We start from the raw sequence: 230,686 nt of genomic DNA on the forward strand, positions 1-230,686 counted from the left end.
ATAATAGCAAGATTGGAAAACAAAAGAATCAAACTTCCAAAAAATCAAAAAGAAAGACATTACAAATAATTGGACTGATAATTTCTATTTTGATGTTGGCGATTGCTTTAATTGTTGATTGGGACAGAATATTTTAAAAATAAAATACTTTGCATAACAATTTGCAAATTGCATTGCGGGTGCAGTGGTGTGCGTTGTCTCTGCTCCTTTCTTGACCGTCTTCGTCCTGCGGACGCTGACGCTCTTCGAAATCCGCAACGACAACTTGCAAGTGACCGTTAGGCAAAATTTAAACAAACCAAAATCATGAATATTCAAACTTTAAAAGGTCCAAAATCAGATAAACAATATCAAGACATAAACTTCTTCAGAAGAGGTGGAATGGGAGAAATTTATTCATCCTTGGATAATGAGAGTGGTCTCAAAAAGGCAATAAAAATTGTTCCTGTTGGAAACGATGAAGAGTATGCATTGTTAAAATCTGAATTTGAAATTGCTGAATCATTAAAACATCAAAACATTGCTGACACCGAGTATTTTGGTGAATTTGAGCAATCTGGTGTAAAATATATATACAGCGTCATGCCTTTTTTCGAGAAGGGGAGTTTAAGGGACTTGCTAGCAAGTCAAACAAGCAATTTGGAAATTAAAACAGCTATTAAATATTTCATTGAACTTGCGGAAGGCTTAGATGCTGCTCATAAAAAAGTAATACACCGAGACTTAAAACCGGAGAATATCTTAATTGGGAACAATTCTGAGTTGAAGCTATGTGATTTTGGATTAGCAAAACTCATTGATGTCAAAACTCGAACTCGAACATTCAAAGGCTCTGGAACGCTTCCTTACATGGCTCCTGAATGCTGGGTGTTTGATTCAAATACAACTTCTATGGATATCTATTCATTGGGAATAATATTCTATGAAATGCTAACACTGAAATTGCCATTTGATGGTCGTAACGAAAATGAATTTAGGGATAAGCATTTATATGAAGCTCTTCCAAATCTTTCAAATAGTAGAGTTGATATACCGATAAGGCTAATAGAAGTCATAAATAAAATGACAAACAAAAGACAAAATGAGAGATACTCTTCTGTCAGTGAAATAGTAAGAATATTGAATGAAATTTCATATTCTACTGCACAAAATAACGATGCAAATATTGACTCATTATTAAAAAAGGCAAATCAAAAAATAAGTGTTACGGAGCAAGCAGAATTAAAAAGAAAGCAAGAGCAAGAGTTAATTGATAATGAACTTAAATTTATCGATTTCTCAAAAAAAACAATATTTGAAAAATTCAATCAAAGAATTCATGTATTAAATCAGAGCTTAGAACGTGAGAAAATTAGAATTAACGGTAATCAAAATAATTTCACGGTGAGTTTCATGAATAAATCATTCTCTACTTCATATTTCTCAAACGCAGATATTCCCAATATGATAAAGAAACGAAAAGAGGCAATTCTACAGCACCAGCAAAGACAATATGGTATGGTTATGCAATCGCCTCCGCCAACTTTCATAGAAAAGGACAATGTTTTATTAATTGGGAAAGTTGTATTGTACAATGGAAGATATGGACAAGAGCCTTGGGGCTACAACCTTGTATTAAGACGAGCAAATCAACAAGATTTATATGGGGAATGGTGGGTTGTATACTTTAATGATTCAGCTTTTAGTAATAAATCAAATGAGCATTATGCTATTGATATACCTGATTTTTACCAAGAATACGAATTTGGCAGAGGAAATGTAATGCACACAAGAACAATGGAGTTAAGCACATTCGAATCCAAAGTAGTAGATAGTTTAATTGGAAAAATCTTAGAATAAAAACTTTGCCTAACACAGTACATATTGCAGGGCGGGGTTCGGTGGTACGCCAGCTGCGGATTCCTGTTTCGCAGTTCCGTGTCCTCCGGACAGGAACGCCTGCCTGCCGGCAGGCAGGCTCTCCGAAATCCGCTCCGACAACATGTACCAACCGTTAGCGGTCAGCATAAAAGAACAGAACAACAAGAGAATAGATGAAAAATAAATGAGTTTTTGGGAATCCATATCGACTTATCTTCATAAGAAAAAAGAAAATCACTTTTGGAGAAATCCTGACTGTTACCTCGCAGCAATTATTTTAAATGACGAGAAAGAACAAGTTTATGGAATAGTAAAAAAGGAATTGGCACTTCTTGAACGAATTCCAAAACCAGAAACAGGGTTCTTTTATAAAGACGTGGTTAAAGTTAAAGGACCGACAGGAAAACAATTATTTCGTGACGATGAAATTAATGAATATCAAGCAATCGAACTGTATAAATCTTCTAACATTCCGACTTTTACATTTAAGGCAATAATTCCAGATTCAAATGACTACTTTAAGTTTTTAAATTGGTTCGATGAAAGTGGACAAAAAGTAGAATTTCCTTGGTCTCCTAAAGACAATAATAAAGAATGGAGAAGTGGACGTTGCACTGCTGAAAATTTAGAGCATGCGAAGAAAATATTAAACGGTTTTATTAACAAAAAGGAAGAAAGACAAGTCAAGGATATTAACCATTGGGATTATTACTTGAAAATGAAAAAATGAATAATTTCAATTAACAATAACTTGAATTTAAGAAATAAAAATAAAAGCCGAACCGCTAACAATTTGTATATGGCAGGCGGGGGTTTTAGCGGTCATTGAAAGACATGCCATCAGTAATCAATGATGAACCATTGAAAACCAAAACATGAGAAAGATAATCGCAGCAATCAATATGACAGTCGATGGAATTTGCGACCATACAGCAGGAATTCCGGATGAAGAAATACATCAGCATTATACAGCATTATTAGGACAGGGAGACGCTATTCTATACGGCAGAACAACGTATCAACTCATGGAATTTTGGCGATCGTTGTTAGAAAATCCTTCTGAAGAAAAATCAATGAACGACTTTGCCCTGGCTATTGACAAAATTCCGAAAATTGTTTTCTCTCATACGCTTAAAGAGGTAGATTGGGAAAGTGCCACCCTGGCAAAACGTGACTTAAAAGATGAAGTTTTGGACCTCAGGCAAAAGCCGGGTAAAGACATTTTGATTGGTAGCCGCAGTTTAATTATCCAACTGCTGAAACTAAACCTGATTGATGAATTCCAACTTTGCATACATCCAATGGTGGAAGGAAACGGTTTGCCATTATTTGAAGACATAAACGACAGGATTATTTTTAAGCTTGTCAGGAATAAAACCTTTAAGAATGGAGCTATCATTCTGTATTATCAACCGAAAAACGAATGAGAAAAAACAACGAACCGCCAACAGATTGTCATATGGCAGGCGGGGGTTTTAGCGGTTTGATAAGTAAAACCAGTGTTGTTGCCACCTCCTACCAACGTAAACCATCAATCTAAAACTAAATACCATGGAGAAAGCAAAGCAATACGAAGTTGTTGGAAATAAACTAAAATGTCCAATCTGCGAAAATGAAACATTCGAAACTCGCAAAACGATACTAAATCGAACCTGGTTCACTATTTTCCGACTACAGTCCTGGGACAAGACAGTCATCAATTTTGTTTGTTCAAACTGTGGACATATCCTACCGTTTCTCAGAAAGGATTGAGTTACCCATCGGATGCAACGCTGAGATTCGGGCCTTCATCGATAAACCTTCCCCTGTGTTCATTGTTCCAACGTAAGCATATTCAATACCGGAGGAACCATGAGCGAAACAGTAAATCATATCAAACCATTGGGCTTTCAGTGGGAAGCCCTCGACCCATTCTTGTTTTGTGTGCATCACGAAGATTTTTTCCCGAAAGGAAATGCCGACTTAGGCCCCGACAAAAAGGAATTGGTGGGAAGAAATATCGGCCAGGATTTCCATGTGAAAGATGGCTGGCGCATGTATCACGGGCAGACCGTTCCGGGTTTCCCACCGCATCCGCACCGCGGGTTCGAAACGGTAACGGTAGTTCGCAAAGGTTGGGTCGACCACAGCGACTCGATGGGTGCAGCCGGCCGCTACGGTAACGGCGATGTGCAATGGATGACGGCAGGCAAAGGGTTACAGCACTCTGAAATGTTTCCGTTGGTGAACCAGGATACAGATAATCCGATGGAACTTTTCCAGATTTGGTTGAATTTGCCGCGTACCAGCAAAATGGTCGAACCGCACTATAAGATGTTCTGGAACGAGGATATTCCTCGCTACGAAACGGATGACGGGCAAAACAGGAAAACAAAAATTGAATTGATTGCCGGTCGAATAGACACCCTGGCAGCTCCCGTTCCTCCACCAGATTCGTGGGCGGCAAAAGCCGAAAACGAGGTGGCCATTTGGGTGATTCATATGGAACCAAACGCAACATTTGAGTTGCCCTCTGCTTCACCCGGGGTTAACAGACGACTGTATTTTTATAAAGGTGACCAGCTTCAATTGAACGATACAAACCTGCCGGCATACCATTCGGCCGATTTACAAGCAGACCAGCAGATCAACATGACTGCGGGTGAGGAAGCCTGCTCTGCCTTGATTTTGCAGGGACGGCCCATGCGTGAACCGGTGGTTCAGTACGGACCGTTTGTGATGAATTCCAAACAAGAGATTGATGAGGCTTTTTCGGAGTACCGGCAAACACAATTTGGGGGCTGGCCCTGGCCGCAGGATGAAGTCACTCATGGCACCGATGCGAAACGGTTTGCCATCTATTCCGACGGTACGAAAGAGGAACGGTAATACACTTCGAACACCTTAGCAACCGTTATTGCCCGGGGAATACGGCTCTACGGGCAACTTCGTGAAATAGCGTTATTTTTCCACCGGAGAGTACTGAAAGCTACAAGAACATGCTGTGAAATCAATGCTCATAAGAAAAATACAGGAGCCGCCGACTTAGATCATACTGCCTGTCTTACCGCGGTGCTGCCGTTGCAATTTCTATCTTTCCGATATAAATCTACTATCATTGTTTCCACAGTTGATGAACTTAATGCATCTTTACCTACGTAAAACATTTCAGCTTTGGAATGAACGAAAAGAACCTACATACCCGAAACGACCGTACCTTTGTATTCATGTTCCTAAATGGTTTTTTCCGTAACCAATTCAACCGTTGGAGCCTTATTGTCGCCACGCTCGTGATGGTCGGCATCTATGGTTATTTCCTCAGGTTTCGCGACATCCGGGTATTTCCTTCGCAGCACAATTTTGCCGTTGGCTTTTACGACGACCGTGCCAATGGGGGCCATTCGGAAATTGTACAACACAGCGTCACAGATTCGGCTATTACTCTCGATTTCCAGTTAAAGAAAGGATTTCTGAGCCCGTACGTCGGAATAAGCATCGGTCCCACCCGGGACAGCATTATCAATCTGGCCCACTACAACCAAATCCGGTTGACGGTGGCCGCACAGGGCATCAAAAACATCAATTTCTCGTTGTTTACACGGAACCCCTACTTCCGCCAAAAGGGCAACAGCAACGATTTGAATTTCTATACCCTGGTGGAGATTTCGCCGGAGAAGAAACAATATACCATCGATGTCAACCAGATGAATGTGCCCGATTGGTGGCGCAGCGTGAATCATATTTCGCCACAGGAGAAAACCCGCCCCGACCTGAAACACGTTCACAACTTCAACATGGGAAATGCTTACGCACCAGTGTTGAATACCACCTGCTCTTTGCACATTTACTCCATATCCATTGTTCGGGATAATAGCCGGCTAGCCGTCAAGCTAATCATTGTATGGTTAACATTCTTCATCCTTTTAGTTATCATTTATCACCTCCGCGCCTGGTTGAAACGGAAGCAGGTTTCCATCACCATTTCTTACCGTTCCGTGGAAGTGGAAGAAGAGAAACAACCGGGCGAAGACTTTATCGACTACATCAACCGGAACTTTCAGGAGCACGAGCTTTCCCTCGAACAAGTGTCTGAGCAGACCGGCGTCACACCGCGCCGAATCGCCCATTTCATACAGGAAACCTACGATTGCAACTTCAAAACCTACATCAACCGCATCCGGATTAACGAATCCCAACGGTTACTCCGCGAAACCGATTTACCCATTGGCGAAATTGCATTCAAGGTAGGATTCGGCAACCAAAGTCATTTCAACCGCGTTTTTAAAAATCTAACAGAATTAAGCCCTTCGCAATACCGCGAAAGTGTGCGCTAGCACGTTGCACTTTTTGCAAAAAGATTTCCATTTTTTGTCAAAAGAAAGAAAAAGCATCCTCCTAATATTGTGTAGAAGGGAATCGGTTGCGGCATGATAACGGCACAAATTGTCATGGCCGAATCTCTTCAATAAGCCAATAAAACATTAATCCAACACAAATGAATTTGATAATGAAAACCAGGTTGACCGGCATTCTCATGCTGAGTTTGCTCACATTGCTTGCTTGTCAGAAAAAAGACAATCCTAACACCCTCTCGATTAATCCTTCTCAGGTTACGTTCCCAAAAGATGGCGGCAGCGCTCTGCTGGCCCTGCAGACGGATGCTGATTCATGGAACATCAGCAATCCGGCGTCCGACTGGCTCGTTCTATCGAACACCAGCGGGACCGACAAGAATGCCCAAATCTCGTTGAAAGTAGAAACCAAAACGTTAACCGCCCGCACCGATACGCTCACCATTATGGCCGGTGATGCCACTCCGGTTCAGGTGATGGTTTCGCAGGCGTCATCAGACTATCTCTACAATCTTTCGTCCAGCGAAAACAGCCTCAGTTTGAAACGTTCAGGTGACTCAGCGACGCTAACCGTTACGACCGATGCCCAGGAATGGACGATGAGTACTGATGCTGCTTGGTTACAACTGAGTAAAACAGCCGGCGGACAAGGCTCGACCAGTGTTGATTTGACCGCACCCGAAAATACCGGAACCGATGCGCGAACCGCTACCCTTACCCTAACGGCTGAACATGCTCCTACGGTAGAAATTACCGTTACACAAAAAGGTGAGATTTACCCCAGCTACAATACCTCACCACAGGCACCCGATGAAACCGGAATGACCAGTACCGCCGCTGAACTGGCTGCAAAAATTAACCTGGGCTGGAACCTTGGAAATTCGCTGGAAGCTACCGGCGGTGAAACGGCATGGGGAAATCCGAAAACGACGAAAGCGTTAATTGATTTGGTGAAACAAAGCGGATTCAACGCTATTCGGATTCCTTGTTCCTGGAATCAATATGCCAATGCTGCTACGGCTGAAATACAGGCTGATTGGCTGCAACGGGTCAAAGAGGTCGTTCAATACTGCATCGATGATGACATGTATGTTATCCTGAATATTCACTGGGACGGCGGCTGGCTGGAAAACAACTGCACGCAGGATAAAGAGGAAGAAGTGAATGCCAGGCAGAAGGCGTTCTGGGAACAGATAGCCACTACCATGCGTGATTTCGACGAACACCTGCTCTTTGCCAGCGCCAACGAACCCAACGTCGACAATGCCACACAGATGGCGGTGCTGGAATCGTATCACCAAACATTCATTGATGCCGTGCGTTCGACCGGAGGAAAAAACAGTTACCGAGTACTTGTAATCCAGGGACCATCGACTGATATCGAAAAGACCAACCAACTCATGACAAGTTTGCCAACCGACGAAGTAGCCGACCGGTTGATGGTTGAAATTCATTATTACACTCCGTGGAATTTCTGTGGTATGACCGAGGACGCCGACTGGGGCAAAATGTTCTATTACTGGGGCAACGGCTATCACTCCACCACCGACACCGAACGTAATGCAACCTGGGGCGAAGAACCGACGGTGAATGACTTCTTTGGTCTAATGAAACAGCAGTTTGTCGATAAGGGAATTCCAGTGGTCCTGGGCGAATTCAGCGCGGTACGGCGTTCGGATTTAACCGGTGATGCCTTGACATTGCATTTGGCTTCTAGAGCTTATTTCCTGAAGTATGTGACACAAAAGGCAAAAGAAGACGGAATCTTGCCATTTTATTGGGATAATGGTTCGATGGACAATAACAATTGTGCTATTTTTAACCGAAACAACGATACCGTATTCGATCAGCAGTCACTGGACGCTTTGGTTCAAGGTGCCAATGCTGCTCAATAGCTGGTATGGTTGTCTATGATGAAATGAACACGGAAATTCAAACCTATTATTATTCATATCATGAAGAAAACTTTGTTTCTGTTTGCCCTGCTGGGAAGCGTACTGTTTTTTAGTCCGGCGATGGCCCGCAATCATTCGCGGAAAGCAGCTGAGAAAGTCAGGACTATTAGCGTTGATTACAACCAGGTAAAGGGCGATTTCAATCACATGTTCCGGGAATGTGTCGGTGCCGGTCGTGCCAACGAAGGTTTGCGTGCCGACTGGCAGCAACAGCTGGCCGTTGCTCACAAAGACTGCGGCTTTCAATACATCCGCATGCATGGCTTGTTAACCGACGATATGGGCGTTTGTAAGATCAACCGGAAAGGCCAGGTGGAATTCAACTTTCAGTACATCGATGCACTATATGATTATATCCTGAGCATCGGGATGAAACCGTTTGTCGAATTGGGATTCATGCCCAATGCTCTTGCCAGTGGTGATAAAACCATTTTCTGGTGGCGGGGCAATGTGACGCCTCCCCGGGACTACGACCAATGGGCTGATTTGATCCGTCACCTCGTACAGCATTTCACTCAACGCTACGGCGCTGACGAAGTGAAAACATGGTACTTCGAAGTCTGGAACGAGCCGAACCTTTCAGGCTTCTGGGCCGGGACGCAGCAGCAGTATTTCAAACTATACAAATACACAGCCGAAGCCATTAAAAGCATCGACAAAGATTACCGCGTGGGCGGCCCTGCTACAGCCGGTGCGGCCTGGGTTCCGGAAATGATCAATTTTTGCGAGAAGAACCATGTTCCCATCGATTTTATCAGCACCCATACCTATGGCGTAAAACAAGGCTTTCTGGACGAATACGGAACCACCGGTACCGTGCTGAACAAGGATAAATGGGCCGTAAGCGGCGATGTCATCCATTCGCGCAAGCAAATATCCGAATCGTCGATGCCCAATCTGGAGCTGCACTACACCGAATGGAGTGCCTCCTATACTCCACATGACCCGATTCACGACAGTTACCACGAAGCGGCTTACATTCTCGAAAAACTGAAACAGGTAGGTAATGCGGCCAATTCCATGTCGTACTGGACCTTTACCGACATCTTCGAGGAAGCCGGACCACGCTTTACTCCGTTTCATGGCGGCTTTGGATTGATGAATTATCAGGGAATCAAGAAGCCGGCTTTCTTCGCTTATTCTTACTTAAATAAGATGGGAAAGACGGAACTCCAGGATGCTGACAGCGCTTCGTGGGCCTGCAAAGATGCCGACGGAGATATGCAGTTGCTGTTTTGGGACTTCACCTACACCCTGCCCGATTCAGTCAATAATCAGGCGTATTACATCAAGAATTTGCCGGCCAAACCGAAAGGAAAGGTGAACGTGGAACTTAGCGGAGTGCCTGCCGGAAAATATCAAATGGAAGTTTACCGGATTGGCTACGAGATCAACGATCCTTACACAACCTATTTCCAATTGGGAAGACCGAAACAACTCACCCGACAGGAGGTCGCCTTCATCAAGGAAAAGAACAGTGGTGCCCCGGTTGCTGAAGACCTGATTCAGGTGGACGCTACAGGCAAATTCAGCAAGGAATTCCCCCTAAGGGAAAATGACGTGTATTTGGTGAAGCTGGTCAAACTCTGATTGAAACGAAATACTTTCTAAAAAAGAAAAAGAGATACTCGGTCCTTTTGAGTATCTCTTTTTTATTTAACCTATGAAAAACGACTATTCCGATGCTCCTCCACCGTCAATGGTTTGAATGGAACCATCTTTATTGTATTTCAACTCGGTCACCTTAACACTTCGCAACCAGGTTTTCCCGCCTGATAATCGGGCATCGTGATAAAACAGATACCACTTTCCTTTAAACTCGACAATAGATTGATGGGTAGTCCAACCGACCACCGGAGTCAAAATCACTCCCCGATACGTAAACGGTCCGTAAGGATTATCTCCGGTGGCGTAGCAAAGTTTGTGTGTATCGCCTGTTGAGTAGGTGAAATAGTATTTCCCGTTGTATTTGTACATCCAGGAAGCTTCAAAAAAGCGACGGTCGTGATCGCCAGCCAACAGAGGCTTACCGTCTTTATCGAGAATTTGTATTGTTTTGGGTGCTTCGGCAAACTGAAGCATATCGTCGCTCATCCGCGCCACCTGGGGGCCTAATGCCGGTTTATTGTCAGCTGGCTCCTTGCCACATTCAATTGCTTTACCATTTCGGTACCGTTGTAACTGACCACCCCAGATACCGCCAAAATACATGTAGTATTTTCCATCGTCATCTTTGAATACGGCCGGATCGATGCTAAAACTGCCTCTAATGGGATTGGGTTCAGCTTTAAACGGTCCTTCAGGCTTGTCACTAACAGCAACACCTATCCGAAAAATATCTGTTTTATCCTTAGCCGGGAAATACAAATAGTACTTTCCATCCTTCTCTGCAGCATCAGGAGCCCACATTTGGCGCCCCACCCATGGAACACTATCCTCATCAAGAGCGACTCCGTGATCGGTTACCTTTCCGTCGATGTTATCCATCGAGAACACGTGGTAATCGCGCATGGCGAAATGATCGCCGTTGTCATCTTGCGGAATGCCGGCATCGATATCATGCGAAGGATACACATAGATTTTTCCGTTAAAAACATGGGCAGATGGATCGGCGATGTAGATATCTTTCACCAAATACCGGGTTCCCCCCTCACTTACTTTCTTGTCAGATTGCGCTGACTTACGCCCGTTGCTGAATGCCATCAAAACAAGTGATGTTGCAACAACCGCAAACGCCATTCCCTGTAATACGTATTTTTTCATCTAGTTAATTATTTATTCTGGTGCATTGTTTATTGGTTTTTGGATATATCTGTTTTTCTTATTTTAATCTGCCACTTTCGGGAGGTCCCAGATAGGATGTTTTTTCTCCACCGGTATCCACAACAATTTTTTGAAGTACGACTGCCGGATCAATCATCCAGACTTTCAGCGTATGTTTACCCGGACGCTCAACCGGTAAACTGACTTGTTGTATGTTGATCTCGTTGCTAACCCAACTGGCCCAGTTCCGGTTATTTTCGTCCTTGTTCATGTTAATGACAACCGGCTTCTGATCGTCAAATGAAACGGCCAACTGCAATCCATTATCATTGTAGAAATTCAATGTAGGCGAAAGATACAGGTTCACTTTCGCTGTGCCGGATTGGTACAGGTACATGTTGTATTCCATATGCGGACCATCCGAGCCGGCTGTTTGTTTATTTGCCGTTACCGGGAAAGGAGACATCGCTGAAAGCGTCCGTCCCAAACCGGGGATTTCTTCCCATTGAATTCCATTAGCCGGAATGTTCCGGGTATAATGTGCGGCCTCCATTGAGACATAGCCGTTACTTTCAATAAATCCATTAAAAGTCTTTGGGTTTGGCTGAGTCAGATGCTCGACGACTGCATTCACGGTAATTGTTTTGCCCCCTTCCTGTTGTATTTCGACCGCTACCGTGTGTTTACCTTCCGGGACTTTGTTCCAGTCGGCCGACAGCCAAATCCGCTGGTTCTGTTGAACGGTACCGCTTTCCGGCTCTGCTTTCAGCCAGGGTTCTGCTGATGTAATCTTGTATTTGAAAGACTCTTTCCCACGGTTAAACACATCGATGTAAACCGGCTTCCGGTTGAAATTATCCATCTCGGGAAGTTCCGCTCCAAAAGTTCCTTCCGTCAGGAATGTGTCTGCCCCTTGTATCGCTACTCCCATTTGTGCCTTTTCAGGAATCGTAAGTTTATCCAGTTTCGGCATGCGGTTGTACTTCGGCTCCTGCCAGTAAGTGTAGCCAATGTGCGTCTGAGCCATCATATGATTCCACTTGCCGTCGGCCAACTTGGTATGGTAGTAAACCGTTATCAATGAATCCTTCTCAAAACGCGCCTTGACGGAGTCGCCCCAGTCGTTGGTCACAGCGCTCCCCCGTTCAAAAGCCTGTTGGTTTTTCGCGGCTGCGTAATACAAGGCATTCAAATTGGCGCAAGCCGTAATTGGGTGCAGTACCAACTCGTAATATGCATCTTTGTATTTCGCCGGCATTTTATCGCCCAGCTCTTCTGCTTCCCGGGCCAGTTGATTGTATTCGTTCACCACCCGTTCATACTCCTGGTAATGATTGAGGCTATAGGTTGCAGGCGAAAGTAATTCCGGTTTCCGGCGTCCGTTGTATTTTGCGTACAACTGGAGCATCCGGCCAATTTCTTTGGCATGTTCGGTGCCGAATTGCTGGGCAGCCCAATTGGTCGTATATTCCGGCAACTTCTCCTTCGGCATCGCATCCGGGTTCCAGGCATAGTCCAGGAAAAAGGAGATGGGCAGTTCCATCGGTTTGAGGTCCCCCACGTTCACCAGCCAGATGCGATCGACCCCGTGTTTGTATGCCAGATGCATCTGCTCCCACACCCGAGGCAGCGGATTGGTGTTTAGCCATTTGTAGTTACGCGGTCCGCCCACATAATCGAAGTGGTAGTAAATACCGTAACCACCGGAACGAGGTTTGGCATCCAGTTTAGGTAATTTGCGGATATTTCCCCAGTTATCATCGCACAACAACAAAGTCACGTCATCGGGTACGCGCATCCCCTGATCGTAATATGCCTGCACTTCCTTATAAAGCGCCCACAACTGAGGCGTATCTTTAGCTGGTTTGCCTGTTACTTGTTCTATGATTTTCCGTTGGTCAGCTACAATTCGCTCCAGCAGGGCAATGTTGGTCTTGTCTCCCATTGCTTCGTCACCGTCGCCACGCATACCAATGGTCACAATGCTTTCGTGGTGGTCCATACGCTCAATGCCTTTGGTCCAGAAGGTATCCAGCACTGCCTTACTCTTGGTATAATCCCATGGGATGCCTTTCTTCCGGTAGGGAGCCCACTCGGCATGAGCCCGCATCATTGGTTCGTGGTGCGACGTTCCCATCACGATTCCCATTTCGTCAGCGAGTTTCGGGTTTTCCGGGTCGTCACTGTTGAAGCTGGCCCACCACATCGCCGGCCACATGTAGTTGCCTCTGAGGCGCAACAGGAGTTCAAATACCTTTTCATAGAACTTATGATTGAAACCGCCGTAATTCTGGACTGCCCAACGCCCCAATGCCGGCTCTTCGTCATTAAGAAAGATTCCCCGGTATTTTACTTTCGGCGAATCCACCAAATAACGGCCCGGCTTTACGTAGAGCGATGTGCGTACCGGAACCGGTACATCAGCCCACCAATTCCACGGCGAGACACCCATGTTCCGCGACAAATCGAACAAACCGTAAATGGTTCCCCGCTTGTCGCTTCCGGCGATGACCAACGCCTTCTTAACACCCGGAAAAGGATTGTCGACAACCTGGGTAACGGTTGCTTCCCATTTGCCTTTGATATCGGAAACATCGATCTTGTGCTGATCGATGAGTTGCTGAATCAACGAACTCTTTCCAACCGTACCCGCCAGAATAATCTCCTGTGTCTTCGGAATATCTCCGACTACCAGCATGGGCTTTGTCTGCGTTACTTTTTGCAAGTCGTTCTGAACAAAGCCCGCAATGAGCTTCACGCCTTTATAATCATCGTTGCCAATAACGATAGGCGCTGTTTTGCCATCCTGCGCAAGCGTAAAGCCGTTATCAACTTCAGTCGTGCTAATGTAATTATGAGTGGGTTGATTGTTCCCTTTCGGAGCAACCTGCGACTGACACGATTGCATCACAAACCCAAGAGTAAACAAAAACACCCATAGGCTCCCGCTCCATATTTTTTTTGTTCTTCCGATTTCCTCCATAATGACTTATTTATGCTGACTGAATATTTTTTCTGTTTCTTATTAAAATGTGTTATTAATTGCCAACACGAGCAACTAAGGATAATCATATAATCGTACTCGCTGTATCATCCATTTCCCTGAAGAAATGCGGACATGCCGTCCCTGATGAGTCTGGTCTCCATTCAACCGCCGGAAATGCCAATTCCCTGCTTGTTTCTCAGCTTCATCGACCGTTAACAGTCCCGTATTCAATTGAGAATTTTCGGCGTTCGAAAAAGTCAGAACCAATCCGGTTCCAATTACCCAAAACTCGTTGTCTGCTGTTTGAATAATAATTCCTCCGGCCGCCGGCCAATCCCTGGATGCTGCCTCGGGTGACCACCCCAATGTATAATCGTGGGATGCAACAACCCGGTATTTTCCAAACGTTAACGTGTCCCGCTGATGCTCGTAATTGAACCAAACTCCTGTCTGAGGATATTTGTCCAGCATATCACTAACCTGCGAAATCAACCGATAGCTTTTTGTCAACGAATATTTTTCGGGCTCATCCGTTGATTCGATGGAAAAAGGACTAAATCCAATGGCATGGTGCTTTCCCAGAATATAGAAGGCTTGTGTTCCATTTTCTTCGCCTCTGCGGATTTCCGGAATGAAAAGCGGATTGTCCTCCAAATCATACATCTTACTCCACTCTCTGAAATCGCCATGATAAATATCGGGTGACAGGAGGTTGATATTTGATGCTGCGGCTTTCCACACATCAATTAAATGAGGTAACGGACCGCCACTAGGATATTGTCCGGGTTTCAGACCGGGGCGGTTCAAAGCGCAGTTCACATACAATGGAACTGACAGGACTTTCTGACCCGCAGCTGCAATATTATTAGCATAGGATGCGAGGTACCATGCTATAAACACCTCGTCGGTAGCCAGACTCTTACCGAAAACCTGCTCCCAGTTCCCCTTCGTTTTGTATCCATGAGAAGACCAAAGTTGCCGCAAGTGAGGTTGTAATTCATTCTTATGACTAACGAGGTAATCGATTAGCTTTTGCGGTACATCTTCTTTGAATTTCTGATTAGCTGCGTCGGAATAATCCCGGGCATCGGGCAGCATGCCAATTTCATTCTCCACCTGAACCATAATGACCTGATGACTATTATCTGTCTGAGCAATATGTTTCAGTAATTGCACATAAGCACGTTTATCTGCTGCCAGATTCTCTTTATAAAAAGGAGAAAGAATTTCGGCCGAACGGCCCGCTTTATCTTTGATCCTTGGGAAACGTTTCGAATCGTCTTTTACCCACGACGGCGCATAACATGACATGCTGTTTTTCCAGCTTCCAAACCAAAGCAATACCAGCTTGATTTTATTTTCGCGGGATTGACGAATCATCTGGTCAATCAGTTGAAAATTGAACTGATCTTCCTCCGGTTCGACCAATTCCCAGTAAACAGGAACAAGAACCGTATTCAGGTGCATAGCTTTCAGCTTTGGCCAGATGGCAGTCAAATAAGCACTATCGGATGATGATGAATTTCCTAACTCTCCTCCCAACATCAGGAATGGTTTACCATCGACCATCAAATGTGTGGTTTGTCCAATCTTTTCTAAATGTGGTAAGTTCACTTGCTGTGCAGTCAGTTTTAAACTAAAAACAAGCAGGATAAACAACAGTCTTGCCTTGTGTAGTTTCATATACAGCTGATATTTTTTGTAAAAAACAGAAACAGCTTGAATACCATTCCTGTTTCTGTTACCTATGAAAAAAACAAACATAATTATCTGACTGGTTTTCCAATCAATCTTTTAGACGATTGCTCTCTGTATTCCGATTCGTTTCTTTCTACAAACTTCTCAGTTTTTCAACAAGTCATCTGTTCGAAACAGAGTCGACCATCCAGTTGGCCCGTTGAGCAAAGTCGGCCTGATATTGCGGTTCCCACTGATGAATACTTGAAGGCCCCGGGCCATCAACCCAATGATTAGTCGTTCCTGAACGAACATATTCACCTCCCCAACTCGGCTGAGTAGGAGATTCCGGGTTATTCATCCCTTTTACAGCACTTACAAGGTAAAGAAAGGACGGAGAGTCTCCTTCCTTCACTCCGTCGACTCCCATCGCCGCCAACGGATAGACCGCGCCCAACGGTCCGTGATTTTGACGAATGTGTGTATTGATCCAAGCTTCATTCCCCAGTGAATCATTGGGACCGCCAAATATCCCCTGGTAGGTGTGGTACGAATAGATAATAAAAAGGTCTGGAAAATTATTCATCAGCCAGTCTATGGTGCTGTCTTGATGTGCAATTTGAAAAACTCGAATTTTACTGAGGAAAGATTTCAGCTCAGTGGCACTGCGAGTGTTCTTTACTTTCCAGATGGCCTGGGCTAGATTACTGCAATCACCCCAGAAACAAAACCATACAGGTCGAGAATCGGGTCGGTCGACAATACTGATAATAGAATCAGAGGCTTCACTGTCCTTTCCGGGACCAATATTATGACTTACCGAACCACCCCAGGTACCCGAGCGTCCCTGGAAGGTAACCGAGCGCAAATAGTCAGGCGTCGGATAACGTGAATCATGCGCCTTTAAATTATCATACACCTTAGCGTACAAATCGAGTATGTCAAGGATATTTTGTTTGTTTGCAATATTTGCAAACGTGCCTGACGAAGCAATTAACCCTTCAATGTCAAATTCATTGGCATAAAGCAGAAAGCGCACCATCGATTGAACATCGTCAGGATCGCTGGTATGATCGGCCGCGCAGCCACTCATACAAACATCTAAAGGCGGAAAATCTGTTGAAATTACTACCCGATAAGGTTTGTCTGCAATGGATTCCTTGTTTATCCCCTGTGAATACGCAAGTGAAGTAAACAGAAAGAGGAAAATGGCTGTATAACAATATTTCATGGCCTTACATGCATTTAGAATACCAGATTCGCTGTATTCGTTTATGATTTAAAATTCGGTAAATCCGGAAAACCTTATTTACGACCTCAAATAACCTTCCATCTACTTAGGCAGGATGGTTACGATGATTCGTTTATACCTCGAAAGCTGAGGTGTGCCTTTGTCGGTAACTTTTAGAATGATATGGGCTGTTTCCTTTTTCTCCACCTTAGGAGCAACAACCCATAGTTTATGTGAATTTTGAGCATCAGTTATAATCTTTTTCTTATAGGTGCCAGCTTCGGGGTAGCTAAACCACTGAAAACTGAGATTATCTCCATCCGGATCGTAAGAATTACTTGCATCAAGCAAAATCCCCTCTCCTGATTTTACCGTGATTTCTTCGGGTGTAGTTAATACCGGTACCGGCGGATGGTTGGCTTCCTTATAGCTTTGGGTGCACCAGGCCATCCGGGCAGCAAAATCATTCTGAAAATCATCGCGCCAGCGCCACAAGCTTACTTTATTGCCCGTAAAAGTAACCGTATCCATCTTGATAGTTCGTCCGTATTCAGAAGAAACACAGGGTGTGTACGTATCACTTGCATTGGTCCATATGGCCCGAGTTTCAGGTTCATGTGGAACACCTGAGTTTCCTTTCTTTTCTTTGGAAAAATCAGGCTTATACAGTTCGTACCGGCCGCCCCAGCCGCCCCAGTCGGGATGCTCCGGCGCATTTAGGCCGTTAGGTATTAATGACAACCAGGATGGAGTATCGCCTTCCATTCCGTAAGCTACATCAGGGTATTCAACACCTAGGGGTCCATGCCCTTGTTGGATGTTTTTTGCCAGCCAGCTGTTGCTGATCTTATCATTGTTGATGCCTTTTATAAAACTGTTGATGGCAACCCAGGTAGCACTTCCGTAATCATCACCGGGACTAACAATGTAAAACAGCCCGGGAAAATTCTTGCGAATCCAAATGCCACTGTCATCCTGGTCGGATATGGTATAAACCCGGAGTTTGGCAATCAACCTTTTTGCTTCGGCTTTTGACTTTGTATGCTCTATCGTATACAGCGCTTGTGCCAGGGTATTGGCTCCTCCCCAAACTGCTATCCATAAAGGACGATCATCCTTTTCTTCCAATATCTTGACAATCCATTCCGAACCTTCGGAGTCCTTACCTTCGCCCACTCCCTTCATGCCATATACCGGCAAACCATGTTTCACTTTCGACAAAAGAACTTCTGCATCCGGAAAACCGGCTTCATGCTTTAACAGGTTAGGCTGAACCTTGCCATAGGCACGGATGATTTTTCGAATAGCTTCAGGAGCAACACTGGTCTTCTTCCAAACTGAGGTGGTTGCAATTAGTCCTTCGATATCAATGTCATTCGAATACAACATCAACCGGACAAACGACTCGGTATCATCCACTTCCGCTTCAATATCCGACAATACTATTAGCCGGCTTTTCTGATTAGTTCCCGCAAAAAGATAATGAGGAATGAGGAACAAAAGAATTGCAAGTATTGATAGTCTCATGGTAAATAGGTTTGTTTATAGTTGGCAAATAAGTTCTTCTTCTAGTTTTACTGGCAATGCGTTAAACTATTTTAAAATCGCAAAACCTATTGATATTGCTGGCGTTGTAAGCTTTTTTTGTTTTTAGGATTTGAAATGAAAGTTGATTCTATAGACAAAGAACACTAAATGGAAAGTCAAAAAATTCAATTACTTATGATTTTTGATATTTCAAATATCATTGAATTAAATAATTAACGCATCAGTAGTATTCTAGTTTTATGAATCATGAAACCTTGAAAAAATATTATTGGAATCAGCCAAAAATAGCTGATTCCAATAACTTCAACTTTCTATTTCACGAGTTGACGATTAATTGTAACCCGGGTTTTGGTAAGCTGCTTTATCTGCTTCGCTCATTTCCAGGCCATCGATCTGACTCTGTGGAATTGGCCGCAGATAGAGGTACGGCTGAATATTCCGCGTTACCGTTTGCGGCGTGTGGTCTCCATAATTGGCTCCACCAATTTGATAAGTACCTGCAAGCTCACCCCATTTCTGTGTGCGTACCAGGTCGAACCAACGATAACCTTCACCATAATATTCGCGTGAACGCTCAGCAAGAATGTAATCAATCGTGATATTTGCCGGTGTCGCAGCTACCATCTCAGCACTATGGTCTTCCACTTTTATGGAATCTCCATTGTTGTCATAACGCCATTTTCCGGCACGTGCCCGGATCACATTGATCAAATCCCGTGCGCTTTTACCCGCTGTCGTTGCTGCTCCTTTCACAGCAGCTTCGGCAGCTATAAAGTAAAGTTCCGAAAATTTAGCGATGTTAAATGGACGAGTGCTGGCAGCGTTTGGCTGCCCCAGCCCTCCATTGTTATCAGTGCGGTAAGTACCCAGTTTCCATAGACCTGGATATACAATCCGGCTAATTCCACTCGGTGCAATCACAAAGTCAGACCTTCCAGGCACTTCAGCTGCACCTATATTGCTATTACCTTGCCCGCTGGGATATGTAAGGGCCGTTGACGGATCATTATTCAGGAAAGTTAATATGGCATCACCTGGCTGCACCTGCATATAATTGGCGTTATATACCGGACCGGTAACACCTGCTTTATCCCAGTTGCCGCGATAAACAGTCGTAAAAGTACCATCGTATCGCGAATCGTTGGTTTTGTCAGCAAAGGTGTTTTTAATCACTCCAATCGTAGGACACATACGGGTCCACGGACGTCCCAGGTGCTGCTCCGCCTCACGCTGAACAGAACTCATGGCTGACCATTCTGTATTGGAAGAACTACTGCGAATCACCGTATAGTTCCACGTCATCATCCAAACGGCACAGTTATCATGATCCCCTGCACCACTGTAGGTAAGACTACTTCCGTTGTAATATTCACTGGTCTCGGTGTGATCGGCATACAGCAATATTTCATTATTACGGTCATTCGGCGCCCAGTTAACGTCGTAGTAAGTGGGCTGTAGTCCGAATGGCCCTGGATTGTCGATAGCTGTTGTTGCCACATTATACGCCTGCTGAAAATACCATTGAGCATCGTGTCCGTCGGGATCAACCCGATCACTCGCCGGATAAGTCGGAATGTTATTGGGGTTTTGGAGCCACCATCCGTATGTCAGATAAGCTTTAGCCAGATAAAGACGGGCAAGCGTCTGGGTGGCACCACCTGTTACGCGTGGATCTGCCGGCAGGTCGTTTACTGCTTTTATTAAGTCGGGGAATATCGCTTTGGTATATACCTCCGGCACGGTATTACGGGTTGAAACCCTCACCGGAGATGTAATGAACTTCAGTTCTCCTGCTCCCAAATCCAGAGGAACTCCACCGAACGTTTGTACCAGCAAGAAATAGTCAAACGCACGAAAGAACCGGGCTTCAGCAATCAGAGCATCTGAGATACCTACTGCACTGGCATTTTCGATGATACCACTTGCCGTGTTGATATCCGGGAAAGCCGCTCCCCACAGTCTGTCACTGCGACTGTCGGTGGAGGTGATATCCCCCTGTCCCGTCATATCCATCACTTTAAAGTTCTGGTCCGCACTCTGAGCATAAGTTGCTTCATCGGTACCGGTTTCCAGGGTATTATAGAAGTAAGCTTCTCCGTAGATATAACGCAGGTGGGCATACAGAGAGGTCAATCCACCATAAACACCTTTTTCGGTCTTGAAAAAATCAGGTGTATAAATACTACGCGGCTGCTCATCCAGAATATTGTTCGAGCACGACGCCAGGAACAACGATATCACCGTTAGTACTATAAAAGTTTTTATATGTATACGTTTCATTATTGTCCTCTTTTAAAATGTCAGATTAATACCAAACAAGTAGTTGCGCGTTGACGGTGTATTAGTACCCAAAGTCAACAAACGATGTCGATAAGTACTGGTTGTTGCCACATTTTCATCACCGTATGAGTTCGTTTCGGGATCCAGGCCTGTTTGGCTGTGGAATGGCGAGAACAGAACAAATGGATTCTGTACAGTCACGTAAACCCTCAGTTTGCTCAAGCCGGCGTATTTCATCCAGTTGCTGTTGTGGTTGAAATTATACCCTAGTGACAAGCTGCGAATCTTCATGTACGATGCATTGAAGTACCCCAGGGTACTACCGTACTTCGGATTGTCGCCACTTGATATACCGCCCGGTTTCGGGTATGTAGCATTCGTATTTTCCGGTGTCCAGTAGTCCACTTGTACGTTATTTCTTCGTCCGCTCAACAGGTTCAGGTAACCTGATGCAGAGTAGAGGGTACTGATGAGAATACCACCATGCTGGAATGTACCGACACCGGTAAAATCAAATCCCTTATAGGTTACACGCGTGTTGAAACCGCCTTCAAAATCGGGATCTACACTCATGATTTGACGGTCATCAGGTCCGATGGCCCGGGTAGGTGTACCATCTGCATTGTAATCACCGGTATATTTCACTTTGATCATACCAACATTTCCGCCCGGTTCCAGGATATCCAAATAAGGATCTCCTTGTTGCCAGAGACCTATTTTCTGATAATCATAGATCACATTAATCGGATGCCCCACGAACCACCAGTTAGCTTCGTCCTTTTCCTGTCCTGATGCAAGGGAAACCAGCTTGTTACGGTTGGCCGATACGTTAATACCTGCTTCCCATGTCCAGCCATTGACGTTGTCAAGAATTTTACCGTTAAGAGAAAATTCCAAACCTTTGTTTTGCGTTTGGCCAATATTGGCCATGTAACTGCTCACGCCGGATGTACTGGGCAGATTAACACTCAGCAGAATATCTTTTGTTTTGGTTACATAGTATTCTACCGTACCAGACAAGCGATCATTCCAGAGGCTAAAATCCAAACCATAGTTCATTGTTTCAGAGTACTCCCAACCTAAATTGGGGTTGGGAAGTTGCGATACATAGTAGCCGGTGGCATAGTCAGTCGGGCCAAAGTTGTATGGCCGGGTGCTCAATTGCCCAAGCGTAGCGTAAGGTTGAACAGCCTGGTTGGAAGTTTGTCCATAGCCCACACGGAGTTTCAACATATCAAGTTGCTTGATATTCTGCATGAACGATTCGTTCTTAATATTCCATCCGACTGATACCGCAGGGTAAGTATGCCACTGATGTCCCTTCGCCAGCCTTGAAGACGCGTCAGAACGAACAGTTGCTGTCACCATATAACGATTATCGTATGAGTACATTACACGCCCCATCCACGACATCAGACCACTCTTCTCATATTTCTGCTCGTTAGGGTCAACAGTGATTTCACCTTGTGCCCGCCCCAGATTGTAATATTGGAAGGCATCAGACGGAATATCCTTGGCGAACATGTACGACCGATTATACTTCGTTTGCTCTGCAGAGTACAACCCCACTACATTGATATGATGCTTTTCGTTAAAAGTGCGATCGTAAGTTAAGAGATTCTCAATTGTCCAGTTGGTAGTAAGTGAGTTACTGACAGAAGCTGTTGAAGGAGTTGTCGCGTTGCTGCTGTTAATTCCCTCTCCTGTGTAACCACCTCCATTACTCATGCGAAAATTCAAACCAAGATTGACACGATATTTCAAGCCATTTACTTTCGGAATTTTCACCTCACCATACAAAGAGTTGTATGATCCAAAAGCCTTCGTTTGACTCAACCACTGATTCTTCAGACTATCTAGTACGGCTCTTGAATAGACCCAGTTTTCGTCCAGCGGCATCTTAATGGTTCTTTTCCAGGAGCCATCCTGGTTATATGGGCTGGCCAGAGGAGACATGCTCAAAACACCGTAAAGTCCCACCTGCGAACCATCTGTTACGTTATAATTATTATTCGTCGTGAATCCGAAGCGGAAACTTTTTCCTACCGATTGATCTACAGCTCCCCGCAATGTGAAACGCTCGTATTGTTGTGTAGGTATAACCGCTTCATCATGGTAATAACCGGCACCAAAACTGTAGCTACCCTTGTCGGTACCACCGGAAAGACCAACATCGTGGTTTGTTACCACAGCTGTTCGGTATAACAAGCTTTGCCAATCAGTATTTACATCATTCGATTCATCTTCTCCATTTGAATACTGACCGGCAGCCTGACGAAGAGCAAGCAACTCAGGACCATTCATCATCGGATATTTGGCAAAAACACTTTTTAAGCCGTAGTAACCGTTGTAGGTAATCTGTGCTTTTTGTCCTCGTCTCCCCTTGTTAGTGGTTATCAATATTACACCGTTGGCTCCGCGTGAACCATAAATAGCGGTTGCAGACGCATCTTTCAAAATATCGATGCTCTTGATATCACTGGGACTGATATCGCTAATCGAGCCGGCAAACGGAATACCGTCAAGTACGATCAGCGGGTTGTTATCAGCAGTCAGCGAACGCGTACCGCGGATGCGAATCTGCATATCGGCACCCGGCTTCGATGATGTCTGCGACATCTGAACACCCGGCATACGTCCCTGCAGTGCCTGTGTAATATTGGAAGATGCTACTTCGCGCATCTTACTACCATCTATTGATGCTACCGAACCGGTTACCGCTTCTTTCCGCTGTGTACCATATCCAACGACTACCACCTCATTCAGCCCGACATTTGAATCCTTCATGGTAATATCGATCTGTGAACGGCCGTCTATGGCAACCTCCTGTGGTTCCATTCCCACAAATGAAAATACGAGTGTTTGTGCTTTTTCGGGAATCGACAATGTGTAGTTTCCGTCAGGATCGGTAATGGTTCCCATGGTTGTCCCTTTTACCACGATGGAAACGCCCGGAATCGGCTTTCCCTCCTTATCGGTCACCTTTCCTTTAATGTCCTGCTTTTGCTGTGTGGCAGGCTTCTTTACATCAGCCGGTTTATCGGCCTTTTTGATAATTACTGTCCGATCGTCGATTTCGTAAGTGAAACCGTACGGAACAAGTACCTTATCAAGAATATCTTCCACCCTGGCATCTTTTACATTGACATTCTGGGCGGGAATATTTCTCAATAAGTCGGAGCGATACAAAAAACGGAACTCCGTCTGTTCTTCAATGTTCTTAAGAACATCCTCAACTGTAGCATTCGCCACTTTTACCCGGACACTTGTCTCTTGTGAATAGACACTTGCCGTTACATTTCCGAAATCAAGGAGCAGGAATGCAAATGCAATTCCCATACCGAGCAAGATTCTTCTTAACCTACCGTGAATAGCAGGTATACTTCGGTTTTTTTTCATAGATTTGAATTGTTTAGATAATTACTATTTAAACGCTCACCAAAAAGTGATTGGCGGGAAGTGTACGCACCATTTCCCGCTTTTTTATTTTACTGTTACCAGGTTGTCTTTTATCGAAAATTTGACTTCGTCCGTTTTTTCAATCAGATCCAATATCTCTGAAAAATCCGAGTAACGTTCCAGATTACCAGTGAATTGAATTTGTTTTGCCCGTTGATTTGAAAAAACGACATGAACATCATACCATCTTGATAATGTGTTCATCATGTCATCGAGTTGTTCATCTTTAAAAATAAATCGCCCGTTTTTCCATGCTATATAGCGGGCCGGATCGACCACCCGTTTTTTAATTTGATTGCCCGTCCGACTTACTCTACTTTGCTCGTTGGGAACAAGCGATTGTTGCACGTTTGGATCATCTTTTAATTGCACATTCACGTGCCCTTCGACCAACGTGGTGTATGTAACCGAATCTTCCGGGTACGCTGAGATGTTAAAATGCGTTCCCAGAACCGTGACGATTTGGTTGCCTGAGATAACCCTAAACGGTTTGTGCTTATTTTTTGTCACTTCAAAATAGGCCTCTCCGGTTAATTCAATCCGTCTTTCGTCTCCCAAAAATTTAACCGGATAGTGTAATGTACTTTCTGAATTCAGCCAGACTTTGGTACCATCGGCTAACACCAGGTAATATTCTCCTCCCCTGGGAACTTTCAGTGTATTATAGCTCAGTTTTTCAGAGGATTTCGACGCAGCGGTGTACTGCAGCTTGTTTCCAGAATTTTTAAGCGATGCACCGTCTTCTTTAATCTGGAAAGTGTCATTTGCTGCCAGGTTAAGGCTTTTTCCGTTATCGAGAATGAGAACCGCCTTTTTGCAGCCAGGTTGAATCGTATTTACGTTTTCTGCCACGTGAACTTGCTCCTGCCCCGGCTTCGTATAATAGAAAAAAGTAAGAGCAACAAGCAGTGAAGCAGCCACCGATGTGATGACAACCAACCGGCGCCGTGTATTCGATTTTTTTCCGGAAATCCGATGCTTCACATTATTCCAGGCTCCCTCGATCTCGTCGCTTGCAGGATTGACAGTCGAGCCGCGTTCGTAATACTCCTTTAGACTATTGTAATAACGCTGATGCTTCTCGTCCTCCTGCAACCACGTTTCAAGCTTTGCTCTCTCCCGCCACGTAGCCTGATTGTGAATAGCTTTCCAGATAATTTTGATATCGATCGAGTTGTCGCTTTTGCTCATTGACAAGAAATCTTTACTTCTGAGACACGACGAATAAGAAAATGGGTGACAGGACTACAGAAAAAAATTAATGGAGGTTGTTTCAATTAATCTCTTTTTCAGTTTCTCTCTCGCTCGTTGAAGCTGTGTTTTTACCGTGTTGGAAGAGATTTTCTTTAGGCTGGCAATTTCTTTTGTTTTAGCCCCTTTCAAATATTTCATGGTGAAGATGTCCCGCATTTCTTTCGGAAGCGACTCCAGCGCCTGATGTATTTGATCTGCAATATCAGGGTCCTGCAGGAGTGACGGATCGGCGCTGTTTAAACTGGCCTCCAGAAACAACAAATTGTGCTTGTCTTTCACTTTCAAATCACGCAGATAGTTCAGACACCTGTTGCGCACCGATTGATAGAAGTAAGCCCGGAGAGAACTTTTCACATCCAGATGCTCTCCGTTCTCCCACAAATAAATGAAGAAATTCTGCACAATGTCATCGCTGACAGTCTTGTCAAAAACAAATCCGTCGGCATACCTGATTAGCGAGACGTAATAATCCCGAAACAGCACCTCGAATACTTTACTGTTACGTTTCCTTATTTCATCAAGCAGTATTTTATCTTCAATTTTCATTGATTTGGAATGTAGTCAACTTAGTAAAGGCTTCTGCTTAATAAAATTCACCATGCATTGCCCCCTGCAATATTAATCCTTAACATAACCCGCCATATAAAATTAACCTTACAGGTGCTTAAAATTAATTTTTATTTACGTACTTTGTACGCAAAGTATATATTTTTTTCTGATGAACGAAATCTTGCCTAACATTTCTATCGACAATGCCATTTTTGGCTTTGCTAACGGAGAGCTTAAAATACTGCTAATCAAAAGAGATAAGCAACCTGAATTTGACCGATGGTCGCTTCCTGGCGGTTATGTTTACTGCAATGAAAACATGGATGATGCTTCCAGAAGGTTGCTGCAGGAATTAACTGGTATCTCCAACCTGTTTTTATCTCGTGTAGACGTATTTGGCGATACAGACCGATATCCCGATCGCCGGGTTATTTCTGTTTTGTATTGTGCCCTGGTGAAACCGGAACAATTTGAATTACTTGCCGGTGCGCACGCGAAAAAAGTAAAATGGTTTGAGGTAAAAGGAATTAAAAAATTACCGTTTGACCACAACAAAATGATCGATACAGCGCTTAGCTGGCTCAGAGACGAAATATGGCGAAAGCCGGTCCTCATCAATCTCCTGCCGGAGAAGTTTCCGCTCAACCAAATGCACGATCTGTTTCAGACATTTCTTCATGAAACGATCGACAACCGAAACTTCAGGAAGAAAGTGATTTCACAGGAACTGGTGGAGCGGCTGAATGAAAAAACCAAAGGGGGAAAACAACGGCCGGCATACCTATACCGATTGAAAAGGAAGTAAAAATCAATTACATCAACATTACATAAATCAACACAAAATATAATAGTACCATGTTTGATATTAATGGAAAAGTTGCAGTCGTTACCGGAGGTGGCGGTGTTTTGGGAGGCAGTATCGCCCGCAGTTTGATAGAAGCAGGAGTAAAAGTGGCCATCCTCGATATCCGGGAGGAACAAATCAACAACCGGGTGAAGGAACTGGAGCAACTGGGCGGCGAAGCTTTTGGAATTGTGGGTAGTGTACTCGATATGGAGGAACTGCGGCAAGCGCGCGAAACTCTCATAAAGAAATGGGGTAAAGTAGATATCCTGATCAATGCTGCCGGTGGCAATATGCCCGGCGCTACTTTAACGGAAGACCAAACGGTTTTTGATATGAAAATTGAGGACTTTCAGAAAGTGACCGACCTCAATTTAAACGGGACCATCTATCCTTGCCTGGTTTTTGGCGAAGCAATGGCGCAGCAAGGATCAGGCAGCATTGTCACTGTTTCGTCAATGGCCACCTACTCTGCCATTACACGTGTACCCGGATATTCGGTAGCTAAAACGGGTATCAACATTTTCACACAGTGGATGGCCATGGAAATGGCGACGAAATTCAGCGAAAAAATCCGTGTGAATGCCATCGCTCCCGGATTCTTCATCGGCGACCAGAACCGTAACGTGCTCATCAATCCCGACGGCTCGTATACCGAGCGCAGTAAAAAAGTAATCGGACGCACCCCAATGGGGCGTTTTGGCGATATCAAAGAACTGAATGGCGCCGTGCAGTTTTTATGCTCTGATGCCGCTTCTTTCATTACCGGAGTTATCCTGCCGGTCGATGGCGGATTTAGCTCATTCAGCGGAGTTTAACTTAAAAAAAGAAAAGGCAGAATATGGCTCTGGAAAAAACATGGCGATGGTTTGGTGAGAAAGATCCCATCAGGTTGGAGCAGCTGGCCCAAATCGGAGTGGAAGGCGTCATAACAGCTCTTCACCATATTCCTAACGGCGAAGTTTGGCCCAAAGATGAAATTCTAAAGGTAAAAAATGCCATCGAAGCGCATGGCATGCGATGGAGTGTGGTGGAAAGTCTTCCGGTAAGCGAAGGCATTAAAATCCAATCGGACGATCGCCCGAGGTTGATGGCAAACTATCAGCAATCAGTCCGTAATCTGGGTGAATGCGGTATCGATACCATCTGCTACAATTTTATGCCGGTGCTCGACTGGGCCCGGACCGACCTTCATTACCAACTTCCCAATGGTGCTGAGTCGATGTATTTCGACTTCCCCACCTTCGTGGCATTCGATGTCTTCATATTGAAACGCCCGGGCGCAGAAGCTGACTATCCCAGGGAACTGGTTGACAAGGCCCGAACGGTATTCAATAAGATGACGGAAGAAGAAGCGGAGGAGCTGGCTTATAATATTATTGTGGTAACGCAGGGATTTATCGACGGAGTGATTGATGGTTCGGTTCCCGACCCGAAAGCGTTGTTTCTGGAATTTATCGATCGCTACAAAGACATCGACAAAGCGAAACTGCGGGAAAACCTCAAAGCCTTTCTCGACGATGTGATTCCGGTTGCAGAAGAAGCAGGTGTCCGACTGGCCATTCACCCGGATGATCCTCCCTTCCCGGTTCTGGGACTCCCCCGCATTATTGGTCAATTGGACGACTACGAGTGGTTGTTCGAGGCCAACCAGTCACCCAACAATGGTATCACTTTTTGTGCCGGATCACTTTCCGCCCGAAAAGAAAACGACCTTCTTAAAATCATCGAAAAGACCCGGGAGCGAATCCACTTTGTCCACTTGCGGAACACGCAAATGCTCGAAGACGGAAGCTTTTATGAATCGGGACATCTAACCGGCACACAAAATATGGTTCCCCTGGTAACGTCGTTGTTGCAGGAGCAAAAACGCAGAATCGCATCCGGGCGTTCCGATTTCAAAATGCCGGTAAGGCCTGATCACGGACTCAGGCTTCTCGATGATTTTAATCACCCGTATAACCCCGGATACCCACTCATCGGCAGATTGAAAGGGCTGGCAGAACTCGACGGTATCATGACAGCAGTTGACTATGCCCTCGCCCATGAGGATTAGGCGTCTCGTCAGTCCTCCCGTTCTGCCCAAAAACTGCCGCCTTAGAATAACGAAACCAATCACGATGTTATGAAGAAAATTATCTTGCCTATTCTCTTTTTCTGTACCGTGTCTCTCGCGTCGGGACAGTCATTCCAAGCCATCCGGGACAGCATCGCCCGGTATAGTCAAATCGATTATTCGGACATGCTGCAACAGCTCGGCATCAAACAGAGCGAAGTACGTCCCGGGCCATCTGGCAATCCCAGGGATCCCAATGCGGCTAACCGATCGGAAGCCAAGGTTAATCACTATACGCTGCCTGATGCCTTATGCTTAAATAACGGAGAAGAGGTAACCGATGCTGCTACCTGGTGGAAAAAAAGGCGCCCTGAGATTGTCTCCGGCTTTGAAACGGAAATCTATGGCCGTCTGCCAAAACATCTCCCCGACGTAAGTTGGCAAATCGTTTCGGTGAAAGACACCATGGAAGGTCAGTTTCCCATCAGGAGAAAGCTCCTCAAAGGAGTAGTCGATAATTCATCCTATCCATCCCTTTCGGTCAATATTGAGTTGCTGGTGGCCACGCCGCTGCATCTTCACAAAGCAGTCCCCCTGGTGATGGAACTGGGGTTCATCCATTCGCCTTTCGGGAGAAAAATGAAACAGGCAGTACCCAATTATGCCGGAGAACCAGGCTGGAAAGAACAGCTGCTGTCCCACGGCTGGGGTTACGCCATTATTGTCCCGACAAGTTACCAGGCCGATAATGGTGCCGGCCTAACCCAGGGAATCATCGGACTGGTTAACAAAGGTAAACGGCGAAAACCGGAAGACTGGGGAACACTCCGGGCCTGGGCCTGGGGAGCCGGCCGGGCGATGGATTATTTCGAAACGGATAAGGATGTTGACGCCAAGAGAGTGGGCATCGAAGGATTATCGAGATATGGAAAAGCGGCACTGGTGACCATGGCATTCGAACCACGGTTTTCGCTGGGATTCATTGGTTCGTCGGGTGCCGGCGGAGCAAAGATCCTGAGACGGGTTTTCGGAGAACAAGTGGAGAACCTCGCTTCTGCGGGAGAATACCATTGGTTCTGCGGAAATTTCATCAAATACGCCAGTGTACTAACACCCGATGACTTACCTGTTGATGCCCATGAACTGATTGCCTTGTGTGCTCCCCGTCCCGTTTTTATTAGCGCGGGATCGCCCTATTACGAAGGGCAATGGATCGATGACCGGGGAATGTTTATCGGGGCAGTTCATGCCGGCCCGGTTTATCGCCTCCTGGGAAAAAAGGATTTAGGCTCAACTGAATTTCCGCCATTGGGAGAAGCACTCACCAGCGGAGATATCGCTTTCAGGCAACATGCGGGATGGCATAGTACCGGCCCAAACTGGAGCACCTGGATTGCCTGGGCCAGTCGTTATTGGGGGCGAACTAAATATTACAATCCACAACTCCTGTCAGATGGCAAATAACACCCTGACTTTTTGATGACAGCACTCTCTTGATTCGTGCTATCAAATGATATTTCAACCGATTAAAACCATAAAAAAACAGATATTCTTTGCTATGTATCGTTATCCAGACTTTTCCAACGCACATAAAACAAAACTTTCCCGTTCCATCCGGCATATTTTCTTCCCGGTAGTCATTCTGCTCGGAATGATGCTTATCTTTTCGGACTTCTCCTTTGCCCGCAACCCCGAAAAACCGAAGACAACAAAATCGTGGGTAGGGACCTGGAGCACCGCCCCGCAGCTGGTCGAGCCCCGGAATATGCCACCGGCACCAGGACTAACCAACAATACGTTGCGTCAGGTGGTTTGTGTTTCCATCGGCGGGAAACAACTGCGGTTCCGGTTTTCCAATGAATTCAGCAAGAATCCGGTGACCATGAAGACTGTCCACATCGCTGTTTCGAAAGGCGGAAGTGAAATAGAGTCGTCTACTGCCAAAGAATTGACCTTCGACGGACAACCGGATGTCACGATGGAACCAGGCAAAACGGTTGTCTCCGACCCGGTTTCATTCAATCTCAAACCGCGAATGCAAGTGGCCGTAACCATTGCTTTCGGAAAAACATCGCCCGACGTAACCGGACATCCGGGGTCACGCACGACTTCGTATTTGCTCGCAGGGGACCATTCCTCGCCTGATGCTGATTTCTCGCAAGCCGCCAAAACCGACCACTGGTATGTGATTAACGGCATTGATGTGATGGCCCCAAAGCGTGCAGCAGCCATCGCGATTCTCGGGAACTCCATCACCGACGGACGCGGTTCAGGCACGAATAAACAGGACCGCTGGCCCGATGAACTGGCTCTGCGCCTGTTGAAGGACAAGCGGACCCGGGACATTGGCGTACTGAACATGGGAATTGGAGGCAACTGCGTACTTCACGGCGGTCTCGGCCCCACTGCTCTCAGCCGGTTTAACCGCGACATTCTCAAACAGCACGGGGTGCGCTGGCTAATCATCCTCGAAGGGGTCAACGATATCGGCGGAACACCCGACAAGGAAGCTGCTGACAAAGTAGCGCAAGGCCTCATAGCCGCTTATGATAAAATGATTGATGAGGCACATGCAAAGGGAATCAAAGTGTACGGAGGAACCATTACCCCCATCAAAAAGTCGTTCTATTACAAGGATTACCGCGAAACAGCCCGGCAAACCGTGAACAAATGGATTCGTACCAGCGGCCATTTCGATGCGGTGATTGATTTTGACAAAGCCATGAGAAATCCGAAAGATACGTTGAGTCTTCGACCGAATGCCCAGTCAGGCGACTATCTTCATCCCAATGAGCTGGGCTATCGCATGATGGCCGGTGCCATTGACCTTTCGCTTTTCAAATAGAACAATACTTTTTTATCGTTGTAAGACACCGTAAGAAATTTACAGACCCAATAGCTAAACATAAAAGATAAACCGATGAAAGGAACAAACTACGCAATCAAACCGAATATTCCGTATCGAATAGCCTCATTGCTGGTGGCCATCTTATTTTTAGGCATCAACCATTCATTTGCCGGAAATACTGGTGATGGTCATCCCGATTCTGCAATTTTACCCGTAAAATCAAGGAATTTGCTGAAAGAAGCCGGTTATCAACAGTCGGCTATCGATAAAAAGATAGCTCAAACCTATGACCAACTCTTCCATGGCCCTCACCATATCTATTTCGAGGTGGGCGATTCGATGGCTTATATTTCCGACCTGAAGAATCATGATGTTCGTACCGAAGGCATGTCATACGGAATGATGATTGCCGTTCAGTTGAACAAAAAAGACGTTTTCGATCGGATTTGGCGCTTTTCCAAACACTACCTTCAGCATCAATCCGGACCACGGAAAGGGTATTTCGCCTGGAGTTTCAATCCCAAAACCATGAAACGGAATTCCGAAGGCTCGGCATCGGACGGTGAACTGTACTATGTCACCACGTTGTTGTTTGCATCGAACCGGTGGGGAAACGATACCGGCATTAACTATTATGCTGAAGCCAGAAAGATACTGGATGCCATGTGGCAGAAAGACGGCACCGGAAATATTTACCATCTCATCAATGTGAAACACAAGCTGATTTCGTTTGTGCCCGAAGGTGGCGGCTATCGCTGGACCGACCCGTCATACAATGTGCCGGCCTTTTTCGAAGTTTGGGCTCACTATGCCCACGACGGACACGAACAGTTCTATCGCGATTGTGCCGACTCGGCCCGCGTATTTCTTCACCGTGCATGCAATCCGAAGACAGGTTTAAATGCCGATTACACCAATTTTGACGGCACACCGCATTCCACACCCTGGATGCCCGCAGCGTTCCGCTATGATTCGTGGCGGGTTCCGATGAACATTGCGATGGATTACGTTTGGTTTGGAAAGGACAAAAAATGGCAGGAAGCTTACGCCGAAAAGTTTCAAAACTTCCTGCGCTCCCGCGGAATCAACTCATTCAAGGATCAGTTCAACCCGGATGGTTCGAAACCGGAATACATTCTTCCGGCAGGAGGTTTCCAAAAGCTGAGGCATTCGCTGGGATTGGTAGCTACCGCGGCTACAGCCTCCCTGATCACGGTAAACGAAGACAAGAACAGCCTCGACTTTGTGCGTGCCCTCTGGAACGCCAAACTCGAACCGTACAGCGACGGCTACTTCGATCCGTATTACGACGGACTGATGTATCTATTCAGTCTAATGCATCTGAGCGGTGAATACCGAATTATCACACCCGGAACAGCGAATCAATAAATCTTCCGGTAAACGATTAACAAACCTCTAAAATCAGAATCCAAGATATGAAAGTCACATCCACGCTTCTTATTTTCCTGTTTGCCGCTCTTACGCTCAATGCCGAGAACGGGCACGACCTATGGCTGCGCGCCAAACATACAGCCACGGTCAACGTTGTTTGCTCCGGAAACTCCCCTACTCTCGAAATCGCCAAACAGGAATTGCATCAAGGCTGGCAGGGCAAAGCCAATGCAACGTTTGTGCTAAAAAAGAAACACAATAAACTAATCAAAGGCGATGGTTACCGCCTTAGTTCCGACGGCATTGAGGCAAACACCGATTTAGGTATATTATATGGCGTCTATGACCTGCTGCGCCGTCAGCAAACGGGAGAAGCCATCACCGAACAGGTAGAGAATCCGTCGTACGAACGGCGTATTCTCGATCACTGGGACAACCTGGATGGCACCATCGAACGTGGTTATGCCGGTCGCTCCATCTTCTGGCACGGCAAAGACTCGCTGGCCGTAACAGAGAAAGATAAAAAGCTGTGGCAGGAATACGCCCATGCCGATGCTTCGATTGGCATTAACGGCGCTGTCCTCGATAATGTCAATGCTTCGCCACTGGTTTTGACAACCAAATACCTGAAAAGAGTGCAGGCGATTGCCGAAGTCCTGCGTCCGTATGGTATTAAGACTTACCTTTCGGTGAATTTCGCTTCCCCTTCGGTGATAGGCGGACTAAAAACGTCGGACCCGCTCGACCCGCAGGTGAAAGAATGGTGGAAAGATAAAGCCAAACAAATCTATAGTCTAATTCCCGATTTTGGCGGCTTCCTGGTAAAGGCCAACAGTGAAGGACAACCTGGTCCGCAGAACTTCGGCCGCACGCATGCCGACGGGGCCAATACCATTGCCGATGCCGTGAAACCTTATGGAGGTATTGTTATGTGGAGGGCTTTTGTATACAGCGCCAAAGACGAAGACCGGGCCAAACAGGCCTACGATGAATTCATGCCGCTCGATGGGAAATTTCATGACAATGTGATTGTCCAGGTGAAAAACGGTCCCGTCGACTTCCAGCCGCGCGAGCCTTTCAGCCCGCTATTCGGAGCCATGAAAAAGACTCCGGTGATGCCGGAACTGCAAGTAACACAGGAATATCTTGGACAGGCCATTCACCTGGTGTTTTTAGCCCCTATGTGGGAAGAGTTCCTGAAGAGCGATACTTACCAGGAAGGCAAAGGAAGCACCGTTGCCCGTTGTACCGATGGCAGCATCTTCCAACAAAAGCAAACGGCGATTGCCGGTGTAGCCAATATCGGGCTGGACACCAACTGGTGCGGACACCCGTTTGCCCAGGCCAACTGGTACGCCTTTGGCCGTCTGGCCTGGAATAACCAATTATCCAGCGACCAGATTGCTGATGAGTGGTTGAAACTCACATTTAAGCCGACACCTGCAGAAGACAAGACCAAATCGACTGTTCTTCCCATTGTATGGAATATCAATTTTCTGAAACCGGTGAAACGAATGATGCTGGAGAGTCGTGAAGCTGCTGTCAATTACATGATGCCATTAGGCTTGCACCACCTGTTTTCGGCCAACGAACATTATGGTCCCGGCCCGTGGTGGGCGCCCAAAGGAGTTCGCAAAGACTGGACCCCTCCTTACTATCACCAGGCCGATACACTGGGTATCGGGTTCGACCGGACCGAAAACGGTAGCAATGCCGTTAGTCAGTACCACGAACCGCTTCGTTCGCTATTCAATGATGTGAATACCTGTCCCGAAATCTACCTGTTGTGGTTCCATCACCTTCCGTGGAATTATCAAACCAAAAGCGGATTGACCCTGTGGGACGACCTGTGCTATCATTACCAGGAAGGTTTGGACCAGGTGCGTAGTTTTCAGAAAACGTGGGACCAAGCAGAGCCATACGTCGATAAAGAACGGTTTAGCGTGGTACAAAAGAAACTCCGGGAACAGTGCATCAATGCCCAGGTGTGGAAAGATGCCTGCCTGCTGTACTTCCAGCAGTTTAGCCGCATGCCGATTCCGTATAACATCGAACGGCCGGTACACAACCTGAAGGATTTGATAGAAAACGATATGAAAAGAAAAAGATAAACTTCACGTAAGAAACCGGCCCGGAATTGAATCCTATCCGAGGATATAATATATTGGGCAGGTTAGGAATTATTATCGAAAGAATTAAAACCAAGTAAAGTATCATGAGAATAAAATATCCGTTTTGGTGTTTGCTTATCGGTCTCTTTTTTATGGCTGGTCACACGCAGGCCCAGGATAAGCTGTATCACAACGAATTTCCGCTGAAAGACGTAAAACTACTGGACGGGCCGTTTAAACATGCCCGCGATTTGAATATACAGACGTTGCTGAAGTATAATGTCGATCGCTTGCTGGCGCCCTACCGTAAAGAGGCAGGACTGAAACCCAAAGCCCCCAGCTATACCAACTGGGCCGGCCTCGATGGACACATTGGCGGCCATTACTTATCGGCCATGGCGATTAACACCGCAGCGACCGGTAATGCAGCCTGCAAGCAACGGTTGGAGTACATGATTTCCGAATTGAAGAAATGCCAGGATGCCAACACCGTCAACCATCCGGGCTGGGGTAAAGGATATGTAGGTGGCGTTCCCAACAGCAAAGAAGTTTGGAGTACCCTGAAGAACGGAGATTTTAAGGCCTATCATAAAGCATGGGTTCCGTGGTACAATGTGCATAAAATGTACGCAGGTCTGAGAGATGCCTGGTCGTATGCCGGTAACGAAGAAGCCAAAAACATGTTCCTCAAATTTTGCGATTGGGGAATCAATATCACTTCCCGCCTGACAGATGCCCAGATGCAATCGATGCTGGACACCGAACACGGAGGGATGAATGAAATGTTTGCCGATGCTTACCAAATGACCGGCGACAAGAAATACCTGGTAGCTGCCAAACGGTTTTCACACCATATGCTGCTGGACCCGATGTCGAAAGACAGTGACAACCTCGATAACAAACATGCCAACACACAAATTCCCAAAGCCATCGGTTTTCAACGAATCGGTGAACTGTCGCATGATAAGAAATACGTGGAAGCCGGCCGGTTCTTCTGGCAAACCGTAACCCAAAACCGGACGCTGGCATTCGGAGGAAACAGCCGGAGAGAATTCTTTCCAAGCGCTTCGTCGTGCACCGATTATGTGAATGATGTGGAAGGCCCGGAAACCTGCAATTCATACAACATGCTGAAGTTGACAGAAGACTTGTTCCGGGTACACCCGAAAGAGAAATATGTCGACTACTACGAACGGACGGTATTCAACCATATTCTGTCGACTCAAAATCCGGAGACCGGAGGATACGTGTATTTCACTCCTGTGCGGCCGCGCAGTTACCGGGTCTACTCGGCGCCAAACGAAGCCATGTGGTGCTGTGTGGGCAGCGGTATGGAAAACCACAGTAAATACAACGAGTTTATCTATACCCACAAGGGCGATTCACTGTATCTGAATCTCTTCATTGCCTCGGAACTGAATTGGGAACAAAGAGGCGTGAAGATCAAGCAGGAGACAAAATTCCCTTACGAGCCGCAAACCAAATTGATTGTCGAGAAGGGCTCTTCTCATTTCAGCTTAATGGTTCGCTACCCGTCGTGGGTGAAAGACGGTGCTTTGAAGATAACCGTCAACGGGAAGAACATTCCCTACAAGGCTCATCCGGCATCGTATATCGCGGTTGACCGTTTGTGGAAAGCCGGCGACACCGTTACGATTCAGTTGCCCATGCACAATACCTATGAGCAGCTGCCCAATGTGCCGAATTACATTGCCTTACTGCACGGGCCTATCGTACTGGGTGCCAAAACGGGTACGCAGGACTTGAAAGGACTGATTGCCGACGACAGCCGGTGGGGACATATTCCCAGCGGGAAAAAATTCCCGTTAAACACCGCGCCCATCATTATTTCGAAGGACAAGTCGAAAATTCCGGAGGAGCTGGTACCCGAGAAAAACAAGCCGCTGTTCTTTACGGCGCCGAAGTGGAAATTGATCAACCCGATAAAGGTGGAGCTGGAACCGTTCTTCCTGATACACGACGCCCGGTACATGATGTACTGGATGACGCTGACCCCTAAACAGTATCATTCGTATCTCGACTCACTGTCGACGCTGGAGAAAAAGCGGATGGCACTGGATAAGCGGACAATCGATTTTGTGGCTCCCGGAGAGCAACAACCCGAAGTGGATCACGCCATGCAGGATTCCAACTCCTTTTCAGGAAACAACCGGGACGATTTTTGGCGGGACGCCCGCAACGGTGGCTATTTCAGCTACCAAATGGCAACCGATTCGGCTACCAACCTTAGTTTAATCGTCCGTTACTGGGGCGACGAACAGGGAAACCGGAAATTCGATATCTACATCGACAACCAGAAATTGGTATCGGAGGATAACACCGGGAAGTGGAATCAAAAAAAATTCCAGGAAGTAACATACCCGATTCCCAATTCGATGGTTGAAGGGAAAACACACGTCCGGGTGAAGTTTCAATCGCTTCCGCACAGTACCGCCGGAGGTGTTTATTACATCCGCCTGGCGAGGAAGGAAGCCGGACCGGAGAAGCAGTAATGCATTTTCATCGCTGTACCCCTTTTCCCTTTCAGCAGGCGTCGTTCATAACCTGGCCGTCGAACAACTATCGGGTACGCCTGTTGAAATGGATTGGGTACAGTTTGTCCGATAAAAGCGGAACGAAATCAACTAAATACCAAGAGTAATGAAGAAACGAATACTGGGAAAAACAGGATTTGAAATTTCGGAAGTAGGATTGGGAACCTGGCAGGTAGGCGGGAAATGGGGCAGCCTGTTCAGTCACCCGAATGCCGATGCCATACTGAATTCGGCTGTCGATAACGGCGTGAACTTTATCGATACTGCGGATGTGTATAACGACGGTGACAGTGAAAAAGCGGTGGGCCGCCTGGTGCGCTCCCGCAGCGAGCGGATTTATGTGGCTACCAAATGCGGCCGTCAGTTTTCGCCCCATGTGGATGCGTCGTACACGACCGAGGGACTTCGCCGGTTTGTGGAAGACAGTCTGAGGCGGATGGAGCTGGAGACGCTCGACCTGATCCAGTTGCACTGCCCGCCCACCGAGACGTACTACCGGCCCGAGATTTTTGAGCTATTCGATACCCTGAAAAAAGAGGGGAAAATCAGGAACCTGGGCGTGAGCGTAGAACGGATTGATGAAGCGTTGAAAGCCCTGGAATACGAGAACGTGACCACGGTGCAGATTATCTTCAACATGCTGCGGCAGCGTCCTGCGGAAGATTTCTTCGCGGAAGCGGCAAAAAAGAACATCGGGATACTGGCGCGTGTGCCGCTGGCCAGCGGACTCCTCACCGGGAAATTCACGCCTGACACCACCTTTGGGAAAGACGACCACCGTACCTTTAACCGGAACGGCGAAGCGTTTGACAAGGGCGAAACCTTTTCGGGTGTGGATTATATGAAGGGACTGGAAGCTGTGGAAGAAATCAAAAAACTCTTCCCGGCGCAAACGAACCTGGCAGCCATGGCCCTCCGATGGATACTAATGTTCAAGGAAGTGAGCTGTGTCATCCCGGGGGCATCGAGGCCGGAGCAGGTGCTTTCCAACGTACAGGCATCGGAATTACCGGAACTATCGGCAGAGCAGATGGACGGCATCCGACAGATATACGAGCAACACATCTGGCCCGATATTGCCAACGAGAAATGGTGAGTTGGTGAAGGCGAAAGAAAAGGCAGAGGCGCAGGCTTAGGCAAAAGAAAAGGAGAAAGGGAGAGCGGGAGAAGATGAGATGGGGAGAATGATAGGAATGATTTGAATTTTCTACTCCAGAGGCTTGGGGATAAAAATTCCGTCAATGAATCGGGATAACGATGAATAGAAAGGATGGCATCCGAAATGGATGACATCCTTTTTTTGATAACCAAATCCGCGCCGGTATATCTACTCACCCAACCCTCTCTAACATCGCGAGGGGCAATTCGGAGGCAGTCCGGATGGGGTGAGTAGAAATTAACAACCGACTTATAAGCGAAGCATTATACCGCGTAGCGGTTTGGGTATTGTAGAATGGAGGCGATAAGCGTTGACATTTCCCCGTAGGGGATGTACCAATCGTCAATTCCGGTTAAAGGTATTCTAATGTATAACTCCTACGGAGTAGCGGTCTTCCATTCAACATTTCGGCTACAATACCGAATGCCCTACGGGCAATTCAATAATAAAATCCTGCCGTTTGCATCCGCACACTGGCAGTTGAGCCTGGAACAGGCCGAAGGTCTGAAATTCCGCAGCCTTTCAGGCTCGGTTCATCATCCCAAACCACTGTCGGGGTCTCCGACCACCGACAGGGTTCGCACACAAAAAAATCACCCCGCCGAATCTTCTTCAGCGGGGTGACTCATTTCATCCGGTGGTTACAGATAATCTATGCAACCGGTTCGTCGCCCGACGTGGTGTCGGTAGCGCCGCCGTCAGCCGGTGTTTCTTCTTCCTCCTCATCCGGAAGCGGCGTCGACGAGCCATACAACACAAAGTCGTTATAATAGGCATCATTCAGCCCCTTCCAATACTTTTTGCCCGCGTCGCATACCTGGCTAATGAATCCGTACAATTCATTGGCTACCGAAACACGTCTCAGGCTAGCTGCGTCGCGTTGGGTCATCACCTGACGGTAATTATCAATGGCATCGTCAAGCGTCTGGCAACTGGTCCGTAGCTCTTCCACCGGCGAAGTTTCGCCTTCCGGCACGATGATAACACCGTCGAGACCATCGGCTGTTTTCACGATTCCCCTAATATATCTCACCATCTGTTCCTCGTTCATCTGCGAAATTCCGGCAAAACGAAAACTGCGGAACTCAGATGATTTATTGCCCAACAATACTTTCAGGCGGATCTGGAACAAATCGTGCAACCGGGCCAGAGCATTGCGGGCCTCATCGCGTTTATCACGATGCGTAGCCAGTACCCCTTTCCAGTATTCGTCCGATTCTACATCTTTAAAGGCATCGATAGCCGTGCGGAAATTCGTCTTAAATTCTGACGAAAAACCGAGGGACAGCATAATTTCTTCATCCCGCTCATAAAGCAGGTAAACATAGTCACCCCGTTGTTCCAGCTCGGGGAAACCAAAAGGAAAGCTTGTGTTTCGTTCTCCCATACGTTAGGTACTAAAGAGTTAATTGGATTGGTTTTTCCGTGAAATTCTTCGCAATAATTTCTTCACGGTTTAGCAATAACTATTTTGATAGTGCAGCATTACATCCGGTACCGATGATCAACAAGGTCGAGTCACCTTCCGGGGGAAGCAGGTTATGTGAAAATAGCTGAACGATTCGTTCTCTATGTCCACTTTGGGTATTCAGGTGTTTGGCTAAACACCCGAACTATTTGTTCCATCTTGCTAAGCATTTGTCGAAACAGACTAACTATTTGTGCCACCTTTCCAGGTATTTGTCGATACTCTCCAGGTGTTTGCGCTATGATTCCAAATCTTTGTGACATTTCACTAAGCATTAATATGAAAAGTCTAAATATTTGTGGCGGCTTGCTAATCGCTTGTTTCCGGTTTCCCTGATGTTGTCACAACATTTCTGAACTCCGGATTTACAGACAAACTCCTTCAACCTGGCCTCAACTACTTATTTCACGACATTTACCTTTTAATTTATTGCAACGAACAGATAGAAAATAATATATACTCCCTGGTATATTCTCTCAAATTGCAACAAAGAAGGGCCAAGGGACTAGTATGCCAAAGAACGCTCTGAATCCGTTTTGGGTACAAAAAAAGAAAGCCTCCGGCCTTCCTGCTCCACTGTTCTGTACGCCCGCTAAAGTTTCCGTTTTCTGTCCTGGTAACGAATGAGTTTTTAACTTAAGTAAAAAATATGTTTTATGCCAAAAATTTTGATGAACGGCCCGATTTCTTCCATGAACGGCCTGATCTGGTATGCGAAGGAAAATTATGATAATAGAAAATGGGGGTCTATAAAGGAACTGAAAACCAAATTCAGAAAGTTTTTTATTAACTTGATGAGCCATAACAACCAACAAAATGCCAACAGACCGGACCATCGTACTTGAAAAAGCCCGACACCGTGATAACATGGTGGTCACCCTGCGGTTTGACTACAACCAGCAGCTGATTGACCGCGTAAAGCAAGAAACCGATGCCCGCTGGAGCCAAACCATGGGATGTTGGTATGTTCCGGCAGAGCAGTTTGATTTGCACACCTTTTTTGAAGCATTGAAAGGGATGGCTTATGTTGACTACTCCGGACTAAAACAAGAAAAGCAGGCACCGCAGAGAGAAGAAAAAGCGAGAGATTACAGCCATCGCAAACAGATTGAATTGCCCAAAGGCTATTTGGAGAAACTGGAACAAAAGCGGTACAGCAGCAGCACCATCCGAACTTATTGTGCTTATTTTAAAGATTTCATGTTTCATTTTCGGGAATATCCGTTAGATTCAATCGATTCAGAAGCAATCAATAGGTATATTCATGGCCTGGTCAAAAACGGGCGCATATCAGCGAGTCAACAAAATCAACGAATTAATGCAATTAAGTTCTATTATGAGAAAGTCATCGAGGGCGAGCGACTTAACCTCTCCGTAGACCGCCCCCGCAAATCAAATCCGTTGCCACCTGTACTCAGTAAACCAGAAATACAGCAAATCATAACAAAGTGCAGCAACATTAAGCATAAATGCATTTTATCACTCATTTACTCGGCGGGATTACGCCGAAGTGAACTTCTCAATTTGAAAATTACCGATGTTCAATCGGACCGAGGTTTAATACATATTGAAGGGGCCAAAGGGAAAAAGGACCGCTATACTCTCCTTTCGGCACCACTGCTTGAACAACTAAGACGATATTACAGAGAATTCAAACCACAAACCTGGTTATTCGAAGGTAACTCAGCGAACTCGCAGTACAGCGCTTCCAGCATTGCCCATATTTTGGAAAGAGCCAGGCAGAAAGCCGGGATCAAAAGGCGGGTTACCCCCCACATGCTGCGACATTCATTTGCTACGCATCTGCTGGAACAGGGAACCGATTTAAGATACATACAAGAATTATTGGGGCATAGTTCTTCTAAAACCACGGAGATTTACACCCATATTTCAAAACGATATATTGAAAAGATTAAAAATCCGTTGGATGAACTTTTTGAAAATTCAACATAATAATGTACACAATACATCCCAATATGGGTGTATAACAACAACTCATCGACTGGCATAAGAGAAATAACAACAATATTGATACACACTAGTTGTGTGCCATATAAATGAAAACCAGCATGTTTGAGATAGAAACAGAAATTACAATATTGATAAATCGTAAATCAGACCTTAACCTGATTAAAGAGAAAATCATAAAGAAAAAAATTCAGTTTCCAGTTTATATCTTTGAATATGAAAGCTATTTCAAGTTGACTTTCTCCAGTGACTATGAAGAATGGGAATTGGATACAGCAATTCTTGATAGTTTGCCCGATTACGAATTCACGTCAGACCTCGAAAAAGGTAGAAAAGAAATTAGATTACAGATTTCAAGATATCAGTCAGAATTACAAACTGACGGTTGGGGCAGACCTATCCAAGACCCTTTAAATGAAACAAAATACTTAATTCGAAAATCAAAGAGCCAAGTTGAAAATTTCAATCCCAAAGTCAAGGTATTGTTTAAAAACGATGAAAGAGATTATTACATCAATATTGTAAAAGGGATAGATAAAAATTCAGGAAAAAAAGGCTTCTTGGTACTTAATGAATTCAAAACAAATAAAACAGATAGCGAAACTGATTTTTTCAAAGATAGTCTATACAGTTCACCAATTGAAGCTTTTCAATTTGGATTTTACAAAATGCGGGAACTAGTAAATAAAGACTACAAACTGTTTGAAGAAAACAAAAAGAAAGAAATACAAAAACAACAAAAGTTACCACGGAAACTAATCAGAAATTTCATCAAGTCTTGTAACAATAATGACATTGATGGAATTCTTGAAAATTTAAGAGACAACGTAACTTTTGAAAAAGTAATTAATTGGCAAACAGTGTTTTCAATAAAAGGAAAAGAAGAATTTAAAAAATATGTTGAATCTTCTAATCCTGACTTTTGTGGAAGGGAACTAAAAATTAAATCATCATGGGATTTTAATAAATCATCTGTAACAATTAATGTTCATTTCTTCCCCAAAATAAATGATGAACAGATACCGACTAATACATTACAATCGAGACGATTTACGTTTGAGATTAATAAAAATATTATTGATAGTATAATTGAAAAAAATTAAATACGGCACACAACAAATTGTATATGGCAGGCGGGGGTTTTAGCGGTCTGACAAGTCAGACCTTGCGCCCACTTTCCTGCGGGTCTGACACGATTTCTTCCAGAAATCCCGCCCGACCACATACAAGTGACCGTTAGGGGTAATTATAAAATACTACTACAATGAAACTAAAACTTACCTTATTTCTAATTTCTTTATCCTTTATCGGATTTGCTCAAGAGTCACATATTGAAGGAACAATTGATGGAATTGACAATGCTACAATCCATGTCCTTGCTTTACCCTTAAAAGAAGGGGCAAAACCAATTTTTGATACCACTTCATGCACAGATGGTAAATTTAATTATACACTGAATTATGGTGTTAACATGTGGCATTTGGTTATAATTAGTAGCGATTCGTTTAATGCTGTTTTCGGTTCAGAAAAAAGTAATAAACAAGAACTTCAAAACAGGGACATCCGATTCTTTATAAAACCCGCTGAGGACATAGTGTTTTCCGCATCATTGGCCGATTATGGAATCAAGTTTAGCATCGCAGGAAACGACATTGGTCGGCAAATGAATCAAGTAAAAGAAGCAAAATTTCCGTATTCCGAAAGATTCAACCAATTAACGATCCAAAAGGAAAAGGAACCTAAAGGAAGCAACAAAATTGCGGAGTTAGATAAAGAATTACAATCCGTTAGCTGTCAATTAGACAGCATTGATTTGCAAATAATTGCCAAACACCCGAATTGGGAATATTCTGCGGAATTACTAGCTAAATTCCCTTATGATACGATTGCGAAATATTACATTAGATTTACGCCAAGAGTTAAAAATTCAATTTTCGGTACTCATGTTTCAAATGCGCTGACTGCATCTGAAAAAAGTTTGCATGCCCCATCGTTTTCCCTTCCTGATACAGCTGGTAAAAATCATTCGTTATCTGATTACAAAGGTAAATACGTCGTTCTGGATTTCTGGGGTACATGGTGTGGCTCTTGTGTGGGTGGATTTCCGAAATTGAAAGAGTATTATTCAAAATATAAAGATCGAGTTGAATTCATCGGAATAGATTGTCAGGATCACGAAGAGCCTTGGAAAAATGCAGTCATAAAATATGAACTGAACTGGACAAACCTCTTTGCTGCGAATAAAGTAATCACTGACAATTACGGCATTACCAATTATCCGACAAAATTTATAATTGATAGAGAGGGAAAAATCGTATTAAAAAGTAGCGGAGAGGACAATGAATTTTACGAAAAATTAGATGAATTATTGAAATAACAACCGTTAACAATGTACATATTGCAGGGCGGGGTTCGGTGGTACGTCAACTGCGCCCCGATTGGTCGGGGCTCGCATCGCAGTTCCGTGTCCTTCGGACAGGAACGCTCTTCCCCCGAAAATTCGGGGCCGAGGCATCGGAACGGCAACGACAACTAAAAAGTGACCGTTAGCACATCAGCTCTTCTTCTCCGATATCTGCCGTAATCTTTCCAGTACTTTGCTGGCTTCCTGAAAAAGCGGGCGCCAGTCGGAATTTCCGTACTCAATGGCTTTCCATTCTTCCTGAACGTGAAAGGTTCCTTTGTTCGTCAGCAGGTAAAACCCTACGTTATGCCTGTCGGGCAGCAGCGTTGTAGTTGTTTTTTCGGCTTTCCCGATATAATCCTGTCCCAGCCCGACAAATGAGCGAACCGCTTTCCGAACTTTCCGGTATTGTGCGCCGCCAATGATGCCGCCCCCCGAACTGACATACATGCTGGCATCGCCATTCTGGAAGGCTACAACCGTTACGGTTCCCTCTCCTGTGTCCCAATCCATCACAATACCAAATACCTTTGTTGCTCTTCCTGTGCTCTGCGCCCCAACCAGGTCGGGGGTGATTTTCAAAGCCATTTTTCGTAAATCGTAGTAGCGATTTTCAATTTCCTCAGGTTCGCCTCCCTGGTTGGTCGTTGTAAAGATTGGTTTCTGCAGCGTTTTCTTTGGAGACGGGAAGGCAAAGAAAAAGCCCGTGACAACCACCAATATTACCGCAATGATTATGTATATCGCCATATGCCCCTGTATTAGTTCGTCCTGTACAAAAGTGCTTCTCAACGGTCACCCTACCACGAAACTTCTACTAACAATTACTGGCCGTGTTCTGTCTGTTTTTTACGTCTTCCAGCGGCTTAAGTTAATGATTATTATTTCAAAAGATTCGTAGGCATTCGTTTTTCCTGAATACCATGGTGGATTTGCGGGGCAAAAAGAAGGGGATTCACCGGCTTTTATCCCGGTTCCTCCCCCATCTTTACACTAATTGCTATGTCAAACCCTAATAACTGTACATCAAAAAGTTTATATTTTCGGAACTATTGGTTTTGAGTTGGTTTTCTTCCGCTGGCAATTTTGGCCGCCACGATTTCTGCGGCTTTAATGAGCGGGTAACCCGCCGGTGAAGCCGTCAGGCACGGATGTGTACCTATTTGTGACGACAACAGCGCATTGACCGACATCCGGTTTTCGATGGCCAGGCCAATTACGTTGGTTAGTTCTCCTGCACTCAATCCACCAATCACCTCACCGCCAATGATGATTCCCGAGCGCCGGGCCACCACCAGCTTCACCAGTTGTTTGTGCGCATCGGGCAAATTGCCGGGATGTCGATCGACACCTTCGAACAAGCCGGTTACCACTTCAATGTTTTCTTCGGATGCCCGGGCTTCCGTCACACCGGCAGTTCCGAACCCGGTATCGCCAATGGCGGTAGAATAGATGGCAATGGTACCACTAAAGGTTTTGATGACATGTAGATTGAACAGGTTCATGCCGGCAATACGGGCTTCGGCACAAGCCGTAGAAGCCAGCATGGTAAATACGCGCCGGCGTGTGACGAAATCGCGTTTTTGCGCGCAATCGCCCACGGCAAATACGTCGGGTGTGTGGGTGCGCATGTATTCATCGACCGCAATGAAGCCGCTTTCGTCGATATCGATGCCTGATTTGGCGGCCAGTGCTGTATTAGGCTGGTATCCCATGGAGAGAATTACCGCGTCGACCTCTTCGTTGAGACCATTTTCGAGACGTACGCCGGTCACCATATCGTCGCCTACAATCTCTTGCACACCGTTGCCGGTGATGATATTCACGCCCCGTTCTTCGAGCATGGCTTGGATGCGATCGGACAACTCCACATCAAATGCCAGGCTTAAAATGGAAGGCTCCTTTTCGACCAGGATGACCTCTTTCCCATCCCGCACCAATTCGTCGGAGAACTCGACACCAATGAAGCCGGCACCAATAACCGCAACACGCTTGCAAGAAGCGAGCTTTTGTTTCATGTCGTCGAGATAGATTTTATCCTTCGGAATCACGAAAACATTTTCCTTTTCGGCCCCGGTCAGCCATTTGGGTTTGACCGGAACCGAGCCGGTAGCAATAATAAGTTTACCGAACTGAATGATATCACCTCCGGCCAGCTGAGCGGTTTTGGCCTTTGCATCGATGGCTGTTACTTCGTCCACAATGGACTCGATTTCATTTTTGGCCATCAGGGCATCGACCGGCATGATGTTTTTGGCACTGTCGCCCAACGTGCCGAAAATGTATGGGATACCGCAGGGAACCATCACATCCTTCTGTTTCTTCACCAGGATAAATTTCTTCTCCGGATTGGATGATTTACCGGTTATAGCCGCAACCATACCGGCCGCGCTTCCTCCAATTACTAATACATCGGTTGTTTTCATGTGTTTATTTTTTGTATTCAAGGTTTTCATATTCATGGCGGCCAATTAGCTCAGTTCAACCGTGGTTTTTCCTTTTCCGTTACCCGTATATACCTGAACATATCCTTTCATGACGCAGCATTGTAATGTCGCAGATAAAAAATCTTGTCGCGGTATTGTACCTTGTCTATCAATCGCTGATGCAACAATGATTGCAGTACCGATTCATCGGCCTGATCGTTTTCCAGAAGTTTCAGCAGGGCGTCTTCCCGTAGCGGATGGACCGCTGTAATGTTCAGAATGTCTTCGAAAGCATTGCCGGTATATCCTGCATCGACGCCTTCGAAGCCGGTGAGAAGTTCGGTATTCAAACCAACAGAATTAAAAAGTTGCCACGCTGTATTCAGTTGTTCTGCAGCCGGTCTATCAACATGCTTGTCGGCCGGCGGGCGAATGGGAATGGAGAGGTAAGCTGTTTGAGGGCTCAGCTCTTTTACCAATCCGGCCAATTGTTTCAAATGGACCGAATCATCATTGTAATTCCGGACCAACATCGACTCCGAGCATAGCGTGCCGAAAAACTCGTCGGCGAACAGGTACACTCCGGACCAATAGTCGTCGAATGACAATCCAGCAACGGGCCGGTTGAGCTTTTTCCAGGTTGCTTCATTTGCCGCATCGACTTTTACCGAAACCCAATCGGCCAGTGCCAATGAACTTCGGACTTCCTCCCGATTCAGCAACGAAGCATTGGTAATAACAGCGACCGGGATGCCCAGCGTTTTCAAGCGGGTGATGGATTCGCCGAGATTTAGATCGAGGGTCGGTTCTCCATTCGACACAAAAGTCAGGTAGTCAGGATAGTCATCGGGCTTCAATCGCCCCAGATGCCTTTCGACTTCCCGGCAGATCACTTCCGGAAGGTAAAATGCATCCCGTTCGGTTGTATGCCGTTTCGTTTTCCCTACCTGGCAATACAAACAGTTGTACGAGCATGTCTTGGGAGAGACAATGTTGTTTATCCCAAGGCTCTTCCCTAACCTGCGCGATGATATGGGCCCAAAACCGATCATCAGGACACCTGTTTAAAATTCCTTCTGAAGCCGGAGTTTTACCGATCTACCGGGCATCGTCAAAATGCCCAGATTGATCTGATACAATCCGTAGTGGCTGGCAACTTTTCGCCTCTCTTCCATTAACCAGAATATGTGCTTTAAAAGAACCTCTGTCACTTCACCAATGCATGTCGCAGAAATAATCACCGGAATAAAATACTCACTCACCATGTGGAGATTGCGACCAAATTGTCTGGCTACCAACACATCGATGTGTAAATCTTTCAGAAAATCGATGATTGCTTTTCCCTTCCGGGGCGAACCATGCAGGTACTGTTCATCGGATTGGATAAACGGATTCTGATATTCATCAATCAGACTCAGTTCGTCATCCTTGTATTCATAAATCAGGAACTGTTCAGCTTCGCCAAAATGCTTTTTCTCAAAAGCATGCCCCTGACTAACCGCAAAAGCGAAGCGCAAAGATTCTTTCATAAGCACACGGTTTAAGAAACTGACATGGAACAATTATTAACTATCAATTCAAAGTCGTTCTTACGCAGGCACCTCTTTTACCTGGTCGATTTTTTGCGCCAACTCTTCAAATGCTTTTATCAGAATAGCATTTCCGGAGTTGAATATATTTTTCCCCTTGTCGCTCAACTCACATACATCGGCCACCAACGGTATCTGCGAAAGCAAGGGCACACCGTATTCGTTGGCCAACTGCGCTCCTCCTCCTTTTCCAAAGAGGAAATATTTTTCATCGGGATGTTTTTCGGGTACAAACCAGGCCATGTTCTCCACGATACCGGCCACCGGAATATCGACACCATTGGCCACGAACATGTGGGCGGCTTTTCGTCCGTCAGCAATGGCCATTTGCTGCGGCGTCACCACGATGATAGCCCTGGCTCCCGGAAACTTTTGTGCAAGCGTAATGGAAATATCACCGGTTCCGGGCGGTAAATCAATGACCAGGTAATCCAGTTTTCCCCAACGGGTATTCTCGATCAACTGCGAAAGTGCTTTGGAAGCCAACGGGCCGCGCCAGATGACCGCGTCCTGCTTTTGCATGAGAAACCCCAGTGACATCACTTTAATGCTGAATTTTTCCACTGGTTCCATTTGCTCGTGGCCGTTTTCCATCCATACACGGGGCTGGGCACCTTCCAGTCCCAATGCCATCGGAACAGAAGGCCCGTACAGGTCGGCATCCAATATTCCGGTGGCATAGCCTTCGCGCATAAAAGCCACTGCCAGGTTCACTGCCACGGTTGATTTTCCAACACCCCCTTTTCCTGAAGCTACCAGAATAATATTTTCCACTTCCGGTAGAATCTTCGTTTGCATTTTCTTTATTTCCATGTTTTTCATTTATACAACGTAACTACCATGTTGTCAATCGCGCATGAAAATTCATGCGCGATTTTGAGCGACAAACCACCATGAGACGTTAGCCGCGACCTCTTCTTCGACGACCAGCACCCCGTCCGAGGCCTCTTCCCCAGCCGCCTCTTCCGAGTCCGCGACCAAACGGTGCCTCACTTACTTCATCTTTTCCGGGTTCGCATTTACCCATTGCTCTTCCGGTGCGGGGACCTTTTCCCAGCGGTCCGGTTCCATTTAATCCAGGCATTTTTCACCTCCCTATTTTTGGTATAAATCCACTTTTTAGTCTTTTACCGCGGCCTTCGCCACCACCGCTTTTCCGGCGTTTGCCAAGGCCGGTACCGAGTTTGTTCTTACCGGTTAAATCTTCCGGTTCTTTGCAACGGCCCAATTTCCGTCCGGTCTTCGAGCCTTTCCCTTCCGGGCCTGTCCCGTTTAATCGTGGCATAACATCTTGATTTTTTCATTCACATCGCCCTCTATAATTCATGGCACAAGGTTTCGTAATACTCAGCTCCCACAATCTTCTGCTGATAACGCTTTCCATACATCACAACCGGGTCGTCAATATTCACTTTCAGCAGATTCGCTATCACCGGGCATCTCGCTGAAAACAGGAAGAAAGTCTCTTTTTCGGTTTCATTGTGTAATTTCCAGAAGTTGGAAGGCCCCTTGGAAATAATCACATCAGCCTCCCGATAAATCTTTCCGAATGTGCTATTGGTGGACAAATTGCTGAATGATGTAAGTTCTTGCGGAATGCCTTTTATCTCTGCCACACGCTCGATTCCTGCATGCCTTGCATCATCGACCGTAGCTTCATCGAGAATCCCCTTTTCTCTGACCGCGTAGTGAGTATTCGGATGGTGCAATTGCTCCAGCAGCAGTTTGTCGGTGACAATTTCCCCGGCTTTATCGCCTATGAACAACACCGTATTCGCTTTCCGAACCCGGTTAAACAACTTACCCGAATCATCGATAACCGGTCGTAAACGAGCAGCTGATTCCAACGACAACTTCAGGCTATCCACCGCCCCCTGGTGATTCATGATATAATTACCGGCCAGCGTATACTGCAGTGCTCTTTGTAGCGGGTTAATCGATTTAGAAATATCGTTCCGAATCGTTTCCTCCAGCAGGAGGAATTGCTCATTGCAGTGTATCCGCTCATCACTAATAGTCTGCTTTATCTGACATCGTCTTTCCAGCAGGTCATCCAGGAAGACCGGTAAAGCCGGCGCTGTTTTCATCTCACTTTCAGCGCTCGCCATAAACCGAATGGCATCCAGCGCGACTTCGTTGGCCCGCTTGTCGTCCGGGCAATGTCTCTGAATTAATTGCTCAGTCTGCTTTACGATACATGTGACGCATTCCGGAAACATAGTTGGTTCAATTTAGGAAGGTATAACACCAATTCGTCCAAGTCGTAACGACTGATTGCTAACCTTCTGTTCATGAAACAAAGGTAGGAAACTAAATGAACATTTGTTCATTTTAAATGAAAAATTCGAATACAATATCTTTCTTGAGGATATATCAGAGTAAAAATATCTCAGATATACTTCAATTGAACCTTTGAGAAAGAATGAAGATGGGCGTGTAATGAAGAAGGGAAGGCGAATGCAAACCGATGGCTTCCGGCTGGCAGTAGTGCTGTGAAAAAAGTCAACGACAACTCATTAGGGTTGCTCGTCCTGCTCCCGGTTATCGATGAACTTTTGCTGATAGAGTTGATGATGGTAGGAACCCTCTTTTAGCATGGTACGTCCACACTTCGGGCATTTCACTTCCCGGCAGGGAATTCCCTTTTTGTGTTCCAGACGGAGGTCACACTTCACGCAGATGCAGTATCCGTTATATTCTTCAGTTTGTTTGTCCATCGGTTACTCGGGATTTAATGATATGATGTTATCTGAATGACATTTACGACAACTACCAATGGGTTTGAGCGTAATCATCACCTCTTTGCAATCGTTACACCGAAACCAGTAATCATCGGTAGCGTAATTCCCGCCCTGAATCAGGATCGCTTTTCCCTCCACGAAGGCAGCGGCAATGGTTTTTCGTGCCCGGTCGTATATACGGGTAAAGGTCGGACGGGAAACCCCCATTCGCTCAGCCGCCTCTTCCTGTATCAGATTTTCATAATCGACAAGCCGGATGGCCTCGTATTCTTCGACCAGCAAAACAGTTGGCTCCAGATTCTTCATCGGCACACCAAAGGGCCTGAAACCTTCCATTACCGGCGGCATGGTTACTCGTCGACTTCTTTTTCTGTTCGGCATAAAATTGGATTTTCACTACAATAATACGAAATTTAATGAACATTTGTTCCTTTTCAGCTCCTTAAAGACCTTCACTTCACTGCACTGCAGACATACCAAAGTCTCTTTTGTTCTTCTTTTCCTGAACGCAAAAAATAGCAGGTCGTTTCCAACCTGCTATTCGAACCATGATAATCTAATCCTCGCTCTATTCGCAAAAACTAGTTTCTTCGCTTTGCTTTCCAGTATTCTCTGAATTTCTTCTGGGTCATAATTCCGATGGGGCCTTCGTAAATTCCTCCGTCTCCACCCGAGTCGTACACTTTTATCTCAATCCGATTTTCTCCTGTTTTCAATGTGTTGGGAGGAAGAAAGTAATTCCGGAACTCGCGGTATATGTTGCCATTGTTTTCTCCGAATTGCCCGGTTTGTCCGATGTAATTCCCGTTAATGAACAGCATGTCGGCATCGTCGATGCGGCCAGCCAACATGACCAAACGTTGTGAGGCCAGATCAGCACTCACGTTAATTTTCTTTGTATATACGGCGTACCCGTCATAACCGAAGTATCCCTGGTTCTCCCATGCGCCCGGCACATGAATCGGCCTCGCACGGCTCTCATTGTAATCCCTTCCTTTGTTGAACTGCCATTCTCCGGCCAGGTTAATATCGAATTGCGGCAAAAAACCAGCAGAGTAAATTTTCAAATCACCGCCGATGATTCCTCCGTCCAGCTGAGCATCGTAAACCCGAACTGCAATCACATTTTTTCCGTCATAGTTTATCAGGTTGTTAGGAACCTGGTATTTGCGTAGCGCCTTGTAAGCAGTCGAGAAACGTGGCGGGAATGAACCTGTTTTGCCAATTAGCGTGCCGTTGAAATACACTTCATCAGCATCATCGATGTACCCCATCTCCAGAATCACCGATTGATTTTTCATGGAAGCGGGTATGAAAGGTGAGAGCCTGTACCAGGCGTAGCCGTCATAACCATTATATCCTTGATTCTCCCACCGGTCTGGCACCTTAATCAAATTCCATCCGGAATCATCATAATTCGGCGATGCCCACTCCATGTTGTCTCCTATCCGGAATTTCCACATTCCGTTCAGGCTTTGTTCCAGGGGGCTGAATGCTGCGGCAGACACATTTAAGCTACCTATCAGTACCAGGAGCACTATCCATTGTATGGTGATAATTTTTTTCATGTTAATCGAACAAATGGAGCAGGTTGCGTATAATTGAATGCCAACTGTCATCATCATTGTTGTTATTCCGCTGCAGATTTTCCCTCAGGGCTTTCACTTCATCTTCTGTCGTAATTCCCACCGGACCTTCGTAAATTCCACCATCCAAGCCAATATCCTTCACCTCAACGGAAATCAGGTTCTTATTCCTTAATAAATCCGACGGTATTTTGTAGATGCGATACAACTGCCATGCCCTGTCCTGGCGAAATCGGGAATAGCCTGGCAAATCTTCAACCTCTCCTATTTTCTCTCCATTCAAATATACCTTGTCAAAATCGTCGATCTTACCCAGCACGAGATAGAGTTCCCGTCCTTTTAAAGATTCGGGTAGTGAGAATCGCTTATGATACCAGGCTATTCCGTCAAAATCGCCATATCCCTGGTTATCCCATTTCATCGGGACGTATATATCAGCCCAGTTCCTGTCGTCTGTCGCCGGACTGTTCATGTTGCCAAAATTGTCGATACTGAATTTCCAGGTTCCGCTTAAATCCAATGTCATCATCGCCTGATCGCGATCGTAATACAAGCCAAATCGATTGGCTCTGAGGATTCCGCCATCGCCTCCTTCATCGAATACACGCACGGCAATTACATTATTTTCTCTTTTTAGCAGCGAAACCGGTACAACGTATTGCCTTTCCACGTTATAAGCTGTTCGGAAATTCGGTGGAAATTTTCCCGTCTGTCCTATCTTCTTTCCGTTAACAAATACCTCATCTACGTCATCAATGTAGCCGAGGAAGAGCATCAGATAACCGGAGGCCGGCAAGCTCTGGATGTTAAAATTTTTACGGTACCAGCCATATCCGTTATACCCTTCGTAGTAATTTTCCCATGCACGTGGAGCATAAATCTTATCCCAATCATGCACATCGGCCGAAGGAGTTGCCCAAACCGGATTATCGCCCACCGTGAACAACCAATTGCCCCGCAAATCGGCCAGCGACCTCCAATCAGACGCCTTAGCCTTAAAGACTCCCGCCACTGCAAAAATGAATAGATAGACAATTATGAATTTACGAGTCATGATGGTTGTTATTTGCGTTACAAGATATTTAAAAACTCCTTTCGTCCGAATCTCTGGTTAGCCGTTCTATCACGGCGTAGTGTAGCGAAGATACAGATTGAATGTATATGCCTCTCCTGCCAATGCCCTGTCGGCTTTCACTTCCTGTTTGCTAAACATATATTTAACAAAGTCTTTGGCTTCCTTGTTATCGGTAATTACCTGCAGAAGTCTCAGTGTCCGGTCACTATTCACATAAAAGCTAATGGTCACATTCTCTTTCAGTGAATTGATATTGTGCTCGTAGAAATAGTTTTGCAACTGACCGATTTCCTGTTGGAAGTTTTTCTGGATGTCACTGGTCAGATTTTTTTCGGCCATATTCAATCCCGTCTCCCCGGCGAAAGTCAGGCCCGTCATCATTAATACTGCGACGATTGCTAAAATTACTTTTTTTGTTTTCATCGATTAAGGCTTTTGTTTTCATGATTAACTATCACAAAGTAAAAGCCCCGATGTAACCCCGCTGTCAAACGCAAGTCATAAGATGCCACAAGTTGTCACAGAAATGTCACGGGAAGAAAAGAAGACACATAAAACGCTATAGACAAATGACATACACAGATAAGAAAATATTTCAATTTTCTGAAAAAAACTACCGATTTTGTCTGGATTAAAGCACCAGCTTGTAGCCAATACCGTGAACCGTCACGATGTGCTGGCTGTCTTCCGTATCAATTTTATTCCGTAACCGGACAATGAAGTTGTCGACAGTACGGGCGGTTGGTTGGTAATCCATGCCCCAAACCTGGTCGAGAATATCATCCCGCGAAACAATCCTTCCGGAATGCCGGTACAGGTAATGCAGTATTTCAAATTCCTTGTACGACATTTTCACGGGTTCGTCATTATGTAACGCCTCAAAATCATCGAATGAAACCTGAAGTTGTCCGATGGTCACCCTTTGTGGTGATTCATCCTGTTTAACGTTTGCCGTCCGGCGAAGAATAACCTTGATGCGGGCCAGAAGCTCCCGCAGACTGAAAGGTTTGGTGACATAATCGTCTGCCCCCAGCTCCAGGCCGAGCACTTTATCCAGCTCTTCGCCACGGGCAGTCAACAAGATGATAGGTGTGTCGTTGCCTTCCGCACGGGTTTTCTTACACACATCAAATCCTGACATGCCGGGGAGCATTACATCCAGTAAAACCAAATCGTATGAACCCGACTGGAGCTTTTTGAAGCCGTCATCGCCGCGGTTGGCTGTTTCCACTTCGTAACCTTCAAATTCCAGGTTATCGCGTAAGCCAATCAGCATGGCTTCTTCATCTTCAACGATTAAGATTTTGGGCATGGTTCTGTTTTTTTACCGGAAATTTTAAAATGAATGTACTTCCCTCTCCCAGTTTACTGCGCAATCCCACATTTCCACCATGTGCTTTCATCATCCGTTTCACCAGGTTCAATCCTAATCCTGAGCCTTTGGCTTTATGCGCCAAATCGCCCTCGGTTACCCGGAAAAACTGTTCGAAGACATGCTTCTGATTTTTAGGTGAAATACCGATGCCGTTGTCTTCCACTTCAACCCAAACGGATTTGGCTTTCTTCACCAGTCGGATGTCAATTTTCTTATCTTCTTCAGCGCTATATTTGATGGCGTTGTCCACCAGATTCACCAACATCGTTTTCACTACATCACTATCGGCATATACCAGGGCTTGATCAACTTGCGACGAAAAACGGCAATCGACCTGCGAAGCCTCCAGATGTGACTTCATTGAGGCCATGATTTCGGGAACCAATTCCCCCAGGTCGACCATCGAGAACTGATATTTCAACCGGTTTTTCTCCAGTCGTGAGAAGTTGAGAATCCGGTTGACGATATCCGTTAACCGGCCACTTTCCTGGTGAATGGTATGCAGGTATTCTTCCTGTTTCGCTTCGGTTTTCACCCGCTTCAACAGTAAGGTTTCAGCATACATGCTAATTAGTGCGAGTGGCGTTCGTATCTCGTGTGATACATTGGAAACGAATTCTGATTTCAGCTCAGCCAGTTTCATCTCCTTGCGGATGTTCCAGATAACAAAATAGAGTCCCAACAGTACCACAATCGTTAGGCCGATCAGCATGTAATTGTCCCGTTGTGTACGCTCGGACGCCAATTCTTCGAGTGTTTTGGCCTTTAACCGGATTCCCAGTTGATAGCTAGGAATGTACCACATAGCTGCTTTCTCAATTTTTCCGGCCAATTCATCATTCGCTTCAGTACTGTAAACCACGCTACCGGATGTAGAATCGGAAACACTGATGAAGAAAAGGTCCTGCGCTATCTGTTGTATCTGCGGACTCATGGTCTGCAAGACAAATGTTCGTGGGTTGATCACCAATTGACAAGCATGCTCTCCTTCCCGATTTTTTTGCAGAAAATAAAGCATTAGCGTACTGTCGGTCATCATCTTCGAGTCAACACGCTGATAATTCGATTTCAGAAAGTCTTGTAGTTTTTGAATTTCTGCCGGGGATGGCCACTCCTCAATACGGATAGCTTTACCACTATTGAAATACTCAGCCTCAACCTGGTGCGATGCTAAATCCAAAAAACGAATCGCTAAAACGGAACGGTTGTTTTGGAAAAGATTGTCTACCAATCCTTTCTCCACATCTCCGTCAGGTGCTACAGGTTGGTCGAGACTTTGACGCCACTGATTAACAACGTTTTCAGAATATTGATTAACCGAATAGAGAATAGATTCCAACTGCGTACTAAATACGCGCTGAACCATCTTTTCATTTTTAGTCAGGGTTGAGAACTCCCGGACCAAATAGAAACTCAGAGGTAAAGCAACTATCACTAATAAAACCAGGCTTATTTTGGCTACAGTTCGGATCATCAGCTTGTTTACATTTTTCAGAAAACCTGATAAAGGTATGAAATCAACCCGAATTTTAGAGGAATTCGCTCAATTCTACACCACGCGATCTATCTGGAAACTACTTTTTCTGATGCTGCCAGCAATATTTCGAACCGGGTTCTGCTTTTCGGGAACATCGTTTTCCCGATTTGGTGATGGCCTGACACTGTCTTGAGGTTGGTGCCTTCGTTGCCCCGGTTTTCGAGCGATGGTGTGCGCTGGCAGAATAGGTCGACGTTCCGGTGGAGTTAAACGACCAGGCGCCCGGATTGACGGCTGCTTCCAATTTATTTTCAATGCTGTCGGGCAATTCAGAAAAGAAATTAATGCCCGTCATCGCTTCTACCATATCCACTGAAACCACGTATTCCGGCAGTGTTTTTGTCCCTTTTTCATTCGGGAGAATAAAAGCAATCATTTTCTTTTTACCATGCGGATCGTATACCACTTTGTAGTAAAAACCGGGAACCGTTATCCGGTCAGGACCAATGAAGCCAAGGTCATTCTTAAAAATCGGGCCGGATACCACATAAATATCACCATCCATCAGAGCCCAACTTCGCACCTGCGCTTCCAGTTTTTTCCATATTCCCCGGTTGAAGCTTGGCTTCTGCGGAGACATGTTCGACAGGTAAAACGTTTCCGACATCGATTTATGATTGAGCCGCATGGCTGCTGCCGGACAAAGATGTCCCCGGTCGTAGCCGGAACGACTGTAATCAGCCAGCGAAGCAGAGCCCGTTTTTACTTCCGGATCGGGCCGGAAGTCATCTGTACGCGACTCTTTACCCTTTACATCAGCCGACGTGAGATGATAATAGACCCAGTTGGCCTGTTCTTTCGATTCATTATACGACAGGGTATAGTAGGTGTGTTTTACCGTTTCGCCCGTGCTTAAAGGGAGAAAAGTCTGTGCCCATCCGGCAAAAGGCAGCATCAAAAAAATACTTACCAGGATTCGTTTCATAGCTATCATTTGATATTCATCTAATCAGTGGTCCGGCTTCGTCTTTTGACAAATCGACGCATTATATGTTCAATACAGTAAAACGCATGACTACTCTGAATATTGCGGATCTTAAGGAAGAGAGGAGGTTTTCAAATGCTGCAAACCGATAACAGACTAACAGGCAATCACTGACAAGAAAAAAATTTCTGGTGTTCCTGAGAAAGCGGAAGAAAAAACCGCAAGAACGATGTCGATTTCGCTCCTGCGGTCTATTAATGGAAGGTATGAAGTATTGTTATCTATGAGTCCCCGGTTTCATCGACTCCGGGATGTTCATATGAAACAGAATATACCGCGCCACGATGTATTCGCCTTCCGGAATTAAATGAACGCCATCTTTATTCATGGCCTGAAAAACCGGGTGAAAGGGCTGATAAATGTTGATGAAATGACACTGCTTCTCTTTAGCAATGCCTGCATAAACTTTTACAATATTTGCCAATCGCTTGTCTCCGCCATGATATTTTTCGAGAATACAGGAGTCGGGACTCATGGGCGGAGGAGAGATTAGTGTAATGTCAGCTTCTTGATTCCGTTTGCGGTAATACGTTCGGATGCTGTCGATTAACGACACCATATTCGTTTTCACTTCCTCCTGCCTTTGGGCAAATACCTTTTTGGCGTCATTGGTTCCCAACCAAATTAGAATATGCTGTGGAGCCTTTCCATTCAATGTTTTCTCAGTTTCCTGAAGGTATTGGTGAATATTGTGCAGGGTATTCAACCGCTTTTGTCCAAGATTATCGAAACCAATTGTATTACCGGGAATGGAATGATTGACAATTTCCACCGACGGTAACAGCCGCTGAAGTTGAACCGGCCAGGCATCCGGGCCGTGGCCATTCGAATCACCAATGGTTAACCAACCGGGCTTCTCTGCAAACAACGAAGCCGGCAGCATCAAAACAATCATCAGAATAACGATACAAAATACAGGATTTGTCTTTTTTATTTTCATAACTCCGTCAATCTTTCAAATACATTCATCTTGTTTTCCTACCGGGACATAGTCCAGCGCCACCTTGTCCAACATTTCATGTCGCCCATCGAACACGGTCAGATGGATGTTTTTGTATGACTTATGGTAATATATTTTGCGATCGCCAATCGTCGGTGGAGCGGCTGGTCTCCGAAAACTGCGCTCGGCCAGCAACGTAACGATATCCTTGCATGGAACCAGATACTTTTCGGGATGCCGGGAGCGCTCCTTTACCAACTTATTGTAGAATAAAATGGATTGCGTAATTGGCACCGAGCCGAGGTAGCCATCATTGGCTCCAGTATAAATGAACAACTGAGAACCGTCCCTTTCTTTTGCCGGATATTTCATGAAAATCGGAGAACGTTTTTTCGCTTCCGCTACATCGAGACTCTTCCCTTTTGATGTTGATGCCAGGATATCACCGGCATATTTGTTCTTCCGGGCCACCGATTCACGATACCAACTCACAAGATTCGAAATTGGCACCCATGCCGAAAAGCTTTTTACGTTCCGGTGAATTTCCATGAAGGCCAGTAGCGTCGCGTATCCACCACCGGAAACGCCGATAATGTGGATTTCGCTGGTATCAACCTGACCGTGCTGAACGGCATAATCAATGGCGTCTTCTATATCCGAAATCACCAACGGACTTCCGCAAGCCTTCGAATTGTTGTTCGGGCCTCGAAAATCGGGATGGATGTAATTCCAGTTCCGGTTAAGAACATGTGTAGCCAGCGGATCATTTTGTGTGTAATTGCCACTCCATGTGTGCAGCGACACAATCAATGGCTTTTTTTCAGTCCCCGTAGCCGAATGAAAAACGGCGGGTTGCATCGTTCGGTCGGCCGAAGACCGAATCTGCACAACCTGAAATCCGGATGGCCACGATTTATTCAACGTATTATCCCATTTGGGTTCTTTCTTCGTTTGCCCGAAAGCTATTCCATAAGTCTGTATAAGAGTTAGCAGCAATCCGTAAAAAATAATTCGGCGTATGTTCATCATTCCGGGCTATTAAAGTTTAATTTTTACTTGATTACCATTCTCCTTAGCAGTTTTCAGGCGAACGGTAATCGTTCTATTTTCGTAATCGTACATCCAGCCAGTCGCTTCCTTTCCATTCACCAAAATAGCTCTCGGCTGCGATACATCATGGAACACAAAACGCCAGTAACGATCCGGCTTCATGCCTTTGTAATTTCCGACAACAGATGAAATGGAAAAATCAATCTTATCGTCTCTCTTCATCGTTGAGAAAGTTGTTGAAGCGATTCCATCCTTCAGGTAGCCGCTACTTTTGCCATCATCTTCGTACATCCTGAAGCTCGATTTTTCGGTAGACGGATAAATATCGACCGTCAGGGTATCGTTGTTCCCGCTTTCGATAGTTGGCGCGTAATTCCTGGTAGGAATAATCGCCCCTTCTTTTACAAATACGGGTATCTTCTCCAACGGTGCCAAAACCTCAACCTCCTGGTTCCCTTCGTATTTTTCACCGGTGACCTTGTCAATCCATGTTCCTTCCGGGAAGAATATCTTCCGGGAAACGGCTCCCTGCTCGTAAACCGGAGCAACCAACATTTCGTTGCCAAACAAAAATTCATACAAATGGCCCGGGATTTTGCCAATCATGTGTTGACTCTGCAGTCGGCTCCGCAACGCGTAGGTGTAGATGTACGGAAAAAGTTCCATGCGTTGGTGCGCATAATTTCTGAAGAGCGTATCGGCCTGCTCTGAATAGAGATAAGCCAGATTGGACGTAGGATTTTCTGGCTGAGAGAAAACTTCGGTGATGGGGCAAAACATCGAAAATTCCATCCACCGGATGTAAAGTTCATTGTCCAATTGGTCGGTTTTTCCCATGTCGAAACCGCCGGTATCGTTGGTCAGAAACGGTATTTTACTGGTCGCCTTCGATGTATCGGTGTACATGGCAATGTTTTCCTTAAATGCCACGCGGGGGACCCATGAATTAAACTCCTTGGTGGGCTTCTCCACAGTCCAGTCTGAGCGGGTATCGTCCGTCCACTTGGTTGGATAACGTTCGTATGTTGGGCTGTCTGTACCTCCGGTATGCGATAGAATGAAACCCCGTCCTTCAGTTTCTTTGCCGAACTTCTGTGTCATCTCAAACATCGCTTTACAAACGCTGATTTTCGATGTTCGATCGAGCTTGATAAAATCAGCACCTTCGTCAAAAAAGTGCTTCATGCGCTTTTGAAAGTACGCCACCGCTTTCGGATTATCGAAATCGATATTCCCGGTAGGTGTTGCCACTTTACTTTTGGTGGTATTGAACATGGCTGTGGTCGTTCCGGCATTGTGCCAGGTATCCGTATTCGTGAATACCTTGGAGAAATACCCCCGCTTTTCGAAATCGTTAAAAGCCGCTTCATTGCCTGTTTTCTGTATGCAATCCCAGATCCAGAATCCGCCTTTGATATCGTTTTTCTGCATAAAGTCCCACATTGCTTTTCGGTTGGGGAAAGCCGTTGTATCCGCCACGAAGTCGATGTATTTTTGGGGACCTTTACCATGATTATCAAAGCTCCAGAACCACGAATCAATCCAATAGGCATCGATGGGGTAATTGTGCGCTTTTATGTCTTTGATGCGCTGAATGGTTTGCTGTTGATTGGTATAGCCTCCGTACAATACGCCAAACGCCCAGGCGGGAGGAATGACCAGGTTGGAATCAATTTTCATTTCCGGCATTGCAGCCTCCACCCTCTCGGAGTGTTGCTTTGGCGAGCACGACTGAAAACCGGCCAATCCGGCAATCAGAAGAGTCAAGATTTTTTTCATCGATGTTTTTTTATTCATGATTTAGCAGTTGATCCTTTTTTCAAGGCTGTTGCGATGAACTTCTTGCCAGTCGCGGTTAGGTCGTTTTTCCAACGCAAAAGCCATATTCACCCAAACAGTATGTTTCTCTTTCAGAAGCATACCGGGATATCAATTCCTTTTCGGAAATTGACAAACGAACTTATCAATAATACAATTGTTCGATTCGTTACACTTAATTGAATTCGGTTTTTCATGAACTTCATCAAACAAATCAACCTGCTGGTTTCATTTCTACTCGAAATGGGACTCATCATCCTGGCTGGCCTTTGGGGCTTCCAACAAGGAGAAAGCAGCCTGATGAGATACGTTCTTGCCGTCGCTGTTCCGGCTATTATTATTTTGCTTTGGGGCATCTGGGCTGCACCGAAATCCAAACGGCGATTGAAAAACCCGGTCCGAACCATCTTCAAACTGGCAATGATGGCTTTAGCCATATTCTTTGCCTATGACACCGGGCATCGGGGCTGGGCTTTGTCCTTTGCGGTTATCACCATTTTAAATGTAAGTCTCGCCTACCTTTGGAAACAGGATTATTGATTATTTTTCGCTTTCGCCGAGGAAGAAATACTAATACAACCTTTGGAGGATTTCGTCCATGATTACCGGAATTCTTTTAATCAACCTGAAATGAAAAGCAGAGAAGAACTTATAATAGCCAACTGGGAGAATCTTACCTCCCTATGGAAAACAGCGGCAACTCCCTTCCGGGGAAATGTCGCCGGAGATGTATTTGACTATGCCGAGATTGGAAATTCCGACTGGCCTAACCGGTTGTGGTTTCACGATGATATTACGCAGGAAAGCGTGGAAAAAGCTTTGAAGAAAATCGAGTCTTCGAGTTTGCGTTTTGCCATTCCCTACCGGGATATCTACAACAGTCAATCCAACCAGATCCTGGAAGAAAATGGGTTTACTAAAACATTTGAACAAGTGGCCATGTCGTTGCCATTGACATCAACTTTCCAGCTGGACAACAAACTTGATTTTAGCGTTGTGTCCAATCCTACCGATGCGAAGAAATGGGCCGATATTTATCCGTCTGCTTTTGGTTACCGCATCACCGAAGAGACGTTACTCAACACGATGGGCTCTATCAAATACATTCTGGCATTAAAACAAAATCAACCGGTGGGTACAGCCATTCTTTTTCAAACCGTTTCGATTGCAGGTGTTCACGGCGTTGGCGTGATTCCGAAGATGCGGAGAAAAGGATTGGCCGAGGAAATCATGAAGTTTTTGCTCAACAAGTCCATCGACACAGGATCTAAATACGCCACGCTACAGGCTTCCGCAACGGGCAAAGGCTTGTATAAGAAGCTGGGCTTTGACGAGCAATTCACCATCCGTAATTACGTCAAGGCTCAAATGTGAATATCCTCTTTGGAGAAGCAATATTCTACTCATAAAAGAAAGACGTATTCAACATCAAATAATTTTATAATAAATAACTGAAAAACAATTCGTTAAAAATTCATAACAAAATTGGTTGTTTCAATTATTTGAATATATTTGCCACTGACAAACAATAATGTAAGCAACTCACAGTTTGTATTTTACATTATCTCAAGACAGATTAAGCAGGAATACATCTTTCTTTTATGCCCAAAAACCATTTTTTATACCGCTTTATTTTCACATTCTCTGTGTTGATGTTTCTGGTGGGGACCGTACATTTGTATGCCGTCACTCCACCTTCTCATCCGTATAAACAGGAGCTGAATCGAATCGACTCGTTGTATAGCTGCCTGCAACCTTCGGACATCAAACCGTCATACGCGGTTTTCCGGGATGGACTCGTCGGTTATTATTCCATTGAGAAAGAACACAAACTGGAAAACAACCGATATCTGACTTTGATTGATATGTCGTTAGCATCAACGGCCAAGCGGTTGTGGGTAATCGACCTGCAGTCGATGGAAATCGTTGAGAATACATTGGTGGCACACGGAAGAAATACCGGTGTCAATTATGCGGTGAAATTCTCCAATGCGCCCTCATCGCATATGAGTAGCCCGGGATTTTACATCACCGGAGCTACTTACCACGGGAAATATGGTCTGTCGCTTTATCTCGACGGAATTGAACCCGGCATCAATGACAAAGCCCGCGAGCGTACCATCGTGATGCACAGTGCGCCTTACGCAACACAAAAATTTGTGAAAGAGCATGGCCGACTCGGAAGAAGCTGGGGCTGCCCTGCCGTTCCGCCATCCAAAAGCAAGGCGATCATTGAAGCCATTAAAGACAAATCGTGCCTTTTCATTTACTCACCGGTTCCGTCTTACTTGAAGAAATCAAAATACCTGGGATTTCAATTCAATTCGTCGGGAGATGATTTAAGCTCCTTGTAAATAGGTTCGTCTCTTGAATAGATATCATCCCGGAATTGCAACCGACCATCATCGTTTTCCCACGCTGTCAAATAAACTAAAAACACTTCCGGCTTCCGATTAAACCGGACGACCTGCGTTTTTCGTGATTTAATCGTTCTATTGATTTTCCGCGAGGTCCATTCCGGCTGCTCCATTAACAGATGCTGAGCCAAATCAATCGGATTTTCAACGCGGATACACCCGGAACTGAACGTTCTTCGTACCCGGTTGAATAAACGTTTACTGGGTGTATCATGCAGAAAAACATTGTATGGATTGGGGAATACAAATTTAACCACTCCAAGAGCATTCTGGCCTCCCGGAACCTGACGATACGTGTATCCCGAAGCATCAGAGCTTCCGAAATTCATTTCATCGGGCTTCATTTTCACTCCGTCATGATCAAATACCTGAATATTCCGTTCAGCAAGGTAATCCGAGTCCTTTTGAGCTTCCGGCAGGATATCATACTTCAGAATATTGGGCGGAATGGTCCAGGTTGGATTAAACACCAGATACTGCAAAGTAGAATGGAAAACTGGTGTCTTACGGTAGGTACGCCCAACAATTACTTTGTGTTCACCAACAGGTATGTGATGATCATACACAAACAGCATATAGTCCGGAATATTGATCAGGATATAGTAATCCGGGAAAAATTCCGGCAACCAACGGATTCGCTCCAGGTTGACTTCGATTTGCCCAATTCTTTTCGACACCGGCGTATTCATTGCCGCCAAGGTCTGTGGACCGATGGTTCCCAATGCTTCTAAGCCATTATTTCGCTGGAACAGAATGACCGCTTCAGACAACTGGTCGTCATAAAAATCCGGTTGTTCCGGTTCCGGTCCGTCATATTCGCCGGTACTGCGCAATCTTTTCCTTACCAATGAAATTAGTGAATCATCGCTACCAGGCTTGAGAATTTTCCCGGACGGTATTGTTTCCCAGCCTCCCTGTTTCTCAATATCCCGGTACTTTTTCAACTGATACCTCAAACCTTCGTACAAATGGCTTTGGGGTATGATACTCCTGTAAAAGTCACCAACCCGAGCGTAAGGAAGCTCAATTAGAAACCGGATGATTCGATCATCGACCGCAGAAATATTCCACCAGGGAGTAATGGTTTGCGGATCAATTTTTCCGTTGAGTAAATGTGAAGAAATCAGTATAAAGGCATCCGTTAGTAAAATATCCCGGGTGGCAGCATTTTCATTTCCCGTTTTACGCGCAAGCGAATCAAGAATTTCCAAATGATAATCCGAGGGTTGCAGACCATCCACATCACAGTGACGGATGAGAGACATCAGTTCGTCAATTCGCACATCACTGGACCAGAACGGCGTATAGAAATGCTCCTGATACTGTTTCTGAAGCGTGGGTATGCAAAACAAATTGATTGAGTCATTCAATGTCGGCTGGGCAGCGAGATGCTCTACTTTCTTTCGAATCCACGAGGTAACCGATTCACCATCGGCAGAGAGGACAGCGAAGAAAATAACGGGTAAAACCAGTATGTGACGGAGTATTTTCATGGCACGGTTTCTTTGATGATACTCGTCGTATACTCAATTCGGGGGAAGAACATTTAACGGTGGAAGAAAGGCAATCAATCAGAAAGCAAACTGCACTTATCGGTGTTCTCCTTACCTACTGTTGCTTAGTATAAAGTTACGGAACAAGCAGCCGAAAATCCTAGTGCAATCAGCATTTCCTTCGAATTCGTCTGTAAATCGAATGTTATTTTCAAAAAAATACCCGGAAATCATGTCTGACTCCCGGGTTTGATATCACTTTGTTTTTGTATTCTATTTCTCTTCTGTCACTTCCGTTGCCGGTGAAATTCCGTTTTCATTGAAGGCTTCCACCGTAAAGTAATAAGGCTGATCGACATTCAAACTGCGAATATCGAGCGAATCTTTGCCATAAACCAGCCACGAATTATAAAGCTTGTCAGGAGCAATTCCCCAGCGCACATTGTATCCCTGTGCTTTGGATTGCGCTTTCCAGGTCAGGTGAGCATTGCGTCGATCGCTGTTACGCATTACGTCAAACTGTTTCACTTTTCCCGGTTTCTTCCCATTTCCGTTTCCGAAGATTCGTAATCCGGAAATGGCCAGGTAAGGCGTCGGCACGTGATAGCTGGTAAACCGGATGTAACGGGCCTTCGCCGGCTGAGCTAGTTGTACATAGTCGTTAGGAACGTCCTTGTGATTGTTCCGCTTATCAACAATAACGGACCAGGTCTTTCCATCGTTGGAGCCTTCGATTACGTATTGCTCATAAAGATTCTTTTGCCGGCCATAAATATTGGAATGATAATCATGGTAATTAACCTGTATGGCCCGAATGGTTGACACCGAGCCCAAATCCATCTTCAACCATTGAGGCTTGTCCATATTGGCGGCCACCCAGAATGTTTTCACGTGTTCGTCATTCACATGCTCCGGGACAAAATCCTTCAAATGCGACGATGCTTCGATCGGCTTGTTGTACGAAAGTAACATCCAACCAGTGAACTTTCCCTGCTCACCAGGCTCAGCCGGTGCATAATGCGGATAATCGCCGTAATTCATATTACAATGCATCAAACCGTCTTTATCGAAAAAGGTAGGAAACATGCCAATCCGGCGTTCGAATTTGTAATTCACTGAGATGTGCATGGTAGCGAAATGCCAGAGTACTTGGCCGGGTCCCTCAACCGTGCTTCCGTGACCGGCACCGTTAATGAAACCGCCCGGTTTGTAGCTAACCGGATTATTCGGCATATACGTGTACGGCCCCAGCGGCGAATCGGCTATATATACCCCGTCGGCGTAAGTATTCCACTCGGTACCCGGAGCCGCATATTGCATGTAATATTTGCCATTGTGCTTTGTCAGCCAGGCGCCTTCCATGTACCCGCTGAGTTTCGGATCATTATGATTCGGGCCGAAGCGCTCCCAACCATGCTTATCTTCGTGAAGTTTGAATAATTTGACGGTTTCCGATTTCTTGATAAAACGTTGTTTCGGGTCCAATTCCATCCCCCTAATGGGAAAAGTATTGGACGAGCCCCAAAACATGTAAGCTTTTCCATCATCATCCATGAAAAAGTCCGGGTCCTGCAGATTCCACAAAATGGCCGGTACGGCCTTCCAATCACCCTTTCGGGGATTGTCGGTATAGAGCAAACTCATATTCCCGGAAGGATCGCCGGTGACATACAGGATGGAATCTTTGTAGTTGTAGGCAGCCGGAGCATTGGAGCCCTGAAAATACCAATCCTGTGGCTTGATGAATTGCCAGTGAGTTAAATCGTCGGAGTACCAATAGCCCAGCGAGCGGGTGACGAACATGTAATATTTTCCACGAAAGGAAACTACAGCCGGATCGGCGCCCGAACGGTACGATATATTCCGGTGCGAATTGACAATCATGTAGGTGTAATCGATGTTGATCGGATTACAGTAGGTAACCGGCTGTTCAGCGGGCTCCTGACTCGGTTGGGCTTCTGCTTTAAATGCCATTGTGGATATCCCCAACACAAGAGCAGCAAAAACAAATAACTTTCTGGTTTTCATGTTGTGTTTCTTATTTTTCATAGGACAGATGAAGTGCATTCATCCAATATGCTATTGTACTTCAAAAATAACAGACATCGGGCATTTATCATTCACCAGCCTCGCTTTTCGTACCCCGATATCATGCTCAGGACAATTTATAGTGTTTACTTCTGCTATCACAACCATGTTACATTTTATTGTAAAACACCTATTTAGATTTCTTCTAATTGTCTGACCAGATAATAATTAGTAACTTTTTATTTCACCAAAATGACGGATAATGGCACTTAAAAACAAAGTTTTTAGCCTGGCCGTAAATACAGCAATTACTAACCGAATCTTCCGAAACATTGCTTCACAAAAACTGGACAGGTATCTACACAAAGCATTTCTAGCTGCTGAAAGTAATGCACTTCCCACCATGCTGGAGAAACGCTATCAGTTTGTTTCGGCTATGCTTCATGGCATCAAAAACAATCTGGATAAAGGCTACATATCTCCGGCCACGATGAAAAAAATGCTCAGTGTTTTTATTGGCGAAAACCTGAAGACCGACCGGCTTGAGAAAAAGAATGACGCGAGAGAAATTTACTTTCAAAAATACGGTGAATATCCGCCAGCCTTTTGCGTGCTGTCACCTACGCAAGCCTGTAACCTGAACTGCGACGGTTGCTATGCGGTGAGTGACGAGACGGCTAATCATCGTCTTTCATATGAAACCGTTCGGCATATCGTTAGAGATGTGCACGATATCTTTGGCAGCCGGTTTATGACCATTAGCGGCGGTGAGCCTTTCATTTATAAGGATTCAGGAAAAACATTGCTTGACCTGTTCGAAGAGTTCAACGATATGTTTTTCCTTATTTACACCAACGGCACACTAATTACCAAAGAAGTAGCACAACGGCTGGCACAACTGGGCAACGTAACACCTGCCATTTCGGTAGAAGGGTATCAACATCAAACCGATGAACGCAGAGGCACTGGCATTCATTCTCAAGTAGTGGATGCAATGGCTAATTTACGGGAGGCCGGCGTACCGTTTGGCATTTCGGTGACCGCGACGAAAAAGAATGTCAATATTTTGCTCGACGACTATTTCTACGATTACTTTTTTGGACAATTGGGTGCAACCTATATGTGGCAGTTCCAGATGATGCCGGTAGGTCGTGGAAAGGAATTGCTCGATTTGATGATTACGCCCCGTCAACGAGTCGAACTTTATCACATGTGGGAAAAACTTATCGAACAGAAGCGCTATTGTGTCGCCGATTTTTGGAACAGCGGTGCTTTAACTGAAGGTTGCCTGGCTTACGGGCGTTGGGGTGGTTATTTCTACATCAACTGGGATGGGAAGATCATGCCTTGCGTTTTCGTGCCTTTTTACCAGGATAACGTGAATGATTTGTATGCTGAAGGGAAAACACTAGCAGATGGACTGCACTCGAAACTGATGAGAAACGGCCGCAAATGGCAACATGAATATGGCTTCGAGAACGGACATCACCGGGAAAATATCCTCATGCCCTGTTCTATCAAAGACAATTTCGATAACTTCCGTAAGAATATCCTGCCGGATGAAGCCATCCCGGAAAATCCACAAGCAGAGGTAATTCGTACCGATGAAGAGTATTACCGGTTTCTGACTGAATACGACCGCGAACTCTCGCATCTGACAGAAGAAATCTGGCAAAAAACCTATCTGGCTTAGCCGAGAAAACAACAGAGACAAACCGATGGGTTTGCCTCTGTTTTGTACCCTGAGTTAATGCGACTCTACGAGCATTTTAGCCGGCTGTTTCCAAACTTCAGGTGTAATAACTTTCCCTTCCTTCGTTTTTAAATAGCGGCCATTTATCGCCATCTCAGTATTGAATAAAAGATCAGTAACACCAACGTCGAACGATTCATCACCCTTTTGGGCAACTTCCACTTCGTACCCGTTGAATGTCAGTATTGATTTGAGGTATTCGGCACGTTCGGAATTGACTGATTGTTCCACAATGGAACAGCGAACGTTATTGATTTCACCAACTTGATGATGTGTGTTAATAGCCATAACCTTTCATTTAAAGTTGTGAACTGATGCTGTCGATGTATTGATAGAATACACCGGCGAAGCCGAGTATGATAATACCAATCAAACAAACTGCCAACACAAAATTGGTTAGCAGACTCTTCTTGACGACAGGCATGCGTTCTTCTTCCTTATCGATGAACATCGCTTTTACCACCCGCAAATACGTGTATAACGATAGTACCAGGTTGATGGTTGCAAAGCCAAGCAGGACGTACATGCCCGAGCCCATTCCGGAAGTGAGCAGGAACAGCTTACCGAAGAATCCGGCTGTCGGTGGAACACCGGCCAGGGAAAATAATGCCACCGTAAAAATGATAGCATAAAATGGGTTCGATTTGTACAATCCCTTATAATCACTAATCGTTATTTTACCTGTTTCGTCTGAGATGGCTTCAACAATGCTAAAGAGCGCGATATTGCTCAACAGGTAAATGACCAGGAAGTAAACCACCGAGTCGGTTCCCATGTTGGATGCACCGGCAATACCAACCAGCACGAATCCAACCTGTGCAATAGATGAGAAGGCCAGGAAGCGCTTGAGGTTTTGCTGCCGCAAAGCGAAGATGTTTCCTACCGTCATACTCATAACCGAAAGCACACTGATAGCCAACAGCCACGCATTTTCCAGTTTCCCGAAAACGGTGTAAAGTACTGTAATGAAAATGAAGATAACCGAACCTTTCGATACGACGGCCAGGTAATTGGTGACCGGCGTCGGGGCTCCTTCGAAAACATCGGCCGTCCACATGTGGAATGGAACGATGGACATCTTGAAGGAGAATCCTGCCAGGATAAATACGAAAGCAGTCAGGGTTAAAGCATCTTCATGGATGTGCTGAATGATGGCATCGAAACCAAGGTTGCCAACCGCTCCGTACAACAGCGAAATCCCGAAAAGGGTAATTCCGGTAGAGAAAGCTGATGACAAAATGTATTTGACACCTGCTTCTGACGATTTCCGGCTGTCGGTGTTGAATGCAGCCAGTGCAGCCAGTGGCAATGACGAAAGTTCCAGTCCGAGGTACAATACCAAAATGTGACCACTGGAAAGCATCACATACATTCCCAGTACACTGGAGAACATGAGCATAAAAAACTCTGCCGGCCTTTTCGATTCAATAATCCACTGTTTCGCCGAAAAGGCAATCAGCAACAGTCCCAGGTTCAGGATATTCTTCTCCAGCACAATCAACGCTGTGGTGTGGTAAAATCCCTGAAACAGGTATCCATCTTTGATGGGGATAAATCCGGCCACAAAGTTGATGATGAGCATCACATTGACGATGTTCATGAAGCGTTCGGGCTTTTTGTCTACTCCCATGAGATTGAGGATGAACAGCACCACAATCATCAGGGAGATTAGCCATTCGAAACGCATGATTATAATTGATTCGTTAATCATCTTTCAATTGTATTCCGTTGTTAACATTGAAATTTTCTATCCTTTTTCCGAAGTCCACTCTTATCCTGCATGCAGATGGTTAAAAATTTCCTGAACATCGGCATTAATGAGATGCATGAAAAGGAACGGGGCCAAACCAATCAGCACAATGCCCACGATGAGAATCACTGCAGCCCAGCGTTCGTTCCAGCTGGCATCTTTCAATAAAGCGTATTCCTTTCGGGTAATGGTTCCCCAGATAGCGAACCCGGTTGCCCGGAGAATATACACGGCCGTAATCACAATGGAAGCAGCTGCCAGAATGGTAGCAACCCGATAGAAGATGCCGGTGTGCACCCACGAACCGACAAATACCGTCATCTCGGAAACGAAACCACTGAATCCAGGCAAACCAAGCGATGTTAAACCGGCAATGATGAAAACAGTCCCGATGAAAGGCATCTGCTTCAGTACACCGCCGAGCTCATTGCTCATTCGGGTGTGTGCCCGGTCGTATATCATTCCGATAGCAGCAAAGAAGAGGGCTGTCATGATCCCGTGGGATACCATCTGCAACACTGCTCCGGCGAAAGCCACCTTCGTAATCATCGCAACCCCCAGTACCACGAAACCAACGTGGCTTACCGATGAGTATGCGTTCATATATTTCAAATCCTTTTGCATCAATGTGGCCAAAGCGCCATAGAAGATAGCGATGGTGGCCAGGATGATGAAAATCCAGGAATATTCACGGGCCGCATCAGGCATCAGGTAAGTAGCGACACGCAGCAAACCGTAACCTCCGAGCTTCATGGAAATACCGGCCAGGAACATCGAAGCGGCTGTCGGCGCGGAAGAGTGACCATCGGGTGCCCACGTGTGAAACGGGAACATACCGGTGAACACCCCAAACCCGATGAAGGTGAGGAAATAGAGAATCACCTGCACATTCATGGGAAGATGCATGTGCGACAGCTTCATGATATCCCAGGTGTGCTCGCCGCCAAACCAGCCTGAAGCGAAGTAAAGTCCGACAATTCCCAGGAAGACCAAAGCCGAACCGGTCATCAGCATCAAAGCCAGTTTCATGGCATTGTTCTCTTTCTTTCCGGTTCCCCAGATCCCAATAAGGAGATATTTGGGAATCACCGCCAGTTCGAGGAAGAAGAACATGGAAAACAGGTTGAGCGAAATAAAGAAGCCATATGCTCCAACACTCAACAGCAACAGCATGAAGAAAAACTCTTTCACCTGCTTCTCTATTTTCCAGGAAACCAACACACCGGCCAAAACAACGACCGCAGTCAGTAAAATCATCACCAGCGATATGCCATCCACACCAATGTGATAGTTGATGCCTAACGGCCGAAACCAGGCACGTGATGATTCGAACAGCATTTGTGCTGTTGCTCCGGCATGGCGTAACGAAACATATTGTGCCGTCAGCCAACTGGCAAAAATCACCTGAAGCGCACTTCCTGCCAGCGTAATTTTCCGGATGAGTTGATCGCTTTTAACCAGCAGAATACCTACGACGGTCAAAAGCGGTATGAGTATCAGTAGAGACAGAATATTCATCGTTATGCGAATTTATAGAGTAACAACACCACCAGAAGCAGTACGCCACCAAAGAAATACATGGTGTAAGCCTGCAGTTTTCCGGATTGAACACGCTTAATGGCATGCGACAAAGCAATCGTCAGACTACCGGTTTTTTGAACCGTACCGTCAACTACATTGCGGTCGAACCAGGCTGACGGCCTTCCCATCAGTTTGAAGACAATCTTTTTGGTGATAAACAAGTATATTTCGTCAATATAGAATTTCCGGTAAGCAGCGCGGTAGAAACCTCCCAGCGCGTTAACAATCCGTTGCGGTACATCCGATTCTTTCCGGTAAAGAATAGCGGCAGCCACAATACTCAGGACACCTAATCCTACCGGGAGAATGATATGGCTCAGTTCGATAGGCAGTTCCAGTGGTTTTCCTGTGGCACTAACAAAATCACCGAAAGGAATAAATCCGCCAAATACTGCTCCGACCGCCAGTAACATCATCGGGATCATCATGGCCCACTCGCCTTTCTCATGGTTATGTGCATGAGCATCGGGTGTTTTATGCCAGAAAATCATAAAGTACAAGCGGAAGATGTAGAAGGCAGTCAACGTACCGGCAATCAATCCAACCCAGTAGATGAGCTGATTACTTTGTTCTGCTGCGCTAAAAATGGCTTCCTTACTAAAGAATCCTGCAAAAGGAGGAATTCCCGAAATGGCCAGAGCTGCCAGCAAGAAGGTAATATGCGTAATGGGCATCGACTTCCGCAAGCCTCCCATATCTTTCATCTCATTACTGTGAACGGCATGAATGATAGCACCGGCACCCAGGAAGAGCAATGCTTTAAAAGAGGCATGGGTGAAGAGGTGGAACATACCGGCAGTAAAGCCTTCTGTTTTGCCGGGTCCCCATCCGGCTACTCCCAACGCAAACAGCATAAAGCCAATCTGCGAAATGGTTGAATAAGCCAGCACCTTCTTGATATCGGTTTGTGTACAGGCAATCGTAGCAGCAAACAGTGCGGTAAATGCTCCCACGTAACCGACAACGGTCAAAGCATCGGGTGCACCCACAGCAAATATCGGGAACAGACGGGCTACCAGATAGACTCCGGCCACTACCATCGTTGCGGCGTGAATCAAAGCCGAAATCGGTGTAGGACCTTCCATGGCATCGGGTAACCAGATGTGGAATGGAAACATCGCCGACTTACCGGCACCGCCAATGAAGACCAGAATCAGTGCCCAGGTCAGCGTACTCATGCCCAGGAACGACGCTCCGGTCATGGCTACCAAATAGGAGGAACCCGGATGTGAGAGTCGTTCAATCAGGGTAAAGAAATCGTAGCTGTGTGCGCCATAGCCCAGCATCAGGATACCAATCAGGAAACCCAGATCGGCAAAGCGGGTAACGATAAACGCTTTCTTGGCAGCAGCCACAGCCGACGGACGACTGAAATAGAACCCAATGAGCAGATACGATGAAACTCCTACCAGCTCCCAGAAAATGTACATCTGGAAGATATTGGTCGAAAGCACTAGTCCCAGCATGGAAAAGGTGAACAATCCGAGGTAAGCATAATAGGTGGTATACCGCTCCTCCCCTTTCATATAACCCAAACTGTAAACGTGCACCATCGTAGAAACAAACGTAACGACCAGCAACATCATTACAGAAATGGGATCGAGAACCAGTCCCAGATTAATCGATAAATCCGTATTAAACGGCAACCAGTTCAGTTGTGCCGTCAGGTACGGGATGAATTCACCTCCTTGCTTACCGATAACGAAAAAGTAATCGTAAGCAGTTACCAGCGCAAGAACCAGCGAAGCTCCTAGAATCACCGAGCCAATCACTCCAGAGAAGCGGACCGAAATATGTTTTCCGGCCAGTCCCAGCAACAGGAAGCTGAGCAACGGCAATAACGGTATGAGTAGTACAATATTATCTAAAGTCATAGCTTAGAATTTCATGGTGTCAACTTCCTCAACATCGACTGTGTTAAACTTGCGGAACAGGTTGATGATAATGGCAATGGCCAGCGAAACCTCTGCCGCAGCTACCGCGATGATAAAGAGGGTGAAAAATATTCCTTCCAGCTGATTCGGAAACAGGTACTTGTTGAACGCGATAAAATTGATGTTCACGCTGTTCAGAATCAATTCCACCGACATGAGCATGGTAATCATGTTACGCCGGGTGAAAAATCCATAAATCCCCAGGAAAAACAGGGCCGAACTGAGAATCAGCAAATGTGCTAATGGTACTTGTTCCATAACGTTATTTCTTTTGAATTTTCACTGCAATCACAATACATCCCACCAGTGCCGCCAGCAGCAAAAAGCTGACAATCTCAAACGGGTAAACATATCCGTGGTGATGGTAATCGAGCATCTGCCGTCCAATGCTTCGGGCTGAATGATCGATTCCTGCCTCAGTCGTTACTTTGAATGCAGTCTTATAAAAGACTCCCAACACGACAATCAGACCGAAAGCAGCCATGCTGGCTCCTGCCACAATTCGTTTGAAAAGGGGCTTCGGCAGCTTGTCTCCTGCCTGGTGTGTCAGGAAAATCGAAAAGATAATCAGGACGATAATCCCGCCTACGTAGATTAACACCTGCAGTGCCGCGATGAAATCCATGTTCATCAGGATATAAATTCCGGCAATTCCAATTAAGGAAAATAGTAGGTATATCGCCGCGCGGAATATCTTCCGGGTAAAAACGCTCATCGCACCAAAAACAAGCACAAGAGCCGAAACGATATAAAATATGATGGTTGATGCACTCATTTCTTTGCGCTTTTTAGTTTTGAACCAGGTTGATTGAGCACCTTGGTAAGTACTTTCCGGTCGTAAACCGAATGTTCGAAGGCGTTGGACATTTTAATCGCATCCTGCGGGCATGCATCGATGCATTGGCCACAAAACGTGCAAAGTCCCAGGTGATAGACCCACTTGTCCAATTCCTTTTTCTTTTTGCCCTCCGGCGTTACCACCTGTTGTGTAATGATTTTGATAGAACCGTTAGGGCAGTTCATCTCACAAATGGTACAGCCAGTACACAAGTGCTCGTTATTCTCGTCGTGCGGAAGAACCACTTCGCCCTGAAACCGGTCAGGAATGTATAGGGTGTCGCGGTTTTCCGGATATTGTTCCGTCAGGATCTTCTTCGGATGCACCAGGTAGTGCCCGGTGAGCATCATCCCTTTCCAGAGAGAAGAAAACCCGTACCAGATTGCTCTGAAATATTGATATATGCTATTCATCTTACCCTCCTTCATTTACAGATACCATCCCATCAGGGCAATGAATGCCGCAAACAGAACATTGATTATACTTACGGGAAGCAGGTATTTCCACTCCAGTTTCAACAGCTGGTCGATACGCAGTCGCGGGAAAGTCCAACGGAACCACACAATCAGGAACAGGATGAAGAATGTCTTGCCGAAGAACCAGACAATTCCGGGAATGTAATCCATGAAATGGTTTAATCCTTCGAGTCCCGCAATGTGGAACGGCATCCAGCCTCCGAGGAAAACAGTAGCTGCTACCATCGACAACACGAACATGTTGGTATATTCCGAAAGGAAGAACATAGCGAACTGCATTCCCGAATATTCGGTGTGGTAACCGGCTGTCAACTCCGACTCGGCTTCCGCAAGGTCGAAAGGTGCCCGGTTCAGCTCTGCTGTACTGGTAATAATGAAGGTTACGAAGGCGATAATTACCGGAATGTGTCCTTTAATCACCCACCAGCCGTCGGCTTGCGCCTGAACAATGCCGGAAATACTCAATGTTCCGCTCATCATCACGACAACAATCAGTGCAAGTCCGCCCGATAGTTCGTAGCTCACAATCTGCGCTCCGCTTCGCATGGCGCCCAGCAACGAGTATTTGTTGTTGCTCGACCAGCCGGCCATCAAAATCCCAATCACCGAAAGGGAACTGACCGCGGTAATATAAAATACCCCGATATTGATGTCCCAAAGCTGAATGCCCCTGGCAAACGCAATGGGCACTATCGTCATGAAGCTCACAATGGTCACCACAAACGGCGCCAGCTTGAACATCATCTTATCGGAATTCGTCGGGACTAAACACTCTTTCAATAAAAGCTTCATCACATCGGCAATAGCCTGCAGCGATCCGTACTTTCCGACGCGCATCGGGCCAAGCCTCATCTGCATGAACCCGGCCAGTTTCCGCTCAGCGTAAACCATCAGAACGGCCATCGCTACTACCAGCAGAATCACAGCAACTCCGGCCAGCACCAGCTCGATTCCAAACGCTACGTGCGGATGGAAAATGCTGTTCAGCCAACTGTCAATGGCCCGGGTTATTTCTAATAATGATATGGATAATTGCATTTGTATCGTATTATCTTATCTGTCGATATCTGGAATAATTAAATCAAGCGTGGCCATCATCGAAACCATGTCACCGATTTTAGCGCCCTTCAACATCGGCCGCAAGGCATTCAGGTTCGAGAAGTTGGGCGTCCGGAACCTGACACGATACGGCTCTTTTTTGCCGTCGCTCACGATGTAAACGCCCAGCTCGCCACGAGCTGTTTCCACCCGCTGATAATATTCGCCGGCAGGCAATTTCACTACTCCTTTCAGCTTCTCACGGTAACTTCCTTCCGGGATGTTGTCGATGAGTTGCTCGATGATGCGAATCGACTGCTCCATCTCCGCAATGCGCAGCCAGTAACGGGCAAAGTTGTCGCCCTTGTCATTCAAAACTTCCTCGAAATCAACCTTGTCGTAACCATCGTAGGGATGCAATTTGCGAACATCGCACTTCACGCCGGAGGCGCGGGCGACGGGACCAGTACAACCTAATGAGATAGCATCTTCGGCGGTCAGTTTTCCAACGCCGCGGGTACGGGCCTGCAAAATGGCGTTGCCGGTCAGCAACTGATCGTATTCGTGGAGGTTGCCTTTCAGCTGTTCAATCAGCTTTTTCACCTTTTTCACGAAATCGGGATGCAGGTCATTCACAACCCCACCCGGTGTGATGTAATTCATCGTCAGGCGTGAGCCACAGGTTTCCTCGAAGATTTCCAGAATCATTTCGCGTTCGCGGAAAGCGTAGAAGAAAGGCGAAACAGCACCGAGGTCGAGTCCCAGTGCTCCCCACCACAACTGGTGCGATGCCAGACGGCTCAACTCGGCCATCAGTACGCGGATAACCTGCGCACGTGGCGGTGCTTCAACCTGCAGGCCTTTCTCAATAGCCAGCGAACAGGCCTGGTTGTTCATATGCGCCGAAAGGTAATCCATCCGGCTGGTGAGGTAGATAAACTGTTTGTAGCCCAGTGCCTCCGACATTTTCTCGATGCCGCGGTGGATATACCCGAGGTGAGGCTTCGAATCGATGATGTCCTCACCGTCAAGCCACAGTTCCAGGCGTAATACTCCGTGCGTGGAAGGGTGCTGTGGACCAACGTTGATGACAAATTCGTCGCGTTTGATATCTTTTGTTTCCATAACAGTCAATTACAGGGATATAACATCGTCGTCCTGGTAATCCTTCCGAAGCGGATAACCTTTCCATTCGTTACTCATGAAAATGCGTCGCAAATGCGGATGTCCCGAGAAGCGAATGCCGAACAAGTCCCAGATTTCGTTCTCGTACATTTCGGCAGCTTTCCACAGCGGCTCCACCGACGGCAGCTCAGCATGGTCTCTGTCTTCCAGCTTAACCTTAATCTCCAAATCGTGGCGGTATGTAGTGGAAGTCATGTGGTAAACCATTTCAAAATGCGTTTGCCAATCGATAGCTGTTTCATCAAAAAGGAAATCGAATTTCGTGGCTTCGTCTTCCTTCAGCTTTTTAGCCACTTCAAAAATCTCATCCTTTTCCACCCAAAGCACAGGAAAATCGATGTTCTCTTCCTGCGTCATTCCCGGAAAGGTTTTCTCCAGGTAACTTTTCAGTTCTTCTTTAGTCATCGTTTTCCTTCTTTTTCGGTTTGTCAATCACATAAGCTCTCGAATGCCTGATTTTCTCCTGCAGCTTCATCATACCTTCCAGTAGCGCTTCGGGACGAGGAGGACAACCCGGGATGTACACATCCACCGGGATGATATTATCCACGCCTTTCACAACCGTATAGGAGTTGTAGAAGAAAGGCCCGCCGGTAATGGTGCAGGCCCCCATGGCAATTACATATTTCGGTTCGGGCATCTGGTTGTACAGACGTTTCAGCACCGGTGCCATCTTCTTGGTAATGGTTCCCGCTACAATAATCAGGTCGGCCTGACGAGGAGTAGCACGTGCTACTTCGAAGCCAAACCGCGACCAGTCGTACTTAGCCGATGCCGCTGACATCATTTCGATGGCGCAACAGCTGGTTCCGAAAGTAAGCGGCCAAAGCGAGTTGCTTCGTGCCCAGTTACTCAGCTTATCGATATTCGAAACCAGGAAGTTGGTATTCCCCGACTCATCTTCGTAAATCTCGCCGGGAAACGGTTCGGGATTTTTATTTACATCCATGACAGGGCTTTCTTTTTATGGGCATATAACAGGCCCAGGAATAACACCAACACAAAAAATACAATCTCGATGAAGGCAACCATGCCAATTTCCTTGAACACGACGGCCCAGGGATAGAGAAAGGCTATCTCCACATCGAACAATAGAAACACGAGGGCGAACAAATAGTAGCCCACATGAAACTGAACCCATGTTGTGCCCTGCGTTTCCATGCCGCATTCGTACGCCTCACCCTTTTCGGGATTATATCGCTTGAGCGAAAGCTTGTTGCCCAATCCAATTGCCAGTGCGGCAAAAGCGAAACCGCAGAACATTAACAGTAGAATAGATACACTGCCCATGTTGTATAAATTTTTATTGATAAATGATGATTCACTGAAATCGGAATACCGGGTTGGGAATTCCATCAGATTGTTCTTCCCGGGAAAAAGAGATATCCGGCGAAGAATGATGATCCGAACAGTCGGATCAGATCATAAGTGACTTATAAAAGAAGGGATTCAATGAAATAGATGAAATCATCCGTTTCATTGAGCGGGACGGTATGCATCGCATGATCACTGAACGAACAGGTAACCGATTCCAGTTCCGTGTTCAAATCACGCTTCAGCACTACGAAATTTTTAAGGAGTTGAACTTCCAATTCCTGCTTGTTCTCGTCAACGCAAGTCAGAGCAGCAGGATCCGGCTCTTCGGTGAAGAAACCATGAGAAGTGGAACTATTGGCCATTTCAGGACTCCTGAATTCGGCCACGCGTTTTCTTGTCGAAAGCTCGTGTACCGCGTTGGTAAAATGAGCATACCCCACTGCGATTGGTATCAGCAGTAATAAAATGGCAATGATATTTTTAATCGCTTTCCTCACTTCTCAATCAATAACTCAGCTGCAAGTTTAACACAAATTGAAAGCCACTACACCCTGATTTAGTTATTTTTAACCATTCTAAGTAATGATAATTTATATCAACAAAACACACAGGCAATCATAAAGTCATTAATTTCAATAAATTAAATAACACAACACATCCATATACCTGCAAGGTTTCATATTGGAGACTGCTATTTATCATATCAGTATTACGATTTGAGTAATCTCTAATTGTCGCTACTCTGTCATCCCAAATGACTGTCACTTATTTTATCCCACCCTCTTCGAAAAAAAGCAATCTCCTTACCATCCACTCTCCGTTGTGACCTCAGACAAACATGAAAAGGCAAATTCCCGGCTTCGAATTGCCCCCGGGCAGATTCGAAAACTTTTATTGGATGAGTTCAATCTGATCAACTTCAAAATTCCTTTAGAATTGAAAATTACGTTTGAGTCGTAATCAAAATTCAGGAAATTATGAAAACGACTTTTGTATTGCTCGCCTTTTTAGGGATGAGTCTTTGTGCGCATGCACAAAAAGCGGTATTACCGAATGCCGTAGCCGATGCTTTCTCGCAGAAATTCCCCAATGCACAAAAAGTGCACTGGAACCAGGAAGAAGCCGATGAATGGGAAGCTGAATTCTATTTGAACGGAACAGAAACTTCCGCGTCATTCAATCCTGCCGGGAACTGGCTGGAAACCGAGACCGAAATCAGCAGACGTTCCCTTCCAACAGCGGTGAAGAATACGTTGGCCAGTCAGTTTGCCGGCTACAAAACAGGAGAAGTCGCCATCATCGATTCACCCACTTTTTCCGGTTACGAAATTGAGCTGAAAAAGAAAGAGCAGGCTCTGGAAGTACAGGTGACCAAAGAAGGTGTACTGAAACATAAACGAATTTTGAAAGACGGAGAGGATAACGATTAATCCATGGCGCATTATTTCCTGTTGAAACGAACTTGCTTTTCCTGTACAAGTCGCTAACGAAACCGGATAACCCAACTTAAGTGATGCCTGTGTTGAAGTAATGTTCAATTGATGAAACAGACAATGAATTGGAAAAAGGCCCTTCCGGTTTCGGTGGTGGTTTTTATGCTCACCATTTCGACCGGGTACGGCCAGTTGAGCATCAGTATGGGATATGGCCTGCAAATTCCCGGTAGGCAGGATTTAAAGTTCAGGTACTACGAAAATGGGGTTCTGATGAAAAATCTGAAGACATCGAAGGCCATATCATCGTGGTCTCCGGTGTCGAACCTCAGCGTAACCTATTGGCACCATAAGATCGGATTTGATGTTAGCTATCTGAAATGGGAAAACAAGAGCCGTGGCGTTCGCTTTCTCACCGACGAAACCCCACCGTTCACAAAAATGGAACAGTCGCGGAACCTGTTTTTGTTGAGTTTCCTTTCCAAAACCCGGAATCCTTTTCGGAAAAAAGGAGCTGAAGACAATGGCAGCTATGGTTACTGGGGCGCAGGAATCGGCGCCGGAATTACCGAAACGAATCCTGGAATGTTCCGCAGTGTGAAGCTGGCCATGCAGCTCTTGTACGGCGTTTCCATTAAACTGAATTCCCACGTCCGCTTTTTTACCGAGGCCAAATACCTGCTCGCTCACGACGCCGACAATGCTCCGCCATCCACCTTCACCGGCTGGAAAGTGGACACGTCGGGGCACCCGTTCCCGCTTCGTCCGCATCCGCACCTCGATACCCGGTTTTATAATCTGCAGTTCGGACTTCGCTTCCTGTTATGATTTCCCTTTCACTTATCACAGAATAGTTAACGATGAAAATAATCCGATTTAGCCTGCTCGTGTTGCTTTTGTCCGGTAGCAAAATGGTCATGGCACAATCAGCAAAGCAGGAAGATTTTAGACCGCACGGAAAGGCCGTCGTGCAGGTCTTCAGCAATTTTACCTATCGGCTGAGTAACTTCAAAGGCAAACCATCGTTCGACATATCGCGGGCTTACCTGGGATATGAATATGCTTTCAGCCAGCGGTTCTCGGGCAAGGTGATTTTCGACGCGGGCAGCCCCGATACGAGTGGCATCAAGTTGAATGCCGTATTGAAGAACGCTTACCTGCAGTACCACAACAATAACCTGAAGTTCCGGTTTGGCGTCATCCCAACCAGTGAGTTTCGGTTGCAGGAGAAATTCTGGGGACACCGCTATGTCGCGCGCACATTTATGGATGCATATCACTTTGGCCCGGAAGCCGACCTGGGGGCTTCACTTGCGTGGAAATGGTCGCCCTATGTGCAGTTCGATGCGTCGGTGCTGAATGGCGAAGGTTATCAAAAGCTGCAGCAGGACAGCGCCCTGCAATATACCGCCGGGTTAACCATCCAACCAGTGAAGAAACTGTATGCCCGCTTCTACTTCGACTACATGAAGAAAGGGGTCTCGCAGAATACCTACTCAGCTTTCCTGGGGTATGCCGGAACGAAAGTAACCGCCGGACTCGAGTACAATTATCAGTTGGCGCATGCCAATGTGAACGATCAGGACCGTTCGGGGATTTCACTCTATGCCACAATGAAACTAAAAAAACATTCCAACCTCTTCGTCCGGTACGATAAGCTCTGGTCGAAGCGAAACGATGGTGCGCTGGATGGCTGGGATGTGCTGGCCGACGGAAGGCTCTACCTGGCCGGAATTGAATTTCACCCGGCAAAGGGAGTAACGATTTCGCCCAACATGAGTGGCTGGTATCCGGTTCACGATACCCATCACATTGTTAGCCGGTTCAACCTGAGTCTACAATTCAAATTCTGATGTTGATCCAATTCATAATCCATGAATGAGCATAGTAATTACTTATCATCCATAAATCCATTTAAAATGATGAATCGAATTGTGTTATTTTTTCTTCTGAGCATGTTCATTGGTCAGGCTCAGGCTTCCAATGATTTCAGGAAGGCATTAGGTGATGATGATCAAACCGGAAGCCAGTTGATCCACGACTTCCATATGCATACGGCACAGTACACCGATGTGGTCCGGTACTGGCAGGCAAGTCGTTCCCGGGATAGTCTGCAGACGGTTACCCGGACCAAAGCGCACTATATTCTGAAGAAAGCCATTCTTCCTACCGGTCTGATAGCTGCCGGACTGGTGACCATGGCGGTTCCCCGGCAAACGGTGCTCAGCAAGTACCGCATTCACAACACCATGCATGGCTGGAACCCGACATTTCACACCTCGGCCGACAATTATCTGCAATTTGCACCGGCTGTTGTGACATTGGGACTGGGAGCGATGGGCGTGAAAGGACGCAACGATTTTCTGAACCAAAGTCTGCTTTTTACCAAGGCCGAACTGCTGATGTCGGTAGTGGTGTATGGCATCAAGCATGCTACGCGGGTGGAGCGGCCCTATGGAGGCGTGTTTACTTCCTTCCCGTCGGGGCATACGGCGCAGGCGTTCCTGTCGGCTACCTTCCTGGCCAAGGAATACGGGCATATTTCGCCCTGGATTAGTGTAGCCGGGTATGCAACGGCTACTGGTGTGGGCGTGTTGCGTATGATGAATAACAAACACTGGATTTCGGATGTACTGGCTGGTGCAGGCGTGGGAATTCTCTCGGTGGAGTTCGTTTACCTGACGCATCAGCACCGCTGGGGAAAGAAGCGGAACCTGGTGTTCGCCCCAACATTGTATCAAAAAGGCGGTGGCGTTTCCATGGCGATGACGTTTTAGAAAGCTGTTTACTAAAACAAGTTAACAACTCCAGCCGCGGTGATAGGCTTAATAATATTGGAGAAACTGCTAATAATATGTCACTTTAAAACCCGATTCTGCCTACTTTTACCATTCGGGCAACTTTAAAACTGTTTTTCAGAGATGAAAATATTAATAGTGGAAGATGAGCAATCATTGGCTGACGATTTAGTTATGTATCTGGCAGCCGAAGGAAACATCTGTGAATCGGCTTATGACTACTTTACAGCCGAAGATAAGCTGGCAGCCTTCCATTACGACATCGTTTTACTCGATATAAATTTGCCTGACGGGAACGGTTTGCAGCTGTTGCACCAAATGAGAGAGCATGAGCCACCTCCCGGTGTGCTGATCATTTCAGCCCGGGATTCGCTGGACGACAAACTCAAGGGCCTTGATTTGGGTGCCGACGATTACCTGACGAAACCGTTTCATCTGGCTGAAGTGAATGCCCGGGTAAAAGCATTAGGTCGCCGTCGGTTATTTGGTGGAAAAACCGAAATCCGTTACCACGAAATCAGTATCGACCCTGAATCGGGAACAGCCCGAATCAATGAACAACAACCGGATTTGACTCGCAAAGAGTTTGCCTTGTTGCAGTATTTCGTCACCAACCAAAACCGGGTGATGACGAAGGAAGCCATTGCCGAACATTTGTGGGGCGATTACATGGAAATGGCCGGGAATTTCGATTTCATCTATACACACATCAAAAACCTACGCCGAAAACTGACCGATGCCGGTGCCAACGATTACATCCGGACGGTATACGGCATGGGCTACAAATGGAGTGACGAATAAAACAACAAAACGCATATTGGTGAAACTGCTTCGAAAAACCATAGGATATCAACTGTTGCTGACCACCCTCTTTTTTGTGCTGGCCGGATTTGCCCTTTTCCGGATGATTAACGGAATTGAAAACGAAGAGGTGGACGAGAACCTGACGGCGATGCAAATGAATATCGAGCTACAGCTGAAAAAAGGAATGACCGTTAGCGACGCTCCTCCTCTTTTGATTATTCATCGCTTAGAGTCCCCTATAACGAAGGAGTCGGTGAGGATTCAAACCGTTCGGCTCCCCGATCCCATCGAAGGGGACAAAGAATCGTACCGGCAACTAACATCCCGCACAACCATCAACGGTATTCCGTACGAAATCGTCATCCGCAGCCTGCTGGTCGAAAACCGCGACATGGTCATCGCCATCAGTAGCTCTATCGGCCTGGTATTGCTGCTGCTTTTAGCGGCACTGTTGCTCATGAACTATTTTATGTCGAAGCGGTTGTGGGCTCCCTTTTATCACACACTGGGACATTTGAAACAGTTCCGCCTCTCGGGCAGTACACAGCCCCAACCTTCCGGCACCGACATACTGGAATTCCGTGAACTGGAGAATGCCATCACCGAACTCACCAACAAAGTGCGCTCGGATTACCAGGCCCTGAAGTCGTTTACCGAAAATGCCTCACACGAAATTCAAACGCCGCTGGCCATCATTTTGTCCAAACTCGAAATGTTGTTGCAATCGAAAGACCTGTCTCCCGAACAGTCAAAGCTGGTGCAGTCGGCCTACCGGAATGCACGCCGTTTGTCTCAAACCAACCGGAGCATGGTAACGCTTACGCGGATTGAAAACCGGCAATTCAATCAGAATCAACCACTAAAGGTCAGCATCATACTCGACGAACTACTGGAACAACTGGAAGATTTCATCACATCGAAGAAGTTAACGGTCGAGAAAACTTATGCAGCAGAAGCGATCTGGCATATCGATCCCGATCTGGCGCACATTCTCCTGTCAAATCTGCTGGGCAACGCCGTACGCCACAACATCAAGGGCGGTAAGATTCAAATTCGGTTAGAAGGACATGAATTGCAAATCAGCAATAGCGGCAAAGAACCGTCGTTACCCGCTGAGAAAATGTTTGAGCGGTTTCAGACCGGAGGCGAAACAGGAAACACGGGCTTAGGCTTAGCCATCGTGAAAGAAATTGGTGCAGTAACCGGCATGACGGTAACATACGATTACGCGGACAACAACCATATCCTCACAATTCTGTTCTAACTTCAGATTCTATTCAGATTTGAATGGTAACATTGCCTTCGTGTTGAAGTCAAAACAAAAAATCAAATGAAGAATAGCGTATTACCCTACATCATTGTTCTTCTTACCCTTACAGGAATATCGGCTTGCAGCGTGCAGGTACCGAAGGCAGCCAAATCGAACCTGGGCAAAATGTTTCCCGAAGCGACTCAAATCAGCTGGTCGCACGAAAACCTGCACGAATTTGAAGCGGAATTTCAATGGCAGGGACGTGCAACATCGGCTACTTTTGATGAGAAGGGCAACTGGAAGGAAACAGAACAAAGCATAGCACCTGAGCAGTTGCCAACGGCCGTTCAGGAGGCGTTAACAGAAGGTTTTGCCGATTTCGTGATTCAATCGCCGGAGAAGCTATGCTCACAGGAATACGCTGTCGCTTATGAAATGGTGGTAAAAAATAAACAGGCCCGGGTAGAACTGCTTTTTGCACCCAATGGCCAACTCCTGAAGAAAGAGTTGTTGAAAAGTGAGGACGAAGATGTTGACTGATGTACCGGCCAGTGCCGGATGAACAGATAATAAACATGACGAAATTGAAAATTCGGAGTTTACTTTTTTTATGGTTTTGTATCGGGAGTGGAATAGTGCAGGCACAGCCGTCGCTGGATGACTACCTGAATTCCGCATACGCGAATAATCCTTCACTAAAAAGTGGGAAGAATGCGGTGAAGTCTGCAATCATCGACAGTGCGTTGGTGCGCTCGCAGTTTGGTCCCCAAATTGGCTTTCAGGGCGATGCCAGCTATTATCCCACCAATGGAAAGTGGGGCTACGATGTGGCTCTTTCCAATAAGGGAATGTTGGGATCGGTGGTCAACTTCGACCAGGCCATCCCGTTTCAGAACCAGATGAAACCAAAATTGAATGCAGCCTCCCTCACCCGGCAGAAGGCCGTCAATTCGCTTCAGCTAACGCGAAAGCAGATCAAACGAAACGTCACCCGGCAGTATCTGGTCACCTATGGCGACCAACTGCAGTACCGTTACAACCGTGAGGTGTTAGACACGCTGAAGAACGAATCAAACGTGTTGCTGGAACTCACCCGCGCCAACGTGTATCAGCAAACCGATTACCTCGCATTTCTCACCAATGTGCGGAAGCAGGCACTCCTGGTGACTCAGGCCCGTACTCAACTGCTGAACGACTTGTCGCAATTACGGAATTTGTGTGGCATCCCCGATTCAGGTGTCGTGGCACTGCCAGCGCCGCAAATGATTCCTGAAGGCTCGCAAATGACGTCTCCCACCGCGTTCCTGAAACAATATCAACTCGACAGTCTCCGGTTGCTGAATCAGCAGGAAATTAACAAGCAACAATATCAGCCCAAACTGAAACTGCATGCCGACGCCGGCTACATGTCCTCGTTTGAAAAGACGCCCGGAACCAATTTCGGTGGCGGCGCCGGACTGAGTCTCTCCATTCCCATCTACGATGGTCATCAAAAAGAGTTGAAACAGCAACAACTAATACTGCAACAGGAAGATTTGGCGGCACAGCGCAGTTATTTCCAACACCAATACAATCAGCAAATCAATGAACTGTTCCGGCAGCTCGGCCAAATGGAAAGCCAGCAAACCGATGTGAATGATCAGCTGAAGATGGTGAACCAACTCATCCGCGCCAACCGCAAACTGGTGGCACAGGGCACTGTCTCCATTCCGCAGTATTTCATGGTCATTCAGAATTTCATCGATCTGAAGAACGAACAGAGCCTCATCCGTGTTAAACGATGGTTAATCATCAACGAAATTAATTACTGGACGGAATAACCGTTCCGGGAAAACGATATACAAACGAATTTGTCAGGTATGCCATTCATGAAGAAAAATAGTATCCGTTTTTCATTGTCAGCTCAACGCTATTTGCTGGCCGGAGCCATTGTGCTCGCAGCTTTGACTTTCAGCGGATGCGGTCAAAAGAAATCAGCTTCAACTGCCGACCCATCGGCTCCGCTGCCCGAGGTTCAGGTAACCCATGTCAGGCAAGGGACCATTCAACAAACCGTACAACTCAATGCTACAGCCGTCTTCCGTCGACAGCATGTATTGAAATCACCTGTCACCGGATACGTCGTGAAGTCGTTCGCCGAACCGGGACAGATGGTACAGAAAGGAGATCCGGTATTCGTTATCGAGACGAAAGAATCGAGGGCGCTGGGCAACAGCCTCGATAGTCTGAACCGGAAACTCGGCCTGTCGGGAAGGATGACCATCCGCGCCAGCGTATCGGGTTATGTGGCAGCCATCAGTCACCAAACCGGCGACTTTGTCCCGGAAGGGGAACCGCTCGCCACTCTCAACGATAAGAACAGTATGGCTTTTCTGTTGAACGTACCGGTAGAATGGCCATCGATTATTAGCCGAGGCCAATCGCTTCCCGTGCAACTACCCGATGGAAGAAAGCTCAGCGGAGTGGTCACCGAAACGTTGCCTTCCGTTGATCAGGCTGCGCAAACCCGCCAGGTGATTATCCGGGTGCAAAAAGCGGGCGTCGTTCCGGAAGGCCTTATCGCCAAAGTATCATTAGTACAACAGGAAAAAGCGGGTGCCCAAATTCTTCCGAAAGCCGCCGTTTTGGCCAACGAAACAGAAACCCATTTCTGGGTGATGAAGCTGGACGGTAAGGAAACCGCCGTAAAAGTTCCGATAACCACCGGCATTCAGACGGCTGACAGCGTGGAAATTGTTACCCCGCAATTCAAGCCAGCTGACGAAATCCTGACGACCGGCAACTACGGTGTCCCTGACACGCTGAATGTAAAAGTGATTCGCTAATCACGAAACTTTTTCTATCGATGAACACCAAAGACTTCTATACTGCATTTAAAAAACCGGTCACCTTTTTCCTGGCTGTTGTTCTGTTGGGAGGTGTCTATTTTTATTCCAAACTTCAGGTTTCCCTTTTCCCGGAAGTTACATTCCCAAAAGTAAAGGTGATTGCTGATGCCGGACTGCAACCCGCCAACCGGATGATGGTGACGGTAACACGTCCAATGGAAAACGCCATTAAACAGGTCCCCGGGCTGAAGATGATTCGCAGCACTACCAGCCGGGGCAGTTGCGAAATATCGGCATTTCTGGACTGGAACTCGGACATCAGTTTAAGTCAGTTGCAAATACAATCGCGCATCAATCAGATTCGCGATCAGCTTCCCAGCAATATCAGCATCACGGTGGAAAAAATGACGCCTTCCATCCTGCCGGTCATAGGTTACTCGCTGGAGAGCAAATCCCGTTCGCTCATCGATTTGAAATACATGGCGACCTACCAGGTGAAGCCTTTTCTTTCGCAGGCGGATGGTGTGGCTTCGGTGGCTATCCTTGGCGGAAAACAGAAGGAGTACCGCTTCATTCCCGATAGGCAGAAGATGAGCAGCCTCGGCATCACGTTGGCAACATTAAAGAGTCGCTTCGCGGCTACCGGCTTCATCCGCTCCAACGGCTTTCTCCGCGACTACCGGCGACTGTATCTCAGTGTGACGGACGCATCGATGCACGATAAATCGGACGTGGAAAACATGGTGGTGAAGAATGACGGCAACCGCGTTATTCTCCTGAAAGATTTGGGGCAGATCAAGATTGAGAAGGCCACCGAATATATTAAAGTCAATGCCAACGGAAGAGAAGGCGTGCTGGTGAATATTGTGAAACAACCGGGCGCCAACCTGATTTCGACCACCGATGCCGTGCAAAAGAAATTGGCGCAACTGCGGAATTCACTTCCAAAAGATGTGACCATCAAACCGTATTACGTCCAGGCTGATTTCGTCAACAGCTCCATCCGGAGCGTGATGGATGCGTTTTGGATTGGACTGGTACTGGCGATTGTCGTGGCGCTCATTTTCCTGCGTTCGGCGAAAGCCGGAAGCACCATCCTCATCGTCATTCCCATTACGCTGGGCGCTACACTAACGGTTCTCTACACGCTGGGATACACCTTCAACATCATGACGTTGGGAGCGCTGGTGGCAGCCATGGGACTCATCATCGATGATGCCGTGGTGGTCATCGAACAAATTCATCGAACACACGAGGAATATCCTGACGTTCATTCCCGCGAACTGGTCGGCAAAGCTATCCGGTACCTATTTCCGGCCATGGTAGGCTCGTCGCTCAGCACCATCGTTATTTTCATGCCTTTCGGCCTGATGTCGGGTGTAGCGGGTGCCTACTTCCACATCATGACCAACACCATGATGATTACGCTCATCTGTTCGTTCCTGGTGACGTGGCTGGGCTTGCCGGTGGTTTATCTGCTGCTTTCGGGTAAACCCAAAAAGAAAGCGGCCCAACAAGAAGCCCATGTATTGAAACAGCAAACCTGGGTAAAGTTTTTCACTCACCGGGCTTACATCAATGTGTTGATTGTGGTGTTACTACTGGGCGCTATTGTCTGGATTTACCCGCGACTGGAAACCGGTTTCCTTCCGCAAATGGACGAAGGAAGTATCGTGCTCGACTATAATTCTCCTCCCGGCGCCTCACTGGATGCAACCAATAAAATGTTGGATGAAGTCGATAAGATTATCACGGCTGTACCCGAAGTAAGAGCCTATTCCCGGCGTACCGGGGCACAAATGGGCTTCTTCATCACCGAACCCAACCGGGGCGATTATCTGATCGAACTGAAAGACCACCGGAAAAGAACCACGGAAGAAGTGATCAACGATATCCGCCAAAAGGTAGATGCCAAAGTACCCGGACTGACCACCGACTACGGACAGGTCATCGGGGACATGCTGGGCGACCTGACCACTTCTGTTCAGCCTATTGTCATTAAGATATTCGGAAGCGATGACCAAAAGTTGCGGACGCTCGCACAACGAGTCGATACGCTGGTATCGAAGGTGAAGGGTACCGCTGATGTGTTCGATGGTATCGTCATTGCCGGCCCGTCCATTTCGATTGTGCCCAATTACATAGCCATGGCCCGCTACGGCATCACGGCTGACAACCTCCAGTATCAAATGCAGGCTGCTGTGGAGGGAAACGTAGTCGGCGATATCTTTAACGGAAACTATATCTCGAACATCCGCATCATCGATCACGATAGTACCAATGTTGACCTGACCCGGCTGAGGAATCTCAAGGTATTTATGCCGGGTGGTCAGCTTATTCCGCTCTCACGCGTCGCCAATATTAAATTTCACACGGGTGAATCGGAGATTGAGCGCGAAAACCTGCAAAACATGTACGGTGTGACAGCCCGTCTGGCCGGTCGCGACCTGGGTAGTGTCATGAGCGACATCAAAGCGACCATTCAATCCAATTTGGTCATTCCCCATGGTTACAACATTGAATATGGAGGCGCTTACATTCAGCAGCAACAATCATTCAAGGAGTTGCTGACGATTCTGATTATTGCCAGCATGCTGGTATTCGGCGTTATTCTGTTCATGTTCCGGGAACTGAAGGCCCCACTCATCATTCTGCTCATTTCGGTACTTGGGTTATCCGGAGGTTTCCTGGCTCTTTACCTCACGCATACGCCGCTTAATGTCGGAAGTTATACGGGCCTTATCATGATTGTTGGTATCATTGGTGAGAATGCCATTTTCACCTATATGCTGTTCAAGCGCGCCTTTAAGGATACCGGTAAGGTGCATGAATCTATTACTCATGCCATCAGTGTCCGGTTGCGCCCCAACCTCATGACAGCTCTTTGTGCCATCACGGCCCTGGCGCCGCTGGCATTGGGAATCGGTACCGGTGCACAGCTGCACCAGCCACTGGCTATCGCTGTAGTTGGAGGCTTTATCGTAGCCCTTCCGTTGTTGCTGATTGTTTTGCCGGGGTTGCTGAGTCTGACGCATAAGCAAAAATAAGTTTCAGGTTAAAAAGAGCGTTAAGTGTTAGGTTTTAAGAAGTTTTAGATTTTGCTTCGCGGTTCCTGTTGTTCTCCTCCGGTTCATTCGGTAGCGACCAGGTAGGGCCACGATACATCGTGGCCGCCTCGCAACCCGTAGGAGGAAGTTCGAGGTTGTTACTGTTGTTTCGCTTCAAAATTAGTTTCTCTGATTTCCTGCCCCTCCCAGCCTCCCCATTCGGGGAGGAGTAAGAGTATGCGAATCGCAGCACGTTTATCAGCAAATGGTATTATTTTTTGACGTCGACGCCCATATTCTTTGTGGTAACGCTTCCGTTGTTGATTGTTTTACTAGGGCTCTTGAGCTGACGCATAAAGACAAGGAGAAATAGGTTTCAGGTTGGGTTTTATCCCTCACGGGAATCCTCTACGCCGCTGCGAAAACGGTCTATCGAAGTCGAACATCAGAAACGACAGGAACAATAGTTACCGCGAAGTGCAACCTAAAACGACGCAACCGAACCTGGAAAAGGTAACAGCGCGGCCACGATTTATCGTGGCCCTACAGCCCCGGAACAACTTTGACCGTCTAAAGTCTTTCCTCTGGTATCTCAATTCAAAAACTAAAAACTCTTCTAACTACAGAAACCCCCAAAGCACAACCTGAAACCTGTAACATGAAATCCTTTAACCATAGAAACAACAGGAACAACAGGAACAATAGGAACAACAGAAACTCTTCCCAACCTGTAACCTGAAACTTGAAACCTGAAACCTCCGTCGCTTTTCTTATCTTTGCCTCTTCATTCCGTCGTGTGCCATCACCCGGCAACGGCGCCAACAAAACGTTTATCGATGAAAAAAGTCTGGGAAGAATCCTTTAAGATAGCCTCCTACCATCTTGATTTTCAACAGGAGTTAAAACCTTCCGTTTTACAGCAATACTTCCAGGAAGCGGCCGGCAACCATGCCGAGAGCCTGGGAGCCGGTTACGACACTCTCATGGAACGTGAATTGTTCTGGGCCCTGTCGCGCATCCGCATAGAGATTGAACGCATGCCCAAGTGGGGCGAAACCATTCGCATCGAAACTTGGCCCGTGGGAGTCGAACGGTTGTTCTTCCGCCGCGACTTCCGTATGTACGACGAGCAGAACAATGAAATCGTGCGAGGTGCGTCGGGTTGGTTGCTGGTGAACGCGAAAACCATGCGTCCGCAACGAATGGCAGCTCTGGGTGTGGAAATACCCGATAATGCCGGAAAATTCGCGCTCGAAGGTTCCCTGCCCGACCGGATTTCCCTCGAAAATCCCGAGCCAGCGTTCCGGAAAGTGATTCGTTACGACGAAATCGACATGAACATGCACGTGAACAATACCCGTTACCTCGATTGGGTGACCGATTGTTTCGATCGCGAGCATTACGAGCAGAATGCTCTCAGCGCTTTCTCGCTTGAATTCCTATCGGAAGTACGTTGGGGCGATGAGATGGAGATGCAAATTGAGCATAACGGCACCGATGCCCGGGTACAGGCCGTCGAGACCGCTTCCGCGAAAGCGTTATTCAAAGCCGAAGTAGAATGGCGGAAACGTAACTGATGCGCTTTCTGCCGAAAGGCAATTAGCAATAAAAAAACAAACCAATAGCAGGGTGTGTTGCACCGTTGAGTCGATGCCAGGCACCAGTAGTATGGATTACCGTCCTGCCGCACACCGCATCTGCTATTGGCTGCCTGTCATCCCTCAAGCGAAATTATTTCTTCGGGACCTGTGGTTTTGCCTGTTCCAGGAAATACTGGTTCTTCAGTGAGTCCATCTGCTCAAACAGTTTATCCATCTTATCCATGTTATTTTTAAACCGTTTGGAGAAAAAGTCTTTCCGGTAAAAGTCGTACTTCAGCAATGAATCCTGGAAGAACAGATCGTTGAAGAACGGCTCTTCAGAGAATTTATATTTGCCTTTGAAATAGCGTTTGAACTGGGCCACGGCACTATCGCGCATAATCGAATCGTTCTGGAAGTTGGAATAGTAAGATGAATAGAGGGAATCGTATTTGACCAGGTTACCATTTTTATCGTACTTCCTGGTCACTTTGATATCGGTCTGAGGTTTATCCTGATCTTTCATTACTGTTTTCTTTCGCTCCTGTCCGTTGCAGCTGGCAAGTCCGAGTGTCAGCAGGACAGCGACTAACATGAATCGCATCATAACTACACGGTTTTTAAGTTTGACATTCCTGGTATTTGTCGAACGACGTCTTCTGTTTCTCTTCGATGCCCGGATTTCCGCCCGGGAAAACGGAACATATTAGCCTGTTGGGATGAGGTTGACATGTTACGGGATTAGCCGCGTGGCGGCGGCGTATCGACGTGCCAGTAGAGACGCTCGAAAACATGAAAAACCGGATGCGTTAGAAAATGGTCAGAGGCAGGTTGTAGCGGATTGAATAAGCCTTTGTTCATCATCGCTGCGTCCTCCTTCTTTAGGTTTACTGTTTTATCAGTGTCATGCTAAATAGTAGCAAACTTCACTCCATAAACACTGGCATTCAGTCGTCTGTTCGTTAAATGGCGTTAAGAAGGATTAAACTATCGGAAACGAGTCTGGAGTTGCAAAGGTTTCTGTCGTTACTGTAGTTTCTTGTTGGTTAGGGGTTGTTTCCTCTATTCTTTTTCAATCCCGTATACATCGACGGTTAACGAAGCGTATTGAGTCCGGAACAGTGGCGTCATGCCGTTCTTAAGGGCCACGTTAATGGAACGTTGGTTCCGGATATCGATGACGGAAACGAACCGTTGGGTTTCGATGTTCTCCCACCCGAACCGCTTCAGCTGTTGCGCTATTTCGGTTCCATAGCCTTTCCCCCAATACTCGGGAAGAAGTGAATAGCCAATCTCGTATTCCGACTTGCCATCGATTACCTGCGGCAGTATTCCTCCCATCCCGATAAACGCTCCGGTCTCTTTCAGTTCAACCGCCAGGTGTCCCAGGTTTTGCGTCCGGTACCGTTCGAACTGTTTGGTGATCCATTCCTCCGCCAGCACCTCTTTGCTTTTCGACAAGTCCAACCCCAAATACGCCAGGTTGTCGTTGCCCACGAAGAAGTCCACCCACCGGGGGATGTCCGCTTCGGTTAACTTCCGGTACCGCAACCGTTCGCTCTCCTGCTCGAAATAGTTCATGCCGGCATGATTGTATTGGTTCACATCAAAGCTACGAAGGTTTTTAGATAAAAGCGGGATGTTGGCAGGCAGCCAGGGAACGAAGCTCTTTTTAAGCAGAATTTTATGGACCTTGTTTATTGACTCTTATTTTGTTCTTCAGCAATATTAATGGCCACTATGTTTCATGGCTCTTTCATGTCCTTTGACTAACAATTCGTAAAATGCTTTGTCCTTCGACTGAATCTCATTAAACTCTCCCGGAATTGCCTTGCTTGAAGGGTGAATCTCGTTAAAAAAGAAGTAGAAGAAAGACTCTATTTTGTCGTTCGGTTTTCCTTTCAAAAGCCTATACGTCAGACCAACATTTTTTAAAACCTCGGACCGGAGATGATATTGAAAGTAGCTCACGGCATCAGCTTCCCAATGACCTCCAATTGAAATATTGATACACTTTTCCAGCTGCTTCTCTATTGGGATACTGTCCAGATCGAAAAATTCGGGAATGTACTCGTGCCCGTCATATAGTGGAGCAGCTTTTCCATTTTCATAACCAAAAGTTTCCTGAAATTCCCGGAATGAGTTAGGAAATAGTTCAAAGTATTTGCGCTGGTTAACCAGGCTTCTATCATTCTTTAGGTTGGTAAAAGCAGTTTTTAGCTTTTCAGTATTAACTGACTGTCCAAAAGTGTTGATGAACAGAAATGTTAGCAGAAAAGTTAGTAGTGTTTTCATCTGTAGTCGTTTATATATTCATGAGATACTTAAGTGTCTTAATCTTTCTTCCTGCCCACCGGAATCGCTCCAGTTCTCAGAAATAACGAAATCACCTGAATTCTTATTGTTCAATCATAATATGTGGAAGATACTATGCTCAGCCTTTATTTCACATGGTCATATTGCTTCACAAGGTCCGTTAAGTCCCAGGTTCGAAAATCTTCCGATGTAATTTGATGATATACTTTCTCGTTGTCCTTAAAAAGGGAAGCAATCTCTTCTACCATTTTCTGTTTGGAATGGGGAACCCTGATATATTCATCCGTGGTGTCTGATTTGATAAAATAAAAACTCGTCAGACCTGTCACAGCAACTCCCATTAAACCACCGTTATAGTTTTTAGGAGTGGAGGAATAATGACATAAATCGACTTTCCCCTTTACGATTCTCTCCGCAAAAACATGCCCCCTTGAGTTGTAAGGCACACTGGCAAAATATTTATCGCCACAACGAAACCCAATAGCCTCATTGGGATGATATTTTCTCTTCCCTTCAGCAGTCTTTATCTTCACGTTAATTACAATTCCATTTTTTGGAATCGTAATATTTCCGAAAACAGTATCTGCTTTATTGGAAGTTTTAGTAGGCCTTAAAACAACATAGTCACCAGAGGTTTGACTGAATGCAATAGATGAATAAACAATTAATAGAAGAATAAGCAGTTGTCTTTTCATTTTCCTTATTTACCTTTTTACCAGAGCGTTATTTATTTTCTGTATTTACGATGCTAATTGTTAGGTATATTCATCCATATCTTCAACCGGTCGAACTCCTCCGGATGATCATTCAGCCATTTTGCCGCTTCGTCACCGTCCGATTCTGAGATGTAATAACTGAACGGTTTCGTGAGATTCTCATTAGCCATCCGGTAGAAGAACGACACATAGAAGTCCCACCAGAACCCCTTGTGATCTTTCTTCAGTTCGCCCATCACCTTAAAGATGTTGTCGTTGTTCTCGGCAAACAGTTCCAGGTCCGTTTTTCCCTTGTTCTCCTCGAGGGAGTTGGAAGCCTTCGACAAACTGACCATCATTTCGGCAGCGCCAAAATCGGGGTCTTCATCTTCCGGAACCACCACGGAGATGTTCTTCTCTCCTTCCCGGGTGACCCCGTGGTCGATGTAGTTTCTCAACGTTTGGTATTCAACGGCTGACCGGCCGGAGTTAGGCTCGAGCAACAGGAAAAAGTAAAGAGGAAGCATGGCTTTTATCCGCGAGCCTTTCCTCTCCATTATCTTACTCAGAATTAAATGACTGCTGGCATGCGACGGATAATCGGTAATGGCCTTGATGGCTAAATCGTACGCCTTATCGGTTTCGCCGGCGTTAAAACAACAGATGGCATAATTGTAATACACCAGATAGTGGTGGAAATCCTTCGCAGCGCTTTCGTACACCTTCATGGCCTTTTTGGTCTTCCCCTGCATATCCAGCGCATTCCCGTAGGTGATATAGGCGCCTAAAACATTTCCGTTGTTCAGGTCGATGACTTTCTTACTGAATTTCTCTGCATTTTTATAGTCTTTAGCAGCCAGGTAAGAAAAGGCTATTTCGTAATTGGCTACGCTCGAATTGGGAGCTATTTCCAGCACCTTTTGGTAGGTCTCAATCGCCTTCTGGTATTCTCCTTTGTCATGCAGCGCAACGCCTTCACGAATCATATCTTCGACTTTCTGGTTTTGTCCATACGCCAAATGAGTCACGAAGAGAAAAGAGATGAGGATAAGAAGTTTGGTTCTTGTCATGGTTGGTTTATTTGTTTAGGTCATGATATGGCTAAAGATTAGCTTGCGTCTGGCCTGCTTTTTAGCTATTCCTGTTTTTCCTGTCCCAAAATAGCGAAATCGATTGAATTTTTATTGTTCAGCCGGATGTTGTTGAATAGTAGAAACGAGATAGCAGAGGTTTCAGGTTTCAGGTTGTGCTTCGCAGTTTCTATTGTTTCTGTGGTTTCTGTGGTTACTGTTGTTACTGTTGTTACTGTTGTTTCTATTGTTGCGCTCCAATCGACGGTATCACCATTGCGCTCGAAACAAGGAACGCATTTCAATCAGATCCATCTCGCGAGCGCTTTCCCGCACGCAATTCCCTACCCGGAGTTATCACCCCGGGCTAACAATATTTGCCCCACTCCGGGGTCAGGTACCGAGAAGTTGCGGGCAACGGTGTCAGGTCTCTATCGTTAGCAATGTCTCTGTTGTTTCGGCGGTTACAATTGCCCCGTTGCTTTAGCTCGGGGAATAGTAGTCGCGAACCAATTCACGGGCTTTAGCCCAAATATTTTCATTTCGTTCAACGGTTCCCCCATTGCGCTCGAAACGAGGAAGGCATTTCAATTAACTCCATCTCGCGAGCGCTTTCCCACACGCAATTCCCTACCCGGGGCTATCACCCCGGGCTAATAATATTTCATCCCTCCGGGATTTTAACAAAAGAAGAGAAGACATCATCAATAAAGAATTTGACATTCTAAGTTGCGATAGTCTCAATTTCGCCGCCAGGCGAAAGGTGTGTTGGCCCGTCAAAGTCGCCGGAGCGTGTGTTAGCCTTGTGGGAGGACGGATCACTTTGACTTGATTCTTTTTGTTTCGTTTTTCTCATCTAAGGAGAAAAATGAAATCCCGTCCGGAAGGACAACTGATTATTAAAAAGAAAGATGTTTTCAATGTTGCAACATCACCATTGCGCTCGAAACAAGGAAGGCATTTCAATCACCTCCATCTCGCGAGCGCTATCCTTCATCACATCTCTTTACCCCGGGTTGAGACCCGGGGCTAACAATATTTCATCCCTCCGGGATTTTAACAAAAGAAGAGAATATATCATCAATAAAGAATTTGATATTCCAGGTTGCGATAGTTCCAAATTCGCCATCAGGCTATTAAGAATGGCCTTCGAAGTGTATGGCGGTAACGGGTCAAACTGGATTTTTTCGGGAAGGACAAAGGAGCGATGCCTGTTTGAGTCCGACGTTAGGAGGACGAGTTTGCGTCGCGGGACAAAATCCAGATTGGGCACCCGTCGCAATACAATTCACAAGCCTTGACCTTTTCGTTCTTTTGGGTTAAGCCAAAAGGACAAAAAAAGATGTTTTCAATGTTGCAACATCACCATTGCGCTCGAAACAACTATTCCATTTCAATCAATTTCATCTCGCGAGCGCTATCCCACACGCATTTTCCTACCCCGGGTTGAAACCCGGGGCTACCAATATTTGACCCGCTCCGGGGTCAGATACCGAGAAGTTGCGGGCAACGGTGTCAGGTTTCTATCGTTAGCAATGTCTCTGTTGTTTCGGCGGTTACAATTGCCCCGTAGCTTTAGCTCGGGGATTAGAGGTCGCGAACTCACGGGCTTTAGCCCAAATATTTTCATTTCAATCAACGCGAGCGCTATCCCGCAGGCATCTCCATACCCCGGGTTAATCCAAAAGCATCGGGACGGGGCTATAAACGTTTCATCCGGGATTTCTCCTGATGGTTCGGGACTCATTTTTCAATTTTGTTCTGTGTTCATCTGTGGACCACCATCTTGGCGTCCGTTGTGTATAAAACCTCGCGTCCTTCGTGGTAAAAAGTTTAACCACAATGTGCACAAAGAAAGCACAATGTTCACAAAGACATCGATGAATGTCCGGCTGTCCTGCCGTTCCGTTTACTGCCGGCCTGGTAGGGCCACGATACATCGTGGCCGCGTGTCAATCCTGAAATACCGGTGTTTCTGTTCAACGTTAACATATGCGGCGCAAGAACATTTGTGTTTCAATTTTTTTCGAAACATGCGCCTCTTTTTAATGTACTGAATTCAACCTTGGGGCGGCGTCATCGCGACTATTGCCGCTCTTCCTTCCCCCAAGCTATGGACTTACGGTCCTCCAGACCTTCCTCTGGAGCAACCTCGAAGCTGAATTAGCGTAATTAGCTCTAATTGGCGTAATTCGTATTTCTCTATTTCCTCGCCTTCCCAGTCAGGGATTCAATCGTCATTTTCAGAACGATGACGGTATCGAATGCCCGGTCGATGTATGCTTTGCCCTCTTTGAGATAATCGGGAGAATACTTCTCTACCAATAGCAGAAGGCCTTTGCGTTTATCATCGCCTGCCGCCTCGGTGATGGTTCCGGCGGCAATGGCACTCTCGAAACGGGTGCTGAACTTCGCCGGCAGGATTTCCGTTTTCCCGACCACACAAAAAGAAGCATGAGGATGAGCCCGCAGGAAATCAAGTTTAGCCCCTTCGGTAGCACAATGAAAGTAGATGGCATCACCGACGTAAGCGTAACTCAATGGAACACCATATCCTTCGTTTTCGGGTGTGCTCATCGACAGAACGCCGTACTCTCCTTTACGCAGGATTTCCAGGGTATCTTCATCGTTCAGGCGGCGCTCCTGTTTTCGCATGGGACGATTCATGTGCATGTTTTTACCGGGTTGATGATAAGGTTTGCTGGTAAATATAGCGAATCTGTGGTTGGTGTAGTAGAGACGTTGCATGCAACGTCTCTACGGATGTGCGGTGTAAATCACGGATTCGCTATTCGCCAAAAGGTCCTGATTTTTTTATTACGTACATAGGCGTCTCGGGGCACTTGTGTTAGAACATAATAGACCCCTAGCATGTCGGCACATGCTCCTGCTGCATTAAACACCAGGATATGTTCGACCAGACCATTACTTCCGAAAATGAATAGGAAAAGTAAGCCTACTACAGATATGATAACGAAAGGTGCCAGCAAAACCCGAATGAATGTATTCCTTTTCATCTCTCCCAAATAGGCAGCAAAAGGCGCAAAGCCTTTGAAGATAAATCCCAGCCAAACATTGGGAGACGCTAATCTTTCAGGGAAAAAAAGCGCATGTATTAATTCGTGTATAGGAGCAAATATTAAGAAGGAGATAAGCATCGTGGTCATATTCAACTCAAAATGAATCCCCAGCATTCCCATCAATACAATAATTAATGCACCATTGAAAATCATAAAAGGAATAGCCTTTAACTGGGTCGTCCACAAATCCGTTGGTTCTTTTAACCCGGTCCATTTTTCATCCGGATGAAAATTAGGGTCATCAGGAAACCGGTTGAAAATAAATCTCATCTGTCTGGTTGGTTATTAGTTTTATTAAATAAAAATAAAGATTCATTCATTAACAAAGTGATTGATCGCATGATAGAAGACGCGAAGCATCGCGTCTCTACGGGCGTCTTTCGAGAGTGGTTTTAAGGGCTTGGGCCAAGGCAGCTTTGTTCAGGCCAGTGCTGACGTATACGATTTTTCCGGTTCCGTCTATCAGGAAAAAGGCGGGGGCCACATCAACACCATATTCGGTAGCCACGCTTCTTCCCTGGTAAAGCGTCGGATAAAGCCGCTTCTGTTTTCCTATGTAGTTCTTGAGATTAGATGCTTCCTTGCCGGTCATTTCGATACCGTAGATAGCCAGCTCGTTTTGTCCGTCCAATTCATGCAGTTTGTTCAGAAAAGCGGTGGCTTCGTCATCGCCCTCGCAGTACGGAAACCAGAACTCAAGCAACACCGGCTTCCCTTTCAGTTTCTTCAGATTGACAAAACCTCCCTTCAAAGCCGGAAGCTCCCATAGAGGTGCTACCTGCCCGGTTTTGACCTGCGCCCTGTTTTTCAACGAAGCGAAGTACTCCTGCTTCGACATGCGCAGATAGGACTTCGGAAAACGGTCGTAATTCCAGGCCGATTTCTCCATTCCCTGATCGATCCCCAGGTAACGAAAGGTCGATTCCCAATACCCTTTGTTGTCGGGGTAGTTCCACCGGAACTGAACGGGAAGTCCCGCTTTTTTCGAGACAGCCAACACATAATGATAGGTCTTTCCCGGTACGCGTTTCAATTGATGGTTGGCATTCGGATCGATCCACAGATTCTTCATGTCGATGGACATCACCCAGCAGTCCTGCTTCCGGATGGTCCGGTCCTTTTGCCGGGTAATGGTGATATCGGGGTTGTCGATCATTTCCGGCAGCAGCTTCCGCAGCACATACACCGAGTTGATAAGGTAGGTGGAGCTGTTCACATCGAAAGCGAACTGGTGATTGGAATAGATGACGGTTTTGTCGAACGGATTGCTTTGAAAGAACTGATGCCCGTTGAACACCTGTTCGCCACTGCTGGTCATGAACCGGTACCGCGCGCCCAGGATGGAGTCGGAGCTGGTGAAATCGAAATAACAGAGCGCCGAATCGAGCTTGTCGGTTCCCATTTCCCGCTGAAACGTATGAATGGTGGTTTCGTACCCCACCGATTGCATCCGGTTCATCCGGTCTTCCGTTTGCCCAAGAATATCAGCCGGTTTTTCCTGGCAACCGGCCAGTAACCAGCTCCCCGTCAGCAAAATCAATCCTGTCGTAACCGTCCGTCTGTTCCACTTCATGTATCCGTTTCTTTACAACAATGCTTTGATGTCCGCTAAGATACGTTTATCTGTGGGTTTGTCATAGAGACGTTGCATGCAACGTCTCATATCAATGCGTTGGATAGAGATGCAAAGCATTGCGTCTCTACAGGGCCGGTTCTGCCTGTGGACTGCTCCAGCGTTTGTTCAGCCAGCGCCAGGTGAGGATGAGAATTCCCACCGCTATCAATAACACGATACCGTACATTAGTTTATCACCGATACTGTCGCTAAGGGATTCATTCGCGTCAGCTGTATTCATCATGGCAATATAACCTATCAGGTTGTTGACGAAGTGAATGACGATCCCCGGGATGATGGATTTTGATTTCCAATATATCCAACCGAGCAATAATCCGGCTAAAATAGCACTGGTGGTCTGCCACATATTCATATGCGCCACACCAAAGATAACAGCTGACCAGATGATGGCTTTGGCTGGCGAATAGTTTTTCAGCAAGCCTTCCAAAATCACTCCCCGGAAGAGAATCTCCTCCAATACAGGTGCAGCGACTACCACCGTCAGAAAAGCAAATACATTGGGCTGAGCCAACTGAGACATATAATCATTAAACCAATCGGAGGCAGGAAGCAAATCTGTTACCGCTGAAATAAGTGTGGAGGCAGCGACTGTCATCAAGCCTACGACCAACAAGACCTGGTAAGGTTCCATGTTGAATTTCAACCGGTATTCAGGTTTGTCAAACTTCCGGATGCGTTTTATTCCCAACCGGGCCACGATGAAAAATGACAGACCATACGAGAGCAACAAGGCAAATGAAGCAAGAAGCTGGCCATAAGGCAACACATACTCCCTGTTCAAAATCACCACAACTAAATAAGGGATGGATAGTGGAATGGTGATCAGAAACAAACGGAGCAGCAACAGAAAAGACTGTCCGACATTGGGATAAAAGGATTTGGGGGCTTCGGGTTGGGGGCTTTCTTTAAACATGGTCTTCAATCATTTTTGTTGGTTAGGTTGTAGAGACGTTGCATGCAACGTCTCTACAGTGTTTTAATGTTCGTTCACGGCCGTCACATAGGTTTTACAGAGGATACGTTTCCGAATTCTTGCATAGGCCCAGGGGCGATAGAATCCCAGGGTAACGATAGTTAACAACCACTGTCCCCAGATGAACAGGAAATCAGCACCCGGCTCGATATCGTATCCGAACACATAGGCTCCGTCTTCCTTTTGAGCGGTGGTCCGTGCAGAAAAATAAGTGTATAACCGCAGGAAAGCCATCGGCAAATAGATTCCCAGCGTTATTACCGACAGGAATGCCTCCAGGGCAATCTTGCCAATGGCATGCTGCCATTTCGTACTCCACTGAATATGGTAATCTTTATAATTAATGTTTATCAACCAGTTATAATACAGATAGTAATATGGAATGGCCAAAATGAAAACGAACAAGAGTGGGAAAAATGCAAAGGCTGATGATCCACTTTTGACGGATAAAAAAGCCACGGCAATTAATGAAACTGCCAAAATCGGGATGAAAATCACCAGAAGAACGATGACAAATAGTGTACTCCCGCTTCCCTTGAACCTGAATTCGTGTCCGCTGTACGAACTGTTATCGATAAAAAAGCGATTGATATCGCGGGCAAACCATGCGGCATAGACTCCAAGGGTGATGACCGATAGAAATATTCCCAGCAATACCTTTCCAAAAAATGTCCAGAATCTTCCATCAAAGCGAAGACCGGTTTCGCCATACTGAACATGCTCGATGGTGATCCGGGCGATGAGATAATAGGTGAGCAAACCGGTAATTACCGAGAACCACAATATCAGTCCAAGATAAGGTTCTTGAATCCGATTGATGCCAGGTGCATATTTCTCATAGTAATAAACGCCCATCGGAATGATAGTAACCAGATAGTACAATAACCACACCGGCAGAAACTTCTTTCCCGTTAAGGTAAAATCGAAATAGTTCTTCATAAAATTAATTTTGCGATATATATTGATTGTTGGTTATTCTGTCTGTCTAATTGATAGCTAAGCAATCTGTCTTTTCTTCTGCGAAATTGGCTATCGGCTTCCCAAATTAGTAAAAAGGTGCTAACCTTATTGTTCATCAGGCCCGGTAAATCGGTCATACCAATTAGCAGTATTTCCGTTCATCAGAAAATTTGATACGTTCATCACAGAAAATTGAACGTTCACCATTAAAATCGAACTATTGAGAATGGATATAAATTAGAAGGAGACACCAGACATTAGATGCCAGAGGAAAGATGAAGAGGGTTTTTGTTGTTACTATCGTTAGAAAGGTTACAGGTTTCAGGTTTGGCTTCGAGGTTACTGTGGTTAATGTGGTTGAAAGAAGACCGTTGTGTAAACCTTAACGTCCTTTGTGGTAAAAATGTAAACCACAATGAATACAAAGGAGGCACAGAGGTTGACAATGGTTCTCCAATTCCCCTTTGACTGTTCTATATCTGTGGTTATCTGTCAATTTCATCTCGGTCCATCTGTAGATGATTCTCCCACTCTCCATTTCTCCCCCTCTCACCTTGGTTACACCGGCGAGGGGAAATCGACGACTACGCGGGTTCCGACATCGACGGTACTTTCGACATGAATGGTTCCGTTGTTCTTCCGGACGAACTCCCGGCACAACGCCAGGCCCAGTCCGGACCCACTTTCGCCTTCCGTTCCCTTGTTCGACCGGCTGTTCTCCAGTTCAAAAATACGGTGTAACCTGTCAGGTTTTATCCCAATACCCGTGTCTTCCACAACCAAACGAACGCCATCCATCCTGTTTTCTGTCGAGATGGAAATGTGCCCGCCTTTCGGGGTAAATTTTATGGCATTGGAAACCAGGTTGCGAATTACCGTTTCGATCATCTTCGTGTTGCCACTGATATATGCTTCCTCTCCGCTTTGAAGTTCCAGTCCAATGGACTTGATCCGGGTCATACCTTCGAAGAATTCGATGTTGGAAGCGACTAACTGATTCAATTCAATCAGTTCCTCTTCATAAATTGCCAGGTTTTGGGACGTGTTGGCCCAGTCCAGCAAATTCTGCAAAAGGTGATAAGTCGACAGGCTCAACACTTCCATCTTTTCCAGAAAAATGAGTTTCTCTTCCTCTTTCAGGTCCTCTTCGGTATTCATCAGGTTCAGGAAGTTCATGATGGTACCGACCGGACCTCGTAAATCATGTGCGATAATGGAGAAGAATTTGTTTTTCGATTTCAGCTGTCCTTCCAGCTCCGTGTACAATTGCATGTTTACTGCCGAAAGGAACCCAAAGGTTAGCGCGGTCATGATTCCCCCCGAGATTCCAAACGAAATGATCCAAATATTTTGAATCTCTGTCGTGCTATAAGATGACCGGCTTAACACAATGCCAATACCCGCCAGTAGCAACAGCAGAAAAGCCGCAAAAGAAATGGCATTGAGCCGGAAAGGATTCCGAAGGTACCGCTTGTTTTCGTCCAATTGCAACATCTCATAGATGGCAATTACGCTGTAGATCATCAGAATTAGCAGGTGTATCCCAATCCGGACAAGGTTGAGTGGAAACACGAAAAAAAATACCAGGGACTGTACGATATCCAGGGCAGGAATTCCGATCAATATCCACCAGTTGATCTTTTTCTCTTTAAAAAGCCAGATGCCGGACAGATAAATAAACAGCCCAACAGTAATGGACAACATCGATGCTACCCCAGATAAAAAGCCTTGCATCGGAGGCATTATCCTGAAAAGGAATCCGATCCCCATCAGCAGGTTTCCTGCAGCCCAACACATCGGCCCTTTCACCCTTACTGTATTCCGGTGAATGAGCCACATGTAAAAGCCCATGATCAGACTAATTCCGGCTGCAATGACAACAATTATTTTGAGGCTGAACGGTTCCATTTCCATCTTTACATAACAGTCTCGCAATTTAGTCACGAAAATGCTTTGTTCCGCTCTCTTTAGGTAATTTTAAGATAAGCAGGAACAATCGGAAAGACCAAACCAGATTTGATGAAGGTCAACAGGGCCGTTTTGAATTCTGTTAGTCAGCGACATCTCAGCTGCATTTAAAATCTTTCTAAAAAAAACTTGATAACCAACTGACGGCACAACGATGGCAACTATTTTATCAACTGCCGAAGGTGCTCCTCATCGATTCCATTGGCCGGATGAAACGAATCCGACTCCATATAATCCAAAATCGAACGGTAGAGTTGTGCCGCTGCCGGGTCATCGGAAAGCTCATCTAACCTTGACATGCAAACCAGTAATTTTCCTTTTCCGACTTTGTACTCGAATATCAATCCAAACTTGTCGCTACGCTGCAGGTTGTCGATGACCTGAACAATAGGACGGTAGTCTTTAGCCGTTTGATTCAGGTTCAACGGATGACTGTGCTTAATGATGGAAAACCATTGCCAATCGGTATGAAACTCCGTCGGGAAATGGTTGAACAGCGGATGGTCCGGATTGGTCAATATCCCCAGGGTACCCGGAGAAACCGGTTTATGATTTCCTTCGCTGATCTGCTTAAACATTTCGTAGTTCCAGAAATCAGGTGGGAATAAACCATCCACGCTGTTTTTCTTTACTGCCTCTTTTGAAGGGAAGAGCAATACTTTTTCCCCCTTGTTGAGTTTATCGAACAGTTCGTTGTTTAGCTTTGCGGTCACATAAATATCAGCTTCCGGTTGTACCTTTTCCGGTTCCGGATACACCCATACCGGATAGTTGTTCCGGTAATCGGTTCCTTCGATGCTCAAGGCAATGGTTAATTTCTGAGGCACGGCTATCTTCGAAAGCGGAATACGAATCTCTCCAACGCTGTCGACTCCTCCCATGGAAATGGTAGGCTGCCCGAAGCTTCCCGATTTGATGACTTTCCCTTGTTGATCTGAAACCGTCCATTTCAGTGGTTGCTTCAAATCCCGGTTCGAATAGTTGGCCACTTCCACGCCAGCCGTGAACGTTTCGTTAACCGTCCAGCCATACTTTTTAAACTCCAACAACGGAACCACATCGTTGCAGAAGTTCCGCCACTCGTTGCGGTCAACTACGTGCTTGCTGTCCATGAAGGCATCCAGAATGCCCACCAAAGCCGTTCCCTGTCCGGGATAATCCTGCAAATCGAGCAACTGGAAACCGGCCAGTCCTTTGGTTCGCAATGCCGCTTCAATTTCATCGCGATAACACAACGCCGACCAGGCACCGGAAGCCATTGCAAACAGACTATCCTGATCCAACATGCCGGCTTTCTTTAACCGGTTTCGGAAAACTTCCAGGTTGCGGGGTTTCAAAATGCCCGTGTATTTCTTAATCTCACTGTAGTTGGGATAAATCTGGTATTGCCCCACTTCATGGCTAATCAACGGAATCTTTATCTGCGACACCGGATAATCGAAGTTCACCATCGTCGACGGCTTTTCGGTATTCAGGATTCCGCCGTCGCGGGAATCGACAAAAGCCTGTGTGAGTCGCACATGCGTCAGGGTCGTGTCGTGCGCGTAAGGTGTACGGGCTGCTACGTGGAAATCCTCAACGGGCAGTGGTCCCGAATAACCAATGTTATCATTCGAGCCTTGCGTGTATAACGGACGACCGTCAGCCTTCTTCAGGTCAGCAATCAGCTTGTCTACTTTATCGAGATTGCCCCAAAGCTCGTTTCCGGGTGACAGCATCACAAACGAAGGATGGTTAGCGAAGTTCTTCAGCAAAGCCAAACCCTCTGCTTTCAGCTTATCGGCCAGCGTATCCGATTCCAAACCGCCCCAGAAAGGCAGTTCCGGCTCCATGTAGATTCCTAACCGATCGGCTGCCTCGAAAGCTGCTTCCGGCGGTGACCAGGTATGAAAGCGGTAGTGATTAATGCCATACGACTTGGCGATCTTCATCACGTGCATCCAGCCTTTCACATCCATGGGCGGATATCCGGTTAACGGAAAAACGCAGGCGTCGTGTTTTCCCCTCAGGAAGGTAATCCGACCGTTGATGGCAAACTTCATTCCCTTGGTCGTAAACTTCCGCATCCCGAAGGGAACCTCCTTGTTGTCTTTGATATCGTTATGGCTGATAATGGCGTTGAGATGATAAATTGGTTGATGATATTCGTCCCATAAATCCATCTTATCGCCCAGCGTGTATTCCAGGTTGATAACCGAATCACAGTTCACCTGAAAGTGTACCGTTTTCAGTTGGGTCTCCTTTCCATCGAGCGTTTTAGTTACCTGTAGAGCCACATCTACTTTATCCAAGTTCAATCCGTTATGGATGCCCATCTTCACTTGGATCTTCTTATCCTTGATATCTGGATAAACCTGCAGGTTGGAAATATACGTTTTCGGGGAAGCTTCGAGGTAAATCTTCCCGATGATGCCGTTCCAGTTGGTCTGGGTGTCATCTGCATAGGCATGCACATTCCCGTAAGGTGTTAGCTTCCGATCATTATCGACCCGCACCGTAATCGTGTGCTTCCCGGGAGTAAGAAATGTCGACACATCAAACTTCTGTGGCGATTCCAACAGCAATGAACTACCAACATACTGATCATCAATCCACACCTTCGAAGGCTTAGTCCGTTCCATCACAAAACGGATGTGCTTCTCCTTCCAGTTCTCCGGAATATTGACCGTCTTCCGGTACCAGGCCGGCCCTTCGTAACGGTATACCCGGCTCAAATGCATCGTAGTGGAATCGGTATTAAGAAATCCTTTGTGGTTGGTATCGGTCGTACCCGGAAGTTGAACAGAGTCGTTTAACGCGGTGTCATACCACTTCCCTTCCACTCCCCGGTTAGCTGAATCCAGCCGGAACTGCCAGGTTCCTGACAAATCGATGTCTGAACGGTAGTTTTTGGTTGACGTGGAGCATGAAGAAAGAATGCTAACAAAAAGAGCAAAGATGAATGCGTTAAAGAGACCTTTCATGGGATTGATGATTTTTTGGTTCGGAAGTCGGATATTCAGATACCAGCAGACCTTCCTGTCAGTTTTACAAAATGCATCCAAATATAGGGAAAAGATGATAAATCAGAAGGGTATACGAAAAGTCTCAGCACAAAATTTTCGACTTGTAAATTGTCATCAGCCTTTCCGTTTTACCCCTATTCCGAAACCTCGGAACCCTAAAGGGGACTTTAAGCCGCCCTTTTAGGGGATTTGGAGGCAAATTTCCGGAGACTACTTACAATTAGTTTTGATAATGTATCATGTCTTTTGCGGAGGTACTCAAACTCATCATATCATTCAGCTGCTTGTTTCTTTAATTGAATGGTTTTATTGGCGATTAATGGTTTGGCCCAGATACTGATGAACAACAGGTAACCAAGCGTCAGGTAAAGAACGAACATTCCCTGTCGCAGGCCAATGAGGTCTTTCAGCCCACCAATCAGTAACGATACCAACGCCCCGCCGGCAATACCACTCATCAGTATTCCTGAAAAGGTGCCATGATACTTCGCCACACTATTCAGCGCCAGCGAAACGGTTATCGACCACATCACCGAAAGGGTGAAACCCAGTGCCGGGAAACCATAAATGGCCATCTGTTCGCCACCAAACAAGGTCACTGTCAGGATGATCATGGCTGCAATCACAAAGATGCGCAGCACCAGTTTACTGTCGATAAACTTCAGCAACAGCATCCCCAATAAACACCCGATGGTCAGCATTCCCCAGAACCAGCCGACGGCCGCCGCACCTTCCACTTCGGGGCGCAAACCGTGATAGGTACGCAGGAATTCCGAAATCCAGTTGGCAATGCCCTGTTCCGTTCCCACATAAGCAAAGATGCCGAAGAAGAACAGAATAACCGTTTTGTCTTTTAGCAACTCTTTGTGGATGGCCCACGCTCCCGTTGTTTCATCTTCTTTCCGTTCCACCTTCGGGAAACGTGAAGCCACAATGATCACGATCATCAGCAGCGTAATGACACCAAACACCCAGTAGAGCGATACCCATGGCAAATGTTCCGGCGTGATCTTAGCCAGAATCTGCAGGAACCAGTTCGATTGCGGTCCGCTCTTGTCGAGGTTGAGCACCAGGTACGAGTAGACATACGGACTCAGAAACGATGCCCCGCCGAAGACTAACTGTGCAAACACCGAATAGAAGGCGAAGTGCTCCTCCCCGCCCGATACCCTTAACAGCGGGTTAATGACCACCTGCATCAGGGCCATGGCCGCGCCGATGAAAAACAGCGAACCGAGAAAAACGGGATAGCTGGGAAACAGGGCAAAAACGAATGCTCCGATGGTAGCCACAATCCATCCGCCACTCATACTGATTTTCTCTTTGTACTTCTCCACCAGCATTCCTGACGGGATAGACATCAAACCGTAGGCGATGAAGAAAGAGAAAGGCAACAAACCGGTCATCGCGCCACTCAGGTGAAAACTATCGGACACATTGGGGTTAATGGAACCCAAAATGTTGGTAATAAAGGAAATCACAAAGAAAACGATGAACACCAGGGCCACCATGTAATAGTTCCGTTTCATAGGCATCTTTTGTCTATTGAGAATACTGTATTAATTTCGATTCTATCTGTTATAGTGTATTGTAACCTTTCATCTCAATTACCGGTTGTTCGCCGTTCAGGTCTTTGGTGTTCATCTTCACCGTCAGTTCCCGCTCTTCTCCCGGAAGGAGCGAAATATAGTTATCATTCCAGAAAACCGGCAATATCATTTTGTGTGACTGATCGGTTTTCGCTTTCAGGCCAATGAAGAACGCCAGCTTGTCCGAAGGATTCTTCAGCGTTACTTTCACCCAGGTTTGGTCGCCCTGCTGCTCCACAGTCTCTGTCTTCTCCACCTTCACCTTTGGTAGCTCGGTCAGGGTCGTGAAGTCAGCATATTCTTTTATCGGGGTGACATACCATTTTGTATTCTTAAAATCGGGCACATCTTTCTTCTGCGACAGCCAGTAAAAACTATGGGCTATCTCCTTCCCTTCCGGGGAAACGATGCGCAGATCGGCAAAGTAAACCGGCGTAGTACCACGCATTTCCGGCAACGACAACAGTTCTTTCGACGTGTATTCATCTACCGAGAACGGAACTTTCTTGTTGAGAACTACATTTGAATGCAAATCCAGCACCTTTACTTCGGCCGTTAGATCTTTGAAACCATGCCGGTAATCGTTGGATATGTAGATGCCGTGGTTGCCGTAATTGTAAATGATGTTCAGCGGCTTCAGGGCGTTCTGCGTACCGAAGAAAGCTCCGTTGGGTGTGAGGTAGTAATCGTACAACTGCCAGTAGAGCTTCGGCCAGGGAGCATTCAGCATCCACTGAATGACGCCACCTGCATTGGCTTTGTTCACCGCAAAGGCTTCGAACATGGGCCGGATGGCTTCGTAATTGGCCAACTGGGCCTTCATCTCAAAGTCGTCAATGTTCTTCGCTTCACCATACCGATGATTCAATGCTTTGAGATACGTATCGATATTATGGAACTCGCCACGGCCACAGTGGTAATTCCAGATTTCATTCACCGGCCAGAGCTTGTCTGCCGGGAACATTTTCTTCAATGTCTCAATCGGTGGAATCTGCGGACCGGGACCGGTCTCCGTATTGAATCCGAAAGCGCCTCCGTTTACGGTATCGATGTACCAGTAATTCGGCGACACGTAATCGTACGGGCCATTCATTTTCACGGCTGTCGGGCCGGTTACCTCACTCGTGCGAACCGAGCAGGCCGATAATGTTGGGCGGGTCGGATCGGAGACTTCGAGGTTCTTCAGATATGTTTTCTCCAGCGCCGGACGCGGTAGCATATCGCTTCCCAGTACCCAGACAAAGATGCTGGGATGATTGCGCAGCCAAAGCACCTGGTCATCCAGCGAGTTGCTGACGAGCTTTATCTCTTCGGGTGTTTGCACACCACCAAACTCATCACATTTCTTGCCTACATAGTTTTCCCACTCCCACTCACAGCTCCAGCCGACCATGATGAGAATACCATTTTCGTCGCAAAGTTTGTACAGCTCATCACTTTCGCCCCAGAAACCTTCCAGCCGGATGGTGTTCAGGTTCATCAGTTTGGTATATTCGACCTGCGCTTTCAGGTTATCCTTGTTTTCGCGCAACAGCAAATCATCGGCCCAGCCGCCACCGCGTATCTGCAGGTCACGTCCGTTGATTTTATAGGCTCTTGAACCCGCTTTGTTGATGTAGCTGGTTACCTCACGAATACCAAACTCCTGTGAACGCTTGTCGGATATTTGGTTGTGGACCTTACTGCTTACGTTCAGTGTGTAAAGATTGGGATCGCCCATGGTCACCGGCCACCAGAGTTTGGCATTTTTGAAATTCAACGCCGGATATTCCTTCGGCGTCCAAACCACCATCCTTTTTTCAAATGGTTTTAAAGCCACCTCTTTTTTCACTGTAACATCACCTATCTGCGCCTCAACCGTGGCTTCCACTTTCATTCCGGAGTGGTTGACCACCTGCGTTTCGATGGTCAATGCCGCTTCGTGTTCATTCGTTGTATTCACCTTCGATTCTACAAACGGATGCTCTATCGAAACCGGTCCGTTGAACCGAAGTTTTACACCACGCCAGAGTCCCATGTTTTTGTCCGGCACCTTGGGAGTCCAGTCCACAAAGCCGACGGTAAAATCGCCGGGCTGCGGCGGATAAACATCGACCTGCAACCGGTTCCCCTTCTTTTTCAGCTTCCCGGTCACATCGATTTCGAATCGCTGGAATGCACCTTTCAGCGTATCAGCCGAAGCGATTTGCTTCCCGTTCAGGAAAACGTCGGCGCTGTAGTTGATGCCACCGAAACAGAGGCGGGAGTATGTTCCGAGTAAGTTCTTAGGAATATCGAACGTTTTGGTATACCGCCATTTATTGTTGAACCACTTACGTGGCACCTTTTCGAGATTGTCGGAAAAGAAAGGATCTTTATACTTCCCATCCTTCACCATGGCGGCAAAAACAGTGGAGGGAACATCGCAGGTGAGTTCGTTTTTCGATGAATACACATCGGGCTTAATGAGTTGGCCGTCATCACTCCATTCGCCGTATGGCTGGAGGGTCCAATTCTTATCGAGTTTCAGCGTGGCCGATTGCTCCTGTACGTAGCCACAACCTGACATCAAAAGGAGAACCAACAGACTCATGATGGTTTTCAGATTACCTTGGAATTGCATGTTGTCTGGAATGTTAGTTTATGATTACAATGAACGATTTCATTTTCAACATATAGAGCACAAACTTACCGGAAAAGCGAGCGTACCCATTCAACGAATCGCTTAAATGTATTCATTTTTGCGGGAGAATCTAAAAGTGTTCAAAAGTATTCAACAAGACACCAGACTTGAGACGGTTTCAGGTTAGAGGGTTTCAAGTTTCAGGTTGCGCTCAGAAATTGCTGTAACTGACATTGTTCCTGTCGTTACTGTGGTTACTATTGCTGTGCTCCAATCAACGGTACGACCATTGCGGTCGAAACAGCATCTGTGTTTCAATCGAATCCGGCTCGCGACCGTTCTGTCCGCGAACACCCCTATCCCGGGCTATTAAGATTATACCCCTCCGGGGCAATTTTAATATGCGTTTAATTGATTAGCCGAATACGGGAACCAGCGTCAACAGGATCGCCAGCAGAAAACCTAACCAAAAGAGTAATTTCATCATGGTCTGGACAAGTTAATGATCGCTTTAGTTAGAAATGCATATCGGTGTAAAGACAGTTGACGATGAAAATACCCTTACGTCACATCATTCTTTAACCCGAGACTGCCCATTGAAGCTCCTGCCGCTAACTGATATCTTTCAGTTCGATGATTTTATCATCCCGGAAGGTGAAAACTGATTTTCCTGTCATGGCAATCCGGTCGCCGGCTTTGAATTCTTCGGAAAAGTCAATGGCCAGCGTGGCACTGAAATCCACATCCACTGCAACCTCCTGTCCATGGAACTGAAAGTTGGAAATGACTTGCTCTCTTTCGCTGAAGACTTCAGCGGCTTCCCGGGCCTGTTCCCGCAAAGCAGCCTTCCCCTCTGTCGTCAAAGTCACTTCACCTGCTGATATGTTTTCGAAACGAGCCTCTTCGTCGATGTCGACCAGCATCCGGTCGACGTCGAAGTGATTGTAGGCATCGACATAGTTCTCAATGATTTTCCGGTAATCGTCCTGCGTCATAATTCTGATGTTATTTGATGTTGTACTTCTGTATCAGCTCCTCAATTTGATTTTCTATCTCATGCTCTTTCTCCATCCTGGTTGCAGATGATGATCACGTTTCCGGTCTTCTGGCCGGTGAGTACATACCGGTAAGCTTCGGCGATGTCTTCCAGCGGATAACGACGATCGATGACCGGCCGGAACTTTCCCTCCTCCAACAGCTTTTTGATGAAGCCAATGCTACTTTTGCGGTCGGTTGGTAACGGAAAACGAACCTGCTTACCGCGCGTGACGGGTGTCCACAGGGCGAGGAACGGATTCTCGGCATTAGGGCCCAACTCCGACGAGATGTACACACCACCCGGTTTCAGAATGGACTTGCACTTCCCGAACGTATTTTTCCCCACCGCATCAAAAACAAAATCGTACTGCTCGCGGTCCTGCGTAAAATCTTCTGCCGTATAATCAATCACCCGATCGGCACCCATCGATTTGAGCAGATTGAGGTTGGGTGTATTGCCAACAGCCGTCACTTCGGCTCCGTAGTATTTCAGCATTTGCAACGCAGCTGAGCCAATGGCACCGGTAGCACCGTTCAGCAAGACCTTCCGGTTACCGCCCAACGGCACCCGTTTGATGAAGTTGTAGGCATAGTGCGCACCTTCGATGCTGGCAGCAGCCTGTTCATATGTAATTCCTTCCGGGATGATTTCTATCGCTTCGTTTTCCGGAACCACCATGTACCCCGCATGCGAACGCAGTCCGGCATCGTTGAATCCCCAAATCTTGTCGCCGGCTTTGTAGGCCGTTACCTGACTTCCCACGGCGACCACTAGTCCGGCAAAGTCGGTGCCCGTCGTTGCATCAGAGGGTTCCAGTAAACCGGAGAACAACCGGATGACGGCGGGCTTTCCCGTCAGGATACCACAGTCGGTGCGGTTAACGGTCGCCGCATACACTTTCACCAATAGTTCGTTTTCCCGGGGAACGGGTTGCTGAATTTCCTCTACGGTCAGTACATCGGGGGAGCCATATTGCGTTCGAATCGCTGCTTTCATGCAGTCAGGTTTTGGTTAAAATGCAATCGATAAGTTACTGAAATTTTGGCAAATGGATGGCTTCGCCGGTTATAGTTATTTCTGTTGTTAGAAGAGTTTTAAGTGTTAGGTGTTAAGAAAGAAGACTCCAGAGGAAAGACATGAGACGAAAAACATTTCAGGTTACATGTTTCAGGTTGCGCAACTTGCGACTTTTTCCTTTTGCCATTTGCCTTCTTACTTTAAAACTTAGTTACTGTTGTTCTCCTTTGGTTCATCCGGCTGCAGGCAGGTAGGGCCACGATACATCGTGGCCGTGCAGAAAATGGGTTTTAGGTTGCGCTCAAAGGTTCCTGTAACCGACATTGTTCCTGTCGTTACTGTGGTTACGATTGTCAGGGTTCGAGGAGAGGTATCCTCTTTGCGTTCTCAGCGAAAATCTTTGCGGCCTCTGCGTGGAATTTTGGGAAGTTTCAGGTTACGGGTTGCGCTTCGCGGTAGCTATTTCTGTCGTTGCTATTGTTGGCGCAACATTTCCCGCAGGGATACATATTCATCACCTCCAATCAATTTAGGCCTGGGCACTAATCCCGTTCACCACACCATGGATTGAATATTACAAGGTTAATTACATCATTCATTAATGTCTTTGAGCACTTTGTGCTTTCCTCGTGTACATTGTGGTTCATGTTTTTTTACCACAAAGGTATTTCACACCACAAAGAGTTCCTCCTTCGAAGCCGAACAACAGGAACCGCGGAGCGCAACCTGAAACTTTTAACCTGAAACCTGTAACCTCTATAAGTTCTCATCCAGGCAGTACACCAGGTACCACTTCTTCCCGATTAGTTCGAAGCGGCATTTAGAGCTGAAGCCGGTGTCGGGGATCCAGACGTGCTGCGTAAACTCCGTGGGTGTTTTGTGGTAGGTCACCTTATATTGGGTGGTGTCGATGTCGTAAATCTTCGTTTTCATGATGTGCCAGTTCTTTTTCGTCCACGGGGTGGTACCATCCACTTCCACGGCAGCTCCCCCGATGGGAAACTTCAGGCGCGATACCTGGAAAGCACTGTCGTTGTGGAAACGGTTGTAGAACTGGTCGAAGTCCTCCACGGCTTTGCTTTTGCTCTTTGCGGCGGTCTCTTCCTGGTTGGCTTTCGAGGCGTTCACGGCCTCTTTCTTCGTGTGACATCCCGGCAGACTGAGCCACAGCAAGCCCACCAATATCAACAAGGTTACGGGGAGATGGTTAGCAATCTGTCTCTTCATGAAGCAAGGGTTTTTGTTGGTCTGTTAAACGTTACGGTATTTGTTTTACATAGTTACAAAAATTTTGGGCAGACTGGAAACCAATCGCTTCAATTTCAACACAAAAAAAGGGTCAGGAAATGTCCTAACCCTTTTACCGAATATCTGAATATCCTTTATCTTCTTCGTCCGAACAACCGCAGCAGAAGCAGGAACAGGTTGATGAAATCGAGGTACAGGATGAGTGCCCCGACGATGGCTTCCTTCTTGTCCTCTTCGGTTCCTTCGTTCCCGATGACGTTCATCTTTTTTATCTTCTGGGTATCGTAAGCCGTCAGCCCCACGAAAATCAGCACGCCGGCGTAGGTGGTGAACCAGTACAGGGCCGGACTATGAAAAAACATGTTGACCACCGAGGCAATGATGACCCCGATGAGTCCCATGAACAACAGGCTGCCCCAGCGGGTCAAATCGCTTTTGGTGAAGTAGCCGTACGCGCTCATCGCCGCGAAGGTACCGGCCGTGATGAAGAACGTCGATGCGATAGAACCGGCCGTGTATAACAGGAAAATTACCGAAAAGGTCAGCCCGTTTAACACGGAATAGAGCACAAACACCAGCGTGGCGGTTTGCGCCGACATCTTCTGTATCCATCCCACCAGGTATCCAACCATCAGGAACTCGCCAATAATCAATCCGAAGAACAGAATCTGGTTCTGAACAATCATCCGCACGATATCCACATGCATGGCTGTCCACATGGCGACTGCCCCGGTAACCAGCAGGGCAAACGACATCCAGCTGTATACTTTCACGAAGAACCGCTGCGTTTCGGCCAATGCCTCTTCCCTCGAAATTCCAATGTAATTGTCCATCTTTTTCTATTTGATAATATCATTCATTTTGTAACTGCCGAAAATAGAAAAACGCCGGAAGAAATCTATACGTTAATCACCCTTGTTTTCGACAAGGTATCGTGCCAACCGGTTTTGCTCTCTCCCAAAAAGGAAAAAGCTTCGAAAGGAATGAAGCGACACAGTGTGCGGATGAAGATGGCCTTTAAACCGGGTTGCTCCCCCTGCATATTAACGACTTTTGTCTTCGTAATGAATTTGGCAACGGACCTTCCGGTGGAATATTCAAAAATGACATAGTAGATGGTTATCACCGTGTATGCCATGGCATAGTTTAATAGTACGTTATCCTCTTCGAAAACAGAGAGCAACGACGGCGAAACGATCGCCAAAAGGAACTGAAAAAGCACGATGAGTACCACACCAAAAATAATAAACAACACCGTATCCAGCAGGTAATTGATAAACCGCTTACTCAGACTGGCGGTATTGAACAGGACATCTCTACGAACCTGTTCTGCTTCTCGTTTGGCTTTTAGTTCCGAATCTTCGGAATAGTGTTCGCAGCTGTTTTCGAAGTTGGCGAGTTCGTTGGTCAGTCCGCAAACCAGCCCCAGCTGGCTGTCGAACTTCCGGTTGTGGCAAACCGTACAAAATTTGAGGTGTTCTTCTCGGGTCATGATGGATGTTATTTAGTCATTACTTTGATGAGTACTTACACTTTGCCTAAATGAAACTTGCTAGAGAAATAAGATACAAATCCGCCTCTAATCAGCATCTTGAGATATGTCCTTCCATTGTGTATCCTTTGGTTCAAATGTTTGGTGTAATTCATAGTGATACACTTTCCCTCCATCTAAAGATGAATACTTTAAGTTTATTATTCTTCTTAATTTTTCAGTATCAGTCCTATCCATAATTTTTTCAAACTCATCTTTTCCTATAGTAAACGACCATTCTGAAGTGGTATCTGGATACCTAACTAAATCATCCGACTCGTGAGAAAATAACAAATTAGATTCATAGTAAATCCTGACTTTAAGACTGATAATTCTCGTTGGGTTATTCTTAACTCGAAATGCAATCCTGAAAGGAATAGGAATAATTATCTTCTTTTCTGAATCAATTACTCCGTAATTTGACGCCCAAACATATGGTCTACTATTCTTTTTAAACTCTTGACGTGTCCAATAAAGAGAAATAACTGAGGTAATTAATGCGATAAGAGCAATTAATACAGGAATCCAATCCTTATACCAAGGATTATTGGGCCAATTTTCAATTATTACTTTCGCTGATTCTAAGTTCATAAATATACTTTTACTTAAGATACTATCTATCCAAACCTTAAACAAAACAACAATGAAAATATTCTCCTAAACAAATTCCATTAAAAAGTATAATTCACACTACCGAATATTCTTTGCAATTTTTATAGAAATTCGTTTCCATATTAATTCTGATGATACATCTCTACTTTCTCATTTCGAAGAACCACTAAATAACTGTCTACATGTATATTTTCGCCGTCCTTGTTTCTAATTCTTGCTTTATGAATACTTTTATTAAACTCTTTAAAGCCAATGTCACCTTTACATTTTCTCACCACTGAATTTATAAACTTCTTATTTGACTTATTACCGATCAAATAAATGGTTTCGGTACCATGATTAATTTTCTTTAGGTTATTAATATAAATCCGTTCTCCATCCTTATCAATCTTAAATTTTTTTCCTACTATACGAATAGCAAATTTGCAATACCGCCCATTATATTCATTAATACTTTTCTCATCAAATTTTCGATTAGCAAAATGGTATAGAAAATAAACCATCATTTTTACTTCCTCAAAAATTTGGTTGTTATCCCGTCTCTTCCCAAATACTTTCTCTCCTAGGAATGTCATCTCAGTAATAAAAACAGGAAAGAATATACCATTCTTATCAATATCAAAGAATTTTTCATAAAAGTCATTAACTTTTTCCCTTTCGATGCCATCTTGTAGATAATCCTGAATAAATTCATCTAAAACTTCGAATTTTTCCTTTTCAAAAAGCTTAAATGAGACAAACAAATCTATAGCATCCTTCTGATACTTGGCAATATATTTTTTTGCTTTTCTTAACAATGAATAGGATACAAATGCAAATGTAGCATTTACTACATTTTTGTTGTGATTTGTACTTTTATGCATCCTTAGAACTAATTCATCTGACTTAATAAACTGTTCCGCAGTCTGCTTTTCATCAATCCATTCTAGTTTTACAGTGGTTGGTGTTAAATTTGGAATTTTTTCATATAAATCATATACAAAGCCATTAACTTTTGATTGAATATCATATTTTACATAGCTGCGTTCAGCTGATTCTAAAGCCCACTTAAAAAACTTGCTTATAAGTGCGATTAACATTTCAAGTTTTGCCGGATGAGTCAACAGATATCCTACAATGGTACCTCCAAGAACTATTCCTGCAATAAAAATTGTAATAGAAATATTAAAATTCAGATTTACAGTCAAGAGCTCCATATCACTTTTCATTTAAATAACTATTCAATTGAGCAATACAACTAGGCAGATCGCAGACTAACCCAATATTTCCACTATCTGGAACTATTGCACTAAGATTTTCTATGGTTATAATTCGTTTACAGAACTTACACCTAATTTTGGAATTTATCAAATTCTCATATAGTCCTATATTCTTTAACAGTTCTATCAATTTATCATCATGGATTGCTTTAATTTTTTCTGTGTCTTTTTTCATTGGGCTTAGTTGATTTTCATGTTTGCTTTTTTAACCTAAAAGCATATTATGTGACAGTAGAACATATGCCGTAATTGACATTTTTATCATTTTCTTTCTATCGTTTTTCAAAATAACGGTATTTCAGAACATAATATTGTTCACCACCATGTTAGAGAGAATATCATTAATAGCCCATTTTCCGTTCACATACCAGATCCGACCGTTCACGGAAGAAATCGGTACGTTCACATAAGAAATCGAACTATTGAGAATTAATATAAATTGACAAAAAGACGTTAGAGGAGAGACTCCAGACATGAGACTTTTCAGGTTACGGGAACGGTTTCTGTTGTTGGAAGAGTTTTAAGTTTTAGGTGTTAAGTGTTAAGAAAAGAGGCAAAGACAGAGTTGCGATTGAGTAGGGTCAGGACATGTTCTGACCGTCGTTATGGTTCACAATCACCGCCCCGTAAAGCCTGAAAGGCTGATATGATGTTTAACCTTGATAACCAGAGGCGCACAGGCCAACAATCAGCAAAGAACGTCCGTTGCTGCGTTTCCTGGGATGTCATCCCTCGGAGGGATGACATCCTTAAGACCACTGATGAAGTTTTTGCCGGCGATGCCGTTAACAAGTGCTTAAACCTCTACTTTTGGCCGGCGAAGCCATTAGTAAATGATTAAACGCTCACTTTCTACCCGGGGAAGCAATTAGGATATGCTTAAACTCCCACTTTGGGGCCAGCGGAGCCATTAGCAAATGATTAAACCTTCACTTTTTGACCAGTGGAGCCATTAACAAATGCTGAAGCCTTCACTTTTCGTCAGGGAAGCAATTAGTAGATGATTAACAGCCACTTTTCGTCAGGGACGCCATTCGACAATTCGAAAACGCTCACTTTTCGTCAGGGGAGCCATTCGACAACTCGAAAAGCTCTCTTTTGGCCGGGGGAAGCCATTCGAGTACTCGAAAAAGTCCACTTTTTGGTCGGGGAAGTAATTCGAATAATCGAAAACGCTCACTTTTTGTCCGGGGAAGCAATTCGACAACTCGAAAGCGCTCACTTTCCGTCAGGAACGTAATTCGACAATTCGAAAGCCCTTCTTTCGGTTCGGCAAGCTGCAGGATAACTCCCAAGATGTCAATTATATATTTGTTTTAAGTGTTAAGTTTTATGTATTAAGAAATACCATTCATCTATTTCCATTCCAAAGCATGCAGCGGGTTATTTCTTTGGAACAATTTATTCCTTTCCGGACGGTTACAAAACAAGTTTTAAGGAAAGAAGGCCGCTGAGAACAGTAGGGTCAGTACATGTCCTGACCGCTGCGCTCGTTCAAGGTATGCCATGATGATGTGCCCATAAATCGGTATATTCGGTACAAACCGTCAAACCGCATGCAATTATCGATCGTCATACCGGCCTACAACGAGGAAGAGGTGCTTCCCCGAACCCTCGAACGGATTCAGGCGGCTGTCGGGGCGCAACACCTCCCGCAAGCGGAGTGGGAAATCATTGTGTGCGACAATAACTCCGACGACCGGACCGCGGAACTGGCTTCGGGGCAGGGCGCCCGGGTGGTGACTGAGCCGCACAACCAGATAGCAAGAGCGCGGAATACCGGCGCGGCCGCTGCTTCGGGGAAATGGCTGCTGTTTATCGATGCGGATACCTGGCCCGACGAGGCGCTGATGAAGGACGTGCTGGCTATCATCGGCGAGGACCAGCTGATTGGCTGCGGCTCGACGATCAGGATCGAGGGCGGCACCTTGTTCAACCGCCTCCGGATGGAACGCATCAACCCGGTGTTCCGGTTGCTAAACATGAGCGGTGGCGCTTTCCTCCTCTGCCGGAAAGATGCATTCGACACCATCGGTGGCTTCAGCGAGAACCTCTATGCCCTGGAGGAGGTCGACCTGCAGTTTCGCCTGAAAAAGTACGGGAGGTCACTGCACAAAGGGTTTAAAATACTGCACGCCCACCCGGTAGCCACTTCCGGACGCAAGGGCGAGATTCGTTTTTCGTCCATCCTGCGAATGATCGTTTCCAATTTCATGGCGATTATCCTGTTTCTGCTCTATTTCATCCTTCCGAAAAAATACATCGGGAAGGTGGGCCGGAAGATGCTGGGGTATTGGTATAAACGATAAACCCGGTTTCAGGTTAAAAGGGTTACAGGTTTCAGGTTGGGGTGAGCGGTTAGAAGGGTTTCTGTTGTTTCTGTGGTTTCTGTTGTTGGGCTGCGCCATTTTAGGTTTTAGGTTTTAGGTTTCAGGTTTCAGGTTTCAGGTTAGGCTGAGGGGTTAGAGGGGTTTCTATTGTTCCTATCGTTACTGTTGTTACTGTTGTTGGGATTGAGGCTGTTGTCAATCCTGCCAGGCTGAAGGCCTGAAAGCCCATAGCCCGGGGTAAGGAATTTCGGTGCAACCGGGATGACGCCACCCCGGGTTAGGATACATGCGATAGCTCAAGGCGCACATTCCGCCCATCAACAATGAACCACTGTTCTTGCGTCGCATAGCCAAACCATGATTGGAATAATTACAAGTTACTATTGTTCCTGTCGTTACTGTTGTTTCTGTTGTTGGGCTGCGCCGTTGCAGGTTTCAGATTCGGCTGCGCTGGTGCTGTAGGGCCACGATACATCGTGGCCGTGAGTACCCCTTATCAGGTTCGGCTTCGATGAAGGGGTTCTTCGTGTCCGTTGTGTGAAACTTAGTGTCCTTCGTGGTAAAAAATTAAACCACAATGAACACTAAGCAAGCACTATGTGCACAAAGATATCGTTGAATGAATGGTGGTCAATCGACGGCTTAAGGAACGTTCTGTTCAACGCCGGCATGTGCGGCGCAGGAACGTTTTCATTCCAATCCTGTTTCGAACGTGCGACTCTTTCCTATGCGGGGCATTCGAGCCCGGGGCGGCGTCGTACCTCCTTGCCCCAGGCTATGGAATTTCAGGCCTTTAGCCTGACGAACAATAGCAACCTTGCAGCACAACCTGAAACTTGAAACCTGAAATATCTTAACTCTATCGTCTCATGTCTGGAGTCTAATGTCTTCTTCGAACAACAGTAACCACAGTAACCCCGAAGCGCAACCTGAAACCATATAGCTTACTCTTGATGCCCGGTCACGATATATCGTGACCCTACGAGACCATCAGCTAACGGAACGAAGCTTAACCTGGAACCTAAAATCTCATTTTTAAGAGGAATACATTATCTTCATGGCGCGTTTGACCGCCGCTGGCGGCAGCGCAGCTTAATCATCCTAATCAAAACACCACAAGCTTTCAACATGAATTCAACGAACAAACACCTATCCACTTTTTCGGATTCCAAGAGCCACTATGAGATTCTCGACGGGCTGCGCGGCGTGGCCGCCATCATCGTGGTCATGTTCCACCTCTTCGAGGCGTTTTCGCTGGGAAACCCGTTTACCCAACACATCAATCACGGTTACCTGGCCGTCGACTTTTTCTTTGTCCTTTCGGGCTATGTGATTGGCTATGCCTACGACGACCGCTGGGGCAGAATGACGCTGGGCAGCTTCTTCAAACGGCGTCTCATCCGGCTGCACCCGATGATTATCATGGGAATGATTATCGGTGCCATTGGCTTTTATTTCAGCGCATCACCCATCCTGTTTCCCTCCATTGCCGGCACTCCGGTTTGGAAACTGTTACTGGTGATGGTGATTGGGTTTACCCTGATTCCGGTACCGCACTCGCTGGATATTCGCGGCTGGGGCGAAATGCACCCCCTCAACGGTCCGGGCTGGTCGCTCTTCTTCGAATACGTGGGCAACCTCCTGTATGGACTCTTCATCCGGAAATTCTCGAACAAATGGCTGTCGGTGCTGGTCTTTCTCTCCGGCGCTGCCCTGATACACCTGGCGGTCACCAGTCCGCACGGTGACGTGGTGGGCGGCTGGTCGCTCGATCCCACACAGCTTCGCATCGGGATGACCCGGTTGATGTACCCGTTCTTTGCCGGACTGCTGCTGTCGCGCATCAGCAAACCGGGACGCATCAAATACGCTTTCCTGTGGAGCAGTCTGCTGGTGATTGTGGTACTGGCCATGCCCCGCATAGGGACGGAAGAGAATGTTTGGCTGAACGGTCTGTACGAATCGTTTGCCATTATTGTTGCCTTCCCGCTGATTGTGTACATGGGAGCCAGCGGCAAGGTGACCGGGAAATTCGCTACCAAACTGACGCGTTTCTTCGGCGACCTCTCGTACCCGCTGTACATTACGCATTATCCGCTGATTTATATCTTCACCGCATGGGTGATCGACAATAAGATTCCGCTGAAAGAGGGCTGGCCGATGGCTGTGCTGGTGCTCGTCTCGGCTATTGCCATTGCTTACGCTGCAATGAAACTGTACGACGTGCCGGTACGCAACTGGCTGGCCAAACGGTTTATGCACAAGACGGTGAAATAAACATATTATTTTGATGATAACATGAAGAGCAAGAAAGAGCTGAAGGAAGAATACAAACAGATGAAGTTCCCGATGGGGGTGTTCCAGGTGCGCAACCTGACGAACGATAAAGTGTTGGTTGATAACAGCACCGACATGCTGTCGAAATGGAACCGGCACAAGATGGAGCTGAATTTCGGCGGTCACCGGAATGTGACTTTGCAGAAGGATTGGACCACACAAGGGGAAGATAACTTCGTTTTTGAGGTACTGTCGGAACTGAAAAATAAGGACGACGAGCAGGATGCGAATTACCCCAAGGAGCTGCGTGTCCTGCAAAAGATGGTCATCGAAGAAATGAATATTCCGCAGGAGCGGATGTATTGAAAAAAAAGAGACGCGCTATAGCGCGTCTCTTCGGATATTGTCTCGTCAACACGGGTTGTCTCTACCTGAACGCATCGAGGGCGACAGTCGGTTTGCCGCTGTTGTCAAAGGCTCCTTTCGTGTAGTTGTTCCAGTTACCATAGGCTTCGGGCTCCCAGTAAAAGACGCCCAGGCCCTTATCCCCCGGAAGGGACTTTGTTTTGGCAATGATATCGGTTAAGAAACTTTTGGCTGCTTCCGGCTGGTCCCAGCTCATCCCCACTTCGCAAATCATGATCTCCGAGCCGTAACGGGATATCAAATCCTTCATGTTCGCCAGGCACTTCTCATCGTCCGATTGCCAGGAAGTGGCGTCCGGATATAACGACATTCCAATGACATCCCATTTCCCGCCGTTATTTTTCAAACCGTCGAACAGACAACGGAATAAACTGTTGTCCCAACCATTTTGCAAATGAACAATCACTTTGGCATCGGGGAAAACCGACTTGACCGCGTCGTAGCCGGCAGTGGTGAGCTCCGCATAATTCTTCATGTTCTCCGAAGCTTTCCCGTCAGGCCACAACATGCCATTGCCGGTTTCATTGCCGACCTGCACCCATTCTGGTGAGATGTCGTTTGTTTTTAACAGATTCAACACATCGGTAGTATGATTGGCCAGCGCTGTCTTCAAATCGGCAAAGCTCAGATTCGCCCAGGCAGCAGGTTTGATCTGCTTGGATGGATCGGCCCAGCTGTCGCTGTAATGAAAATCGATCAGGATGCGCATGCCCAGGTTTTTGGCCCGCATGGCTTTCGTCAGGACATCCTGTTTGTTGCACCAGCCATCGGACGGATTCACCCATACCCGCAGACGAACGGCATTCATTCCCAAACTATTCAACAGCTTCAGGCCATCCATCTCTGCCCCCGATGCGTTAAAAAACTTTTTACCGCTGGCTTCCATCTGTGTTATCCAGCTCACATCGGCACCCCGGGCAAAGCTATCAGTAGTCGGAGTGGGTGTCACCGGTGGCGTATTGTCTTTGCTACAGGAAACGACTCCCACCAGAAGCAGTGAGAAGATGAATAGGATTATGGGATTACTTGTTCGTTTCATTTGCTAAAAGTAGAGTAAAATAAACAAAAAGAGACGCGATTGATCGCGTCTCTTCGGATGTGGATTATGAAATTGTTTATGAATCGGACACGGGCCGTTTATTTGGCTTCGATGAAACCGTCGACCTCGTCTTTTTTACTCTTTACTCCGCGTTTCTTTGCATCTTCAATGGCCTTGTGACGCTGTTGTTGCAGTTCTCTTCGCTGATCATTCCCCCACACCACCAATGCAGGCGGAATCGGTCCAAAATTGGCTTTGTAGGTTTCGATGGCTTTGGTCATCTCCTTCGCTTTTTCAGGATACTTGTGAAACAGGTCGGTCGTTTCCGAGGGATCATTCTTTAGGTTGAAGAGCAGCGTATCGTGTGCCGCGGTACTGGCTCGCCAGAAGTTTCCCACGATTTTGTCCTGCGGCAGGGTGATTTTCCAGTCACCTACCCGCAGACTGGTGACGTCTTTATTATTGCGGAAGTAAGCGTACACATTGCTTGGGCTCTTCTCTCCACGCAACAATACGCCGGTAATGTCGTAACCATCGAGCCGGATGCTGTCGGGAACGGCAACTCCGCAGATATCGGCCAGGGTCGGAAACCAGTCGAGGTTCCGGACCACGTCGTGATCAGTACGTGGCTTGATTTTCCCTTTCCAGTAAGCGATGAGTGGAACACGAACACCTCCTTCGTAGCTGGTGGTTTTTCCTTCCCGCAAGGGTTTCGCCTCTCCTCCCAGCGGCCCCTCCTGTAACCACGGACCGTTGTCACTGGAAAAGATGACCATCGTATTATCCAAAAGTCCCTGTTTCTTTAGCTCGGCCATTACCTGTCCAATGCTCCAGTCAACCTCGAGCACGGCATCTCCGTAAAGGCCCGCGCCCGATTTACCCCGGAACTCGGGAGAACAGAAAATAGGTACGTGCATCATGTTGTGTGCCAACTCCAGGAAGAATGGTTGGTCCTTATGCCGGTCGATGAACGAGATGGCTTCCTCGGTGTATTTCTTTGTCATGTGCGACTGGTCGATGTGAAACTGGACTACATCGTTCCCGCGCAAATAGACTTGTTCGGCCATGTCGTTGCTATATGGTATCCCGAAATATTCGTCAAATCCGTTTTGCAACGGAAGGAATTTTTCGCGGCTTCCCAGATGCCATTTTCCTATGATACCTGTTGTGTAACCGGCTGTTTTCAGCAGTTCAGGAATTAATAATTCTTTTTGCGGAATACCAGTATAGTTACCGGGGAAAAACACCTGCTGAATGCCCATACGTGCGGGATAACGTCCGGTGAGCAAACCTGCCCGTGACGGGCTGCAAATGGGAGAAGCAGAATAGGCATCAGTAAACCGGATTCCGTTTTCCGCCAGTTGATCGATGTTGGGTGTTTTCCATTTCTTCTGACCATAACAGCTAATGTCGGAATAGCCCATGTCGTCGATAAAGAAAATAACCACATTGGGTTTCTTCTCCACAGGTACTGGTTTTACCGCATTGCCCGCCATCGGCGATGTTAAAGCCAGGCCCAGCAAAAAATTTTTTGTTTTCATAGAACCGGATTTTATTTTACGATTTGGTTTTACAGGTTGAACAGGTACATGGATTCCTGCAGGTTAAGGTTCTGAAATTAATGATTTTCAGCAACAATATCCTGAAATTCCAAGGTTGGGCATTTATCATTTTCTGTTAAACAAGAAATCATCTCTTCCCGGCAGCTTTCCTTCGCTGACTCACTTTCTTCAGCAACATTTCCGGCTCATCGGTCGTAATGAAATCGACGCCCTGACGCAAAAGCTCATCCATCACCTCCGGCTTATCCACCGTCCAGGCATTTACTTTCAATCCGTTGCTATGAGCGACCTCCACCAATTCCGGATTCTTTTTAAAAGCGCCAAAATAGAAATCGATGCCCCACATGCCGTCCGCCTTCATCTGCGGAACACCGACTCTATTCTGCAAAGGCATCAGCCTCGCTTTTGGGTCCAGTTCGTGAATCCGATTCAAAATATCGTAACTAAAGCTGATGTAAATGACCCAATCCTGCGCATGCAGCCGTTTCACCATGGCTACTACTTTGTCAGCCAGCTCCAGCGAGCGTTCCCTGCTGATGATCGACGGCTTGAGCTCGGCAATCAGATGCGTCCGGTGCTGAGTCATAGCGGTTTTGATATACTGTTCCAACGTCGGAATGGGTTCACCGTTGGAGAGCTTGAACTTGAGTAAATCGACGTAATTCGTCTTCTCGATCGTCAATCCCTTATAAGTGTTGTCATGATGAACCACCAGCACACCATCGGCCGTTTCGTGAATATCGAACTCCGAGCCAGAAACACCCAGTTTCATGGCCTGCTTTAACGATGCGATGGAATTTGTCGGCAGTTTTTTTGCTTTCCAGGCTCCCCGGTGTGCAATTACACCGTTGTTGGCAAAACCGTCAGTTGAATTTCTTTGCTCCCGTTTCTGATGTTTTTTAAGCGTCCTGTTGAGATTTTCAGCCTCATGAGCCCATGCGTCGGATATTCCCTGCAAAATGAATACAACAAGGATTGACAAGATTAATCGCTTCATTGTTTTTATGCTTGTTATGATGAGTTTAACGGATTAAGCAAGATAAATATGGGGGTCCGGTCACTGCATCTCAACCGCTCCACATTCTTTATACAGTTTTCTATGATAAATCACTTAAGCCCGCGTGTGATTTTGTTAACAGCATCTTTGCCATCGCACAAGGGTTTCAGCACTTCTGCCGGGTTGTCGATATTGTATTGATCTCTTGATTATGAAAGCGATAATGCACGGGAACGCAGTGAAAAAAATGCATGTGAGCTTTGGGTACAATCATTCTGCTCCCGCATGGGCAAACAACTCAACGGCCCGGGCGACCTGTTCTGGTTTCCCAAGGACATAGGCAATGTCTCCTTCCCGGAAGATGGTATTTGCTGACGGATGTTCATGCAATTCTTCGCCTCTCTTCAGCGCCAGCAAAGTCACACCGAATGTGCGGCGAAACTGCACTTCGGCCAGGGATTGACCGATAAGCGGAGAGATCGGTTCTACCTTTAACGCGATGATCTCGAGGTTTGGGATCTCATTCAAAATATTGTGCTGCTTGGGTACAAACACTTCAGCTTTTTCACGAAAGATGCCGTAATGGTCGTCACGAATTTGTGCGACGGTACTTCTTATCTCGTTATCCGGAATGAGGTAGTGCTTCAGAACCCGCTGGAAAAGCTCGATGGCGGTTTCAAACTCCTCCGGAATTACCTGGTCGGCACCAAGCTGATATAGTTCCTCCAGATCATCGACATAGCGGGTGCGTACCAAAATTTTAGCATGTACGTTTAGTTGCCGGACTTTATCGATGACAGCCATGGCCGTAATCACATCGCCAATCGAAATAACAATCAAATCGGCCGTATCGATATGTGCTTTTTGCAAAATGGGCTCATTCACCGCGTCTCCGTATATCACCGTCTCCCCTTTCAGTTGTCGCTGACGGGCAACAGCCGGATCGAAAACGATGGCCACGTATGGCAGCTTCATGTGACTGGCCATTTTGGATAAACTCAATGCCCGCGAATCTTTCCCGATAACGATCATATGATTCTTCAAATGGGGAATTTCCATCTGCGGAAGCGGGAAAAGTCCATCCACCAGAAAACGGGGAATTGGCCATTTCAGCAACCACTCGCCTACCGGATGAGCCATTTGAAGCGTAAACGGTGACAGCGACATCGTGACTACGGCAACTGCCAAAAACAGCTGATAATAATAAGGAGAAAGAATTCCATAATCGACACCTTCCTTTGCCAGGATAAATGAGAACTCTCCCACCTGGCTCAATGCCACTCCGACCATGATAATCCCCCGAAAGGTATGCCCCAGCAAAAATGCCGTAAAACCCGCCACGATGAATTTCAAAATCAGCACCAGCAGAACCGTCAGGATAACGACCACATAATGGTTCATCACGAAGTTTAGGTCGAGGAGCATGCCTATGGAAACGAAAAAGAAGCTGGTGAACATGTCTTTAAAGGGAATCAGGTTGCCAAATGCCTGGTGGCTGTATTCGGATTCCGACACCATCAATCCACCCAGAAAGGCGCCAAATGCCAATGATAATCCCAGCCAGGATGAAAAGAGTGCAACCGACAGACAAATGAGCAAAATACTCATCAGAAACAACTCCTGGTTACGTGTCATCGCTACGGCATGAAGCAATTTCGGCATCAGCCACTTGTTGCCCAGATAAACCAGGGCGATGATAAGAACCGCCTTAAAAAGCAACAACAAAACATCGGAGCCAATATCCGTTCTCATTCCGGATAGCAGAGGAGTAAACAGCAGCAATGGCACCAAAATGATATCCTGAAAAATTAGGATGCCAAGTACCGTCCGGCCGTAGTTGGATGATAACTCAGAACGTTCCTGCAAAACTTTAAGAACGACTGCAGTACTACTCAGGGCAACCAGGAAACCAACAAAAAGGGAGGCCGCCCACGACAGCTGGTAGGCCAGCGCCACCAACATGGTAATGCCGGAAGTAACCAGTAACTGCAGAAATCCTCCGACAAACACAATCCGGCGAATGCGTAGCAAATGCTTTAGCGAGAATTCCATGCCGATTGTAAACATCAGCAAAACAATGCCAATTTCTGCCATCAGTTCGATTTCATGAACGGACGAGATAAGCGAAAATAGATGAGGGCCGGCCAGCACGCCGGTAAGGAGATAGCCAATGATGGTTGGCACACGGATTTTTGTGAAAATGAAATTCACCACCGTGGAAAGGGCAAAAATGATGAGTATGTCCTTCAGAATTGAGATGTCCATAACCCGCTATCGTTAAAACCAGCTTGTATATTCAATTTACTGCATTCCTGCGAGATGGACGACATCTGAAAAGGAATTTCTGCGCTTAGCAGAAAAGAACAAAGGGACTGTCCGAAAAACGGAAACAGTCCCTTTGTTTAGCCACTGACGCGAAATGCTCGTTCAGGCAATTTCTGACAAGATCGCTTTTTTGGATTTTACCCCGGTGATGCGCTTGTACTCTTTTCCATCCTTGAAAACAATCATCGTTGGGATGTTGCGGATATTGTATTTCTGAGCCAGTTGCTGCTGCTGATCCACATTCACCTTGGCAATGGTGAAACTGTTATTTTCCTCAGCGATTTCGTTCAGCGTAGGCGCAATCATTTTACAGGGACCACACCAGGGAGCCCAAAAGTCAACCAAGACAGTTCCTTTCCGGACCACTGTCTTGAAATTTTTATTGTTCAGAATTTTAATCTTGCTGCTGGGAGGTACATTCTCCAGATTTTTCATCTTTTTAAAGCCATAAATCAAATAGGCAATAAATAGTACAGCAATACCTCCACCAATGTAAAGTAACATCATTTTACCACATCTTTCTATTGACAGCGACGCTGTTGCATTCCATCAGTAAACTACTGATAATAACGGCTCCGCCATCATCGGGTTATCACTAAATTTCCACAAATATAATACATACATAAAAACATCTATATTTTTATATATGAAAGATTTATTAAGTCGTGGGAAACTGAAGTTTTTAGCCTGTACAAACAACAAAACCGGGCAAGTGAAGTCAAAATAAATGCCCATTTATACTCTTCACTGTACCCGGCCGGTTTCTGTTATCTAAATCTATACCTAAACTGATTCTGTAATATTCCAGACAAAAGCCCGAACACCCACCTCTTCATTGATGGCATCCATGCTTTTTACTTTTTCCAACAGCTGTTCCACCTTTTCGTCGGGAACAACCGTCATGACCGCCGAATTCATTTCGGGCCAGGTGTGCGTTCCCAAATGAGGAGGTCCCGACACCGAGCCTCGTCCCCGAACGTCAGCCCACTGCGTGTATCCCCTGATTTCCAGGCGGTCGAGCATGTACTCCACCCGTTCGGTATTGGCCTGATTATAAACGATAAATACTGCTTTCACTTCGTATGTTTTTTAATTTGTTCCTTCAATCACTCATTTTTCCGGTTAAACCGGGAAGACAAATACTGCAACTACTCAGCTTTCATCTTCCCGGATAAAGGTTAACCATATGAATCGTTGGACAAACTCACTGTTACTTACAGCGAATTATTTTTTATCCATGAAAATGAATTTCTTTCTTAACGCGGTTTTCTTATCCCGCTCTCCTTTTTTGGAAACCACGGCATAAAGTACCGGCACAATAATCATGGTAATGAAGGTCGAGAAGACCAACCCACCGATAACCGATATACCCATGGGGCGCCAGATTTCTGCACCTTCACCGCCGCTGATAGCCATTGGCAACATACCCAAAATAGTCGTCAGGGCCGTCATCAGTACCGGACGCAAACGTGATTTACCAGCTACCCGGATGGCATCATACAACTCCATGTCGCGGTCACGCATCAGGTTGGTGTAGTCGACCAGCACGATGGCGTTTTTCACCACAATACCGACCAGCAGAACCGCTCCAAGCGCCGCTACCAGGTTCAAATCAGTTCCGGTAATTAACAATGCCAGCACTACTCCCGCAAACGAGAACGGAATGGAGAACATGATAATGAACGGCATTTTGAATGACTCGAACTGTGACGCCATCACCAGGAATACCAGAACCAAACTAAGTAATAACAACAGTCCCAAATCGGTGAATGATTCCTGCTGATCTTCGTACGCACCTCCAACATCAATCATCACTCCGGTTGGCACATCCAGCTTGTCGATCTTCTGCTGAATTTGTCCGGCCAACTGGCCCAGTGATGTTTTGTACGGCGTAACTGAAACTTTCACTACACGCTCGCGCTGACGGTGCTCGATGTTCGGCGGCGACCAGTATTCTTCAACTTTACCAATCTCCTTCAGCTTAATGTATTTGCCGGCCGGCGTCATGATGGAGATATTCTCCAAGTCGGTAATCGAGCTGCGATACTTCGGCGAATAACGTACAATCACGTCGTACTCATCGCCCTGCTCGCGATACTCGGTAGCCGTCAATCCTTCTACACGGTTCCGAATCATCGCTGAAACCGAAGCGGTGCTTAAGCCATGCAAAGCCAGCTTATCGCGATCGAGGACCACTTTCAGCTCAGGCTTCTCTTTATCACGACTGATTTGCACATCGGATGCCCCTTTGATTTCTTTTATCCCGCTGGCAATTACATTCGCCAGGTGCGAAGTTGTATTGAAGTCGTAACCGTAGATGTACACATCCACCGTATTCGAAGCTTCCATCCCACTGGTAAATGTGAATGAATAGTTTTCCACTTCCGGAATCTCATCCAACTGTTTACGGAGCGCCGCTGCGACTTCCCAGACACTGCGATTTCGCTGGCTGGGTTTATCGAGCGCCATCATCATGTTAATGATGTTCGACCCGGTTTGATTGAACATGGAGATGAAACCACCGGAATCATCAGAACCGGTAGAGGTACTGATCAACTTCACCTCCGGAGCCTTTTTGTGAACAATCCCTTCCACTTCACGGGCTATCTTATCGGTCACCTCTACCCGTGTTCCCGACTGCAGTTCGATTTTCAACTGAATCCGGCTTTCGTCGGTCTGTGGCATGAAGTCGGTTCCCAGATTTTTAGCCAGGTACATTGAGGATAAGAAAATGGCCAACGCTCCCAGAAGTATCACTTTCTTATGGTGCAAACTCCACTTGATGGCTTTTTCATAACCCCGATCTAAAGCGTTGAGCGCACGGAGGAACGTATTGTCGTAACTGAAACGGGACGGCTTCTCTTTCTTCGGCTGCAGCTTCAGCAATTTCGAACTCAACATCGGCGTCAGCGTAATGGCGGCCACTGTTGATGTAACTACCGTGATAGTGACAATCCATCCCAGCTGGCGGAACATAACACCGGTCATTCCCGAAACCAATGTCAGCGGGAAAAACACGGCCACAATCACCAGTGTGGTAACGATAACCGACAGCCACACCTCGTTGGTTGCGTAGATAGATGCCTCCCGCGGGCTGCTCTTTCGCTCTATGTGCGTAGATATATTTTCCAGAACCACAATGGCATCATCCACTACCATACCAATCGCAATGGAAAGCGAGGAAAGTGATATGACGTTGATGGAGTTCCCCGAAATGTAGAGGTAGATAAACGCGACAATCAGCGATATGGGAATGGTGAGCGCCACAATAAATGTTGCCCGCCAACGTCCCAAAAAGGCCAGCACCACCAACACCACAAAGAGGAGTGCGAACATCAGGGTTTGCGAAAGGTTCGAAACCGAATCCTTGATAAAGTCGGACGAGTCGAAAATGGTTTCAATTTTCACATCCGGAGGAAGCGTTTTCTCCAGCTCCGCCAAATGCTTCTTGACTTCCCTCGCAACTTTCACCGTGTTGGCTCCCGACTGCTTCATGACGAACATCCGGAGTCCCCGCTGTCCGTTGATGCGTTCGTGAAGTCCTGTATCTTTCAGGGTATCTTTCACCGTGGCTACATCGCGCAGATAAACCGGATGGCCATCGCTGGTACCCACGATAATGTTGTTCAACTGACGACTATCGGTAAACTCACCTTCCACACGAAGCTGGTAGTCCATTTTCCCCATCTTCACGTTACCGGAAGGCGTATTCTGGTTTTCCGCCCGGATGACATTACCAATCTGACCGATGGTCATATGATAGGCATCTAACCTGCTTGGGTCAACGTTGACATAGATTACCCGGTTAGGCTGGCCGGCCAAACCTACCGAACCGATTCCATCGACCCGGTTAAGCGGGTTAATGATTTTCTCATCCAGTATTTTCTCCAATCCGGGATAACTCTCTTTCGCGTTCACCGCGTAAAAGAGAACCGGCATCATACTGGAGTTAAACTTGAAAATAACCGGTTTTTCACAACCATCGGGCAACCGCTTCTCGATCAGGTCGAGTGCATCGCGTATGTTATTGGATGCCTCGTCGAGATTCGTTTCATACTGAAACTCCAGCGTGACTACCGAAAGGTTTTCGTACGATACCGATGAAATATTTTTCAGCCGGTCCACCGAGTTCATCCCGTCTTCAATCACCTTCGAAACGTTCGTCTCGATATCTGAAGCACTGGCTCCCGGATAAGTGGTCATCACCGTGATGGCAGGAAACTCAATTTCCGGATATAAATCCACGGGTAAGTGCACCACCGAGTAGATTCCCATGACAATAATGGCCATGAAAATCATCAACGTCGTGATGGGGCGCTTCACCGCACTTTTATATATACTCATTGTTGTTGCTTTTTAATTGATTTCTGATTCAGGCAAACGGGATCACTTCACAACTTTGACTTCGTTGCCATCCACCAGGTTCGCCTGTCCTACCGTAATAATCTGGTCTCCGGTCTTCAACTCGTTCGAGATCACTTCCATGTCGGCATCGAAACGCTCGCCAATCTGAACATCAACACGCTTTGCTTTGCCGTTCACATATTTAAAGATGTAGCGTTGGTTGGTTCCTTCCTGCTTCAATACAGCAATGGCCGGTACCAGTTTGGCCACATCAGTTCCCACATGAATAGACACTTTGCCATACATTCCGGGACGAATTTTCTCTCCAGGATTCGGAACCGTAATTTCTACCGTAAACGTTCTCGATGCCGGGTCAATAGCCGGATGGATACGGTAAACTGTTCCTTCGAAAACCTTACCGGGATATACATCTACCGTCACATCTACTTTCATCCCTTTGCGAATGCGTGGAAAATCCTTTTCCGTAACATTGATAATGGCTTTTAGTGGATTGAGCTGCATCAGCGTCACAATGGCTGCCTTGCCAACCGATGTGTTCGGTGAACCGGAATACATCTCGCCATCTTCAAAGTACTTGTTGGTAATCACCCCGCTGAGCGGTGCCCTGAGTTCCGTATTTTGTTTCAGGAACTGCACGTTCTCTTTGGCTACGCGGTACTGTGTCGCCAGCTGGTCGTAACTTTGCTGAGTTACCGTACCCGTCTTCTGCAATGTGTCGAGACGACCAAAATCGGTCTTCAGGTTCTCCAGTTGCAATTCGGCCTGCTTCAACTGTGTGCGATCCATTTGCACCAGCAGTTGACCAGCTTTCACATGATCACCCACTTCCACATATATCTTCTCAATCCGGCCCGGACTGGCAGAGGTCAGGTAGTTTTCGTGGTAGGCCACAAACGAAGCTGTCTGGTTAATGGTACGGCTAACTTGCTGCGGCTCGAGAGACATGACCTTTACCGGCCGCACTTTCACGCTATCCTGCTTCACGTCGCTGGCCTTCTCACTGCCTTTATTTCCGCATCCGGCGGCAAAAAGCGTAGTAGCGGCCAACAACATGATTAGTTTTATTCTGAAATTCATGATTATCTGTTTAGGATTTATTTTATAGATCATTCAACAACTTTTCCCAGGCTACATATGCCTGAAGCAACTCCATGGTGGCTCCCACAAAATTGTTCTCAGCCTGCAAATAATTATCATTAGCCTGCAAACGCTCGAGACTCGATGCGACACCATGCTCGTATTTCAAATCGAAATTCCGGTTAACACGAAGAGCAACTTTCACATTCTGTTTCTGGCTGTTATACTTATCGAGCGCATTATGCAAGTTAAACCGCAACTGTTTTTCCTGAATCTTCAGCTGGTCTTCCAGCAAGTCCTTCTGGTTTTCGGTCTGTTCCAGGCTAATGTTCGCCTGACTCACTTTCGATTTCCGGAGTCCGCTGGAAAAAATCGGGATACTCAGGTTCAAACCGATGACATCTTTCGGCGATGCATCGAAGTTCGGTTTCAAAATCTTCTCGGTATGACTGTAGTAACTGCTCAGTGTCGGCAGGTAAGCCGACTTCTGTAGCGCCAGTTGCTTCTTCGACAATTCGACCTGCGTTTCCATCAACTGGTAATCCAGATTCCTCTGAACCGACATCGAGCTATCCATCAGTGCCGTGAAATTGATGCGGTCAATGATTCCGTCAAGCGTTTGCGTCAGTTGAATTTTTTCATCACCCGGAACTCCCAGCTGAAACCGAAGCATGTTGTAAGCCATTTCCACCTGCCGATCTGCCGAGCGAACACCGTTCTCCAGCGTCGATACCGAAACGGATAGTTGATCAACATCGGTCGATTCCGCCATCCCTACTTTTTCCATCTGCTTAGTCTTGGCTAATGTGCTGCGCATGTTCTCGAGGTTCTTCTTTAAGATATCGCGCGTTTGCTCACTAACCAGAATCAGGTAATAGCTATTGGCCACCTGCTCTTTGATGTCCTGTTTCGACTTCCGGTAATTGGTTTCCGACAACGACTTGTAAATTTTCGCCGTTTGCAGACCTACGAGATAACTTCCGCTAAAAAGCAACTGCGAAACCGTTGCCGATACGTTAGAAGTAGTTGCAAACGGGATTTTTGTAGGCGGGCTGTTCGGATCAAACTGAATGGTCATCGAGGCTCCCAAATAATTCGAATAGTCAGCCTTGGCATCAATCTGTGGCAAGCCCGATGCAATGGATTCCCACACTTTCTTCTGTGCCGCGTCTACATCAAGCCTGGCATTCTTCACCTGCTTGTTGTAATCCAACGCGTGATCCTGTGCCTGTTTCAGCGTAAGCTGCAATTCTTCCGGCGGAAGTGCAAATGCTGTCGTCAGACCAGCAATCAGGAAAGTCGCAATCAACACTACTTTTCTCATACACTATCTATTTTACACTCTATATATTTCTGATTATTTATTCTTAATGACTCCTTCAAAACTTTCCAGGTACTGGTCGATTAGTTTCCGGCCTTTGTCGGTACTGATTCCCCTTAGATAGGGCATGAACAGGTGGAAGTGCCACTCTTTTACCGACCAGGAATCACTAATCACGTCGTTCTCCTGGGTGTTCTGGGCCAAATCGACCAGCTGCATCCAGACCGAAGCTACAATGTCCATGTTGATGTTCTTTTCAAAAACGCCCTCTTCAGCGCCTTGCTTAAATAACTTCAGCATGAACTTATGTGACTTTGCCGTGTAGTCGCGTGTGACCAACGCCAGGATTTCAGGATAATGCTTCTTTAAATCACTGAAGAACCGCGGATTGATCTTCTGCATCACCTGGTGATTCTCTTTTCCAATCCGGTACAGTGCATCGATAACATTTGGGGAGTTATTCACGATTTCGTTCAACGTTTTCCCATGAACCTCTCCTCCCGCAATGATGCCTTCTCTAAGTAATTCTGTTTTATCCTTGAAATTCTCATAAATGGTTCGCTTGGAAACGCCTAACTCGGTAGCAATCGCATCCATCGTCACACTCCGGATGCCATCCCTGGCAAACAACTCCATCGCTCCCATCATGATTCGTTCACGTGCATTCATCTTTTCCGATTTTCTGCAAATATTGAAAACTATTTCGGTTTATTTAGTTTTCTCAACATGATCTAATCGTTAAATTGAAAACTATATCGGTTTTTTTAGTTTTCACTTATGTATAGTGGTTGCTTCACAAATCTTATTGTTGTTGTCACAAAGAAAAGTGCCCGGTTATTTTCATAATTTAAATATGCTGCTAATTTTGTAAGAGTTAAGCGTAGCATGCTCAACCAATTAACTAATCATTTACCTAATCTGTTATGAAATTAAACACTCACTTGATCAAATCAGTGGGACTGCTGCTACTGGTATTCCTGCTATCCGGCCTTTCTTCCTGCAAGCAAACCCAAAAGAAACAGGAAAAGTACATTGGACTTCAGCTCTGGTCTGTCCGCGACCACATGAAAGATGACGTTAAGGGCACCATCGAAGCAGTTGGCAAAATCGGTTACAAGTTTATCGAGGCTGCCGGCTATGCCGATGGAAAATTCTACGGCATGGAGCCTACAGCATTTGCCGATTTGGTGAAAGCCAACGGAATGGACTTCCTTTCGTCGCACACCGGACAGGCGGTGCCCGATTCAACTAACTGGGACGAGGTAATGGCCTGGTGGGACCAGTGTATTGCGGCACACAAAGCGGCCGGCGTGAAATACATCGTTCAGCCGTTCATGGATAACGTCGGTTACGAAAGCATCGAAGGCGTGCAACGCTACTGCGATTACTTCAATGCAGTTGGTGAAAAATGTAACGCGGCCGGCATCCGTTTCGGTTACCACAACCACGACGCCGAATTCAAGGACATCGACGGGCAAATCATTTACGACTACATGCTCCAGCACACCGATCCGGCCAAGGTCTTCTTCGAAATGGACCTGTACTGGATTACCGAAGGGGGTAAAAACCCGGTGGACTACTTCAACCAATATCCCGGACGATTCCTGATCTGGCACGTGAAAGATAAAACCGAACTGGGCGGCGATGACAGCGTAATGGATTTTAAACCCATTTTTGCCGATGCCCAAACCGCCGGTATGAAATACATTGTGGTGGAAGTGGAGGAATATAATTACGATCCGCTGAAAAGCGTGGAGAAGAGTCTCAACTTCCTCAACAATGCACCATATGTGAAATAGGTTGTTTATGGACTACATCCTGAGGGGCAGATTCGTACGTCGGGTCTCCCCTCTTTTTTGTCCGTTTTTCACGTACACCTACCGGAAAGAATAAATGCTTTTCCGGAACGCTCGCGCGGAATAGCTGTACAACATGTTCGACTGATTTCTGACCCGAATTTCCTATCTTCATCGGACAGAGTAAACCAAAAAATCAAACCATAATGAAGTCAGCTACCGCCCCTCACGTGAGCGTGATTTTCCGGGACGAAGATTTCTCCAATCAAACTTTTCGTTTCGAGGAATTTGAAGACTGTCTCTTCGAGAACTGTAATTTTTCGTCGTGCGATTTTACCCGCACTGTATTCCTCAACTGCCGGTTCGATAACTGCGACCTGAGCAGCAGCCGTTTTCAGCAGTCCAATCTCGAAGGCGTTATTTTCGACGGCTGTCGTTTAATCGGTATCGATTTCACCATGATAAGCCGCGTGAGGCTTGATATGACTTTCAACGATTCCGAGCTGGAGATGTGCAACTTTACCGGCCTTTCCCTCGAAGAAACGTCTTTCGAAAGGTGCCGTATCGATGAGTGCGAGTTTGTGGAAACTATTTTGAAAAAGGCTAAATTCAGGGAAACCGACCTGACCGGAACCTTCTTCCGGCAATGCGACCTGACGGAAGCCGATTTCCGCAGAGCCAAAAACTATCGCTTTAATCCGTGGGAGAACCGCATGACCAATGCCCGCTTCTCTACACCGGAAGTACTGTCGTTTCTGTCGCCCCTGCAGATTCTGGTCGATTGATAAGACGGCATCTTTTCTGACTGAAAATCAAATTTAACTGGTTAGCTTCTTTTTTGTAACTTGTGGATTGTTACATCTATAAAAGACTAAACCATGTCACATATCCTCATTATGCTGGCCCTTTTGTTCCAGGGACAACCGGCCGCCAAGACATTCAAGACCGATACATTTCAAACCGATAAAGGAAACCTCGCCATTACATTCATCGGGCACGGAACCCTGATGATGATGTGGGACGGGAAGGTCATTCACATCGACCCGGTCAGTCGCGAAGCCGATTATTCGAAGCTTCCGAAAGCCGACCTGATTTTGGTTACGCACGAGCACGGTGATCATCTCGATCCGGCCACCATTGCGCAACTCCGGAAAGAAGATACACAGGTCGTTGTCAGCAAAAGTTGTGAAGGGAAAGTGCCTGACGAGACCGTTCTTTCTAATGGGCAAAGTATAACAGCCGATGGCATTCATGTGGAAGCGGTACCGGCCTATAACCTGGTGCACAAACGCTCCAACGGACAACCCTTTCCCCCGAAAGGGGACGGTAACGGCTATGTGCTGACCATGGGAGGCAAACGTATTTACATTGCCGGCGATACGGAGAATATTCCCGAAATGAAGAACCTGAAAAATATCGATATCGCTTTCCTTCCGATGAACCTGCCCTATACGATGACGCCGGAACAAGCGGCTGAGGCTGCCCGCAGCTTTATGCCAAAGATTCTTTACCCCTATCACTTCGGGCAAACCGATCCGCAAAAGCTCGTGAAGCTGCTAAAAGGCACGTCCATCGATGTTCGGGTGAGGAAATTGGAATAGCTATTCGCAACCTGTTCCGTTCAAATATTTTCCAACCGGCTAAAGCTGCAGAAGATAAAATTCTGAATGCTGTGCGACGGCGTCATGTGGTCGACGGTGATGCAACGGATTTTCCGGAAGAAGTTTTTCAACCGATCGCTCATCTTCTCTTCGGAATACTGTTCCACTTCGATGCCGCTGCAATGGTCGGGCCCTTGTTCGGAGAAGGTTCCGATAACGAGGTAACCTCCCGGTGTAATATTTGATTGAACGCAGCTCAGATAGTTGTTGATTTCCTTCTCGTCGGTCAGGAAGTGAAAGGCAGCCCGATCGTGCCAGAAGTCGTATTTCTCCATGGGCTGAAAACAAGCCGCATCCGCTTCAATCCACTTGACTTTACCGGCATCAACTCCCAGTCGTTGTCTGGCTTTTTCGATGGCTTTCGCCGAAATGTCGAGAACGGTAATGTCAGTGTAACCAAGTCTCAGCAAGTGATCAACGAAGAAACTGTCGCCTCCCCCAATGTCGATGATCTTTGCATTGAACGGCAGATTAAACTGCCGGACGAAATCGAGTGATGTAACCGGCACCGATTGGTACCAGCTCACCTCGTCGGTAGTCTTCTCCTGATAGATGTGATTCCAGTGTGCTTTTCGTTCGAGTGTTTCCATGTCTCCTGATTGATTTGTAGTAAGGGTGGTATTCCTGAAACTTCTTCCGGTCATCTTTCCGGAAATCAAGCATTTTTCTATCACATTCCTTAAAGTTAAAAATTTATCTATCTGTGAATAATCAACAAGGTCAATTCATAACCACTCTATATATCCACAGGAATAAACTTATGTTTTATTTACATCGTTTTTTTGAATCCTGAAACGGGTTATCCCGTATAATCCGGCAGTCGACCTTTACCATACCTGGCCGAATAACCAAATTCAGCCTGACATCTTTTCGTCATGCTTGAACCAACTCACCGGTTTGCTGTTGATCGGCAGGGGTACCGGAAGGCACCTTTACCATTGACAAAAAGACATGGACAGAGACCAAATAGCAAATAAAAATAATCCGCTGAAAATCAATCAGAGTAACCCGGGGAAGGTGGTATTGCTCCTGTTGCCTATCCTGATTCTCGGTGTGATCAGTTATTGGGTTACCGACAAGAATCCGCAGGAAACAGTCAAACAGAAGAATTTAATTCCGGTAGGCAAATCGGCCCAGGCATCGATTGCGAAAGGTTTTGCACCGACCATCAGCAATCCGACGACTCCGCCCGGAACAGCTCCCGATGGAATGGTGTGGGTTCCCGGCGGAACGTTCTCGATGGGGGCAACCGATCCAACCACGTTACAGGATGGCGGACAAGAGCCCATGAATGATGCGCGTCCGGTTCACCGCGTTTACGTGGATGGCTTCTGGATGGACCAAACGGAGGTTACCAATGCCGAATTCCGCAAATTCGTTGAAGCGACGGGTTACGTTACCACAGCCGAAAAGAAACCGACGCCGGAAGATTTACCCGGTGTTCCGGCCGATCAACTCGTAGCTGGATCAATTGTCTTCTTCCCTCCGCAACAGCAAGTGCAGTTAAGTGATTATCGCCAGTGGTGGCGGTTCGTTCCCGGTGCCAACTGGAAACATCCTTTCGGTCCCGGAAGCGATATCAAGGGAGAAGACAACTATCCGGTGGTGCATGTGACCTATGCTGATGCGGAAGCTTACGCGAAATGGGCCGGCAAGCGACTGCCCACCGAGGCGGAATGGGAATTTGCCGCTCGCGGCGGATTGTCAGGTAAACCGTACGTGTGGGGCAACCAGTTGACGCCCAATGGCAAATGGATGGCCAACATTTTTGAGGGCCATTTCCCCGAATCGGACGATGCAGCCGACGGTTACGCCGGTATTGCCCCGGTAGCCCAATATCCGGCCAACGGTTACGGGCTGTACGACATGGCGGGCAATGTGTGGGAATGGTGCCACGACTGGTACCGCGCCGATTATTACCGCCAACTGGCGATGACCAACGATGTAACGAACAATCCGCAGGGGCCGGACACCTCGGACGACCCGAACGAGCCCGGTTTGCAGAAACGGGTGCAGCGGGGCGGTTCATTTCTTTGCACGAATCAATATTGTACACGATATATGGTAGGTACCCGCGGAAAAGGAGAGATTAGTTCCAGTACCAACCACATCGGATTCCGGTGCATCAAATCACCTGGTACCCAATCCCCCTAGGGAAAGGTACGAAACACCGGAAACAGGCCTGTGACGAGCATCAGGTCTGTCAGACCGGAGAGTATGTTTCGAACATGTCTCCGGTTTTTTCTTGCAACCTGCCCGGCTAACATCCTTTTAACAACAGCTCATCAGGGAAACCGGCATTATTGAATATTGTCGTTCGAATATGTATCTTCCTCCCCGATTATTCATTACCTAAAACCAGTATTCATGCAGGATGCCTACTCTTTCGGCCTGCTGGCCCTGACTTCGTTCTTCACGCTCTTTAACCCGCTGGGAACGATGCCCATCTTCATATCGATGACGTCGGAACTGGATGAAGCCAAAAGACGAAAAACCGCCAGAAAAGCCGTCATTGTTGCATTTGTCACCACGCTATTGTTTGCCTTTTCAGGACAGTTGCTCTTCCGGTTCTTCGGTATCTCGGTCAACAGCTTCCGGATTGTCGGAGGGATTATCTTCTTTTTAATGGGACAAGACATGCTGCAAGCCCGGCTCGGTAAAATCAAGCTGAGCGAAAAAGAGGCAGAGATCAACGCTTATGTGAACGATATCTCCATTACCCCGCTGGCCATTCCGATGATTTGCGGACCGGGGGCCATCACCAACAGCATCGTGTTGATGGAAGATGCCAACACCTTCGCGAAAAAATTGCTCCTGGTCGCCTCCATTGCCCTGATACTCGGGTTAACTTACCTTATTCTGATTAGCGGAACTGCGATATCCAAAAGACTGGGCGAAACCGGAAACAAAGTGCTGATGCGTCTGATGGGACTTATCGTGATGGTGATTGCGGTGGAATTCTTCTTCAGCGGACTGAAACCCATTGTTCAGGATATGATCAAATAAATGCTGACTTATCCCGCTCCGGCGGAAACGAAAAATCCCCTGAAGAAACTGTTGTCCAGTCCTCAGGGGATCGTCAGCGTTCGTTGGGATTAGGTATATCGATGGTTACTAATCACTTTCTTATTCAATTCGGCTATGCATTCTTGAAGGCTTTCTTGCCCGCAAATGCAGCACAGCTGACCAGCTCCTCTTCAATGCGCATCAACTGGTTGAACTTCTCGATGCGTTCGCCACGGCAGCCGCTACCCGTTTTCAGGTGACCGGCATTCACGGCAACGGTCAGATCGGCGATGAACGTGTCGACGGTTTCGCCGCTGCGGTGCGATACAAACGCGTTGTACCCGTTTTTGTACGCCAACTCAATCGTTTCGAGCGTTTCGGTTACCGTACCAATCTGGTTCAGCTTGATGAGGATGGAGTTCGCCACTTCTTTCTCAATGCCTTCCGCCAGGATAGCCTTGTTCGTACAGAAGAGGTCATCTCCCACCAGCTCGATGCGGCTGCCCAGTGTTTGGGTCAGGTTCTTCCAGCCTTCCCAGTCGTTTTCAGCCAGACCGTCTTCCAGTAACACAATTGGATACTGGCGGGCCCAGTTGTCCCACTGTTTCACCATGTCGTCGCTCGTGATAAGTTCTTTGGTGCTTTTGAAGAGGCGGTATTTTCCATCTTCCCACAGCTCGCTTGACGCCGGGTCGAGGCAGATGCTCACGTCGTCGCCGGGTTGGTAGCCGGCTTTGGTAATTCCTTCAAGGATGACCTCCACCGCTTCTTCGTTGGATTTCAAATCGGGAGCGAAACCGCCCTCGTCGCCCACGCCGGTACTGTATCCTTTCTTCTTCAGCACCTCTTTCAGAGCATGAAACACTTCGGCACCCATCCGGATAGATTCCCGGAAGGAAGTAGCTCCGTGCGGCGCAATCATGAATTCCTGAAAATCGACGTTGTTGTCGGCGTGGCGGCCACCGTTGATGACGTTCATACACGGAACGGGCATCAGGTAGGCATTGCTGCCGCCGAGGTAACGGTAGAGCGGTGTGTTGGTGGCGGTAGCCATGGCACGCGCAAAAGCCATCGACACGCCAAGAATGCCATTGGCTCCCAGGTTCGATTTGTTTGCTGTTCCGTCCAGTTCGAGGAGCAGCAGATCGAGTTCGCGCTGACTGCCGAAACAACGGCCAACCGTTTTGTTGGCAATCACGCTGTTCACATTTTCAACAGCTTTCAATACCCCTTTTCCGCCGTAGCGTTTCGGGTCGCCGTCACGCATTTCGAAAGCTTCGCGCTCACCGGTGGAGGCACCACTGGGCACCATCGCCCGTCCTGTCGTTCCGTCTTCCAGTTTCAAATCGACTTCAACAGTCGGGTTTCCCCGCGAATCGAGGATTTCCATTGCTCTTAGCTTAGCAATCTTCATATCATCAAGGTTTAAAAGTAAAACTCCCTTTTCTGCCCGGCTTTGTTCAGCAAAACCGTCACCTCTTCCACCGTTACCAGGCAACCGTAGCGCATGGCCTCCAGGTCTTTTTTAATCGTCTCGTAAAATGCCATCACCTTATCCTCCTCATCGATAATCTCCACGACGGTGGGAAGCTTTTCAGCGACCTCCCAGAATTTGTACGAGTGAATTACCGAACTGGCTCCAAAGCCCATCACGCCTTTCACGACCGTGGAGCCTGCCAACCCGGCTTTTTTTGCTTTGAATACCAGCGATTCGTATAGACTATCGTTGCCCAGCTTATCGGTGGAGCCGATGAAAATCCGTAACAGTAGTGTCTTGTTTGATTTTTCCATCTCATACCAGTTTTATCGTCATTCGTCCAATGTACACCGCCACCAGCCCCAGGGTGAAGCTCAGTGACGCATACGTGATAAACCGAAGCCACTCGCGGCTTTGGAGTAGTAGAAAGGCATCGTCGGTGAGTGCCGAAAAAGTGGTAAATCCGCCGCAGATGCCCACTGTCAGAAAAATGCGAAACTCCGGCGACAGCCAATCTCCTTTCCCGGTTAAACCGAAAATAAAGCCTGTCAAAAGGCTGCCCGGAATTGTTCACAATCAACGTCCCCCAGGGAAAGACCGTCGGGGTGTGAATTTGAATGTAGCGGGAGACGGCGAACCGGAAGGCTGTTCCGATAAACCCTCCCATGCCTGCAATCAGTAATGACTTCATCACACAATTGAAATTTAGGGTTCAAATTTCATATCGCAGAAGTCATTAGCCTTTGGGAGGCGGTTAATGGCAGACTTCATTGCCCATATCAAATGTACGGATTAATCAGGCTGGTTATTCTCCCGGTAGCTTTCATTAACAACTTTTATGATTAGGAAACTTCCCGAAAGGAGGAAACAACCGGGCAGCTATCACCCGATACGGGTAAACAAGAAAAAAGGTGAAGCACGCCGGTTCTCAAAACAAGAGCCGGATACTTCACCTGGTATCTTTGCTTGATGGTTGTTAAAAATGTTGGAGGAGTAACACCTACGGAGTAAAGGAGCCCTGTGCGACATTTCTGCTACAACTACTACAATACTTGATGCCCTACGGGCAATTCGGTTTATTATTGAATGGGCGTTTCATTATTAATCCCGAATATTTCACGCAAAGGCCGGCGACTGTAACCACCCCAAACCCCTGAAGGGGCTTCAGGACTGTGACTAACTATTGGAACAGCACTTTTTATTAGCCATTTGACAGGAATAGCGGTAATATCAAAACGGCAACTACTGGCACCGGGAAAAACGCACCGACCCAAAGTTCCCTTTAGCATCCCGGGACGAAAAAGGATGTCATCCCCCGGGGGATGACATCCTTATGTGTTACTTGCTTTTGTTTTCTTTCGTTATATTACTCCTCCCTGATCAGGTAGAGCCGGTTGTCTTCCACCTTATAATACATGGGCGCTACGGTGATTTTCGGGTAGCGGTTGCGCAGGCGTTTGACTTCAGATAATACGAAATCGATTTCGTTGCCTATCTCGAAAAGCGGGGCAAACTGATTGAAATGCTCTTCGGCAAACGTCCGTTCCCATCCGGCTGATTCGACCAAACCACCGATGAACTTCTCTTTTTTCGATGCCAGGTTCACCATGCCACAGTTACTGTGCCCGATGATGGCAATGTGCTTCACATTTCCTATCGAGATGGCAAACGATACTTTGAATTCGCTGTAACGGAGATTGGCACCACCCGCCCTGATGATGAAAGAGAAATTGTCGGGGATGTTGAGATGTTTCCGGTTATCCATACACATACCTACCAGCAGCTGTGCTGAATCATACGAATCGAAATCCCTGCCGAGATCATGATACTCCAACAAATCACCAATCGGCGTATCCCGGTACTCCGGGAAGATGTCTTCTTTTGTTTTAATCGGTACAAGTCTGTTCATAGCTTTCGTGTCATTTTTGCCGGATGATTTACGTTCATTTATTTCCGGCCTTCGTTTTAAATGAATGTCTTTATGATGTCCTCCGTATTTAAAACGGTGGCAAATTCTTCGTTCAGGCTGGCCAGCGCCGTTTCGTGAATGGTTTTGGCAGAATAGTGCTTACCGTCGAAACCGGTTTTCGGAAACGTGGCAGTGGCGTCGTTTACCACGTAGGTGTCGAAGCCGAGGTTACCGGCCATGCGCACCGTCGTGGAAATACAATGATCGGTCGTGAGGCCGACGACCACCAACTGACGAATGCCTTCGTCGTGCAGGCGCTGCTCCAACCCGGTGTCGATAAAGGCACTGTTGACCGTTTTCCCGATGACGGGTTCCCCCTCTTTCGGCTGCACAATCGTCTGAATGACATTGCCGGGCTTTCCTTCGGCCAGCGGCGATTGCGGGAGGACCGAGTTGTGTTTCACATGAATAACCGGGAAGCCGTGACTGCGCCATACCTCCAGCAGCCGGGCTGCATTTTTCTCCGCGTCGGGATGATTGCGTTTGCTGCCCCAGTAAGTCGGGTGGTCAAATCCCTGCTGGATATCGACCAGCAACAAGGCTGGCTGTCCGTCGGGGATGAACGGCTGAAGCGGTTCGTTGGTTGATGCCTGCGTGTTCTCCATGTTTCGTTATTTGGTATCGATGGTTTCGACCTTTTCTTTTATGGCCTTCACGCGAATGCGTTTGTAATCGATGTTCCATTTCCCGTCGACAAAACAGATCGGTTCAATCCGTTCCTGCACTTCGGCTTTGATGACTTTCGCATCTTCTTCACTCACGCCGTCGAAGAATTGCTTGCCAAACATCGCCATCCAATCGGCAATGCCGGTCTCTGCATCGGCCAGTTCCGTGGGGCGGTCGAAATGCTCGGCCCGGACTACCCGGAATCCGGCTTTTTCGAGCTCCGTAGCATACTCGCCAATCGTCGGGAAATACCAGAGTTGTTTCTCCGCCTGTTCGTGGTAGCCATGTTCTGCCAGGACCTTCCGTAAGGCTCCGACGATGTTTTGCACATTGCCTTTTCCACCGAACTCGACCACCAGGCGGCCGCCCGGTTTCAGGTTGCGGTACATGCATTTAACGGCTCCCTTGTAATCGGTTACCCAGTGAAGCGCTGCATTCGAAAAGATGGCATCGAACCGTTGGTTGAACTCAAAATCGGACGCATTTCCGACCTCGAAATCGATGCTGGGATATTTGCTTCGTGCGTCGGCGATCATTTCAGGCGAGTTATCCATTCCTACCACCCATGCAGCACTCTCTTTTATCTGACTGGTAAGTTGTCCCGAGCCGCATCCCACGTCGAGAATACGTTCATTTGCTTTGGGTTCCAGCCAGCTGAGAATTCCCTGTCCGTATTGATACACAAATGCGTGCTTGTCGTTGTATAATTCAGGATTCCAGTCTTTTGCCATGTTAACATTCCTTTCTAGGTATGGTGGAGACGCACTATAGTGCGTCTTTACTTCCCTTTTACAGAGACTCTACCAATACCCTACCCCTAAACAAATAAGCACGCGTTGGGTTGAGAGTTTTTGTACTTGCCAGTCATTTACTATCTCTTTTTGCCCATCAGCCACGCGACATTTTCCTGGTGCTGATGTTTTTACCCAATGGAACCGGGCGCTGTTTGTCGTAATTCTATGGATTTCCGCCGGTGACACAGTTTAATGAATACTCCCAAGGTTAACTACAAAAGGAACTCCTTTAACTACAAAAGGAACGTCTTTTCCCGCAAAAGGAAGACCTTTAACTGCAAAAGGAACGTCCTTTCCCACAAAAGGAAGACCTTTAACTGCAAAAGGAACGTCCTTTCCCGCAAAAGGAAGACCTTTAACTGCAAAAGGAACCCATTAAACGCGAAAAGGAAGGCATGGATCGCCAAAAGAATGTCGTTGAATGACAAAAGAGAGCAGTTAAATTTAAGATGAACCCGAGCAAATAGCAAAATAGGCAGGGTGCATTGCGTCAATCTTTGTCGGAACCGGGATGGCGCAGATAATTGTCTGAACCGGGATGACGCAGATTAACCAGATTACACAGATTGGGGCGGCGGCGGTGTGGTATGACCGGAGACGGGCGTTGTATGGCAGATTTAGAGACGCCCGACTCGGGCGTCTTTACGGGTGCGTTGATGGTGGTGAATAATTGTCTGAACCGGGAAACCACAGATTTACCAGATTACACAGATGAAGGGCGGCGGCGGTGTTTGATGGGTGGAAACATTGGGGGAATGTTTTTTTGAGACGCAAGGAGTAATTGTCTGAACCCGGATTACACAGATTTACCAGATTACACAGATGGGGACGGCGGCGGTATTGAATGGGCGGAATCATTGATGGGGGTTTTGAGACGCCCGAATCGGGCGTCTTTACGGCTGCCCTATTTAAAATTGAAAAGCACCTTTCCGCCCGATTCGGGTTTCCAGATCTTTTTGTTCTGGTCGTATTGGTATTCGGTGCCCAGCCTGATTTTGGCATTTCCGCCCGAATGGTACTGCCAACCAAAACCGACGTGGGTTTTCGGATAAAAGTTGGGCATCTGGAACGTTGGATCGGAGCTTTTGCCCTGCGTCACATATTGTCCCCAGGTTTGCAGTTGCAGCCAGTCGGTCAGCGTATACCGGAAGAGCCAATTGCCACCGATAACCGTTTGCTTGCTGGAGAAAAGATATCCGTACTGCGTGCTGATGAAAGCGCCATAATCCACCGACAGGTTATTGGTCAGGCTCATCGTCCCCAGTTGCCCTCCAAAATTCCGGTAATCTCCCAGGCCGGGATATTTGGGTAAGACCGATGCCAGCGAATCATTTACCCGAAAGTCCGGGTATTTCAATTCCTTGCCCATATCCGGAACGAAAATCTTTTGAGGAAGAAGAAGGTGTGAGAAATCATTCTCCGGAAACCACAATGCCGGTTGGACCTGCAGCAGGTGTGGTTGTACCAACAGATGCTCCGTACTGCTTTTCCATTTGATCGAATTGCCAACGTCAACCGAATCTGTTTTGGTCTCTTGTCCCTTCGCGTTTAATACCGTCAGAGTCTGGATGACCAGGAGAATTAACCACACGTGTTTTTGTTGCATAACACCGCACATTTTTATGTAATATACGTAAGACGATCCAAACACGGCAGAGGTGCATGGATTTTTTAAAAATTGTCTGAACCCGGATTACGCAGATTTTTGGATTTCCCGGATTAAAAGGATCATGCGCCCATCGACGTTTTAGGCAATTTCAACCAATTCACACCCATGAACAACGTGATCGTAAAGACCCAATACCTTGTGTTTCAGAAAAACACCCCTTCAATGATTCGGTCTATCAAACACCACCGCCGCCCCCCATCTGCGTAATCTGGTAAATCTGCGTAATCCGGGTTCAGACGTTTTTTTGAGAGACGCCCGAATCGGGCGTCTCTACGGGTGCATTGTTCATGGGTACAAATGTTATTATCTTTGCCGATGATATTTCAACCGTTTGCCTCATGATTCAGGATATCTTTCCCCACCGTTTCGACAATCAATACCGCGCTGAACAACACATCGGAGACGAGGACATTGTGCTTTGTTACCGGGACAACACGTTGTTGCTGAAAACCGACGGGGAGACATTCGGGCTACCGCGAAAGAAGGATTTCCCGGAGATTTCGGAGCAGACGGAAAGCACGTTCCTGTTTACCCTCGATGATGTTCCGTGTTTCCTGGTGTGGGATGAGCTGGCCGCGAAGGAACCGGATTTTGCTTACCAGGAAATCAGTTTCTTCCGGACGATTGAGCAGCCGGAAATCGCGTGGGTGAGCATTGCGGGGTTACAACTGGTGAACTGGTACACGCAGAACCGCTTTTGCGGGAAATGCGGGAGCCGGACCGAACACAAGTCCAACGAACGGGCGCTGGTGTGTCCGAATTGCCATACCACCGTTTATCCCAAGATTTCGCCGGCCATTATTGTGGCCATTGTGAGCGGCGATAAACTGCTGCTGGCCCGCAATGCGAATTTCCGCGGCAACTGGTTTTCATTGATTGCCGGGTACGTGGATGTGGGCGAAACGCTCGAGGAGGCTTTGGCACGCGAGGTGAAGGAAGAGGTAGGCCTCGACGTGAAAAACATTCAGTATTACAAGAGCCAGCCCTGGCCGCTGTCGGGTTCGATGATGATTGGTTTTGTGGCGGAGGCCGACGAACACCAGCCCATCCGCGTCGATGGCAACGAGATTGTGGAAGCCGCCTGGTTCTCCCGAGGCCACCTGCCCAACCACTCCTCCACCATCAGCATTGCCGGCGAGATGATCGCCAAATTCGAGAAAGGCGAATTGCAAGGGTGCGGTGAGGTGAAGAAGGTGGGGGTTTGAGAGAATTTTCACATACCGATTAAAGTACTTAGCAACAACGGATTCAAAACAATTCATCCATCATTCCGTAGCTAATATATATAGTTAAATTAATCCCTCCGAGATTGATAGTAGATTTTGTCTCCTCACAGCTTTCCATGCTAGAATCAATGTCTTCCAATTACTAAGTACCTAATAGAATTTCAAATACACTTGACTTTGAAGTAGCCTAAAATGTCTTTGATATAGAATACTTTGGCTTGTCACCATAAATATCACATAATCGTTTAAAGTAATCTTCTCTTATTACCAGTTCTGAGCCATCTAATTTGGGAATTTCATCTTGAATACTAGCAAAAGTGCCTAAAGCCACATATTCTGTTTGCCAAGTCTTCAATTTTAATACTACATCATCCTTTGAGTCATATCCTACAAAACCATCATTAAAATCACCCAAACGCAATTCTAACATTTCCATAATTGATGGATTTAACCATAAAATTTTAAAGTATTCTAACTGAAATTCATCTTGAATAAGCGAAAATATTGGAGTCTTTTCAATTGGAAAATCCAAATATCTTTCACCCCATAATAATTTCATTTCTAACCGATACGGAGCATATGGAAATATAGTAGAATGTCCTTCATCAAACACAACACCACCAAAAATTTTTCTATCGATTAATTTATAATGTTCCGTTTCAATCAATTCATGTTCGAAGTGTGCAATTCTAACCCAACGGCTCTCATCAATGTATATTTCTTCATTGAATGCAGCGTAATTCTCATAGCTTGATGCTCTTTTTAAATTATCTGGCCTTATATCCATGGAAAGGTACTGTGCAATAATTGATTTAATATCAATCTTTAAACTTTCAAAGACATCCTGTACATTATTATATGAATTCAGCTTTTCATAGTATTCAGTATTAAAAAGCTCTAAGAGATAATCTGAAGAAAATATGTTGTTTACCACTCTTTCACACATGCGATTACCGTAGATTTCTAAATATTCACCATACTTTCGTTGAAAAGTTGCTTTAAATTTTCCAAAAATATTTTTGGTGTCAATTCCTGCTCCCTTTAGGATGGCATGTCGCTTATTCAGTCCTTCCAACCATTCGTATTCATCATCTGAAATAGGATATATTAAATCATCTTTTGCTTTTACGATGGACTTCCTACTCAAATGAAATGAACTTGCGATTGGAATATCTATTAGAAAATAATTAGTAGGATAAATCGATTTTAACTCGGATTCGAAATTTTTAATGTATCCCTTAGCAGTCTCTTCAAAAAGAATTATTAACTGTACGACTGCTAGAACTATAGATTTTTTAAAGTATTCATGATTTGAAAGAAACCATCTTATAGGTTTTATCAACCTTTGGGAGTCTTCATATAATAAAATCGAAATACTTGATAAAACAATATGGTACTTTTGAACAGTATAAGATTTAAAACGACAAAATAACAGACAAATATGAATCTCTTCTAAACTCATACTTAGTTTATTAGAAAGAACTGTATCCCAATCATATGTTTCTCTCGAGGGCAATCTATATTCAATTATTTCATACATTGAAAGCCAAGATTTCTCAAGTTGTGAAGTATTATAACCAACACTTGAAAGAGCATTAAATAAATTTGCTGAAAAGACACGTTTATAGCCCAGATTTAAATTTGAATCCAATAACTCAAATAAATAGTCAATGCTTTTATTGGGATTAAGCTTATATGCTGTTTGGAAAGCGCCTAAGTTTGACAGACTCTTAAACCATCCATCTGTTTGATAAATAAATCTTGTCATCCAAAAAAATACAGATAATTCAGTATTTGATTCAAATATTGGAGTTATGTCAATGTTTCTCTTGTCATGGTAGTCCTCATTCTTCCTGACTAAATGCTGAATTAAATCTTTTAACTCACGAGTAAGAACCTGATAACTATCAAATAAGTAAATTAATGATTGAACTTCTTTCTCAAGAATTGGATTTTCATTTAGGTAAACAGAAAGCTCGGAAAGAGTCATATCAGAAAATTCTTTCCGATTAACACATTCTCTTTTAACTTTCACTATAGGGTCAATGGTTGTAAACTCCCTGCGTGGATCTATTGTGCTTGAAGCAACAAGAGCATTTGATAGTTTTAACTCATTCTTATATTTTCTAATCTCTTTCAGGAGATTCTCTGACCTTTTTGAGTTTTGTTTTATTGATAACCTTGCACTTATTGAAGCTGCTAAAGTATTTCTCGCAACTGGCAAACTTAACTTCTCAAACAATTTAACAGAATCCATCAAAAATGCATCATCTGATTCAACCAAGAATGTTTGATTTAAAAATACTTTCGTTAAAGAGTTAATTTGAGTTTCAGGGTTTGTAATCAAATGTTTTAAAGAAGATTCTAAGCGCCAGTCATATCTTGTAGACACCAATTCATTGAGCAAATAAAGAGATGCATTTAAAGGATTAATTTTATAGAATTTCTCAAACCATTCTACAGGAAAATGTTTTGTATCCTTGCCATCAGTATGCTGAACCACAGAATCTACCAATTCTTTCAACTTTAAAATATATCGATTCCCTAAAGAATTGTTTATCGCACTAAAACCAACGATACTTTCGGTTAAATCTTCGAGAGTTAAATCTCTACGCCATGTATACCCTAATACATATTCAACCCCTCGATTGAAATACTCTTCGATTTTCACTGGCTCATTAATGAAAGCATATGCTTTTACAAGTTGAAAGCAATATTCTGAAAGAAATGCATGAAATTGGGTATCTTTGTTCCTTTCGTATTGCCCAACCAATAATTCGACCACAAAGGCTGAATTAATTGCATTAATATTTTCGATAAGTAGTCTAAAGAAATTATTAGTCGCAATTGGGCCACCAGGAGAGTTCTGAAAATATGTTGTCGTTTTAGTACTTACCTTATCAAGTATCCTTAATACATAATTCCAATCTTCTTTTTTCTTAATAAGGGATAATCCTTCATTCAGGGAATCAAAAATAAAATCGTGCAATGAATATAAATCACAAGTTCTTGGCTTGCCGTAAAAAGGCTCTACATTGTATGCAAGAAAATCAAATGCATTTCTGATTTCCAAAGAGCCATTTGTTTCTGATGTTTTAATTTGCTTAACCTTTATAAAGTAAATTAGCCAATTATAAAACCAATTATGTGATTTAAAAACCTTGATAACATCTTCGATTAGCTCAACATCATTGGATTGACTTTCTATTTGCATAAAAAACAACTCAATCATTGGAACCTCGTCATCGAAAATATTATCAAATTTTAGAATTTCTTCCGCTAATAAAATAAGGTTTTCATTTTCTGTTTCTTTTTTATCATCAATAGTGAATACTTCTTTTATTTCTTCATGCTTATCTATTAAATCGTATACAAATGCACTTGATCTGAATAAAGATAACTCTCTAATAAAAACAGCCTTAAAATCAGGCAACTCTCTTTTTTTTAATTTCTCAGCGACATTGATTAATTCCTCCTCGTTATTTTGAGATATTAGAATCCTTATATAGTACTTGAAATCATCTAATTGAATAGATTCGCCTAATTTAAAATAGTCAGAATAGTATTCCCAAGGTGCAACCGAGCCTTTTGAATCGATTAAATAACAAACTTGTAAACCTTTTCTTTTTGTTAATGTAGGCTTACCTTCAAATATTAAGTACTCTGAAACAGCTTCAAATCCATTTATGTACCCAAAGGCTTCTATGTAATGCTCAAAAGCTTCATTAAATGAATCTTCTGTTCCTGTTAAGATTTTATTTATTTCGTTAAGCACTATTATTTTCTCTACATCTCTTGATTCTATACAAGCTCTCGATAAGAAATAATAGTTATTTTCAATTATATCCCACGGATGCCCTGCGTAAACACATTTCTTAATGAAATCTTTTGAAATGAAACGCAGCATCCTCTCATAATAACCACCATCTGTCAATACCTGTAAATAATATCGATAAGCCTTAGGGTAACGATAAAAATCTAGCTTATCAAACCATTCAATTACTGGTCGAAATATTCTGTTTTCAACAACATCATTTGATTTAAGTTTTTCTAATATAAATCTTCTAAAACTCTCGTGATATATTATATAGCCTTTTGAAGATGTATTTTGTTTCAAAACAGGTTTCAGTAGATCTAATGTTTCTTCTACATATGCCCCTAACCCTGTTATTTCCCTCAGTTCTTGTTTCGTAAGACTAAAATTTACTGCTGATAAAGCAAATGGCACATCATTACTCAGATTCTGCTTTGCCAACAAATAATCATAATACTCTTTTAGATTATACGAATAAAATGGTAGTGAGTCAAACACATCTAAACTCACCTGAGATAAGTTTTTAATTTCTTCAATTAGGTAGGTTAGGTATAGAGGATTACCAGAGCTTTTTTCATATAATAAGTCTGATATAAGTTTATCGCCTAATTCATTATCATCAAGGTGGAGTCTAGACATTAAATCTTTTACATCTTCAATATCCCAACCGGGTATTGGAACCTGAGTATAGCCATGGAGATTCGCTAATTCCTTAATAGGTTGTGATGCGACAAGAATTGTTAAATTATCTGATATGTTTATCTTATTGATTTGGCTAATAATATCAACATCATTAATACTCAGATCATCATAAGGTCTGTAACTAAAAACTCTCTCAATATGGTCCAATCCATCTATTACTAATACCGTCGGTTCGCTTATATTCTCAATGAGTATATTTAATTCAGATAAACTACTTGCATATCTTTGCCGTTTTTTATCCTTTAATTCTGGATATAAATTAAGGATTTCAGAGATTATATTTCCGTAAAAAACATCAGTCTTTATTCGTTCTTTTTGAAATTTGTCTTGAAGGTCTGTATAGCAATAATGCTTTACAGTATTAATATCGTTACTATTTAATTCACCTATTAGGTTGTTTACAAACCATGACTTTCCACTTCCCGGTTCTCCCTTTAGAACTATTCTTTTTTCTGATTTGACAAGCTGTAGGATTGAAGTAACGTTCTCTTTTGTTGGTATATTTTTACGCTCATCAATTGGAAAACTTTGCTCAATTGAACCAAAATCGGTAACAATTTCAAATCGTTTAAATATTTCTTTTGTTGTAATCGGTGTACCTTTGCTGCGAGACATTCTTATTAGAGCAGAAAGAGAAAGAATAAACTCTTCTTTGCTTTTCTTATTATTTGGAAAAATTCCTATACCTATTCGGTCTACTTGGTCTAAAATGATTTTCTCTAATTGTCCAGGCTCATAAATACTTAAACTAAATTTAGGAAAATCTACTTCTATTGTAAAAGCTCCACAAAATCTCAAGAATTCATCTCGCTGAATTCCATTTGACTTTGTTCTAAATCTTCTCCATTTTTCAATCGGCATTTTGCTCTTTGGCCATAGTTTCTCTGCGTTTATTTTGTATAGACTAGTATCGTGGTTTTTAAAGGTCCTCTGCTTATTTTGGATATCTAGAACGTTCAATAATTCATCTTTGGGCTCATTCCATGCCAAACAAAGCCTAATATCTAGCGTGTCTTTTTGGGGATGGTTATTCCATGAATTGAATAATTCGTCAATTGCTAAGTTGTATGAACCATCAGTTGATAAGTCCTCTTTTTGAAAAGAACGATTATTCTCTGAGTTACTATATTTAATTTGTTTCTTGAATAATCCCTTGCTGTTTATAATCGTTAAATCATCAAATCTATCGGCATCAAATTCTTTTTTGTCTATATAAAAAGTACTTTCTTCATCTTCTAGAATCCAATAAAGAATGAAGTAGGCAGTTAACAAATCTTGATACTCATATCCTTCATGTGCAGTATTTAAGCCCATAGAATCTCCATATTGAGGGTTAAGAATTGTGCTCTTTTGCATATCTTGGATTGTGTGTCAGCTTGTGCTATTTGCAAATGTGTGTGATGCGCGTTGACTTTTCTGACTATTCTGATGGGGAGAAGTGATTGTACTAAAGTCTTTATCGGTTTGTTGTTAGGTCGCATTTCCTCTTTATAACAACTCGGATAATACTGAGTGGTCGATTTTTCTGTCTTCATATTGTTGGATTCTTTGGTGCATCCAAGTTAACAAAATCTTTTTGGTTTTCGATGGGTGGGGTTTCGGGCTGGTGAGATGGTTGGAGATTTGTGGAAGCAAGTGGATTCAATTGGCAAAATGAGAAAAAATTTCCCAGTCATTTCGTAATTCGTCAGCTTCTTGCAGTTATTTCATGTTTGTCGAAATAATATTCTTGATACCATATGTTTGAATGACATCGTATACAGAATCTGATTGTTGAGATTTGGGCCTTTTAAGAATTCGATTGATTCTGATATTTCTATACCTACGTTTCCTTGTTAATTTTAGAATTCTTTTGGCTTTTTCATTAGGATTAAATTGTGTTTCACTCTTTTTCCTAGTAGTCGCTTTCAAAAGCGACAAAAATATTGGTTTTAAGAACTCAATTTCGGCTTTATTTAAAAGGTCAGAATATTGTTTGTAGATATTCCTTTGCTTAAGCAACTCCAAAACCAAATCTGGTTCCTTATTTAACCTTTTCGCAATTTCGAGAACCGGTAATTTCTCAAAAGCTTTAACCTTTTTCTCAAACTGTTTTTCTTTATAGTTGAGACTGTCATTTAAGTCAAACGACTTTCTCTTTCTTTTTTTCATTTAGTTGGTTATTAGGCTTCTTCCAAGTTAACAAAATCTTTTTATTTTTCAATAAACTGGGTTTCAACTTGGTGAAATGGTTGGAGTTTACGATTACCGATTCTTCGGAGCCGTTTGATAGATAACGGGCATCTGTCCCTTCCACCTACTCCATACGTCATTGTTGGTGATGAGTTCAGCCATAAAATGACCGACATTGATCCGGCTGACCGTTCCGGCATTAAAAATCGCACTTCGTGTGGGGGAAGGATGAACCTCGTATCCGGTGACCTGGTCTTCGTTTACCAAACCATCGGGACGAACAGCTACCCACTCAATGAAACTGTTTTTTTGCCCCATCTGCGTCCGTAAATAATCGGCCGCCTTTTCATTATCGACATGTGGAGGCAACAATAACCGGAGCAGTGCGATGACCAACCGTTGCCCCATCGAAATGGGTTCGTTTAAGTCGCGGTTCCGGTTGCCGGTCGTGTTCATCAATACAAATTTCACGGGCTTACCCGGTGCGTTCTTTTGAATGGAATGGCAAAGGAGGATGACAGCGTCGGTCACCAGTCGTCGGGGTTTTCCGTATAGCCCTTTCCAATTCGGATGATGGCCTAAACAAGAAGCCACGGCATCACAATCGCGGATGTATCCGGCCATTTCATCTACCGTGATTTCGGATACGCTGGCTTGAATGATGGACAGTTGGTCGTTGGTTTTCCATGTTTCGGGTAATTTCTCAGGCGAACGAACAATCACCTTTACTTTTTGCCGGGAATTGAGCAGTTGCTCCACTACATGTTTTCCGGTTGCTCCCGTTGCACCAACGACTAATGTTGTCATAGCGTATGTTTATTCATTCATTGAAATATGCGTCCTATCCGAACAGATACCATCAAGTTAAGGAAATTAGTTGGGTTTTGGCGGGTGGGGCTTTGGGATGGGGAGATGGGGAGCGTTTGCGATGGGGAGATTGGGAGAAGGGGAGATTTGGGGAAAGCGAGTTAAGTTGGCAAACTAAAGGACAGTTGCCTGCTTATGACACTTCTGTCATTATTCCTACTTTCATTAATTAGTATTCACATCTCGCTTGTCCAATGACATCAAGCTCTTTAAATGTCTTTTTATAGTTCGATTTATTAAGTGACCTCTCCAGGTTTTGCTTATTCTGTGTCAAAAAGTTGATTACACCAATGTAATCGAGTCTTGTTTTCAAAATCTTTTGCTCTTCATGTTTTGTCAGATTGCGCTTTGAGTTAGCAAATATCAAAAAAGAATTAAAGAGTTCAATATCCCGAAACTTTTCTTTACCAAAAATAGAAGACAATTCAATTTCGACAATACCACGGTCATTCAATAATCGAACTCTCATGAATTCATTTTTGAAGGACATCAAAGCTCCCATTCCGGGACCGTTTTTACTTTCGTATTTAGCAAGCCCTAAATTTTCGAAAGTATCTCTGAATACGTCTTGATATATTTTTTCGATTTCAGAAAGCCAAGTCATTCTTCTGTCTTCATTTGGTTGCTGTTTTGGTGCATCCAAGTTAACAAAATCTTTCGGGTTTTGGATGGGTGGGATTTCGGGATGGAGAGATGGTAGGAGATTTGGGAAGAGATGTGGTTTGAGATGGCAACCCAACCTCGACCTACTATATGACAATTTGTTGGATGCCCTGTGATCTTAACTTTCCCACGTACCAAATGTCTCCACAATTCTCCACTTATCATTTTCTTTGGCCATTACAAAAAAATATCCTTGACCACATAATCCTCCGCAATGATAATCAACTGACAATATCAGCTTGGTCAAATTTTCATTGAATAATGGTGTGCTTATTTTGATAAAATCACTTGAACCATATGTCTTTTTTAATAAAACGTAGCCAGAATCAGGATCAACGTTTGTATCAAAGAATGCATTAAGCTTTTTTCTTGATATTAATGTAAACCAGCTATTCTCTTGATTGAGTTTGAGAATTAAAGTCGAGTCAATCTCATTATACATATAATTGGCATCTTTTGAGGTAAGAAAATTATTTTCTACAAGAGATTCAAAGACTTCTTTAGAGTAAATAATCATTCCTGGAGGTGGAGGAGGAGGTGGTGGTGTAATTGAGTCTAAGGAATCAGATTTATCAATCTGATTTGGATTTGTTTTGAAAATTGGGCGGGTCTCTGCTTGTACTATCGAGATATCGCTAAATTTGAATCTTAGAAGCTCATCTACAACCACATTAAATTCTCTTTGCTTTTCAACATCATTGTGTTTGTCAGTATTAAAATCACATGAAGTCAATAACAATCCAAGAGTTATAAAATATATCAGTTTCATAGTTGTATTCTATTATTAGGTATCACGGTCACTTGTATGTGGTCGGGCAGCCCCGATAGTCCCCGAATTTCCATATGGGAAAAGATTACATACGGTTTTTTTCGCTTTCGACTTGCTTTATCAATTTAAGGTTTTCTTTTTCCAATCCAGTGAGAAAGTCATTCACATTATCATGCTGTGCTGAATACCAATCCTGCTTTTCAAAATATTTATCCATTTCTCCACCAGGTTTAAATCGGTAGCCATAACGAGCGAATATCTCGTTGCGCATAATCTTCAAATCTTCTTTTGACATTTTTTCCAGTTCATTTTTGCTCAATGGTCTCAATGACGCTTGAGTAAATCTCCCCGAGAAATAATCAGAGGGGGGAAATGATTTTGTGCCAATTTCAGATCCATCTTTACCTGTTGCTCCACTCCATGAATTAAAAACCCTTAATCCTTTGGAGTTTTTTGCCCCATTATCATACTTTACAAACTCGCCATTTGTCTTGTCAGAATAGAATTTGTTGCCAACGATTTTGACATTTTTCAAATTCTCATAGTTCCAAACCCATGATTTGCCATCTTTACCCCAAGCGCCATATCTAATCTGAGCATAACATTTACCATTTCCGAAAAGCACCAACAGGTCAGATTCATTTTCTGAATCTCCAAAATGATAAACAGATTGATACTCAACTGTCAATTTTGGAATCCATGGGGTTACCTTTGAGTCACTTACTTTTTCTGTTCCAATTACATGTCCCAATACCCTTCCTGGTATCAGGATAATAATCAAACCGATAATCAATTGTTTATTTCTCATGATGACAGTTACCTATAACGGTCTACAACATCTCGCAATTTCGAGTTAGTTGTTAGGTTGGTTCCAAGTTAACAAAATCTCTTTGGTTTTCGATGGGTGAGGTTTCGGGATCGGTAAAGATTCAGAGAGAGCAGTTTTAATTGGCAACGGTAAATTATATGTTGTCGTTGCGTTCCGATGCCCCGGCCCCGAAGTTTCGGGGGAAGAGCTTCAGCGTCCGATAGGACATGGAACTGCGAAACGAGCCCCGAAGCCTCGGGGCGCAGTTGGCATACCACCGAACCCCGCCCTGCAATATGTACTGTGTTAGGCAGTGTTTTTTAATATTTTCTTTTCCAATTCATTAATTATTCTTTTCCGAGTCATTCTATTCATTACTGGGTAAAATGGTGATTTCAGGTTTGTTCCCCAACTGAAAGTAATCACATTGATTAAAATTACTTTGTCTGCAAATAAAATATTTACCTGTCGGTCAGAATTTAATATGCCTGTATCGGGGAAAGTCACAATAAAATCTTTATTGTTGTGTAAAATGTGCCACTTCTCTTCTATCAATGTCTCAGCTACAATCTGTCGATTTGTTTTTGGGTCAATTCCATTGACTTTATAAAACTTATCAACCTTAAACAACCAAATAATCAGGTAAGTAATCCATGTAAGACAAAATATTGCTAATAATGAAATGATTGTCCAATGGTGATAGTAAATGTTTTCTCGAATTAGTCTTGACACATAAATCCATACTCCGTAAACAGGTAGTACAATGAAAGCGATATTGGCTAAAAAGTCAAAAAATAGTGTCAGGATATGTGTCTTAATTTTTAATTTATTCCTATTTACAGATAATTTATAGTCAATACTGTCTCTCATTTATTTCAATTTATGTTTTTTCGTTTTGTTCTCGTTTTTCAAATACTGCCTAACGGTTGGTACATGTTGTCGGGGCGGATTTCGGAGAGCGTTCCTGTCCGAAGGACACGGAACTGCGATGCGAGAATCCGCAGTTGGCGTACCACCGAACCCCGCCCTGCAATATGTACTGTGTTAGGCACTGGTTTTTTTCTTTATTATTTTCAGTCCGAATAGTTTAATTAATACAATTCCAACAATTATAATTGAGAATAAAGTTGGAATGTGAATTGGTCCAATCATAATGTCAATATCTAAATCCCAATTTTCCCAAATCCAAATTGACAATAAACTTCCCAAGATTACCATTAGAACTGAGATTAATAGAAATTTTGTCCAGTTAAATTTACCATTTCTAATAACTATAAATGCAACTGTCACAATTCCCAAAAGCATTGTTATTGAACCTAAATAAAGATTCAAAGCAATTAGTTCTAAAATTGGAGTTGGCAGTTGTTCTTCCATTTTAATCAGTCAATTTTTTTGAGTTTTAAATCAATTTTATTTTCAATTAGCTTTTTCTTAAATTCTTCAATGTCTAATTGTCCCAATGTATTTGATTTTAAGTCCTCGGTTGTTGGCTCTTTTTCCCTAATCTTTTTAATTATCCAATATTGATTTTTTGAATTCTTACCTGTTCCTGTTTTTGCGATTATCCACTCATTATCGTAAGCGAATTCAGTTACAGTCATTGGAACGATTTCAGTACCGCCTCCACTGCATTTTTCTTTAGAGTAAAATATTCTCCTGTCAACATTGTCATATTCGGATAAATAATAATTGTTGCCAAGATGTTTTTCTTTAATAGTCAAACAACACGAGCTAATAATTAAACTCAGACCTAAGAATATAAATGCTATGGTATTTTTCATCTATAAATCACTGTCTTGGTTTTGTTTAAACTTGTGCCTAACTAGTGTGTATCAACATTGTTGTTACACGCCCTTATTGGGATGTATTGTGTGGTTAATATTTAGAGTTGCCAAAAGCATTATTGGTTGCTGCTCCCCCATGCAAATGGGAAGCTGTTCTGCTAAGTCACAAGTCTGATGATGAATGGTCGAATTGTCTGTCTTCATGTTGTTGGATTCTTTGGTGCATCCAAGTTAAGGAAATCTTTCGGGTTTCGAGGGGTGGTTTTCGGGCTGATGAAGTGGTTCTGTTGTAAAGGAGCCCGGAAGGTTAGGCAGAACCGTTAACTAATGGTATGATTTTTCAATCCTTGTATTCAATCGACTATCGCTCCCTTCTTTCTTTCTGTTCTCCTGGTGTTTATACACAACTACACCGATGAGGAACAACAAGAGAAAAGAAATCAATGTATTTCTCCAGCTCTTCCTGTTTGATTCATAAGGACCAGACATTTCATCTGAAAGCTTTCCTTTAAATCCTTTTACCATCCAAACGACAAAGGCTCCGATTATCTCAAAAATAAAACTCGAAAACAGGTTGTTCATCGCTGTAGTTTTGATTCTGTTGTTTTACGTTTTGGTTCGTAGTTAATCTTCTCAATCATATTCTATAACTCAGGTTTTATTCCAATTAAATAAACCGTGAATATGATTGCTGCTATATTAATCTTTATAAAATCCCCATCTCCAAGCCCGAATGTAAATGTGAGTGGTATCGCCCCAAACTCGAAATCAACGCCATTACTTCCCAACTGATAGCCAATGCATTGTAGTGCAAAAAACAATAGAAGGAACCAATATGCAGCATTTGAACCAAGAAGTAGCTTAAGATTAATATGAACCATGACATATGCAAAAACAACAACGCCGATCAAAACTAGTATGGGCCACATATTCTTCAGCACGATCTGGTCTGCCGGAAGTGCCAGAATATAAACCACTGAGAGTACGAAGGCCAGAACAAATGAAAACCAGAAATTAATCAAGTTATATAGCGCAATATTCCTTAAATGCCTTGGTGCTCTTTTGGAAAGTCTATTTAATTCGCTAAGTGAATCCTTTGGTGTAATATTTCAACTAACTAATTATAGATACATTTCGATAGGGATTGCTGCTCCCCCATGCAAATGGGAAGCTGTTCTGCTACGTCACAAGTCTGATGATGAGTGGTCGAATTTTTTGTCTCCATGTTGTTGGTTGTTAGGGCTCGCAAGTTAACGAAATCTTTCCGGTTTTCGATGGATGGAGTTTCGGAATGGGAAGATGGTTGGCGTTTACGATTGACGATTCTTCGGAGCCCTTTGATAGATAACGGGCATTTGTCCCTTCCACCTACTCCATAAGTCATCGTTTGTGATTAGTTCAGCCATAAAATGACCGACATTGATCCGACTGACCGTTCCGGCATTAAAAATCGCACTTCGTGTGGGTGATGGATGCACCTCGTATCCGGTGACCTGGTCTTCGTTTACCAAACCATCGGGACGAACCGCTACCCACTCAATGAAACGGTTTGTTTGCCCCATCTGCGTCCGTAAATAATCGGCCGCCTTTTCATTATCGACATGTGGAGGTAACAACAACCGGAGGATGGCGATGACCAACCGTTGCCCCATCGAAATGGGCTCGTTTAAGTCGCGGTTCCGGTTGCCGGTCGTGTTCATCAATACAAATTTCACCGGCTCACCGGCTGCGTTCTTTTGAATGGCATTGCAAAGGAGGATGACAGCGTCGGTAACCAGTCGTCGGGGTTGTCCGTATATCCCTTTCCAATTCGGATGATGGCCTAAACAAGAAGCCACTGCATCACAATCGCGGATGTATCCGGCCATTTCATCTACCGTGATTTCGGATACGCTGGCTTGAATGATGGACAGTTGGTCGTTGGCTTTCCATGTTTCAGGTAATTTCTCAGGCGAACGAACAATCACCTTTACCTTTTGCCGGGAATTGAGCAGTTGCTCCACTACATGTTTTCCGGTTGCTCCCGTTGCACCAACTACTAATGTTGTCATATCGTATGTTTATTCATTCTTTGAAATAAGCGTCCTACCCGAACAGATACCATCAAGTTAAGGAAATTAGTTGGGTTTTGGGATGGGATTTTGGGATGGGGAGATGGGGAGCGTTTGCGATGGGGAGATTGGGAGAAAGGGAGAAAGGGAGCGGTTTTATTTGGCAACAGTTTGTATGTGAGCAGTAGTTTAGATTATTCTAATTAGTATCTGAATTACACCAGTCAAACCGAGTAATAATCCAATTATTATATCTAATTCAAATTCAATTCTTTGCGTTAAATACTCAATTTTAATTTTGTCTATAAGGCCTACAAATAAAAAAACAACGCCTAATGCATTAAATATTAATCCAATTATTGATAGATTATAACCTAGTAAGATTTGGTTCTGAATCAATGTTATTGGGTTTGTCAATAATTCAATATTCCAGCTTATAGCATAAAATGCAAGTCCAATTAATAAGATCCTCTTCTTTAACCACAAGTATGCAAAAGTAAAACTAGTCATTGCTATTAAGCCATAAATTAAGTCGAATACTGCTTTTTTTGTTTGATTGTCAAACTGGATAAATAATCCAATAATCAGAAACAATGAACAAATATAGGTTACACCCATATAATAGGGTTCTCTGTATTTTTCCATATTAATATTGCTTGTCATTCTTGTAATTTTGCGTTGGAATTACTACTGCGTACAAGTGTGTATCAACATTGTTGTTACACGCCCTTAATGGGATGTATTGTGTAGGTTATAATTTAGCGTTGTCAAAAGCAGTATGGATTGCTGCTCCCCCATGCAAATGGGAAGCAGTTCTGCTAAATCCCAAGCCCGATGGTAATTGGTCGAATTTTCTGTCTTCATTTTGTTGGCTGTTAGATTCGTCCCAAGTTAACAAAATCTCTTTGGTTTTCGATGGGTAAGGGTTCGGGATGGGGAGATGTTCAAATGAGGGAGTTCCCAACCCCCCAATTGATTGGGGGTGAAGAATGGTCTATCCGGCGTTGCCGGAAAAGGACAACAAAAGAAATAGTTGTTTTTCAATGTGGCTACACCACCATTGCGCTCGAAACAGCAAATGTATTTCAATCATGTCCGTCACACGATCGCAATCTCACGCACGCTTCCCTACCCGGGGCTCATCCCGAAGCATCCGGGCTAATAAGATTTCATCCCTCCGGGATTTAACCGCCCTAATTGCAGGCGTTTCTACAGTTCATTCAACACCGATACCTTTCAAAAATGTATTCCAATCCCAATAATCCCGAGCTGTACGGATTAAGTTATTTTCTATTTCCACTACAGATACGCCTCTCACTTCAAAACGCTTATTGGTCGCCGGAATATTCATATTCGGCCAACCCACTGTGTTGGTACCGGTCCAAACCCATTCCACCATCGCCATATCTTCACTGGCTATCACATCAACTATTTCGAATTTCGAATCAGGAATACCTATCATCGTACCATTAAGATAATTAGCTATTTCCTTCTTCGTATTAAATTTCATTCCTCTGGCTACTTCTTCATATAAACAACTGTCTGCGAAAAGAGAGGTAAGTTTGTCCGAATCCTGGTTTGACCAGGCTTCAAGAGCGGCTTTGGCTAAAGCCTCATTATCACGAATGTTCTGACTGCTTTGATTACACCCGAACAAGAACATCAGTATAACAACAGCGATGAGGAAACCAATTTTTCTTTTCATCTTATTATCGTTTTAAGTTAGGATTCACGAAAGCTTGTTAACCAGCATGTATCACACACGGCTGCGATTTTTCTTTTAACCAACTTTTGGGTGTCATGCTACTGTCAGAATCGAGGGCATGACAACACCTGGTATGTTGAGTGGTAAAAAACGATAGGAATGGCTGCTCCTCCACGCCAACGGGAAGGAGTTCTGCCAGGTCGTAATCCCAGTGATGAATGGTCGGTTTTTCTGCTCTCATTTCACTGGCTATTAGGTTACAACCAAGTTACTAAAATCTTTTCAATTTTGGATGGATGGGATTTGGGGATAGTGAGGGGATTGGGGAAAGAGCGGGTTTTTGTTGATAAAGCGGTCCCAATACTGACCAGGAGAATTTTGTTCCACGCAAAGGACGCGAAGAAATTCGCTGAGAACGCAAAGATATGGCCCCGGATATACTTCTCTTTAGTAGATACCCGGAAACAACCGGTAACGCACGCGGCGCGTATAATCGCGGTACCCCGGCAATTCATCCTGCAATGTTCGATCTTCCAGCCGGGTCCGTATCACGGCAATGACAAGTGCAACGAACACCGGAATGATGGTCCAGACGGACCCCAGCGCCAGCACAATGCCTGGCAGCGCCAGCATATTTCCGGCATACCCCGGATGCCGGACGAGCCGGTACGGACCGCTGTCACAAACCCGGTGTCCCCGGTCGGTTTGAATACGTACCATGGTTGAAAAGAAGCGGTTTTCGACCATCGCCCATCCCCCGAATGCGTATCCCAACGCAACGAAGAGGAAGCCAACGATGTTGAGCCACACCGGAAACTGAGGTGACCACCCAAAGCGGTGATCGAGTCCCGCCACGATGTATAAGGGGAATGATATGGTCAGTATCATTAACGGAGCCAGCACTTTGTCCCACGATTTCACATCCTGGGATTTTCCAAATTTGCCCCGTTCGGCCAGCAATCCCGGATGCCTTTTCTCTGCCCACAACCGCGGACCGATGGCCGCTGCCGTAATCAGCGCTGAATACAACCACCCCTGCCACCAACCCAAATCCCATCCGCTTATCATGAGCACCAGCGGTACCAGGAGATACGTGATGATTAATCCAGCCAGATATTGCGGGCTTACTGATTGAGGTGCCTTTTGATCGACTGTTTTCGGTGCCATAGCGATTCCTCCTTATTGAACGGTGTGTTTTGTTCCGTAGTATAGGCCTAATGATAATCTGTCAGTTCTTTTCGTCCTTATTTCTTTGGTTGTTAGGACATAACTAAGTTAACGAAATCTTTCGGGTTTTGGGAGGAGGATTGGACTGGTGAGATGGGGAAGATTGTGAATATAGCGTCCTAAGATGGCAGTACGGTCCCAACGCTGACCAAGAGAATTTTGTTCCACGCAAAGGACGCCAAAGAAATTCGCAGAGAAAAGAAATATCCATGGATACACTCGGTTACGATTCTCTTTGTCTTCTGATAATCCTGACTACACGGTTGTAGATAATTTCCGCTAAATTCCAGTCATATCCATCAAAGTTAGTGGTATTATTAAATTGAATGACCACCGTATCGATGTCTTTGAAGTATTTGGCAATCGTTTGGTAACCGGGAACCAGACCGGTATGGTTGTAACGATAAATGGAGGAATAGATATCCTGCTCCTTTTTATCTTTAAATACAGAGCCATCGTTCAATGCCCGTAAGAATGTCCCCACATCCTCTGCGGTAGCCACCATGGAGCCATAATCGGCATCCTTTATATCCTGCTCGACGCCGACGTAATAGCCGCTCATCAAATCGTTCATATTCACGTCATGAATCGAACCGAAGGTATGTTTTAATCCAAGCGGGTCCAAAATGCTCTTCTTGATGTATTCAAATTTGCTCTCCCCCGTCACCTTTTGAATGATTTCACCTAGCAACAAATAATTGGTGTTGCAATATTCATAGTCTTTTCCCGGTTTAAAGTCAGCCGGCAAATCGAGTACCCGTTTCAGCGCTTCTTCGCTGGTTTTGGGTGGGTTGGTCCAAAAATTTGGGGTAGCAGTAAAATTGGGAATGCCGCTCCGGTGCTCCACCATCATTCTCAGGGTAATTTCATTGGCGTATTGAATTCGTCCCACCAGTTCGGGCATGTAATGAGCCAATGTACTGTCCAACGACAAACGCCCTGCATAAGCCAATTTGGTAATCGCGACGGCATCATATAATTTCCCGACGCTGGCAATCTTGAACAGGGCGTGCGGGTCGGCCGGTATCTTCTTTTCCTTGTTTTTCCATCCGGCAGCATAAAATGCCGGCGGTTTGCCTGCCTCATCCACATATACAATCATCCCGTCAAATCCATATTGAATGCCTTCATCAAGCTGCTCCTGGATGGTATTGGGCAGTGGCCTTATCCAGGCTCGGACCAAAATCCAGGGTACGAAGAACATGGAGATTGCGGTCCCAACAAACAATAGGATTCTGACGATTCGTTTGGTTTGTTTTTTCATCACTTCAATTTTTCAAAACCTGTTAAATATAGGCGAACGAAGTTATGTTCAGATAACTTTTTTTATAATACGCTGTTTACTCGAAAAAAATACAAAATAAATATACTATTGCAGCATCATTGCGATAACCGGACGGGTCATTTCTACCTCTTTCAGGTCAAGTTGGAGTCCGAGGGGCTTTAATTGTTGTCCAATCATTTCATAGATGGGCTTCATTTGAGCAAAGGGACCAATAACCGATTGCCGGGGAGTTGCTCCATGATTGTTTTGGATGGTTTTATCAGCACCAGCATCCATGAGCATCTGCACTATTTCAATGCGGCAGAAGAATGCGGCAGCATGCAAGGCGGTCGAACCTTCATTATTCTGAATGTCGAGGTTCGCATGTGCATCAATTAACGCTTTGGCAATAGCTGTTTTTCCAAAAGTCGCAGCCATAATTAAAGGCGTTGAACCGCTCATGGGATCCTTCATATTGATATCGGTTCCTGCTTCAATGTGTTGTTTCACTACCTCGAGGTTGCCGGATAAGATGGCGGTTTGAATGTCGGTTTTGGGCTTCCCGGTTATTGACGCCGTTTTCGTGTTATTGTTTCCACCCGATGATGCACATGCATTTAGTAATAGAAGGAGTACGAGTGAAAAGTTGACCAACATTTTTGAAGAAATCATTTTTAGTGTGTTCATGACTTTAAATTTTAATATTTTGACTTTGAAAACTGTCTTACAAAGGTGAACTATTCGTTCATGCTAGGCCTAAGAGGTATGCAGCTAAAAGTGTCAAGTTTGCGTTAGGCATAAAAAATTTGAAGCAGAAATAACAATTTTGAAGCAAGTGGTCCTGTTCATCATTCTGAGAAAGGCCGCATAGTATGCATTTGCTTTAATTTTTCTACTTTCGTTTCCATAGGAATCAGTAATGGCAATTTTGGGGTCAGACTTCATTGAAAGAGCAGAAGCGGTTATTCTTGAGAATATCGCGAATGAACAGTTCGGAGTTTCCGAACTGGCAGATGCTATGCGTATGAGCCGCTCCAGTTTACTCCGAAAAATCAAAGCGCATACAAAGCTTTCTGCCAATCAATTTATTCGTCAGGTTCGCCTGACCAAAGGGATGGAACTGCTCCGGCAGACTACATCGACGGTCGCTGAGATTTCGTACCAGGTAGGCTTTGGGAACACTTCCTATTTTATCAAATGCTTTCGGGAACAATATGGATTTTCACCCGGCGAGGTCAGAAAGGGAACTGTGGCTGATGAAAATTTATCTGAGCAGACAACCTTTTTGAATCGATACAGATGGCACCTGGTTTCAGTCGTGGTTTTAGTCCTGATAATTGGTTCAGCCCTGCTTTTCGGTAAAAAACGTACCGTTTCCGGTGGGAACAAAATGGATAAATCGATTGCCGTGTTACCTTTCAAAAACGAAAGCAGTGATACGTTGAACCTGTATTTCGTTAACGGGCTCCGGGAATCGGTGTTGAATAACCTGCAGAAGATTGGAGACCTCAGGGTGATTAGCCGGACTTCGGCCGAAAAGTATCGAAGTTCGAATAAGAGTATTCCGGAAATTGCGGATGAGCTGCACGTGAATTACCTCGTAGAAGGGAGTGGGCAGCGGGTTGGAAACCAGGTTTTGCTCAATGTCCAGTTGATAAACGCTTCCACCGACCAGCCCGTTTGGGGTGAGCAATATAGCCGTGAAGTGAAAGATGTATTTGCTCTTCAGAACGAAGTGGCACGAAAAATAGCCGATGCTATTCATGCAAAAATAAGGCCTTCCGAAATGGACCAGATTGAGAAAAAACCTACCGGGGACCTGTTAGCATATGATTATTACCTGAAAGCCCTTGTTCCTTATAACACGAGAACAAAGGAAGGTTTGGCCGAAGCCATTTCGCTATTTGAAAAAGCTACCGGGCAAGATTCACAATTTGCATTGGCTTATGCCTACATGGCTTTTTCATACTACTATACCGACTTATACCAAAAGCAAAAACAATATACAGAGCAAATTAACAGCAATGCTGACAAGGCCCTGCTTTACGATCCCAAATCAGCCGAAAGCCTCATGGCCAAGGCGCTGTATTACATGCAGGTTAAGGAATACAGATTAGCGGTGCCCTATCTGGAGAAGGCGCTGGAGTACAATCCTAATTCATCATCGGTGGTACAAATGCTCTCTACTTTATATGCCAGCGAGATTCCCAATACGACAAAATATCTGACATACGCATTAAAAGGAATACAACTGGATATTGCTGCCTATGATTCCATTACCAAAAGCTATATTTATTTAAACCTAAGCAACGCGCTTATCCAAAACGGTTTTGTGGAAGAAGCGACCACCTATATCAAAAAATCGTTGGATTACAATCCGCAGAATGATTATGCTCCGTTACTGAAAACTTATATCCTGTACGCTAAAGATGGTAATATAAAGGACACTCAAGAACGATTGCTTCAGGAATGGAACAAGGATACGACCCGGTTGGATATTTTGCAGGAAGTGGCCAAATTCTATTATTATGGGGAAGAGTATAATCAAGCCTTTCATTATTATCAAAAATTTGTCAAAGCCAGGGAGAAGTACGGTCTGGATATTTATCCGCAGGAAGATGTAAAGATTGCCCGGGTTTACCAAAAAATGGGGCTGGATGAACAGGCTGCTCAGTTTTTCAAAGCGTATGCCGGATATTGCGAAAAAGACCAATCCATTTACAAGAGTGCCAGCATGGCGGTGAAGTACGCGTACGAAGGAAAAAACGATAAGGCGATTGAGCAACTCAAAGTATTCGCCACACAGGATAATTATCAGTACTGGATTCTGTTGTTCCTGGATAAGGACCCGATTCTGAAACCGCTGAAAAACAACCCGGAATTTAGGAGGACCATTCAAAAGATCAAAAACCGGTTTTGGAAAAAACACGATCATCTGAAAAAGATATTAGAGAATAAAGGACTGGTATAGTCAATCAGATTTCAAAAAGTTAAGCAGTGACAATCATTCCTTTCGCCTCCAGCAAGTCAATCTGATTTTTTGGCACCGGATTTCCAATCAGGTTCACATATTCCAGATTCTCCAATTCAAACAGAGGAGATACATCATCAATCTGGTTTCCTGACAGGTCAACCACTTTCAGATTGACCAGGTTGCTTAGTGTATCGATATATCCAATCTGGTTATTGGCCAAATACAATTCTTCCAGGCTTTTTAGATTCCAAAGATTTTCAATATCGGATATCGAGTTGTTCGAAACATCGAGTATTTTCACATGCAGACAATGTTCTACGCCATCCAGCGTCTCCAGTCCACTGTAGGCCATTTCAAAATCTTCGAAATCTTCGAGGTAATAAAATGGAAATTCGATGTTTACTCTTCCGTACTCCCGCAACTTCACCAGGTTGTAAAACGACCTTTCGTAGTCAGCGGTCCCGGCTTCATACGCTTCCCGATTCTCCTCATCAACATCTTCGAAACCAAATCCCTCGTCTGTATTCACGTCCCAGGCATACTCCGGATGGTAGTCAACATCTTCATCTACTTTCGTGACGACAACAGAATCAATATCATCCATCAACAGGATGTGTGAATGTTTGCGGAGCTTCTCGTAGTTGTTTTGTTCGTACAGAACTCTAATCTCCCGGCGAAACTGCTCTCCCCTATCAGGATGATACAACATGACTAGCCTGGAGAAACACCGGGCATCCTTTTCTTCGTCAATGGAAACATATTCCGATATCCTGTTGGCCATTTCCCGGATCTTACGGTAATTCCGGTTTTTATAAAGCACAATGAGTTTCCCGGTGATGACATTCAGGTTTTCGTTGGAATATGCTTTTACCAAATCGTGATAAAGTTCTTTTATGTCCATATTCGGCGGTAGATTGCTGGTTTTGGGTATGATGGGGAACAGTAAACTAAATGAGTCGTGACGGATTGAGGGTTGCCTTTCTGTCCAATCACGATGAACTTTATACGCGGCAGAATGCTTGCGAAAGAATTGGCCTCACAAACATTTGCCTCACATTTATAGATAATACTTCGCTGCACTTCAGCCAATTTCTCATCTAATTTCTATATCGAGTTAATTAATTCTTGAAATTCGTTTTTATGCTCTCCACAGCAATAGGTTGCAATAGGAAATGAATGTTGATGAAATTCACATCGTGGGTCAGTCCAATCTTTATAATCCATTCCTACACAATATTCACAATGAGTACAATCTTCATCAATATTTGCGTATGGTTTTCCCTTTTTAAAACCACTTTTCCAGAATCTCTTATTTGCAGGACAAGAGTCAATAAAGTGTAAATACTCATAGTCGTCAAATCTTATAGTCTTTCGCTCGTACTTTAAAGCATAATTATCTTTTAGTTTTTTTATAATTCTTTTTAATTTGTCATTAAAGATCCACTGTTTATACCTTGTACCATTTATTAATTCATCTTGAAAGGCTGTATCTTTTATAAATAAGTCTCCCTTTCGATAAAGAGTTTCAAATAAATCTTTTGCATGAATTTCGATAGCTGAAATACCTTTTTCTTCAATTGACTGTATTTTGGGCCAACATAATTCATGGGTTACAGTTATTTCGACAAGTAACTCTTTCCCTTTACTCTCGATTATTATGTCAGGAATTATATCATCTAATCTATGCTCAAGCTTTACATTATCAATCGGTATCTGTATCGGTTCAAAAACGACAATATCTGAATTTCTTAGTTTTAATTCAGGCGTTGTAAATGACTTAGATTTTGAAAAAAGGTCTTTCGATAACCTATGAATGATTGTCTCTGTCCCTTTACCACAATCTTCAGAATTGTAATGAGCAAAATGATGTTGTTTCTCAAAACCTTTCTTTGCTATCAACTTGCTTTTACAAGCTGGGCAGATACAATCACAATCCAATCCACTCTCAACCTCGTCAATTGAGACGATTACGCCATTTTTCAATCCATATGGTTGTTTTATGCTGTTCATGCGTATCCCTAACAGTTATACGTGTACCTTCACTCTTAAGGTGTTAAAAGATAATATGGACTAAGGCTTTCCCACACTAGTGGAAATTCCTTCAATCGAACCACGAAACTGTTGATTATGGGGCGATTTTTCTATTCTCACCTTGTTAGTATCAGTTTCTGTCTCCCTACAAGTTACCAAAATCTTTCGGATTTTTGGTTGGTGTTTGGGCCGGTGGAATGGTTGAAGTCTACTTTTCTGATTTGTCTTTTTCAATCTGTTCTTTGATACTATTCTCTAGTTGCTCCTTCAAATCTTCATTTCTTTTCATCAAGGATTTCGTCTTTTCAATTTCCTTGTCATCCTTCAAGCCCTTCAGTTTATCTTTTAATGCTTCCTGCTTTTTCTCTATCTCTTTAATATAGTCCCTTTTAATTTCAATTTTTCCCGATTCGATAGCCTCATCAAATATCAAATCTTCCGGAGATTTTTCTGTAACCGGTTCTATTTTCTTAATGACTTGCTTAGGGATGAATTCTTTCTCGTCCACACGTCGTTGGTTCATAAAAGTCGGTGATACAATTTCTATTTTCTTCTCGTGAAGTCTATCCATGACATGGGCGTTAAGAAGTGAACTTGTGCTGAAATAGCTACTACTGTCCTCTAAAAAACCATGAATTTTGTATACGACTGAAAAATCCCCCAAACTGGTAATATAAACATAAGGGTCGGACAGTCCTGCTGAAATCGCTGCCTCTTTTAATGCTTTCTCAATAGTATCACGCGATATGTCGTATCCTAACGAAACGGATGCGGAAATCACAGTGTTTGTCTTGCGTATCAACTTAACAGGATTGCTGGCGATATAGAGATTGGGAATCGATATAAAATTGCTGTCTTCGAGTTGGATTTCTGTATGAAAAACACTTTTCTTAATCACTCTGCCATGTAAGTCTCCAATCTTTATCAGGTCTCCATTCCTAAAACGGTTCATGGATTTGTTCATAATCCCAGCTATCAGGTTGCCTAAAACCGTGGTTGAACTTAAAGCAATCCCTGCACTAATAATTATTCCCAGAAAGGCCAGAATTTGCCCTTTCAGTGATTTATCAATGGGCAAGACCAGAATAAAAACCAACAGACCAACGAGAACCAGGAAAAATGAAATCGCTCCTCTTGTAATGTTTCCATTTGATGCCGTTGATTTCATTCTCTTAAAAACCCACGAGTTGAAAATCAAAAGGACGACTAAAATCAGTAAAACAACCGTCGGTTCAATAAATGATTCAAATATGTGTTCCATCTTCCCAATTCTTTTTTACTACTGTGTCCCTTTTCGTTCAGCGCACCTGTTCATGCCAATCAAAAGTTTTCTTTCCTTATATTTTGGATGTTAGGGTTGTAACAAGTTACCAAAATCTTTTCATTTAGGTTTCAGCGCCAATCAGACAGACTTGTTCTATCTCAGAATGCTACAGACATATCTTATTTTGAAATCCGATCGACTTCCACTCCGTATCTATATTCCTTTAGCCATGAACTGTTTAACCTTCGATACAAGAAGATCAGGCTCGTCCACATAAATAAGATGGTGACTGTTTTCAAAAAGCACAAACTCCTTTTCATGCTGATACTTATCAAAAGTATTATGAACCGTATTTGGAGGAACATTGGTATCGTTCTTACCTGCCATAAATAATATGGGAACACTTATTTGATTGATATCATCTTCTATGTCTATTTTGTTTAAGGAATCAAACATTGTTTTTGCAACTCTCAGCGTAGTCAACTGCCACTCTTTATCAAACTCCTTGTATCCTGACTCCTCAAGTATTTTGCCCACTGACAGATTTTTTGCGATTCCGCCATAAGCCTGACTTGCCCATTTGCTTTTCATCATTAGCTTTTCAAAAGTGTCAATGGGCGGGTTCGCTTTTTCCGACAGTTCCTTTATCGCTGCTTCATTCTGTACCGATTTTGCCCATTTCATTGTATATTTAAAGCCTTCTGAATTAACCTTTTTGAAATTGAAAGGACTCGCAATCGCTATGAATCTATCAATCTTACTATCATCTCTCATCAGGTACAAGGCACCCAATAATCCGCCCCAGGAGTGTCCCATTAAGGTAATCTTCTTCCTGTTCAATTTTTCAGTCAGAAAATTCACGACGTTCTCAACATCTGAAATATGATTCTCAATGGTCTGGGTACTGTCCGGAACCGGCGACGACTTTACCAGTCCTCTTTGATGCAGGTATACAACAACGTATTCTTCTTCTAAATTTTTCCCCGCGTATACCTGAAAAGGTAACAATCCCAAAATTACATCTCCGGGACCGCCATGCAAGAATAAAATCACCGGCTTGGTCCTATCTTTTCCCTTTATTTCGGCATATAATTTTGTGTCGTTGCTGTTTATAAATACCTTTTCGTTAATTGACTCAACTTTTTCTGAGGTAGAGCTTTCGGGGTTTGTATTCGCTTTTGCTGTGGTACTGAAGCCAAATAAAAAAACAAAGATGCAGGCTGATATGATTGTTTTAAAAGTCATTGGGATTGAATTTTTCATGTTATTCCTTTTTATTTTGTCTATAACGATTGCTACGTGTGCTCAAGCGCACCCAGCGAGTGGGGACACTGACATTCCCCCAAAAATCGTTCTATAGTTCGGAGATATCGCCAGGTACTACACTCGCGACAAAGCCTTATTTGTTTTTCAGCTCCAAATAATACAGCTTAGCGGCTTCCTCAATTTCGTCATCAAATGAGTCATCGAATTTGAAGCTGTATAGTCTCCATTCATCTTTAGGTTTATAAAACTGAAAAGTCAATCTTAAAAACTGCCTGTCAAATTTCAAAAAATAAGATTTCAGGATGTAAGAATCTCCTAGTTTCTTGGTTACTATTTCCTCATATCCATAATACTTACCAACCAGATCTTCATCAAACCTGCCTAATTGATTTTTGATATTATCAATTGCATCCTGGACTCTAGCTGTCCAAGGATTCGTAGCATAAAGATCATCCAGTGCTTTTGAGGAACCTTCTTCTTTGTAGGTTTTAAAAAATTCTGCAATCATTGATTCTGGTGTTTCTTGAGCTTGCCCTTGTAAAACCAGAAATATTACAAACACGAATCCAATACTCAGCTTTTTTGTCATAACATATTTGGTTAGTTATTTTAATGTATACTAGCGTCGTTGTAATGTAGTACGTTTATTTCTTCCTGTTTGAAGAACAGACACGTTCTCCAGCCCCTATCCAGGCTGACGGTAAAAATCTTTTTCTGTATTACGGAGCTTGTGAAAATCGGTCAGTTTTTCTTTTTTCATTTTGTTGGTTGTTAGGTCATTTCGAAGTTAACAAAATCTTTCGATTTTGGATGGATTTTCAGGTTGGAGAGATGGTTGAAAAGACTGGGAAAGAGACCTCACTTTGGGATTTCCAGTTTTAAAATAACATTTTCACCATCCTTACTCCTATACCCTATTCTAACCAATTGCCCGTTTCCTTTTATTGGTCCATTGCTTTTCGAGCTCTTATGAAATCCATCGATTATCACATAATCTGAATATCGAAAATGAACGCCTTTGACTGAAAAACTCTCAAAATGATTGGGACTTTCCTGTGCTGGTTTGAAATCTTCAATCTTGCCTTCAACTTTCTTATATGTCTTATTCTCAATCATTAATTTTAATTCTCTCTCATCTTTGAGAATCGACGGAATCTTCACCAAAAAGACAAGAAAAATCACAGACGATACCAGACCTATACTCCATCCGATGAATAACAGAATCTGACGTCTTAGTGAATAGTTTTTATACTGTCCTTTAATGAAATAAACGATTCCGAACCCAATTATTGCGAACATGAAAATCGGGAAGATATGCCAAACAGCACTCCGATCAAATTGATACTCATATATTGTTTGGTATCCTGTCATTCTGTTGGCATTAACGATTGATATATTTTAGGTGACATTGGAATGGCAATGTACTCATCTAATGAATCGTATTTTCGGTTGGTACCGGGCTTCCTTTTCTTCTTTGATTCGAATGGAGTTGATGATTACCAGAATGAAGTTGTAGGCATACAGGAAGCCGTAAACGACATATTTGATGGTTGGATTGATCATCAGCGCGGGCGACATATCCTGGGCCTGGGCAAACCGGTAGATCGTTATACCCGTAAAGGTTACAAAAGCCAAAACCAACAACAACGTCCAGGTTATCTGGAAGTTTAGTATCTCCCTGATCAGGCTTTTCAGTCCGGCGATTTTCCCCTTTTTGAAAATCCACAGAAACAACGGGATAACAATCCCCAGCAAGGGAAAAAGGATAAACCCCAGCGACGAAGCGTTCAAAGCTGACAAAAAGCTTTTATCGGTCTGTTCTTCCCAATCGATTATCTCGTCAGGCGTCACTTTTAATGTATTGGCCAGCTTTTTTAACGTGTCACCTCTAGGCTCGGTTTGCCCTCTTTCAATTCGTTGAATGGTCCGAAGACTTAATCCGGTCTCGTCTGCCAGTACTTCCTGCGATAACCCGCTTTTCATTCGAATCTCTTTGACTCTTTCCGACAAATTCATGTTTTTCATTTTCATTGATTTGGTTCAGCGTAAAAATAGGTTGGAACCCTTACGCTGCTTGCGACTATCGTGTGACATGTTTACGACAAGGGTGTCAATTTTATTAGCGAGAAAGGTTAGTTGCCGAGTTTGCATTTATTCTATCAATTCGAGATATCTACTACTCATCCAGCCCAAAGAATAAGTAGACTCCTTATTATTATCTCCAACTGCGTCCCCGTCCCTATGAACACCCGAAGTATTGTTATCAATTTTCACAAACCACCAAATCCGACCTGTATCATCTTTTCTCTCAGCTATTGCATAGCCCATTGTGTTTTTTGAATAAATATCTATTGTGTTACCATAAGCATCAAAGGGTCTGGCAATTTCCGTAGTATCATCAATTACCGGTGAGAATCTAAGTTTGTATTCCTCATTTCGGATTTTGAACGCAATTGGCCTATCAAAAAAAACGGTTGGAAAAACCATTTCAGGGACATAATCTTCTCTTGACTGTAATGAGTATTTTAATTTTCCTCCCTGAAGAGTTAGTACGTAGTTTTCGAATACATTGGTAAAGCCTCCGCAGCAAGCATAATTATTTATTCTAAGTGCCATTTTCTCTCCTGAGTGGTAGGTTGACACATCATAAAGTCTGCCAATAACAGAGAGAATACATTCAAAACTGATACCATTTGAGCGGTAGACCTGAGTTAAACCTCCATCCAAACCTCCCTCTCCTGAAAATAAAATATCTTTCAATCCATCCTGATCAACATCTACAATATGTATTTCGTCTATGTTGAAAAATCTGAAGATATTTTCAGACTCATTTAATGATTTTATCCGTTCTACATATTCTTGTTTTTCATTTTTGTTAAAAATGAGTTCCCAGTCTTTAAGTTTAGATAGTGATTCTTGATAGTTAAATTGAGCGAAGCAACTTGTGTTGAACAACGTAAATAGGATGAATAGTTTTGTTTTCATAGTTTAGCTTTTAACGGTCGTTTTGCTTGGCAATAATTATATACATCTGCCCCATTATACATGCGCCGTGCAATATACGAATTGTGGAAATTTCCGGCCTCAATCTTTCTTTTCCGTCAAATCGAAGATAACCGGAATCGTGTAGCCACGATTGATTCTTTTTCCGTGTCTGTAAAGCACCTCCCATTCCGGTATTGATTTAATTACCCGGATGGCCTCTTTATCATACAGCTCATTTACGCCCCTTGCCACTTTCACGCTATCAATCTTTCCATTGTCGTCTGCTGAAATGATGTGGATGTAAACCCTTCTCTTCACCGAGTCGGATGCTGGCAGATTCTCCCGTCGCACACTGTTTCTGACGTATTCTCTCAAAAGCATCGGATTTTCCATATACTTCGACTTTTTTGTTTTCGAGTTATCCAGTTTCTGGCATTCCATCAATATCCCATCCTTGAACGTAAGGGCTAGTTCCGTCTCGTAAATGCTTTGGAATCCGTCATGTATATAAAACACTAAACGACCTTTAGGCGCATACAGTTTCCCGTTCACCCAGTCTGCCTTGACTTTTCCATTGTGGAATCGCTGAGGAAATAGTTCTTTTAAATCTGCATACTCTTTTCCGATGCTGTCTTTTTCAACTCCTCCTTTAGCTGATGCCGCAACTCCCCTCATTTCTGTGGGGTAACATGCATTTCTAATTTCAACCAGATACAACTCATTATTAATCACTTCCCAGGTTGCCACATAGTTTCTCCAACACGCTGTATAGAAGCAACCAGTGCCGCCAAATAACAACCTTGGACTAATAAAATCCGGTTCCGGATATGAAGCTAATGGGCAAGCGTACAAAGAGAGAGTATCTCCGTTATAGATTAATATATCAGGAATCTGAGCTGTTCCAAATGCATTCCCCGACAGGGTTAAAAACAAGATGATATACAAGATTCTTTTCATCAGTGTTAATTTCGGTTCCGATAATATCTATTTTATAAAGCCAAATAGCTCATCATGTTTTTGAGATACCTTTATTTTTTCTCTGCCCTGGTTACGTATAGCCATGGATAAGACAAGCCCATCGTTGAACAAACTCCCAGTTCATTGCTTGTTGGCTTTCTCAGGTTAAGAAGTATGATTATTCCGGGGTCTTCTAAATTCTGTGGTAAATTCTTGGCAATGTAAACGCCTTCTTCCGGCGAAAGCCCAATCATGTCCTCCACATCCTCTAATCCTTTCGTAATTTTAATTTCGTACAAGCCACAATCCATGTTAAGACCACGTACTTCGGCCTCGTATGGATACGATGAGCTTGTACTATCGTTGTTTTCGCATGAATAAACGGATAGAACGATAAGGAGCAGGCTAAAAACAAAAATCCTGGCTGTCTTCATTTTGTTGGTTGTTAGGTCAGTCCCAAGTTAACAAAATCTTTCAATTTTCCGTTCGTTCCTTACGAAATTTAGAGATGAGATCTTGTTTTATCCTTTAGATAAAACGCTGACCAATCTCTGGGGCTATCCTTGCCTGAATTTCCCCCTATTATTTACATCCTTCTAATTCACAGTCTTTCCAATCGATGGGTTGGCATTCACCTCTGATGAGCTTTTTTATCCGTCCCACCCGCTCCCGGTTTCTATCGGGAAACTTGTCGACCCGATACCGATTGGGATTTAACAACGTAGCTATCAGCGACAGGTATTCATCATTTGACAGCTCATTGAAACTCTTTTTAAAATAGAATTTGGCTCCATTGGAGAAACCGTGAATCTCGTTTCCATCGTTGTCATTTCCCAAATACGCGTAGTTATAAAACAATTTTAACTGGTCTGCTTTCGAAACGGAAGGATCGAATATCAGCCGCGTAATGAGCATCAACCTGATCTTCGCCAATCCGGGATGAAACTGCTCAAAGTAGAACAGCTTGACCAATCCCTGACTTATCGTCGTCCAACCGGCACCCTGCGAATGAAAATCCAGTCCCTTATGCAAATAAAAGCCGGGGTCTTCCACCGTTAGCATATCAGCAATTCGCTGTTCACCGATGGAATCAAGTTCGAGTGTACAGTTTTCGGATTTCAATAATCCCTGAACCAACCGCTCTGTTTTGGATTTGGCAATGATTAAATCCACTCCGGGAATTCCTATGATCAAAAGCCCGATGATGATAAAGAATATTTTCAACCTTTTGTTTTTCATCTAAAGTAACTGGTTGTTGGCTTCAAGAAAGTTAACAAAATCTTTCAATTTTACCGACGTTCATTGCTGTGATTTGGTGAACGTCAAGAACAAACCGGGAAGTCTTCTTTCTTCTGTCTCTCCTCTGTTGTCTCTGGTCTTTACATTTAAAACTTTTTCAACAAAACAATAAAACACTGCCTTTCAACGTTTTTACATCGGAATATCCGGAACATCGTTATTAGGAAGTTGCGAAAGCAACCATAGCAAGATTTTAACCGGTACCGGTCGTCGGGCGATCTAACCCCCCAGGTCTTTCGTTTAAGACGGAAGGGCTGCCGAAGGACGCGAAGAAGGTGGAATTCGCAGCATATCTCCGGCGACCGGCCGGTTTCCGGATACTTTCCTTGTTCACTTTCCCAGAATTTAATGCAGATTATTTACACCTTGGGCAGCATCTCCAGCAGTGAGGGGACCTCTATGAAAGGCATAAATTCCTTCCATCCCAGTAACGAATAGAGTATGTGAGACACCGGCGCCGCCAGGATCGTGAGCAAAAAGTAGGTAACGGCTTCACTTCGCTTCATACGAAACCAGAAAATGGGGAACAACAAAGTCAGTAGTAACGGAACCGGGTAATATATCCACCAGGGCAGTCCAAAACCGGTTGTGTATCGCTCCCACGCCATGCAAACTATGGCCAACAAACTTAACACCAACAATACCATCAACTGCTTCGTTGGATTGGGATACCGCTGACGCAACGAAAATCGTACCATCAGAATGATGACGATGACGGATACAATGGTGAGCGAACTGAATTCCATACGGTTGGTTTTTGGTTACTGGTCATTTAGAATTCTGCCTCGTTGAATAAGTTACGGAATTTCAATGAAACGTTGTAGGAAAGTCGCTCGTGGAATCGCGTTTGTCATGATTTGATCACATTACGTGAAGAAACCGGTTGCCTATTTCGGGATGGAGATCACGATGCGAAAACCATCGGGATCAACATACGTCATTCCATTTGCTTTCCAGTAAGGATTGACCGGTTCCACTGGTTGAAAACCTTTTCTTTGGATTCGTTGATTCAATTCCGTGTATTCCTGCTCCGTTTCAACATAAAATACCAGCAAATCATCTTTGTCAGCGTGATGATTCGGTGCCTCACCAGATTTCGTGTATTCGAGGTGCCAACCAGTTCCCTCCTTTCCCAGGAAGATGCCATCGTATCCATCGTGATCATGGAATCCCCCTAATTGTGCCAATCCCACTGCATCACAGTAAAATTCGAAAAGTGGTGCAAAATCGTTCGTGTGCCGGGCTACGCGTAGTTTCATCTGTTGTCAAGTTGTTTTATGGGAATAACAGATGAGACAGTTGGAGGTTTCAGGTTATGCTTCGCTGTTTTTATTGTTCCTGTAGTTTCTGTTGTTAGAAGAGTTTTAAGTTTTAGGAGTTAAGTTTTAAGACCAGAGACGCCAGAGGAAAGACATTAGACTTTAGACCTCTTTTTTGTTCATTTCTCATTATTCATATTTTTTCCTTCTCCAGTTTAAACAACTGGAATTCCAGCAAATCGACATTGTAATTCGGATTGTACGGATTACTCAATGACAAATACAATCCATCTTTCGTGATGAAATACCCATTCATGTCGTATACATCGGTTGGAAAAAGTGTTTCCCCGATGACTTTCATGTCTTTATCCAGAATCATGATGGAAAAATCCGGGGGATAACTGATCAAGTCTCTGTATGATCTGTCTTCTGTACACTCATGTTCCTGGATGGCAAACCGGTAAAAAACATCCCGGTAGGGATCGGCTACCAATCTTATATAATGAGGATTCAGTCCTTGTCCAAATTTGAATTTGCCATTCCTAACATCGATATACTTGCTTTTGGCCGGATATGATTTCCAGTTTTTTGCGTCATCGGAAACAAACACATCTTCATAGTACATGAAATTGACGAAGAACCTGTTCTTTTCAACGAAAAAACCGAAGAACGGCGGATAAAATTTGCTGGTCCAAAAGTCTTTGGGTAAACCAATATCCACCATTCGGGCAGTCTTTGCAACCGTATCAAGCTCGGCAACCATCCGGACTTTCTCCGGCGCAATGCTTTTATAATTGCTTTCGTCAAACCCCGGATAAAAAGGAATATATAATTTCGAGTCCTTAAAGCCCATGCGCATGTTCTCCAGCGAACGAGAATTGGGGGCATACACCATTTGGTCCTGCTGATACTTTGAATAGTCAATCGTCGAAGTCCGCTTCCCTTCCTGATTGATGATGAACAGCCTTCTCTGGAAATTGGATGTTACGCAGATACTGTCATAACTCAGTACCTCGAAGCCATTGGCATCTCCCACGCCATTAGGTCCCCGTGGTTGCAACTTAATGATGTTGACCAGCTTTTCCGAGTCAAGATTAAAAACACAAAGCTGGTGGGTATACCCGCTCAGGTAAAACAGGTAGTGGGACGAATCGGGCGAGGTGTAGGGCTGTAAACAAACCGACCGGTTTACAAGCCAGCTATTCAGTTGAAAGGTGAGCTTTTTATCTGCCGCCTTCAGCTTAGTTACATAATGTGCGTTCTCTGAAGCATCATTCTTTCCTGCCCGATTTGAATGGCACGAAACAAAAATCAAAAAGATTACGATGATAAATAATGGTTTCATTGGTTTTCTGGTTTGAGGTTATATGTTGACAATTTCACGGTTACACCATTTCAGGTTTCAAGTTACAGGTTCGCAAGATGTTGCTGTGGTTGACATTGTTTCTGTTGTTTCTGTCGTTACTATTGTTTGGCTTCGATGTAGAATTCTCTCTGTGCCTGTCCCAAAGAACGTCGCGGGGTTCATCTGTAGATAAAATCTTGCCCATCAGTGGAGGGTTTTGGCGTTCTTTTGCGAAAATCTTTGCGTATACTCTGATTAATCCAAATTTTCAGGCTACTTTTTTGTCAGCTATTCTGGGATCAAGACACAAGTAGTTTATATCATACTTTTGTCCGGATTCCAGGATCGCATAAATTATTCTCAGTAGTTTGTTGGCTACATTATTTAGTACTAAATAAGAAGGTTTCCCTTCTGCTTTCTTTCTGATATAATAGTTTTTCATCTCTTTGTTGTAAGTGATCGCAGATGTTGAACATAAATACAGAAGTGTTTTTAATGATCGATCACCCATTGAACTTATTCTGTGCTTTTTTACCATCTTGCCACTACTGTTAGGGAAGGGACAAATTCCTGCAAAAGAAGCAGCCTGGCGGGCTGTTCGGATCTTTGTAAAGTTATGTGTCTTTATGATTAGCTCATTGGCTGTAACAGGTCCTATTCCCTTTATACTGCAAATAAGTTCACTGTTCTGAGCATATTCCTGGTTGGCGTTGATTATTTTCTGTATTTCTTGCTCAACTGAACTGATTTGTTCACTTAGATCAGCGATCACCTCAGTTGCGATATAGTGAGCTCTTAATGACTTGAACGGAAGCCTGCCTTTGTCTTTCCCTTGCGTTAAAAGTATCTTTCTGTTTTTCACCAACACTTGCCGTAAGTTGTGTAACTCACGAAGTTCATGGATGGTCTCATCTGCATATTCAGCCGGTCTTAGTTTATCAGAAAACCGTTCCCCATACTCTCTTATCCTGGCTGCATCTACCGGATCACTTTTCCCTTTTTGAAGACCCAATGAGTGCTTAATCTCATAGCCAGAAACAGCACTGATGCTTACTTCAAAACAGTTAGCAAGAAAAATAAGTAAGTCACCATAAATGCCTGTATGTTCGATGCATAAGGTTGAACTTGAAGGTAAATCAGATAAAAACTCACAAATAGAATTGTAGTTGTTTTTAACTTCCAATTCTTTAATAATTCCCTCTTCAGAAAGAAAATTCACATTAAACTTTTCCTTTGAAAGATCGATACCATAAATTTGTCTCATAGTGTTTTATTTATAGAGGCTCCAATTGAGTGGCAAAAACCGTGATAATGGGTTATACCCTAAATACTCTCTGGCTTTAACTCAAACGTATGTAGTTCTTAATACGCAAATTAGGTTTAAAACCTGGTCCTTTGCTAAAGGTAACGCTACATACGGGAGTCTCTTATTTATGCTATGAGTATAACCAAACTTACTCCTCTATTAAAATGCAAGTCTAACGGTCCTTTGCGTGGAATGAAAATGATTTCAAGTTTCAGGTTCGCCAGAAGTTACCGTAGTTCACATTGCTCCGGTGGTTATGGTCGTCCCGTCGGGATTTCTCACTTCCCCACCTTCTCACATTCAGGGTTTCGCGGTTTTATCATTCTGACAAGGAAATCCCTAACAATACATGGCTGTGTTGCGCAAAATACATCTCTACTTCGTCGCCTTCGCTGACTTTATCAAAAAACTCCCTGGAAACATCATAAGCAGCCTGATTGATAATCAACTGAAATTTATCGATGGATTTCATTTCCTGATTCGATAACGTACCACTTCCGGCTTCATGACCGGTATGTTTCATTTTTCCGGTGACTTTTTCCATCCTGACGGTTCGGTAGCCCGCTTCCAGGTCCCGGTTCAAATCACGGTTAATCCGATGCAACGTCACCCAGCTCAATCCAATAATACCCATATCAATAGCCACTAGCACGGTATGCTGATGAATGATATCTGTCATGGCCAAATCGATGAAATTGAACAGGATTCCTGCCAGCAAAATCATCCCGGCAAAAACATAGCCGCTTCGTTTTTCATACTTCAAAAGGCGAATGTCTTCTTTGGTTAGTCTTCTTTTCATGGGTTAGTAATTAGTTTGTTTCTCGATCTGCAGAGATAAAAAAATTCACTTATCTCAGGGTTAGTTTAGGCTATTGAAGATAATAAAATTTGTGAAATAAATTCAATCACATCATTGACTTTCACTAATAGCCAATGTATCTTTCGATTCCTAACACCTCCCGAAGCAATGTCTTACTTAATATATGGAGGAATCAAATCATGCAACGTCCTATTAGCATTTTCCTGTTGGCTCTTCCTCTCGCTTTCCTTTGTAATTGCCAACAATCAAGAATCAATGTCGATGAAGAACTGTCAAAGGTAAAATCCCGCTCTAAAGGAGTTGTTGCTGCTGAATCAGCGAAAGACACTGAAAAAGCAGTAAGCTTCTACGCCAAAGACGCTGTGATTCAATACGCCGGTGGTCCACAAATTCAGGGGTTGGACACTCTAAGAGATTTGTATCAGCAAATGTTTTCAACACCTGGGTTTAAATCGTTTTCCGGAAAGACAACAAACATGTTCATCTCACAAAGTGGCGATTTGGCTTATGAGATCGGCGTTAATCGAGTCATTATGGAAGGAAGTGACGGGGATTTACTGGACAAGGGAAAATATCTGGCCGTATGGAAAAAGATTGACAACAACTGGTATATCGTTGCCCTGAGTTTTACCAGCGACACGGCACAGCCGGTTCCGATTCAGGAGTAATTTACATTTTGTAAACCTATTTCAGGACAAGACAGTTCGATTGTTCGGAAGGATGCGCACTTTTCACCTCATAGTTCTTTTGGTTTCAGACCAGATTCAGGGTTTAATGAAGGACATTCTCTGCCTTTTGCGTGATGAGCGTCATCGCTTTGCTCTCCTCCTGTATCTCCACCATGTCGAAACCGGTGAGTTTTAGGAAGAGCTGGATTTCGTCTTTGGTGAAGGCCCGCAAGGTGGTTTTATCTTTATGTTCGGTGACTTTCCCACCGCTCTCGATGATGTAGCGGGCCTGCCAGTTCCAGGTCCAGCCGGTTTCGAGGTTCTTTTCGAGGTGACTGATTCGCTGTATCTTTTTATCCGGCAATTCGATGGTTTGCTCGAAATCGCCGAAATTCTCGAAGATACCTTGGGCTTCGAAGACACCGAAGACAAACAGCCCGGTTTCCTTCAGTGCGTTGTGAATTCCGGTGAGGGTGTCGACGATTCCTATGTTGTCGGTGACATACGCCAGCGAACGACCAGTGATGAGCACGGCATCGAACTCATTGTTGAAACGGAGGTTGCGCATATCGCTTTGAACGAACACATCCTGTTGTATCTCTTGCCGGGCAATATCCAGCATTTCTCCAGCGACATCCAAGCCCGTGTAGTCGTATCCGTTGGTGAGGAACCGGCGGGCCAGCATGCCCGAGCCGCATCCCACTTCGAGAATCTTTTTGCAACGGTTCTTCCGCAAGAGGTCGTCGTAGAAGCGGTACTCTTCATCGTAATCGAAGATGTGCTGGTACATCTCGTGATACACGCGGGCCAGTGTGGTATAGAGTTGGGTCATGGTTTGGGACCTCTTTTAAGTTCTCTCCGCTTAGTTTATTATCTATCGTTGAAACTTTAGTAATTCTTCTACAAGCAGATATACCTTAGATGATTTTTCTACAGGAAAATAAGTAGAACTTACGTCAGCATCTCGCGCTCTTCGTATTGCATTATCTATATACGGAAGATAGTCACCATCAAATTTCATACTTGTCGATTTTTCATGCAACTCTTGCTTCAACTGTCGCGGTTTTTTGCTTTCTAAAGCATCAATATCTCCTAAATGCATCCACAACCAAATTTCGAAGCAAGGATTACTCATCGCTAGATGCCGTTGAGAACTTTTCGAACAGAAATCATTAACTAGTTCATACTGCTCTCTAGGATATGCGTCAACGTCAAGTACAAACCAGATTTGATCATCGGATTCTATATTAACTCCTCGATGGGGATCTTCAACAAAAGTTTTCACTCTATCGAGCACTCTCTTTGGAGCTGATTCACCATTTTGAGGTGGAAGAGGATGAATAAAAGCTTTTCTTGGTTCTAAAAGTCTCCTTTCGAGCTCGCTAAAATATTTGGGCTCTTTTCTTTGTCCTTCATAACCAATAATAATCATTGAAGCATCTCGAAACGCTTCTCTTCTTTGATATGATAAAGCTCTTCTCTCCATTAACTATTTCCAATTTAGATCAGCCAAGTTAGACATAAATGGGATTGCTCCATATCTACCTTGCAAATAACCTTTCTTTATGTCCTTATCATATCTTTCGCTAAAATCACTCAAGGGGTAAAAATCACTACTTCCGTCAGTACTCTTTTCGACAAACCAAATTTCATCCTGTCTTAAAATATCTTGATCTAATAAATTACTCTCATGCGTGGTAAATATCAACTGACTTTTCACTTTTGAGTTGTTTAAATATAAATTCAATAGTTGTTTAGCTAAAATAGGATGCATACTTCTTTCTATTTCATCAATAATTACAATCCTATCATGGAAGATTAAATCATAAAAAGCTGGCGTTAATTCAAATAATCGATTTGTTCCATCAGACTCTTCGTATAAATCAAATTCAACATCATTTATGTGAATAGATTTTATTACCAAAATCACTGGTTTTTCATCAACAATTGTGGCAAAATTCAACTTATTATCTTTATAGAAGGCTCTTCCTAATGAATACTGTTCAGTTTTATCGATATAATCTTTCTGTTTTTCATAATGTTCCCAAAGCGAATCCTCTATTTCTTGTTTTAACTCTTTCTCTTCATAACTAAAAAATACATCAAATGGAACTTCTCGAATACTTAAAGATTCTACCCCCGTCTTTGATTCATTTAAAAGTTTACTAGTAAACAGTCTCAAATCTTCTTCTGAAGATATAATAGGTACAGAAAGAAGTTCTCCATAAGGATCTATCACCTTCAATCGTGAAAACCAACCTAATGCTTTGCTAAACAAATCTGTTTCTTCAAATATTTCATACGCGACTGAAAGAAACGGCACATTTTCTTTCAATAACTTTTTCTCGTAGCCCCGCACAAAGCCTAGCTCATCATCTGTTATCAATGAACTGAACTGAATCGGTTCGCCATATTTTCTCCTGTATACCAAATCCTCGGTATTTTTATCTAAAGACTCGATAACGTACAACCACTCATCTTCAACACGACCTTTGTTTAGTTCTATGCCATAATCAAAATGAGTATTTTGGTGTTCAAACTCAACCCGAAATGTAGTAGCCTTATCCTTATATGACTTTTCAAGTCTAAATTTTTTGCTAGCAGGCACAATTATTGGCTCATCAGCTGGTTCGTTTACTATAATATTTTTTAAAAAGGCAAACGCTTTTACTAAATTGCTTTTCCCAGACCCATTAGCTCCATAAATAGCAGCTGATTTAATAAGCTTAACACCTGAATGAGTCTCATTAATATGATCTTTATGTAATTTATAGTTTTTCCCGGTCAGCATATTAAACTCAGTCTCATCTTTGAAAGACATGAAATTACTGACAACAAATCTTATTAACATATCTATTCGTATTTAGAGAGAAAGTTTCTCTTCTTTCTCTATTTTTCATACAAAATAAAAAAACACAACTCCAAAAACAAAACAATTAAGAGAAAATATCTCTTGTAATTCTGTTAAATCACCTTGTATTATTGATATGCTTTAAGATGTAGGCGCCGTCGTTAGGAATAACTCACTCTACAATAAAATCCATACCTAAAAGAACACTGATTATCAACATCTTTTAAATTGGTATAACTATTGAAAATGCAGTTGGTCTTAATAAAACTGTACAAATGGGGTATACCACGACTTCATCTGAAAATAAATCTTAGTCGGTATAATGCAGAAGATATTGTCAACACTGCAATACTTTTATATATCTCTTACCAGGCCGGTTGCTGCACAAAGTAGTTCCGCTTTACTTTCATTAAACCGTACTGCAGGAAAAGGTACGGCAGCATTTCGATGAACAACACCGTAAGGCCTTCACGCAGGGTTAACGGCGAACTGAGTGCGGTACTGTCGGTGAAAATCATGAGAAACAGGGCCACAATAACCACCATAAACACAAGGATACTGTAGAAGAACTGCAGGTAGGCGAAGTTCCGGAAAGCGATCACTCCTACCCTTTTTTGCAGACTCAGCTTTTGGGCCAGCCGGAGGTAATGATAACCGTTCAGGATGAAGGCCAGTACTACTATCAGGATACCATAGCTGTACAACGTCTCATCAATGACGCGCCCCCGCTCGTAAGCCATCAGGATGTAGATGGGAATGGAGGTCACGATGATCCAGTTGATGTTGACAGCCGGCTTCCTGATTTCGAGGAGCAGTGAGAGGTATTTCTTCATACCAGTCAACAAGCGGACGAGCGCCATGAGGCTCAGAAACAGCACGAGGCCGTAAAGACGGGTATCATCCATGTCGAGCATTTGCAGGATGATTTCGACCACCAGCATTGAGAGGAATATCCAGCCCGATGAAATGCCCGCATGAATGTAGCGGAAGGCTTTGGTCTCCCGGCCAATCCGCCGATCATCTTCGGGAACCGGCGGTGGGGTGTCGCGGAAGAAAATGGCCAGCTCAGGCACGAGCACTGCCTTTTCCCATTTGGTCAGCCCCTGTTTCCAGACCTTCGTCGTTTCACCAATCTTTCCTTTCAGTTCATCCAGGCTAAACGGTCCGAATCGATCGCCGTCAGCAATGTAATACCACTCTTTCATAAATTTTCATTCCTTGCTCCCGGTTAGGTTCTTTTTCATCCATAATACCGGAGCGCCATGCCCAAAAGACGTCTCCATTTGCCAGTTTTGCCGGGAAAGGTTTGCTCAGATTTTATTCTGATGTATTATCAAAAACGAACAGGATCCGCAATTAGTACACGAAAGTAGTATTTCTAATTTAATTTATTGTTCATTAGCAATCACTTCAGACTATTAAGAATGGATATAAAATGGTCGCCGGTTTCAGGTTAAGGAGTTTCTGTGATTACTATTGTTCGACTTCGATGAGGGGATTCTTTGTGGTCTTCGTGAAAATCCTTGTGTCCTTCGTGGTAAAGAAAAAGCTCCTCGCAAAGCCCGCAAAGGTTTTCGCAAAGAGCGCAAAAGGCTTTTTACAAATGGTAACTGCAAAGGATAAATCCTGAAACTCGGATTTATCCTTTTTTACCTCCTGTTTTTGGAGGATTGTTAGCTCTTCCTCGTCCGGATGGTTTTCCAGTTGTGCTGGGAGCATTTTTTAATCCGCTTGATTTTGAAATAACAATTAAATTGAAGTTTGTAATAGATCGATTAACCGTTACAGACAACTAATTCGTATTCATCACGACTCCCGAACCGGTAATCGTTTGCGTAACGGTTGGGTTTCCTTTGTAGAAAACACTTCCCGAGCCGCTGATGCTGATGTTCAGGGCATCGTTAACCGTGACGAAGCAAACACCGCTGCCGGGAATACTGATGTGGCAATTGTCCGAAACAATCGGATAGGCGGCAAAATTGCCGGAGCCGCTAATTACAACGTCCAGATTCTTCAAATCGGGAAAATTCTTCGTCCCCATCACGTTTCCACTTCCGGTGATGGTAACCGACAAATTTTCACAACCACCGAAAGCGTTCATCTCAATGTTTCCCGAACCGGTAATGGTCAACACCAAATCATCCTGCCCGGTAAAATCGTTCACTTCGATGTTTCCCGAACCACTGACCAGCAAGCTGCTGATGACAGGAACGGTGATATGAATCGTTAAATCGTAATTAGTGTAATTCCCGTCTTCCAGTTTCACGGTCCAAATGCCTCCTGACACATTGGTTTCCAACCGGTCGATGATATTCTGCTGAGCCGACACTTCCACTGTTTGTGTGGCTCCCTGTGTGATAATGATGTTGGCTGCCCCGGCCAAATCAATGCCGGTGAAATCAGGAACCGTAATGGTCTTCGTGACCACCGGGCCTTCGCCTGTTATGCGGATGGTGTCGCTATCGCAGGAAACCAGCCACAGGATTGGCATTATCAGGGCGGTAATGATAAGTGCAGGTCGTTTCATATTGGCAACGTTTCAGGTTAATGGTTCATCGGTCTTTCCATACCTGAATAAAGTTACACAATCCGAAATTCAAATGCATCTTCCTGAACGTCATTTAAAACGCCAAAGATTTGAAGGTTGAAATGAAGCTATTTTTATGACCGCTCTATTCCTGCGGGTTCTCGTTGAAGCTAATCATCCAGTTGATGCCAAAAGCATCAGTACACATGCCGAAATAATCGCCCCAGAAAGTGGAAGCCATGGGCATGGTGACATTGCCACCTTTCGACAGGGCCATAAAGAAGCGGTCGGCCTGCTCTTTGCTTTCGGCTGAAACAGACAATGAAAAGTTATTGCCTACTTTCAATTCGGGAGCCCAGCCGCCGGTATCGCTACCCATCAGGATATTATCCTTGCTAAGCGGCAGGGAGATGTGCATGATTTTGTTTTGGTCCGCTTCCGGGATTTCGACACCATCTTGTGGCGGCATGTCTTTGAAACGTCCTAGATAGATAAATTCACCACCAAAAACAGCCTTGTAGTGGTTAAAAGCCTCCTCGCAGTTTCCTTTAAATGTCAGATAGGGATTTACAATTGCCATGATCTCAGAGTTTGGTTACACAGAAAGTTTTGTTCCGGATGGTCCATCCGGTTACATAACACTGCTGCCGGATAAAAGTTTGCCGTTTAACTATTCTCCAGCGAACAGAGAAAGCTATCCATCAAGTTGTTCAACTTCATTTCGGTCGCAGCATCGTTGAGGGTACCATCTGTTCCAATTTTCCCTTTGGCTCCTTTGATCAACAAGCTCCCGTTCTCCGGAACTGCGGCGCCCAGTGTACCCATAATCAACCGGAGTGATTCGACCGCTTTCTCCCCTGAAGCGGCCGCCACAATCAATGCAACCGGCTTTTTACTGAAGATGGTAGTAGAGACTGTCCATTCAATAGCATTTTTCAAACTTCCCGGCAGGCTGAAAACATACTCAGGGGTACAAATAATAACACCGTCGGATATGGCAATGCGATTCCTGAAATCGACTACGCTTTCAGGAGGTGTTTCGGTATCCTTGTCGGGATTGAAATGCGGTATTTTATCAATGCCGTCATACAAATCAACCGTTATTCGACCGCTGTATGTTGCCGCTATTGCTTTCAGCAGTGCAAGGTTCACCGATTGCTGTTTGGTGCTTCCCGATATAGCCAGTATTTTCTTTTTAGAGCTGGTCATGCTTTACTACTTCACATCAACAAGATGCAAAACAGTTTTGACGAGTAAAGGTTGGCCGGGAATTCTTTAATGAAACTTCTCTCCTTTGGCCATCATTTCCAGAATCTGTTGCATACGTTTCTTACGGGTTTCCGGTCTTTTTGCTGTATTCAGTCTGTATGCAATGGCATACAGATTGGCTTTGTTCAGTTTTCGGAAAAACGCCAGCGCCTCTTGATTGGCCGATAAAGCTTTCATAAAATCATCAGGGATGGTCATGTTGCTTTGTGCTTCATAGGCTTGTTGCCATCGTCCATCCGCTTTGGCGCTTTCCACTTCTGCCAGTCCGGTTGGTTTCATTCGCCCCTGTTTCATCAACCGTTCTACATGCCCGGTGTTCCGCTTCGACCATTTGCTTCCATTCCGGCGCGGAGTGAATCTTCTCAGCCACGATTCTTCGTCGTATTTCTTCAACTGTCCATCAATCCATCCGTAACATAGCGCCACATCCAGCGCTTCGTCATAAGTCACGGTTTCCTTTCCCGAGTCTTTTTTAAACAATCGCAACCAGATGCCGTCCGGGTTGGTATGGTTCGCGGCCATCCAGTCTTCAAATGCTTTTCCCGATTTGAAAGGCAGGATGGGTAATTCGTTTGGCTTTTCTTTTTTCATTCTGACTTCTCCCGTATCTTCAAAAATGGATGAAATACGTATTCATACGGGCAAAATTCAGACAGGTTCCGTTAAATAATTCAACAGAGACAAGATAATTCCCTGTCTCTGCGATTTTGGAGCATTACGACTGAACTGCTTCAATCCGGCTGGCTGCACCCGAGACAATTCCTATCCGGTTCCAGGCGTTGATGGTGATAATGCCCATGATAATTTGGGCCAGGTACGTTTCATCGAAATATTTGCGTGCGTTGACGATCAGTTCTGGCGGAATATCTCCATGTATCCGGGTAATGGCATCTGTCAGCGCCAGGATGGCTTTTTCCTTTTGGTCGAACAGGGCGGTTTCTTCCCAGGCATCCAGCAAAAAGATGCGTTGTGGTGTTTCGCCATACTTCATCGCATCAGTAGTGTGCTTGTCGATGCAGAAGGCACAACCATTAATTTGCGATGCCCGTATTTTGATTAACTCGCGATGAATATCGGTTAGTCCGCTGTTTTTAAAGTAGTGTTCCAAACCGAGCATAGCCTGGTATGCTTCTGGTTGTACTTCGGCAATCTTTACATGTGCTTCCATGACATTTGCTTTTAGTTCGTGACAAAGTTGAGCATGAAAACACGAGAAAAACTTAAACGGGTTTAAGAAACGGATGTATCAGTCTTTTTTCTGAGTTCACTCAGATATTCGGGCGTCATACCCAGCAAAGATGCCAGCATATATTGCGGTACCCGTTGCACAAATTCCGGATATTTTCGCTGGAAATTGAAGAACATTTCCTCTTTGGAGCGACTGTACAACAAACCAATGCGAAACAACGACGCCGAAAAGGCCCGTTGCAGTATTTTTCGAAAATAGGTCTCGAAGGCAGGTATCGTGGCGAATAACTTTTCACTGGTTTCATCGTCCAGTGAGATGATAACCGAATCCTCAACGGCCTGGATACAATATTGGCTGGGAACTTTGCGATCTTTGCTGGTATAATCAGTCATCCACCAGTTTTCGATGGCAAACTGAATGGTCCGTTCGTTCCCCTGCTCATCGGTAAAGAAGAGCCGCAAGCATCCGGATGCCACAAAATGATTGGCCCGGCAAACGTTGCCGGCAGTTAGTAAAAACTCCTTTTTCAGTACCTTTCGTTCGGTAACGCTTACCGTAATAAAATCGGCCTGGTCATCCGTCAATTGGGTAAACTGGCGAATGTGTTGAATCAGCTCCCTATTCATGGAATTTTATTTTCCCATTACGGAATTGAGTGGGAGAAGGTAACAGGAATTGTTATTAATTAGATTCAGCTAACCGATAAGTGTGCCTCAACAATTCGGGGCCGCCGAATGGTCCGTGTCCGGGAATGACAATGCGCGCTTCCGGGAATTTGGCCATCACCTTTTTAATGGTGGCCGGATAAGCTTTCAAATCGCCATCGGCCGTGTTGCCCAACGTACGCGAATTCATACTCTTTACCAAACAACCGGGAAACAGGATCTTCTCTGACGGAATCCAAACCACAATGTTATCGGTCGCATGGGCCGGCCCCAAGTAATAACATTCGATGATTTTATCTCCTAGTTGCAATTGCAACGAATCTGTGAATCCATGATCGGGAACGGGCAAGCCTTTTACTTTCGCGCTGTCGACGGTTATCTGGTTCGCCCACGACGGAATATGCTGCTGTTGCAAATAAGCTAGTCCCCCCATGCAGTCAATATGCCAGTGGTTGGGAACAAACCCGACAACTTCTACCTCCAGCGAATGTTTGAGCCAATCCACCAACGTCCGGGTTTCTTCTTCGGTTACCGGTGTGTCGAACAGGAACGCCTCCTTTCCGTTGACGAATATCAATCCGTTGGATGAAACCCGTCCAAACGGCGGTATTTCCGACTGCGAGATATGTACATATGTCCGTTCGGACAGTTTGACCAACACAATATCATCGGACACTTTTATACGCTGCGCAATTTGCTGCGCCCATACTTGTCCCTGCAAAAAAACTATCAGGGAAATCATCAACCATTTCTTCATATTCACCGTAGTTACTTTAGGAAGTTTATATTTTATGCCAGCGCCTGATGAATGTAATCGAGACGGACTTTTGCCTCAGGCTCCTGTTCGAAGATGTCATCAAGCTTCTCGCAAGGATAATCATTGCAATGAGCACAGTTTTCTACCCCTCTTTCCCGGGCACAATTCCGGATGCTGCAATTCCGGCACCCCGAGAATATTCGTCCTGTTTCAGCCGTGCAGCCATCGCAGTCGGTAACATCGCGCAGTTGAATATCGATTCCATACTCCATCGCGCACTGTCTGACAATGTCCTCCCGCATCGCCTGTTTCCGTATCAAATCCGTCTCGAGCGTGGCCAGATGAATGGGGCATCCGTCGCAATGCAATCCACAATAAGCCATCATGATCGTTCGTGTTTAGGTCTCGTTTCTTTTTCCCGTAAAGGGAAAGCATTTGTTTATTTCAGACGGAGCCAAATTCCTATCTGTTCTACCCGCCGAATCCTTCCGTCGCTTCGTTGCCCTGCGACTATGAGATGAAATAGCTGCAGGTTCTCTTTGATCCGTTGTCAGCCATTCCATTGAAAAAGTTACGTAAAAACTTTGCATTTATCCTAACGGGAAGCGGCTCAGTGTGCTTACATTTTCCTTGCGGAGGTACCAGTCGTTGGCTACCAGCTCGATTTCCTTCACCTGAAAGGTGCCGAAGTCAAAATCCCGAAACTGTTCCAGCTTATCCAGGAAGGCTTCTTTTTGCCGGAGCGGTTTCCGGAAACGAATAACCGTAGAATGGGCCGTCTGCAGAACATACCGTTTGTCGATGGATTGCTGCAGTTCTGATTTCCCGAATTGCTTCCGCAGACTTTCGCGTAACTCATTTAGCCGGTCGTTTTCACTGAATCCCTGAATCATCACTCCTGACGGCGAAGCTGTAATTCCTTTCATCCGGATTGAAAAAGAGTCTTCGCCTGCCATACTTTCACGAATCAGCTGATTGTAAGATGGTAAATCAATCTGTTCCGGATGAAATCCGGAGTAACAGGAAATAACCGACAAAAGGGTGATATGCAAATCGGAAGCGGGATAATAATACTGGTCGGGCTCTGTATCTTTCAACTTACTCATCCAAAAGAGAATGCGCTCCTTCACCTCTTCGCCCGGGCGAACCAACAGGGTAATTCCTCGCCGGTCATCCAACGAATCATCCAGTAATTCATCCGTAACAACTCCCTCATCCCGAATCTTCACTATCGATTCAGTATATAAGTTGTGATAATGTTCTGTCAGTGCGATTTCATTCATGGGATTTGATTAGCTGTCTTCATTTATCCTGACTTCTCTTGCCAAGGTATTTAAAAGTAGGAAAAATTCCACAGCGTGGAAAAAAGCAGATATACTGTCGATTTAGTTTCATCCCTAAACGTTAATTAAAGACAAAAAAGTATTTATCTATTGCTTTTAGGCCACAAACAGTGTAACTTATTTATTCTGTATCATTTAAGTAATCATATTATCATGAAAGATCAAAAGATTATTGCTGTTGTGGGGGCTACCGGGGCACAGGGTGGCGGACTGGTTCATGCCATTTTAAATGATTCGTCGGGAGAGTTTAAGGTACGTGCACTAACACGGAATCCCAATTCCGATAAAGCGAAAGCACTGGCGGAACTGGGAGCTGAAGTCGTGGCCGCTGATGTTGATGACAAACAAAGTCTGGTAAAAGCATTCACCGGAGCATACGGTGTGTATTGCGTTACCTTCTACTGGGAACACTTTTCTCCCGAAAAGGAGAAAGCACATGCGAAATCGATGGCAGAAGCAGCTAAAGAGACTGGAGTCAAACATGTTATTTGGTCGACATTGGAAGACACCCGCAAATGGATTCCGCTAAGTGATGACCGAATGCCCACTTTGCAAGCGAAATACAAAGTCCCTCACTTCGATGCCAAAGGTGAATCGGATGCTTTCTTTGTGAACAGCGGTATTCCTTACACCCTGCTTCATACTGCTTTTTATTGGGATAATTTCATTCACTTTGGAATGGGACCGCAGAAGCTTCCTGACGGACGACTGGCGATTACTTTCCCTATGGGCGACAAAAAGCTTCCCAGTATCGCAGCAAAGGATATCGGAAAATCGGCTTTTTACATTTTTAAGGCCGGGACAACTTACCAAAATAAAACAGTGGGCATTTCAGGTGGCAACTTAACCGGACAACAAATGGCAGACAGTTTCTCCAAAGCGCTCGGTGTTAAAGTTGTTTACAATGATGTACCGCCTGATGTGTACCGAGGGTTTGGTTTTCCGGGAGCCGACGATTTAGGAAACATGTTCCAGTTTAAAAAAGAATTTCAGGATTATTATTGTGGTTCAAGGGATGTGAATTTTACGAAAAAGCTCAATCCGGAACTGCAATCATTTAATGAGTGGCTGACTGAAAACAGAGAAAACATCAAAATTTAAGAACTAAAAGAAAAGCGTTATTGAAGTAGTCTGGCCTTACCTTTCCCAATCTGCCACAGTTTTCTTCCGACCAGGAAAAACCAGAGGAGGTACAGTGGTCCGGCAATTGCCATCAATAATGTACTGGCTGCCGGGTAAATAAAACCCGCGAAGATGTGCAGAAAGTCAACTCCGTGGGTTACGAGGCCGGTGTAGGCGGTGAGTTTACTGAATACGGCACTTCTCAACATCACCCAGGAGATAAAGATGCCGCCTAACTGGGTCAGTACACTTCCCACAATGGCTCCGGTTCCGTGCCACATGTCAGAAGCGAAAAGTACTTCGCCGGCAGCAATCAGGCGGCGTTGTTCCTCCGGAGTTATGGCGCCGGCATACCGGTTGCTCAGGTATAACCATGAAAATACAGAAGGTGTGGCCAGGAAAAGCGTAACACCAATAAATACCATGACTACCGATAATGTGGTGATTCCCTGGTTGGATTCCTTCAGACTGAAGTAAAGACCGGCGAACAGCACGTAATATAGCGGGATGAATATAACCGTCAGGATGTCGAGACGGAGCAGGCCGACCAGCTTATTCTCCTGCAACATGCTGAAACACTCTTCTACCGTTATCGGTTGGGTGCCGACGGTGACCAACAATATCATCGTTGCAACCGAATAAACAATCAGGATAAAGGCTGCAATCCCGGCTATTCTACAGAGTCTTTTTACCCCTGCATGTCCGGCTATCCATTCCAGTGTTGTGTCTTGTCGCGACATCATGCTATTACTTTTGATACTGTTTGTAAAGCTACCGCTTCGGAGAAATACATACTACAACAAGTCCATCTTCCGGCGGGATGTAGCAATCAGTGCCAGTCCAACGATTCCAATGGTAATTCTGGCCGGCACGGGTAACAATTCGAAAAACATCATCGCTGCTCCCGTCAGTGCCAGAACGATACCGACGTAAAACTGAATGTTGTAGATAGTCTTTCTTTTCATTGCTCTGAGTTTAGTTGTCCGGTATGCTATTGGTTATGCAACGATTCCCCCAAACGGAATCTATACTCAAGTTACCAAAATTTGACCAATCCTCTTAGCTACTTCCGGGAAAACTATTGGTGAGTAGCCTGCACTTGCTCCCTTTCCACACTGAAAGATTCATTCCGCTGCAATGCAAGAATGACCTGGCTTATCAGGAAAATACGGTCGTGCAAAAGAGGATAGTTGATCTTTTCCGATGTGTCGGTCGGTTTGTGGTAATCTTTATGCAAACCGGAGAAGAACATCACGGCCGGGATACCTTTTTCATAGAACTGATACTGGTCGGAACGCATGTAGTACCCAGTTAAATCGTGCGAATTGTTGAAAGTATAATCGAACGAACATTGCGGGACTAGTTGGTCGACCTTTTCAAAAAGGGCCGCGAGTTTTGGCTGCGTGTCGGTTCCAAGGGAATAGAGATAAGCCTCTTTCCCGATGTGTTGAGAATCGACACGTCCAACCATATCAATATTCAGGTTAAGCAACACTTTCCCGGGTTCGAAATCCTCACGTCTTACCTGGTATTTAGCGCCCAGATCTCCCACTTCTTCACCCGTCGTCGCCAGGAAAACCATGTTGTATTTCAAATCCGGAATACCGGAAAACAATTTGGCTAATTCCAGCATCGAAGCCACGCCGGAAGCATTATCATCGGCACCGCGGAAATAAAAACGTCCGTCAGTTCCCATATGATCGTAGTGCGCCGTAATATAGATGGAAGTATCGGACGTGCCCTTCAGCATCCCGATTACATTTCGCCCCGTCGTTCGGTTCACTATCCGCTCACATTTCAGCCGAACAGTGTTCACCGGACAATCAGCAATCGCTTTAGTTTCGATCAATTGATTAAGGTCTCTGGCAGACATCTTCATCAAATGGCGAATCTGCATATTGGGAATAATAAATTCCACAAAACCAATACTATCATTTTCAGACCGATCACTATCAGCAAACGCATATCGTTTCCTGGTCATGAAGTTCTTAAAAGTTCTCCGGATGGATTCGAATTGCTTATCGTTGTAGGGATTAGCTAAAATTAACCCTGCGGCTTTTCTTTTTTCCAGTGCAATCTTAATATGATACGCTGAACGCAGATTCTTTGTAAAAACCAAAACCATTCGGTTTTTTACATCGATTTGATCCAGTTCTTCCGGCCTTCCGTTACCGCCGAAGACCAGCTCCAGCTCCTTTTCCTCATTTGCGGGTTCACGACTCATACAGGCCATCTCCTGAAAGTCATCGAGCTTTCGGTTGCGGGCCGTCTTCAGATAGGTTTCGCCCCGATAATACTGAACCAGCTTAAAATCGTCGTAGTAGCCGTTGTCTCCTGCTTTCGACAGGCCGTATTTTGCAAACTCTCCGTCAATATACCGGGCCGCTTTCATCTGCCCGATCGTTCCGGTCAGGCGCCCTTCCATCGAATCGGATGCCAATATTTTGATGGTCTGCTTTAGCTCATTTTTATCAATTGAAAATTGTTTCGCGTGGAGTGCGGATTGCCCATAGACTTGAGTTGTCAATGCAACAAAAAGGAAAACAAGAATTCGTTTCATCTGTCGTTTAGGTTAGTGAAAAAGTAAAGCCGGTCCTTTGAGTAAAACCAGCTTTCTAAAGCTACAAAACTATTATCACATCTAAAAAGATATCTTACATCTGCGGATTGAGATACCCGGACAAACCAAACATTGCTCCACCCAAATCTGTTAAACACTACAGAAGGACTTATCTTTTTATTGAATATTAGAATAGCAAATCATATGATAAAATTAGGAAATACGGACTTACAGACTGCTCCCATCGTATTCGGGGGCAATGTTTTTGGATGGACACTCGATGAAAAAGAATCATTCAGGATACTGGACGAGTTGATCGACGCTGGTTTCAATACCATCGATACGGCCAACGTCTATTCCCGCTGGGTCGACGGAAACCAGGGCGGCGAATCGGAAACCATCATTGGGAAATGGATGAAAGAGCGACGCAATCGCGATAAAGTGACGGTGATTACCAAAGTAGGTTCCGATATGGGGCAAGGCCATCGCGATCTTTCTGAGAAACACATCCTGGAAGCGGTGGACGATTCGTTGCGCCGGTTACAAACCGACACCATCGATTTGTACCTCTCGCACTGGGATGATGAGAATACACCGGTGGAAGAAACCCTGGGAGCTTACGAGAAACTTATCAAAGCCGGAAAGGTGCGCTTTATCGGTGCGTCCAATCTTCCGCCCGAAAGGCTGAAAGAATCGCTGAGAGCCAGTGCTGAGAACAACCTGCCGCGCTACGAAGTGTTTCAACCCGAGTATAACCTGTACGACAGGCAAGGTTTTGAAGAAGGTATCGATCCCGTTTGCCGGGAAGAAGGGTTGGGCGTTATTACCTATTTTTCGCTGGCCAAAGGTTTCCTTAGCGGGAAATACCGGAGCAAAGACGATCTCGGGAAGAGTGTGCGCGGAGGTGGCGTGGAAGGCTACCTGAATGAACGCGGTTTTCGCATTCTGAAAGCACTCGACGACCTGGCCGCCAAGCATGAAGTTTCGCAGGCAGCTGTGGCACTTGCCTGGCTCATTCACCAGCCCAATGTAACTGCCCCCATTGCCAGTGCAACGAAAAGCAGCCATCTGAAAGCTTTCACCGAAGCGGTGCAGATGAAACCGGAACCGGAAGATCTACAGTTGTTACGAGCAGCTTCAGCATATAAATAATCTTAAGCCGAAAATTTGAATCCCACATCATACGGTTTCGTATGTTAAAATGAAGCCCATCAAACAAAAATGTATATGATTAGAAAATTAATCCCCGTACTGCTCTTTGGGATCCTGTTAAGCAGTTGTAGCCAAAAGCACAAGGGCCATTCGGCAAATGAAGACACGGCCGCTAAAACGAAAACCAAAACAGAAAAAGCGGCCAAACCCAAAATCCTGTTCGTGTTGACCAACCACGATCAGAAAGGTGACACCGGCAAGAAAACCGGTTTCTTTCTTTCGGAAGCCGCTCACCCGTGGGATGTCTTAAAAGACAAATACGTCATCGACTTTGTCAGTCCGAAAGGTGGAAAAGCGCCTGTTGACGGATTCGATTTGAGCGATCCGGTGAACAAAGAGTTTTGGGACAATCCCGAGATTCAATACAAAATCAATCACACGCTAAAACCTTCGGAAATTAACCCTGACAACTACGTGGCGATTCATTTTGTTGGTGGCCACGGCGCCATGTGGGACTTCCCTGAAAGTAAGCAACTGGCAGCCATTGCCGCGAAAATTTATGAACATCATGGCGTGGTGAGTGCTGTATGCCACGGGCCTGCTGGCTTGGTCAACATCAAGTTGGACAATGGTTCCTATCTCATTGCCGGGAAAAAGGTAACCGGTTTTAGCAATGAGGAAGAAAAAGCCGTGAAACTCACCAATGTCGTTCCGTTTTTATTGGAAAATAAACTGAAGGAGCGAGGCGGAATATATTCCTGCACATCAAAGTTCACTGTGCATGTCGTGCACGACGGACGATTGATTACCGGACAAAACCCACAATCGGCGAAAAAGGTGGGCAAAGAAGTACTGAAAGAATTGCAGAAGGATTAACTTCCGGATACGATAGAATATTAAAAAAAGCTCTTGCATTCCCCCGCAAGGGCTTTTTTTCCCACACATATTATTTAATATTAGCATATTACCTCATTTTTTACCTTTTGATGATGCTTCGTACAGATTGAAATACTAAAAGGACACCTCCAAACGTATTTCAGAGAAATCGATTAACCTAAAAATCTATCCAAAATGAAAGTAAAGAATCTCTGGAGCGTCATGTTCATCGTTTTCGCTTTGATAACAAGCTGCAGCGATGACAACAACGGCGTCGATGAAATTGAACAAAAGAACAGCGAGGAACTCCTCACAGCTCATCCCTGGAAATTTAAAAGCCAGGAAATTAACGGCCAGACATCTGATTTTATTACCAGTGGTTCCATTCCTTATATTGCTATTTTCAATGCTGATGGAACCTTTGCCATGGCCAATTTTTATCACTACGAAGACAACCTTCCCTGGACTTTCGATGCAGAACAAATCTATGTAGATGAGCAACTGCTGAACATCGATGAAATCTCGGAAACGAACCTGAAGATTAGTTACACCGACGAAGAAGACGGCGATGTGACGCTCTACTTCGAATCGGAAGAACCCGCTGACGCCTTCGAGGGAGAGGCTATCTATGGTAAGCATTATAAAGTAGCCGAAGCTGTTTTTAATTCGGAAACTCAAACCATGGAAAACAATCTTTCGCTCTTCCGGTTCCGCGCTTTGATTGAAGATGGAATGGCGACAGCCACCTCTGAAAAAGCAGTTAGTCTGCCCTACACCATTGTCTCCAAGACATTTGTTTTTGTGGAAGGAATGAGCGTAGGATACGAAATGGAAGTGGACGCAGAAGGTGATTTGCACCTTTTGTCAATGGAATATGTTAGCTCCGGTCCCAAATCGGCCAGTGTAACGGGTACGACTGATACTGAAAGCGCTTACAGCTTGTCATTCCGGTTTACCGAATGTGAACTCTCCGACTTTCTCACCGGTCCCGACTGGAAACTAACTGAAGTTGAAAAGAACGGACAGGTAACCACCCAAGACTTGCCCATTGACCTCGGTACCATCTGGTTCATCAATCCACTCAGCAAAAAGATTGAGGAGCGCCCGACCGCAGCGGATGATGTCGCCGAATATTTACTGTGGGACTTTGTTGGTACGCCTACGGCCGATAATATTCAGCTGGAAGTTACCATCGATGGCGGTGAAGTTTTAACGTTTACAGTTATCCAAATCAGCTTAACCGAACTGATTTTCGAAACCGAGTATAACACAGATGCGTACCGCTTTACGTTCTCTGTGGAAAACGAGCAGGACGTGTAATCTAATAGTGACTTTCTCAGATTACATGTTTTTATTCAATAATTCAATCACCTTAACACCAAACATTTTCCTGCAAAGTGTTTGGTGTTACTTTTTGGGATAGTGAGTAACCACTATTTCGTGAAATGCTTCGTCAAAACCCCCAACAAATCGTGGTTGAATGCTGTATCCAATTCCGGAAGTGTCTTCAAACCAAAGATAAAAGCAATGGCAACCGGATCGGCCCGATAGTCGGTGTGCCCCTCGTAAAATTCATAGCGCATGATATAATAAGGCGCCATTTCGCTGAAATGCAGCGAGGCAATTTTAGTTTCCAACTCTTTTCGCTGCGCAGATGTTAGCTGACTGTAGTGCTCGTCCAGGAAGGTCTTTTCTTCCGGAGTCAGAGCGCGACTCACTGTAAAATCAAAACTTCCCTGAACTTCATCCTGAAAGATGGAAACCTGCCAGCCTTTGCTTCTCTCCCCTTTGAAATTCAATTGATGGCCGTTATAGAATATCACGGGTATGTTGTCGTAAAATCTTTTCCAATGCCCTAACTCAATTTCCTTCAGGACAAGATTCCAAACATGAAAAAGGGGCTTAGCCATCTGCGGATGCGTCAGCCCCATGGCACGCACCAGCTGATTATCGCCTTTCAGTACCGAAAGAATATCTTCGTCTTGTGCCATAAAACCGGCATGGGAAAAACCATTGGGACGTCCTATCTCATTGATAATTTTCACCGGGAATCCCGTAATTCGGTCCTTACCTTCTAACTCCGCTTCATCATGCAAACCAGTCTTTGCCAGCGCCGGGAAATCGCCTTCGTCGACACCGAGCTGTTGCCCCTTTCCCATCATCCATTTAAATTGGTTGCTGTAAAGAAGAGGTTGACCGTTTTCCACTGTAACCGAAACAATTCCAAAGGTAGAATCCTTCTTCATCACCAGAATTGCTTCTGTCCCGTACTTCAGCACCGACGGGGAGGCGATATCCGGTTTCGACAGGTAGGTGAGCGGATAAAAGAACCAATCCTGATTTGCTTTTGTCTTTTTCCCCCGTTGCCCCAACGAAAGGCCGGTTGAGAATATCAAGACAACCAGCAGCAGCCCCAGGCGACGTTTCCACCGAACGAGATGTTCTATCCTATTTTTCATGGCTCTAACAGTTTCAGTTCTTTCAAAATGTCCTTTGTTATTTCGTAGCGTGCCCGACTGGTTCCGTTGAAATCATCGGATACAAAATTCATGGCATAAAAATAGGGCCGGTTATCCTTTTCAAAGTACCCGACCAGCCACATGACGTAATCAGTGTCGTTCAGAACTCCGCCACCCGTCTTTCCACTGAGTGTCCAGTCGTCTCCTTTTTCCAGCACGATAAGCTTCTTTACCTTTTCAACGGATTCCTTCGAAACCGGTAAATCATCGTGATAGAACTTGCGTAGAAAAGCGATTTGCTGATTGGCGCTAATTCGGAATTCTCCGGCCAGCCAGAACCGGGTAGGCGGACCGTCCAGATTCTTATTTCCATAGTCAAACGCCTGCACGTATTTCCGGTATTTATCTATTCCTATCTTTTCGGCAAAGCCGGTATATACCCATACACAGGAATATTTTATCGCTGTACCTAAGGTTTGATCCTGATTCCATTTCTGAGCCTGCCACTCATGTCCATCCCATGGAATTACCTGGTCAGTATCGGAAACAACACCTTCTTCCAAAGCAATTACCGAATGGGGAATCTTAAAAGTGGAGGCAGGAATAAATCCGGAATCGCATCCTGCCGGATTGTAGCGAATGAACTCATTGTTCGCTTCGTCGAATAACACAAAACATCCGTTGACACCATACCGGTCAAAGTAAGGTTTGAAATTTCGCTCGGTCATCTTTTGTCCGTAGCCTAAAGAAACCAGTGATAAAAGGAAAAACAGGTTCAGTAAATTTTTCATGGTAAGTCGTCAGTCAATTCAACGTCTGGTTATTCCTTCAGCGGATCATCCTCCAGAATGGCGTAGTGATAATTGTCTATCCACTTTCCACGGATGGGCAGAATTTTACGGCGTAAACCTTCGCGCGCCATCCCGCATTTTTCCAGTACCCTGATGGATTTGATGTTTTCGGTGGCCACACCAGCTTCCACTTTGTGCAGATGGAAATCTTCGAATCCGGCTTTTATCAATCTTTTTGCCACTTCCGTTGCATAACCTTTTCCCCAGTGAGCCGGAAGGAGCTTGTAATAAATCTCCCCCAGGCGGAATTTATCCAACGACAAGGTAAAACCGGCCAACCCGATAAATTCACCCGATTCTTTCAATACTATTTTCCAGGTGTATGATTTGCGTGGGTTATCCGTCTGTTCCTCAATAGCAGGTCGTATCAGCTCTTCCGTTTCGTCCCTGTTCTTCGGTATCCCAATGGTGTTGAACTCATCAACAGCAGGGAAAGAATGCAACCGGTGAATATCGTCCAGATCATTCCAGGTGATTTCCAGCAATTGCAACCGTTGCGATTCAAGTTTCATGATTTACAGTTCAGTTGAAAGGTTTGATTTGCTTAAAGATAATCAGGAAAATATGGATATACAACGGAGGTTCTTCATTCATTTAATGCTCCTGATAAGGAATTCCGTATTTATCGAACAGCTGCTGCAGATAGGTCACACTGCCAATGACGCCCAATTTTCCTTCCTGTCCGGAAATCAGCCCCACCAGGTAACCGTTTTGGTCAATCACCGGTGAACCGCTTCTTCCTTCCCCTCTCACATTCCCGGTGAGTGTCTGCACATAAAAGTAGTTTCCCATGTTCTTAAAACACTGCATTTTTATCAGCTTCGGATAACGATTATCCTTTTGCAGCGCTCCCCAGCCTACCGCAAAAACCACTTCGTTGGGACGGACCGGTGTATAGCGAATTTTGAGCGGATAAATATTTTTGTTCTTTCCCTGAAGAGAAAACAGAATCCAATCCCTATCCTTCAGCGTATTAAATTGCCCGATGGGTTCATTAGATGACTGATTGATGAGCTTTTTTATTTCCACCTGCTGCTCCGGCCGGTTTTTCGGATACATTTTCCATGACACAAACTGAGGCCCCAAATCGATGGAAGATAATCCCTGGTTGATCTCAAAAACCATGAACAGGTGTTTACAACTGACCGCCAGCGTATCTTTTCCGGTATCGACCAGAAATGCATTGGCAATTCCATGAAAGGTGGTGTCAGTAAATTCAATGTCGTTGGTCAAGGCAAAAGACGGCCACTCTTTAACAGGTTTCGCCATCCAGCTTTCTTTTGCGACCTCTTTTTTTTCATTACATCCGTTAAAAATAACCGACAATAGGACGGACAGAACGAGCAAGTAAATAGGTTTTGTTTTCATTGGTTTGACAATTTTCTGAATTCCCGGCAGGGATCTATTCGTTATCTCAGGTTAGCCATAAAGAAAATGGCTGTTGTACTTCGCAAATAAAATTACGAAAGCACAACAGCCATTCCAAGTTTTATTGTCGATGCTCTTTAATGCGTATCCTGAATGAATTTCGCCGTGTTATCGTGTAGTTCCTTCAGTGAAGGAATATTCAGATAAACCATATGTCCCGACATGTAATAATGGTAGGAGATATTCTTCTGCAAAGCTGCCGGCATGGGTAAATGACGCATTTCGTAAACCCCTTCGAAGTAAGGCGTGGCCAAATCGAAGTAGCCCATGTTCAGCATCACTTTCATCTTCGGATTGTAAATCATCGCCCGGGCCAGGTCGGGCATCACGTTGGGGAAAATTTTCCTGCCGCTTCCCGGCGCCTGATGACGTGAATCCCATTTGCGACCGATGCCATCGCCAAACGGTTGATAAGGTACATCTTCCCTGAATTTCAATGTCGAATGCAAATACGTGTTTGCCGTGGCAATGTAGATCCCGGAAATGGCTTTGTCCATTGGATCGAAGGCAGGGCGTTTGCTCAACGGATCGACCATATAGCCTGAGAAGCGGGTATCCAAACGGCCGGTTACCTTATCCTCTTTTGCCAGCAGATTCTTTTCAAATCCCGGTCCGGTTACGCGCAGGTTGGCTTTCCTGATATAATTAACAGGAAGGCCAGTATATTCGTGCAGTTTCTCTGCCGTTTTGTTGAAAGTTGCAGAATCAATCGTCACACCTTTGCTGAGTGCCGATGCAAAATCTCCGAGTGCGAAGTCTTCTACCTTCCGGAGAAGCGGTTCTAGCTTTTCGGGCTGATTGGGAAGTTTGTGATGATACCAGGCTGTAGCCGTCATACTCGGCAAAACCAGCTGATGCGCAATTTCGTTACCGGGATTCAGGGCAGCCATTCCCGAAACATTATCATAGTTCAGAATCTGCGAAAGCATGATGACGCCATTCAAATCGATGCCATGATTCTCGCCCAGGTAGTAGGCAACCATCGCCGAGCGGAACGTTCCGTAACTTTCGCCGAACAAATACTTCGGAGAATTCCACCGGTTAAATGTGGTCAGGAACTGTGTGATGAACGAAGCAAATGCATGGCCATCCTGGTCGATACCGTAAAAATCTTTCGGGTCGCCGGCTCCTCCTTTATCTTTCCCAATCAGCTGACTGTAACCGGTTCCGGGAGCGTCGATAAAAACCAGGTCGCTGGCATCGAGCAGGCTGTAGTCGTTGTTTACCAACGAATAAGGCGCTGCAGTCCGGGCTGTATCAGCCGCATCAACACGTTTGGGTCCCCATGCCCCCAGATGCAACCACACCGATGCACTTCCCGGGCCACCGTTATAAATAAATGTCACCGGACGGTTGACCGGATTACTTTCTCCCGATTTAAAATAAGCCACATAAAACATGCTGCAGGTCGGTTCCTCCTTTTTGTTTTTCAGAACTAGCGTACCAGCTGCCGCCTTGTAATCAATCCGCTTCCCCTCAACGGTCACCGTTCCACTCGTTACCGATTTCTGCGGGCGGGTCAATGTTGTGTCTGGTTTTACAGGAGTTTGTGAATGTTTGGACTCATTTGGATTTTGAGCCGATAAATCCATCGCCGAAAGCATTATGACAATCAGGACGGAAAGAATCAAGTTAAACTTCATTTGTATCTGTTTAAGTTAGCAATGAGCTTTTGTCAAAAAAGGCTGGTGGTTAGTTTCCTGATGATTTAGTTCTTTAAAAATAGTTTTTTTACCGAAGAGTATGGCATCCTGATTCAGCGAAAGCTAATTGAGCACCTTATTCACACAAAAAAGAGGACACTAAAAGCATCCTCTTTCTCTATATAGTCAACAAATACTGTTCAAATCAAACGTCGATACCGAACATGATCCGGACGAGATATCCCAAACCGAATGAAATCAAACCGACCACCGTACTCAGGATAACCATTTCCCAGAAACGTTTCCGGAAAGGCTGATCGTTGGCAATGGAGATATAGTAACTATACAGGAACACCACCAGGACCGAATCGATAACCGCCACAATCAAAGCAACAAACGGCGAAGCAAATATTAGGTAGGGTACCACGAGAAAAACCACGGCTACGATGTATGCCAATCCAGTAAAGATGGCTGACTTCATTGCACCTTCGTGGCGTCCTTCCGACTTCGTCGAAAGATACTCCGATGACGACATCGACAACGCTCCGGCTAATCCGGTAATGATACCCGCCAGTGCCACCAGACGCGTATTTTGCAATGCAAATGTCAAACCGGCCAACGTCCCCAGAATTTCCACCAAAGCATCGTTCAATCCCAACACAATCGAGCCGATGTACTTCAGCTTGTCTTCCTCGAGCAAGGCAATTAACTGATCCTCATGGTCATTTTCTTCCTTGGCGATGATTTTGGCCTCCGGAATTTCGTCTGCTATCTCGTTGTAGTTAACCTGGGCTTTCTCCTCCCCTTTCTCCATCAGCTTAATGCCAAACGTGATACCGAAAATCCGGGCTATCCAGTAAAATTTCCAAATCTTCAATTTACTCGGAGCCACTTCCGTTTCGGTGTACTCCTTCCAAATCTCATAATGCTTGTACTCATCGTCGGCAATGCGGCTCAACACCTCTGCATTATGCGGGTCACGCTGTTTGGCAGCCAGCTGCTTGTAAATATGATATTCTGTAATTTCGTTTCCCTGGGCAACCAGCAATTGGCTTCTGGTTTCGGGGAACAATGGTTTACGTTTCATCGATGTTTTTGGTTCTTTTGATTTGACGCAAAACTACATAATGTTTGGAAAAAGCTGCTGTGTTTTCTGCTTCCTTTCGCTAAAAATCTCATTAAAAAACTCTTCTGTTTTAAGGACTGCAAATGCGAACGTCTCGTCCCCCCCAACCTGAAACATGAAACTTTTTAACCTGAAACCTTTTGTGGCCGGATTTGTCGGATAAATGTCCTTGCGGACAGGATGGAACGATGTATCTTTAGCTTGTCACGTGAAACAAGAAGGCCATGAAGAAGCAAGAGAACACTCCCGTTAAACATATCGTTATCCTGGCGTCGCCCAACACGTCGCTGCTGGATGTAACCGGTCCGATGGAAGTCTTCGCGAAAGCGAAACAGTACCTGCCCGAATTGACCGACCAGCCGCCGTTTGTTTACCAGCTGCATGTGGTGACTAACACTCCCGAGCTGCAGGTGACCACCTCCACTGGATTGCCCATCGTGTGCGAAAGTAACCTCTTCGATATCCGTTATCCCATCGACACGTTGCTGATTGCCGGCTATACTACCGGTTTGCAACTGCTCGACCAGCGCATCGAGGCAGATGAGCTGCCACCGCACATTTCCGACGTCAGTCCGGGCAAAGAGACCGTGCAATGGTTACGGACACACTGGAAAAATATCCGCCGCATCGGTTCGGTGTGTACCGGCGCATTCCTGCTGGCCGAAGCCGGTATCCTGGATGGCCGGGAGGCTACCACTCATTGGTACCGCTGCCAGCTGATGGCTACCATGTACCCCGAAGTAAAGGTGAACCCTGATCCCATCTTTGTGAAAGATGGTCCGGTGTATACCTCGGCCGGGATTTCCACCGGACTGGACCTGGCCCTTTCGCTCGTGGAGGAGGATTATGGCCGTGACGTAGCGCTTTACGTGGCCCGTATGCTGGTGTTGTATCTCAAGCGCCCGGGCAACCAGTCTCAGTTTAGCGTCGTACTGGCGCAACAGGAGGTCGATTACAATCCCATCCAAACCATCATCGACTGGATTCCGGAGCACCTAAATGATTCCCTTTCGTTGGAAAAACTGGCGGAACAGGCATCCATGAGCCCGCGGAATTTCTCGCGGGTTTTTACCCGGAAAACCGGCATTACCCCGGCGCGTTACATCGAGAAGGTACGGGTGGAGACGGCCCGTCGCCGGCTGGAGGAATCGAACCTGACGCTGGATGAAATTTCCGGAGAATGCGGTCTGGGGAGTGCCGACACGCTTCGACGCCTGTTTCTACGACATCTGAAAACCTCGCCCAGTGCCTACCGACGAAGTTTCCAGACAGCTGTACGATAAGGTTACCCCGGGCAGGAAGCGCTTTTCAAGGCTACTTGCTTTCTTCGTCCCCGCACGAACGAGACAAACACGATGCTGATGCCGCCGACTAAGATGAGGTCGTACCAGGCCAGGCTCATCAATTCCGTCACGGGAATAAAGAGTAGCAACAGGTAAGTGATTCCCGACAGGAGAATATAGGTAAACCCGCCGACCAAACCACCAGCTATCCCAGCCATTTTGGGGAACCGACTCAAGCTGTAGGTAAATGAGTTATTGAAGATGAAAGCCGACGCCATCACGATGAAAAAGGTAAACCCAATAAGCGTATACAGGTTGGGCGCTATCCGGAAGAACAGTATCATCAGGGCCAGCGTGGTAAACTGTACGATGTTGGCGATGAATAGCTTTTTGTTTAAATCGGTTTTGATAAGTGCTTTTCCCAGTAAATTTCCGCTGAGCCATCCCAGTCCGACAACCAGCAGCGAATAACCGACCGTGACCGAATTGTAGTGAAACGTATGCTCAATAAGGAACGGACTGGTGAGCGTGAATATCATCGCGACTCCATAGGCGAGACCGGATAAGGTGATGCTCAGAATAAAATCGAACGTGCCCAGCATCTTTGAATAGTTCGCGGCGATTTGCCGGAAATGAAATTTGGCAGGCGTATGCAAGGTTTCTCCGCTGAAAATCCAGTCGAGAATAAAGCCTGCCATGGAAGCAGCTCCCAGGAAATAAAAGTTGTACTTCCATCCAAAACTGGTTTGCAGGTAACCGCCGATAAACGGTGCCGTAATCGGGCCAATGGACCATACAATGGTCAAAATGCTAAGGGCATGTTTCAGTTTCTCGCCCTTGAACATATCCACCAGGAACGCTCGTTTGGCGACCAACACAATGCCAATACTGACACCTTGGATAGCCCGGAGAATATAGATCACGTGAATATCGGGTATAAGTGCGATGGCGAAGCTGGAGAGTGAAAATACCAGCAACGAAATCAGGTTGAGCCGGTGCCGGCCAAAGCTGTCGAGCAAGATCCCCACAAAGAGCTGGCTGATGCCATAAAACACCAGGTAGATACTCACGGAAGCCTGCATGTTTAATACACTCACGTGTAAATCGCGGGCCATAGCCGGCAATGAAGGGGAATACAAATCAACCGCAATTCCCGATAACGGTGCTATGGCGTAAGCCAACATGGTGGCAAAGCCTTTATATTTTTCCTGAATCATTTTCATATCTGTAAGTTGGCTGGGCTGAACGAAACCATTGCGTATTTGAGAGCACGATCCGGTCAGTCAGCGAAGTCTTTGGTTTATTGTGATGTTACTGAAATGTTGCACAGAAAGTGCAATGTCGTTTTACTGTTGTATGCTGTGCTTATTGCTCGTCTAAAAATTGGCTTGTTGTTTTTACTTTCGCATAAAAATAGTTGAGAGCTGCCAGGAAACTGTTATGAACTTCATCTGCTTTCACTATTTGTCCGTTGATCTCCTGGTCCCTCGTTGCACCAGCATCACCTATTAATGTGATGTTAAATCCGAAATCTTTTGCTGCCCTGGTGGTGGAGTCAACACACATATGCGTCATCATACCGCAAATCACCAAATCGGTAATATCATTGGCCCATAAATAATCAAGCAACTCTGTTTCTCTAAAACTATTGGGATAATGTTTGACAATTACTTTCTCGTCTTCCAATGGTCGTACATTTTCATGAATCTCAGCCCCCGGTGTATCGGGCAGAAAAAATGTTGCTGTCGGTCTTGTCGCTATATGCTGAATATGTACGATTGGTAAACTTTCATCCCTGAACTTGTCAAGAACCAGTCTGGCATTTCTACTGGCTCCAACCGAACCGACGAGTGACATAGTGCCTTCGTCAAAATAGTCGTTCTGAATGTCAATAATTAACAATGCTGTTTTCATATGCTTTCTGTCATTATCCTGTCATCCTAATTTCCCGCAACGAGGTGCAGAAAGTCATTAAAAAATACCAGAGGAAAAGTTGATGTTCCCCTGGTACTTGTATTCCGTTTGCTTTGAGACCGAATTGACTAAACGCCGTTTCGGACGAATTGTTTTACAATGTAGCAAAGTAGGCTGCCGTGCGCACCATCTGCGATACGAACGACATTTCGTTGTCGTACCACGAAACGGTTTTCACCAGCTGTTGATTTCCGGTAGTAACTACCTTGGTTTGCGTGGCATCGAACAGAGAGCCGTTGGAAATCCCGATAATGTCGCCGGATACTACCGGGTCTTCGGTATACCCGTACGACTCGTTAGCGGCCTGTTGCATGGTTTGGTTGATTTCCTCTATGGTAACGTTTTTTTCCAGTATGGTATAGAGTTCAACCACCGAACCGGCCGCTACCGGAACACGCTGTGACGAACCATCCAGTTTGCCTTTCAGTTCCGGAATCACCAAACCAATTGCTTTGGCTGCACCGGTGGTGTAGGGCACAATGTTGTTAGCCGCCGCCCGCGACTTGCGGTAATTGATTTTCGGGTCGGGTGTGTCCATCAACGGCTGTGAGTTCGTGTATGCATGAATCGTACTCATTTGTCCCGCTACAATACCGAAGTTCTTATTCAGCACATCGGCCATTGGTGCCAGGCAATTCGTCGTGCATGATGCACAACTGATAAGGTTATCAGATGGCTCCAGAATATCGTGGTTCACATTAAAGACAATGGTTTTCAGATCTGGTCCGGCCGGTGCCGAGATAATGACTTTCTTGGCTCCTGCTTTCAGGTGCGCGGAAGCTTTTTCCGGAGATGCAAAAAATCCGGTGCATTCGAGTACCAGATCGATGTTCATTTCCTTCCAGGGCAATGCTTCCGGATTGCGTTCGGCCAATACCTTTATGTTTTTCCCATTGACCACCAGGATATCGTCACCTGATTTTATATCAGCATCGAAAGTGCCTTGCGTAGAATCGTATTTTAACAGGTAAGCCAGCATCGACGGTGCGCTGAGATCGTTTACTGCCACCACTTCCAGTTCCGGGTGAGCCTGCATTTTGCGGAAGGCCAATCTCCCGATTCGACCAAATCCATTAATGGCAACTCTAATCATACCTTGTTCATTTTTGATAGTTCAACTGAACGGATTCGCTGTGTTCATCCGTGTTCTTTTTACGACCGCAAGGTACAGCGTCCCAGATTTGTCTGCAATGACAACTTTCCGACAAATTCAGCCAAGGAGAAGTTTCAGGTTTCAAAATTTCAGGTTACAAGTTTCGATAATAAGCTAACATGAAACCTGTAACCTGAAACCGTTTATCTTTTTCTTGCTTTGAGCTCGGCAGGAACCAAACAGGAATAGACAAACTGATTGACCGGCACATCGACATTGAACTGGCTGGCGAGTTTGACCACCGTGCCGTTCTGGTATTCCAGTTCAGAAGGATTGCCGGCCCAGATATCACGAGCGAGCGACGTTGTGGAGTCGGGAGCGAGTGAGTCGATAAAACCAACATTCTTTTCCACGAAATCTTCACCGAAAGGAATTCCTGCTTCACGAGCCAGGGTCACGATTTCGTTGAGCAAATCAACCATGAGTTTTCGCGTTTCGGGTATCGAACGAAGCTCTCCGTAATTGGTATTGGTGATGGCCATTAAGCCGCTCACGCAAATAAAGATGAACTTCTTCCACAGCTCCTTCTGAATATTTTCGGCCAGGGTCGCCTGAATACCTGCCTTTTCCAGAACGACCTGTAATTGTTGCACCCGTTCGGTTTTTGTGTTATCGGCTTCGCCAAACACAATCTCCGGGGTATGAGCAAAGTGGTTGATGACTCCGGGAGCCTCTACCTTGCTAATGATTTTGCACAAACCGCAAATTACCGGTTCTGGTCCGACGGCTTCGCGCAGTTCGTCGTACGTTAGCAAACCATTTTGCAGGGGCAGAATGATTGTGTTTTCGCCGATAAGGTGATCCAGATGAGCCGCCATATCTTTCACCTGCCAGGCTTTCAGTCCAATAAGGATTAAGTCGACTTTCCCAATGGATTCAATATCATCGGTTGCCTGCACACCGGTTAAGTGGAAATCACCCTGCACACTTTTCACGGTCAGACCATTGGCCTGCATCGCTTCGAGGTGTGCACCCCGGGCCAGAAAAGTTACTTCATTACCGGCCTGAGCCAGCCTTCCACCGAAATATCCTCCAACCCCTCCTGTTCCTATTACGGCAATCTTCATCACTCCGCTCCTTTCTGTTTTATTTATTTGATTGGTTAAATACCACTTTGAAATCGTCTTTCATGCTGACAATGTTCCATCCGTGCACTGACATAGAATCTTTCCAGGCGGGGCAAGGTGTTCCGTGCCATGGACTATATTCATATTCGCGTTTAGCGTCGTCGTGATTCAGCATGAACGAAATATTGGGCAGCGGATTGGCCGAAGCCATGCGAAACATGCCCCAGTCGCCGGTGGTATTTCCAAAGGCAAACACTGGTGCTTTACCGATGTGACGATAGATGTTTATCGCTTTGCCGTTATTATTGTTCGATGGCTTAAATATGGCAGGCTCCAAAACAAATTCTGTTCCCTTACCGGTATGAAAAACCGGTTGCATCGCCTGACTGGTACCGATGAGATGGCTACGATCGAAGCCCAACGCCTGCGGACAAACGCTCCACATCAATCCTTGTAGCGAGCCGGATACGACATACACATCAAACTGGTTCGCTTTCAGGTATGAAATCAATTCGAGCATGGGGGGATAAAACATTTTGGTCAGTGGAATATGATAATCCCGGTTCATGGCCGTATCGAGATACGCTTTGCTGAACTGCACATATTTTTCGTTATCCCAGCCTTTAAAGGCATTCATTATCATGGGTTGGATTGATGGTCCCCAATGATTGATGACTGAAGTGTCTTTGGGATTCACTCTCAGTTTTTCGGCATAACGATACAACGGATTTTGCAGGAGCGAACTGTCTTTGTCTGCCTGTAGGCACAAGCCCTGAACAGCGCTGTACATCTCAAACCAAAGCGGTGCTTCGCAAGCCAGCGTTCCGTCCATGTCGAAAACCGCGATGCGATCCCTTACCGGAATTTGTGGTACTTTATTCTTGACAAAGTCAATGATTTTGGCCTTTTCGGGTGTGTTATTCCACGATGGCAGCGGGTCAGCTTTCGGCGAAGTGCAGCTCACAACTATAAGAGCCAAACCAAGCAGCAATAAAATCGTCCTTTTCATCCGTCTGTATATCAATTAAGTTTTAACCAAATCGCTGGTCTTTTAACTCATGCTAAAATACAGAGGACATCAGGAATGGAGGTAGCTTTTATGTAAATTAATTATGAATAAAGCATTCCTGCATCAGCAGAAAAGCGTACTTCTTCTCCCAAAACAATTGCTATTTCGATTAACACAAAATCAATACTGCAATATCAAATCGATTAGATTATCGTCGTGGCTGAGCCCCATTTTCTTCCTCAACCGGTACCGATGGTTTTCCACACCACGAACGGTAATGCCCAGAAGGGGCGCAATCTCCTTGGAAGAAAGATTCATACGCAGATAAGCACACATGCGCAAATCCTTGGTCGTCAAATCCGGATAGTCGTCTTTGATTTTCCGTAAAAACTGCTCATGCGCCTGTTCGAAGTTTGTTTCAAAAACCTGCCAGTCATCATGACTCGAAATATTTTTATCGATCTTCCTAACGATGTCGTTAAAATATTTATCCGGATAACGGGTGCCCAATTGTTCTTTCTGATGCGTCAGCAACTGCTTCAAATCAAGCAAAAACTCGTTCTTTTTTATCATCGACATGGTGGAGTTAGCCAGCTCTTTACTTTTATGCTCCACCTCGGTCCGCAAATTCTTGTTCCGAAGCAATATCAGTTCCCGCTCTCGCTTTTCGATATGAAAGCGTTGCTTTTTCCGGGTGCGTCTTACCCCCCAGGTCTGAAAAAGGATGGAAATAATAACCAGTATGAGGAAATACCCGATTTTTGCCAGTGTAGTACTGTACCAGGGCTCCAGTACTTCCAATGTTAGTGAATTAACACGACTCTCATTATTCCATAAGTCAGTTGCTTTCACCTGAAGCTGATAAGTTCCGGCGGGAAGACGGTCGAAACGGAACACCGACGACTCGGACTTATCCGACCATTTCTGGTCGATTCCTTTCAGAAAGGCCTGGTAAAAAACCGGTTCGGCGGAGTAATGCGGAAATGAATAGCGAACCTCGATGCTGTTGCGGCTGTAACTCACTTCCAATGCATGGTTAACCGGAACCTCATTGATAGCGTCGTTCCTTCGGTTGATGAGTTGGAGTTCGCGTATTTTCGGTGCAAAATTGGAAATAGTTTGCAGTGTGTCGTTTCTGGACGCATCCAACCAGGCAATGCCGTTTTCCAAACAAAGAATTCCTTTATCTGCCGTTAACGGCAAAATATTCTCGAAATCATCGAACAACGGGTTTTGTTTGAAATACGAAGTCGGATAGGACTTGATCAAATGTACCTCATTCATGGTAATATAGAACAAGCCAATCTTTTTCGATGAAATCAACCAATAGTGATGATCGGGAGCTTTGACAATTTTGTGCGCTTCGCGGTAATCTCCGATGCGCTGATTCAGATAGGTGTACGGAATAATCGTATCGTTCAAATCATCGTAGGTAAACAACTTTTCCTTGGTCGTGAATACAATCCGGTCTTCCACTTTAAACACATTCAACGAATGCTCTTTTCCAAACACCGATGATTCGCCGTAATACTTCTGCCCCACCACCTTGTCGCGTTTATCATTCAACTCCAGTTTGTATATCCCCCGGTGCATATGACTGGCCCAGACATTTCCCAAATGATCGATTTCGATGTAACGGATCAAATCGGCAAATCCCTGAATGATATTCTCCACCTCCAAGTGACCGTTCACTTCTTTGTAAGACACCAGGTTATTGTAAGTCGACTGTAAATAATGGTCTCTTCTTTTGATATCTTCCCGAATAGAAAAACCACCTGAGTTGCGGGAGATGAACCGGGCCTTATCGTTCTCGACGACGATGGTTCCTTCATTATGTCCGACTACCAATTGGTCACCAATAACGCGCAGATCCCAGTTTTGTGACTGCGTGTGGGGAACCAGTTTGTACTTCGTATCCGGCTCGGATAAGTCTTTGGAGAAAAGTCCCTGGTTGGTACCTAAATAAATGTGATTCTGAAAAATAGCAGCCGAATAAACCGCCCCAATATTCGGAATACTCTCAATCCTGACACCGTTGCTATGGCGGTTTCCGATAAAATCAATTCCGTGGTCAAGTGCCAGCCAGATATTGTTGAACTGATCGCCGGCTATTCCCAAAATAGTATTGTTTTGAAGGCCATTGGAATGGTTGTACTTTTGAATTAGCTTCTCCGACTTATCGAACACCACAATTCCATCGACGATGGTTCCGATGACCAGGTTCCCGTTCGGCATAAAAAACCCACGGTTCAATTCATTTTCTCGGAAGTAAGGGGTCAGGTTGGGTTTCCATTGTGTTAATTGCTTACCATTCCATATTACGATACCGCCGGAAGCGGTTCCAATCATCAGTTGATCCTCTTTGTAGGGAAGAATAAACCGGATAATCTTACCAGCAAAAAACGGATCGATGGCTACAGGAGAAATTTTCACCCCGGATAATTGGTAAATTCCTTTATCTCTCACTCCTATCAATATCTTGTCCCGAACCCGGTTCATCACATTCGTGAAGCCAGGCAGACTGACGGATGTAACCGAATCATTTTGATATAAGAGAATCCGGTTAAACGACTGAAAATAAATCCGGTCCTTATCACTGGCTATATTCCAGAACTCTTCGTTCTTCGAGAAATACTGTTCGGCCTGCGGATTGAGAGAGTGATAAACCAATTCACCCGATGGTTGCCTTTTCCAGACTCCCATTTCGCGGTAGCCACTGGTATAAATCAGGCTATCGCCTACCGCGAGAACCGCCCGTAGAATCGTTTCGTTTGGCAGCCGATGCAACCTCCAGCTCGTACCGTCGAACGCCAGTAAGCCTTTCGCGTTGGCAAAATACATCATCCCGTCGTACCCGGCACTAACCCCCCAGTTTTGTGCTGCAGCCCCGTATTCCATCTTACTGAAGTTATTGATATCTTCCATCACCATATGTCGCTGACTCGCAGCCATCCATATAGAATCCTGTTCCTGACAGTATACGGATAGGTGAGGTACAAACATCAAACAAAACAGAAAAAAGCAAGTTCTTCCCATCGCCTGTCGTTTAATTTCTTATAGCTTTCAAATGCCTGTTAATTCCCCGTTTCTGCCCAAATATAACGATGTAACAAACTCTTTTTATCATCATTCTGTATGATTTTATCAAAACATGTTGTACATCATATTAACATTTTTTCACATGTTTTAATATTTTATGACACGAATAAAGTCTGTCTAGCAACCTGTTACATATTCCAACATTATGATATGAGTGGCAATGATGAGGCGTTTTTTACACTTCACTTCGATGTGAGAATAAGTAGTGTGGAAAGATTTTAAACAGCTAAAGAGAACCGGCCTAATTTTAATTCCACAAACTGTTACAAAAAAGTGAACCTATGAAAAAATTAACGATTCTCTTTTCTTTATTAATTTCGGTTGCAACAGTTTTCGCCCAACAGCGAATAACTGTCTCCGGTACGATTACCGAAGCTGCTACCGGAAACCCCATCCCGGGGGTAACTGTTCTAGTCAAGGGGACGACCACAGGAACTGTTACTAACTTCGAAGGTAAATACACCATCGAAGCAGCCGGTGACGCTGTATTGACTTTCCGCTTTGTAGGAATGGAAAGTCAGGATATTGCCGTTAATAACCGAACGAATATCGATGTTTCGATGCAGCCCTCTACCCAACAGGTCGATGAGGTTGTTGTAGTAGGTTACGGTAAATTAAATGTAAAAGACCTGACTTCATCTATCGCTACTGTGAAGTCAGATGAGTTGGTTAAAACACCCACCGGACAGGCCATGCAGGCTTTGCAGGGGAAGGTTGCCGGTGTACAGATTATCAACTCGGGAGCTCCGGGTGGTGCACCAACCGTTCGAATCAGGGGAATTGGTTCTTTCCCCGGCAGTAGTGATTCAAGTCCTTTATACGTTGTCGATGGAGTATATTTCGATAACATTGACTTCCTTAACCCGTCTGACATACAAACTTTATCGGTATTGAAAGATGCCTCAGCTGCAGCAATCTATGGTGTAAGAGCAGCCAATGGCGTTGTATTGATTACAACCAAAAAAGGTACTTTGAATACCAAATCGCAGGTAAGCTACGACGGTTACATCGGGGTTCAGGTACCTCAGAATGTATTGAAAATGGCCAACGCAGAGCAGTTTGTCAACTACGTTAATCAAACGGGAGCAGCTGCTGATATTAGTTATATCGCCAATGCCATGCAGCGTTACGGCAGAAGCCGTATCAACCCGAATGTACCGGATGTCAACACAGACTGGTATAAAGAGATCATGCATTCGGCATCACGCCAGCAAAATCACTCGCTCTCTATCACCGGTGGTGACAAAAACACAGATTATTCAGTGGGAATGAGTTACTTTGAACAACAGGGGCTGTTAAAAACCAAAAACTCCTACGAACGACTGAATCTCAGGGGAAACCTGGATCAGGAGGTCAATAACTGGTTGAAAGTTGGACTGAACCTGAACTTAAGTAACGGTATTAAATATATAGCGGATGACGGAGCCTGGTTTGCAGCTTATCACGCTGTCCCAGTCTTACCTGTATATGATCAGGATAATTACGATCAACTGACAGCAGATAATGTTGCCTATGCAAGCAATTATGCCAGTGCACAATTGTTGGGGTATCGTGGGGCACAAAACCCGTTCTTTAACCTTGCATACAGAAATCACCGACAAGATATTAAGAAGGTATATGCAGGAGCTTATAGTGAAATCTCCATCATACCCAAAAAACTGACATTCAAAACGGACTATAACGTGTCATGGATGTTCTTGAGAGACCGGAATGTTGGTCTGCCATACTATGTTACTACTAACACGAACAGGCCTCTTTCAACCCTCAACACATCCAGAACGTTGCAAGCCAATAAATATTTCGACAACGTACTGACCTACACGGATAAATTCGGTCGTCACAATATCACTGCCATGGCAGGAACCTCGTACCGCGACGAGTGGTACGATTGGTTGGAAGGATACGCAGAAGACGTACCGCTCCAGCAAAATTCATGGTATATTGGCCAGTCCCGTTCTGAAGATTCAAAAACCGTTAATGACAATGCGGAAAGAATCTACGGTATGTCCTATTTCGGCCGTATTGCCTATAATTACGGAGGTAAGTACCTGGCGTACGTCACCCTTCGTAGAGAAGGAACCTCCAAGTACCAGGAAAAATGGGGTACATTCCCGGCATTCGGACTTGGTTGGGTCGTTTCAGAAGAAAGCTTCTTCAAAAACATAAGATTCATTAACTACCTGAAACTTAGAGGTGGTTGGGGCCGACTCGGAAATGACAAAATTGCCCGTCAGGATGGAGCCAATACGACTACTCCTGTTTACATCGCTGTCGACGACACAAAAACTGATGGTACCACAACGACCAGTACATTTGGTTACCTGGGATGGGAGATTGTCGAAGGTAAAAACGCTGGTCTGAGTGCCCGTTTATTCGACAGCCGTCTGAATATTGAGTCTGACTACTATATCAGGGATACCAAAGACGCTGCCATTCCTGTTCTCCTCAAACTGCAGCCCGGAAGCGTTCTGAAGAATGTGGGTGTTATCCGGAACTCCGGATTTGAACTCTCGTTAACCTGGAATGATCAAATATCAAAAGACTTAAGCTATACAATCGGTGCCAATATATCCACACTGAAAAATGAAGTACGAGACCTCTACGGCCAACAATACCTTGACGGCGGACAAGCCGAATTCCGTCAACGGTCGCAGGTGGGTGAACCGCTGCTCTCATTCTACGGATATCAGGTTGCCGGTGTATACCAAAACCAAGCCGAAATAGATGCCGATCCGATCGCAACGGATAATGGTCTTGTTCCCGGTGACTTCAAATTTGTTGACCAGAACAACGACCAGGTAATCGACGATAATGACAAAGTATTCTTAGGCTCTTATTTCCCGGATTTGACATACGGTGCAAATCTTGGTTTAACTTATAAGAACATCGAATTCTCGATGAGCATCATGGGACAAAGAGGAAATAAAATCCTGAACCGAAAAAGAGGCGAGATCATTTGGACCAATGACACGAACATCGATGCCGACCTGGCCAATGGACTATGGCATGGAGAAGGAACTTCCAATAAGTATCCTTCAGCTGCGGCCCTCAGACGTGGTTGGGACCAGAACTTCAGCGATTACCTCCTTGAAGATGGTTCATTCTTCCGGATTCAAAATGTCCAGCTTGCCTACAATATCAAAGGCTCGAAATTGTTAGGTGCCGGTATGCCCGATGCAAGGGTTTATGTAACCGCAGAGAAACCTCTGACTGTATTTAACTACAACGGCTTTAGCCCGGAAGTTCCCAACGGTATCGACCGTCAGTTCTACCCGGTTCCGGCAGTTTATACGATTGGACTTAATCTTAAATTCTAAATTCTCCGAAAGATGAAATTAAACAAGATAAAAATACGCTATTATCTGCCTGTTCTTCTCAGCGGGCTGTTAATGCTACCGGTATCCAGTTGTACCGACAAATTAAATGCACCTTTTGAAGATGAATCCTTTACAAGTGATGTGGATTACTCGAAAGGACAAGACATGATTCTGCCACTCATCGGAGCTTACTCCAAATTCTATGATCAATCGTGGGATGGAGCTATCACCTACAGTTTACGTGGCGACGATGTTGATGCGGCCGGTGACCAGGCTCCTATGCAGGAGCAGGACAACTACAGCTACCAGGCCAGTCACTGGAATATCAATGCGTTATGGGAACACCAGTATGATGCCATTGTGAATGTTTTCACCGAAATCGACGAAATCAACAAGTACCGGCCTGCTGCCAATAATGATGCGCTGGCAGACCAGTATATTGCTGAATGCCGTGTCATGAGGGCGTGGGAATACCTGACACTGGCCAAAACCTTCGGTGGCTGTATTATCATCGACCAACTGGATAACATTCAGAATACGCCGGTGAGCAACAAGCAGGAAGTAATGCAGTACATCGTAGACGAAATGACCGAAGTCATCCCGGATTTACCAGCGGTAAGGCCCAATGAGCGGACCGACGTAAAAGGAGGTATTACTGCGTTCACTGCCTACGCCATCCAGGCAATGGCTTACCAGGAAATGGAAAATTACCAGGGAGTTGTTGATGCCACTTCGGCCATCATCAATTCCGGTAAGTTCAGTTTGTCAAACGACTTTTACCACCTGTTTAAAACAGCCGGTAAATTGAACGATGAAAACATTCTGGAGTTCCAATTCTCAGATTTTGGACAGGGACAGGGTGACAGTTTTAATCACCTGTTTGCTCCATACGGCACCGGAGCCTGGACACCTGTAGTTGCTGGAGCTGGAGCTGGATGGGGATTCTATGCGCCATCGCTGAAATACGTCGAATTCATGCTCGACAGAGGTGAAACCGTTCGCTTGGAAACATCCGTTGTTTTCACACCGGACGGCATCACTCAACTTCAGAACGACTACGGTACACTTCCCAGTTGGATTAGTAATACAAACAGGGAAGGCGACGTGTTTAACAATACTCCCCGTTTGAATTTCGGAAGTGGTAAGTTTATCCAACCGTCGACTGAATTGATACCTGGAAGAACTTCTCCGGGAAGCAATAAGAATTTCATTGTCATCCGGTATTCCGAGATGTTGCTGATGTATGCAGAAGCCCTGACCAGGGGTGCGTCGAGCAATATCAGCATGACCGCCGATCAGGCCGTGAATATGGTAAGAGAACGTGCAAATTTGGGAGATCTGAGTGGTGTAACAACACAACAGGTTCTCGATGAGAAATTTGCAGAGCTTGCCACCGAGTGGGGTATCCGTTTCTTCGACATGGTACGGACTAAAAATACAACTGAACTGAGCTATGGAGGCAGAACATTTACCATGGACAAGGCTTATTTGCCTTTCCCGGCAGCTCAAATATCTAGCTTACCACAGTTGGCAGACGGAGTCCAAAACTAAAAAACTAACTGAAATGAAAATATACAGTAAATTAATCGTTTTTGCATTGACACTCTTCCTGTTCAATGCATGTACGCAAGACTATATCGACTCAATCACTAAGGTAGATCCGGGAACCGATGAGTCGGCACCGCAGATAACCGTGAACTTTCCGCCGGACGGATATGAGCTTCAGACGAATGAAGCGGTTACATCTATCGATATTGATTTTAAAGTCACAGATGACATTGAAATCCAATCGATATCTCTGAAGGTTGACGGAACTGAAATCAACAATTACAGCGAGTTTAAAGACTACCGTGTAGCCATGGAGAAGTATACATACGATAATGTAACGACAGGCTCGCATGTTCTTACCGTTGAAGCAACCGATACGGATGGAAAAACGTCAACGACGAATGTCAATTTCACCAAAGCTCCGCCTTACGTTCCAAAGTATGCTGGAGAGACATTCTACATGCCGTTTAACAACGAATACCGGGAGATGAACAGTCTGACACTGGCAACTGCTGTTGGTATGCCTGGCTTCACCGATGGTATTCAGCAAGGAACAGCTTACCAGGGAGCAGCTGATTCGTATTTAACCTTCCCGGGAACTAGTTTACAAGGAGACGAATTCAGTGCGACATTCTGGTTGAAGCTTCCTTCGACCATCGATAGTCCAGCCGGACTTTTGGTGATGAGTCAGGAAGATACAGCTAATCCGGATGCACAAAATGTAAGAACAAGTGGTTTCCGCCTCTTTTACGACAATTCAGGTGGACTGGCCCAAATTAAAGGTAATGTGGGCACCGGCGACGGCGAAACCTGGGTTGACGGTGGCGATGCAGCTAAGTTCGACCCGGCAGTTAATAACGGTTGGCTCCATGTAGCATTCACGATTTCCAAAACCGAAGCCACTCTTTATGTAAACGGTCAGCTCATTAAGCAAAGTGCTACCACCGGCGTTGATTGGACCGGTTGTGATCTGCTTTCCATCATGTCCGGTGCTCCGCGATTTACCGGTTGGGGACATTATTCCTGCACGGGAGATATGGACGAGTTACGACTCTACAACAAAGCACTTTCACAGGCGGAAATTCAAACCATGATGTTGAAAGAAGAATCAACGTTCCACATGGGCTTTAACGGTAATTATAAAGATGCCGTGAGCGGCGAGGTTGCAACAGTTGTAGGTTCTCCTGACTATGCCTATGGCGACGGTGTTTCCGGTGATGCCTACCAGGGAGCAACAGATTCTTATCTGACATTCCCGACAACCGGTTTGCAGGGAAGTGAATTTAGTGCGAGCTGCTGGCTGAAACTGCCGTCAACTATTGATAGTAACGCTGGTATTTTGGTGATGGGACCGGAAGACACCGCGAATCCGGATGCACAGAACGACAGAACAAGTGGTTTCCGCTTCTTCTATGATAATTCGGGTGGTCTGGCCTATTTCAAGGTAAATGTCGGTACCGGTTCCGGAGAAACCTGGGTCGATGGTGGCGATGCTGCTAAAGTTGACCCGGCTGTTAACAGCGGCTGGATTCATCTGGCGATGACGATTTCAGGAACTGACGTGGCCTATTACATCAACGGGCAACAGGTAGGAACCGCTACAACTACCGGAATCGACTGGACAGGTTGCGATTTGTTCTCCATCATGTCAGGAGCACCCCGGTTCACCGGATGGGGACACTTGTCATGTACAGGAGAGATGGATGAATTGTACCTGTTCAATAAAGCACTTTCAGCTGATGAAGTAACACTACTGGCAAATGAGTAGCAGCAATACAGTGGTATTTTAAGCATACACCAACTGTAAATCCGCTGCGTTCTCAAACGTCATTTTTCATAGATTATAGATTAGATAGGTTCTTCTGACAGTGGGAATGGCTGCCCGGAAGCATCCGGGCAGCTTTTTCTATCTAAACTACCTGCCAGACAAGGCATGATCTGTCTCTTCTATCCTTTTTAGAACAATCTTTTTTTGACATCCGAATAAACCAAACAAACAGGGATTCTCATCCCTGAAAGAGCACCGAGCATATGAAAATATTGATAACAAGCCTACTCCTGCTCCTGATGGCTGGATGCGTTCATTCTGCTAAAAAAGACGGGAAAAAGGAAGTAGATACCGGGAAATATGCTGACCTGACTGACAATCAATTGTTGGATACGGTCCAATACCAAACCTTTCAGTATTTCTGGGACGGAGCCGAACCGAACTCGGGGTTGGCCCGCGAACGGATTCACATGGATAATGAGTACCCGCAGAACGACCAGAACGTAGTAACATTGGGAGGTTCCGGCTTTGGAGTGATGGCTATTCTGGTAGGAGTTGAACGTGGTTTCATTACCCGTGAACAAGCATATACCCGTTACCGGAAGATTGTCGATTTTCTGGCGAATGCCGACCGGTTCCATGGCGCATGGCCACACTGGCTGTACGGCGAAACTGGAAAGGTAAAGCCTTTCAGTAAAAAAGACGATGGCGGCGATTTGGTCGAAACAGCTTTTATGATGCAAGGTCTGCTGACAGTCGCTGAGTATTTTAAAAACGGGAACCCCGCCGAACAACAACTGGCTTCCGATATTCAGCAACTATGGAAAGAAGTGGACTGGAACTGGTACACCAAAGGAGGCGAAAACGTTTTGTACTGGCACTGGTCACCAGATTACGGCTGGGATATGAATTTCCCGGTAGGTGGTTACAACGAGTGCCTGATTATGTATGTGCTGGCAGCTTCGTCACCCACCCACCCTATTCAACCGGCCGTTTATCACGAAGGCTGGACCTGCCACGGAGCCATTGAGAAAGACACGGTTTACTACGGCCTTCATACCGTCCTGAATCATTACGAACACAACAACGATCCGGTGGGGCCGCTGTTCTGGGCACACTACTCTTACCTGGGACTCAATCCGCATGGATTATCCGACCAGTATGCCGACTACTGGAAACTCAACCGCAACCATGCGCTAATCAATTACCGTTATGCGCTCGACAATCCGAAAGGATATAAAGGTTACGGAAAAGAGCAATGGGGACTGACCTCGAGCTATTCCATAAAAGGATATGCCGGTCATCATCCCGGTGAAGCGGATTTAGGTGTGATTTCTCCAACCGCTGCACTCTCATCGTTTCCATACACACCCAAAGAATCGATGCAGTTTCTGAAATACCTCTACCTAAAGGCCGATTCACTGGTTGGAAAGTATGGCCCGTACGATGCTTACAGCGACACCTACCATTGGTATACGCCTCGCTATCTGGCTATCGATCAGGGGCCGATTCCCGTGATGATCGAGAACTACCGGACCGGTTTGCTCTGGAAATTATTCATGCAAAATGAAGATGTTCAGAGAGGTTTGAAAAGACTGGGATTTACCGTGACATCCGAATCCGCTAAAGCGGAAGATTGAATTACAACCATTAACTGAACCGAAAATGAATAAAAGCAGGCTAGTCGTTCTCATCATTTTAATCGGGCTTTTCCGCACCGGATGGGCACAGGAAGTCACTTTCTTTACGGAAGGAACGGACGCGACCTACTACGACCAGGGACTGGTGGATGTGGCCAACCTGGGCGAAAGCACCTTCGAGCATACCTATCCGCCTGGAGCACCGCAATACGACGACAAAGTTCCCTGCACAACAACGGCTTACCAGGGAGCTACTTCGCTGAAATTTAACTATACCTCCTCTCCTAACGGAAACTGGAAAGCAACGATCTTCCGTAACGATTGGTCCACAGCCGATATCTCGGGAATGGATTCCATTTCGTTTTACGTTTACACGGATAATGCTTTCCCGGCTTCGGCCCTGCCGCTAATTGGCATCAGGGCCATTCAGGCCGGTGGCACTTCCGAAGTTTCTTCCCAGTTATACGCGCTGGCCGATTACAACAACGACCTGCAAACCGGACAATGGAACCGGGTTACCTTTCCGCTAAGCGTAATCTTTAACGACGCGAACAATAGCACACTCGATTTCACGAAAGCAAAGGGAATCATTTTCAACCAATCGGAGAACGATAACAGCTCGAGGCTGATCCTGATTGATGAAATTACCGCTTTTAAAAGCATCAGTGACGTACCGGCTGTCACCGGACTTACTGCCACAGGTTATGACAGCCATGCCGAGTTGAACTGGACGATTCCCATGAATGATTTGTCCTACCGGATTTATGCTTCGTTCGATGGTGGGCAGACATTTGAACTCAGAGGCGAAACTACGCAAAATTACTACCTGGACTTCGTTCCTGCGAATGCAAAAAATTCAACCATCACGTACCGCGTCACTGCTACCACGCAAGGCAAAGAATCGACTCCGGTTGAGCAAACGGCTACCCTCAGGGACTTTACTGATGATGAGTTGTTGGATATGACCGAAAGGTATGCGTTTCGCTATTTCTGGGAAGGCGCTCACCAAGCAACAGGAATGGCACTGGAACGCTCCAATGGTAATGGAACAACGG

Annotated in this window: 203 protein-coding genes and 1 riboswitch (2 of these 204 cut by a window edge); of the genes, 57 read left to right on the top strand and 146 right to left on the bottom strand. The window is 45.1% G+C overall.

Annotation, left to right across the window (positions count from 1 at the left end):
* The 8 genes from AC060N_RS12835 to AC060N_RS12870 form a co-directional block, all read left to right on the top strand.
* A protein-coding gene (locus tag AC060N_RS12835) for a hypothetical protein (RefSeq protein ID WP_479524148.1) crosses the window boundary here: on the top strand, positions 1-137 show its final stretch. 577 nt of this gene lie to the left of the window's left edge; only the last 137 of its 714 coding nucleotides appear in the window; the start codon falls outside the window, past its left edge; its stop codon occupies positions 135-137.
* 169 nt (positions 138-306) lie between these two features.
* The gene (locus tag AC060N_RS12840; RefSeq protein ID WP_479524149.1) at positions 307-1,839 is read left to right on the top strand and encodes a serine/threonine protein kinase; all 1,533 of its coding nucleotides are present in this window, start codon (positions 307-309) and stop codon (positions 1,837-1,839) included.
* Between the two features lie 205 nt (positions 1,840-2,044).
* Positions 2,045-2,590, top strand: a complete 546-nt coding sequence (locus AC060N_RS12845) for a hypothetical protein (RefSeq protein WP_479524150.1) — start codon at positions 2,045-2,047, stop codon at positions 2,588-2,590.
* A gap of 145 nt (positions 2,591-2,735) precedes the next feature.
* The gene (locus tag AC060N_RS12850) at positions 2,736-3,287 is read left to right on the top strand and encodes a dihydrofolate reductase family protein (protein ID WP_479524151.1); all 552 of its coding nucleotides are present in this window, start codon (positions 2,736-2,738) and stop codon (positions 3,285-3,287) included.
* A gap of 424 nt (positions 3,288-3,711) precedes the next feature.
* Entirely contained in the window at positions 3,712-4,728 is a 1,017-nt protein-coding gene (locus AC060N_RS12855; protein WP_479524152.1) for a pirin family protein, read from the top strand.
* Positions 4,729-5,018: 290 nt separating this feature from the next.
* Positions 5,019-6,173: a helix-turn-helix transcriptional regulator gene (locus tag AC060N_RS12860; protein ID WP_479524153.1), complete on the top strand. Its 1,155-nt coding sequence runs from the start codon at positions 5,019-5,021 to the stop codon at positions 6,171-6,173.
* 173 nt (positions 6,174-6,346) lie between these two features.
* Positions 6,347-8,086 (top strand): cellulase family glycosylhydrolase, encoded by a 1,740-nt coding sequence (locus AC060N_RS12865; protein WP_479524154.1) that lies wholly within the window; start codon positions 6,347-6,349, stop codon positions 8,084-8,086.
* 60 nt (positions 8,087-8,146) lie between these two features.
* Positions 8,147-9,736: a GH39 family glycosyl hydrolase gene (locus tag AC060N_RS12870; RefSeq protein ID WP_479524155.1), complete on the top strand. Its 1,590-nt coding sequence runs from the start codon at positions 8,147-8,149 to the stop codon at positions 9,734-9,736.
* A gap of 84 nt (positions 9,737-9,820) precedes the next feature.
* Here the strand turns inward: AC060N_RS12870 and AC060N_RS12875 are convergent, their stop codons facing one another.
* From AC060N_RS12875 to AC060N_RS12915, 9 genes are all read right to left on the bottom strand, one after another.
* Entirely contained in the window at positions 9,821-10,909 is a 1,089-nt protein-coding gene (locus tag AC060N_RS12875) for a glycoside hydrolase family 43 protein (protein WP_479524156.1), read from the bottom strand.
* Positions 10,910-10,967: 58 nt separating this feature from the next.
* Positions 10,968-13,892, bottom strand: coding sequence for a glycosyl hydrolase 115 family protein (locus AC060N_RS12880; protein ID WP_479524157.1), 2,925 nt, complete (start codon positions 13,890-13,892; stop codon positions 10,968-10,970).
* A gap of 75 nt (positions 13,893-13,967) precedes the next feature.
* Complete coding sequence (locus AC060N_RS12885; protein ID WP_479524158.1) at positions 13,968-15,578, bottom strand: GH35 family beta-galactosidase; 1,611 nt, start codon at positions 15,576-15,578, stop codon at positions 13,968-13,970.
* Between the two features lie 175 nt (positions 15,579-15,753).
* A complete protein-coding gene (locus tag AC060N_RS12890) occupies positions 15,754-16,803 on the bottom strand; it encodes a DUF1593 domain-containing protein (protein ID WP_479524159.1) in 1,050 nt (349 codons plus the stop codon).
* A 102-nt stretch (positions 16,804-16,905) separates the two neighbouring features.
* On the bottom strand, positions 16,906-18,330 hold the full coding sequence (locus AC060N_RS12895; RefSeq protein WP_479524160.1) for a nucleoside hydrolase-like domain-containing protein: 1,425 nt from the start codon (positions 18,328-18,330) through the stop codon (positions 16,906-16,908).
* A 351-nt stretch (positions 18,331-18,681) separates the two neighbouring features.
* Positions 18,682-20,631 (bottom strand): RagB/SusD family nutrient uptake outer membrane protein, encoded by a 1,950-nt coding sequence (locus AC060N_RS12900; RefSeq protein WP_479524161.1) that lies wholly within the window; start codon positions 20,629-20,631, stop codon positions 18,682-18,684.
* Positions 20,632-20,643: 12 nt separating this feature from the next.
* Complete coding sequence (locus AC060N_RS12905) at positions 20,644-24,030, bottom strand: TonB-dependent receptor (RefSeq protein WP_479524162.1); 3,387 nt, start codon at positions 24,028-24,030, stop codon at positions 20,644-20,646.
* Between the two features lie 84 nt (positions 24,031-24,114).
* Positions 24,115-25,281, bottom strand: a complete 1,167-nt coding sequence (locus AC060N_RS12910; protein ID WP_479524163.1) for a FecR family protein — start codon at positions 25,279-25,281, stop codon at positions 24,115-24,117.
* Between the two features lie 54 nt (positions 25,282-25,335).
* Positions 25,336-25,890 carry an RNA polymerase sigma-70 factor gene (locus AC060N_RS12915; RefSeq protein ID WP_463231000.1) on the bottom strand — a complete coding sequence of 185 codons (555 nt, stop codon included), beginning with the start codon at positions 25,888-25,890 and terminating at the stop codon, positions 25,336-25,338.
* 172 nt (positions 25,891-26,062) lie between these two features.
* Here AC060N_RS12915 and AC060N_RS12920 point away from each other — a divergent pair, with 172 nt between their 5' ends.
* The 10 genes from AC060N_RS12920 (at position 26,063) to AC060N_RS12965 (ending at position 39,482) form a co-directional block, all read left to right on the top strand.
* On the top strand, positions 26,063-26,698 hold the full coding sequence (locus AC060N_RS12920) for an NUDIX hydrolase (protein ID WP_479524164.1): 636 nt from the start codon (positions 26,063-26,065) through the stop codon (positions 26,696-26,698).
* Positions 26,699-26,748: 50 nt separating this feature from the next.
* Positions 26,749-27,555, top strand: a complete 807-nt coding sequence (locus tag AC060N_RS12925; protein WP_479524165.1) for an SDR family oxidoreductase — start codon at positions 26,749-26,751, stop codon at positions 27,553-27,555.
* Between the two features lie 23 nt (positions 27,556-27,578).
* On the top strand, positions 27,579-28,793 hold the full coding sequence (uxuA, locus tag AC060N_RS12930) for a mannonate dehydratase (protein ID WP_479524166.1): 1,215 nt from the start codon (positions 27,579-27,581) through the stop codon (positions 28,791-28,793).
* A 69-nt stretch (positions 28,794-28,862) separates the two neighbouring features.
* Positions 28,863-30,257, top strand: coding sequence for a glucuronyl esterase domain-containing protein (locus AC060N_RS12935; RefSeq protein WP_479524167.1), 1,395 nt, complete (start codon positions 28,863-28,865; stop codon positions 30,255-30,257).
* Between the two features lie 94 nt (positions 30,258-30,351).
* The gene (locus AC060N_RS12940; protein WP_479524168.1) at positions 30,352-31,638 is read left to right on the top strand and encodes an SGNH/GDSL hydrolase family protein; all 1,287 of its coding nucleotides are present in this window, start codon (positions 30,352-30,354) and stop codon (positions 31,636-31,638) included.
* A 75-nt stretch (positions 31,639-31,713) separates the two neighbouring features.
* Positions 31,714-33,030, top strand: coding sequence for a family 8 glycosyl hydrolase (locus AC060N_RS12945; RefSeq protein WP_479524169.1), 1,317 nt, complete (start codon positions 31,714-31,716; stop codon positions 33,028-33,030).
* Positions 33,031-33,077: 47 nt separating this feature from the next.
* A complete protein-coding gene (locus AC060N_RS12950) occupies positions 33,078-35,144 on the top strand; it encodes an alpha-glucuronidase (protein WP_479524170.1) in 2,067 nt (688 codons plus the stop codon).
* Between the two features lie 104 nt (positions 35,145-35,248).
* Entirely contained in the window at positions 35,249-37,657 is a 2,409-nt protein-coding gene (locus tag AC060N_RS12955) for a glycoside hydrolase family 127 protein (protein ID WP_479524171.1), read from the top strand.
* A 148-nt stretch (positions 37,658-37,805) separates the two neighbouring features.
* Positions 37,806-38,795, top strand: coding sequence for an aldo/keto reductase (locus AC060N_RS12960; protein WP_479524172.1), 990 nt, complete (start codon positions 37,806-37,808; stop codon positions 38,793-38,795).
* A gap of 429 nt (positions 38,796-39,224) precedes the next feature.
* The gene (locus AC060N_RS12965; RefSeq protein WP_479524173.1) at positions 39,225-39,482 is read left to right on the top strand and encodes a hypothetical protein; all 258 of its coding nucleotides are present in this window, start codon (positions 39,225-39,227) and stop codon (positions 39,480-39,482) included.
* Positions 39,483-39,510: 28 nt separating this feature from the next.
* Here AC060N_RS12965 and AC060N_RS12970 read toward each other — a convergent pair whose 3' ends face one another.
* Positions 39,511-40,245 (bottom strand): hypothetical protein, encoded by a 735-nt coding sequence (locus AC060N_RS12970; protein WP_479524174.1) that lies wholly within the window; start codon positions 40,243-40,245, stop codon positions 39,511-39,513.
* 897 nt (positions 40,246-41,142) lie between these two features.
* Here AC060N_RS12970 and xerA point away from each other — a divergent pair.
* The 3 genes from xerA (at position 41,143) to AC060N_RS12985 (ending at position 44,671) form a co-directional block, all read left to right on the top strand.
* Positions 41,143-42,279 carry a site-specific tyrosine recombinase/integron integrase gene (gene xerA, locus AC060N_RS12975; RefSeq protein ID WP_479524175.1) on the top strand — a complete coding sequence of 379 codons (1,137 nt, stop codon included), beginning with the start codon at positions 41,143-41,145 and terminating at the stop codon, positions 42,277-42,279.
* A gap of 116 nt (positions 42,280-42,395) precedes the next feature.
* A complete protein-coding gene (locus tag AC060N_RS12980) occupies positions 42,396-43,397 on the top strand; it encodes a hypothetical protein (protein WP_479524176.1) in 1,002 nt (333 codons plus the stop codon).
* A 161-nt stretch (positions 43,398-43,558) separates the two neighbouring features.
* Entirely contained in the window at positions 43,559-44,671 is a 1,113-nt protein-coding gene (locus tag AC060N_RS12985; RefSeq protein ID WP_479524177.1) for a TlpA family protein disulfide reductase, read from the top strand.
* A 177-nt stretch (positions 44,672-44,848) separates the two neighbouring features.
* On the opposite strand, the gene AC060N_RS12990 is transcribed toward AC060N_RS12985, so the two are convergent.
* The 19 genes from AC060N_RS12990 to AC060N_RS13080 all read right to left on the bottom strand — a co-directional run bounded on the left by AC060N_RS12990 (position 44,849) and on the right by AC060N_RS13080 (position 61,781).
* A complete protein-coding gene (locus AC060N_RS12990; RefSeq protein ID WP_479524178.1) occupies positions 44,849-45,448 on the bottom strand; it encodes a hypothetical protein in 600 nt (199 codons plus the stop codon).
* Positions 45,449-45,747: 299 nt separating this feature from the next.
* Positions 45,748-47,124, bottom strand: a complete 1,377-nt coding sequence (locus AC060N_RS12995) for an FAD-dependent oxidoreductase (RefSeq protein WP_479524179.1) — start codon at positions 47,122-47,124, stop codon at positions 45,748-45,750.
* A gap of 107 nt (positions 47,125-47,231) precedes the next feature.
* Positions 47,232-48,176 carry a radical SAM protein gene (locus tag AC060N_RS13000; RefSeq protein WP_479524180.1) on the bottom strand — a complete coding sequence of 315 codons (945 nt, stop codon included), beginning with the start codon at positions 48,174-48,176 and terminating at the stop codon, positions 47,232-47,234.
* A gap of 12 nt (positions 48,177-48,188) precedes the next feature.
* Positions 48,189-48,653: a NifB/NifX family molybdenum-iron cluster-binding protein gene (locus tag AC060N_RS13005; RefSeq protein WP_479524181.1), complete on the bottom strand. Its 465-nt coding sequence runs from the start codon at positions 48,651-48,653 to the stop codon at positions 48,189-48,191.
* 60 nt (positions 48,654-48,713) lie between these two features.
* Complete coding sequence (locus AC060N_RS13010) at positions 48,714-49,526, bottom strand: Mrp/NBP35 family ATP-binding protein (RefSeq protein ID WP_479524182.1); 813 nt, start codon at positions 49,524-49,526, stop codon at positions 48,714-48,716.
* Positions 49,527-49,614: 88 nt separating this feature from the next.
* Positions 49,615-49,797 (bottom strand): DUF5320 domain-containing protein, encoded by a 183-nt coding sequence (locus AC060N_RS13015; protein WP_479524183.1) that lies wholly within the window; start codon positions 49,795-49,797, stop codon positions 49,615-49,617.
* A 3-nt stretch (positions 49,798-49,800) separates the two neighbouring features.
* Positions 49,801-49,998: a DUF5320 domain-containing protein gene (locus tag AC060N_RS13020; RefSeq protein WP_479524184.1), complete on the bottom strand. Its 198-nt coding sequence runs from the start codon at positions 49,996-49,998 to the stop codon at positions 49,801-49,803.
* A gap of 31 nt (positions 49,999-50,029) precedes the next feature.
* Positions 50,030-50,932: a damage-control phosphatase ARMT1 family protein gene (locus AC060N_RS13025; protein ID WP_479524185.1), complete on the bottom strand. Its 903-nt coding sequence runs from the start codon at positions 50,930-50,932 to the stop codon at positions 50,030-50,032.
* A gap of 297 nt (positions 50,933-51,229) precedes the next feature.
* Positions 51,230-51,430 (bottom strand): hypothetical protein, encoded by a 201-nt coding sequence (locus AC060N_RS13030; protein ID WP_463230828.1) that lies wholly within the window; start codon positions 51,428-51,430, stop codon positions 51,230-51,232.
* A 3-nt stretch (positions 51,431-51,433) separates the two neighbouring features.
* A complete protein-coding gene (locus AC060N_RS13035; RefSeq protein WP_106543867.1) occupies positions 51,434-51,835 on the bottom strand; it encodes a DUF134 domain-containing protein in 402 nt (133 codons plus the stop codon).
* 200 nt (positions 51,836-52,035) lie between these two features.
* A complete protein-coding gene (locus tag AC060N_RS13040) occupies positions 52,036-53,022 on the bottom strand; it encodes a beta galactosidase jelly roll domain-containing protein (protein ID WP_479524186.1) in 987 nt (328 codons plus the stop codon).
* Position 53,023: 1 nt separating this feature from the next.
* Complete coding sequence (locus tag AC060N_RS13045; protein WP_479524187.1) at positions 53,024-54,094, bottom strand: hypothetical protein; 1,071 nt, start codon at positions 54,092-54,094, stop codon at positions 53,024-53,026.
* Between the two features lie 69 nt (positions 54,095-54,163).
* Positions 54,164-54,538: a hypothetical protein gene (locus AC060N_RS13050; RefSeq protein ID WP_479524188.1), complete on the bottom strand. Its 375-nt coding sequence runs from the start codon at positions 54,536-54,538 to the stop codon at positions 54,164-54,166.
* A gap of 208 nt (positions 54,539-54,746) precedes the next feature.
* Positions 54,747-55,427 (bottom strand): response regulator transcription factor, encoded by a 681-nt coding sequence (locus AC060N_RS13055; RefSeq protein WP_479524189.1) that lies wholly within the window; start codon positions 55,425-55,427, stop codon positions 54,747-54,749.
* Positions 55,405-56,964 carry a sensor histidine kinase gene (locus tag AC060N_RS13060; RefSeq protein ID WP_479524190.1) on the bottom strand — a complete coding sequence of 520 codons (1,560 nt, stop codon included), beginning with the start codon at positions 56,962-56,964 and terminating at the stop codon, positions 55,405-55,407. Before AC060N_RS13060 ends, AC060N_RS13055 begins: the two co-directional genes overlap by 23 nt.
* Positions 56,965-57,064: 100 nt before the next feature.
* Positions 57,065-57,952, bottom strand: a complete 888-nt coding sequence (locus tag AC060N_RS13065; RefSeq protein WP_479524191.1) for a DNA/RNA non-specific endonuclease — start codon at positions 57,950-57,952, stop codon at positions 57,065-57,067.
* Positions 57,953-58,229: 277 nt separating this feature from the next.
* The gene (locus AC060N_RS13070) at positions 58,230-58,952 is read right to left on the bottom strand and encodes an SGNH/GDSL hydrolase family protein (protein ID WP_479524192.1); all 723 of its coding nucleotides are present in this window, start codon (positions 58,950-58,952) and stop codon (positions 58,230-58,232) included.
* A 15-nt stretch (positions 58,953-58,967) separates the two neighbouring features.
* Positions 58,968-59,981: an alpha/beta hydrolase family protein gene (locus AC060N_RS13075; RefSeq protein WP_479524193.1), complete on the bottom strand. Its 1,014-nt coding sequence runs from the start codon at positions 59,979-59,981 to the stop codon at positions 58,968-58,970.
* Between the two features lie 9 nt (positions 59,982-59,990).
* Positions 59,991-61,781: a glycoside hydrolase family 31 protein gene (locus AC060N_RS13080; RefSeq protein WP_479524194.1), complete on the bottom strand. Its 1,791-nt coding sequence runs from the start codon at positions 61,779-61,781 to the stop codon at positions 59,991-59,993.
* Between the two features lie 234 nt (positions 61,782-62,015).
* On the opposite strand from AC060N_RS13080, the gene AC060N_RS13085 reads away from it, so the two are divergent.
* The 3 genes from AC060N_RS13085 (at position 62,016) to AC060N_RS13095 (ending at position 64,174) form a co-directional block, all read left to right on the top strand.
* A complete protein-coding gene (locus AC060N_RS13085; RefSeq protein ID WP_479524195.1) occupies positions 62,016-62,360 on the top strand; it encodes a YrdB family protein in 345 nt (114 codons plus the stop codon).
* 90 nt (positions 62,361-62,450) lie between these two features.
* On the top strand, positions 62,451-63,194 hold the full coding sequence (locus AC060N_RS13090) for a GNAT family N-acetyltransferase (RefSeq protein ID WP_479524196.1): 744 nt from the start codon (positions 62,451-62,453) through the stop codon (positions 63,192-63,194).
* A 227-nt stretch (positions 63,195-63,421) separates the two neighbouring features.
* Positions 63,422-64,174: a murein L,D-transpeptidase catalytic domain family protein gene (locus AC060N_RS13095; protein ID WP_479524197.1), complete on the top strand. Its 753-nt coding sequence runs from the start codon at positions 63,422-63,424 to the stop codon at positions 64,172-64,174.
* Here AC060N_RS13095 and AC060N_RS13100 read toward each other — a convergent pair.
* Both AC060N_RS13100 and AC060N_RS13105 read right to left on the bottom strand, forming a co-directional pair.
* Positions 64,135-65,730: a L,D-transpeptidase family protein gene (locus AC060N_RS13100; protein ID WP_479524198.1), complete on the bottom strand. Its 1,596-nt coding sequence runs from the start codon at positions 65,728-65,730 to the stop codon at positions 64,135-64,137. The genes AC060N_RS13095 and AC060N_RS13100 overlap by 40 nt on opposite strands.
* A 273-nt stretch (positions 65,731-66,003) precedes the next feature.
* On the bottom strand, positions 66,004-67,758 hold the full coding sequence (locus tag AC060N_RS13105) for a family 43 glycosylhydrolase (RefSeq protein ID WP_479524199.1): 1,755 nt from the start codon (positions 67,756-67,758) through the stop codon (positions 66,004-66,006).
* A 262-nt stretch (positions 67,759-68,020) separates the two neighbouring features.
* Between AC060N_RS13105 and AC060N_RS13110 the strand changes: the two genes are divergently transcribed.
* A complete protein-coding gene (locus tag AC060N_RS13110) occupies positions 68,021-69,451 on the top strand; it encodes a radical SAM/SPASM domain-containing protein (protein ID WP_479524200.1) in 1,431 nt (476 codons plus the stop codon).
* A 54-nt stretch (positions 69,452-69,505) separates the two neighbouring features.
* Here the strand turns inward: AC060N_RS13110 and AC060N_RS13115 are convergent, their stop codons facing one another.
* From AC060N_RS13115 to AC060N_RS13175, 13 genes are all read right to left on the bottom strand, one after another.
* A complete protein-coding gene (locus AC060N_RS13115) occupies positions 69,506-69,799 on the bottom strand; it encodes a hypothetical protein (protein ID WP_106543879.1) in 294 nt (97 codons plus the stop codon).
* Positions 69,800-69,809: 10 nt separating this feature from the next.
* Entirely contained in the window at positions 69,810-71,222 is a 1,413-nt protein-coding gene (locus AC060N_RS13120) for an NADH-quinone oxidoreductase subunit N (protein WP_479524201.1), read from the bottom strand.
* A 60-nt stretch (positions 71,223-71,282) separates the two neighbouring features.
* A complete protein-coding gene (locus tag AC060N_RS13125) occupies positions 71,283-72,779 on the bottom strand; it encodes a complex I subunit 4 family protein (protein ID WP_479524202.1) in 1,497 nt (498 codons plus the stop codon).
* A gap of 2 nt (positions 72,780-72,781) precedes the next feature.
* Entirely contained in the window at positions 72,782-74,716 is a 1,935-nt protein-coding gene (gene nuoL / locus AC060N_RS13130) for an NADH-quinone oxidoreductase subunit L (protein WP_479524203.1), read from the bottom strand.
* Positions 74,717-74,719: 3 nt separating this feature from the next.
* Positions 74,720-75,034 carry an NADH-quinone oxidoreductase subunit NuoK gene (gene nuoK, locus AC060N_RS13135; protein WP_106543883.1) on the bottom strand — a complete coding sequence of 105 codons (315 nt, stop codon included), beginning with the start codon at positions 75,032-75,034 and terminating at the stop codon, positions 74,720-74,722.
* 4 nt (positions 75,035-75,038) lie between these two features.
* On the bottom strand, positions 75,039-75,551 hold the full coding sequence (locus AC060N_RS13140) for an NADH-quinone oxidoreductase subunit J family protein (RefSeq protein WP_106543884.1): 513 nt from the start codon (positions 75,549-75,551) through the stop codon (positions 75,039-75,041).
* On the bottom strand, positions 75,548-76,027 hold the full coding sequence (locus AC060N_RS13145) for a 4Fe-4S binding protein (protein ID WP_106543885.1): 480 nt from the start codon (positions 76,025-76,027) through the stop codon (positions 75,548-75,550). The genes AC060N_RS13140 and AC060N_RS13145 overlap by 4 nt, the downstream gene beginning before the upstream one ends.
* Positions 76,028-76,042: 15 nt before the next feature.
* Positions 76,043-77,128 carry an NADH-quinone oxidoreductase subunit NuoH gene (nuoH, locus tag AC060N_RS13150; protein ID WP_479524204.1) on the bottom strand — a complete coding sequence of 362 codons (1,086 nt, stop codon included), beginning with the start codon at positions 77,126-77,128 and terminating at the stop codon, positions 76,043-76,045.
* A gap of 15 nt (positions 77,129-77,143) precedes the next feature.
* Positions 77,144-78,253, bottom strand: a complete 1,110-nt coding sequence (locus tag AC060N_RS13155) for an NADH-quinone oxidoreductase subunit D (protein WP_106543887.1) — start codon at positions 78,251-78,253, stop codon at positions 77,144-77,146.
* A gap of 9 nt (positions 78,254-78,262) precedes the next feature.
* Positions 78,263-78,718 (bottom strand): NADH-quinone oxidoreductase subunit C, encoded by a 456-nt coding sequence (locus AC060N_RS13160; RefSeq protein ID WP_479524205.1) that lies wholly within the window; start codon positions 78,716-78,718, stop codon positions 78,263-78,265.
* A complete protein-coding gene (locus tag AC060N_RS13165) occupies positions 78,711-79,262 on the bottom strand; it encodes an NADH-quinone oxidoreductase subunit B (protein WP_153639657.1) in 552 nt (183 codons plus the stop codon). The genes AC060N_RS13160 and AC060N_RS13165 overlap by 8 nt, the downstream gene beginning before the upstream one ends.
* Positions 79,253-79,603 carry an NADH-quinone oxidoreductase subunit A gene (locus AC060N_RS13170; protein ID WP_106543890.1) on the bottom strand — a complete coding sequence of 117 codons (351 nt, stop codon included), beginning with the start codon at positions 79,601-79,603 and terminating at the stop codon, positions 79,253-79,255. Before AC060N_RS13170 ends, AC060N_RS13165 begins: the two co-directional genes overlap by 10 nt.
* A gap of 143 nt (positions 79,604-79,746) precedes the next feature.
* Complete coding sequence (locus AC060N_RS13175) at positions 79,747-80,127, bottom strand: hypothetical protein (protein ID WP_106543891.1); 381 nt, start codon at positions 80,125-80,127, stop codon at positions 79,747-79,749.
* Positions 80,128-80,607: 480 nt separating this feature from the next.
* Here AC060N_RS13175 and AC060N_RS13180 point away from each other — a divergent pair, with 480 nt between their 5' ends.
* The 11 genes from AC060N_RS13180 to AC060N_RS13230 all read left to right on the top strand — a co-directional run bounded on the left by AC060N_RS13180 (position 80,608) and on the right by AC060N_RS13230 (position 93,369).
* Positions 80,608-81,060 (top strand): PepSY-like domain-containing protein, encoded by a 453-nt coding sequence (locus AC060N_RS13180; RefSeq protein ID WP_479524206.1) that lies wholly within the window; start codon positions 80,608-80,610, stop codon positions 81,058-81,060.
* Positions 81,061-81,183: 123 nt separating this feature from the next.
* Positions 81,184-81,891, top strand: coding sequence for a hypothetical protein (locus tag AC060N_RS13185; protein ID WP_479524207.1), 708 nt, complete (start codon positions 81,184-81,186; stop codon positions 81,889-81,891).
* Positions 81,892-81,923: 32 nt separating this feature from the next.
* On the top strand, positions 81,924-82,916 hold the full coding sequence (locus tag AC060N_RS13190) for a hypothetical protein (protein WP_479524208.1): 993 nt from the start codon (positions 81,924-81,926) through the stop codon (positions 82,914-82,916).
* A gap of 66 nt (positions 82,917-82,982) precedes the next feature.
* Entirely contained in the window at positions 82,983-83,840 is an 858-nt protein-coding gene (locus AC060N_RS13195) for a phosphatase PAP2 family protein (RefSeq protein WP_479524209.1), read from the top strand.
* A 144-nt stretch (positions 83,841-83,984) separates the two neighbouring features.
* Positions 83,985-84,662 (top strand): response regulator transcription factor, encoded by a 678-nt coding sequence (locus AC060N_RS13200; RefSeq protein WP_479524210.1) that lies wholly within the window; start codon positions 83,985-83,987, stop codon positions 84,660-84,662.
* Between the two features lie 19 nt (positions 84,663-84,681).
* Positions 84,682-85,929 (top strand): sensor histidine kinase, encoded by a 1,248-nt coding sequence (locus tag AC060N_RS13205; RefSeq protein ID WP_479524211.1) that lies wholly within the window; start codon positions 84,682-84,684, stop codon positions 85,927-85,929.
* A gap of 66 nt (positions 85,930-85,995) precedes the next feature.
* Entirely contained in the window at positions 85,996-86,457 is a 462-nt protein-coding gene (locus AC060N_RS13210; RefSeq protein WP_479524212.1) for a PepSY-like domain-containing protein, read from the top strand.
* A 35-nt stretch (positions 86,458-86,492) separates the two neighbouring features.
* A complete protein-coding gene (locus tag AC060N_RS13215) occupies positions 86,493-87,737 on the top strand; it encodes a TolC family protein (protein ID WP_479524213.1) in 1,245 nt (414 codons plus the stop codon).
* Between the two features lie 48 nt (positions 87,738-87,785).
* Positions 87,786-88,742, top strand: a complete 957-nt coding sequence (locus tag AC060N_RS13220) for an efflux RND transporter periplasmic adaptor subunit (RefSeq protein ID WP_479524214.1) — start codon at positions 87,786-87,788, stop codon at positions 88,740-88,742.
* Positions 88,743-88,762: 20 nt separating this feature from the next.
* Positions 88,763-91,792, top strand: coding sequence for an efflux RND transporter permease subunit (locus AC060N_RS13225; RefSeq protein ID WP_479524215.1), 3,030 nt, complete (start codon positions 88,763-88,765; stop codon positions 91,790-91,792).
* Between the two features lie 836 nt (positions 91,793-92,628).
* On the top strand, positions 92,629-93,369 hold the full coding sequence (locus tag AC060N_RS13230; protein WP_479524216.1) for an acyl-[acyl-carrier-protein] thioesterase: 741 nt from the start codon (positions 92,629-92,631) through the stop codon (positions 93,367-93,369).
* A 154-nt stretch (positions 93,370-93,523) separates the two neighbouring features.
* Here the strand turns inward: AC060N_RS13230 and AC060N_RS13235 are convergent, their stop codons facing one another.
* The 21 genes from AC060N_RS13235 to AC060N_RS13335 form a co-directional block, all read right to left on the bottom strand.
* Positions 93,524-93,979: a hypothetical protein gene (locus AC060N_RS13235; protein WP_479524217.1), complete on the bottom strand. Its 456-nt coding sequence runs from the start codon at positions 93,977-93,979 to the stop codon at positions 93,524-93,526.
* 455 nt (positions 93,980-94,434) lie between these two features.
* Entirely contained in the window at positions 94,435-94,977 is a 543-nt protein-coding gene (locus tag AC060N_RS13240; protein ID WP_479524218.1) for a GNAT family N-acetyltransferase, read from the bottom strand.
* A 123-nt stretch (positions 94,978-95,100) separates the two neighbouring features.
* Entirely contained in the window at positions 95,101-95,667 is a 567-nt protein-coding gene (locus AC060N_RS13245; RefSeq protein WP_479524219.1) for a hypothetical protein, read from the bottom strand.
* A 146-nt stretch (positions 95,668-95,813) separates the two neighbouring features.
* The gene (locus AC060N_RS13250) at positions 95,814-96,383 is read right to left on the bottom strand and encodes a hypothetical protein (protein ID WP_479524220.1); all 570 of its coding nucleotides are present in this window, start codon (positions 96,381-96,383) and stop codon (positions 95,814-95,816) included.
* A 53-nt stretch (positions 96,384-96,436) separates the two neighbouring features.
* On the bottom strand, positions 96,437-97,453 hold the full coding sequence (locus AC060N_RS13255) for a tetratricopeptide repeat protein (protein WP_479524221.1): 1,017 nt from the start codon (positions 97,451-97,453) through the stop codon (positions 96,437-96,439).
* 2,202 nt (positions 97,454-99,655) lie between these two features.
* Entirely contained in the window at positions 99,656-100,120 is a 465-nt protein-coding gene (locus AC060N_RS13260; RefSeq protein WP_479524222.1) for a pyridoxamine 5'-phosphate oxidase family protein, read from the bottom strand.
* Positions 100,121-100,230: 110 nt separating this feature from the next.
* Complete coding sequence (locus tag AC060N_RS13265) at positions 100,231-100,803, bottom strand: DUF3267 domain-containing protein (RefSeq protein WP_479524223.1); 573 nt, start codon at positions 100,801-100,803, stop codon at positions 100,231-100,233.
* Between the two features lie 97 nt (positions 100,804-100,900).
* The gene (locus AC060N_RS13270) at positions 100,901-102,106 is read right to left on the bottom strand and encodes a TlpA family protein disulfide reductase (protein ID WP_479524224.1); all 1,206 of its coding nucleotides are present in this window, start codon (positions 102,104-102,106) and stop codon (positions 100,901-100,903) included.
* Between the two features lie 127 nt (positions 102,107-102,233).
* Positions 102,234-103,082, bottom strand: coding sequence for a lysostaphin resistance A-like protein (locus AC060N_RS13275; protein ID WP_479524225.1), 849 nt, complete (start codon positions 103,080-103,082; stop codon positions 102,234-102,236).
* Between the two features lie 63 nt (positions 103,083-103,145).
* Positions 103,146-104,108, bottom strand: a complete 963-nt coding sequence (locus AC060N_RS13280) for a DUF898 family protein (protein ID WP_479526996.1) — start codon at positions 104,106-104,108, stop codon at positions 103,146-103,148.
* Between the two features lie 552 nt (positions 104,109-104,660).
* The gene (locus tag AC060N_RS13285; RefSeq protein WP_479524226.1) at positions 104,661-106,010 is read right to left on the bottom strand and encodes a sensor histidine kinase; all 1,350 of its coding nucleotides are present in this window, start codon (positions 106,008-106,010) and stop codon (positions 104,661-104,663) included.
* Between the two features lie 221 nt (positions 106,011-106,231).
* On the bottom strand, positions 106,232-109,033 hold the full coding sequence (locus tag AC060N_RS13290; RefSeq protein ID WP_479524227.1) for a sugar-binding domain-containing protein: 2,802 nt from the start codon (positions 109,031-109,033) through the stop codon (positions 106,232-106,234).
* Between the two features lie 314 nt (positions 109,034-109,347).
* Positions 109,348-110,604, bottom strand: a complete 1,257-nt coding sequence (locus AC060N_RS13295) for an MFS transporter (RefSeq protein WP_479524228.1) — start codon at positions 110,602-110,604, stop codon at positions 109,348-109,350.
* Between the two features lie 49 nt (positions 110,605-110,653).
* The gene (locus AC060N_RS13300; RefSeq protein ID WP_479524229.1) at positions 110,654-113,266 is read right to left on the bottom strand and encodes a glycoside hydrolase family 2 protein; all 2,613 of its coding nucleotides are present in this window, start codon (positions 113,264-113,266) and stop codon (positions 110,654-110,656) included.
* A gap of 611 nt (positions 113,267-113,877) precedes the next feature.
* Positions 113,878-114,261, bottom strand: a complete 384-nt coding sequence (locus AC060N_RS13305) for a nuclear transport factor 2 family protein (RefSeq protein WP_479524230.1) — start codon at positions 114,259-114,261, stop codon at positions 113,878-113,880.
* Positions 114,262-114,320: 59 nt separating this feature from the next.
* Positions 114,321-115,301 carry an NAD(P)-dependent alcohol dehydrogenase gene (locus tag AC060N_RS13310; protein ID WP_479524231.1) on the bottom strand — a complete coding sequence of 327 codons (981 nt, stop codon included), beginning with the start codon at positions 115,299-115,301 and terminating at the stop codon, positions 114,321-114,323.
* A gap of 777 nt (positions 115,302-116,078) precedes the next feature.
* Positions 116,079-116,549 carry a hypothetical protein gene (locus tag AC060N_RS13315; RefSeq protein ID WP_479524232.1) on the bottom strand — a complete coding sequence of 157 codons (471 nt, stop codon included), beginning with the start codon at positions 116,547-116,549 and terminating at the stop codon, positions 116,079-116,081.
* 155 nt (positions 116,550-116,704) lie between these two features.
* Complete coding sequence (locus AC060N_RS13320) at positions 116,705-117,403, bottom strand: Bax inhibitor-1/YccA family protein (RefSeq protein ID WP_479524233.1); 699 nt, start codon at positions 117,401-117,403, stop codon at positions 116,705-116,707.
* Between the two features lie 65 nt (positions 117,404-117,468).
* The gene (locus AC060N_RS13325) at positions 117,469-118,062 is read right to left on the bottom strand and encodes an RDD family protein (RefSeq protein WP_479524234.1); all 594 of its coding nucleotides are present in this window, start codon (positions 118,060-118,062) and stop codon (positions 117,469-117,471) included.
* 87 nt (positions 118,063-118,149) lie between these two features.
* Positions 118,150-118,692: a hypothetical protein gene (locus AC060N_RS13330; protein ID WP_479524235.1), complete on the bottom strand. Its 543-nt coding sequence runs from the start codon at positions 118,690-118,692 to the stop codon at positions 118,150-118,152.
* Positions 118,693-118,835: 143 nt separating this feature from the next.
* Positions 118,836-119,921 (bottom strand): hypothetical protein, encoded by a 1,086-nt coding sequence (locus AC060N_RS13335; RefSeq protein ID WP_479524236.1) that lies wholly within the window; start codon positions 119,919-119,921, stop codon positions 118,836-118,838.
* A 1,607-nt stretch (positions 119,922-121,528) separates the two neighbouring features.
* Between AC060N_RS13335 and AC060N_RS13340 the strand changes: the two genes are divergently transcribed.
* Positions 121,529-122,281, top strand: coding sequence for a glycosyltransferase (locus AC060N_RS13340; protein ID WP_479524237.1), 753 nt, complete (start codon positions 121,529-121,531; stop codon positions 122,279-122,281).
* Between the two features lie 216 nt (positions 122,282-122,497).
* On the opposite strand, the gene AC060N_RS13345 is transcribed toward AC060N_RS13340, so the two are convergent.
* The gene (locus tag AC060N_RS13345; protein WP_479524238.1) at positions 122,498-122,650 is read right to left on the bottom strand and encodes a hypothetical protein; all 153 of its coding nucleotides are present in this window, start codon (positions 122,648-122,650) and stop codon (positions 122,498-122,500) included.
* A gap of 780 nt (positions 122,651-123,430) precedes the next feature.
* Here AC060N_RS13345 and AC060N_RS13350 point away from each other — a divergent pair.
* Both AC060N_RS13350 and AC060N_RS13355 read left to right on the top strand, forming a co-directional pair.
* A complete protein-coding gene (locus AC060N_RS13350; protein WP_463229627.1) occupies positions 123,431-124,579 on the top strand; it encodes an acyltransferase family protein in 1,149 nt (382 codons plus the stop codon).
* Between the two features lie 21 nt (positions 124,580-124,600).
* Positions 124,601-124,945 carry a GIY-YIG nuclease family protein gene (locus tag AC060N_RS13355; RefSeq protein WP_479524239.1) on the top strand — a complete coding sequence of 115 codons (345 nt, stop codon included), beginning with the start codon at positions 124,601-124,603 and terminating at the stop codon, positions 124,943-124,945.
* Positions 124,946-125,006: 61 nt separating this feature from the next.
* Here the strand turns inward: AC060N_RS13355 and AC060N_RS13360 are convergent, their stop codons facing one another.
* The 10 genes from AC060N_RS13360 to AC060N_RS13405 form a co-directional block, all read right to left on the bottom strand.
* Complete coding sequence (locus tag AC060N_RS13360; RefSeq protein ID WP_479524240.1) at positions 125,007-126,044, bottom strand: glycoside hydrolase family 53 protein; 1,038 nt, start codon at positions 126,042-126,044, stop codon at positions 125,007-125,009.
* Between the two features lie 98 nt (positions 126,045-126,142).
* On the bottom strand, positions 126,143-127,585 hold the full coding sequence (locus AC060N_RS13365) for a sulfatase family protein (RefSeq protein WP_479524241.1): 1,443 nt from the start codon (positions 127,583-127,585) through the stop codon (positions 126,143-126,145).
* A gap of 148 nt (positions 127,586-127,733) precedes the next feature.
* The gene (locus AC060N_RS13370; protein ID WP_479524242.1) at positions 127,734-128,603 is read right to left on the bottom strand and encodes a glycerophosphodiester phosphodiesterase; all 870 of its coding nucleotides are present in this window, start codon (positions 128,601-128,603) and stop codon (positions 127,734-127,736) included.
* A 270-nt stretch (positions 128,604-128,873) separates the two neighbouring features.
* Positions 128,874-130,868, bottom strand: a complete 1,995-nt coding sequence (locus AC060N_RS13375; RefSeq protein WP_479524243.1) for a monovalent cation:proton antiporter family protein — start codon at positions 130,866-130,868, stop codon at positions 128,874-128,876.
* Positions 130,869-131,030: 162 nt separating this feature from the next.
* Positions 131,031-131,435, bottom strand: coding sequence for a thioredoxin (trxA, locus tag AC060N_RS13380; protein WP_308788943.1), 405 nt, complete (start codon positions 131,433-131,435; stop codon positions 131,031-131,033).
* Positions 131,436-131,711: 276 nt separating this feature from the next.
* On the bottom strand, positions 131,712-132,005 hold the full coding sequence (locus tag AC060N_RS13385) for a PG0541 family transporter-associated protein (protein ID WP_153639701.1): 294 nt from the start codon (positions 132,003-132,005) through the stop codon (positions 131,712-131,714).
* Between the two features lie 147 nt (positions 132,006-132,152).
* Positions 132,153-135,272: an efflux RND transporter permease subunit gene (locus tag AC060N_RS13390; protein WP_479524244.1), complete on the bottom strand. Its 3,120-nt coding sequence runs from the start codon at positions 135,270-135,272 to the stop codon at positions 132,153-132,155.
* 42 nt (positions 135,273-135,314) lie between these two features.
* Positions 135,315-136,370: an efflux RND transporter periplasmic adaptor subunit gene (locus AC060N_RS13395; protein ID WP_479524245.1), complete on the bottom strand. Its 1,056-nt coding sequence runs from the start codon at positions 136,368-136,370 to the stop codon at positions 135,315-135,317.
* 22 nt (positions 136,371-136,392) lie between these two features.
* Positions 136,393-137,694 (bottom strand): TolC family protein, encoded by a 1,302-nt coding sequence (locus tag AC060N_RS13400; RefSeq protein WP_479524246.1) that lies wholly within the window; start codon positions 137,692-137,694, stop codon positions 136,393-136,395.
* A 33-nt stretch (positions 137,695-137,727) separates the two neighbouring features.
* Positions 137,728-138,360, bottom strand: a complete 633-nt coding sequence (locus tag AC060N_RS13405; RefSeq protein WP_479524247.1) for a TetR/AcrR family transcriptional regulator — start codon at positions 138,358-138,360, stop codon at positions 137,728-137,730.
* 254 nt (positions 138,361-138,614) lie between these two features.
* Between AC060N_RS13405 and AC060N_RS13410 the strand changes: the two genes are divergently transcribed.
* From AC060N_RS13410 to AC060N_RS13420, 3 genes are all read left to right on the top strand, one after another.
* Positions 138,615-139,490, top strand: coding sequence for a sugar phosphate isomerase/epimerase family protein (locus AC060N_RS13410; RefSeq protein WP_228491969.1), 876 nt, complete (start codon positions 138,615-138,617; stop codon positions 139,488-139,490).
* 203 nt (positions 139,491-139,693) lie between these two features.
* Complete coding sequence (locus AC060N_RS13415; RefSeq protein ID WP_479524248.1) at positions 139,694-140,272, top strand: pentapeptide repeat-containing protein; 579 nt, start codon at positions 139,694-139,696, stop codon at positions 140,270-140,272.
* A gap of 93 nt (positions 140,273-140,365) precedes the next feature.
* Positions 140,366-141,088: an MBL fold metallo-hydrolase gene (locus tag AC060N_RS13420; RefSeq protein WP_479524249.1), complete on the top strand. Its 723-nt coding sequence runs from the start codon at positions 140,366-140,368 to the stop codon at positions 141,086-141,088.
* 20 nt (positions 141,089-141,108) lie between these two features.
* Here the strand turns inward: AC060N_RS13420 and AC060N_RS13425 are convergent, their stop codons facing one another.
* On the bottom strand, positions 141,109-141,738 hold the full coding sequence (locus AC060N_RS13425; RefSeq protein ID WP_479524250.1) for a class I SAM-dependent methyltransferase: 630 nt from the start codon (positions 141,736-141,738) through the stop codon (positions 141,109-141,111).
* 361 nt (positions 141,739-142,099) lie between these two features.
* Here AC060N_RS13425 and AC060N_RS13430 point away from each other — a divergent pair, with 361 nt between their 5' ends.
* Positions 142,100-143,302, top strand: a complete 1,203-nt coding sequence (locus tag AC060N_RS13430; RefSeq protein ID WP_479524251.1) for a formylglycine-generating enzyme family protein — start codon at positions 142,100-142,102, stop codon at positions 143,300-143,302.
* 213 nt (positions 143,303-143,515) lie between these two features.
* Complete coding sequence (locus tag AC060N_RS13435; protein ID WP_479524252.1) at positions 143,516-144,154, top strand: MarC family protein; 639 nt, start codon at positions 143,516-143,518, stop codon at positions 144,152-144,154.
* A 133-nt stretch (positions 144,155-144,287) separates the two neighbouring features.
* Here the strand turns inward: AC060N_RS13435 and eno are convergent, their stop codons facing one another.
* The 7 genes from eno to AC060N_RS13470 all read right to left on the bottom strand — a co-directional run bounded on the left by eno (position 144,288) and on the right by AC060N_RS13470 (position 150,666).
* Positions 144,288-145,568, bottom strand: a complete 1,281-nt coding sequence (gene eno / locus AC060N_RS13440; protein WP_479524253.1) for a phosphopyruvate hydratase — start codon at positions 145,566-145,568, stop codon at positions 144,288-144,290.
* Positions 145,569-145,579: 11 nt separating this feature from the next.
* Positions 145,580-145,945: a DUF190 domain-containing protein gene (locus tag AC060N_RS13445; protein WP_479524254.1), complete on the bottom strand. Its 366-nt coding sequence runs from the start codon at positions 145,943-145,945 to the stop codon at positions 145,580-145,582.
* Between the two features lies 1 nt (position 145,946).
* Positions 145,947-146,183: a fluoride efflux transporter FluC gene (locus AC060N_RS13450; protein WP_479524255.1), complete on the bottom strand. Its 237-nt coding sequence runs from the start codon at positions 146,181-146,183 to the stop codon at positions 145,947-145,949.
* A gap of 168 nt (positions 146,184-146,351) precedes the next feature.
* Positions 146,352-146,415, bottom strand: a riboswitch (Fluoride riboswitch).
* A 582-nt stretch (positions 146,416-146,997) separates the two neighbouring features.
* Positions 146,998-147,540: a carbonic anhydrase gene (locus AC060N_RS13455; RefSeq protein WP_479524256.1), complete on the bottom strand. Its 543-nt coding sequence runs from the start codon at positions 147,538-147,540 to the stop codon at positions 146,998-147,000.
* 56 nt (positions 147,541-147,596) lie between these two features.
* Complete coding sequence (locus tag AC060N_RS13460; RefSeq protein ID WP_479524257.1) at positions 147,597-148,205, bottom strand: cysteine hydrolase family protein; 609 nt, start codon at positions 148,203-148,205, stop codon at positions 147,597-147,599.
* 6 nt (positions 148,206-148,211) lie between these two features.
* The gene (locus tag AC060N_RS13465) at positions 148,212-148,997 is read right to left on the bottom strand and encodes a class I SAM-dependent methyltransferase (protein ID WP_479524258.1); all 786 of its coding nucleotides are present in this window, start codon (positions 148,995-148,997) and stop codon (positions 148,212-148,214) included.
* Between the two features lie 967 nt (positions 148,998-149,964).
* Positions 149,965-150,666: a hypothetical protein gene (locus AC060N_RS13470; RefSeq protein WP_479524259.1), complete on the bottom strand. Its 702-nt coding sequence runs from the start codon at positions 150,664-150,666 to the stop codon at positions 149,965-149,967.
* Positions 150,667-151,067: 401 nt separating this feature from the next.
* On the opposite strand from AC060N_RS13470, the gene nudC reads away from it, so the two are divergent.
* On the top strand, positions 151,068-151,934 hold the full coding sequence (gene nudC, locus AC060N_RS13475) for an NAD(+) diphosphatase (protein ID WP_479524260.1): 867 nt from the start codon (positions 151,068-151,070) through the stop codon (positions 151,932-151,934).
* 208 nt (positions 151,935-152,142) lie between these two features.
* On the opposite strand, the gene AC060N_RS13480 is transcribed toward nudC, so the two are convergent.
* The 18 genes from AC060N_RS13480 to AC060N_RS13565 all read right to left on the bottom strand — a co-directional run bounded on the left by AC060N_RS13480 (position 152,143) and on the right by AC060N_RS13565 (position 170,468).
* Positions 152,143-157,827, bottom strand: a complete 5,685-nt coding sequence (locus AC060N_RS13480) for an ATP-binding protein (RefSeq protein ID WP_479524261.1) — start codon at positions 157,825-157,827, stop codon at positions 152,143-152,145.
* Positions 157,828-158,172: 345 nt separating this feature from the next.
* Positions 158,173-158,622, bottom strand: coding sequence for a hypothetical protein (locus AC060N_RS13485; RefSeq protein ID WP_479524262.1), 450 nt, complete (start codon positions 158,620-158,622; stop codon positions 158,173-158,175).
* 93 nt (positions 158,623-158,715) lie between these two features.
* Positions 158,716-159,450: an NAD(P)-binding oxidoreductase gene (locus AC060N_RS13490; protein WP_479524263.1), complete on the bottom strand. Its 735-nt coding sequence runs from the start codon at positions 159,448-159,450 to the stop codon at positions 158,716-158,718.
* A 229-nt stretch (positions 159,451-159,679) separates the two neighbouring features.
* Positions 159,680-160,153, bottom strand: a complete 474-nt coding sequence (locus AC060N_RS13495; protein ID WP_479524264.1) for a hypothetical protein — start codon at positions 160,151-160,153, stop codon at positions 159,680-159,682.
* Between the two features lie 138 nt (positions 160,154-160,291).
* Complete coding sequence (locus AC060N_RS13500) at positions 160,292-160,942, bottom strand: hypothetical protein (RefSeq protein ID WP_479524265.1); 651 nt, start codon at positions 160,940-160,942, stop codon at positions 160,292-160,294.
* A gap of 85 nt (positions 160,943-161,027) precedes the next feature.
* Positions 161,028-161,750 carry a YARHG domain-containing protein gene (locus tag AC060N_RS13505; protein ID WP_479524266.1) on the bottom strand — a complete coding sequence of 241 codons (723 nt, stop codon included), beginning with the start codon at positions 161,748-161,750 and terminating at the stop codon, positions 161,028-161,030.
* Between the two features lie 306 nt (positions 161,751-162,056).
* Positions 162,057-162,620, bottom strand: coding sequence for a hypothetical protein (locus AC060N_RS13510; protein ID WP_479524267.1), 564 nt, complete (start codon positions 162,618-162,620; stop codon positions 162,057-162,059).
* A gap of 174 nt (positions 162,621-162,794) precedes the next feature.
* The gene (locus tag AC060N_RS13515) at positions 162,795-163,124 is read right to left on the bottom strand and encodes a hypothetical protein (RefSeq protein ID WP_479524268.1); all 330 of its coding nucleotides are present in this window, start codon (positions 163,122-163,124) and stop codon (positions 162,795-162,797) included.
* A 5-nt stretch (positions 163,125-163,129) separates the two neighbouring features.
* Positions 163,130-163,531, bottom strand: coding sequence for a DUF3997 domain-containing protein (locus AC060N_RS13520; RefSeq protein WP_479524269.1), 402 nt, complete (start codon positions 163,529-163,531; stop codon positions 163,130-163,132).
* 327 nt (positions 163,532-163,858) lie between these two features.
* Entirely contained in the window at positions 163,859-164,116 is a 258-nt protein-coding gene (locus AC060N_RS13525; RefSeq protein WP_479524270.1) for a hypothetical protein, read from the bottom strand.
* 62 nt (positions 164,117-164,178) lie between these two features.
* Positions 164,179-164,556 (bottom strand): hypothetical protein, encoded by a 378-nt coding sequence (locus tag AC060N_RS13530; RefSeq protein ID WP_479524271.1) that lies wholly within the window; start codon positions 164,554-164,556, stop codon positions 164,179-164,181.
* Between the two features lie 288 nt (positions 164,557-164,844).
* On the bottom strand, positions 164,845-165,585 hold the full coding sequence (locus tag AC060N_RS13535; protein WP_479524272.1) for an NAD(P)-binding oxidoreductase: 741 nt from the start codon (positions 165,583-165,585) through the stop codon (positions 164,845-164,847).
* A 189-nt stretch (positions 165,586-165,774) separates the two neighbouring features.
* Entirely contained in the window at positions 165,775-166,248 is a 474-nt protein-coding gene (locus tag AC060N_RS13540) for a hypothetical protein (protein ID WP_479524273.1), read from the bottom strand.
* A 553-nt stretch (positions 166,249-166,801) separates the two neighbouring features.
* A complete protein-coding gene (locus AC060N_RS13545; RefSeq protein ID WP_479524274.1) occupies positions 166,802-167,290 on the bottom strand; it encodes an ester cyclase in 489 nt (162 codons plus the stop codon).
* Between the two features lie 37 nt (positions 167,291-167,327).
* Positions 167,328-167,531, bottom strand: coding sequence for a hypothetical protein (locus tag AC060N_RS13550; RefSeq protein WP_479524275.1), 204 nt, complete (start codon positions 167,529-167,531; stop codon positions 167,328-167,330).
* Positions 167,532-167,737: 206 nt separating this feature from the next.
* Entirely contained in the window at positions 167,738-168,457 is a 720-nt protein-coding gene (locus tag AC060N_RS13555; protein ID WP_479524276.1) for a methyltransferase family protein, read from the bottom strand.
* Between the two features lie 283 nt (positions 168,458-168,740).
* Positions 168,741-169,781 (bottom strand): serine hydrolase domain-containing protein, encoded by a 1,041-nt coding sequence (locus AC060N_RS13560; RefSeq protein WP_479524277.1) that lies wholly within the window; start codon positions 169,779-169,781, stop codon positions 168,741-168,743.
* 105 nt (positions 169,782-169,886) lie between these two features.
* Positions 169,887-170,468, bottom strand: coding sequence for an ankyrin repeat domain-containing protein (locus AC060N_RS13565; RefSeq protein ID WP_479524278.1), 582 nt, complete (start codon positions 170,466-170,468; stop codon positions 169,887-169,889).
* 232 nt (positions 170,469-170,700) lie between these two features.
* Between AC060N_RS13565 and AC060N_RS13570 the strand changes: the two genes are divergently transcribed.
* Positions 170,701-172,752, top strand: a complete 2,052-nt coding sequence (locus AC060N_RS13570; RefSeq protein WP_479524279.1) for a helix-turn-helix domain-containing protein — start codon at positions 170,701-170,703, stop codon at positions 172,750-172,752.
* Positions 172,753-172,771: 19 nt separating this feature from the next.
* On the opposite strand, the gene AC060N_RS13575 is transcribed toward AC060N_RS13570, so the two are convergent.
* The 16 genes from AC060N_RS13575 to AC060N_RS13650 all read right to left on the bottom strand — a co-directional run bounded on the left by AC060N_RS13575 (position 172,772) and on the right by AC060N_RS13650 (position 187,266).
* Positions 172,772-173,656, bottom strand: coding sequence for a leucine-rich repeat domain-containing protein (locus tag AC060N_RS13575; protein WP_479524280.1), 885 nt, complete (start codon positions 173,654-173,656; stop codon positions 172,772-172,774).
* 203 nt (positions 173,657-173,859) lie between these two features.
* Positions 173,860-174,765: a competence protein CoiA family protein gene (locus tag AC060N_RS13580; RefSeq protein ID WP_479524281.1), complete on the bottom strand. Its 906-nt coding sequence runs from the start codon at positions 174,763-174,765 to the stop codon at positions 173,860-173,862.
* A 229-nt stretch (positions 174,766-174,994) separates the two neighbouring features.
* Positions 174,995-176,047, bottom strand: a complete 1,053-nt coding sequence (locus tag AC060N_RS13585) for a mechanosensitive ion channel family protein (protein WP_479524282.1) — start codon at positions 176,045-176,047, stop codon at positions 174,995-174,997.
* Positions 176,048-176,263: 216 nt separating this feature from the next.
* On the bottom strand, positions 176,264-177,313 hold the full coding sequence (locus AC060N_RS13590) for an alpha/beta fold hydrolase (RefSeq protein ID WP_479524283.1): 1,050 nt from the start codon (positions 177,311-177,313) through the stop codon (positions 176,264-176,266).
* 136 nt (positions 177,314-177,449) lie between these two features.
* A complete protein-coding gene (locus AC060N_RS13595; protein ID WP_479524284.1) occupies positions 177,450-177,905 on the bottom strand; it encodes a hypothetical protein in 456 nt (151 codons plus the stop codon).
* A gap of 269 nt (positions 177,906-178,174) precedes the next feature.
* Positions 178,175-178,687, bottom strand: coding sequence for a hypothetical protein (locus AC060N_RS13600; protein WP_479524285.1), 513 nt, complete (start codon positions 178,685-178,687; stop codon positions 178,175-178,177).
* Between the two features lie 54 nt (positions 178,688-178,741).
* A complete protein-coding gene (locus tag AC060N_RS13605; RefSeq protein ID WP_479524286.1) occupies positions 178,742-179,341 on the bottom strand; it encodes a magnetosome magnetite crystal formation protein family in 600 nt (199 codons plus the stop codon).
* Positions 179,342-179,467: 126 nt separating this feature from the next.
* Positions 179,468-180,301 carry a hypothetical protein gene (locus tag AC060N_RS13610; RefSeq protein WP_479524287.1) on the bottom strand — a complete coding sequence of 278 codons (834 nt, stop codon included), beginning with the start codon at positions 180,299-180,301 and terminating at the stop codon, positions 179,468-179,470.
* A 99-nt stretch (positions 180,302-180,400) separates the two neighbouring features.
* Complete coding sequence (locus tag AC060N_RS13615; RefSeq protein WP_479524288.1) at positions 180,401-181,258, bottom strand: energy transducer TonB; 858 nt, start codon at positions 181,256-181,258, stop codon at positions 180,401-180,403.
* Between the two features lie 71 nt (positions 181,259-181,329).
* A complete protein-coding gene (locus tag AC060N_RS13620; protein WP_479524289.1) occupies positions 181,330-181,692 on the bottom strand; it encodes a hypothetical protein in 363 nt (120 codons plus the stop codon).
* A gap of 148 nt (positions 181,693-181,840) precedes the next feature.
* A complete protein-coding gene (locus tag AC060N_RS13625; RefSeq protein ID WP_479524290.1) occupies positions 181,841-182,497 on the bottom strand; it encodes a transglycosylase domain-containing protein in 657 nt (218 codons plus the stop codon).
* Between the two features lie 419 nt (positions 182,498-182,916).
* Positions 182,917-183,303, bottom strand: coding sequence for a hypothetical protein (locus AC060N_RS13630; RefSeq protein WP_479524291.1), 387 nt, complete (start codon positions 183,301-183,303; stop codon positions 182,917-182,919).
* 141 nt (positions 183,304-183,444) lie between these two features.
* Positions 183,445-183,816 carry a VOC family protein gene (locus tag AC060N_RS13635; RefSeq protein ID WP_479524292.1) on the bottom strand — a complete coding sequence of 124 codons (372 nt, stop codon included), beginning with the start codon at positions 183,814-183,816 and terminating at the stop codon, positions 183,445-183,447.
* A gap of 193 nt (positions 183,817-184,009) precedes the next feature.
* A complete protein-coding gene (locus AC060N_RS13640) occupies positions 184,010-185,161 on the bottom strand; it encodes a DUF4221 family protein (protein WP_479524293.1) in 1,152 nt (383 codons plus the stop codon).
* Between the two features lie 268 nt (positions 185,162-185,429).
* Positions 185,430-186,425: an IS110 family transposase gene (locus AC060N_RS13645; protein ID WP_479524294.1), complete on the bottom strand. Its 996-nt coding sequence runs from the start codon at positions 186,423-186,425 to the stop codon at positions 185,430-185,432.
* A gap of 361 nt (positions 186,426-186,786) precedes the next feature.
* Complete coding sequence (locus AC060N_RS13650; protein ID WP_479524295.1) at positions 186,787-187,266, bottom strand: hypothetical protein; 480 nt, start codon at positions 187,264-187,266, stop codon at positions 186,787-186,789.
* A 200-nt stretch (positions 187,267-187,466) separates the two neighbouring features.
* Here AC060N_RS13650 and AC060N_RS13655 point away from each other — a divergent pair, with 200 nt between their 5' ends.
* Positions 187,467-187,955 (top strand): YybH family protein, encoded by a 489-nt coding sequence (locus AC060N_RS13655; RefSeq protein ID WP_479524296.1) that lies wholly within the window; start codon positions 187,467-187,469, stop codon positions 187,953-187,955.
* A gap of 103 nt (positions 187,956-188,058) precedes the next feature.
* On the opposite strand, the gene AC060N_RS13660 is transcribed toward AC060N_RS13655, so the two are convergent.
* The 13 genes from AC060N_RS13660 to AC060N_RS13720 all read right to left on the bottom strand — a co-directional run bounded on the left by AC060N_RS13660 (position 188,059) and on the right by AC060N_RS13720 (position 198,496).
* Positions 188,059-188,787 (bottom strand): class I SAM-dependent DNA methyltransferase, encoded by a 729-nt coding sequence (locus tag AC060N_RS13660; protein WP_479524297.1) that lies wholly within the window; start codon positions 188,785-188,787, stop codon positions 188,059-188,061.
* Between the two features lie 42 nt (positions 188,788-188,829).
* Positions 188,830-189,441 carry an RloB family protein gene (locus AC060N_RS13665; protein WP_479524298.1) on the bottom strand — a complete coding sequence of 204 codons (612 nt, stop codon included), beginning with the start codon at positions 189,439-189,441 and terminating at the stop codon, positions 188,830-188,832.
* A gap of 3 nt (positions 189,442-189,444) precedes the next feature.
* Positions 189,445-190,806, bottom strand: coding sequence for an AAA family ATPase (locus AC060N_RS13670; RefSeq protein WP_479524299.1), 1,362 nt, complete (start codon positions 190,804-190,806; stop codon positions 189,445-189,447).
* A 365-nt stretch (positions 190,807-191,171) separates the two neighbouring features.
* Positions 191,172-192,011: a DUF4339 domain-containing protein gene (locus AC060N_RS13675; protein ID WP_479524300.1), complete on the bottom strand. Its 840-nt coding sequence runs from the start codon at positions 192,009-192,011 to the stop codon at positions 191,172-191,174.
* Positions 192,012-192,598: 587 nt separating this feature from the next.
* Positions 192,599-193,333, bottom strand: coding sequence for a head GIN domain-containing protein (locus tag AC060N_RS13680; protein ID WP_479524301.1), 735 nt, complete (start codon positions 193,331-193,333; stop codon positions 192,599-192,601).
* Between the two features lie 145 nt (positions 193,334-193,478).
* On the bottom strand, positions 193,479-193,913 hold the full coding sequence (locus AC060N_RS13685) for a VOC family protein (RefSeq protein ID WP_479524302.1): 435 nt from the start codon (positions 193,911-193,913) through the stop codon (positions 193,479-193,481).
* Between the two features lie 86 nt (positions 193,914-193,999).
* On the bottom strand, positions 194,000-194,542 hold the full coding sequence (locus tag AC060N_RS13690; RefSeq protein ID WP_479524303.1) for an NADPH-dependent FMN reductase: 543 nt from the start codon (positions 194,540-194,542) through the stop codon (positions 194,000-194,002).
* A 66-nt stretch (positions 194,543-194,608) separates the two neighbouring features.
* Entirely contained in the window at positions 194,609-195,193 is a 585-nt protein-coding gene (locus AC060N_RS13695; protein WP_479524304.1) for a YdeI/OmpD-associated family protein, read from the bottom strand.
* Between the two features lie 124 nt (positions 195,194-195,317).
* Positions 195,318-195,770, bottom strand: coding sequence for a carboxymuconolactone decarboxylase family protein (locus tag AC060N_RS13700; protein WP_479524305.1), 453 nt, complete (start codon positions 195,768-195,770; stop codon positions 195,318-195,320).
* 62 nt (positions 195,771-195,832) lie between these two features.
* Positions 195,833-196,417, bottom strand: coding sequence for a Crp/Fnr family transcriptional regulator (locus AC060N_RS13705; RefSeq protein WP_479524306.1), 585 nt, complete (start codon positions 196,415-196,417; stop codon positions 195,833-195,835).
* A 55-nt stretch (positions 196,418-196,472) separates the two neighbouring features.
* The gene (bla, locus tag AC060N_RS13710; RefSeq protein WP_479524307.1) at positions 196,473-197,213 is read right to left on the bottom strand and encodes a subclass B1 metallo-beta-lactamase; all 741 of its coding nucleotides are present in this window, start codon (positions 197,211-197,213) and stop codon (positions 196,473-196,475) included.
* Positions 197,214-197,245: 32 nt separating this feature from the next.
* Positions 197,246-197,599 carry a DUF3795 domain-containing protein gene (locus AC060N_RS13715; protein ID WP_479524308.1) on the bottom strand — a complete coding sequence of 118 codons (354 nt, stop codon included), beginning with the start codon at positions 197,597-197,599 and terminating at the stop codon, positions 197,246-197,248.
* A 204-nt stretch (positions 197,600-197,803) separates the two neighbouring features.
* Complete coding sequence (locus tag AC060N_RS13720; RefSeq protein ID WP_479524309.1) at positions 197,804-198,496, bottom strand: 2'-5' RNA ligase family protein; 693 nt, start codon at positions 198,494-198,496, stop codon at positions 197,804-197,806.
* 213 nt (positions 198,497-198,709) lie between these two features.
* Here AC060N_RS13720 and AC060N_RS13725 point away from each other — a divergent pair, with 213 nt between their 5' ends.
* Positions 198,710-199,657 carry an NmrA/HSCARG family protein gene (locus AC060N_RS13725; RefSeq protein ID WP_479524310.1) on the top strand — a complete coding sequence of 316 codons (948 nt, stop codon included), beginning with the start codon at positions 198,710-198,712 and terminating at the stop codon, positions 199,655-199,657.
* 17 nt (positions 199,658-199,674) lie between these two features.
* On the opposite strand, the gene AC060N_RS13730 is transcribed toward AC060N_RS13725, so the two are convergent.
* From AC060N_RS13730 to AC060N_RS13740, 3 genes are all read right to left on the bottom strand, one after another.
* A complete protein-coding gene (locus AC060N_RS13730) occupies positions 199,675-200,421 on the bottom strand; it encodes a hypothetical protein (RefSeq protein WP_479524311.1) in 747 nt (248 codons plus the stop codon).
* A gap of 51 nt (positions 200,422-200,472) precedes the next feature.
* Positions 200,473-200,643, bottom strand: a complete 171-nt coding sequence (locus AC060N_RS13735) for a hypothetical protein (RefSeq protein WP_479524312.1) — start codon at positions 200,641-200,643, stop codon at positions 200,473-200,475.
* A gap of 113 nt (positions 200,644-200,756) precedes the next feature.
* The gene (locus tag AC060N_RS13740) at positions 200,757-202,238 is read right to left on the bottom strand and encodes a M20/M25/M40 family metallo-hydrolase (protein ID WP_479524313.1); all 1,482 of its coding nucleotides are present in this window, start codon (positions 202,236-202,238) and stop codon (positions 200,757-200,759) included.
* A 204-nt stretch (positions 202,239-202,442) separates the two neighbouring features.
* Between AC060N_RS13740 and AC060N_RS13745 the strand changes: the two genes are divergently transcribed.
* From AC060N_RS13745 to AC060N_RS13755, 3 genes are all read left to right on the top strand, one after another.
* Positions 202,443-203,390, top strand: a complete 948-nt coding sequence (locus AC060N_RS13745; protein WP_479524314.1) for an aldo/keto reductase — start codon at positions 202,443-202,445, stop codon at positions 203,388-203,390.
* A 75-nt stretch (positions 203,391-203,465) separates the two neighbouring features.
* Positions 203,466-204,266 (top strand): type 1 glutamine amidotransferase domain-containing protein, encoded by an 801-nt coding sequence (locus tag AC060N_RS13750; RefSeq protein WP_479524315.1) that lies wholly within the window; start codon positions 203,466-203,468, stop codon positions 204,264-204,266.
* Positions 204,267-204,461: 195 nt separating this feature from the next.
* On the top strand, positions 204,462-205,586 hold the full coding sequence (locus tag AC060N_RS13755; protein ID WP_479524316.1) for a hypothetical protein: 1,125 nt from the start codon (positions 204,462-204,464) through the stop codon (positions 205,584-205,586).
* Positions 205,587-205,699: 113 nt separating this feature from the next.
* Here AC060N_RS13755 and AC060N_RS13760 read toward each other — a convergent pair whose 3' ends face one another.
* The 6 genes from AC060N_RS13760 to AC060N_RS13785 form a co-directional block, all read right to left on the bottom strand.
* Positions 205,700-206,725, bottom strand: a complete 1,026-nt coding sequence (locus AC060N_RS13760; RefSeq protein ID WP_479524317.1) for a hypothetical protein — start codon at positions 206,723-206,725, stop codon at positions 205,700-205,702.
* Positions 206,722-207,516, bottom strand: a complete 795-nt coding sequence (locus AC060N_RS13765) for a penicillin-binding transpeptidase domain-containing protein (RefSeq protein WP_479524318.1) — start codon at positions 207,514-207,516, stop codon at positions 206,722-206,724. Before AC060N_RS13765 ends, AC060N_RS13760 begins: the two co-directional genes overlap by 4 nt.
* A gap of 29 nt (positions 207,517-207,545) precedes the next feature.
* Complete coding sequence (locus AC060N_RS13770) at positions 207,546-208,088, bottom strand: GNAT family N-acetyltransferase (RefSeq protein WP_479524319.1); 543 nt, start codon at positions 208,086-208,088, stop codon at positions 207,546-207,548.
* A gap of 82 nt (positions 208,089-208,170) precedes the next feature.
* A complete protein-coding gene (locus AC060N_RS13775) occupies positions 208,171-208,944 on the bottom strand; it encodes a trypsin-like serine protease (protein WP_479524320.1) in 774 nt (257 codons plus the stop codon).
* Between the two features lie 137 nt (positions 208,945-209,081).
* Positions 209,082-210,647, bottom strand: coding sequence for a S10 family peptidase (locus AC060N_RS13780; RefSeq protein ID WP_479524321.1), 1,566 nt, complete (start codon positions 210,645-210,647; stop codon positions 209,082-209,084).
* A gap of 205 nt (positions 210,648-210,852) precedes the next feature.
* Positions 210,853-211,734 (bottom strand): VIT1/CCC1 transporter family protein, encoded by an 882-nt coding sequence (locus AC060N_RS13785; RefSeq protein WP_479524322.1) that lies wholly within the window; start codon positions 211,732-211,734, stop codon positions 210,853-210,855.
* Positions 211,735-211,997: 263 nt separating this feature from the next.
* On the opposite strand from AC060N_RS13785, the gene AC060N_RS13790 reads away from it, so the two are divergent.
* Complete coding sequence (locus AC060N_RS13790; protein WP_479524323.1) at positions 211,998-213,056, top strand: GlxA family transcriptional regulator; 1,059 nt, start codon at positions 211,998-212,000, stop codon at positions 213,054-213,056.
* A 2-nt stretch (positions 213,057-213,058) separates the two neighbouring features.
* On the opposite strand, the gene AC060N_RS13795 is transcribed toward AC060N_RS13790, so the two are convergent.
* The 6 genes from AC060N_RS13795 to AC060N_RS13820 form a co-directional block, all read right to left on the bottom strand.
* Positions 213,059-214,279 carry an MFS transporter gene (locus AC060N_RS13795; RefSeq protein ID WP_479524324.1) on the bottom strand — a complete coding sequence of 407 codons (1,221 nt, stop codon included), beginning with the start codon at positions 214,277-214,279 and terminating at the stop codon, positions 213,059-213,061.
* A 142-nt stretch (positions 214,280-214,421) separates the two neighbouring features.
* Positions 214,422-214,970, bottom strand: a complete 549-nt coding sequence (locus AC060N_RS13800; RefSeq protein WP_479524325.1) for a cysteine hydrolase family protein — start codon at positions 214,968-214,970, stop codon at positions 214,422-214,424.
* A gap of 154 nt (positions 214,971-215,124) precedes the next feature.
* Positions 215,125-216,123, bottom strand: a complete 999-nt coding sequence (gene gap / locus AC060N_RS13805) for a type I glyceraldehyde-3-phosphate dehydrogenase (RefSeq protein WP_479524326.1) — start codon at positions 216,121-216,123, stop codon at positions 215,125-215,127.
* A 203-nt stretch (positions 216,124-216,326) separates the two neighbouring features.
* Positions 216,327-217,250: a ketopantoate reductase family protein gene (locus AC060N_RS13810; protein ID WP_479524327.1), complete on the bottom strand. Its 924-nt coding sequence runs from the start codon at positions 217,248-217,250 to the stop codon at positions 216,327-216,329.
* Positions 217,251-217,269: 19 nt separating this feature from the next.
* Positions 217,270-218,259 carry a haloacid dehalogenase-like hydrolase gene (locus AC060N_RS13815; RefSeq protein ID WP_479524328.1) on the bottom strand — a complete coding sequence of 330 codons (990 nt, stop codon included), beginning with the start codon at positions 218,257-218,259 and terminating at the stop codon, positions 217,270-217,272.
* Positions 218,260-218,439: 180 nt separating this feature from the next.
* Positions 218,440-221,211 (bottom strand): triple tyrosine motif-containing protein, encoded by a 2,772-nt coding sequence (locus AC060N_RS13820; RefSeq protein WP_479524329.1) that lies wholly within the window; start codon positions 221,209-221,211, stop codon positions 218,440-218,442.
* Positions 221,212-221,639: 428 nt separating this feature from the next.
* On the opposite strand from AC060N_RS13820, the gene AC060N_RS13825 reads away from it, so the two are divergent.
* From AC060N_RS13825 to AC060N_RS13845, 5 genes are all read left to right on the top strand, one after another.
* The gene (locus tag AC060N_RS13825) at positions 221,640-224,675 is read left to right on the top strand and encodes a SusC/RagA family TonB-linked outer membrane protein (RefSeq protein ID WP_479524330.1); all 3,036 of its coding nucleotides are present in this window, start codon (positions 221,640-221,642) and stop codon (positions 224,673-224,675) included.
* A gap of 12 nt (positions 224,676-224,687) precedes the next feature.
* Positions 224,688-226,226, top strand: coding sequence for a RagB/SusD family nutrient uptake outer membrane protein (locus AC060N_RS13830; protein WP_479524331.1), 1,539 nt, complete (start codon positions 224,688-224,690; stop codon positions 226,224-226,226).
* Between the two features lie 13 nt (positions 226,227-226,239).
* Positions 226,240-227,991, top strand: coding sequence for a LamG domain-containing protein (locus AC060N_RS13835; protein ID WP_479524332.1), 1,752 nt, complete (start codon positions 226,240-226,242; stop codon positions 227,989-227,991).
* Between the two features lie 263 nt (positions 227,992-228,254).
* A complete protein-coding gene (locus tag AC060N_RS13840) occupies positions 228,255-229,631 on the top strand; it encodes a glucoamylase family protein (RefSeq protein ID WP_479524333.1) in 1,377 nt (458 codons plus the stop codon).
* Between the two features lie 25 nt (positions 229,632-229,656).
* Positions 229,657-230,686, top strand: the 5' end (the start) of a protein-coding gene (locus AC060N_RS13845; protein ID WP_479524334.1) for a glucoamylase family protein. It continues 1,379 nt past the right edge of the window; the window shows 1,030 of its 2,409 coding nt (coding positions 1-1,030); it begins with the start codon at positions 229,657-229,659; its stop codon lies off the right edge, out of view.

The organism is Prolixibacter sp. DSM 2831 (assembly GCF_056493735.1).

Coding starts and splice junctions, on each gene's coding strand:
- AC060N_RS12840 (WP_479524149.1), top strand. CDS start 307: ATGAATATTCAAACTTTAAAAGGTCCAAAATCAGATAAACAATATCAA.
- AC060N_RS12845 (WP_479524150.1), top strand. CDS start 2,045: ATGAGTTTTTGGGAATCCATATCGACTTATCTTCATAAGAAAAAAGAA.
- AC060N_RS12850 (WP_479524151.1), top strand. CDS start 2,736: ATGAGAAAGATAATCGCAGCAATCAATATGACAGTCGATGGAATTTGC.
- AC060N_RS12855 (WP_479524152.1), top strand. CDS start 3,712: ATGAGCGAAACAGTAAATCATATCAAACCATTGGGCTTTCAGTGGGAA.
- AC060N_RS12860 (WP_479524153.1), top strand. CDS start 5,019: ATGAACGAAAAGAACCTACATACCCGAAACGACCGTACCTTTGTATTC.
- AC060N_RS12865 (WP_479524154.1), top strand. CDS start 6,347: ATGAAAACCAGGTTGACCGGCATTCTCATGCTGAGTTTGCTCACATTG.
- AC060N_RS12870 (WP_479524155.1), top strand. CDS start 8,147: ATGAAGAAAACTTTGTTTCTGTTTGCCCTGCTGGGAAGCGTACTGTTT.
- AC060N_RS12875 (WP_479524156.1), bottom strand. CDS start 10,909: ATGAAAAAATACGTATTACAGGGAATGGCGTTTGCGGTTGTTGCAACA.
- AC060N_RS12880 (WP_479524157.1), bottom strand. CDS start 13,892: ATGGAGGAAATCGGAAGAACAAAAAAAATATGGAGCGGGAGCCTATGG.
- AC060N_RS12885 (WP_479524158.1), bottom strand. CDS start 15,578: ATGAAACTACACAAGGCAAGACTGTTGTTTATCCTGCTTGTTTTTAGT.
- AC060N_RS12890 (WP_479524159.1), bottom strand. CDS start 16,803: ATGAAATATTGTTATACAGCCATTTTCCTCTTTCTGTTTACTTCACTT.
- AC060N_RS12895 (WP_479524160.1), bottom strand. CDS start 18,330: ATGAGACTATCAATACTTGCAATTCTTTTGTTCCTCATTCCTCATTAT.
- AC060N_RS12900 (WP_479524161.1), bottom strand. CDS start 20,631: ATGAAACGTATACATATAAAAACTTTTATAGTACTAACGGTGATATCG.
- AC060N_RS12905 (WP_479524162.1), bottom strand. CDS start 24,030: ATGAAAAAAAACCGAAGTATACCTGCTATTCACGGTAGGTTAAGAAGA.
- AC060N_RS12910 (WP_479524163.1), bottom strand. CDS start 25,281: ATGAGCAAAAGCGACAACTCGATCGATATCAAAATTATCTGGAAAGCT.
- AC060N_RS12915 (WP_463231000.1), bottom strand. CDS start 25,890: ATGAAAATTGAAGATAAAATACTGCTTGATGAAATAAGGAAACGTAAC.
- AC060N_RS12920 (WP_479524164.1), top strand. CDS start 26,063: ATGAACGAAATCTTGCCTAACATTTCTATCGACAATGCCATTTTTGGC.
- AC060N_RS12925 (WP_479524165.1), top strand. CDS start 26,749: ATGTTTGATATTAATGGAAAAGTTGCAGTCGTTACCGGAGGTGGCGGT.
- uxuA (WP_479524166.1), top strand. CDS start 27,579: ATGGCTCTGGAAAAAACATGGCGATGGTTTGGTGAGAAAGATCCCATC.
- AC060N_RS12935 (WP_479524167.1), top strand. CDS start 28,863: ATGAAGAAAATTATCTTGCCTATTCTCTTTTTCTGTACCGTGTCTCTC.
- AC060N_RS12940 (WP_479524168.1), top strand. CDS start 30,352: ATGTATCGTTATCCAGACTTTTCCAACGCACATAAAACAAAACTTTCC.
- AC060N_RS12945 (WP_479524169.1), top strand. CDS start 31,714: ATGAAAGGAACAAACTACGCAATCAAACCGAATATTCCGTATCGAATA.
- AC060N_RS12950 (WP_479524170.1), top strand. CDS start 33,078: ATGAAAGTCACATCCACGCTTCTTATTTTCCTGTTTGCCGCTCTTACG.
- AC060N_RS12955 (WP_479524171.1), top strand. CDS start 35,249: ATGAGAATAAAATATCCGTTTTGGTGTTTGCTTATCGGTCTCTTTTTT.
- AC060N_RS12960 (WP_479524172.1), top strand. CDS start 37,806: ATGAAGAAACGAATACTGGGAAAAACAGGATTTGAAATTTCGGAAGTA.
- AC060N_RS12965 (WP_479524173.1), top strand. CDS start 39,225: ATGTATAACTCCTACGGAGTAGCGGTCTTCCATTCAACATTTCGGCTA.
- AC060N_RS12970 (WP_479524174.1), bottom strand. CDS start 40,245: ATGGGAGAACGAAACACAAGCTTTCCTTTTGGTTTCCCCGAGCTGGAA.
- xerA (WP_479524175.1), top strand. CDS start 41,143: ATGCCAACAGACCGGACCATCGTACTTGAAAAAGCCCGACACCGTGAT.
- AC060N_RS12980 (WP_479524176.1), top strand. CDS start 42,396: ATGTTTGAGATAGAAACAGAAATTACAATATTGATAAATCGTAAATCA.
- AC060N_RS12985 (WP_479524177.1), top strand. CDS start 43,559: ATGAAACTAAAACTTACCTTATTTCTAATTTCTTTATCCTTTATCGGA.
- AC060N_RS12990 (WP_479524178.1), bottom strand. CDS start 45,448: ATGGCGATATACATAATCATTGCGGTAATATTGGTGGTTGTCACGGGC.
- AC060N_RS12995 (WP_479524179.1), bottom strand. CDS start 47,124: ATGAAAACAACCGATGTATTAGTAATTGGAGGAAGCGCGGCCGGTATG.
- AC060N_RS13000 (WP_479524180.1), bottom strand. CDS start 48,176: ATGATCGGTTTTGGGCCCATATCATCGCGCAGGTTAGGGAAGAGCCTT.
- AC060N_RS13005 (WP_479524181.1), bottom strand. CDS start 48,653: ATGAAAGAATCTTTGCGCTTCGCTTTTGCGGTTAGTCAGGGGCATGCT.
- AC060N_RS13010 (WP_479524182.1), bottom strand. CDS start 49,526: ATGGAAATAAAGAAAATGCAAACGAAGATTCTACCGGAAGTGGAAAAT.
- AC060N_RS13015 (WP_479524183.1), bottom strand. CDS start 49,797: ATGCCTGGATTAAATGGAACCGGACCGCTGGGAAAAGGTCCCCGCACC.
- AC060N_RS13020 (WP_479524184.1), bottom strand. CDS start 49,998: ATGCCACGATTAAACGGGACAGGCCCGGAAGGGAAAGGCTCGAAGACC.
- AC060N_RS13025 (WP_479524185.1), bottom strand. CDS start 50,932: ATGTTTCCGGAATGCGTCACATGTATCGTAAAGCAGACTGAGCAATTA.
- AC060N_RS13030 (WP_463230828.1), bottom strand. CDS start 51,430: ATGGACAAACAAACTGAAGAATATAACGGATACTGCATCTGCGTGAAG.
- AC060N_RS13035 (WP_106543867.1), bottom strand. CDS start 51,835: ATGCCGAACAGAAAAAGAAGTCGACGAGTAACCATGCCGCCGGTAATG.
- AC060N_RS13040 (WP_479524186.1), bottom strand. CDS start 53,022: ATGAAAAAAATTATCACCATACAATGGATAGTGCTCCTGGTACTGATA.
- AC060N_RS13045 (WP_479524187.1), bottom strand. CDS start 54,094: ATGACTCGTAAATTCATAATTGTCTATCTATTCATTTTTGCAGTGGCG.
- AC060N_RS13050 (WP_479524188.1), bottom strand. CDS start 54,538: ATGAAAACAAAAAAAGTAATTTTAGCAATCGTCGCAGTATTAATGATG.
- AC060N_RS13055 (WP_479524189.1), bottom strand. CDS start 55,427: ATGCCCAAAATCTTAATCGTTGAAGATGAAGAAGCCATGCTGATTGGC.
- AC060N_RS13060 (WP_479524190.1), bottom strand. CDS start 56,964: ATGATCCGAACTGTAGCCAAAATAAGCCTGGTTTTATTAGTGATAGTT.
- AC060N_RS13065 (WP_479524191.1), bottom strand. CDS start 57,952: ATGAAACGAATCCTGGTAAGTATTTTTTTGATGCTGCCTTTTGCCGGA.
- AC060N_RS13070 (WP_479524192.1), bottom strand. CDS start 58,952: ATGAAAATAAAAAAGACAAATCCTGTATTTTGTATCGTTATTCTGATG.
- AC060N_RS13075 (WP_479524193.1), bottom strand. CDS start 59,981: ATGATGAACATACGCCGAATTATTTTTTACGGATTGCTGCTAACTCTT.
- AC060N_RS13080 (WP_479524194.1), bottom strand. CDS start 61,781: ATGAAAAAAATCTTGACTCTTCTGATTGCCGGATTGGCCGGTTTTCAG.
- AC060N_RS13085 (WP_479524195.1), top strand. CDS start 62,016: ATGAACTTCATCAAACAAATCAACCTGCTGGTTTCATTTCTACTCGAA.
- AC060N_RS13090 (WP_479524196.1), top strand. CDS start 62,451: ATGAAAAGCAGAGAAGAACTTATAATAGCCAACTGGGAGAATCTTACC.
- AC060N_RS13095 (WP_479524197.1), top strand. CDS start 63,422: ATGCCCAAAAACCATTTTTTATACCGCTTTATTTTCACATTCTCTGTG.
- AC060N_RS13100 (WP_479524198.1), bottom strand. CDS start 65,730: ATGAAAATACTCCGTCACATACTGGTTTTACCCGTTATTTTCTTCGCT.
- AC060N_RS13105 (WP_479524199.1), bottom strand. CDS start 67,758: ATGAAAACCAGAAAGTTATTTGTTTTTGCTGCTCTTGTGTTGGGGATA.
- AC060N_RS13110 (WP_479524200.1), top strand. CDS start 68,021: ATGGCACTTAAAAACAAAGTTTTTAGCCTGGCCGTAAATACAGCAATT.
- AC060N_RS13115 (WP_106543879.1), bottom strand. CDS start 69,799: ATGGCTATTAACACACATCATCAAGTTGGTGAAATCAATAACGTTCGC.
- AC060N_RS13120 (WP_479524201.1), bottom strand. CDS start 71,222: ATGATTAACGAATCAATTATAATCATGCGTTTCGAATGGCTAATCTCC.
- AC060N_RS13125 (WP_479524202.1), bottom strand. CDS start 72,779: ATGAATATTCTGTCTCTACTGATACTCATACCGCTTTTGACCGTCGTA.
- nuoL (WP_479524203.1), bottom strand. CDS start 74,716: ATGACTTTAGATAATATTGTACTACTCATACCGTTATTGCCGTTGCTC.
- nuoK (WP_106543883.1), bottom strand. CDS start 75,034: ATGGAACAAGTACCATTAGCACATTTGCTGATTCTCAGTTCGGCCCTG.
- AC060N_RS13140 (WP_106543884.1), bottom strand. CDS start 75,551: ATGAGTGCATCAACCATCATATTTTATATCGTTTCGGCTCTTGTGCTT.
- AC060N_RS13145 (WP_106543885.1), bottom strand. CDS start 76,027: ATGAATAGCATATATCAATATTTCAGAGCAATCTGGTACGGGTTTTCT.
- nuoH (WP_479524204.1), bottom strand. CDS start 77,128: ATGCAATTATCCATATCATTATTAGAAATAACCCGGGCCATTGACAGT.
- AC060N_RS13155 (WP_106543887.1), bottom strand. CDS start 78,253: ATGGAAACAAAAGATATCAAACGCGACGAATTTGTCATCAACGTTGGT.
- AC060N_RS13160 (WP_479524205.1), bottom strand. CDS start 78,718: ATGACTAAAGAAGAACTGAAAAGTTACCTGGAGAAAACCTTTCCGGGA.
- AC060N_RS13165 (WP_153639657.1), bottom strand. CDS start 79,262: ATGGATGTAAATAAAAATCCCGAACCGTTTCCCGGCGAGATTTACGAA.
- AC060N_RS13170 (WP_106543890.1), bottom strand. CDS start 79,603: ATGGGCAGTGTATCTATTCTACTGTTAATGTTCTGCGGTTTCGCTTTT.
- AC060N_RS13180 (WP_479524206.1), top strand. CDS start 80,608: ATGAAAACGACTTTTGTATTGCTCGCCTTTTTAGGGATGAGTCTTTGT.
- AC060N_RS13185 (WP_479524207.1), top strand. CDS start 81,184: ATGAATTGGAAAAAGGCCCTTCCGGTTTCGGTGGTGGTTTTTATGCTC.
- AC060N_RS13190 (WP_479524208.1), top strand. CDS start 81,924: ATGAAAATAATCCGATTTAGCCTGCTCGTGTTGCTTTTGTCCGGTAGC.
- AC060N_RS13195 (WP_479524209.1), top strand. CDS start 82,983: ATGATGAATCGAATTGTGTTATTTTTTCTTCTGAGCATGTTCATTGGT.
- AC060N_RS13200 (WP_479524210.1), top strand. CDS start 83,985: ATGAAAATATTAATAGTGGAAGATGAGCAATCATTGGCTGACGATTTA.
- AC060N_RS13210 (WP_479524212.1), top strand. CDS start 85,996: ATGAAGAATAGCGTATTACCCTACATCATTGTTCTTCTTACCCTTACA.
- AC060N_RS13215 (WP_479524213.1), top strand. CDS start 86,493: ATGACGAAATTGAAAATTCGGAGTTTACTTTTTTTATGGTTTTGTATC.
- AC060N_RS13220 (WP_479524214.1), top strand. CDS start 87,786: ATGAAGAAAAATAGTATCCGTTTTTCATTGTCAGCTCAACGCTATTTG.
- AC060N_RS13225 (WP_479524215.1), top strand. CDS start 88,763: ATGAACACCAAAGACTTCTATACTGCATTTAAAAAACCGGTCACCTTT.
- AC060N_RS13230 (WP_479524216.1), top strand. CDS start 92,629: ATGAAAAAAGTCTGGGAAGAATCCTTTAAGATAGCCTCCTACCATCTT.
- AC060N_RS13235 (WP_479524217.1), bottom strand. CDS start 93,979: ATGATGCGATTCATGTTAGTCGCTGTCCTGCTGACACTCGGACTTGCC.
- AC060N_RS13245 (WP_479524219.1), bottom strand. CDS start 95,667: ATGAAAACACTACTAACTTTTCTGCTAACATTTCTGTTCATCAACACT.
- AC060N_RS13250 (WP_479524220.1), bottom strand. CDS start 96,383: ATGAAAAGACAACTGCTTATTCTTCTATTAATTGTTTATTCATCTATT.
- AC060N_RS13255 (WP_479524221.1), bottom strand. CDS start 97,453: ATGACAAGAACCAAACTTCTTATCCTCATCTCTTTTCTCTTCGTGACT.
- AC060N_RS13260 (WP_479524222.1), bottom strand. CDS start 100,120: ATGAATCGTCCCATGCGAAAACAGGAGCGCCGCCTGAACGATGAAGAT.
- AC060N_RS13265 (WP_479524223.1), bottom strand. CDS start 100,803: ATGAGATTTATTTTCAACCGGTTTCCTGATGACCCTAATTTTCATCCG.
- AC060N_RS13270 (WP_479524224.1), bottom strand. CDS start 102,106: ATGAAGTGGAACAGACGGACGGTTACGACAGGATTGATTTTGCTGACG.
- AC060N_RS13275 (WP_479524225.1), bottom strand. CDS start 103,082: ATGTTTAAAGAAAGCCCCCAACCCGAAGCCCCCAAATCCTTTTATCCC.
- AC060N_RS13285 (WP_479524226.1), bottom strand. CDS start 106,010: ATGGAACCGTTCAGCCTCAAAATAATTGTTGTCATTGCAGCCGGAATT.
- AC060N_RS13290 (WP_479524227.1), bottom strand. CDS start 109,033: ATGAAAGGTCTCTTTAACGCATTCATCTTTGCTCTTTTTGTTAGCATT.
- AC060N_RS13295 (WP_479524228.1), bottom strand. CDS start 110,604: ATGAAACGGAACTATTACATGGTGGCCCTGGTGTTCATCGTTTTCTTT.
- AC060N_RS13300 (WP_479524229.1), bottom strand. CDS start 113,266: ATGCAATTCCAAGGTAATCTGAAAACCATCATGAGTCTGTTGGTTCTC.
- AC060N_RS13305 (WP_479524230.1), bottom strand. CDS start 114,261: ATGACGCAGGACGATTACCGGAAAATCATTGAGAACTATGTCGATGCC.
- AC060N_RS13310 (WP_479524231.1), bottom strand. CDS start 115,301: ATGAAAGCAGCGATTCGAACGCAATATGGCTCCCCCGATGTACTGACC.
- AC060N_RS13315 (WP_479524232.1), bottom strand. CDS start 116,549: ATGAAGAGACAGATTGCTAACCATCTCCCCGTAACCTTGTTGATATTG.
- AC060N_RS13320 (WP_479524233.1), bottom strand. CDS start 117,403: ATGGACAATTACATTGGAATTTCGAGGGAAGAGGCATTGGCCGAAACG.
- AC060N_RS13325 (WP_479524234.1), bottom strand. CDS start 118,062: ATGACCCGAGAAGAACACCTCAAATTTTGTACGGTTTGCCACAACCGG.
- AC060N_RS13330 (WP_479524235.1), bottom strand. CDS start 118,692: ATGAACTTAGAATCAGCGAAAGTAATAATTGAAAATTGGCCCAATAAT.
- AC060N_RS13335 (WP_479524236.1), bottom strand. CDS start 119,921: ATGAAAAGTGATATGGAGCTCTTGACTGTAAATCTGAATTTTAATATT.
- AC060N_RS13340 (WP_479524237.1), top strand. CDS start 121,529: ATGCAATTATCGATCGTCATACCGGCCTACAACGAGGAAGAGGTGCTT.
- AC060N_RS13345 (WP_479524238.1), bottom strand. CDS start 122,650: ATGCGACGCAAGAACAGTGGTTCATTGTTGATGGGCGGAATGTGCGCC.
- AC060N_RS13350 (WP_463229627.1), top strand. CDS start 123,431: ATGAATTCAACGAACAAACACCTATCCACTTTTTCGGATTCCAAGAGC.
- AC060N_RS13355 (WP_479524239.1), top strand. CDS start 124,601: ATGAAGAGCAAGAAAGAGCTGAAGGAAGAATACAAACAGATGAAGTTC.
- AC060N_RS13360 (WP_479524240.1), bottom strand. CDS start 126,044: ATGAAACGAACAAGTAATCCCATAATCCTATTCATCTTCTCACTGCTT.
- AC060N_RS13365 (WP_479524241.1), bottom strand. CDS start 127,585: ATGAAAACAAAAAATTTTTTGCTGGGCCTGGCTTTAACATCGCCGATG.
- AC060N_RS13370 (WP_479524242.1), bottom strand. CDS start 128,603: ATGAAGCGATTAATCTTGTCAATCCTTGTTGTATTCATTTTGCAGGGA.
- AC060N_RS13375 (WP_479524243.1), bottom strand. CDS start 130,868: ATGGACATCTCAATTCTGAAGGACATACTCATCATTTTTGCCCTTTCC.
- trxA (WP_308788943.1), bottom strand. CDS start 131,435: ATGATGTTACTTTACATTGGTGGAGGTATTGCTGTACTATTTATTGCC.
- AC060N_RS13390 (WP_479524244.1), bottom strand. CDS start 135,272: ATGAGTATATATAAAAGTGCGGTGAAGCGCCCCATCACGACGTTGATG.
- AC060N_RS13395 (WP_479524245.1), bottom strand. CDS start 136,370: ATGAATTTCAGAATAAAACTAATCATGTTGTTGGCCGCTACTACGCTT.
- AC060N_RS13400 (WP_479524246.1), bottom strand. CDS start 137,694: ATGAGAAAAGTAGTGTTGATTGCGACTTTCCTGATTGCTGGTCTGACG.
- AC060N_RS13405 (WP_479524247.1), bottom strand. CDS start 138,360: ATGAATGCACGTGAACGAATCATGATGGGAGCGATGGAGTTGTTTGCC.
- AC060N_RS13410 (WP_228491969.1), top strand. CDS start 138,615: ATGAAATTAAACACTCACTTGATCAAATCAGTGGGACTGCTGCTACTG.
- AC060N_RS13415 (WP_479524248.1), top strand. CDS start 139,694: ATGAAGTCAGCTACCGCCCCTCACGTGAGCGTGATTTTCCGGGACGAA.
- AC060N_RS13420 (WP_479524249.1), top strand. CDS start 140,366: ATGTCACATATCCTCATTATGCTGGCCCTTTTGTTCCAGGGACAACCG.
- AC060N_RS13425 (WP_479524250.1), bottom strand. CDS start 141,738: ATGGAAACACTCGAACGAAAAGCACACTGGAATCACATCTATCAGGAG.
- AC060N_RS13430 (WP_479524251.1), top strand. CDS start 142,100: ATGGACAGAGACCAAATAGCAAATAAAAATAATCCGCTGAAAATCAAT.
- AC060N_RS13435 (WP_479524252.1), top strand. CDS start 143,516: ATGCAGGATGCCTACTCTTTCGGCCTGCTGGCCCTGACTTCGTTCTTC.
- eno (WP_479524253.1), bottom strand. CDS start 145,568: ATGAAGATTGCTAAGCTAAGAGCAATGGAAATCCTCGATTCGCGGGGA.
- AC060N_RS13445 (WP_479524254.1), bottom strand. CDS start 145,945: ATGGAAAAATCAAACAAGACACTACTGTTACGGATTTTCATCGGCTCC.
- AC060N_RS13455 (WP_479524256.1), bottom strand. CDS start 147,540: ATGAACAGACTTGTACCGATTAAAACAAAAGAAGACATCTTCCCGGAG.
- AC060N_RS13460 (WP_479524257.1), bottom strand. CDS start 148,205: ATGGAGAACACGCAGGCATCAACCAACGAACCGCTTCAGCCGTTCATC.
- AC060N_RS13465 (WP_479524258.1), bottom strand. CDS start 148,997: ATGGCAAAAGACTGGAATCCTGAATTATACAACGACAAGCACGCATTT.
- AC060N_RS13470 (WP_479524259.1), bottom strand. CDS start 150,666: ATGCAACAAAAACACGTGTGGTTAATTCTCCTGGTCATCCAGACTCTG.
- nudC (WP_479524260.1), top strand. CDS start 151,068: ATGATTCAGGATATCTTTCCCCACCGTTTCGACAATCAATACCGCGCT.
- AC060N_RS13480 (WP_479524261.1), bottom strand. CDS start 157,827: ATGCAAAAGAGCACAATTCTTAACCCTCAATATGGAGATTCTATGGGC.
- AC060N_RS13485 (WP_479524262.1), bottom strand. CDS start 158,622: ATGAAAAAAAGAAAGAGAAAGTCGTTTGACTTAAATGACAGTCTCAAC.
- AC060N_RS13490 (WP_479524263.1), bottom strand. CDS start 159,450: ATGACAACATTAGTCGTTGGTGCAACGGGAGCAACCGGAAAACATGTA.
- AC060N_RS13500 (WP_479524265.1), bottom strand. CDS start 160,942: ATGAAACTGATATATTTTATAACTCTTGGATTGTTATTGACTTCATGT.
- AC060N_RS13505 (WP_479524266.1), bottom strand. CDS start 161,750: ATGAGAAATAAACAATTGATTATCGGTTTGATTATTATCCTGATACCA.
- AC060N_RS13510 (WP_479524267.1), bottom strand. CDS start 162,620: ATGAGAGACAGTATTGACTATAAATTATCTGTAAATAGGAATAAATTA.
- AC060N_RS13515 (WP_479524268.1), bottom strand. CDS start 163,124: ATGGAAGAACAACTGCCAACTCCAATTTTAGAACTAATTGCTTTGAAT.
- AC060N_RS13520 (WP_479524269.1), bottom strand. CDS start 163,531: ATGAAAAATACCATAGCATTTATATTCTTAGGTCTGAGTTTAATTATT.
- AC060N_RS13525 (WP_479524270.1), bottom strand. CDS start 164,116: ATGAACAACCTGTTTTCGAGTTTTATTTTTGAGATAATCGGAGCCTTT.
- AC060N_RS13535 (WP_479524272.1), bottom strand. CDS start 165,585: ATGACAACATTAGTAGTTGGTGCAACGGGAGCAACCGGAAAACATGTA.
- AC060N_RS13540 (WP_479524273.1), bottom strand. CDS start 166,248: ATGACAAGCAATATTAATATGGAAAAATACAGAGAACCCTATTATATG.
- AC060N_RS13545 (WP_479524274.1), bottom strand. CDS start 167,290: ATGAAAAGAAAAATTGGTTTCCTCATCGCTGTTGTTATACTGATGTTC.
- AC060N_RS13550 (WP_479524275.1), bottom strand. CDS start 167,531: ATGAGAGCAGAAAAACCGACCATTCATCACTGGGATTACGACCTGGCA.
- AC060N_RS13555 (WP_479524276.1), bottom strand. CDS start 168,457: ATGGCACCGAAAACAGTCGATCAAAAGGCACCTCAATCAGTAAGCCCG.
- AC060N_RS13560 (WP_479524277.1), bottom strand. CDS start 169,781: ATGAAAAAACAAACCAAACGAATCGTCAGAATCCTATTGTTTGTTGGG.
- AC060N_RS13565 (WP_479524278.1), bottom strand. CDS start 170,468: ATGAACACACTAAAAATGATTTCTTCAAAAATGTTGGTCAACTTTTCA.
- AC060N_RS13570 (WP_479524279.1), top strand. CDS start 170,701: ATGGCAATTTTGGGGTCAGACTTCATTGAAAGAGCAGAAGCGGTTATT.
- AC060N_RS13575 (WP_479524280.1), bottom strand. CDS start 173,656: ATGGACATAAAAGAACTTTATCACGATTTGGTAAAAGCATATTCCAAC.
- AC060N_RS13580 (WP_479524281.1), bottom strand. CDS start 174,765: ATGAACAGCATAAAACAACCATATGGATTGAAAAATGGCGTAATCGTC.
- AC060N_RS13585 (WP_479524282.1), bottom strand. CDS start 176,047: ATGGAACACATATTTGAATCATTTATTGAACCGACGGTTGTTTTACTG.
- AC060N_RS13590 (WP_479524283.1), bottom strand. CDS start 177,313: ATGAAAAATTCAATCCCAATGACTTTTAAAACAATCATATCAGCCTGC.
- AC060N_RS13595 (WP_479524284.1), bottom strand. CDS start 177,905: ATGACAAAAAAGCTGAGTATTGGATTCGTGTTTGTAATATTTCTGGTT.
- AC060N_RS13600 (WP_479524285.1), bottom strand. CDS start 178,687: ATGACAGGATACCAAACAATATATGAGTATCAATTTGATCGGAGTGCT.
- AC060N_RS13605 (WP_479524286.1), bottom strand. CDS start 179,341: ATGAAAAACATGAATTTGTCGGAAAGAGTCAAAGAGATTCGAATGAAA.
- AC060N_RS13610 (WP_479524287.1), bottom strand. CDS start 180,301: ATGAAAACAAAACTATTCATCCTATTTACGTTGTTCAACACAAGTTGC.
- AC060N_RS13615 (WP_479524288.1), bottom strand. CDS start 181,258: ATGAAAAGAATCTTGTATATCATCTTGTTTTTAACCCTGTCGGGGAAT.
- AC060N_RS13620 (WP_479524289.1), bottom strand. CDS start 181,692: ATGAAGACAGCCAGGATTTTTGTTTTTAGCCTGCTCCTTATCGTTCTA.
- AC060N_RS13625 (WP_479524290.1), bottom strand. CDS start 182,497: ATGAAAAACAAAAGGTTGAAAATATTCTTTATCATCATCGGGCTTTTG.
- AC060N_RS13630 (WP_479524291.1), bottom strand. CDS start 183,303: ATGGAATTCAGTTCGCTCACCATTGTATCCGTCATCGTCATCATTCTG.
- AC060N_RS13635 (WP_479524292.1), bottom strand. CDS start 183,816: ATGAAACTACGCGTAGCCCGGCACACGAACGATTTTGCACCACTTTTC.
- AC060N_RS13640 (WP_479524293.1), bottom strand. CDS start 185,161: ATGAAACCATTATTTATCATCGTAATCTTTTTGATTTTTGTTTCGTGC.
- AC060N_RS13645 (WP_479524294.1), bottom strand. CDS start 186,425: ATGAGACAAATTTATGGTATCGATCTTTCAAAGGAAAAGTTTAATGTG.
- AC060N_RS13650 (WP_479524295.1), bottom strand. CDS start 187,266: ATGAAAAGAAGACTAACCAAAGAAGACATTCGCCTTTTGAAGTATGAA.
- AC060N_RS13655 (WP_479524296.1), top strand. CDS start 187,467: ATGCAACGTCCTATTAGCATTTTCCTGTTGGCTCTTCCTCTCGCTTTC.
- AC060N_RS13660 (WP_479524297.1), bottom strand. CDS start 188,787: ATGACCCAACTCTATACCACACTGGCCCGCGTGTATCACGAGATGTAC.
- AC060N_RS13665 (WP_479524298.1), bottom strand. CDS start 189,441: ATGGAGAGAAGAGCTTTATCATATCAAAGAAGAGAAGCGTTTCGAGAT.
- AC060N_RS13670 (WP_479524299.1), bottom strand. CDS start 190,806: ATGTTAATAAGATTTGTTGTCAGTAATTTCATGTCTTTCAAAGATGAG.
- AC060N_RS13675 (WP_479524300.1), bottom strand. CDS start 192,011: ATGAAAGAGTGGTATTACATTGCTGACGGCGATCGATTCGGACCGTTT.
- AC060N_RS13680 (WP_479524301.1), bottom strand. CDS start 193,333: ATGAAACGACCTGCACTTATCATTACCGCCCTGATAATGCCAATCCTG.
- AC060N_RS13685 (WP_479524302.1), bottom strand. CDS start 193,913: ATGGCAATTGTAAATCCCTATCTGACATTTAAAGGAAACTGCGAGGAG.
- AC060N_RS13690 (WP_479524303.1), bottom strand. CDS start 194,542: ATGACCAGCTCTAAAAAGAAAATACTGGCTATATCGGGAAGCACCAAA.
- AC060N_RS13695 (WP_479524304.1), bottom strand. CDS start 195,193: ATGAAAAAAGAAAAGCCAAACGAATTACCCATCCTGCCTTTCAAATCG.
- AC060N_RS13700 (WP_479524305.1), bottom strand. CDS start 195,770: ATGGAAGCACATGTAAAGATTGCCGAAGTACAACCAGAAGCATACCAG.
- AC060N_RS13705 (WP_479524306.1), bottom strand. CDS start 196,417: ATGAATAGGGAGCTGATTCAACACATTCGCCAGTTTACCCAATTGACG.
- bla (WP_479524307.1), bottom strand. CDS start 197,213: ATGAAGAAATGGTTGATGATTTCCCTGATAGTTTTTTTGCAGGGACAA.
- AC060N_RS13715 (WP_479524308.1), bottom strand. CDS start 197,599: ATGATGGCTTATTGTGGATTGCATTGCGACGGATGCCCCATTCATCTG.
- AC060N_RS13720 (WP_479524309.1), bottom strand. CDS start 198,496: ATGAATGAAATCGCACTGACAGAACATTATCACAACTTATATACTGAA.
- AC060N_RS13725 (WP_479524310.1), top strand. CDS start 198,710: ATGAAAGATCAAAAGATTATTGCTGTTGTGGGGGCTACCGGGGCACAG.
- AC060N_RS13730 (WP_479524311.1), bottom strand. CDS start 200,421: ATGATGTCGCGACAAGACACAACACTGGAATGGATAGCCGGACATGCA.
- AC060N_RS13735 (WP_479524312.1), bottom strand. CDS start 200,643: ATGAAAAGAAAGACTATCTACAACATTCAGTTTTACGTCGGTATCGTT.
- AC060N_RS13740 (WP_479524313.1), bottom strand. CDS start 202,238: ATGAAACGAATTCTTGTTTTCCTTTTTGTTGCATTGACAACTCAAGTC.
- AC060N_RS13745 (WP_479524314.1), top strand. CDS start 202,443: ATGATAAAATTAGGAAATACGGACTTACAGACTGCTCCCATCGTATTC.
- AC060N_RS13750 (WP_479524315.1), top strand. CDS start 203,466: ATGATTAGAAAATTAATCCCCGTACTGCTCTTTGGGATCCTGTTAAGC.
- AC060N_RS13755 (WP_479524316.1), top strand. CDS start 204,462: ATGAAAGTAAAGAATCTCTGGAGCGTCATGTTCATCGTTTTCGCTTTG.
- AC060N_RS13760 (WP_479524317.1), bottom strand. CDS start 206,725: ATGAAAAATAGGATAGAACATCTCGTTCGGTGGAAACGTCGCCTGGGG.
- AC060N_RS13765 (WP_479524318.1), bottom strand. CDS start 207,516: ATGAAAAATTTACTGAACCTGTTTTTCCTTTTATCACTGGTTTCTTTA.
- AC060N_RS13770 (WP_479524319.1), bottom strand. CDS start 208,088: ATGAAACTTGAATCGCAACGGTTGCAATTGCTGGAAATCACCTGGAAT.
- AC060N_RS13775 (WP_479524320.1), bottom strand. CDS start 208,944: ATGAAAACAAAACCTATTTACTTGCTCGTTCTGTCCGTCCTATTGTCG.
- AC060N_RS13780 (WP_479524321.1), bottom strand. CDS start 210,647: ATGAAGTTTAACTTGATTCTTTCCGTCCTGATTGTCATAATGCTTTCG.
- AC060N_RS13785 (WP_479524322.1), bottom strand. CDS start 211,734: ATGAAACGTAAACCATTGTTCCCCGAAACCAGAAGCCAATTGCTGGTT.
- AC060N_RS13790 (WP_479524323.1), top strand. CDS start 211,998: ATGAAGAAGCAAGAGAACACTCCCGTTAAACATATCGTTATCCTGGCG.
- AC060N_RS13795 (WP_479524324.1), bottom strand. CDS start 214,279: ATGAAAATGATTCAGGAAAAATATAAAGGCTTTGCCACCATGTTGGCT.
- AC060N_RS13800 (WP_479524325.1), bottom strand. CDS start 214,970: ATGAAAACAGCATTGTTAATTATTGACATTCAGAACGACTATTTTGAC.
- gap (WP_479524326.1), bottom strand. CDS start 216,123: ATGATTAGAGTTGCCATTAATGGATTTGGTCGAATCGGGAGATTGGCC.
- AC060N_RS13810 (WP_479524327.1), bottom strand. CDS start 217,250: ATGAAGATTGCCGTAATAGGAACAGGAGGGGTTGGAGGATATTTCGGT.
- AC060N_RS13815 (WP_479524328.1), bottom strand. CDS start 218,259: ATGAAAAGGACGATTTTATTGCTGCTTGGTTTGGCTCTTATAGTTGTG.
- AC060N_RS13820 (WP_479524329.1), bottom strand. CDS start 221,211: ATGGCTGCGAGTCAGCGACATATGGTGATGGAAGATATCAATAACTTC.
- AC060N_RS13825 (WP_479524330.1), top strand. CDS start 221,640: ATGAAAAAATTAACGATTCTCTTTTCTTTATTAATTTCGGTTGCAACA.
- AC060N_RS13830 (WP_479524331.1), top strand. CDS start 224,688: ATGAAATTAAACAAGATAAAAATACGCTATTATCTGCCTGTTCTTCTC.
- AC060N_RS13835 (WP_479524332.1), top strand. CDS start 226,240: ATGAAAATATACAGTAAATTAATCGTTTTTGCATTGACACTCTTCCTG.
- AC060N_RS13840 (WP_479524333.1), top strand. CDS start 228,255: ATGAAAATATTGATAACAAGCCTACTCCTGCTCCTGATGGCTGGATGC.